The organism is Novosphingobium sp. ERW19 (assembly GCF_012641315.1).
Classification (GTDB): Bacteria; Pseudomonadota; Alphaproteobacteria; order Sphingomonadales; family Sphingomonadaceae; genus Novosphingobium.
In genome coordinates, this window is record NZ_JABAIC010000004.1 from 55,559 (window position 1) to 279,340 (window position 223,782).

221 protein-coding genes, 3 tRNA genes and 2 pseudogenes (2 of these 226 only partly in view) are annotated in these 223,782 nt (G+C 64.6%); 118 read left to right on the forward strand and 108 right to left on the reverse strand.

The window, feature by feature from the left end; all coding sequences use genetic code 11:
- Positions 1–217, forward strand: the 3' portion of a protein-coding gene (locus tag HGI46_RS08845; RefSeq protein ID WP_240946671.1) for an OmpA family protein. Its footprint begins 656 nt before the window's first position; only the last 217 of its 873 coding nucleotides appear in the window; its start codon lies beyond the left edge, outside the window; the stop codon is at positions 215–217.
- A 166-nt stretch (positions 218–383) separates the two neighbouring features.
- On the opposite strand, the gene HGI46_RS08850 is transcribed toward HGI46_RS08845, so the two are convergent.
- Together HGI46_RS08850 and ykgO are read right to left on the reverse strand one after the other, a co-directional pair.
- Positions 384–992 carry an HAD family phosphatase gene (locus HGI46_RS08850; RefSeq protein WP_168903892.1) on the reverse strand — a complete coding sequence of 203 codons (609 nt, stop codon included), beginning with the start codon at positions 990–992 and terminating at the stop codon, positions 384–386.
- Positions 993–1,139: 147 nt separating this feature from the next.
- A complete protein-coding gene (ykgO, locus tag HGI46_RS08855) occupies positions 1,140–1,265 on the reverse strand; it encodes a type B 50S ribosomal protein L36 (RefSeq protein ID WP_011446910.1) in 126 nt (41 codons plus the stop codon).
- Between the two features lie 203 nt (positions 1,266–1,468).
- Here ykgO and HGI46_RS08860 point away from each other — a divergent pair, with 203 nt between their 5' ends.
- Positions 1,469–2,221: a hypothetical protein gene (locus tag HGI46_RS08860; RefSeq protein ID WP_118072595.1), complete on the forward strand. Its 753-nt coding sequence runs from the start codon at positions 1,469–1,471 to the stop codon at positions 2,219–2,221.
- Here HGI46_RS08860 and galE read toward each other — a convergent pair.
- Positions 2,215–3,216 carry a UDP-glucose 4-epimerase GalE gene (galE, locus tag HGI46_RS08865; RefSeq protein WP_168903893.1) on the reverse strand — a complete coding sequence of 334 codons (1,002 nt, stop codon included), beginning with the start codon at positions 3,214–3,216 and terminating at the stop codon, positions 2,215–2,217. The two genes, HGI46_RS08860 and galE, sit on opposite strands and share 7 nt — an antisense overlap.
- Before the next feature lie 119 nt (positions 3,217–3,335).
- On the opposite strand from galE, the gene HGI46_RS08870 reads away from it, so the two are divergent.
- The 5 genes from HGI46_RS08870 to HGI46_RS08885 all read left to right on the forward strand — a co-directional run bounded on the left by HGI46_RS08870 (position 3,336) and on the right by HGI46_RS08885 (position 6,760).
- Positions 3,336–3,998 (forward strand): DUF4136 domain-containing protein, encoded by a 663-nt coding sequence (locus tag HGI46_RS08870; RefSeq protein ID WP_168903894.1) that lies wholly within the window; start codon positions 3,336–3,338, stop codon positions 3,996–3,998.
- Positions 3,999–4,118: 120 nt separating this feature from the next.
- Entirely contained in the window at positions 4,119–4,673 is a 555-nt protein-coding gene (locus tag HGI46_RS08875; RefSeq protein ID WP_240946672.1) for a DUF4136 domain-containing protein, read from the forward strand.
- Positions 4,670–5,800 (forward strand): M14-type cytosolic carboxypeptidase, encoded by a 1,131-nt coding sequence (locus HGI46_RS08880; protein WP_168903896.1) that lies wholly within the window; start codon positions 4,670–4,672, stop codon positions 5,798–5,800. The genes HGI46_RS08875 and HGI46_RS08880 overlap by 4 nt, the downstream gene beginning before the upstream one ends.
- Positions 5,801–6,075: 275 nt before the next feature.
- Entirely contained in the window at positions 6,076–6,207 is a 132-nt protein-coding gene (locus tag HGI46_RS22365; RefSeq protein ID WP_255418793.1) for a hypothetical protein, read from the forward strand.
- Between the two features lie 223 nt (positions 6,208–6,430).
- On the forward strand, positions 6,431–6,760 hold the full coding sequence (locus HGI46_RS08885; protein WP_168903897.1) for a hypothetical protein: 330 nt from the start codon (positions 6,431–6,433) through the stop codon (positions 6,758–6,760).
- 113 nt (positions 6,761–6,873) lie between these two features.
- Here the strand turns inward: HGI46_RS08885 and arsC are convergent, their stop codons facing one another.
- Entirely contained in the window at positions 6,874–7,215 is a 342-nt protein-coding gene (gene arsC, locus HGI46_RS08890) for an arsenate reductase (glutaredoxin) (protein ID WP_168903898.1), read from the reverse strand.
- Between the two features lie 187 nt (positions 7,216–7,402).
- Between arsC and HGI46_RS08895 the strand changes: the two genes are divergently transcribed.
- A complete protein-coding gene (locus tag HGI46_RS08895) occupies positions 7,403–9,484 on the forward strand; it encodes a TonB-dependent siderophore receptor (protein WP_346766699.1) in 2,082 nt (693 codons plus the stop codon).
- A gap of 54 nt (positions 9,485–9,538) precedes the next feature.
- Here the strand turns inward: HGI46_RS08895 and HGI46_RS08900 are convergent, their stop codons facing one another.
- Together HGI46_RS08900 and HGI46_RS08905 are read right to left on the reverse strand one after the other, a co-directional pair.
- Positions 9,539–10,048, reverse strand: a complete 510-nt coding sequence (locus tag HGI46_RS08900) for a (2Fe-2S)-binding protein (protein WP_118072600.1) — start codon at positions 10,046–10,048, stop codon at positions 9,539–9,541.
- Between the two features lie 32 nt (positions 10,049–10,080).
- Positions 10,081–10,845 carry a class II aldolase/adducin family protein gene (locus HGI46_RS08905; protein ID WP_168903899.1) on the reverse strand — a complete coding sequence of 255 codons (765 nt, stop codon included), beginning with the start codon at positions 10,843–10,845 and terminating at the stop codon, positions 10,081–10,083.
- A gap of 28 nt (positions 10,846–10,873) precedes the next feature.
- Here HGI46_RS08905 and HGI46_RS08910 point away from each other — a divergent pair, with 28 nt between their 5' ends.
- Complete coding sequence (locus HGI46_RS08910) at positions 10,874–11,527, forward strand: SOS response-associated peptidase family protein (protein WP_168904176.1); 654 nt, start codon at positions 10,874–10,876, stop codon at positions 11,525–11,527.
- Positions 11,528–11,530: 3 nt separating this feature from the next.
- Here HGI46_RS08910 and HGI46_RS08915 read toward each other — a convergent pair whose 3' ends face one another.
- On the reverse strand, positions 11,531–12,223 hold the full coding sequence (locus HGI46_RS08915; RefSeq protein ID WP_168903900.1) for an HPP family protein: 693 nt from the start codon (positions 12,221–12,223) through the stop codon (positions 11,531–11,533).
- A gap of 48 nt (positions 12,224–12,271) precedes the next feature.
- On the opposite strand from HGI46_RS08915, the gene HGI46_RS08920 reads away from it, so the two are divergent.
- The gene (locus HGI46_RS08920) at positions 12,272–13,564 is read left to right on the forward strand and encodes a chloride channel protein (protein ID WP_168903901.1); all 1,293 of its coding nucleotides are present in this window, start codon (positions 12,272–12,274) and stop codon (positions 13,562–13,564) included.
- 201 nt (positions 13,565–13,765) lie between these two features.
- Here the strand turns inward: HGI46_RS08920 and rpsI are convergent, their stop codons facing one another.
- The 4 genes from rpsI to HGI46_RS08940 form a co-directional block, all read right to left on the reverse strand.
- Positions 13,766–14,305, reverse strand: a complete 540-nt coding sequence (gene rpsI / locus HGI46_RS08925; RefSeq protein WP_168903902.1) for a 30S ribosomal protein S9 — start codon at positions 14,303–14,305, stop codon at positions 13,766–13,768.
- Between the two features lie 2 nt (positions 14,306–14,307).
- The gene (gene rplM, locus HGI46_RS08930; protein WP_039332974.1) at positions 14,308–14,787 is read right to left on the reverse strand and encodes a 50S ribosomal protein L13; all 480 of its coding nucleotides are present in this window, start codon (positions 14,785–14,787) and stop codon (positions 14,308–14,310) included.
- 137 nt (positions 14,788–14,924) lie between these two features.
- A complete protein-coding gene (cutA, locus tag HGI46_RS08935; protein ID WP_168903903.1) occupies positions 14,925–15,251 on the reverse strand; it encodes a divalent-cation tolerance protein CutA in 327 nt (108 codons plus the stop codon).
- Positions 15,248–16,324, reverse strand: coding sequence for a COX15/CtaA family protein (locus HGI46_RS08940; RefSeq protein WP_168903904.1), 1,077 nt, complete (start codon positions 16,322–16,324; stop codon positions 15,248–15,250). Before HGI46_RS08940 ends, cutA begins: the two co-directional genes overlap by 4 nt.
- Before the next feature lie 131 nt (positions 16,325–16,455).
- Between HGI46_RS08940 and HGI46_RS08945 the strand changes: the two genes are divergently transcribed.
- Positions 16,456–16,827 (forward strand): MerC domain-containing protein, encoded by a 372-nt coding sequence (locus HGI46_RS08945; protein ID WP_118072605.1) that lies wholly within the window; start codon positions 16,456–16,458, stop codon positions 16,825–16,827.
- Positions 16,828–16,870: 43 nt separating this feature from the next.
- Positions 16,871–17,866 (forward strand): sulfur carrier protein ThiS, encoded by a 996-nt coding sequence (gene thiS / locus HGI46_RS08950; RefSeq protein WP_168903905.1) that lies wholly within the window; start codon positions 16,871–16,873, stop codon positions 17,864–17,866.
- A 142-nt stretch (positions 17,867–18,008) separates the two neighbouring features.
- Here the strand turns inward: thiS and HGI46_RS08955 are convergent, their stop codons facing one another.
- Positions 18,009–20,273, reverse strand: a complete 2,265-nt coding sequence (locus tag HGI46_RS08955; RefSeq protein WP_168903906.1) for an NADP-dependent malic enzyme — start codon at positions 20,271–20,273, stop codon at positions 18,009–18,011.
- 142 nt (positions 20,274–20,415) lie between these two features.
- A complete protein-coding gene (locus HGI46_RS08960; RefSeq protein WP_240344817.1) occupies positions 20,416–22,062 on the reverse strand; it encodes a hypothetical protein in 1,647 nt (548 codons plus the stop codon).
- A 154-nt stretch (positions 22,063–22,216) separates the two neighbouring features.
- Here HGI46_RS08960 and mutS point away from each other — a divergent pair, with 154 nt between their 5' ends.
- On the forward strand, positions 22,217–24,793 hold the full coding sequence (gene mutS / locus HGI46_RS08965; RefSeq protein WP_168904177.1) for a DNA mismatch repair protein MutS: 2,577 nt from the start codon (positions 22,217–22,219) through the stop codon (positions 24,791–24,793).
- A complete protein-coding gene (locus HGI46_RS08970; protein ID WP_168903907.1) occupies positions 24,786–25,400 on the forward strand; it encodes a 5'-methylthioadenosine/S-adenosylhomocysteine nucleosidase in 615 nt (204 codons plus the stop codon). Before mutS ends, HGI46_RS08970 begins: the two co-directional genes overlap by 8 nt.
- Before the next feature lie 119 nt (positions 25,401–25,519).
- On the opposite strand, the gene HGI46_RS08975 is transcribed toward HGI46_RS08970, so the two are convergent.
- Entirely contained in the window at positions 25,520–26,776 is a 1,257-nt protein-coding gene (locus tag HGI46_RS08975) for a NupC/NupG family nucleoside CNT transporter (RefSeq protein WP_118072610.1), read from the reverse strand.
- 89 nt (positions 26,777–26,865) lie between these two features.
- Between HGI46_RS08975 and HGI46_RS08980 the strand changes: the two genes are divergently transcribed.
- The 7 genes from HGI46_RS08980 (at position 26,866) to HGI46_RS09010 (ending at position 31,917) form a co-directional block, all read left to right on the forward strand.
- Complete coding sequence (locus HGI46_RS08980; RefSeq protein ID WP_118072611.1) at positions 26,866–27,513, forward strand: queuosine precursor transporter; 648 nt, start codon at positions 26,866–26,868, stop codon at positions 27,511–27,513.
- A 63-nt stretch (positions 27,514–27,576) separates the two neighbouring features.
- The gene (gene argB, locus HGI46_RS08985) at positions 27,577–28,485 is read left to right on the forward strand and encodes an acetylglutamate kinase (protein ID WP_118072612.1); all 909 of its coding nucleotides are present in this window, start codon (positions 27,577–27,579) and stop codon (positions 28,483–28,485) included.
- An 80-nt stretch (positions 28,486–28,565) separates the two neighbouring features.
- Entirely contained in the window at positions 28,566–29,096 is a 531-nt protein-coding gene (locus HGI46_RS08990; RefSeq protein WP_118072613.1) for a hypothetical protein, read from the forward strand.
- 154 nt (positions 29,097–29,250) lie between these two features.
- The gene (locus HGI46_RS08995; RefSeq protein ID WP_039332988.1) at positions 29,251–29,550 is read left to right on the forward strand and encodes a YggT family protein; all 300 of its coding nucleotides are present in this window, start codon (positions 29,251–29,253) and stop codon (positions 29,548–29,550) included.
- Between the two features lie 26 nt (positions 29,551–29,576).
- On the forward strand, positions 29,577–30,470 hold the full coding sequence (gene folD, locus HGI46_RS09000; protein ID WP_168903908.1) for a bifunctional methylenetetrahydrofolate dehydrogenase/methenyltetrahydrofolate cyclohydrolase FolD: 894 nt from the start codon (positions 29,577–29,579) through the stop codon (positions 30,468–30,470).
- Positions 30,471–30,521: 51 nt separating this feature from the next.
- Positions 30,522–31,292 carry a hypothetical protein gene (locus tag HGI46_RS09005; protein WP_168903909.1) on the forward strand — a complete coding sequence of 257 codons (771 nt, stop codon included), beginning with the start codon at positions 30,522–30,524 and terminating at the stop codon, positions 31,290–31,292.
- Positions 31,293–31,296: 4 nt separating this feature from the next.
- Positions 31,297–31,917: a MarC family protein gene (locus HGI46_RS09010; protein WP_168903910.1), complete on the forward strand. Its 621-nt coding sequence runs from the start codon at positions 31,297–31,299 to the stop codon at positions 31,915–31,917.
- A gap of 17 nt (positions 31,918–31,934) precedes the next feature.
- Here the strand turns inward: HGI46_RS09010 and HGI46_RS21885 are convergent, their stop codons facing one another.
- The 3 genes from HGI46_RS21885 to HGI46_RS09020 form a co-directional block, all read right to left on the reverse strand.
- Positions 31,935–32,315, reverse strand: coding sequence for a hypothetical protein (locus HGI46_RS21885; protein ID WP_206065637.1), 381 nt, complete (start codon positions 32,313–32,315; stop codon positions 31,935–31,937).
- A gap of 152 nt (positions 32,316–32,467) precedes the next feature.
- Positions 32,468–33,097, reverse strand: coding sequence for an LON peptidase substrate-binding domain-containing protein (locus HGI46_RS09015; RefSeq protein WP_168903911.1), 630 nt, complete (start codon positions 33,095–33,097; stop codon positions 32,468–32,470).
- Between the two features lie 5 nt (positions 33,098–33,102).
- Positions 33,103–33,999, reverse strand: a complete 897-nt coding sequence (locus HGI46_RS09020) for a tetratricopeptide repeat protein (protein WP_168904178.1) — start codon at positions 33,997–33,999, stop codon at positions 33,103–33,105.
- 204 nt (positions 34,000–34,203) lie between these two features.
- On the opposite strand from HGI46_RS09020, the gene HGI46_RS09025 reads away from it, so the two are divergent.
- Positions 34,204–34,278: transfer RNA gene (locus tag HGI46_RS09025), tRNA-Gly, on the forward strand.
- A gap of 250 nt (positions 34,279–34,528) precedes the next feature.
- Here HGI46_RS09025 and HGI46_RS09030 read toward each other — a convergent pair.
- Together HGI46_RS09030 and HGI46_RS09035 are read right to left on the reverse strand one after the other, a co-directional pair.
- Positions 34,529–34,921 carry a hypothetical protein gene (locus HGI46_RS09030; RefSeq protein ID WP_168903912.1) on the reverse strand — a complete coding sequence of 131 codons (393 nt, stop codon included), beginning with the start codon at positions 34,919–34,921 and terminating at the stop codon, positions 34,529–34,531.
- Positions 34,918–35,601 carry a hypothetical protein gene (locus HGI46_RS09035; protein ID WP_168903913.1) on the reverse strand — a complete coding sequence of 228 codons (684 nt, stop codon included), beginning with the start codon at positions 35,599–35,601 and terminating at the stop codon, positions 34,918–34,920. The genes HGI46_RS09030 and HGI46_RS09035 overlap by 4 nt, the downstream gene beginning before the upstream one ends.
- Before the next feature lie 600 nt (positions 35,602–36,201).
- On the opposite strand from HGI46_RS09035, the gene HGI46_RS09040 reads away from it, so the two are divergent.
- The 7 genes from HGI46_RS09040 (at position 36,202) to HGI46_RS09070 (ending at position 47,786) form a co-directional block, all read left to right on the forward strand.
- Positions 36,202–37,140, forward strand: a complete 939-nt coding sequence (locus HGI46_RS09040) for a zincin-like metallopeptidase domain-containing protein (RefSeq protein ID WP_168903914.1) — start codon at positions 36,202–36,204, stop codon at positions 37,138–37,140.
- A 155-nt stretch (positions 37,141–37,295) separates the two neighbouring features.
- Positions 37,296–39,437: a ParB/RepB/Spo0J family partition protein gene (locus HGI46_RS09045; protein ID WP_168903915.1), complete on the forward strand. Its 2,142-nt coding sequence runs from the start codon at positions 37,296–37,298 to the stop codon at positions 39,435–39,437.
- Between the two features lie 104 nt (positions 39,438–39,541).
- Positions 39,542–40,015 carry a hypothetical protein gene (locus HGI46_RS09050; protein ID WP_168903916.1) on the forward strand — a complete coding sequence of 158 codons (474 nt, stop codon included), beginning with the start codon at positions 39,542–39,544 and terminating at the stop codon, positions 40,013–40,015.
- On the forward strand, positions 40,012–40,842 hold the full coding sequence (locus HGI46_RS09055; RefSeq protein WP_168903917.1) for a hypothetical protein: 831 nt from the start codon (positions 40,012–40,014) through the stop codon (positions 40,840–40,842). The genes HGI46_RS09050 and HGI46_RS09055 overlap by 4 nt, the downstream gene beginning before the upstream one ends.
- Before the next feature lie 193 nt (positions 40,843–41,035).
- Complete coding sequence (locus tag HGI46_RS09060) at positions 41,036–45,415, forward strand: strawberry notch-like NTP hydrolase domain-containing protein (RefSeq protein WP_168903918.1); 4,380 nt, start codon at positions 41,036–41,038, stop codon at positions 45,413–45,415.
- A 73-nt stretch (positions 45,416–45,488) separates the two neighbouring features.
- Entirely contained in the window at positions 45,489–46,526 is a 1,038-nt protein-coding gene (locus HGI46_RS09065) for a toprim domain-containing protein (RefSeq protein ID WP_168903919.1), read from the forward strand.
- Positions 46,527–46,856: 330 nt separating this feature from the next.
- Positions 46,857–47,786: a DUF2493 domain-containing protein gene (locus tag HGI46_RS09070; protein ID WP_168903920.1), complete on the forward strand. Its 930-nt coding sequence runs from the start codon at positions 46,857–46,859 to the stop codon at positions 47,784–47,786.
- A 68-nt stretch (positions 47,787–47,854) separates the two neighbouring features.
- Here HGI46_RS09070 and HGI46_RS22370 read toward each other — a convergent pair whose 3' ends face one another.
- The 9 genes from HGI46_RS22370 to HGI46_RS09110 form a co-directional block, all read right to left on the reverse strand.
- Complete coding sequence (locus HGI46_RS22370; RefSeq protein WP_346766700.1) at positions 47,855–48,574, reverse strand: TonB family protein; 720 nt, start codon at positions 48,572–48,574, stop codon at positions 47,855–47,857.
- A gap of 2 nt (positions 48,575–48,576) precedes the next feature.
- Complete coding sequence (locus HGI46_RS09080; RefSeq protein WP_206065639.1) at positions 48,577–50,727, reverse strand: TonB-dependent receptor; 2,151 nt, start codon at positions 50,725–50,727, stop codon at positions 48,577–48,579.
- Between the two features lie 44 nt (positions 50,728–50,771).
- Positions 50,772–51,401, reverse strand: a complete 630-nt coding sequence (locus HGI46_RS09085) for an SCO family protein (RefSeq protein ID WP_168903922.1) — start codon at positions 51,399–51,401, stop codon at positions 50,772–50,774.
- A complete protein-coding gene (locus HGI46_RS09090) occupies positions 51,388–51,879 on the reverse strand; it encodes a copper chaperone PCu(A)C (protein ID WP_240946674.1) in 492 nt (163 codons plus the stop codon). The genes HGI46_RS09085 and HGI46_RS09090 overlap by 14 nt, the downstream gene beginning before the upstream one ends.
- Positions 51,876–52,073 (reverse strand): hypothetical protein, encoded by a 198-nt coding sequence (locus HGI46_RS09095; RefSeq protein ID WP_118072631.1) that lies wholly within the window; start codon positions 52,071–52,073, stop codon positions 51,876–51,878. Before HGI46_RS09095 ends, HGI46_RS09090 begins: the two co-directional genes overlap by 4 nt.
- A 3-nt stretch (positions 52,074–52,076) precedes the next feature.
- Entirely contained in the window at positions 52,077–52,607 is a 531-nt protein-coding gene (locus HGI46_RS09100; RefSeq protein WP_168903923.1) for a DUF2244 domain-containing protein, read from the reverse strand.
- A gap of 77 nt (positions 52,608–52,684) precedes the next feature.
- On the reverse strand, positions 52,685–53,089 hold the full coding sequence (locus HGI46_RS09105; RefSeq protein WP_168903924.1) for a DUF2946 family protein: 405 nt from the start codon (positions 53,087–53,089) through the stop codon (positions 52,685–52,687).
- Between the two features lie 26 nt (positions 53,090–53,115).
- Entirely contained in the window at positions 53,116–53,289 is a 174-nt protein-coding gene (locus HGI46_RS21890) for a hypothetical protein (protein WP_185679102.1), read from the reverse strand.
- 85 nt (positions 53,290–53,374) lie between these two features.
- On the reverse strand, positions 53,375–54,490 hold the full coding sequence (locus HGI46_RS09110; RefSeq protein WP_168903925.1) for a Fic family protein: 1,116 nt from the start codon (positions 54,488–54,490) through the stop codon (positions 53,375–53,377).
- 545 nt (positions 54,491–55,035) lie between these two features.
- Between HGI46_RS09110 and HGI46_RS09115 the strand changes: the two genes are divergently transcribed.
- The 3 genes from HGI46_RS09115 to HGI46_RS09125 all read left to right on the forward strand — a co-directional run bounded on the left by HGI46_RS09115 (position 55,036) and on the right by HGI46_RS09125 (position 56,664).
- Positions 55,036–55,194 carry a hypothetical protein gene (locus HGI46_RS09115; RefSeq protein WP_162895896.1) on the forward strand — a complete coding sequence of 53 codons (159 nt, stop codon included), beginning with the start codon at positions 55,036–55,038 and terminating at the stop codon, positions 55,192–55,194.
- A gap of 144 nt (positions 55,195–55,338) precedes the next feature.
- On the forward strand, positions 55,339–55,743 hold the full coding sequence (locus HGI46_RS09120; RefSeq protein WP_168903926.1) for a hypothetical protein: 405 nt from the start codon (positions 55,339–55,341) through the stop codon (positions 55,741–55,743).
- Positions 55,744–56,340: 597 nt separating this feature from the next.
- Positions 56,341–56,664, forward strand: coding sequence for a DUF736 domain-containing protein (locus tag HGI46_RS09125; protein ID WP_168903927.1), 324 nt, complete (start codon positions 56,341–56,343; stop codon positions 56,662–56,664).
- 42 nt (positions 56,665–56,706) lie between these two features.
- Here the strand turns inward: HGI46_RS09125 and HGI46_RS09130 are convergent, their stop codons facing one another.
- Positions 56,707–56,943, reverse strand: a complete 237-nt coding sequence (locus tag HGI46_RS09130; RefSeq protein ID WP_168903928.1) for a helix-turn-helix transcriptional regulator — start codon at positions 56,941–56,943, stop codon at positions 56,707–56,709.
- Positions 56,944–57,163: 220 nt separating this feature from the next.
- Between HGI46_RS09130 and HGI46_RS09135 the strand changes: the two genes are divergently transcribed.
- The 9 genes from HGI46_RS09135 (at position 57,164) to HGI46_RS09175 (ending at position 63,932) form a co-directional block, all read left to right on the forward strand.
- Entirely contained in the window at positions 57,164–57,424 is a 261-nt protein-coding gene (locus HGI46_RS09135) for a DUF2285 domain-containing protein (protein WP_168903929.1), read from the forward strand.
- 476 nt (positions 57,425–57,900) lie between these two features.
- On the forward strand, positions 57,901–58,365 hold the full coding sequence (locus HGI46_RS22095; RefSeq protein ID WP_168903930.1) for a DUF2285 domain-containing protein: 465 nt from the start codon (positions 57,901–57,903) through the stop codon (positions 58,363–58,365).
- 126 nt (positions 58,366–58,491) lie between these two features.
- Positions 58,492–58,764, forward strand: a complete 273-nt coding sequence (locus HGI46_RS09145) for a helix-turn-helix domain-containing protein (protein WP_168903931.1) — start codon at positions 58,492–58,494, stop codon at positions 58,762–58,764.
- A 9-nt stretch (positions 58,765–58,773) separates the two neighbouring features.
- Positions 58,774–59,652, forward strand: a complete 879-nt coding sequence (locus HGI46_RS09150; RefSeq protein WP_168903932.1) for a replication initiator protein A — start codon at positions 58,774–58,776, stop codon at positions 59,650–59,652.
- Between the two features lie 146 nt (positions 59,653–59,798).
- A complete protein-coding gene (locus HGI46_RS09155) occupies positions 59,799–60,338 on the forward strand; it encodes a DUF2840 domain-containing protein (RefSeq protein WP_206065640.1) in 540 nt (179 codons plus the stop codon).
- Entirely contained in the window at positions 60,335–60,910 is a 576-nt protein-coding gene (locus tag HGI46_RS09160; protein WP_168903933.1) for a S26 family signal peptidase, read from the forward strand. The genes HGI46_RS09155 and HGI46_RS09160 overlap by 4 nt, the downstream gene beginning before the upstream one ends.
- Positions 60,911–61,243 (forward strand): DUF736 domain-containing protein, encoded by a 333-nt coding sequence (locus tag HGI46_RS09165; protein ID WP_168903934.1) that lies wholly within the window; start codon positions 60,911–60,913, stop codon positions 61,241–61,243.
- A 3-nt stretch (positions 61,244–61,246) separates the two neighbouring features.
- On the forward strand, positions 61,247–61,948 hold the full coding sequence (locus tag HGI46_RS09170) for a lytic transglycosylase domain-containing protein (RefSeq protein WP_168903935.1): 702 nt from the start codon (positions 61,247–61,249) through the stop codon (positions 61,946–61,948).
- Between the two features lie 241 nt (positions 61,949–62,189).
- Positions 62,190–63,932: a VirD2 family relaxase/mobilization nuclease gene (locus HGI46_RS09175; protein WP_168903936.1), complete on the forward strand. Its 1,743-nt coding sequence runs from the start codon at positions 62,190–62,192 to the stop codon at positions 63,930–63,932.
- A gap of 146 nt (positions 63,933–64,078) precedes the next feature.
- On the opposite strand, the gene HGI46_RS09180 is transcribed toward HGI46_RS09175, so the two are convergent.
- The 7 genes from HGI46_RS09180 to HGI46_RS09210 all read right to left on the reverse strand — a co-directional run bounded on the left by HGI46_RS09180 (position 64,079) and on the right by HGI46_RS09210 (position 73,195).
- Complete coding sequence (locus HGI46_RS09180) at positions 64,079–65,194, reverse strand: ImmA/IrrE family metallo-endopeptidase (RefSeq protein ID WP_240946675.1); 1,116 nt, start codon at positions 65,192–65,194, stop codon at positions 64,079–64,081.
- Positions 65,154–65,804, reverse strand: a complete 651-nt coding sequence (locus HGI46_RS09185) for a hypothetical protein (RefSeq protein ID WP_168903937.1) — start codon at positions 65,802–65,804, stop codon at positions 65,154–65,156. The genes HGI46_RS09180 and HGI46_RS09185 overlap by 41 nt, the downstream gene beginning before the upstream one ends.
- Positions 65,805–65,923: 119 nt before the next feature.
- A complete protein-coding gene (locus tag HGI46_RS09190; protein WP_168903938.1) occupies positions 65,924–66,550 on the reverse strand; it encodes a DUF2026 family protein in 627 nt (208 codons plus the stop codon).
- A 119-nt stretch (positions 66,551–66,669) separates the two neighbouring features.
- Entirely contained in the window at positions 66,670–69,345 is a 2,676-nt protein-coding gene (locus HGI46_RS09195) for a DEAD/DEAH box helicase family protein (RefSeq protein ID WP_168903939.1), read from the reverse strand.
- The gene (locus HGI46_RS09200) at positions 69,345–70,901 is read right to left on the reverse strand and encodes a site-specific DNA-methyltransferase (RefSeq protein WP_168903940.1); all 1,557 of its coding nucleotides are present in this window, start codon (positions 70,899–70,901) and stop codon (positions 69,345–69,347) included. Before HGI46_RS09200 ends, HGI46_RS09195 begins: the two co-directional genes overlap by 1 nt.
- Before the next feature lie 112 nt (positions 70,902–71,013).
- A complete protein-coding gene (locus HGI46_RS09205) occupies positions 71,014–72,198 on the reverse strand; it encodes a hypothetical protein (protein ID WP_168903941.1) in 1,185 nt (394 codons plus the stop codon).
- On the reverse strand, positions 72,191–73,195 hold the full coding sequence (locus HGI46_RS09210) for a nucleoid-associated protein (RefSeq protein ID WP_240946676.1): 1,005 nt from the start codon (positions 73,193–73,195) through the stop codon (positions 72,191–72,193). The genes HGI46_RS09205 and HGI46_RS09210 overlap by 8 nt, the downstream gene beginning before the upstream one ends.
- Positions 73,196–73,412: 217 nt before the next feature.
- Between HGI46_RS09210 and HGI46_RS09215 the strand changes: the two genes are divergently transcribed.
- The 13 genes from HGI46_RS09215 (at position 73,413) to HGI46_RS09275 (ending at position 85,648) form a co-directional block, all read left to right on the forward strand.
- Positions 73,413–75,398, forward strand: a complete 1,986-nt coding sequence (locus tag HGI46_RS09215; RefSeq protein ID WP_168903942.1) for a conjugal transfer protein TraG — start codon at positions 73,413–73,415, stop codon at positions 75,396–75,398.
- Positions 75,395–75,778 (forward strand): CopG family transcriptional regulator, encoded by a 384-nt coding sequence (locus tag HGI46_RS09220; protein ID WP_168903943.1) that lies wholly within the window; start codon positions 75,395–75,397, stop codon positions 75,776–75,778. Before HGI46_RS09215 ends, HGI46_RS09220 begins: the two co-directional genes overlap by 4 nt.
- A 255-nt stretch (positions 75,779–76,033) precedes the next feature.
- Entirely contained in the window at positions 76,034–77,017 is a 984-nt protein-coding gene (gene trbB, locus HGI46_RS09225; protein ID WP_168903944.1) for a P-type conjugative transfer ATPase TrbB, read from the forward strand.
- Positions 77,014–77,346, forward strand: a complete 333-nt coding sequence (locus HGI46_RS09230; RefSeq protein WP_118072665.1) for a TrbC/VirB2 family protein — start codon at positions 77,014–77,016, stop codon at positions 77,344–77,346. Before trbB ends, HGI46_RS09230 begins: the two co-directional genes overlap by 4 nt.
- Entirely contained in the window at positions 77,346–77,621 is a 276-nt protein-coding gene (locus HGI46_RS09235) for a VirB3 family type IV secretion system protein (RefSeq protein WP_168903945.1), read from the forward strand. The genes HGI46_RS09230 and HGI46_RS09235 overlap by 1 nt, the downstream gene beginning before the upstream one ends.
- 6 nt (positions 77,622–77,627) lie before the next feature.
- The gene (gene trbE, locus HGI46_RS09240) at positions 77,628–80,093 is read left to right on the forward strand and encodes a conjugal transfer protein TrbE (protein ID WP_168903946.1); all 2,466 of its coding nucleotides are present in this window, start codon (positions 77,628–77,630) and stop codon (positions 80,091–80,093) included.
- A gap of 5 nt (positions 80,094–80,098) precedes the next feature.
- Positions 80,099–80,875 (forward strand): P-type conjugative transfer protein TrbJ, encoded by a 777-nt coding sequence (gene trbJ / locus HGI46_RS09245; protein ID WP_168903947.1) that lies wholly within the window; start codon positions 80,099–80,101, stop codon positions 80,873–80,875.
- Between the two features lie 5 nt (positions 80,876–80,880).
- Positions 80,881–81,201 carry a putative entry exclusion protein TrbK-alt gene (gene trbK-alt / locus HGI46_RS09250; RefSeq protein WP_168903948.1) on the forward strand — a complete coding sequence of 107 codons (321 nt, stop codon included), beginning with the start codon at positions 80,881–80,883 and terminating at the stop codon, positions 81,199–81,201.
- Position 81,202: 1 nt separating this feature from the next.
- Positions 81,203–82,519: a P-type conjugative transfer protein TrbL gene (gene trbL / locus HGI46_RS09255; RefSeq protein WP_168903949.1), complete on the forward strand. Its 1,317-nt coding sequence runs from the start codon at positions 81,203–81,205 to the stop codon at positions 82,517–82,519.
- Positions 82,520–82,522: 3 nt separating this feature from the next.
- Entirely contained in the window at positions 82,523–83,206 is a 684-nt protein-coding gene (trbF, locus tag HGI46_RS09260; RefSeq protein WP_118072670.1) for a conjugal transfer protein TrbF, read from the forward strand.
- The gene (trbG, locus tag HGI46_RS09265) at positions 83,203–84,234 is read left to right on the forward strand and encodes a P-type conjugative transfer protein TrbG (protein ID WP_168903950.1); all 1,032 of its coding nucleotides are present in this window, start codon (positions 83,203–83,205) and stop codon (positions 84,232–84,234) included. The genes trbF and trbG overlap by 4 nt, the downstream gene beginning before the upstream one ends.
- Positions 84,231–85,427 carry a TrbI/VirB10 family protein gene (locus HGI46_RS09270; protein WP_168903951.1) on the forward strand — a complete coding sequence of 399 codons (1,197 nt, stop codon included), beginning with the start codon at positions 84,231–84,233 and terminating at the stop codon, positions 85,425–85,427. The genes trbG and HGI46_RS09270 overlap by 4 nt, the downstream gene beginning before the upstream one ends.
- Positions 85,424–85,648 carry a DUF2274 domain-containing protein gene (locus HGI46_RS09275; RefSeq protein WP_168903952.1) on the forward strand — a complete coding sequence of 75 codons (225 nt, stop codon included), beginning with the start codon at positions 85,424–85,426 and terminating at the stop codon, positions 85,646–85,648. The genes HGI46_RS09270 and HGI46_RS09275 overlap by 4 nt, the downstream gene beginning before the upstream one ends.
- On the opposite strand, the gene HGI46_RS09280 is transcribed toward HGI46_RS09275, so the two are convergent.
- Entirely contained in the window at positions 85,636–86,223 is a 588-nt protein-coding gene (locus tag HGI46_RS09280) for a LysR family substrate-binding domain-containing protein (protein WP_240946698.1), read from the reverse strand. The genes HGI46_RS09275 and HGI46_RS09280 overlap by 13 nt on opposite strands.
- Between HGI46_RS09280 and HGI46_RS22100 the strand changes: the two genes are divergently transcribed.
- Positions 86,212–86,433 (forward strand): hypothetical protein, encoded by a 222-nt coding sequence (locus tag HGI46_RS22100; protein ID WP_240946708.1) that lies wholly within the window; start codon positions 86,212–86,214, stop codon positions 86,431–86,433. The genes HGI46_RS09280 and HGI46_RS22100 overlap by 12 nt on opposite strands.
- Here the strand turns inward: HGI46_RS22100 and HGI46_RS22105 are convergent.
- The 7 genes and pseudogenes from HGI46_RS22105 to HGI46_RS09310 form a co-directional block, all read right to left on the reverse strand.
- Positions 86,401–86,496, reverse strand: a pseudogene (locus tag HGI46_RS22105) (LysR family transcriptional regulator); the annotation flags it as partial. The gene HGI46_RS22100 and the pseudogene HGI46_RS22105 sit on opposite strands and share 33 nt — an antisense overlap.
- 167 nt (positions 86,497–86,663) lie before the next feature.
- The gene (locus tag HGI46_RS09285) at positions 86,664–87,443 is read right to left on the reverse strand and encodes a sulfite exporter TauE/SafE family protein (protein WP_168903954.1); all 780 of its coding nucleotides are present in this window, start codon (positions 87,441–87,443) and stop codon (positions 86,664–86,666) included.
- 4 nt (positions 87,444–87,447) lie between these two features.
- Positions 87,448–88,365, reverse strand: a complete 918-nt coding sequence (locus HGI46_RS09290) for an MBL fold metallo-hydrolase (RefSeq protein ID WP_168903955.1) — start codon at positions 88,363–88,365, stop codon at positions 87,448–87,450.
- 62 nt (positions 88,366–88,427) lie between these two features.
- Complete coding sequence (locus tag HGI46_RS09295) at positions 88,428–89,078, reverse strand: peroxiredoxin (RefSeq protein WP_168903956.1); 651 nt, start codon at positions 89,076–89,078, stop codon at positions 88,428–88,430.
- A 166-nt stretch (positions 89,079–89,244) separates the two neighbouring features.
- Positions 89,245–90,510 (reverse strand): TolC family protein, encoded by a 1,266-nt coding sequence (locus tag HGI46_RS09300; RefSeq protein ID WP_168903957.1) that lies wholly within the window; start codon positions 90,508–90,510, stop codon positions 89,245–89,247.
- Positions 90,511–90,522: 12 nt separating this feature from the next.
- The gene (locus tag HGI46_RS09305; protein ID WP_168903958.1) at positions 90,523–90,726 is read right to left on the reverse strand and encodes a DUF2892 domain-containing protein; all 204 of its coding nucleotides are present in this window, start codon (positions 90,724–90,726) and stop codon (positions 90,523–90,525) included.
- 11 nt (positions 90,727–90,737) lie between these two features.
- Positions 90,738–92,018: an FAD/NAD(P)-binding oxidoreductase gene (locus HGI46_RS09310; protein WP_168903959.1), complete on the reverse strand. Its 1,281-nt coding sequence runs from the start codon at positions 92,016–92,018 to the stop codon at positions 90,738–90,740.
- A gap of 169 nt (positions 92,019–92,187) precedes the next feature.
- On the opposite strand from HGI46_RS09310, the gene HGI46_RS09315 reads away from it, so the two are divergent.
- From HGI46_RS09315 to trxC, 5 genes are read left to right on the forward strand one after another with little or no spacing between them, the layout of a single operon-like run.
- Positions 92,188–92,520: a rhodanese-like domain-containing protein gene (locus tag HGI46_RS09315; protein ID WP_168903960.1), complete on the forward strand. Its 333-nt coding sequence runs from the start codon at positions 92,188–92,190 to the stop codon at positions 92,518–92,520.
- A gap of 25 nt (positions 92,521–92,545) precedes the next feature.
- The gene (locus HGI46_RS09320) at positions 92,546–93,559 is read left to right on the forward strand and encodes an efflux RND transporter periplasmic adaptor subunit (protein WP_168903961.1); all 1,014 of its coding nucleotides are present in this window, start codon (positions 92,546–92,548) and stop codon (positions 93,557–93,559) included.
- Positions 93,560–93,563: 4 nt separating this feature from the next.
- Entirely contained in the window at positions 93,564–96,788 is a 3,225-nt protein-coding gene (locus tag HGI46_RS09325) for an efflux RND transporter permease subunit (RefSeq protein WP_168903962.1), read from the forward strand.
- A complete protein-coding gene (locus HGI46_RS09330) occupies positions 96,775–97,101 on the forward strand; it encodes a metalloregulator ArsR/SmtB family transcription factor (RefSeq protein ID WP_168903963.1) in 327 nt (108 codons plus the stop codon). The genes HGI46_RS09325 and HGI46_RS09330 overlap by 14 nt, the downstream gene beginning before the upstream one ends.
- Positions 97,098–97,541: a thioredoxin TrxC gene (gene trxC, locus HGI46_RS09335; RefSeq protein WP_168903964.1), complete on the forward strand. Its 444-nt coding sequence runs from the start codon at positions 97,098–97,100 to the stop codon at positions 97,539–97,541. The genes HGI46_RS09330 and trxC overlap by 4 nt, the downstream gene beginning before the upstream one ends.
- A gap of 42 nt (positions 97,542–97,583) precedes the next feature.
- On the opposite strand, the gene HGI46_RS09340 is transcribed toward trxC, so the two are convergent.
- The 4 genes from HGI46_RS09340 to HGI46_RS09355 are packed head-to-tail and all read right to left on the reverse strand — an operon-like array spanning position 97,584 to position 101,257.
- Complete coding sequence (locus HGI46_RS09340) at positions 97,584–98,288, reverse strand: ABC transporter ATP-binding protein (RefSeq protein ID WP_168903965.1); 705 nt, start codon at positions 98,286–98,288, stop codon at positions 97,584–97,586.
- Complete coding sequence (locus tag HGI46_RS09345; RefSeq protein ID WP_168903966.1) at positions 98,281–99,483, reverse strand: ABC transporter permease; 1,203 nt, start codon at positions 99,481–99,483, stop codon at positions 98,281–98,283. The genes HGI46_RS09340 and HGI46_RS09345 overlap by 8 nt, the downstream gene beginning before the upstream one ends.
- Entirely contained in the window at positions 99,480–100,661 is a 1,182-nt protein-coding gene (locus HGI46_RS09350) for an efflux RND transporter periplasmic adaptor subunit (protein ID WP_168903967.1), read from the reverse strand. Before HGI46_RS09350 ends, HGI46_RS09345 begins: the two co-directional genes overlap by 4 nt.
- Positions 100,652–101,257 (reverse strand): TetR/AcrR family transcriptional regulator, encoded by a 606-nt coding sequence (locus tag HGI46_RS09355; protein ID WP_168903968.1) that lies wholly within the window; start codon positions 101,255–101,257, stop codon positions 100,652–100,654. The genes HGI46_RS09350 and HGI46_RS09355 overlap by 10 nt, the downstream gene beginning before the upstream one ends.
- An 89-nt stretch (positions 101,258–101,346) precedes the next feature.
- On the opposite strand from HGI46_RS09355, the gene HGI46_RS09360 reads away from it, so the two are divergent.
- Genes HGI46_RS09360 through HGI46_RS09375 form a run of 4 tightly spaced genes read left to right on the forward strand, consistent with a single transcriptional unit; the run spans position 101,347 to position 103,998 of the window.
- Positions 101,347–102,213, forward strand: a complete 867-nt coding sequence (locus tag HGI46_RS09360) for a class I SAM-dependent methyltransferase (RefSeq protein ID WP_168903969.1) — start codon at positions 101,347–101,349, stop codon at positions 102,211–102,213.
- Positions 102,206–102,967 carry a hypothetical protein gene (locus HGI46_RS09365; protein ID WP_168903970.1) on the forward strand — a complete coding sequence of 254 codons (762 nt, stop codon included), beginning with the start codon at positions 102,206–102,208 and terminating at the stop codon, positions 102,965–102,967. The genes HGI46_RS09360 and HGI46_RS09365 overlap by 8 nt, the downstream gene beginning before the upstream one ends.
- Before the next feature lie 29 nt (positions 102,968–102,996).
- Positions 102,997–103,467 carry a potassium channel family protein gene (locus HGI46_RS09370; protein WP_168903971.1) on the forward strand — a complete coding sequence of 157 codons (471 nt, stop codon included), beginning with the start codon at positions 102,997–102,999 and terminating at the stop codon, positions 103,465–103,467.
- Between the two features lie 36 nt (positions 103,468–103,503).
- Positions 103,504–103,998, forward strand: coding sequence for a DUF2202 domain-containing protein (locus HGI46_RS09375; protein WP_240946677.1), 495 nt, complete (start codon positions 103,504–103,506; stop codon positions 103,996–103,998).
- A 128-nt stretch (positions 103,999–104,126) separates the two neighbouring features.
- Here HGI46_RS09375 and HGI46_RS09380 read toward each other — a convergent pair whose 3' ends face one another.
- Positions 104,127–104,954, reverse strand: a complete 828-nt coding sequence (locus HGI46_RS09380) for a TlpA disulfide reductase family protein (RefSeq protein ID WP_168903972.1) — start codon at positions 104,952–104,954, stop codon at positions 104,127–104,129.
- A 147-nt stretch (positions 104,955–105,101) separates the two neighbouring features.
- Here HGI46_RS09380 and HGI46_RS09385 point away from each other — a divergent pair, with 147 nt between their 5' ends.
- On the forward strand, positions 105,102–105,752 hold the full coding sequence (locus tag HGI46_RS09385; RefSeq protein WP_168903973.1) for a peroxiredoxin: 651 nt from the start codon (positions 105,102–105,104) through the stop codon (positions 105,750–105,752).
- Positions 105,749–106,147, forward strand: a complete 399-nt coding sequence (locus tag HGI46_RS09390) for a metalloregulator ArsR/SmtB family transcription factor (RefSeq protein WP_168903974.1) — start codon at positions 105,749–105,751, stop codon at positions 106,145–106,147. The genes HGI46_RS09385 and HGI46_RS09390 overlap by 4 nt, the downstream gene beginning before the upstream one ends.
- Here HGI46_RS09390 and HGI46_RS09395 read toward each other — a convergent pair.
- Positions 106,128–107,735 (reverse strand): ATP-binding cassette domain-containing protein, encoded by a 1,608-nt coding sequence (locus HGI46_RS09395; protein WP_168903975.1) that lies wholly within the window; start codon positions 107,733–107,735, stop codon positions 106,128–106,130. The genes HGI46_RS09390 and HGI46_RS09395 overlap by 20 nt on opposite strands.
- A complete protein-coding gene (locus HGI46_RS09400; RefSeq protein ID WP_168903976.1) occupies positions 107,732–109,357 on the reverse strand; it encodes an ATP-binding cassette domain-containing protein in 1,626 nt (541 codons plus the stop codon). Before HGI46_RS09400 ends, HGI46_RS09395 begins: the two co-directional genes overlap by 4 nt.
- A 122-nt stretch (positions 109,358–109,479) precedes the next feature.
- Between HGI46_RS09400 and HGI46_RS09405 the strand changes: the two genes are divergently transcribed.
- The 6 genes from HGI46_RS09405 (at position 109,480) to HGI46_RS09430 (ending at position 113,985) form a co-directional block, all read left to right on the forward strand.
- Positions 109,480–111,048: a cytochrome ubiquinol oxidase subunit I gene (locus HGI46_RS09405; protein WP_168903977.1), complete on the forward strand. Its 1,569-nt coding sequence runs from the start codon at positions 109,480–109,482 to the stop codon at positions 111,046–111,048.
- A 14-nt stretch (positions 111,049–111,062) separates the two neighbouring features.
- The gene (gene cydB / locus HGI46_RS09410; protein WP_168903978.1) at positions 111,063–112,211 is read left to right on the forward strand and encodes a cytochrome d ubiquinol oxidase subunit II; all 1,149 of its coding nucleotides are present in this window, start codon (positions 111,063–111,065) and stop codon (positions 112,209–112,211) included.
- Between the two features lie 12 nt (positions 112,212–112,223).
- Entirely contained in the window at positions 112,224–112,334 is a 111-nt protein-coding gene (gene cydX, locus HGI46_RS09415; protein ID WP_101797211.1) for a cytochrome bd-I oxidase subunit CydX, read from the forward strand.
- Positions 112,334–112,912 carry a DUF3365 domain-containing protein gene (locus HGI46_RS09420; protein ID WP_168903979.1) on the forward strand — a complete coding sequence of 193 codons (579 nt, stop codon included), beginning with the start codon at positions 112,334–112,336 and terminating at the stop codon, positions 112,910–112,912. Before cydX ends, HGI46_RS09420 begins: the two co-directional genes overlap by 1 nt.
- A 1-nt stretch (position 112,913) precedes the next feature.
- On the forward strand, positions 112,914–113,396 hold the full coding sequence (locus HGI46_RS09425) for a cytochrome c (RefSeq protein WP_168903980.1): 483 nt from the start codon (positions 112,914–112,916) through the stop codon (positions 113,394–113,396).
- A gap of 193 nt (positions 113,397–113,589) precedes the next feature.
- Positions 113,590–113,985 carry a cupin domain-containing protein gene (locus tag HGI46_RS09430; protein ID WP_118072689.1) on the forward strand — a complete coding sequence of 132 codons (396 nt, stop codon included), beginning with the start codon at positions 113,590–113,592 and terminating at the stop codon, positions 113,983–113,985.
- Positions 113,986–114,076: 91 nt separating this feature from the next.
- On the opposite strand, the gene HGI46_RS09435 is transcribed toward HGI46_RS09430, so the two are convergent.
- Positions 114,077–115,087: a hypothetical protein gene (locus HGI46_RS09435; RefSeq protein ID WP_168903981.1), complete on the reverse strand. Its 1,011-nt coding sequence runs from the start codon at positions 115,085–115,087 to the stop codon at positions 114,077–114,079.
- A complete protein-coding gene (locus HGI46_RS09440) occupies positions 115,084–116,607 on the reverse strand; it encodes a hypothetical protein (RefSeq protein WP_168903982.1) in 1,524 nt (507 codons plus the stop codon). Before HGI46_RS09440 ends, HGI46_RS09435 begins: the two co-directional genes overlap by 4 nt.
- Positions 116,608–116,697: 90 nt before the next feature.
- On the opposite strand from HGI46_RS09440, the gene HGI46_RS09445 reads away from it, so the two are divergent.
- Positions 116,698–117,699, forward strand: a complete 1,002-nt coding sequence (locus HGI46_RS09445; RefSeq protein ID WP_168903983.1) for a hypothetical protein — start codon at positions 116,698–116,700, stop codon at positions 117,697–117,699.
- 2 nt (positions 117,700–117,701) lie between these two features.
- Positions 117,702–119,168, forward strand: coding sequence for a hypothetical protein (locus tag HGI46_RS09450; protein WP_168903861.1), 1,467 nt, complete (start codon positions 117,702–117,704; stop codon positions 119,166–119,168).
- Here HGI46_RS09450 and HGI46_RS09455 read toward each other — a convergent pair.
- Positions 119,153–120,352: a WG repeat-containing protein gene (locus tag HGI46_RS09455; RefSeq protein WP_168903984.1), complete on the reverse strand. Its 1,200-nt coding sequence runs from the start codon at positions 120,350–120,352 to the stop codon at positions 119,153–119,155. The two genes, HGI46_RS09450 and HGI46_RS09455, sit on opposite strands and share 16 nt — an antisense overlap.
- Before the next feature lie 74 nt (positions 120,353–120,426).
- On the opposite strand from HGI46_RS09455, the gene HGI46_RS09460 reads away from it, so the two are divergent.
- On the forward strand, positions 120,427–121,065 hold the full coding sequence (locus tag HGI46_RS09460; protein ID WP_162895910.1) for a hypothetical protein: 639 nt from the start codon (positions 120,427–120,429) through the stop codon (positions 121,063–121,065).
- A 210-nt stretch (positions 121,066–121,275) separates the two neighbouring features.
- Entirely contained in the window at positions 121,276–121,695 is a 420-nt protein-coding gene (locus tag HGI46_RS09465; RefSeq protein ID WP_162895911.1) for a CZB domain-containing protein, read from the forward strand.
- 99 nt (positions 121,696–121,794) lie between these two features.
- On the opposite strand, the gene HGI46_RS09470 is transcribed toward HGI46_RS09465, so the two are convergent.
- From HGI46_RS09470 to HGI46_RS09480, 3 genes are all read right to left on the reverse strand, one after another.
- Complete coding sequence (locus HGI46_RS09470; RefSeq protein ID WP_118072697.1) at positions 121,795–122,118, reverse strand: transcriptional regulator; 324 nt, start codon at positions 122,116–122,118, stop codon at positions 121,795–121,797.
- Between the two features lie 5 nt (positions 122,119–122,123).
- Positions 122,124–122,462: a type II toxin-antitoxin system RelE/ParE family toxin gene (locus HGI46_RS09475; RefSeq protein WP_118072698.1), complete on the reverse strand. Its 339-nt coding sequence runs from the start codon at positions 122,460–122,462 to the stop codon at positions 122,124–122,126.
- A gap of 61 nt (positions 122,463–122,523) precedes the next feature.
- Positions 122,524–123,792, reverse strand: coding sequence for a site-specific integrase (locus HGI46_RS09480; RefSeq protein WP_118072699.1), 1,269 nt, complete (start codon positions 123,790–123,792; stop codon positions 122,524–122,526).
- Positions 123,793–124,113: 321 nt separating this feature from the next.
- On the opposite strand from HGI46_RS09480, the gene HGI46_RS09485 reads away from it, so the two are divergent.
- On the forward strand, positions 124,114–124,374 hold the full coding sequence (locus HGI46_RS09485) for a hypothetical protein (RefSeq protein WP_168903985.1): 261 nt from the start codon (positions 124,114–124,116) through the stop codon (positions 124,372–124,374).
- Between the two features lie 132 nt (positions 124,375–124,506).
- Positions 124,507–126,660, forward strand: a complete 2,154-nt coding sequence (gene katG, locus HGI46_RS09490) for a catalase/peroxidase HPI (RefSeq protein WP_168904184.1) — start codon at positions 124,507–124,509, stop codon at positions 126,658–126,660.
- Between the two features lie 51 nt (positions 126,661–126,711).
- On the opposite strand, the gene HGI46_RS09495 is transcribed toward katG, so the two are convergent.
- Together HGI46_RS09495 and HGI46_RS09500 are read right to left on the reverse strand one after the other, a co-directional pair.
- Positions 126,712–127,674 (reverse strand): bile acid:sodium symporter family protein, encoded by a 963-nt coding sequence (locus HGI46_RS09495; RefSeq protein WP_168903986.1) that lies wholly within the window; start codon positions 127,672–127,674, stop codon positions 126,712–126,714.
- Between the two features lie 139 nt (positions 127,675–127,813).
- Positions 127,814–127,890 (reverse strand) — tRNA-Arg (locus tag HGI46_RS09500).
- 104 nt (positions 127,891–127,994) lie between these two features.
- On the opposite strand from HGI46_RS09500, the gene HGI46_RS09505 reads away from it, so the two are divergent.
- Positions 127,995–128,408 carry a hypothetical protein gene (locus HGI46_RS09505; protein ID WP_240344833.1) on the forward strand — a complete coding sequence of 138 codons (414 nt, stop codon included), beginning with the start codon at positions 127,995–127,997 and terminating at the stop codon, positions 128,406–128,408.
- On the opposite strand, the gene HGI46_RS09510 is transcribed toward HGI46_RS09505, so the two are convergent.
- Both HGI46_RS09510 and HGI46_RS09515 read right to left on the reverse strand, forming a co-directional pair.
- Positions 128,409–128,897 carry an MmcB family DNA repair protein gene (locus HGI46_RS09510; protein WP_118072712.1) on the reverse strand — a complete coding sequence of 163 codons (489 nt, stop codon included), beginning with the start codon at positions 128,895–128,897 and terminating at the stop codon, positions 128,409–128,411.
- 37 nt (positions 128,898–128,934) lie between these two features.
- Positions 128,935–129,510, reverse strand: coding sequence for a TMEM165/GDT1 family protein (locus HGI46_RS09515; RefSeq protein WP_168903987.1), 576 nt, complete (start codon positions 129,508–129,510; stop codon positions 128,935–128,937).
- A gap of 440 nt (positions 129,511–129,950) precedes the next feature.
- Here HGI46_RS09515 and HGI46_RS09520 point away from each other — a divergent pair, with 440 nt between their 5' ends.
- Positions 129,951–131,117, forward strand: coding sequence for an alginate export family protein (locus HGI46_RS09520; RefSeq protein ID WP_240946678.1), 1,167 nt, complete (start codon positions 129,951–129,953; stop codon positions 131,115–131,117).
- On the opposite strand, the gene HGI46_RS09525 is transcribed toward HGI46_RS09520, so the two are convergent.
- Positions 131,090–131,278, reverse strand: coding sequence for a DUF1289 domain-containing protein (locus HGI46_RS09525; protein ID WP_168903989.1), 189 nt, complete (start codon positions 131,276–131,278; stop codon positions 131,090–131,092). The genes HGI46_RS09520 and HGI46_RS09525 overlap by 28 nt on opposite strands.
- Positions 131,275–132,585, reverse strand: a complete 1,311-nt coding sequence (locus HGI46_RS09530) for a M20/M25/M40 family metallo-hydrolase (protein WP_168903990.1) — start codon at positions 132,583–132,585, stop codon at positions 131,275–131,277. Before HGI46_RS09530 ends, HGI46_RS09525 begins: the two co-directional genes overlap by 4 nt.
- A 328-nt stretch (positions 132,586–132,913) precedes the next feature.
- Here HGI46_RS09530 and HGI46_RS09535 point away from each other — a divergent pair, with 328 nt between their 5' ends.
- From HGI46_RS09535 to HGI46_RS09600, 14 genes are all read left to right on the forward strand, one after another.
- Entirely contained in the window at positions 132,914–134,446 is a 1,533-nt protein-coding gene (locus HGI46_RS09535; protein WP_118072717.1) for a DEAD/DEAH box helicase, read from the forward strand.
- 72 nt (positions 134,447–134,518) lie between these two features.
- A complete protein-coding gene (locus HGI46_RS09540; protein ID WP_168903991.1) occupies positions 134,519–135,229 on the forward strand; it encodes a sterol desaturase family protein in 711 nt (236 codons plus the stop codon).
- On the forward strand, positions 135,226–135,654 hold the full coding sequence (locus HGI46_RS09545) for a DUF2141 domain-containing protein (RefSeq protein WP_118072719.1): 429 nt from the start codon (positions 135,226–135,228) through the stop codon (positions 135,652–135,654). The genes HGI46_RS09540 and HGI46_RS09545 overlap by 4 nt, the downstream gene beginning before the upstream one ends.
- A complete protein-coding gene (locus HGI46_RS09550; RefSeq protein WP_118072720.1) occupies positions 135,654–136,913 on the forward strand; it encodes an MFS transporter in 1,260 nt (419 codons plus the stop codon). Before HGI46_RS09545 ends, HGI46_RS09550 begins: the two co-directional genes overlap by 1 nt.
- 18 nt (positions 136,914–136,931) lie before the next feature.
- Entirely contained in the window at positions 136,932–137,804 is an 873-nt protein-coding gene (locus tag HGI46_RS09555; RefSeq protein WP_168903992.1) for a CoA ester lyase, read from the forward strand.
- Positions 137,805–137,893: 89 nt separating this feature from the next.
- Entirely contained in the window at positions 137,894–139,240 is a 1,347-nt protein-coding gene (locus tag HGI46_RS09560; protein ID WP_168903993.1) for a hypothetical protein, read from the forward strand.
- 56 nt (positions 139,241–139,296) lie between these two features.
- Complete coding sequence (locus HGI46_RS09565; RefSeq protein WP_240946679.1) at positions 139,297–140,253, forward strand: alpha/beta hydrolase; 957 nt, start codon at positions 139,297–139,299, stop codon at positions 140,251–140,253.
- A 10-nt stretch (positions 140,254–140,263) separates the two neighbouring features.
- Positions 140,264–141,643, forward strand: coding sequence for a M48 family metalloprotease (locus HGI46_RS09570; protein ID WP_240344835.1), 1,380 nt, complete (start codon positions 140,264–140,266; stop codon positions 141,641–141,643).
- A gap of 10 nt (positions 141,644–141,653) precedes the next feature.
- Positions 141,654–142,451 (forward strand): DsbA family protein, encoded by a 798-nt coding sequence (locus HGI46_RS09575; protein ID WP_118072721.1) that lies wholly within the window; start codon positions 141,654–141,656, stop codon positions 142,449–142,451.
- Between the two features lie 58 nt (positions 142,452–142,509).
- Positions 142,510–143,667 (forward strand): histidine kinase, encoded by a 1,158-nt coding sequence (locus tag HGI46_RS09580; RefSeq protein ID WP_168903994.1) that lies wholly within the window; start codon positions 142,510–142,512, stop codon positions 143,665–143,667.
- A gap of 111 nt (positions 143,668–143,778) precedes the next feature.
- Positions 143,779–144,576, forward strand: coding sequence for a LytTR family DNA-binding domain-containing protein (locus tag HGI46_RS09585; protein ID WP_118072722.1), 798 nt, complete (start codon positions 143,779–143,781; stop codon positions 144,574–144,576).
- 37 nt (positions 144,577–144,613) lie between these two features.
- Positions 144,614–145,480, forward strand: a complete 867-nt coding sequence (nadC, locus tag HGI46_RS09590) for a carboxylating nicotinate-nucleotide diphosphorylase (RefSeq protein ID WP_168903995.1) — start codon at positions 144,614–144,616, stop codon at positions 145,478–145,480.
- 12 nt (positions 145,481–145,492) lie between these two features.
- Positions 145,493–145,885, forward strand: a complete 393-nt coding sequence (locus HGI46_RS09595) for a hypothetical protein (protein WP_168903996.1) — start codon at positions 145,493–145,495, stop codon at positions 145,883–145,885.
- A 2-nt stretch (positions 145,886–145,887) separates the two neighbouring features.
- Entirely contained in the window at positions 145,888–146,586 is a 699-nt protein-coding gene (locus HGI46_RS09600) for a ribonuclease T2 (RefSeq protein ID WP_168903997.1), read from the forward strand.
- Here HGI46_RS09600 and HGI46_RS09605 read toward each other — a convergent pair.
- The gene (locus HGI46_RS09605; protein ID WP_168904186.1) at positions 146,583–147,038 is read right to left on the reverse strand and encodes a nucleoside deaminase; all 456 of its coding nucleotides are present in this window, start codon (positions 147,036–147,038) and stop codon (positions 146,583–146,585) included. The two genes, HGI46_RS09600 and HGI46_RS09605, sit on opposite strands and share 4 nt — an antisense overlap.
- 120 nt (positions 147,039–147,158) lie before the next feature.
- Here HGI46_RS09605 and rpmB point away from each other — a divergent pair, with 120 nt between their 5' ends.
- Positions 147,159–147,443 (forward strand): 50S ribosomal protein L28, encoded by a 285-nt coding sequence (gene rpmB / locus HGI46_RS09610; protein WP_039333029.1) that lies wholly within the window; start codon positions 147,159–147,161, stop codon positions 147,441–147,443.
- 73 nt (positions 147,444–147,516) lie between these two features.
- On the opposite strand, the gene HGI46_RS09615 is transcribed toward rpmB, so the two are convergent.
- From HGI46_RS09615 to HGI46_RS09635, 5 genes are all read right to left on the reverse strand, one after another.
- The gene (locus HGI46_RS09615; RefSeq protein ID WP_206065641.1) at positions 147,517–148,509 is read right to left on the reverse strand and encodes an esterase-like activity of phytase family protein; all 993 of its coding nucleotides are present in this window, start codon (positions 148,507–148,509) and stop codon (positions 147,517–147,519) included.
- 82 nt (positions 148,510–148,591) lie between these two features.
- Positions 148,592–149,077, reverse strand: a complete 486-nt coding sequence (gene msrB, locus HGI46_RS09620) for a peptide-methionine (R)-S-oxide reductase MsrB (RefSeq protein ID WP_118072727.1) — start codon at positions 149,075–149,077, stop codon at positions 148,592–148,594.
- Between the two features lie 146 nt (positions 149,078–149,223).
- Positions 149,224–150,561 carry a cytochrome P450 gene (locus HGI46_RS09625; RefSeq protein ID WP_168903999.1) on the reverse strand — a complete coding sequence of 446 codons (1,338 nt, stop codon included), beginning with the start codon at positions 150,559–150,561 and terminating at the stop codon, positions 149,224–149,226.
- A 77-nt stretch (positions 150,562–150,638) separates the two neighbouring features.
- Complete coding sequence (locus tag HGI46_RS09630) at positions 150,639–151,868, reverse strand: ABC transporter permease (RefSeq protein WP_168904000.1); 1,230 nt, start codon at positions 151,866–151,868, stop codon at positions 150,639–150,641.
- Positions 151,865–152,869, reverse strand: coding sequence for an ATP-binding cassette domain-containing protein (locus HGI46_RS09635; RefSeq protein ID WP_206065642.1), 1,005 nt, complete (start codon positions 152,867–152,869; stop codon positions 151,865–151,867). Before HGI46_RS09635 ends, HGI46_RS09630 begins: the two co-directional genes overlap by 4 nt.
- Before the next feature lie 124 nt (positions 152,870–152,993).
- Here HGI46_RS09635 and queG point away from each other — a divergent pair, with 124 nt between their 5' ends.
- Positions 152,994–154,025 (forward strand): tRNA epoxyqueuosine(34) reductase QueG, encoded by a 1,032-nt coding sequence (gene queG / locus HGI46_RS09640; RefSeq protein ID WP_168904001.1) that lies wholly within the window; start codon positions 152,994–152,996, stop codon positions 154,023–154,025.
- Here the strand turns inward: queG and HGI46_RS09645 are convergent.
- The 12 genes from HGI46_RS09645 to HGI46_RS09700 form a co-directional block, all read right to left on the reverse strand.
- Positions 154,022–155,251 carry an FAD-dependent oxidoreductase gene (locus HGI46_RS09645; RefSeq protein ID WP_168904002.1) on the reverse strand — a complete coding sequence of 410 codons (1,230 nt, stop codon included), beginning with the start codon at positions 155,249–155,251 and terminating at the stop codon, positions 154,022–154,024. The two genes, queG and HGI46_RS09645, sit on opposite strands and share 4 nt — an antisense overlap.
- 100 nt (positions 155,252–155,351) lie before the next feature.
- Positions 155,352–155,960, reverse strand: coding sequence for an ATP-binding cassette domain-containing protein (locus HGI46_RS09650; protein WP_168904003.1), 609 nt, complete (start codon positions 155,958–155,960; stop codon positions 155,352–155,354).
- Positions 155,950–156,636: a molybdate ABC transporter permease subunit gene (modB, locus tag HGI46_RS09655; protein ID WP_168904004.1), complete on the reverse strand. Its 687-nt coding sequence runs from the start codon at positions 156,634–156,636 to the stop codon at positions 155,950–155,952. Before modB ends, HGI46_RS09650 begins: the two co-directional genes overlap by 11 nt.
- Positions 156,636–157,406, reverse strand: coding sequence for a molybdate ABC transporter substrate-binding protein (modA, locus tag HGI46_RS09660; protein ID WP_168904005.1), 771 nt, complete (start codon positions 157,404–157,406; stop codon positions 156,636–156,638). The genes modB and modA overlap by 1 nt, the downstream gene beginning before the upstream one ends.
- 73 nt (positions 157,407–157,479) lie before the next feature.
- Positions 157,480–162,177, reverse strand: coding sequence for an NAD-glutamate dehydrogenase domain-containing protein (locus tag HGI46_RS09665; RefSeq protein ID WP_168904006.1), 4,698 nt, complete (start codon positions 162,175–162,177; stop codon positions 157,480–157,482).
- Between the two features lie 196 nt (positions 162,178–162,373).
- Positions 162,374–163,366 carry an LLM class flavin-dependent oxidoreductase gene (locus tag HGI46_RS09670; protein ID WP_168904007.1) on the reverse strand — a complete coding sequence of 331 codons (993 nt, stop codon included), beginning with the start codon at positions 163,364–163,366 and terminating at the stop codon, positions 162,374–162,376.
- The gene (locus HGI46_RS09675) at positions 163,363–164,289 is read right to left on the reverse strand and encodes a tetratricopeptide repeat protein (protein WP_168904008.1); all 927 of its coding nucleotides are present in this window, start codon (positions 164,287–164,289) and stop codon (positions 163,363–163,365) included. The genes HGI46_RS09670 and HGI46_RS09675 overlap by 4 nt, the downstream gene beginning before the upstream one ends.
- A 22-nt stretch (positions 164,290–164,311) precedes the next feature.
- A complete protein-coding gene (locus HGI46_RS09680) occupies positions 164,312–165,058 on the reverse strand; it encodes an alpha/beta hydrolase (protein ID WP_168904009.1) in 747 nt (248 codons plus the stop codon).
- Positions 165,059–165,094: 36 nt separating this feature from the next.
- Positions 165,095–165,253 (reverse strand): hypothetical protein, encoded by a 159-nt coding sequence (locus tag HGI46_RS09685; RefSeq protein WP_162895918.1) that lies wholly within the window; start codon positions 165,251–165,253, stop codon positions 165,095–165,097.
- Positions 165,254–165,255: 2 nt separating this feature from the next.
- Positions 165,256–165,450 (reverse strand): helix-turn-helix transcriptional regulator, encoded by a 195-nt coding sequence (locus HGI46_RS09690; protein ID WP_118072739.1) that lies wholly within the window; start codon positions 165,448–165,450, stop codon positions 165,256–165,258.
- Positions 165,447–165,863 carry a hypothetical protein gene (locus HGI46_RS09695; protein ID WP_118072740.1) on the reverse strand — a complete coding sequence of 139 codons (417 nt, stop codon included), beginning with the start codon at positions 165,861–165,863 and terminating at the stop codon, positions 165,447–165,449. Before HGI46_RS09695 ends, HGI46_RS09690 begins: the two co-directional genes overlap by 4 nt.
- Positions 165,864–165,866: 3 nt before the next feature.
- Entirely contained in the window at positions 165,867–166,037 is a 171-nt protein-coding gene (locus tag HGI46_RS09700; protein WP_168904010.1) for a hypothetical protein, read from the reverse strand.
- 364 nt (positions 166,038–166,401) lie between these two features.
- Here HGI46_RS09700 and thrS point away from each other — a divergent pair, with 364 nt between their 5' ends.
- The 3 genes from thrS (at position 166,402) to HGI46_RS09715 (ending at position 170,143) form a co-directional block, all read left to right on the forward strand.
- The gene (gene thrS / locus HGI46_RS09705) at positions 166,402–168,396 is read left to right on the forward strand and encodes a threonine--tRNA ligase (RefSeq protein WP_168904011.1); all 1,995 of its coding nucleotides are present in this window, start codon (positions 166,402–166,404) and stop codon (positions 168,394–168,396) included.
- A 41-nt stretch (positions 168,397–168,437) separates the two neighbouring features.
- Positions 168,438–169,136 carry a sulfite exporter TauE/SafE family protein gene (locus HGI46_RS09710; RefSeq protein ID WP_118072742.1) on the forward strand — a complete coding sequence of 233 codons (699 nt, stop codon included), beginning with the start codon at positions 168,438–168,440 and terminating at the stop codon, positions 169,134–169,136.
- Positions 169,137–169,201: 65 nt separating this feature from the next.
- Positions 169,202–170,143 carry a hypothetical protein gene (locus tag HGI46_RS09715; protein ID WP_168904012.1) on the forward strand — a complete coding sequence of 314 codons (942 nt, stop codon included), beginning with the start codon at positions 169,202–169,204 and terminating at the stop codon, positions 170,141–170,143.
- On the opposite strand, the gene HGI46_RS09720 is transcribed toward HGI46_RS09715, so the two are convergent.
- From HGI46_RS09720 to HGI46_RS09760, 9 genes are read right to left on the reverse strand one after another with little or no spacing between them, the layout of a single operon-like run.
- Positions 170,140–170,508, reverse strand: coding sequence for an iron-sulfur cluster assembly accessory protein (locus HGI46_RS09720; RefSeq protein ID WP_039333062.1), 369 nt, complete (start codon positions 170,506–170,508; stop codon positions 170,140–170,142). The genes HGI46_RS09715 and HGI46_RS09720 overlap by 4 nt on opposite strands.
- Positions 170,509–170,531: 23 nt before the next feature.
- Entirely contained in the window at positions 170,532–171,014 is a 483-nt protein-coding gene (locus HGI46_RS09725; protein ID WP_168904013.1) for an SUF system Fe-S cluster assembly protein, read from the reverse strand.
- A complete protein-coding gene (locus HGI46_RS09730) occupies positions 171,011–172,222 on the reverse strand; it encodes a cysteine desulfurase (protein ID WP_168904014.1) in 1,212 nt (403 codons plus the stop codon). The genes HGI46_RS09725 and HGI46_RS09730 overlap by 4 nt, the downstream gene beginning before the upstream one ends.
- Positions 172,219–172,947 carry a SufD family Fe-S cluster assembly protein gene (locus tag HGI46_RS09735; protein ID WP_168904015.1) on the reverse strand — a complete coding sequence of 243 codons (729 nt, stop codon included), beginning with the start codon at positions 172,945–172,947 and terminating at the stop codon, positions 172,219–172,221. Before HGI46_RS09735 ends, HGI46_RS09730 begins: the two co-directional genes overlap by 4 nt.
- On the reverse strand, positions 172,944–173,687 hold the full coding sequence (sufC, locus tag HGI46_RS09740; RefSeq protein ID WP_168904016.1) for a Fe-S cluster assembly ATPase SufC: 744 nt from the start codon (positions 173,685–173,687) through the stop codon (positions 172,944–172,946). The genes HGI46_RS09735 and sufC overlap by 4 nt, the downstream gene beginning before the upstream one ends.
- An 11-nt stretch (positions 173,688–173,698) precedes the next feature.
- Positions 173,699–174,208 carry a DUF559 domain-containing protein gene (locus tag HGI46_RS09745; RefSeq protein WP_168904017.1) on the reverse strand — a complete coding sequence of 170 codons (510 nt, stop codon included), beginning with the start codon at positions 174,206–174,208 and terminating at the stop codon, positions 173,699–173,701.
- The gene (locus HGI46_RS09750; RefSeq protein ID WP_168904018.1) at positions 174,208–174,801 is read right to left on the reverse strand and encodes a hypothetical protein; all 594 of its coding nucleotides are present in this window, start codon (positions 174,799–174,801) and stop codon (positions 174,208–174,210) included. Before HGI46_RS09750 ends, HGI46_RS09745 begins: the two co-directional genes overlap by 1 nt.
- Positions 174,798–176,279: a Fe-S cluster assembly protein SufB gene (sufB, locus tag HGI46_RS09755; RefSeq protein ID WP_168904019.1), complete on the reverse strand. Its 1,482-nt coding sequence runs from the start codon at positions 176,277–176,279 to the stop codon at positions 174,798–174,800. Before sufB ends, HGI46_RS09750 begins: the two co-directional genes overlap by 4 nt.
- Positions 176,276–176,707 (reverse strand): SUF system Fe-S cluster assembly regulator, encoded by a 432-nt coding sequence (locus HGI46_RS09760; protein WP_118072750.1) that lies wholly within the window; start codon positions 176,705–176,707, stop codon positions 176,276–176,278. Before HGI46_RS09760 ends, sufB begins: the two co-directional genes overlap by 4 nt.
- 435 nt (positions 176,708–177,142) lie before the next feature.
- Between HGI46_RS09760 and HGI46_RS09765 the strand changes: the two genes are divergently transcribed.
- The 3 genes from HGI46_RS09765 to HGI46_RS09775 all read left to right on the forward strand — a co-directional run bounded on the left by HGI46_RS09765 (position 177,143) and on the right by HGI46_RS09775 (position 181,928).
- Positions 177,143–178,192: a quinone-dependent dihydroorotate dehydrogenase gene (locus tag HGI46_RS09765; RefSeq protein ID WP_168904020.1), complete on the forward strand. Its 1,050-nt coding sequence runs from the start codon at positions 177,143–177,145 to the stop codon at positions 178,190–178,192.
- Between the two features lie 9 nt (positions 178,193–178,201).
- Entirely contained in the window at positions 178,202–179,968 is a 1,767-nt protein-coding gene (gene ggt / locus HGI46_RS09770) for a gamma-glutamyltransferase (RefSeq protein WP_168904021.1), read from the forward strand.
- A gap of 142 nt (positions 179,969–180,110) precedes the next feature.
- Positions 180,111–181,928: an AMP-dependent synthetase/ligase gene (locus HGI46_RS09775; protein ID WP_168904022.1), complete on the forward strand. Its 1,818-nt coding sequence runs from the start codon at positions 180,111–180,113 to the stop codon at positions 181,926–181,928.
- A gap of 105 nt (positions 181,929–182,033) precedes the next feature.
- Here the strand turns inward: HGI46_RS09775 and HGI46_RS09780 are convergent, their stop codons facing one another.
- The 3 genes and pseudogenes from HGI46_RS09780 to HGI46_RS09790 all read right to left on the reverse strand — a co-directional run bounded on the left by HGI46_RS09780 (position 182,034) and on the right by HGI46_RS09790 (position 186,371).
- Positions 182,034–182,795: a LytTR family DNA-binding domain-containing protein gene (locus HGI46_RS09780; RefSeq protein ID WP_118072752.1), complete on the reverse strand. Its 762-nt coding sequence runs from the start codon at positions 182,793–182,795 to the stop codon at positions 182,034–182,036.
- A gap of 11 nt (positions 182,796–182,806) precedes the next feature.
- Positions 182,807–183,538 (reverse strand): annotated as a pseudogene (locus HGI46_RS22110) (histidine kinase); the annotation flags it as partial.
- A 1,309-nt stretch (positions 183,539–184,847) separates the two neighbouring features.
- A complete protein-coding gene (locus tag HGI46_RS09790) occupies positions 184,848–186,371 on the reverse strand; it encodes a fumarate hydratase (RefSeq protein ID WP_240946680.1) in 1,524 nt (507 codons plus the stop codon).
- Between the two features lie 165 nt (positions 186,372–186,536).
- On the opposite strand from HGI46_RS09790, the gene HGI46_RS09795 reads away from it, so the two are divergent.
- From HGI46_RS09795 to HGI46_RS09815, 5 genes are read left to right on the forward strand one after another with little or no spacing between them, the layout of a single operon-like run.
- Positions 186,537–187,130, forward strand: a complete 594-nt coding sequence (locus HGI46_RS09795) for a protein-L-isoaspartate O-methyltransferase (protein WP_168904023.1) — start codon at positions 186,537–186,539, stop codon at positions 187,128–187,130.
- Entirely contained in the window at positions 187,118–188,590 is a 1,473-nt protein-coding gene (locus HGI46_RS09800) for a TolC family outer membrane protein (protein WP_240946681.1), read from the forward strand. The genes HGI46_RS09795 and HGI46_RS09800 overlap by 13 nt, the downstream gene beginning before the upstream one ends.
- A 41-nt stretch (positions 188,591–188,631) precedes the next feature.
- On the forward strand, positions 188,632–189,042 hold the full coding sequence (locus HGI46_RS09805) for a DUF2497 domain-containing protein (RefSeq protein ID WP_118072753.1): 411 nt from the start codon (positions 188,632–188,634) through the stop codon (positions 189,040–189,042).
- Between the two features lie 44 nt (positions 189,043–189,086).
- Positions 189,087–191,195, forward strand: coding sequence for a S9 family peptidase (locus HGI46_RS09810; protein WP_168904025.1), 2,109 nt, complete (start codon positions 189,087–189,089; stop codon positions 191,193–191,195).
- Entirely contained in the window at positions 191,192–191,578 is a 387-nt protein-coding gene (locus tag HGI46_RS09815) for a (2Fe-2S) ferredoxin domain-containing protein (RefSeq protein ID WP_118072755.1), read from the forward strand. The genes HGI46_RS09810 and HGI46_RS09815 overlap by 4 nt, the downstream gene beginning before the upstream one ends.
- On the opposite strand, the gene HGI46_RS09820 is transcribed toward HGI46_RS09815, so the two are convergent.
- A complete protein-coding gene (locus tag HGI46_RS09820) occupies positions 191,547–192,395 on the reverse strand; it encodes an NAD(P)H-hydrate dehydratase (RefSeq protein ID WP_240946682.1) in 849 nt (282 codons plus the stop codon). The two genes, HGI46_RS09815 and HGI46_RS09820, sit on opposite strands and share 32 nt — an antisense overlap.
- Before the next feature lie 25 nt (positions 192,396–192,420).
- Positions 192,421–193,212, reverse strand: a complete 792-nt coding sequence (locus HGI46_RS09825; RefSeq protein WP_168904027.1) for a histidine phosphatase family protein — start codon at positions 193,210–193,212, stop codon at positions 192,421–192,423.
- Between the two features lie 97 nt (positions 193,213–193,309).
- Here HGI46_RS09825 and HGI46_RS09830 point away from each other — a divergent pair, with 97 nt between their 5' ends.
- Entirely contained in the window at positions 193,310–193,816 is a 507-nt protein-coding gene (locus tag HGI46_RS09830) for a hemerythrin domain-containing protein (protein ID WP_168904028.1), read from the forward strand.
- Here HGI46_RS09830 and HGI46_RS09835 read toward each other — a convergent pair.
- Both HGI46_RS09835 and HGI46_RS09840 read right to left on the reverse strand, forming a co-directional pair.
- Positions 193,801–194,469, reverse strand: a complete 669-nt coding sequence (locus HGI46_RS09835) for a GntR family transcriptional regulator (protein WP_118072759.1) — start codon at positions 194,467–194,469, stop codon at positions 193,801–193,803. The genes HGI46_RS09830 and HGI46_RS09835 overlap by 16 nt on opposite strands.
- Before the next feature lie 69 nt (positions 194,470–194,538).
- Entirely contained in the window at positions 194,539–197,079 is a 2,541-nt protein-coding gene (locus HGI46_RS09840) for a TonB-dependent receptor (RefSeq protein WP_168904029.1), read from the reverse strand.
- A 283-nt stretch (positions 197,080–197,362) separates the two neighbouring features.
- Here HGI46_RS09840 and HGI46_RS09845 point away from each other — a divergent pair, with 283 nt between their 5' ends.
- Genes HGI46_RS09845 through HGI46_RS09860 form a run of 4 tightly spaced genes read left to right on the forward strand, consistent with a single transcriptional unit; the run spans position 197,363 to position 203,451 of the window.
- Positions 197,363–198,277 (forward strand): hydroxymethylglutaryl-CoA lyase, encoded by a 915-nt coding sequence (locus HGI46_RS09845; protein WP_168904030.1) that lies wholly within the window; start codon positions 197,363–197,365, stop codon positions 198,275–198,277.
- 7 nt (positions 198,278–198,284) lie between these two features.
- Complete coding sequence (locus HGI46_RS09850) at positions 198,285–200,333, forward strand: hydantoinase/oxoprolinase family protein (RefSeq protein ID WP_168904031.1); 2,049 nt, start codon at positions 198,285–198,287, stop codon at positions 200,331–200,333.
- A 17-nt stretch (positions 200,334–200,350) separates the two neighbouring features.
- The gene (locus tag HGI46_RS09855) at positions 200,351–202,237 is read left to right on the forward strand and encodes a hydantoinase B/oxoprolinase family protein (RefSeq protein WP_168904032.1); all 1,887 of its coding nucleotides are present in this window, start codon (positions 200,351–200,353) and stop codon (positions 202,235–202,237) included.
- The gene (locus HGI46_RS09860; RefSeq protein WP_118072761.1) at positions 202,234–203,451 is read left to right on the forward strand and encodes a CoA transferase; all 1,218 of its coding nucleotides are present in this window, start codon (positions 202,234–202,236) and stop codon (positions 203,449–203,451) included. The genes HGI46_RS09855 and HGI46_RS09860 overlap by 4 nt, the downstream gene beginning before the upstream one ends.
- 16 nt (positions 203,452–203,467) lie before the next feature.
- On the opposite strand, the gene HGI46_RS09865 is transcribed toward HGI46_RS09860, so the two are convergent.
- Both HGI46_RS09865 and purD read right to left on the reverse strand, forming a co-directional pair.
- Positions 203,468–204,430 (reverse strand): TIM barrel protein, encoded by a 963-nt coding sequence (locus tag HGI46_RS09865; protein ID WP_118072762.1) that lies wholly within the window; start codon positions 204,428–204,430, stop codon positions 203,468–203,470.
- 101 nt (positions 204,431–204,531) lie between these two features.
- Complete coding sequence (gene purD / locus HGI46_RS09870) at positions 204,532–205,818, reverse strand: phosphoribosylamine--glycine ligase (protein ID WP_168904033.1); 1,287 nt, start codon at positions 205,816–205,818, stop codon at positions 204,532–204,534.
- On the opposite strand from purD, the gene xseA reads away from it, so the two are divergent.
- From xseA to HGI46_RS09890, 4 genes are all read left to right on the forward strand, one after another.
- Positions 205,817–207,295 (forward strand): exodeoxyribonuclease VII large subunit, encoded by a 1,479-nt coding sequence (gene xseA, locus HGI46_RS09875; RefSeq protein WP_168904034.1) that lies wholly within the window; start codon positions 205,817–205,819, stop codon positions 207,293–207,295. The genes purD and xseA overlap by 2 nt on opposite strands.
- A 26-nt stretch (positions 207,296–207,321) precedes the next feature.
- Complete coding sequence (locus HGI46_RS09880) at positions 207,322–207,522, forward strand: DUF2093 domain-containing protein (RefSeq protein ID WP_118072765.1); 201 nt, start codon at positions 207,322–207,324, stop codon at positions 207,520–207,522.
- 10 nt (positions 207,523–207,532) lie between these two features.
- Entirely contained in the window at positions 207,533–208,375 is an 843-nt protein-coding gene (locus HGI46_RS09885) for a M23 family metallopeptidase (RefSeq protein WP_168904035.1), read from the forward strand.
- Positions 208,376–208,854: 479 nt separating this feature from the next.
- Positions 208,855–211,857 (forward strand): TonB-dependent receptor, encoded by a 3,003-nt coding sequence (locus tag HGI46_RS09890; protein ID WP_168904036.1) that lies wholly within the window; start codon positions 208,855–208,857, stop codon positions 211,855–211,857.
- A 308-nt stretch (positions 211,858–212,165) separates the two neighbouring features.
- Here HGI46_RS09890 and HGI46_RS09895 read toward each other — a convergent pair whose 3' ends face one another.
- From HGI46_RS09895 to HGI46_RS09925, 7 genes are all read right to left on the reverse strand, one after another.
- Positions 212,166–213,869, reverse strand: coding sequence for a hypothetical protein (locus HGI46_RS09895; protein WP_206065645.1), 1,704 nt, complete (start codon positions 213,867–213,869; stop codon positions 212,166–212,168).
- A gap of 89 nt (positions 213,870–213,958) precedes the next feature.
- Positions 213,959–214,372, reverse strand: a complete 414-nt coding sequence (locus HGI46_RS09900) for a GtrA family protein (RefSeq protein WP_118072769.1) — start codon at positions 214,370–214,372, stop codon at positions 213,959–213,961.
- A gap of 20 nt (positions 214,373–214,392) precedes the next feature.
- A complete protein-coding gene (locus tag HGI46_RS09905) occupies positions 214,393–216,003 on the reverse strand; it encodes an NAD(P)/FAD-dependent oxidoreductase (protein WP_118072770.1) in 1,611 nt (536 codons plus the stop codon).
- Positions 216,004–216,133: 130 nt separating this feature from the next.
- The gene (locus tag HGI46_RS09910; protein ID WP_118072771.1) at positions 216,134–216,790 is read right to left on the reverse strand and encodes a PilZ domain-containing protein; all 657 of its coding nucleotides are present in this window, start codon (positions 216,788–216,790) and stop codon (positions 216,134–216,136) included.
- Between the two features lie 204 nt (positions 216,791–216,994).
- Positions 216,995–217,079, reverse strand: a tRNA-Leu gene (locus HGI46_RS09915).
- A gap of 127 nt (positions 217,080–217,206) precedes the next feature.
- Positions 217,207–217,488 carry an integration host factor subunit beta gene (locus tag HGI46_RS09920; RefSeq protein WP_039333122.1) on the reverse strand — a complete coding sequence of 94 codons (282 nt, stop codon included), beginning with the start codon at positions 217,486–217,488 and terminating at the stop codon, positions 217,207–217,209.
- A gap of 156 nt (positions 217,489–217,644) precedes the next feature.
- Positions 217,645–217,998, reverse strand: coding sequence for a GntR family transcriptional regulator (locus HGI46_RS09925; RefSeq protein WP_240344841.1), 354 nt, complete (start codon positions 217,996–217,998; stop codon positions 217,645–217,647).
- Between the two features lie 219 nt (positions 217,999–218,217).
- Between HGI46_RS09925 and HGI46_RS09930 the strand changes: the two genes are divergently transcribed.
- The gene (locus HGI46_RS09930; RefSeq protein ID WP_168904038.1) at positions 218,218–220,203 is read left to right on the forward strand and encodes a peptide MFS transporter; all 1,986 of its coding nucleotides are present in this window, start codon (positions 218,218–218,220) and stop codon (positions 220,201–220,203) included.
- Positions 220,204–220,343: 140 nt separating this feature from the next.
- Positions 220,344–221,024, forward strand: a complete 681-nt coding sequence (locus HGI46_RS09935) for an NnrU family protein (RefSeq protein WP_168904039.1) — start codon at positions 220,344–220,346, stop codon at positions 221,022–221,024.
- Positions 221,025–221,070: 46 nt separating this feature from the next.
- Here HGI46_RS09935 and dxs read toward each other — a convergent pair whose 3' ends face one another.
- The gene (dxs, locus tag HGI46_RS09940; protein ID WP_168904040.1) at positions 221,071–222,993 is read right to left on the reverse strand and encodes a 1-deoxy-D-xylulose-5-phosphate synthase; all 1,923 of its coding nucleotides are present in this window, start codon (positions 222,991–222,993) and stop codon (positions 221,071–221,073) included.
- Between the two features lie 42 nt (positions 222,994–223,035).
- Positions 223,036–223,782, reverse strand: partial view of an MFS transporter gene (locus HGI46_RS09945; RefSeq protein WP_168904041.1) — the 3' portion only. Its footprint extends 531 nt past the window's final position; the window shows 747 of its 1,278 coding nt (coding positions 532–1,278); the start codon falls outside the window, past its right edge; it ends in the stop codon at positions 223,036–223,038.

The window sequence follows — 223,782 nt, forward strand, 5'->3', positions numbered from 1 at the left end:
TGACGAGGAATACAACCAGACGCTGAGCGAGAAGCGCGCCGCCAGCGTGATCAATTTCCTGCAGCAGCAGTGCCGCTGGGCACCCTACCGCATGCTGACGCCGACCGGCATGGCCGAATCGGACCCGGCGGCGGACAATTCGACAGAGGAAGGCAAGGCGCAGAACCGCCGTGTTGCGGTGAACGTGCTGGTCAGCAAGGCCATCGACGGGCTTTGAGTTGATAGAAGGTGGGGCGCGCGCGATGCGCTCCACCCCATCTGCTTCGTCGCCCCGGGCCTGATAAGGGGTCCCGCTTTCTTTTTGGCGGCGCTGCTTTGCCAAAGATCAGCGGGACCCCGGATCTAGTCCGGGGTGACGTTGTCTCGAAGGGGCGGTGCAGGGGCTAGAGCAGGCCCAGCGCGACCAGCCGCGCTTCGAGCGCGTCAGGATCGCCCACGAAGTGATGCACTTTCCAGCCGAGCGACTGCGCTGTGGCGATGTTCGCCGCGTTGTCGTCGATGAACAGCATCGTTTCGGGGGCGCGGCCAAAGCGGCGGGCGGCGAGGTGGAAGATCGCCGGGTCAGGCTTGACCAGCCGTTCCACCGCCGAAATCACGATGTCGCGCATGTGGTCGAGTATCGGGAAGGTCGGGCGGAACAGGCCCCACGAATCGATGCCGAAATTGGTGATCGCGTATTGCGGCACGCTCTTCGCGGCGAGGCGCTCGATCAGGGTGTGCGTGCCGGGCACCGGCCCCGGCAGGCTGGCGAGCCAGTTGCTGGCGTAGAGCGCGATAAGATCGGCGTGCTGCGGAAACTGCACGGTGCGAGCGGCGACCATTTCCGCGAAAGACACGCCTTCGTCATGCTGGGCGTGCCAATCCTCGGTCACGACTTCCGAGACGAATCGGGCGCGTTCCACGGGATCGGGGATCGCTTGCGCATAGATGCCGGCGAGATCGAACTGCACCAGCACGCGGCCGATGTCCCAGACGACTGCTTCAACGGACATGCCAGCCTCTCGATTCGCGACCTTGCGATCTGCCGCCCATAAACGACTGCGCCCCCGCGTTTCGGCGGGGGCAGCGTGGCTCAACCCAGGAGCCGGTCGGTTTCCGGTGCAGCCCCGCCGTCGCGAGACTGCACCGAAACTCTGGAATTAACCCTGGCGCGCCTTGAAGCGCTTCTGGGTCTTGTTGATCACGTAGACACGGCCACGGCGGCGGATCACGCGGTTGTCCCGGTGGCGGTCCTTGAGCGACTTCAGGCTGTTGCGAATCTTCATGTCGAATCCCTTTGCCCGAAGCTGACCGGGCTGAAAACTGAAGCGTGGCCGTTAGTGGGGGCAAACCCCCAAGTCAACCCTGCGGGAGGCAAATCGCCGCGCCGGGGCGCTTTCTTGCAAAGCGGAAGGCCCTGTGCAAACACCGCCCAATCAGGCGGGCCGGGCAGGCGGATCGGGCCTGCGAGGGATATGGGCAGGCCAGCATGTTGATCCAGCCGCAGGGCGTTATCCAGAAACCGGGCGAGCCCTATTTTCTCAACCCCGCGCTGCTTGCGCTCAACGCATTTGAAATCGACATTCAAGCCGAACTGCTTGACGAACTTGCGCCGCTGGCGCTCGAATCGCGGAAGATGGAAAAATACCGGGGCCGCTTTCGCCTGTCGAATGGGGTGAAGCTCTACAACGAACGCCCGCGCCACTGGAGCAGCGACATCTGCTGGTTGAGCCATGCCGACGAGGCCGCCTACCACTGGTTCGAGGACATTTATCGGCGCATGAACCTGTCGGCGCTGGTCGCCCCGTTCGTGCCGCATGACCGCGAGATCCGTCTCTATGCGGCGTTCCTGGTGACGCGCAGCCGCTGCGAAGCGCTCGACATGCATTATGATTGGCTGACCGAGGAAAGCGAGGCGTTCACGCTGATGGCGCCATTGACCGCCAATGCCAGTGACATGGGCATGACCTATGAAACGGTCGTCGGCGGGCAGCGCAACCTGACCTACCGCATGGGCAAGGGACTTGTGTTCGGGCCGCGCTTCCGGCATTCGACCGCAGTGGGCCAGCTGGACGAGCGCGCGGTGTTCCTGTGTTTCAATTTCGGCACCGACCGCATGGACAACTGGCGCGAGATCAGCCGGACGACGGCGACCCAATGCGAACTTCTCCGCCAGCCTGACGGCAGCTTCATCACCCATGCGCAATGGCGCAAACGCTATGGCGAAGGGCGCGCCTACTGAGCGCGAAGCTCACCCAGCTTGCGCTCCCACGCCAGCGCGTGGGTGACGATGGTGTCGAGGTCGGCATATTGCGGCACCCATGGCAGCCTTGCCCTGATGCGGCGATTGTCGGAAATGAGCGAAGCCGGATCGCCGGGGCGTCTCCCCTGCATCTCGCGCACGATCCGGCGATTGGTCACGCGGTCAACCGCATCGAGCACTTCGAGCACCGAGAAGCCGCGTCCGTAGCCGCAGTTCATCGTCAGTGAATCGGAGGGGCTGGCGATCAGCGCCTCGAGCGCCAGCACATGGGCGGCGGCGAGATCGGATACGTGGATGTAATCGCGCACGCCAGTGCCGTCGGGCGTATCGAAATCGGTCCCGAACACGCCAACCGAGGCGCGCTTGCCCAAGGCCGCCTCGACCGCGACCTTGATCAGGTGGGTGGCGCCCGCGGTGGACTGCCCGGTGCGGCCGTGCGGATCGGCACCCGCCACGTTGAAATAGCGCAGCGCGCAGTAGTTGAGCGGGTGGGCGGCGGCGACATCGGCCAGCATCGCCTCGGTCATCAGCTTGGACATGCCGTAAGGATTGATTGGACGCTGCGGCGTATCCTCGGTGACGGGCGAGACTTCGGGCGTGCCATAAGTGGCGGCGGTGGAGGAGAAGATGAAGTGCGGCACCCCCGCCTCGACCACGGCAGCGATCAGCGCGCGGCTCTTGGCGGTGTTGTTGTGATAGTACTTCAGCGGGTTCGAAACCGATTCGGGCACGACGACGGAGCCAGCGAAATGCATGACGGCGCGGGTGCCCTGTTCGGCAAAGATGCGCGCCACAAGATCGGCGTCCTCGATGTCGCCTTCGTAGAACGGCACGCCATCGGGCACGGCGAAGCGGAAGCCGGTGACGAGATTGTCGATCACCGCCACCGGGTATCCGGCGTCCTGCAGCGCCAGCACCGCGTGGCTGCCGATGTAGCCTGCGCCGCCGGTGACGAGAACGGGGACCTTGGACATTGGCGATTCGCTCCGGACTGGCGCAGGGTTCGTTGCTCCCGCGCGTTCATGGTTGCGACAGCGCGAGCGTTTTACACGTCCGGGCGGGTCGCGCCTCACCCCTTACGGGAAAATTACGAATGAAAGCCAAACCGATCTTGTCCGCAATCGCCATCGTCGCGGCGAGCACCAGCGCGTTGGCCCAGCCCGTGCCGATGGGCGGGCGGTGGGACAGTCCGATGGACCAGCGTATCGGGCGACAGAATGCCGAGCCTTCGCGCAAGGTCGAGGTCGAGGCGTTCCAGGCGGCGGATGCTGCGGCGCTGCTGGGCAAGGGACCGATCACCGTGGCTGCGGCCGAAGGCGCGGAGGCCGAATGGAAGCTGCCGGTCTATGAGGCCGCGGTCGTCGACCAGCTGGCCAAGCTTGGTTATCAGACAGCGGTGAGCGGGGCCGAGGGCGGGCAAGTGGCGCAGATCGGCATCCGCCACGAAAAGGTCATGCCCGAAGAGCCCAAGCGCAAGCCGGTTTCGGGGGCGATGGAAGTGGGCGTCTCCAACCGCGGCAACTACACCGCGATGGCACTGAACATCGACCTGACCAAGGCCAGGAAGGCGATCGTCTCCACCCGGCTCGACGTGCGCATCCGCGACAAGGCGACCAACCGCGTGCTGTGGGAAGGGCACGCCGAAACGCAGACGCGCGAGGACGACGATGGGCTGAACAACGGCGCCGTGGCGACAAGGCTGGCCTCGGCGCTGTTTGCGAAATTTGCCGACGCGCAGGTGGTTCCGGCGAGCTGACTGGAGCAGGTGTGCCAATTGGCATTGCGGGAAAGGCCGCGGCGTAGCACCAACTGCGCCATGATCATGGGACGCAGAACGATGAAACGCCTAAGCGCTGCAGTTGCACTCGGTGCCCTGATGGCAACGCCAGTTCTGGCCAAGCCCGCGCCGATTGACGTGACCCGCTTCCACACCGCGCAGACCCTGCCCCGGCTGAAAGGGGCAGCGGTGATAGTCGAGGCGGCGCCCGGCGGCGATCAGGCCAGTCTTGAGAACCAGGTGTGGCTGGCCGCCGTGCAGAAGGAACTCTTCGCCAGCGGCTTTGGCAGTGCGACGCCAGGGGCAGCGGATGTGGTGGCCGAGGTTCGCGTCAATCGCGAGGTGCTCAAGCGCGAAAAGCAGCGCGGGCCGGTGAGCGTCGGCGTTGGCGGATCGACCGGCAGCTATGGCGGCGGCGTCGGGCTGGGCGTCGGCATCAACCTTGGCGGGGGTCCGAAGGAATACGTGGTGACGCAGCTTTCGGTGCGCATCCGTGACCGCCGGACCGGCGAGGCGCTGTGGGAAGGCCGCGCCGAAAATCGTGAAAAGGCCATGGCCAAGGAAGCCGAGCCGGCGCTTGCAGCACCCCGTCTGGCGCATGCCCTGTTCTCGGGCTTCCCCGGCACGTCAGGGGATACTATCACTGTCAAATGACAGATATCCGCATCAATGCCGCATTCGATTCCGGCAATATCGAAGTTCTTGAGGTTTCGGGCGCGAGCGCGAAGCTTTCGATCCGCAAGGACCGCGATTCGGAGTTCTTCCAGTGGTTCCACTTCCGCGTCGATGGCGCGGCAGGGCGCAAACTGGAGCTGAAGATCACCGGGCTTGGCAATTCCGCCTATCCGGGCGGATGGCCGGGATACCGTGCGGCGTTTTCGGAAGACCGCGAATACTGGGGCCGCACCGAGACCACTTACGATCCGGGCGAGGACGGCGGCACGCTGACCATCCGCCACACGCCGGACGCTGGCACCTGCTGGTTCGCCTATTTCGCACCCTATTCGATGGAGCGGCATCACGACCTGGTGGCGCAGACGGCGGCGCTGCCCGGCGTCACCCATCGCAACCTCGGCACCAGCATCGAGGGGCAGCCGATCGACTGCCTCGAAGTGGGCGACGGTCCGAAACAGGTCTGGCTCTATGCCCGACAGCATCCCGGCGAATCGATGGCCGAGTGGTGGATGGAAGGTGCGCTAGAGCTGCTGACCGACCCGGCCGATCCGCATGGCCGGAAGCTGCGCCAGTTGTGCCGCTTCCACGTGGTGCCCAATGCCAATCCGGATGGCTCGTGCCGCGGGCACCTGCGTACCAATGCCGTGGGCGTGAACCTCAACCGCGAATGGCATGAGCCGACGCCGGAGCGTTCGCCCGAAGTGCTGGCGATCCGCAATGCCATGGACGAGAGCGGCGTGGACTTTGCCATGGACGTCCACGGCGACGAGGCGATCCCGCACGTGTTCCTGGCAGGGTTCGAGGGGATCCCTTCGTGGAGCGACGAGCTTGGCGCGTCCTACGAGCGCTATCGCCGCATCCTCGAACGCCGCACGCCCGATTTCCAGACGCGGCGGGGCTATCCGATTGCCGCGCCGGGCCGGGCCAACCTGACGATGTCGACCAACCAGGTCGCCCACCGCTTCGGCTGCGTGGCGATGACGCTGGAAATGCCCTTCAAGGACAACGACGACCTGCCCTGCAAGGAACAGGGCTGGAGCCCGGAACGCTCGAAGCTGCTGGCCAGAGATTGCCTCGCCTCGCTGCTGGAGTGGCTTCAGGACTGATCTCCCCCCTCCCGCATGCGGGAGGGGCCGGGAGTGGGCGTGCGACTTGTGCGGCAATGGAGGACCGAAGGTCTTTCCGGATTATCTCACGCAAAGCCGCAAAGACGCGAAGATGTGCGCTTCGTTCGAGGTCGCCTGATCCGTATGACGGTTCGGCTGGGTGGAAGCTTGAGGCAGACGCGGCCTCTTTGCGTCTTCGCGGCTTTGCGTGCGAATAATCCTCGCCAGGCGACCCCTTTACGCAAAGTTAAGAGATCAGGGCGCATGGCTCGGACATGGCCCGCACCATCGCCCTCATCCACGCGCCCCTCGCCGACTTTTCGGCGGTTGAACTGGCGCGCAAGGCGATCGTGCTTGGCTGCGCTGCGGCGCTGATCATGGCGGGCAAGCCGTTTCTGTTTTTCTGAAGCGCCGGGCTCTGACACGTTTCACATCGTCATCCTGAACTTGTTTCAGGATCCATGGTGCCGATCAAACACCGTTCCAACCGGTAGATGGTCCGTGAGCCGTAGGCCAGCGAAGCTAAACAAGTTCAGGGTAACGTCCGGTTCTGGTGATGCGTTTGGCAGACGCGACCGATCCGGCTGGAAAGCGGTCGCGCGTAACAGCAGACATAGCTAGGCATGATCAATGACACTCGGAGAGATTCAGGCACGCTTGGCGGAGATACTCGCCGCTGAAGAAGCGCTTCAAGTAGACTGGACGAACGTTGATCATCTTTGCGACGAGCTCGATCGCCAGATTGAAGCGTCTAAGGAAGAGGTGCCCGAGATCGTGGCCCATTTTCTCTCCGACAGTGATATTCGCGCCCGTGACACGAGATATGGCGATGCTCAGCGCACGGCTGTTCGCACATATCTGTCCACAGGCGATTACTTTGATGGCGTCGAGGTGCCTTGGTGGGGATGCCTCGCGCTGGCAGTCGTTGTTGGGGGGGTGATTGTGTACGCGCTGGCTTAGTCGAATGTCCGGAGGTTCGCGTTTCTCGCCATAAGCCAAATGGCGACCGAGGCGTCGCCATCTGACAGACAGCTGTATCGATGGCGACTTAGGCGCCTTGCCCAGACGCTCTCTTACAAGATCTCCAGCACCTTTTCCTTCGGGCGGCACAGGCGCACGCCTTTGTCGGTCTCCACCAGCGGGCGTTCGATCAGTTTGGGTTCGGCGGCCATGGCGGCGAGGACGGTGGCGTCGTCGGCTGCGGGGAGGCCGCGCTCTTCGGCGTCGGTGCCGCGCAGGCGGAGGCCCTGTTGCGGGGTTATCCCTGCGTCGCGGTAGAGCTGGGCGAGCTTATCGGCGGTGGGCGGGGTCTTAAGGTATTCGATCACCGTCACCTCCGCGCCTGCTTCCTGCAGCATCGCCAGCGTGTTGCGCGAGGTGCCGCAATTCGGGTTGTGCCAGATCGTTGCCTTCATCGGTGCCTCCTGCAGGTGCGTTTCAAGCGTCATAGCCCCGCAAACACTGGCCGCAACGCCTGCGTTTTGATGCAGGTCAATGTTATTGCGAAAAATTCGCAAAAATTGGCTTGCAAGTGCGATTGAGTCGCAATACTCGCCCTCTTGCGAATGATTATCGCAAGCGTTGAATGCCAAGGGGACTACCGTGAACCGTTTTTCCAGTCTGCTGCTCGCCGGAACCATGTTGATGCCCTCTGCCGCCTTTGCAGAGGAACTGGTGCCCGCCGATGCCGCGCTGGATGCAGAGAGCGGCAACACGGTGATCGTGGTGACCGGCACTGCCGACGGCTATCGCCCGGTCGATGCCAATGCTGTGAAGACGCCCACCCCGCTGGTCAACGTGCCGCAGACCATCACCGTGCTTACGCGCGAGCAGCTTGACGATCAGGGCATCACCCAGCTTGGCGATGCGCTACGCTATGTCCCAGGCGTGGTGCTTGGCCAGGGCGAAGGCCACCGCGACCAGATCACCATTCGCGGCCAGAACACCACGGCAGACTTCTATTTCGATGGCTTGCGCGACGACACGCAGTACTACCGCTCGCTCTACAACATCGAGCGCGTCGAAGTGCTGAAGGGTGCCAATGCGCTGCTGTTCGGCCGTGGCGGCGGCGGCGGCGTGATCAACCGCGTCAGCAAGACGCCTGACCTTGACCGCACCAAGGGCCAGGCCAGCGCCAATGTCGACAGCTTCGGCGCCTTCGCCCTTGCCGCCGACTGGAACCAGCCCTTCACAGAAACGGTCGGCGGGCGCCTGAATGCCACTTACGAGGAATTCGACAACCACCGCCAGGAGTTCGAGGGGCGCTTCATCGGCGTGAACCCGACCATGGCCTTCCAGCCCGGCGAAGCCACGCGGATCGAGCTGTCCTACAACTACGACGATGATCGCCGCATCACCGATCGCGGCGTGCCCTCGCTGAACGGCAAGCCGCTGACCGGCTATGACGATACCTTCTTCGGCCGCGCCGATACCAACATCGCCACGGTGAAGGCGCACATCGCGCAGGCCCGGCTCGACCACGAACTGGCCGAGAACCTGAGCTTCAACGTGCTTGGCCAGTACAGCCACACCGACAAGCTCTATGGCAACATCTTCGCCAGCGGCGCCGTGAACACCACGAACAACACCGTCGCGCTTGCCGGATACGAGAGCGGCACCGTACGCGGCAGCTGGATCGGGCAGGCGAACCTCGTCTGGACCGGACAGACCGGCGGGATCGGCCACACTCTGCTGGCAGGGGTCGAATTTGCCGATCAGGACACACTCGCCACGCGCCGCAACACCCCCAGCGGCAGCGTGACACTGGCCCGGAGGCTGACCGTGCCCGCGCTGGCCTATGGCGCGCTCGTGTCGAACAGCAACACCGATGTGCGCACGATCTCGGCCTATATCCAGGACCAGATCGAGCTGGCCTCGTTCCTGCAGGTCGTCGCAGGCGTTCGCTATGACGAGTTCCGCATCACCGGCCGCAATGCGATCAACGGCGTGGGCGCATCGCGCACCGACCGCAAGTGGTCGCCGCGCTTTGGCGTGATCCTCAAGCCGCAGGAGAACGTCAGCTTCTACGGCAGCTTCACCCGCACGTTCCTGCCGCAATCGGGCGACCAGTTCGGCGCACTCGATCCGGTGCAGGCGACGCTTGCGCCCGAAAGCTTCGAGAACATCGAGGCGGGGGTGAAGTGGGACGTGAACCCGAACCTTGCGTTCACGGCAGCGGTCTATCAGCTCGATCGCGACAATTCGCGCTTCAACAACCCGGTTACCGGCTTGCCCGAGCTTTCGGGCAAGACCCGCGCCAAGGGCGTCGAATTGTCGCTGGCGGGCCGTGTGCTGCCCGACTTGCAGGTGAGCCTGGGTTACACGCTGCAGGATGGCGAAGTGCGTTCGCAGACCACGGCTGCGCCTGCTGGACGCAAGCTGGCGCAGCTGCCGCGCCATCAGGCATCGGCATGGGCGCGCTATGACGTGACCGACAAGCTCGGCCTTGGCCTCGGGCTGACGCACCAGTCGAAGAGCTTCACCACGATCAGCAATGCGGTGACGCTGCCGGCGTTCACCCGCGTCGACGCAGCGGTGTTCTACGATCTGTCGGAGAACCTTTCGATCCAGCTCAATGTCGAGAACCTGACCGACACCGACTACTTCCCCGCCGCACACACCGACAACAACATCTCCACCGGCGAGCCGCTCAACGCCCGCCTGACGGTGCGTGCAAAGTTCTGAAACACCCCCGGCGCTCTCCCCTTCCCCCCTCACGAGGGGAGGGCGCCACCCCCTTCAGCCTGCGCCGGGCGCGACGATCGCCGGTGGCGGGGCGGCACTGATCGTCTCCTCGCCGCGCATGACGCGGGCCGCGCGCTGGATCGCACGGGTAAGGCGCGGATAGACGCCGCAGCGGCAGATGTTGGTGATGGCGCGGGCGATGTCCTCGTCACTCGGGCTGGCGTTACTGGTCAGCAGCGCGGCTGCGGCCATGACGATGCCGGGCGTACAGAACCCGCACTGGATCGCCTGTTCGGCCACCAAGGCCTGCTGCACCGGGTGCGAGCGGTCACCCGACAAGCCTTCGATGGTGGTAACGCTACGCCCCTCGGCCTCGCCAAGCGACAGGGTGCAGCTGGGCATAGCCTGCCCATCGACGATGACCATGCAGGCGCCGCATTCGCCGGTGCCGCAGCCATATTTGGTGCCGGTGAGATTGGCCGCATCGCGCAGCGCCCAGAGCAAGGGGGTATCGTCCTCGAGACGGTACTGCACGGGCTGATTGTTGACGGTGAGGCGGGCCATGGCCGTGGCTTAGCCCGCCGCGCCCGTTTCAATCAATCCCGCCAGCTGCGGTCGATCCGGTCGATGCGGCGGGTCCATGCGGCAAAGTCCGCCTCGCCGACGCGGCCACCGGCGCTGACCTGCGAAAGATCGCGCTGGTGCACCTTGATGACATCCTCGCCGACATGGATTGGCGGGCGGCCCATCGACAGCGTCGCCATCTGGATCTCGCAGGCGCGCTGCAGGCTCCACTGCGTGATGAACATCTGCTGGAGCGTCTGCGCCAGCACTACCGGGCCGTGGTTGCGCAGCATCAGCACGCGCTTGTCGCCAAGGTTGGCCAGCAGGCGCTCGCCCTCTTCGGCGCGGACGGTGACGCCCTCGAAATCGTGGTAGGCAAGCTGGCCGATGAAGTTGCAGGCGTAGAAGTTGATCGGCATCAGCCCTTCTTCAAGGCTGCACACCGCCATCGTCTCGGTCGTGTGGACGTGGCTGATCGCGTGGGCCCAGGGCAGGTGGCGGTGGAAGTAGGCGTGCTGGGTGAAGCCTGCCTGGTTCACCGGATAGGGGCTGTCGTCGAGCTTGTTGCCGTCGATGTCGATCTTGACGAGGTTTGAGGCGGTAACCTCGCTGTAGAGCAGGCCGAACGGGTTGATCAGGAAGGCGCCTTCCTGATCCGGCACTTTCAACGAGATGTGGTTGTAGATCGATTCGGACCAGCCAAGGTGATCATAGATGCGGTAGCAAGCGGCGAGTTCCTGCCGGGCATGCCATTCGGCATCGCTGCATTCGATATTCGGCCGCAAATGGGTGGCCATGGCGCTCTCCCGCACATATCTGGTTGTTATGTGCAACTTGTATCGCATGACCAGCAACGTGCAAGCCATCGCGCAGATGTTCGCGCCACTGGCGAATGCGCAGGTCAATCTGCCGGCGTTTTCGGAGATCTACCCCGACGCCGAGGCGCCCGTGCTGATCGCGCGCGGGCCGACGCGCAGGCTGGGCACGATGCGCTGGGGCTGGCCACCGTTCGGCGAAGTGAAGCGCCCGGTGACCAACATCCGCAACCTCGCCTCGCCGATGTGGCGGGCGGCGCTGGAGGACCCGAATCGGCGCTGCCTCGTGCCGGTGACGGCCTTCTCGGAATGGTCGGCCACGCCGGACCCGGTGACTGGCCGCAAGCGCAAGCACTGGTTCGCGCTGAAGGAGCAGGAACTGTTCGCCTTCGCCGGACTGTGGCGACCGACGGCGGAAGGGCCGCGCTTTGCTTTCCTTACGTGCGAGGCCAACGCCGTGGTCGGGCGGGTCCACCCCAAGGCGATGCCGGTGATCCTCGGCACGGCGGAAGCCGCGCATCAGTGGCTGACCGTGCAAGGCGATGCGGCGGCGGCGATGCAGCGCCCCTATGCCGACGCGGCGATGATGGAGATCGATGTGGCGGAAACTGCACCCGCCGCCTCCCCTGCGCCACGCAAGCCGGAGCAGCCCAGCCTGTTCTGACACCTACTTGTGATCATCCTCCCAGCGCCGCAGCACGCGGCGTTCGACCGCGCGGAACAGCGCGTCGAGATCATCGGGTTCGACGTCGAGCGTCTCGTCCCAGTCGGCAAGGACGGCGTCGAGATCTTCGCGGTCATAAGTCACGGTGCGCAAGGGCGCCGGGGATGGTGGCACGACCGGGATGTGCGGCCAGGGGTGCCCGGTCATGGCATTGTAGAGCCACCCGACGCCAGCGATGCCGATCACGTTGAGCGCAAGCGGAGCCAGTGGCCCGGGCAAATGGGCGGCAGGCGCAATCCCGGCCATGGCGCCGAGTATCGCCGCCGCGCCGCCGGGGGGATGGGTACAGCGGGCGATGGCCATCACGGCAATCGCACCGCCAACTGCAAGGCTGACGGCCACGGGCGCGCCGATCCCGCCAAGCGCGCAAAGCTTGCCCACGGCCATGCCGACCAGGACCGAGATGAGATTGCCGCCGACGACCGGCCACGGTTGTGCCAGCGGACTGGCTGGCACCGCAAAGACGAGCACGGCCGAAGCCCCGACAGGAGCCATGATCCACGGCAAGCCCTCGCCTGCCGGAACCAGATGGCCGAGCAGCGCGGCAAGCGCGATGCCAAGCACTGCGCCGATCGCTCCCCGCTGCCAGCCCGTGCGGAACCAGCCGAGCCTTGAGGCCCCCGTTGCCGAACTCATTCCCGTCCTCTCCTTGTCGGCCAGTCCATGGCGGTCTAATCGCGTCGGATGCAAATGTTTGATTTCCGCAAGGCATTCAAGGACGCCAGCCTGCCTTCGGTACGGGCGAGGGTAGCGGCGCTTGGCGGCGCGATCCTGCTCAGCGTCGTGGCGGTCCTGTTCGCGCGGGCGGGCGAGTGGGCGCAGACGCTGTTCGCCGTGCTTTACCGCGTTGCGCCGCTGAGTCCACTGGTGCTGACGCCGCTGGTCTTTGCAGGCGTGGTCTGGGCAACGCGGCGCTGGTTTCCGGCGGCGCGCGGCTCGGGCATTCCGCAAGTCATGGCCGCCGGACACAATCCGACGGCTGCGGCGCGCGGACCGCTGGTTTCGATGAAGAGCGCGGTGGGCAAGCTGTTTGGCACCACAGCGCTGCTGCTGGTCGGCGGATCGGCGGGACGCGAAGGACCGACCGTGCAGGTGAGCGCGGCGCTGATGGTGGCGGTTCATCGCTGGCTGCGCGTGCCGGTTACGGCAGGCGTGATCATTGCCGGCGGCGCGGCGGGCGTCGCTGCGGCGTTCAACACGCCGCTGGCGGGCGTGGCTTTCGCGATCGAGGAACTGGCTTCGGCCTTCGAGCAGCGGCTGGCGGTGCTGGTCATGGCCGTGGTGATGATCGCCGGTGTGGTCAGCCTCGGCCTGGCGGGGGACTATGTCTACTTCGGCGCGATGGCACAGCGCCTGCCCTTGTCCGACCTGTTCGTGCTGGCGCCGCTGGCAGGACTGGTCGGTGGCGTGCTTGGCGGGCTGTTCTCGCGGGCTCTGATCGGGATGGCGTTTTCGCAGAGCCCGATGCTGCTGCAGGTTCGCGCCCACCCGATCCTGCTTGCCGCAGGGTGCGGACTGGTCGTGGCACTTACCGGGCTTGCCACCAGCGGGTCGAGCTGGGGCACGGGCTATGACACGACCAAGTTGCTGCTGGCAGGGGGCGATGCTTCGCTGCTGTTCGGGCCGGGCAAGTTCGTCTCGACGCTGGCAACGGCGTTGAGCGGCGCGCCGGGTGGCATCTTCGCCCCATCACTGTCCGTCGGCGCGGGCGTCGGGCAGTTGCTCGCTGCGGGCTATGCCGAGGTTGGCCCCGGGGATGCGCCGGGGGCGATCGTGGTGCTGGGGATGATCGGCTATTTCACCGGCGTCGTTCGCGCGCCGCTGACCGCCTCGATCATCATCATGGAGATGACGGCGGACCGGACGATGGTCCTGCCACTGTTCGCAACGGCACTGATCGCCGACTGGGCCAGTGCCAAGGTGTGCAAGCCCAAGCTCTACCACACGCTGGCCAAGCAGTTCGCGCCTGCCGAGTGAGCGAGCTCAAGGGGTTGGAAGCTCTCCACCCGCTGCGACTAGTTACGTCTTCGGCTCGATAAGCCTCGGTCCCTTCCCCCCTTCGACAAGCTCAGGATGAGCGGGAAGGGTTGGGCATGGGCAAGCGACATGCACACCCATGAAAAAAGGGGCCGGTTCGAAGACCAGCCCCTGATTTCGTTCTGCCTTGCGGCAAGAAGCTTAGCGCTTCGAGAACTGGAAGCTGCGGCGGGCCTTGGCCTTGCCGTACTTCTTACGTTCAACGACGCGCGGGTCGCGGGTAAGGAAGCCGGCGGCCTTCACGGCGCTGCGCAGTTCGGGTTCGAACTTCGACAGGGCCTGGGCGATGCCGTGCTTGACCGCGCCGGCCTGGCCCGAAAGACCACCACCCTTGACGGTGCAGACGATGTCGTACTGGCCTTCGCGACCGGCGACTTCGAACGGCTGGTTGATGACCAGACGCAGGGTCGGACGGGCGAAGTAGACTTCCTGGTCACGGCCGTTGACGGTGACCTTGCCCGAGCCGGGCTTGAGCCACACGCGTGCCACGGCGTCCTTACGGCGGCCGGTGGCGTACGAGCGGCCCTGCGCGTCGACTTCGCGAGCGCGGATCGGGGCAGCGGGGCCAGTGCGGACGGGAGCGGCTTCACCAGCTTCGGCAGGAGCAGCAGCAACCGGAGCGGCTGCGGTCAGGTCCTTGAGGTCGGCGAGGCTCGACACGGTGTTTTCGGTTTCGGCCATGATTATGCACCCACCTTGTTCTTGCGGTTCATCGAGGCGACGTCGAGCGCCACCGGCTGGGTGCCGCCATGCGGGTGCTCGGCACCGGCATAGAGGTGAAGGGCGCGCATCTGCGCACGGCCGAGCGGGCCGCGGGGGATCATGCGCTCAACCGCCTTTTCAAGCACGCGCTCGGGGAAGCGACCACCGAGGACCTTGTCCGCGGTGACTTCCTTGATGCCGCCGGCATAGCCGGTGTGCTTGTAGTAAGTCTTGTTCTTCAGCTTGTTGCCGGTGAACTTGACCTTGTCGGCGTTGATCACGACAACGTGATCGCCGCAATCGACGTGCGGGGTGTAGCTCGGCTTGTGCTTGCCGCGCAGATGGTTGGCGATGACGACGGCGAGACGGCCGACGACCATGCCTTCGGCATCGATCAGATGCCAGTTCTTCTCCACCTCGGCCGGCTTGATCGACCGGGTGACCTTGCTGAGAGCCTTCATGGCTACGGGTTCCCTGAATTCGGTGCGTCGATCCAAGCGGGAATCCGCTGCTTCACGACGAAGGAAGCGCGCCTTTGTTGCAAATGCCCGCCAGAGTCAAGCAAACTGCGGGTTTTCGGAGAGGTAAAATAATACCACTACAAATTCGGTGACCTGCAATCCCCGTCCAGCCAGCCCAGCGTAGCCGCGCCCGACGCATCGCAGCGCCAGCCGGAGATCGCGGGTGCATCGTAGGGGTGGAGCGCCTCAAGCCTCGCCACGGCGGCGTCAAGCAGGTCGGCGCGGGTCTTGAACAGGACGGCGACTTCGCTGCCCTCGCCGCGCTCGCCGTTCCAGCGGTATAGCGAGCGAACGGCGGGGAGGATGTTGGCGCAGGCGATCAGGCGCTCTTCGAGCAGCGTGTCTGCCACAGCTTCAGCGCTTTGCAGGTCGCCGAAGGTGGACCAGATCAGCGCGGCGGTCATTTCGCCGCGTGTCTCGGGCTGCCGAGGATGTGGGCGCACCATACCGTCGTCGCCACGAGCAGCGCGCCGACGAGCTGGTGGAGGACGCCGAGCCAGATGGCGACGCCGCTCCATACCGTCAGGATGCCGAGCAGGACTTGGGTGCCGAAGACGGAGTGCAGCACGACAGAGGCCTTGCGGTCGGTCCGGCGCAGTTTGCGGGCGACGACGACCAGCACGGCAACCACGCCCCAAGCCCACCAGCGGTGGATGAAGTGGACGAGGAACGGATCGGACAGCAGCGCGGGGCCTGCGCCCAGAGCCCAGTCGACGCCATCGGGATAGACCTTGCCCTGCATCAGCGGCCAGGCGTCCCAGTTGAACCAGCCGCCGCCTGCCGAAGTTCCGGCGCGGAGCCCGGCGACCAGTGCGCCGTAGAACAGCTGGAACACCAGCATGACGAGGGCGAGCAGGCCGAGGCCCCGGAGCTTCGAACGGCCCTCGCCCTTGCCCAGCGCGATCAGGTCGAGCGCGGTCCAGACGAGACCAGCGAGCGTGAACAATGCGACCAGCAGGTGCGTGGCGAGGCGGAAGTGGCTGACCTTGACGTCGTTGACGATGCCCGACTTGACCATCCACCAGCCGACCGCACCTTGCAGCGCGCCCAGTGCCAGCAGGGCGAGCAGGCGCGGCTTGTAGCCTTCAGGGATACGGCCCTTGACCCAGAACCACGCCAGCGGTGCAGCAAAGACCAGGCCGATGGTGCGGGCGAGCAGGCGGTGGACCCACTCCCAGAAGAAGATGAACTTGTAGGTCTCGATCGTCATGCCCGCCGGGCCGTTGACCAGCTGGTACTGCGGCGTGGCGCGATAGGCGTCGAATTCCGCCTGCCACTGCGCTTCGGTGATCGGTGGCAGCGTGCCGCTGACCGGCTTCCATTCGGTAATCGATACGCCCGATTCGGTCAGGCGGGTGATGCCGCCGACCACGACGATGGCGAGAACCATGAAGGCGACGATGAACAGCCAGCGCGACAGCGCGGTGGCGTCGCTGCGAAGCTTGGGCGAGACCCCGATGGTTTTTGGGTTGCTCATGGCGCTGCCCCTGCTCCTGCCTTCGCGGAATCGCAAGAGCGATTGTCGGGCAGGGTCGTGGACCTTCGGACAGGACAGAATCTCATGAGGCCTTCTTGCGCGATGTTACATTATAACATATATGCCAGCGCATGAGTGATGCCCTGCTTGCCCTGCGTGCCCGGCTCGACCGGATCGGCGTGCTCCTTTCGGGGCTGTGCCTGATTCATTGCGTGGCAGGGCTGTTCCTTGTCGGGATGCTGGGCATTGGCGGCGGCGTGCTGCTCAATCCCGACATTCACCGTTGGGGTCTTGCCTTCGCCCTCGTGATCGGCGCGGCGACCATCGGCATCGGCGCCCTGCGGCACGGGCGCTTCCTGCCGCTGGCAATTGGCGGGACGGGGCTTGCGCTGATGGGCGCAGCCGTCGCTGTCGGCCATGGCGATGCCGAAGTGGCGCTGACGGTGGGCGGCGTGATCCTTGTCGCCACCGCGCATTTCATCAACATGCGCGCCTCTCACTAAGGCCATACTTGCACCCTGCCCCTGCGCCGCTAAAGCGGGCCGCATGACTGGAATGCTCTCCCTTACCGTCAACGGCGAACCCCGTCGCGCCGCACCCGGATCGATTGCCGATCTGGTGCGCAGCCTCGAACTCGAACCGACCAAGGTCGCGGTTGAGCGCAATGGCGAGATCGTGCCGCGCTCGACGCTCGCCGATGTGGCGATTGCCGAGGGGGACGTGCTGGAAATCGTGCATTTCGTTGGTGGAGGACAAAGCGACGTGGCCGAATCGAATGATACCTGGACCGTTGCCGGACGCACCTTCCGCTCGCGCCTGATCGTCGGCACCGGCAAGTACAAGGACTTCGAGCAGAACGCGGCGGCGGTCGAGGCTTCGGGCGCGGAGATCGTCACCGTGGCCGTGCGCCGCGTCAACGTGTCGGACCCCAAGGCCCCGATGCTGACCGACTACATCGACCCCAAGAAGATCACCTACCTGCCCAACACAGCAGGCTGCTTCGATGCCGAAAGCGCGATCCGCACGCTGCGCCTGGCGCGCGAGGCGGGCGGCTGGGATCTGGTGAAGCTCGAAGTGCTGGGCGAGGCGCGCACGCTCTATCCCAACATGATCGAGACGATCCGCGCGACCGAAGTGCTGGCCAAGGAAGGCTTCCTGCCGATGGTCTATTGCGTGGACGATCCGATTGCGGCCAAGCAGCTTGAGGACGCAGGCGCGGTGGCGGTCATGCCGCTGGGCGCGCCGATCGGCTCGGGCCTGGGCATCCAGAACAAGGTGACGGTGCGCCTGATCGTCGAAGGCGCCAAGGTGCCGGTGCTGGTCGACGCGGGCGTCGGCACCGCATCGGAAGCTGCCGTGGCGATGGAACTTGGTTGCGACGGCGTGCTGATGAACACTGCGATTGCCGAAGCCAAGGACCCGATCCGCATGGCCCGCGCGATGAAGCTGGCGGTGCAGGCCGGGCGCGATGCCTACCTCGCGGGCCGCATGCCGACGCGAAAGTATGCCGACCCGTCGAGCCCGCTGGCTGGGTTGATCTGAAGCAGCCGTTGCGCGGGGTGCCCACCCCGCTGCGACTAACTTCACTACGTTCAGTAAGTCTCGCGACCCTCCCGCATGCGGGAGGGTGCAAATGCCACCTTCTTAACCCCCTCCCGCAAGCGGGAGGGGTCGGGGGTGGGCATTACCCCACGACCCCGGCCGCCGCCAGCACCGCCAGCGTCAGGATATCGGGCGCGAGCGAGGTCATCGGGGCGATCTGCACCGGCTTTTCCATGCCCAGCAGCATCGGGCCGATCACCGCATTGCCGGCGAGTTCGCGCAGCAACTTGGCCGAGATGTTGGCCGACTGCAGGCCAGGCATGATCAGCACGTTGGCGGGAGCGGAAAGGCGGCTGAAGGGATAGTTGGCCATGACCTTGGGATTCAAGGCGGCATCCGGGGCCATTTCGCCTTCGTATTCGAAGCCGGGATCTTCGGCATCGAGGATGGCAACCGCACCGCGGATCGATTCGAGCCAGCGGCCATAAGGATTGCCGAAGGTAGAGTACGAGAGAAACGCGACGCGCGGTTCGTGGCCCATGCGGCGTGCGACGGCGGCCGTTTCCTTGGCAATATGCGCCAGATCCTCGGCCGAAGGGCGCTCGTTCACGGTCGTATCGGCCAGGAACACGGTGTAGTTCTTGGCGACCATCAGGTGAATGCCGAAGGGCAGGTGGCCGGGCTTGGGATCGAGAACGCGGCGCACTTCCTTCATCGACTGCGCGAAGGTGCGCGTCATGCCGGTGATCAGCGCATCGCCATGGCCGAGGGCGACGAGCAACGAGGCGAAGACGTTGCGGTCCTGGTTGACCATGCGCTTGACGTCACGCTCAAGATAGCCGCGGCGCTTGAGGCGTTCGTAGAGGTAGGCAACCATCTCGGGCACCAGCGGCGAGACGGCGGAGTTGTGGATCTCGTAGGACGCCGGATCGCTGACGCCGAGTTCGGTCAGCAGATCGAGCACGCCCTGGGTGCGTCCGACCAGCACCGGTGTGCCATAGCCGAAATCCTTGAACTGGATCGCGGCACGCAACACCACCTCGTTCTCGGCCTCGGCAAAGACGACGCGCTTGGGATTGTCCTTGGCCTGCGCGAAGACGTTGGTCAGCACCGAGGTCGTCGGGTTGAGGCGCGCCTTGAGGCTGGTGCGATAGGCATCCATGTCCTCGATCGGCTTTTGCGCCACGCCCGAGTCCATCGCGGCCTGCGCCACGGCCGACGACACGACTTCCATCAGGCGCGGATCGAACGGCGCGGGGATGATGTAGTCGAGACCGAAGGTGTGGTTGATGCCATAGGCAGCCGCCACTTCCTCGGGCACCGGCTCGCGCGCCAGCTTGGCGATGGCTTCGGCGGCGGCGATCTTCATTTCCTCGTTGATCGTCGTCGCCTGAACGTCGAGCGCGCCGCGGAAGATGAAGGGGAAGCCGAGCACGTTGTTGACCTGGTTCGGGTAATCCGAACGGCCCGTGGCGACAATGCAGTCCGGCCGGACGGCCTTGGCTTCGGGTGGCGTGATTTCCGGGTCCGGGTTGGCCATCGCGAAGATGATCGGCTGCGGCGCCATCTTGGCCATCCAGTCGGAACGGAGCGCACCGGCAGCGGAAAGGCCGAGGAAGATGTCGGCCCCGACCAGCGCGTCCTCGAGGCTGCGGGCCGACGTATCGACCGCGTGCGCACTCTTCCACTGGTCCATCCCGCTTTCGCGGCCGCGATAGATCACGCCCGAACGATCGCACATGATCACGTTGTTGTGGCGAACGCCCATGGCCTTGATCAGCGCGGTGCAGGCAATCGCCGCAGCGCCTGCGCCGTTGACCACGACCTTTACGTCCTCAAGCTTGCGCCCGGTCAGGTGGCAGGCGTTGAGCAGGCCAGCGGCAGAAATGATTGCCGTGCCGTGCTGGTCATCATGCATCACCGGAATCTTCAGGCGTTCTTTCAGGGCCTGTTCGATGATGAAGCATTCGGGCGCCTTGATGTCTTCAAGGTTGATGCCGCCGAACGAGGGCTCCATCAGCGCAACCGCTTCGATGAAAGCGTCAGGATCTTCGGTGGCAAGCTCGATGTCGATCGAATCGACGTCGGCAAAGCGCTTGAACAGCACGGCCTTGCCTTCCATCACCGGCTTCGATGCCAGCGCGCCGAGATTGCCGAGGCCGAGAATCGCAGTGCCGTTGGAGATCACCGCAACGAGGTTGCCCTTGGCGGTGTAATCATAGGCGGTGGCGGGATCTTCGGCGATGGCGCGGACCGGAACCGCGACGCCGGGAGAATAGGCCAGCGACAGATCGCGCTGGGTCGCCATCGGCTTGCTGGCGATGATCTCGATCTTACCCGGGCGGATCGTGTTGTGGTAGAAAAGCGCCTCGCGTTCGGTGAAGCGGACGTTGCTTTCCTCGGACATGGTTCCCCCAAGTTTAATCGGACAATAGGCAAAGGCAGTGTCCGACCTTTGACGCTACGTCAAGGCGCGCAGGCAGTGCGCAACAGTTCGAAAACACCAAATTTGCCGAAACCGTATTACGCGCAAGCTATGGCATGTCGCTTCAGAAATCCTTCGGTTGCCACGTCGGGATGCCGAGGCGCCTTACCTTGAACAACAGGCTGCGTCCTTCCTGCCAGACCAGCTGCAAACGAGGATCGGCGCGGTGGGGCAGGCCGGTGTCGATCAGCCAGACATAGTCCACGCGCTCGATCGGGGCGTACTTGAGCGCAGTATCGACGTTGCGACGCCAGCCGCCGGCGCAACCGCGCGACCAGACGAACTCCGAGGGGTCCGCCGTGAAGTTGCGACCCGGGCGGAAGCGCGGCACGACCATATGCAGCCCAGGGACCGCCCAATTGTCGTTGACCCAGGCCTGCCGGTAGAGGCTGGCAAGGCTGGCGAGGTGATCGCGGCGGGTGTTGCGCCAGGATTCGTCGAGGCAGGAATGCTCGACGAATGCGAGGACGCGGCTGCCGGGTTCGACATGGGTCAGCGCGGAAAGCTGCTTGTTGTAGTCCTCGGCATAGCCGTTGAAGCTCCACGCCGTGACGGTGAGGCGTACGGCTAGCAGGGCCATGCCAGCATAAGCGACGACGCGGGCCCATTGCGGGCGGCGGGCGCCGCTCCAATCCTGCAGGCCGAGGCCGAGCATGGCGGCAACCGGCAGGATGCGGATGTCCACGAAGGCCGACCCGTTGATGTCGCTCGGGATCGCCAGAAACAGCAGGAACACCATCAGAGCGGGCATGCCCTGCCGGAAGCGCCACTTTGCGCCGAGGAACGGCCCGACCAGCACCAACAGGCAGGCGATGATCGTGGTCCCGGCATCGAGCAGCTTGGACTGGTCGCGCAAGGTCAGCACGAAGGACCAGGCCTTCTGGTCCCAGCGCCAGATGTTCATCGACTGGACGGGCGGCGAGAACGCCTTCCACAGCACGATCGTGATCACCGTGGCGAGCAGCGGCCAGCACGCCTGCCACAGGCGCAGGCCAATGGCCTTCCAGTCAAGCGTGCGCAGCCACTGGCGGTTGGTCAGATCGCGCCAGCGCCAGCCTTCGGGCAACTCGTCGAGCGCGCGACCGAACGCGTGTGCGCCGACAAGCAGCGCCAGCAGCAGGCCGCCGATTGCATGGCACAGCATCGCCACCGGCTGCGCGATCACTAGCATCGCGGCGCGCGCCCTGGGGTTGCGCTGTTCGAGCCACAGGGAGGCGCCGAACGCGGTCAGCGAGAGGCCGGTGGCGAGGATATAGTTGAGGAATCCGGTAAGCAGCGGGAAGCTGAACACGAACATCAGCGACCATGCCGCAGCGTGCCCACCCTTGGGGTTGAGCATGCGGATGGTCCACAGGCAGCCGCCAGCGAACAGGCCGGTGGCGAGCACGGTGCTCCACCAGCCCGCTGCAAGGATGCCGAACTGTGCGCCGAGCACCTTCATCAGCACGCCGCCGCCGATGTTCAGCGTGAACACCCATTTCCAGGTGAAGTACTGTTCGAGCGGGTTGCCGGGACCGGCGGCCTCGATCGCGGCGGCGCCCATGTGGCCCGGCACGTCGATCAGGGGCGGCACTTCGACCAGCGCGAAAGGCGCGCAGACGAGCAGCACGGCGATGAGGATGCCGGGGCCGGAAAGCCACGGCAGCGCACCTGCGCGGGCCCAGGCAGTCTTGAGACCCCGGAGCCAATCCTTTTCGCGGACTTGCGTCAAACCGTAAGTACCCCCACAAGACCGGAACCGTCCCCATGCTGCCTGCTCTGCGCAGGCTGTGCGCTGGAGTTGCGGATATCCCGGTGTCGATGGTTTGAGAAACACGTCGCGCTCGTCTAGCCACGTGCGCGTGACGCCTAATGCCCCAACTCCGATGATGGCGCAATATCTTGCGCTTAAACAGCAGGCTGGCGACTGCCTGCTGTTCTACCGCATGGGCGACTTCTTCGAGCTGTTTTTCGACGACGCGAAGATCGCCGCGCAAGTCCTCGATATCGCGCTGACCAGCCGTGGCGAACATGGCGGCGCGCCAATTCCGATGTGCGGCGTGCCGGTCCATTCGGCCGAGGGCTACCTTGCCCGATTGATCAAGGCAGGTTGCCGCGTGGCCATCGCCGAACAGGTCGAAACCCCCGAGGAAGCGAAGAAACGCGGCGGTTCCAAGGCGCTGGTGGCGCGCGACATCGTCCGATTCGTGACAGCGGGCACGCTGACCGAGGAAGCGCTGCTCGAACCGCGCCGGGCCAATGTGCTGGCCGCGGTGTGCGAAGTGCGCGGCACTATCGGCATTGCCGCCTGCGACATCTCGACCGGGCGCATGGAGCTTGAAGAATGCGCCCCGGAGCAGATGGGCGCGGCGCTGGCCCGGCTTGGCGCGAGCGAAGTCGTTGCCCCCGAATCGTGGGAGAATGCGCCAGTTGATTGCGTGCCGCGTCCGAATCGGTCGTTCGGCAGCGATGAAGGCGAGGCCCGGCTGAAAGCGGTGCATGGCGTTTCGACGCTGGACGGCTTCGGGCAGTTCACGCGGGCGATGCTGGCTGCGGCTGGCGGTCTCGTCACTTACCTTGACCATGTCGGGCGCGGTGCGCTGCCGCTGTTGCTGCCGCCGGTGGCGCGTGAGGCCGGCACGCACATGGCAATGGACGAGGCGACGCGAAGCAGTCTCGAGATTCTTGTCAGTTCCGGCGGCACGCGGCGCGGTTCGCTGGTCGAGGCGATTGACCGGTGCGTGACGGGTGCCGGCGCGCGACAACTGGCCGAGGACCTGTCCGCGCCGCTGACCGATGCGCGTGCGATCAACCGCAGGCTGGAACTGGTCAGCTGGCTGCACGACGATCCCCTGCTGCGCGGCGACATTCGCGGCATCCTTCGCGCCCTGCCCGATGTCGGCCGTGCGCTGGGCCGGGTCGTGGCGGGACGTGGAAGCCCACGCGATCTGGGCCAACTGCGCGACGGATTGGCCGAAGCGCGCCGCCTTCACGATCTTCTGCGCGCTCGCGCCGACCGGCCCGAGCCACTGGATGCGATGCTGCCTTCGCTGTCCGGCCATGGTGCATTGTGCGATCTCTATGCCCGCGCACTGGTGCCTGCACCGCCGACCGAACGCTCGCAGGGCGGCTACATCGCCGAAGGCTACGACGCTGCGCTTGACGAGTTGCGCCGGGTATCAGGCAATGCCCGCCGGGCCATTGCGGCGCTGGAAGCCAAGTACCGCGACGACACCGGCATCACGGCGCTGAAGATTCGCCACAACGGCGTGCTGGGCTACTTCATCGAAGTCCCCGCAAAGCACGCCGACCGGCTGATGGCGCCCGAGTCCGGCTTTACCCATCGCCAGACCATGGCGGGGGCGGTGCGCTTCAACGCGTTGGCTCTGCACGAGGAAGCAAGCCGCATTGCCGAAAGCGGCGGCCACGCGCTGACCGCGGAAGAAGCGCATTTCGAGGAACTGGTGGCGCACGCCATCCGCGCAAAGGAAGCAATTGCTGCGACCGCAGCGGCGCTGGCCCGCATCGACGTGGCCGCAGGACAGGCCGAGCGGGCGGCCGAAGGTGGCTGGGCGCTGCCTCGCGTGGTGGACGAGCCCTGCCTCGAGATCATCGGCGGGCGCCACCCCGTGGTCGAAGCAGCGCTGGCCGCCAAGGGCGAGCGCTTCGTCGCCAACGATTGCACGCTCAATGCGCAGGACCGGCTCTGGCTGGTTGGCGGGCCGAACATGGGCGGTAAATCGACTTTCCTGCGCCAGAACGCGTTGATCGTGCTGCTGGCGCAAGCGGGCGGCTTCGTGCCGGCTCAAGGTGCGACGATCGGGCTGGTTGACCGCCTATTCAGCCGCGTCGGTGCTGCGGACAACCTCGCGCGTGGCCGATCGACCTTCATGGTCGAGATGGTCGAGACGGCGGCGATCCTGAGCCAGGCGACGGAGCGCAGCTTCGTCATCCTCGACGAGGTCGGGCGCGGCACCTCGACCTATGACGGACTGTCGCTGGCATGGGCGGTGGCTGAGGCGATTCATTCGATCAACCAGTGCCGCTGCCTGTTTGCGACACATTACCACGAGCTATCGCGCCTTGCCGAAAGCTGCGATGCGCTTTCGCTTCATCACGTCCGCGCAAGGGAGTGGAAGGGCGATCTGGTGCTGCTCCACGAGCTGGCGGAAGGCCCGGCGGACAAGTCCTATGGCTTGGCGGTAGCGCGGCTGGCTGGCGTTCCCGCGCCGGTTCTCAAGCGCGCCAAATCGGTGCTGGAAAAGCTGGAGAAGGGCCGCGCTGCCACCGGCGGGCTGGCTGCGGGGCTGGATGACTTGCCACTGTTTGCCGCCGCGATCGAAGCGGCAGAAGAAAAGGTGGACGCCCTGCGCGAACGCCTCAACGGCCTCGACATCGACGCGCTGTCGCCGCGCGAGGCTCTGGACCTGCTTTATCAACTGAAGGCGCAGGCGAATGGTTGATCTGACAGCTCTGGGGAAGAAGCGCGCCTTGTTTGTGATGGCGGCCGAGCCGGAGTACGGCCCACACTTGCGCGCGCGCTTCGTGCCGCTGATCACCGGCATCGGACCTGTCGAGGCGGCGCTGCACATGGGCGTGGCGCTGGCGCGATTGGAGGCAGCGGGCACCCTGCCCGACCTGATCGTCTGCCTCGGCTCGGCCGGATCGCGGCGCTGTGCGCTGGGATCAATCCACCAGATCGGCAGCGTTTCGTGGCGCGACATGGACGCATCTGCGTTGGGCGTGGAACCCGGCGTCGTGCCCTATCTAGATGAACCCAAGGAACTGCCGCTGGAAACGCCACTGGACCTGCCCGTCGCCACACTGTCGAGCGGGGGCGATGTCGTCAGCGGCGATCACTGGGACCGGGTGAGCGCAGACATGGTCGACATGGAAACCTACGCCGTCGCCCGCGCGGCGCGCACATTCGGCGTGCCACTGGTTGGCCTGCGCGGCGTATCGGACGGACCGGGCGAACTTGCAGGCGCGCACGACTGGCACAAGCTGCTGGGCTACCTCGATGGGGAACTGGCCAAGGCGGTAGACCTGCTGGCCGCGCATTACGGGTGATCCCGCTTTCATCGTCGGCCCGGACTTGATCCAGGCTTAGGCTTCTTCTTTCGTTCGCCGAAGAAAGGCCCTGCCCCGGATCAAGTCCGGGCCGACGATTTCAAGGGTGGGGTCGAGCCTTAAAGGCTGAGGAACAACCCCGCCAACGCAGCACTCATCAGGTTGCTTAGCGCGCCGGCGACAAGGGCGCGGATGCCGAGCTTGGCGATGACGGGGCGCTGGTTGGGGGCGAGGCCGCCGGTGACGGCCATCTGGATTGCGATCGAGCTGAAGTTGGCAAAGCCGCACAGGGCGAAAGTGACTATGGCGACGGTGTGCGCGGAAAGCGCAGTGTCCTTGCCCAGTTCGATGAAGGCGACGAATTCGTTGAGGACGATCTTGCTGCCGAACAGGCCGCCTGCCTGCATCGCCTCGGTCCAGCCGTCTGCGCCGAGAAGATAGAAGACCGGCGCGAAGACATAGCCGAGCACCATCTGGAACGACAGGTCCGGCGTGCCGAACCAGCCGCCGATCCAGCCAAGCACACCGTTGGCGAGCGCGACCAGCGCGACGAACGCCAGCACCATGGCCCCCACGGCGACGGCGAGCTTCACGCCGGTCTGCGCGCCCTGGCTTGCGGCCATGATGATATTGGCCGGGCGCTCTTCCTCGTCCGAGGCGAGGCTGGGCTTGACGTGGGGGTTGGGCAGGGCCTCATCGGCGACCTCGGCGGGGACCGGCGGCTCGTCGGGCATCATCAGCTTGGCCATGAGGATGCCGCCGGGCGCCGACATGAAGGCGGCGGCGACGAGATAATCAATGCGGATGCCCATGCTGGCATAGGCGGCGAGGATCGTGCCGGCGACGCCTGCCATGCCCACGGTCATCACGGTGAACAGCTGGCTGGGGTTCAGCCCGGCCAGATAGGGCCGGATGACCAGCGGCGATTCGCTTTGGCCCACGAAGATGTTGCTGGCGGCGCAGAGCGATTCGACCTTGCTGATGCCGGTGACCTTCTCGAGCGCGCCGCCGATCCAGCGGATCACCAGTTGCATGACGCCGAGGTAGTAAAGGATCGAGATCAGCGCGGCGAAGAACACAATCACCGGCAGCGCCGAAATGGCAAAGCTGGTGCCGCCGATCGCCGGGTCTGCCAAGGGGCCGAACAGGAACTGCACGCCCGCGCGGGCGAAGCCGAGCAAGCTTTCCACCCCGCCCGCCGCACCTTGCAGCAGGCGATTGCCGACCGGGACATAGAGCACCAGCGCGGCAAAGCCGGCCTGCAGCGCGAAAGCCGCAGCCACCACGCGCAGGCGGATAGCGCGACGGTTCGACGAGAGCAGGAAAGCGAGGGCAAGGATGAGCACCATCCCGAGAAGACTGGAAGCGACACGCATCGGGAAGGACTTGCTCCGAGAGGCAAATTGGTTGCAATGGTTTCTAATAGCGAATTGGCGGGAGGTTAAAAGCGCGCTATCGGCCCGAAATGCACGATACCACCGCGCCTGCTGCCGCAATCCCCCGTTCGCTGTTCCTCTTCGCGCTGTTCTATGGCGGAATGGTGACGTTGGGCGGTGTGCTGGGCGCAAAGCAGGTGGCGCTCGGCCCCCTTGCGGTGGAGGCCGGGATATTTCCCTTCCTCACCCTCGTCGCCATTTCCAGCGGCATTGCCGAACTGCACGGCAAGGACGCCGCAGACCGCCTTGTCCGCTATGGCTTCCTGCCGCTGGCTTTTGCCATCGCGCTGACGCTGTTCGTGCTGAACCTGCCGACCGACCCCGGCATGTACGAACCCGCCAAGGAAGCCTTCCCGATCATCCTTGGCCAATCATGGCGGATGATGCTGGCCGGGATCATGGCCTATGGCGTGTCGGTGACGCTGAACGTGTGGATCTTCAATCGCCTGCGCGGCGCGGCTGGACGGTTTCTTGCCGTGCGCGGATTCATTGCCGCAGCGCTTTCGCAGGTTGTCGACACGCTGATCTTCATTTCGGTCTCGTTCTATGGCGTGCGCCCGATTGCCACCCTGATGGCGGGGCAGATGCTGGCCAAGGTCGTGCTGTCGGCAGTGCTGGTGCCGCTGATCATCGCGCTGGTAATGAAGATCGGCCGCAGACTCGACAACGCGGCATAAGCTGCCGTTACGCGCGCAACGCCAATATTGGATTCTGCAGGCATTGCGCGTAAGGGCGCGCGCATGAGCCAGAACCACGACCCCGCGATGCTTGCCAAGGCCGAGACCCTGACCGAGGCGCTGCCCTATCTCCAGCGCTATGCCGGCAAGACTTTCGTGGTGAAGTACGGCGGCCACGCGATGGGCGATCCCGAACTGGCACAGGACTTTGCCGAGGATATCGTGCTGTTGAAGGCGGTGGGGATCAACCCGGTCGTCGTTCACGGCGGCGGGCCGCAGATCGGGCGGATGCTGAAAGCGCTCGGCATCGAATCGCAGTTCGTCGACGGCCTGCGCGTGACCGACAAGCAGACCGCCGAAGTCGCCGAAATGGTCCTGGCCGGTGCGATCAACAAGGAACTGGTCAGCTGGATCGCCCGCGCAGGTGGCAAGGCCATCGGTATTTCCGGCAAGGACGGCGGCATGGTCGTTGCCCGCAAGGTCCAGTCAAAGAAGTCGCCCAAGGCGATTGAAGGCGAAGATGGCGATCCGATCGTGGTCGACCTCGGCTTCGTCGGTGAGCCCGACCGGATCGATACGACCGTGATCGACACCATCGTCAATGCCGGAATGATCCCCGTGATCGCCCCGATCGGCGTGGGGCCGGATGGCGAGACCTACAACATCAACGCCGACACCATGGCCGGCGCAATTGCCGCCGCGCTGGGCGCATCGCGCCTGTTCCTGCTGACCGATGTCCCGGGCGTGCTCGACAAGGACAAGAACCTGCTGACCGACCTGCGCCCCGCCGACATTGCACGGCTGGCCGAGGACGGCACGATCAGCGGCGGCATGATCCCCAAGCTCGAGACTTGCGTCCACGCGGTCGAGGCAGGCTGCGAGGCGACTGTCGTGCTCGACGGGCGCGTGCCCCATGCCATGCTGCTGGAAATCTTCACCGCGCGCGGTGCTGGGACGCTGATCCGCGCCTGACGGACGCAGCTCATCCTCCGAATTGGATGATGATTGCATTAACGGACGGAACCGGACCGGCTGCCACTCGTCCCTGCGGCATGATCCGCACCGCACTTGTCATGGCTGCTGCTTCAGCTCTCGTCTTCCACCTTGGCGGCTGCCAGCGGGGACCGGCGTCCCCTGCAGAAGAGAGCGCAGCAATGGCTGCGCCGGCCGCGCTGTCTTCCGGCAGCCCTGTGCAGAAGGCCGAGCCTGCATTGTCCGGCGAGGCGGCTCAGCCCTCGCTCGCCAAGCGGCCCGAGGACGTGCTCGACGCTTTCGCCGCCGCCATCGAAGCGCGCGACTGGCGCAGTGTCCGCGCCTTTTGGGCAGACAAGGGCGATCGCAGCGGCATGGACGACGCGATGTTCGCCGAAACCTGGGGCAGACTGAAGGCGCCATCGGTGGTCATCAGCGAGGGCCAGCAGGAAGGTGCGGCCGGTTCGATCTATTACACCGCGCCGGTCGTCATCTCCGATGGTGACCGCACGATCACCGGCGAGGTCATCCTGCGCCGTGTCAACAACGTGCCCGGAGCATCGGCCGAACAGTTGCGCTGGCACATCGACAGCACGACCTTGAAGCCCTGAAGGCGACAGCGGCACAGCTTGCCTAAATTGTAAGTAGCACATACAGAGCGGCGCCAGTGCTGCCCTGTAGCGGCATCGCGGGCACTTGTGGCCCGGCAAGAGGGTCGGCTAGGAGCATGGCTCGCTCTCACTCTGCCGTCGAGGATATGCACCGATGCTGCTCTACACGCTGATCGCCATGATCAACTACCTCGTGAACATCCTTGTCGTAGTGGTCATCGTGCAGTTCGTGCTGAGCCTGCTCATCTCGTTCAATGTCGTGAACATGCACAACAACGCGGTTGCGGCGGTGTGGAAGGCGCTGAACGCTATCCTTGAGCCGATGCTGCGACCGATCCGCAAGATCCTGCCCGATACTGGCGCGCTCGATTTCTCGCCGATGGTGCTGATCATCGGCCTCAACCTGCTGACGATCCTGCTGAGCGGCATTGCCGCTTCCTCGGCCGGAATGTGAAGCGCAAACTCGCTGGATTATAGACGATGACTGCTGCCGTGATCGACGGAAAGGCCTTCGCCGCCACCCTGCGCGCCCGCGTGGGCGACCTTGCCGCTGCGTTCGAAGCGCAGGCCGGGCGCAAGGCTGGCCTCGCCGTGGTGCTGGTGGGCGAAGACCCGGCAAGCCAGGTCTATGTGCGCTCCAAGGGCAAGAGCACGGTTGAGGCCGGCATGAACAGCTTCGAGCACAAGTTGCCTGCCGAGACTTCGGAAGCCGATCTGCTGGCGATGGTCGAGAAGCTCAACGCCGACCCCGCTGTCGATGGCATCCTTGTCCAGCTGCCGCTGCCCAAGCACATCGACGAGCAGAAGGTCATCGCCGCGATCAATCCCGACAAGGATGTCGACGGCTTCCACGTCACCAACGCCGGCCGCCTTGCCGTGGGGCAGCCGGGCTTCGTGCCCTGCACGCCGCTGGGCTGCCTGATGCTGCTCAAGGACAAGGTTGGTGACCTTTCCGGCCTCGACGCAGTGGTGATCGGGCGGTCCAACATCGTGGGCAAGCCGATGGCGCAACTGCTGATCGCGGAAAGCTGCACCGTCACCGTGGCGCACAGCCGCACCAAGAACCTCGCCGAAGTGGTGAAGCGGGCCGATATCGTGGTGGCTGCGGTGGGGCGTCCCGAGATGGTCAAGGGCGACTGGATCAAGCCGGGCGCGACCGTCATCGACGTGGGCATCAATCGCGTGCCCGGCGCCGAAGCCGGCAAGACGAAGCTTGTGGGCGACGTGGACTATGCTTCTGCCGCCGAAGTTGCCTCGGCCATCACGCCGGTGCCCGGCGGCGTCGGCCCGATGACGATCGCCGTGCTGCTGCGCAACGCGCTCGTTGCAGCCTATCGCAACGAAGGGCTGGAACTGGCCGCAGACGCGATCTGATCTACCCTGCGCGGGGTGGGCAGGCTGCGGCGCATCGGCTAGGCTGATGCGATGAAGCGCCTGATACCCCTCGCATTCCTGCTTGCCGCCGCCCCCGCGTTGTCGGAGCCTGCCGCTGATTCGCAAAGGTCGGGCCGGCCGCAGCGCGCCTATGCCAATCCTTCGGCGCTGATCGCCGCGGACATCGGCTTTGCCCGGCTGGCGCGAGAGAAGGGCCAGTGGACTGCTTTCCGCGAGACCGCCGACGAGACCGCCGAAATGTTCGAGGGCGGGCGCAAGCTTGCCAAAAACTTGCTCAAAGACCGCAAGGACCCGCCCGCGCCGGTAAAGTGGGCGCCGCACCTGGCGTGGATCAGCTGCGATGGCACCGCCGGGCTGACCTATGGCGCATGGCAGGGTCCCTCAGGCGGAGACGGCGAATATGTCACCGTGTGGCAGCGCCAGTTCAAGGGCAAGGTCGACTGGAAGTGGGTGCTTGATGATGGGCAGAATCTCGCCTCGCCTTTGCGTGAGGTGGACTGGGCTGAAGGCAAGGTCGCCGATTGCCCGGTCCGCCGTCGTCCGGCCAGCGACCCTGCGCCGCAGCCCGGCAGCAAGCGCGAGCGCAAGGAGGACAGCAAGCTGCCGCCAATGCGTCCGCTTGCCGGAGCCATTCCGGCATCCGACGGCGGCGACAGCAAGGACGGCCAGTCGCGCGACGGCAGCCTGGCGTGGCGGTCGAGCGTGATGCCCGATGGCAGCCGCCGCTTCACGGCGTGGATCTGGAAGGACGGCGCAATGCAGGAAGTCATCGCACGCAGCTTCAAAGCGAACGGAGCCTGAGACGATGTGGCAGCTGTTTCTCTCCGCCTTCGTCACGCTGTTCGTGGTGATCGACCCGCCCGGCTGTGCGCCGATCTACGCCGGCCTCACCGCCAACGCCTCGGCCAGACAGGCGTTCAGCATGGCGCTGCGGGCCTGCGTGATCGCCACCGGCATCCTGCTGGTCTTCGCGCTGTTCGGCGAGGACCTGCTGGGCGCTCTGCACATCGAGCTCGACAGCTTCCGCATTGCCGGGGGCATCATGCTGTTCCTGATTGCGCTCGACATGGTGTTCGAGAAGCGCACCGAACGGCGTGAGGAGCGAGCCGAGAAGGTGCGCACGGCCCAGCCGCAGGTGGAGGATGTCTCGGTCTTTCCGATGGCCATGCCGATGCTGGCTGGCCCCGGCTCGATCGCCTCGGTCATGCTGCTGACCGCGCGGGCCAACGGGATCAATGAGACTGCCGTGATCCTCGGCGCGCTGGCCTTGGTGATGGTGCTGAGCTTCATCGCGCTGGTCGCAGCCCGGCCACTGATCCGCGCGCTGGGATCGCAGGTCGAGGCCGTGATCACCCGCCTGCTCGGCGTGCTGCTGGCGGCCCTGGCGGCGCAGTTCGTGATCGACGGAATTCAGGCGCAGTTTTGACGAAAATGTACCGAAACTTAGTTTGGCGGGGGCATGTCCTTGCTAGTCATCATCGTGCCAGTGTCCGTACGCCATACACGGATACCTTTGCGAACTAGCGCGCACTCTTCGAGGTTTGCCATCTCAAATCTGGCAAAATCCAGATTTGCCAACGCTTCTTCGCTCCTGAAATTGAAAGTTCTTAACGGCCTTTCGAACACGAGCTTGCCTACAGTTCGGAGAGATCGATCATCATATCCCAACTTATGTTCGCGGTGGATTGCGCCCAGTAGTGCATTCGCAGCTACACAACCGGACTTCGAAGCTCCTGAATTGGCATCAGTCACTCTGACCAAAACAAACTGCGGCTCTATCGACAGGCCGCTGCTCACTGCGATCTCGAAGTTCTCGTCAAGCATAGATGCGGAAGCAGCGTCTGGTTCCACGGGGGAAACAACATCCCCGCCCGGTGCTGAAGCAGGGGATTGCTCGGCTTGGCACGCGGTAGTCAGAAGTAGCAATGCGCAAGTAAACAGTCGCACTACGCGTTCCCTCCTTCTGCGCCCGGAGACTACTGAAGCGTCACCCGCCCACCATCGTCGCTGTCGCGCTTGCCGAAGAACTGCATGAGCTGGACCAGCAGCTCGCAGCGGGCGGCGAGGGTATCGGCTTCGAGCAGGGCCTGCTTGGCGGCGGCATCGAACGGCGCGATCTGGGAGACGCCGTTGATCAGCGACATGTCGTCCAGTCGGCCGACCGAGTCCCAATCGACCGCATAGCCCTGGGCATCGGCGAAGCGACGGGCTTCCTGTTCGAACGACGCGCGCTCGACCGCGCTCAGCGCCTCGGCCATGTCGTCGGTGAGCAGTTCGGCCTCGATCTGGCGGAACGGCGTGGTCACGTCGAGCTCGCGGATCATGCGGAAGCGCGCGATGCCTTGAAGCACGAGATTGAACCGCCCGTCCTCCAACGCTTCGACATCGGCGATCTTGCCGACGCAGCCCACGCTGAACAGCGTCGCGCCCTCGACCGGCGATTGCGGCTGGATCATCGCGATACGCCGGTCGCGCGCCAGCGAATCGCTGACCATGGCGCGATAGCGGGGTTCAAAGATGTGCAGCGGCAGCTGCAGGCCGGGATAAAGGACCGCGCCCGTCAGCGGGAAGATCGACAGGCGCGTCGTGTTTGCGCTCGCGCCCATCGCGGTCAACCGAACAGCACGGTGGAGAGCTTGCGGCGTGTGGCCGCAACCCAGGGATCTTCCAGCCCGATCGCCTCGAAGATTTGCAGCAGGCGAGCCTTGGCCGCGCCCTCGTTCCATTCGCGGTCGGCGGCGATCATGGCAAGGAGCTTGGCCGCGGCCTCGTCACGCTGGCCGGCGGCATAGAGGCCGTTGGCAAAGGCGAGCTGGGCGTCCATGTCTGCCGGTCGCTCTGCCGCTGCGGCGCGCAAGGCCGCGAGTTCGCCCTCTTCCGGCGCATCCTCGGCCAGTGCCAGCGCCGAGCGCGCCTGCGCCAGGGCCGGATCGGCGGCGAGCTTGGGGTCAAGCGAATCGAGCACGGCCTGCGCCTCGTCCTTCTGGCCCGCGGCAATCAGTGCGCGCACGAGGCCGGCGTGGGCAGGGGCATTGTCGGGCGCGATCTCGACGATCTGGGCAAAGATGCTGGCTGCCCGCTCGCCATCGCCTTCGGCCAGCACTTCCTCGCCCATCGCGAGCAGCGGGGTGACGTCCTGTTCCGGCTCACCACCCTGCACCGGCAGCTTGGCGAGAATCTGGTCGAGGTACTGCTTGAGCTGCGATTCGGTGCGTGCGGGCGTCAGGTCGGCCACTGGCTGGCCCTGGAACATCGCATAGACCGTGGGGATCGAGCGCACCTGGAACTGCGCGGCGATGAACTGTTCCTCGTCGACATTGACCTTGGCGAGGATCACGCCCTTGTCGGCATACTCGGCGGCGACCTTTTCGAGCACCGGCGTCAGCGCCTTGCACGGCCCGCACCATTCGGCCCAGAAATCGAGAATCACCAGCTTGGTCATCGACGGCTCGACCACGTTCTTGCGGAAGCGGTCCACTGCCTTCTGTTCGTCGAGATTGAGCCCCATGCTGGCCAAGATGCGTCTCCGGTCGATGTTTTCAGGTTTGCCGCACAATGTGGGAAGGCTTCGCGCTTCGGCAAGGGGAAACGGGGGTTTTGCGAAAGACTTCGCATCTCATGCATTTTTGGTGTTGCGCTCTTTCCGAGTCACCGTTAGAGGCGCCCACACCCCAGCCGGACGGGGCACTTCCCACCGGCCAGAAACGCACGAGCGGGCGTAGCTCAGGGGTAGAGCACAACCTTGCCAAGGTTGGGGTCGAGGGTTCGAATCCCTTCGCCCGCTCCAGTTTTCTCCCAGAAAACCAACGGTTTGAAGCCAAGGCTGACCGGCCTTGGTCTGGAGACAAAGCTCTCCCGCAGAGCCGCTGTCTCCAAATTGTCTCCAATTTTCCGGAAGCTTGCGAGTAGGTTCGGCTTTTGCAGCGTAGGCGGATCAATCGCCGGTTCGCTGACCGATCTCGTCGAAGCGTAGCGACAGATGAGTCGGGCGGAATTTTCGGCCTGCCCGTGCTGAGTGCGAAACCGCTGTCGGTCCCTCACATGGCGCGCAGGCGGTCACCGGTCGCGCTGATCTCGTAAAAGCCACTGGCTACTGTCTCAGAGATACTGACCAGCTTTGGCCACAATGTCAGCACCCGGGCACATTGCCGTTCCATTGGCCATTTGGCTACGGCAGGTGCCGGGAAGAAGCCGATCAGGCCCGCATGCGAGAATATTTGTCGGGATGGTCGCTTCTTGGCGATATTGCGATCCGCAGTCAGCACACACCAGCGTCCCTCCCGGCCGAGAAGTTCAATCCACTCCTCGTCCTTGAGGCTGCCCGTGCCGAACTTGTCCTTGATGTGGACCACCGTATGCATGTCGTCGAAAAACGCCCCAAGGCCCCTGCCGAGCCTTGGCGGCAGATTGTTATCGACGAGGAGCTTCATGCCGCCTTTCGGTTGCCGATGCTCGCCTCATAGGCAAGAGCATCACGAATCAGCCGCGGCTTGATTTCGTAGACCCGCGCTGCTTGCTCTACTGAGCCTTCGGCAGCGACAGCCTCGACCATCCGGGCCGTCGATATGCCGCATTCGGCCAATATCGGCTGGCCGAAGGAGCGGGTGGGATCGGCAACGACGGTTTTCTTGCCGTGAAGCAGCCACCAGCGTTCAGCCCCGCCCGGGCCAAAATCAAGATCCTGGAGGCTCGGCTCCACGACCCGCTTGAAGACGCCCTGGCTTTTCCTGAGATCGATGAACTCCGGTTCATCGAGATCCCGGGTTATCTCGAGAAAGATTGTCTTCCCATCGGTCCTGAAGGCCTTGGTCGAGAAGGGTCGCTCGTCGCCGACAATCTCCCGGGCCCGTTCAATGCACTTTCTGATCGTTGGAAGGCCAATACGCTGTTTGCGTAGTGCATAAACGATCCGCGCCTCGACCAGATCGCGGAAACCCAGGAGGACGCCGTCTTCGTCAGGCTCATACTGGGGATGCCAGAGCGCGGGTTCCGGCTTGCTGTCATGCTCATAGCCCAGCAACCAGCGACGAAGCGTGGACTGGCTCATCCCGACCATCCGGGCGGCCTCGAGTGCCGTATAGGCCCCAATTCCATAATCCACGCTATCCATGTCGCTCTATAATCATAACCGGTGAGCAAGGGGCAAAGGAATTCGTCGATGAGCGGAAGCCACGACATTGCTGCCGCGGCGAGTATTTCGGCCATGGCATCAACATCCATCGTTTGCAGTGCATCCGTTGACGCTGTGGCAGAAGACGACATGGGGATTGCAATACCGGAAGGGGGAAAGCCTTCCCCTCGGGCGGAGACGCTGCGCTGTCTCGACCTACCCCATCTGCGGGGGCACCCCGCAACGCCCCTGGAAACGGAGCGGGGCTGATGACGCGCTCTGTCCCGCAGGTCCTGACGGACCTGCTCCTTAGGGCGCGGCAACTTCAACCATCGGGCCCCGCGCGCACTCTGACCCGGCGGTAATGATCACAAGGGCAGCCTGCGAAAGACGACAGGCCCCGCCTTTCGGCCTGCCAGGCAGCTGGCAAGCCATTTGCCGCCTCTGTCAGGGTGCGCCTTATCTATCAGGGTCATCTCGCTGACCGCTCGCGCGACCGGCGGCAACAGTGTTGGAGAGTGAGAGCCTGGCGGCTTCGGCCGTGACGGTGCCGAAACCAGAGGGAGTGGCCCCTGGTCGGTCCGTCCGAGGAGACAGGCCATGGCATCTTTCCGCGCACGCAGCGCTTCCGCAATCGAGCGGACCGACCTCTATAAAGACATCACCACCGCCATCATCGCGCAGCTCGAACAGGGATGCGTTCCCTGGGTTCAGCCCTGGGATTCGGCAGCAGCGGCGCTCGACCTGCCGGTCAATGCCAGCACCCGCGCGCGCTACAGCGGGATCAATATCCTGATCCTGTGGAACGCGATGATCGAACGCGGCTTCACCACCAACCGCTTCCTCACCTTCCGGCAGGCACTCGAACTGGGCGGCAATGTCCGCAAGGGCGAGCGGGGCATGACCGTGGTCTATGCCCATCGCTACACCCCGCAGCAGGAGCGCGAACGGGCCCGCGAGGAAGACCGGGCTCCCGGCACGATCCCGTTCCTGAAGCGCTACACGGTCTTTTCGACCGACCAGTGCGAAGGCCTGCCCGAGGACTTGAGCGCACCGGTCGCGCCGGTCGACCGCTCACTGATCCTGCCAGAGGCCGAGGCCCTGATCCGCGCCACCAGCGCCGATATCCGCATCGTCGGCGGCGAAGCCTTCTACGTGCCCTCGCGCGACTATATCCAGATCCCGCGCCCCGAGGCGTTCCCCGATCCCATCAACTGGCACCGCACGGCCTTCCATGAGCTGGGCCACTGGACCGGGCATCCGAGCCGGCTCTCCCGCGATCAGTCCGGCCGGTTCGGCTCGCCCGAATATGGCCGGGAGGAGCTGTGCGCGGAGATGACCAGCGCCTTCGTCTGCGCGGCGCTGGGGATCGAACCCAGCGTGCGCCATGCCGACTACCTTGGCTCGTGGCTGGCGATCCTGCGCGAGGACAACCGCGCCATCGTGCGAGCCGCAAGTGCCGCCTCGAAGGCTGCGGACTTCCTCCTTGCTTTCGGACGGGCGGAAGAGGAGGCCCCCGACCTCGCCCGGGCGGCGTGAGGACGCCGCGCGGGCCTTGGGCGGGATCGGGGCAAGGGCGTCGCCGTCCCGGGCAGGCGGCGCCCGCCCCATAGAGGGAAAGGGAAGCCGGGGGCTTCGTGACGGGCCAGGGGCTGGGAGAGAGGCTCCCGGCGGTCCGCCACCGGAGACCTGACATGGCAAGTGCTGCTTCCAAGATCATCCTGTCGCAGTCGCGCGACATTCCCTTCAACCAGCTGGTCCTGAGCCAGGCCAATGTCCGGCGGGTCAAGACCGGCGTTTCGATCGAGGCGCTGGCCGAGGACATCGCCCGGCGCACGCTGCTCCAGAGCCTCAATGTTCGCCCCCAACTCGACGATACCGGCCAGGAAACCGGCCTGTTCGAGGTGCCTGCGGGCGGCCGCCGCTTCCGTGCGCTCGAACTGCTGGTCAAGCAGAAGCGCATGGCGAAGACCCAGCCCGTGCCCTGCGTGGTGCGCGAGGGCAGCGACATTTCTGCAGAAGAAGACTCGCTGGCGGAAAACACCCACCGCGAACAGCTGCATCCCCTCGACCAGTTTCGCGCCATGCAGGTGCTGAGCGATCAGGGCCTGGGGCTTGAAGACATCGCCGCCCATTTCATGGTGACGCCGGCTGTCGTGCGCCAGCGGCTCAAGCTGGCGGCGGTCTCGCCCCAGCTGCATGCGATCTATGCCGATGACGGCATGACCCTCGATCAGCTGATGGCCTTCTCGGTCTGCGAGGATCACGAGCGGCAGGAGCAGGTCTGGGAGATGCTGGCACACAGCTTCAACCGTTCGCCCGCCTATATCCGCTCGCGCCTGACCGAAGATACCGTGCGCGCCTCCGACAAGCGGGTCCGCTTCGTCACGCTCGAGGCCTATGTGACTGCGGGCGGCAGCGTCATGCGCGACCTGTTCGAGGATGACCACGGGGGCTGGCTGCAGGATGTGCATCTGCTCGACAAGCTGGTCGCCGAACGCTTGCAGGCAGAGGTGGCAAAACTCGAGGCCGAAGGCTGGAAATGGGCGGCGGCGGCAGTCGATTTTCCCTGGGGTTACCGCGACGGCATGCGCGTCATTACCGGCACGGCCGCTGGGCTCACCGACGAAGAACAGGCCCGGGTCGAAGCCTTGCAGGCCGAAGCTGCGGGTATCGAAAACGACTACGAGCGTGTCTCCGAGCTCCCGGATGAGGTCGAACAGCGGCTGACCGCGATCGACGAGGAGCTGGCCCTGCTGCTGGAACGCCCGCCGGTATTCGCGCCCGAGGACATGGCGATGGCTGGGGTATTCATCAGCATCGATGTCGACGGATCGCTCCATGTCGAACGCGGCTTCGTGCGCGCCGAGGATGAGCCGAAGCCTGACTCGGACATGCCGGATGACGGCGGGTATGCTGGCGGCGAAGATGGGCACGATGCCGGAAGCGTCGATGCCGATCGGCCCTTTGGCGGCGAACCGTCGCAGGGCAGCGAACCTTCCGGCGAGCCCGAAGAAGACGAGAGCAGCATCAAACCGCTGCCCGACAAGCTCGTTTGCGAACTGACCGCAGAGCGCACGCTGGCGTTGCAGGATGCGGTTGCGAACCGCCCTGACGTGGCCTTTGCCGTCGTCCTCCATGCCATGGCCCTCCAGACGTTCTACCATGGAGCGCGGGAAAGCTGTCTCGGCGTGGCGGTGCATCGCACCGGCTTCCCGCACCAGGCGCCGGGCATGGCGGATTCGGTCAGCGCCCGCGCGATCATCGCGCGGCATGACCAGTGGAAGGCAAAACTGCCCGAGCACGACATCGATCTATGGGCAGCTCTTCTGTCCATGACCGGCGCCGACCAGGCAGCCCTGTTCGCCCATTGCGCCGCTTTCGGCATCAATGCGCAGTGGGAACCGGCCAGCCGCTACGATGGCAGGGTTTCCGCCCACACGGTGGCGCGACGCATCGAGCATGCCCATGTCCTCGCCCGCGCAGTCGATCTCGACATGGTGGCCGCAGGCTGGAAGCCGGGCGTCGAGAACTACCTCGGCCGGGTGACCAAGCCGCACATTCTTGCTGCGGTGGCCGAAGCCCGGGGCGAGGAGACCGCAGCGCTGATCGATCACCTCAAGAAAGGCGACATGGCCCGCGAGGCAGCCCGCCTGCTCGAGGACAGCGCATGGCTGCCCGAACCGCTGCGCACGCCGGGCATCGCCGATCTTGTCGATCTTGGCGCAGTCAGCACCGCAGCGAGTGACGACCTGCCAGCCTTCCTCACCGGCGACGGGGAGCCCGAGGACGGTGAAGACGGCAGCTTCGACGCGTGGGCCATCGCGGCCGAGTGACCCCCGAGGGCCGGGATGTGCCTGCTCGCGTCCCGGCCACTTCCCATCCCCTTTCCGGCGCGCGCGCGATGACGCCGCAGCGCCCCGATCACAGGACCAGACCGATGAATGCCCATGACCTTTTTGACACCGCGCCGCTTGGCAGCCTGATCAGCTTTGCCAATGACCAGCCCCGGTCGCCCGAGCGCTTCCGGCGCAAACTAGCTGCCTGGCGTACCTGGAACGGCAGTGGCCGGCTTGTCGCCATCTACCCGCGCCGCCTGCTTGGCAGCAGCTTTCAGCCCGCTGGGTTCGTGCTGAAGATCGGCGAATACGGCTCCGAAGGCGTGACGATTCTCACCGTCAGCCGGCATTTTGAGCTCACTTGTCCACTCGACTTCGCAATTCTCGAGCAGCCGCGCCCCGGCATGGTTCGCGTGCTGACCGAATGGAATGGCAAGGTCGAGCTTCAGCATCTGGCCGAAGACCTGCCCTCAGCCCACGAATGGCTGGCGCGCCACCGCTATTCCAACCCCTTCCTCAGCATCGTCGAAGCAGATGAGAGAGGCGGACTTGGCGTGATGCGGAGGGCCGCATGATGACGATCATGACCAATCCCGCACCGGTGTTCGGCAGGACTGCCGGAGGCCTGCTCGCTGCAAGACTGGAGGATCATTCCTGGATCGCGGTTCCTGCGAGGACCGGCCTGCGCATCGCCAATGCCTGGCGGCTCAAGAAGGCGATGGCCGACTGGACCGACGAGGACTTCTGGGGTTCGTGCGGCATCGTTGCCGACGAGACCGCATTCCGGGATCACGTTGCCGAGATTGCCGAGCACCACCGCGAATTGCGGAGGCTTTCCCGTCCGACCACGGCCGCGCGCCGATCGACGCCGTGGGGTCCGGCCCAGCAATCCTGCCGCTATGGTGAAGGGATCAGTTGCCACTCCACCGCCGGGCATGGCGGCTTCCATCTCGACGATCTACGCAATGCCGCGGTTCATCCGCTGCTGCGGCATGCCAATGGCTGGTACGAAGAGGACTGCGACTGGGCCAAGGTAGCCTTCACCTTCCCGCGCCTGTTCACTACGCGGGAGCGACGGATCGCGGCTGAAAGCCTGATCGCCTATTATCCGGACGCCTGGGAGGCGATCCACGGCATCGAGCTTGCCCCCGGCCAGTCACGCGTCAAGGACGAGCGCCGTTTCCGCGAGGTCCATGCGGCCGACTGGATCGTCATCTCGGCAGTGCGGTCGGACAGCCATCCGGGAATGGTCGACTGTGTCGCGACGATGGGCGGTGCGCGCGGAGCAGTGCCTGTCCGACACTACCGGGTCCCGGTCGGCGAATACGCTCCCGGCGCGTTCGGCTTTGTCACCGATCCGGACCGCCACGAACAGGTGGAGCCGTCAGCCCTCAGCGCCTGACCACCAGCATACGGGAACACCAGCGCTGCCGGACCGGCCCGCTTCCGCGCATTCCCGCGCGGAGGCGGGCCTTTTCGCATGTCCGCCTGCACGGCGGACCAGAGAGGACGAGGCTGGCCGGGACGCGAGCGAGCCCGGTCAGGATCGAGGGAGATCGTGCCGGGCCGCAACCTTCAGCCCGGAGTTCCCTGTCATGTCTCTTCTACCCGTTTCCGCCTCGGCCTTGCCGCGCGCCGCACATGCAAGGCCCCGCGCCGCCGCAGACAGCGAGCCCAGTCACCTGATCACGGCAGCTACCGCGCTGCTTCCCTTGCTCGCGCGGGGTGAGCGCATTGCCACCGCGCAGTTGCGCCGGGTCATGGAGGAAGCCTTCGGCGGCAGCGATGCCGAGGGGCGCTGGAGCTGGAAGCTTGCCTATGAAGCCTGCGAAGCGGCCCAGGTCCTGTTCCTGCGCCACTATGGCGCGGCCCTGCTGAGGCGGCCGGGCGGAGCACAGGCATTGCTCGCCGCCATCCAACGCTTGGCCGACCTGCTTCCGACCCAGACCCGGCGATCGGAAGACGGACAGGCCTTTCAGCAGTTCTCCACGCCCCTGCCGCTGGGGCTGGTAGCCGCCGTCGCAGCCCGGATCACGCCCGGTGACCTGGTTCTCGAACCATCGGCAGGAACCGGCATGCTGGCGATCCTCGCCGAGATTATGGGCGCCCGTTTGCACCTTAACGAGCTGGCCGATGGCCGGGCTGACCTGTTGTCCGGACTGTTTCCGACCCTGCCGGTCACGCGCCACGACGCTGCCCAGATCGACGATTTTCTGGAGCCCGACCTGTCACCGAGCCTCGTACTGATGAACCCGCCGTTCTCGGCAGCGGTCCACGTCAAGGGCCGGGTCCGCGATGCAGCCTTGCGCCACATGCGCTCGGCGTTTGCGCGGCTTGCCCCCGGCGGGCGGCTTGTCGCCATCACCGGCGCGAACTGCTCGCCCCATGATCCTGCCTGGCAGGACGCCTTTGCTGAACTCCAGCACGCAGGCTCTCTCGTCTTTTCCGCCGCGATTGCCGGCAAGGTGTTCGCGCCCCACGGCACCGCGATTGCCACGCGCCTGACCGTGATCGACAAGCTGCCTGCCGCCGATCCGCTTGCTTTCCCTGAGCCGCGCGGGATGGCCCCGGACGTTGCCAGCCTGCTCGACTGGATCCTCACCGACCTGCCGCCCCGGCCGGACTGCACGCCGTCTGTCCCCGTCCCGACTATCGGGCACCTGGACGCACGCGCTGCCGGGACACAGCCAAGCCGTGCTGTCGCAGTCGCGAACCCGCCGAAGTGCAATGTCCCTTCGCTGGAAGGAATCGAACTCGACTACGAGACGCTGGGCAGCGCCCCGGCAGACGCCGTCCAGCTGGGCGAGGCAATCTACGAGCCTTACACGCTCCAGTCGCTCCGCATCCCAGGCGCAGTTCCTCATCCGACGCCGCTGGTCCAGTCGGCGGCCATGGCCTCGGTAGCACCGCCGCCACCCAACTATCGTCCGCATGTCCCGGCGAGACTGGTCGCCGATGGCATGCTGTCTGACACACAGCTCGAATCAGTGATCTATGCCGGGGAAGCCCATGCCGGATTTCTGTCCGGAGCCTGGGCAGTGGATGCGACGTTCGATGTCCTGTCGGCCGCGAGCGAGGAGCAGGAGGGCGCCGTCCGCTTCCGGCGGGGCTGGTTCCTCGGTGATGGCACCGGCGCGGGCAAAGGCCGCCAGGTCGCCGGGATCATCCTCGACAACTGGCTCAAGGGTCGCCGCCGCGCGTTATGGATTTCGGTGTCGGACCGGTTGCTGGAAGACGCGCAGCGCGACTGGGCGGCCCTCGGGCAGGAGCGCCTGCAGGTCACCCCGCTGTCGCGTTTCCGGCAGGGTAGCCCGATCCGCCTCGCCGAAGGCATCCTGTTTACGACCTATGCGACCCTCCGTTCGCAGGAACGCGAAGGCAAGGCCTCGCGCCTGGCGCAGATTGTCGAATGGCTCGGCTGCGATTTTGACGGGGTCATCGTGTTTGACGAAGCCCATGCCATGGCCAATGCCGCCGGCGGCAAGGGCAGTCGGGGCGAACAGACGCCCTCCCAGCAGGGCCGGGCGGGTCTGCGCCTCCAGCATGCCTTGCCCTCGGCACGAGTTGTCTATGTCTCGGCGACCGGGGCGACCACGGTCCAGAACCTGGCCTATGCCCAGCGGCTCGGACTGTGGAGCGGTGAAGACTTCCCGTTCGCGACGCGCGGCGAATTCGTGGCGGCGATCGAGAACGGCGGGGTCGCGGCAATGGAAGTGCTGGCCCGCGATCTCAAGGCGCTGGGACTCTATGCCTCGCGTTCGCTGTCGTTCGACGGGGTCGAATATGACATGCTTGAACACGCGCTGACGGGCGAGCAGGTGCGGATCTACGATGCCTATGCCGCCGCCTTCCAGGTCATTCACAATCACCTCGATGCAGCCCTTGCTGTAGCCAACGTCACTTCGGTGACCGGTACGCTCAACGCCCAGGCCAGGTCCGCCGCCCGCTCGGCGTTCGAAAGCGCCAAGCAACGCTTCTTCAACCACCTGATCACCGCGATGCAGTGTCCGAGCGTCATTGCCGCGATCGAGCAGGACCTGGAGGCGGGACATGCCGCCGTCGTGCAGATCGTCTCGACCGGGGAAGCCCTGATGGAGCGGCGTCTGGCGGACATTCCGACCGAGGAGTGGAACGACGTCCGCGTTGACATCACGCCTCGCGAATATGTTCTGTCGTACCTCGAGCACAGCTTCCCGGTGCAGTTGTTCGAGCCCTACAGCGATGAGGAGGGGAACCTGTCATCGCGCCCGGTCTGGAAGGATGGGCAGCCGGTTCTCTGCCGCGAGGCGGTCGCACGCCGCCAGCAGATGATCGAGCATCTGGCCGCCTTGCCGCCGGTGCCTGCCGCGCTCGACCAGATCCTCCATCATTTTGGCACGGATGTGGTCGCCGAAGTGACCGGCCGCGCCCGGCGCATTGTCGCGCACTGCGATGGCAGCGGGCAGGTCCGCTTTGCCGTCGAGACCCGTCCCGCGTCCGCCAACCTCGCTGAGACCCAAGCCTTCATGGACGATGCCAAGCGGATCCTCATCTTCTCCGACGCCGGAGGAACGGGGCGATCCTATCACGCCGACCTCGGAGCCCGGAACCGCCGGCTGCGGGTCCACTACCTGCTCGAGGCCGGGTGGAAGGCCGATAACGCCATCCAGGGCTTCGGGCGGACCAACCGCACCAACCAGGCGCAGCCGCCCCGGTTTCGTCCAGTGACGACCGATGTGAAGGCGCAGAAGCGCTTCATCTCGACCATCGCTCGGCGGCTCGACAGCCTTGGTGCCATCACACGGGGCCAGCGGCAGACGGGCGGGCAGAACATGTTCCGGCCCGAGGATAATCTCGAATCGCACTATGCGCGCGACGCCCTGCGCCAGCTCTATGCCCTGATTGCCGCCGGCAAGGTTGAAGGCTGCAGTCTCCAGCAGTTCGAGCAGGCGACCGGGCTATCGATCATAGAAGCCGAAGGCGGCGGGCTGCGCGACGAGCTTCCGCCGATCACGACCTTCCTCAACCGCATGCTGGCCCTGACGATTGCGCTGCAGGACATTCTCTTCACCGCGTTCGAAGACCTGCTCTCCCGCCGGATCGAAGGCGCGATTGCCAGCGGCACATATGAAATCGGCCTCGAGACCCTGCGCGCCGAGAGCTTCGCGCTGACCTCGCGCCGGACCATCTATACCCATCCCGGCACCGGCGCTGTGACCGACCTGCTGACCATCGCCCGCAAGGATCGCACCCGGACGGTTACGCTGGATGAAGCACTTGAGCTTGCCGGACGCAGCCAGGGACGGCTGCTCTTCAACCAGCGCTCGGGCCGCGCGGCGGTCGAGATGCCCGCGCGCAGCATGATGCGCGACGACGGTTCGGTCGAAGCCCGCATTCGACTGGTGCGCCCGGGCGAGGCCAGCACGGTGCCGGTTGAGGCCATGGCGGCAAGCCACTGGGAGCCTGCCGACGAAACAGCGTTCAGGACAGCCTGGACGGCCGAACTGGCGACGATCCCGGAGTTTGAAACCAGCACCCTGCACATGGTCAGCGGTCTGTTGCTGCCGATCTGGAAGCAGCTGCCCGACGAAAGCACCCGGGTATACCGGCTCCAGACCGATGACGGGCAGCGCTTTGTCGGGCGCAAGGTCTCGCCAGCATGGGTCGCCGCGATCATCGAGGAAGAGGCACCGGCACTCGCGCCCGATGCCGCCTTTGCCATGCTCATGTCCGGAGAAGCGGCGTTGCAACTGCGCGAAGGGCAGACCCTCCAGCAGGTCCGCGCCATGGGTACTCCGCGCATCGAGCTTGCGGGTTTCAGCGATCTGGCGCTCGACCGGCTGAAGGCGATCGGGCTCATCTCCGAAATCGTCTCGTGGAAGCTGCGCCTGTTCGTGCCGACCGGCAGCGACGGCCACGCCATCCTCGCCCGGCTGCTCGAGCGCTATCCTCTCGAGCGCATCCTGCCCCGCCGCGAGAGCGCCAGGGTAGCCTGACCGCGCCGATTTGCCGGTCCCGGGCCGCGCATCGCATCCTTACCCCTTCTCTGTTCGGCAGGAGCTTTGCCTCATGAATGCCACCGAATTATCCCGCCGCCTTGGCCAGCAGGCCGAGGCGGTATGCCGCCGCTATCTGTCGAACGGGTGCAGGGAGGGGCGTTACTGGCTGGTCGGCAATGTCGACAACGCACCGGGGCGCAGTCTCTATGTCCGCCTGGTCGATGGCGAGAAAGGCCGAGCCGGTAAATGGACCGACGCTGCCACCGGCGACCATGGCGACCTGCTCGACATTATCGCCCATTCGGTTGGGACCACCGGCATGCGGGAGGCCCTTAGCGAGGCCCGCCGATTTCTCTCCCTGCCGGAAACTCCAGTCTCTGTGCCGCGATTGCGTCCGTTCGGGCTCAGTTGCACCAGTTCAGGCCATCCGGACGCAGCCCTGCGGCTTTGGTCGGGCAGCCGCCCGATCGCTGGCACTCTCGCGCAAGCCTACCTCCAGTCCCGGGGCCTTGAAGCAGGTGCCGACCTCACGCCCCTGCGGTTCCTGCCCGGCTGTCATTACCGGCCGTCCCGTGACGACGCATCCGACACGCCGACGCGCTGGCCCGCCCTGATTGCTGCTGTCACCGACAATGCGGGCGGCACCACCGGTGTGCATCGCACCTGGCTCGACCCGTCCGGAAAGGACAAGGCACCCGTCGCTCATCCCAGAAAGACCATGGGGGCCATTCTCGGCCATGCCGTCCGCTTCGGCGTGCCAACGGATCGCATGATCATCGGCGAAGGCATCGAGACCATGCTTTCCCTGCGCGCATGTCTGCCCGCCATGCCTCTCGCGGCCTGTACGTCGTCCGCGCATCTGGCAGCTTTCCTGTTCCCGGCAGGCGTGAACCGCCTCTATGTCGCCCGTGATCGCGACACGGCCGGCGAGGCAGCTTTTGCCGCCATCGCCGAGCGCTGCGCCACGCCGGGCATCGAGGTGATCCCACTCATGCCGATCTTGGGCGACTTCAACGACGACCTGCGACAATGCTCCCGCGAGGCTATGGCGGCCAACCTTGCTCGGCAGCTCGGTAGCGGGGACGAAGCCTTGCTGCGCAAGGCGTGAGACCGGGAAGAGAAGCAAGCGGTCCGGGTGATCGGGCTGTCCTGTTGGTGCTTCTGTCAGTCATCTGCCGGATCGTTCGGCCTTCCTTCCTGTGATGCGCGTCTGTGCCGGCCTGTCCGGCGGAGCAACGGCGCCGCCCCGGCTATTTTCCGTCGGCGGGCTCATGGCCCGCCTTTACATCGCGAAGCAAAATAGCCCGGGCTTTGCCGTCCTGCGCTGATCGCTGCGGCCGTCCGCTTCGCTCCCGGTGCGCCGCCGGTCTGACCGGCACCAGAGGACGCGCGAAGGAAGGCCGGGAGAACGCCCGGTCCGCTATCAGGAGCGCACCCCATGCAAGACTATGACGATCACGAACCCGAACACGCATCTTCCCCCACCGCGCACTTGCTCGAAGAACTCAGCCTCTATGGCTACCGCCCTTTCTCGGACGAGGCCGACCCCAGGCCGCTGCCCGAAGAGCGGATCGTCTCCGGTGCGATCGCCGACATGTTCGACGCCCTGATCGCCACGATGCTCGACACCCGCCTCGAGCCTGACCTTGAGGAACTGTGCTGGTCGACCGTCAACACCTTCCACCGCGCCAGCGGCCGTGTGCAGCGCGAGCTTGATGACAACGAGGATGCCCAGCGCCGCAGCCAGGGTGAACAGGACGGTTCGGAGGTCCGCTCGGTCGAACTCGAACGCCTCCTGCGCGAAGGCCTGTCGCTGATCGAACGCCGCAATGCTCTGGAATTCATGCGCGAGGCTGCCGGTGACCAGTACGAACGCCACTTCCGCAAGCCCTGGACGCCGCGCACCGGATCACTCGTCCACCACAAGACCCTGACGGCCGCGATGATCGACAGCCGCGACTTCCTCGCCGCCAAGCGCAAGGCCGAGATCGAACCGCTGCTGCCAACCGGGACCCGCGTCGCTTTCACCGCCGGCCCCGACTACACCGACCACAAGCGGATCTGGGACGTGCTCGACCGGGTTCACGCCAAATATCCCGACATGGTCCTCTTCCACGGCGGCAACCCGACCGGCGGCGAACACATTGCGATGCTCTGGGCGCGCAACCGCAAGGTCCAGCATGTTGCCTTCCGGCCCGAGTGGGAACGCTACCGCAAAGCCGCCCCGTTCCGCCGCAACGATGCCATGCTCGAGGCCATGCCGAAGGCGGTGATTGCCTGCCCTGGCAACGGGATCAACGCCAACCTCGTCGACAAGGCGCGCAAGCTGGGGCTCAAGATCTGGAAGGTGGGCGCTGGCGGCAGCTGACCGCCCATTTCGATAACGATCGCCAAGCCTGAAGTTCCTCGCCGCAATGTCCCTGCGGTCCAGGCCGCCTAACGAAAATTGATAGGTATCTCGAATGTAAGCTGCGTATCCGCGATGCCGGCCGGAGCCTGTGGGAAAGGCGCCGCCTGGCGCACGGATCGAAGCGCGATCTTGTCGAGCTGGATCAGGCCGCTGGTTCGCGACACGGTAGCTTCGATCAATGCGCCGTCGGGTGAAAGCCGGAACCGGATCATGGCAGTTCCGCGCATGGTGACACCACGGGGCCGATGCGCATCGATCTGTCGCCAAAGCGCGGCTCGGTAGAGCTCGAGTGCCGATTCCCGTTCGGCCGCAGTCGAAAGCCTTTCTGGGGCCGGACTCGAAATAGCTATTTCGGCAGGCTTCGCAGATTCGGAAGCCGCGGGGACAGGTGCAGACGAGCCTGGTGCCGATGACGTTTCTGCGCCTGGCGCTCTGGTCGGCGGACGTTTTGCTGGTTGTGGGAGGTGCGATGATGAAGCTGGTACAGTGGCGGGCGGCGGCTCTGCCTTTTCTTTTCGCACCCTCACAGGCGGTTTCGTTGCCAGTGTCACGACGGTTAGGGCCGCCCCCCGATCCTTGGTGCTATCGGGCCTAGAATCGAGGATGCTGGCAAGAGTTGCGGCCACAAGCAGATGCACGATTGTCGTCGCGCACAGGGCAAACAGGCGGGCACCCGTCAGGCAGTCAGGCAGGGCCATCGGCTGATGACCCTGCGATGCCCCATCTGGTTGCCCGCCTGTGTTCATGCTCAGAAGCTGGCGCTGAGGCCGAAGTTTACCGAACGCCCACGACCGGGCACCGGCCGCAGCACGCCGGTCGCCTTGTAATCGCCCAGCGATACGCCGCCGAGCGGCAGGTTGTAGCCCTTGTCGAACAGGTTTTCCGCCTCGACGCTAAGCTTTACCGGCCCCAGGTTGTAAGCAAGGCGCAGGTTGACCAGGGCATAGGCGCTGGTGACCGGTTCGTTGCGGGTCGCGTCCACACGGGTTTTTTCTGCCACCCATTCCAGGTCGATGCCCGCTTCGATTGGCCCCTGGTGATGGTCGAGCGCGACCTTAACGTTCAAGGGCATCTGGTGGTAGAGCGGCGCATGATCCGAGAGGTTCTGGCCGCGCACCCAGGACAGGGACCCGCTTAGGCGCGTCCCGGCATCCTTGCCGCCATCCCAAAGCTCCACCTGACCAGACACGTCCACCCCGACAAATTCAGCCTTCTGGTTTGCGAACTGCAGTTGGACAAAAGGCATCGGCAGGCCCGACATCGGGTGCGTCAGATTCTTCACGAACGCAGCGTCGATGTAGTCATTGACGTGGGTGTAATAAGGCGACAACCGAAGTGACCAGGCATTGTCAGTTCCCTTGAACTCGATTGCGGCACTGACCGTATCGGCGCGTTCCGGCTTCAGGTTCAGATTGCCAACATAGCCGTTGCCATCGCCATACCAGCCGATCATCCGGCTCGCCATGGTCCCGCGCCCCCAGGTGTAGCGTTCGTAGATGTTGGGTGAGCGCGCCTTGTGCGCATAGCCAAGCTCGATCGCGACCCCTGAAGTGGGAGCATAGCTCAGCAGCGCGGATGCGCTCCAGTTGTTGTCGGTGCGCTTGTGTCCCACCGCGTTGAAAGCGTTCGCCGCCGTGGCATCCGCCATGTTCATCATCGATGTGGAATAGGGCTGGACCTGCCCGGTATTCATGCGGACATGGTCAAGCCGCGCGCCGATCACGCTGGACAGCGTGTCGCTCCAGTGGGCCTCCCATTCGGCAAACCCGCCGATGCGGTCGCGCGTGCCGCCATTGATGTTCACGAAGGTGTTTGGCCCCATCATCATGTTGCCGGCTACCGGTGGCCAGTAGTCGTTCAGCCACTGGTGGTGGTATTCACCTCCGATGCGCAGCTTGTCACGCGCGGATACCGGCAGTTCGAGCTTGAGCGCGGTGCTGAAGGTATGGACCTCGGTGATCATCGGCATGGCGCCGGGGAGCTTGTCCTCCAGGAAGTTCATCTCGTGGTCGGTATCGCGGTAATCAGCCGTGAACTTCACCGAGCCCCAGTCGAATTCCCCGTCATAGCCGGCGTTGAGGAACCACGACTTGTTGGAAACCATGTCCATCGCCTGGTTGGCAAAGCCTTCATAGGGCGAAAAGTGGTAGCCGCCCTTCAGCTTGAACAGCCCGGCATCATTCTGCAACGCGAGGGCGAGAGCATGGTCGGTCTTGGCGTATTCGGTCGAGCGGACCCGCCCGAGATCGCCACCGGCCTTGTATTGCTGTGCCTGGGTATAGGAGCCGGTGTAGGTGGCACTGAGGTTGGCATTGGCCACCGTCAGCAGCGCCGAGCCGCCGAAGCCATCGCCGTTGGAACGATAGAACGTGGAAACCTCGCCAGTCACCAGCGTGGCGCCGTCGGCAGCGAAGCGCGGCGCTACGCTCTCGACCGAGATGATCCCGCCGATGTTGTCGCCGCCCATGCTGACCGGGGCCACACCCGGCACCACCCGGATCGATTCAATCGTCTGCGGGACCGTGTAGGACAGCGGCGTATTCATGTCGTTAGGGCAGGAAAGATCGATCGGCGCGCCGTCGACAGTGATGCGCAGGCGCTGCTGCGACAGACCGCGCAGGGTCGGCATCGAGGAAAAGCCCCCACCCGAATTGGCGCTGACACCAGGCAACTGACGCAGCAAATCCCCGGTGTCGCTGGTTGCGTTCTGGCGGCGCTTGATGGCCTCGCGGGTCAATTCCTGTCCGGTTATCGGCGCGGTGCCCACGTTGTCGACAGGATTGGCAGCATCGGCATCGACCGGGGGCAACTGCGTGGCGTCCTGAGCGTGGGCGGCAAGCGGCAGCAGCGCGGATGACGCTGCGAGCAGGACGCGCAGCGAGAGGATTGTCGAATTCATGATATGCCTTTCTTCGGATAATGTTTCGAAATTCGGAGAACAGCTCACGCAATCAGGCGCTTGAGTTTGGCCAGCGCCGTGGCGTCGGGTTCGTGAGCGTCGATGGTGCCCGAGAACTCGCCTCTGGCGGTCATCAGGTAGATCGCGGCAGTATGGTCGATGGTATAGTCGCCGCCCGGCTGCGGGACTTTGGCGGAGTAGACCCCATACCCCTTCTTGATCTGGGCCAGTTGGGCTTCGGTGCCGGTCAGCCCGATGATCGGGGTGCCGAACAGCGCCACATAGTTGCCAATATCAGCCGGCTTGTCGTGGCCGGGGTCGACCGAGACGAAGACGATATTGAACTTTGCGCCATCCGGGCCGAGTTGTTTCCGGAGCCGGGCCATGCGGGCAAGACTGGTCGGGCATACATCGGGGCAACGGGTGAAGCCGAAGAAGATGGCATAGGGTTTACCCGCTAACGTCTTGTCGGTGACTCTCGATCCATCCGGGGCGGTCAGAACAAACGGACCGCCGAACGCACTGGCATATTGGCTGGCTGGATCGCCGGGAGGATGGCCGCGATCATAGATCACGGCCAGTGCGATCAATACGCTCACACCTGCAGCCACCCACAGGCCTGCGCGCAGCCGCGCCAGGCCCTTGCGCCCGGCTTTCTGCTCAGTGCCCTGCATGGCCACTGTCCATCGAGCCCGAGGAGGTCACGGGCTGAACCGAGACTTGCACTGTCACGCTGCCTGCGCGCTGGAAACGCAGCGTTACGGGAAAGCGCTCGCCTTGGCGCAGCTGGCGCTTCAGCCCCATGAACATGATGTGATAGCTGCCGGGCTTGAGTTCGAGCGTGCCTCTAGCTGGCACGGCGATGCCACCCTCGACTCGGCGCATGCGCATGATGCCGCCATCCATGGTCATGGTATGGAGTTGCACTTCGGCGGCCACAGGGCTGGTGCCGGACAGGAGGCGATCCGCTGCGGCTCCGCGGTTGGAGATGGTCATGAACCCGCCGCCCACGGACTGCCCGGCTGCCGTCTCGCGCGACCAGGCATGATGAACAGCAAGGCCCTCGGACTGGTTGGCTTGCGCCAGGGCGGAGGTGCCCAGGGCAGCCAATGCAGCCATCGGAACGAGAATTCTGGACTGAAGGAACATCATGGATTGCACTCCTGTGCGACAGAGCCGGCAGGTATTTCCTGTGCGGCGAGAGAGTGGGTGGGTTCGATGAAACCAAAGCCGAGCGCGGTGTCGGCAAGGCGCAACGCGGCGCAAAGAACGATTGCCTTCCACACCTTGAGGCGGAATCGCTTCAAGCTCTGGTGGCGTTGGTCGGAAACGGCGAGGATGCTCATGGCTCAGCACCCCCGTGTCTGCGCGAGGGCCGCAGCTACCAGCGGGGCAACGGCGCGGCGTTCATCAAGGCTGAGGCAGCGCCCGAATTCGATCGAGCCATCCCGGCCCCGCAGGAACAGGCGCAATTCGGATGGACTGCGGCCCTCTGCGGCAAGCCGCATCCAGAATGAGGGCAGTTCGACCTGCTGCCCGGCGCTATCACGATGCCGCACCCTGCCTTCGGCAAGTTCGAGCGTTTCGCTGGCAGGCCGGGACTTGCCATGCCTTTCGAGCGCGAACGTCAGACCCGCAAGGGCAAGGATCGAGAAGACAGGGACGAGCCAGTGGCCTTTTAGCGCGGGCGCGATGCTGGTGACCAAAAACAGCAGGGCAATGACGCTGAAACAGACCCGCGCTTCCTGCGTCAGGTGCGAGCGGTTCTCCTGCATGTGCAGGATGAGGGGCCTGGAAGTGCCCCGTTCGGGCACTGCAACCAGCTTTTCAGGCTGGGGCGCCCAGGGCCGCTGCGATGAACGGCACAACAGTTCGTACATGGAAATGTGCTCCGGCTAGGCCGGGCACGCGCAAAATGGGCGCAGGACCGGCCGGTCCGACAAATCGGTTCAGATTGTCAGGCGAGAGCCGGCGGTCCGCGCAGCGGCGGACGGAGATGGAATACGCGCTCGGGGTGGGCGGTGCGGGTCGACACAAAGCCCAGAGCCAGGATGAATGCCAGCGCCAGCGCCAGCAGTGCGGGATCGGCACCCGACATCGACGCCATCGACAGCGAGCTGAAGGGACATTCGCTCTTGCCCTGCTTGCCGCTTGAGTCGCTGGAGCCATCCTTCATCGGAATGGCGATCTGCTTGACCGCGTGATTACCAAAGGCGTCATCGCAGATCTGGACTGTCAGAACCTTGGAGTTCTGGCCGATCATGAAGCCTGTCGGGACGATTGCCTTCATGCACAGCGTCGCCAGCACCAGCACGATAGCCAGAGCGCGATGTCGCAGGAAAAAGGCGCGAACAAGATTCATGTCGCGCCGCCCTATGCGATCATCGGTTATTTGTCATCCCCGGACCGCTTCGCCAAAAAGCGGGCAGTATCCGCCGGGCCGGTATTGTCCGGGTCAAGGAAGTTGAGCGCGACGATGGCCGGATCGAAGGGGAAGGCTATGACGCGAAGGGACGCGAAATCGAACTCGTCATGGATGCTGCCGGCAAGCGATGCTCGCAACCCGGGTCGATCATCGCTGGGATGACTGACGGCAACGAGCCCATTCGCACGCAGAAGGCCTGGCGAATGGGCATTGCGCCTGTGGTCAAAACGCCTCCCGGCCCTCCGCAATGTTCAGCAATTCCGAAAATACGAATGTTGCGGGTGCCCGCCCGGAGGCGGGCACCAGTTCACGCAGCAAGCCGTTGTCGCGCAGGTCGCGAATAATCTTGCGGGCGGTCGCTGGCGGAATCTGGGCCGAGGCGATGAAGTCCGGTGTCTGAAAGATCGGGCGCAGGAAGATCCAGTCGAGGGCTCGCACGGCATATTGCGAGTGGGTGATCTCGACGACCCAATCGCGCTTGTCCTGATGCAGCGCCAAAATCGCCTGGGCCTTCTGGGTGTTGGCTTCTGCCTGGACGATGATGCCGCGCAGGAAGAAGGCCACCCATCCGCTCCAGTCGTCGTCGCGGGAAACGGCCAGCATCCGGTCGTAATACTCGTCCCGATTGGCTTCGAGGTATTCCGACAGGTAGAAATTGGGGCGCGACAACAGCCCATGGGCATAAAGGAACAGCGGGATGATCAGTCGCCCGATGCGCCCGTTGCCATCGAGGAAGGGGTGGATCGATTCAAACTCGGCATGAACGATAGCCAGTTGCACCAACCTATCCGGCGCATCGGCATGAATATAGGCTTCCCAGTCCGCCATTGCGTCCTCGATACGATCGGCACCTGGCGGTACGAAGCGTGCCTGTTCGATGGTGCAACCGTCCGGACCGATCCAGTTGGGGATGCGGCGGTATTCGCCCGGATCCTTGTGACGGCCGCGCACTCCATCCATCAAAACTCGATGCGTGGCCTTGATCAGGCGCTGGGACAGCGGAAGCTCCGCCATCAGGCTGTCCGCCTCGCGCAGGGCGGCGCGATAGTTCAAGACTTCGCGTGCGTCGGCTTTCTTGGGCGTGCTCTCGTCGAACAGATGCCCTTGCGCCTCGAATTCCAGAACCTCGCCAAGCGTTACCTGCGTCCCCTCAATTTTGCTGGAGAGCACGGCTTCGCGAGCCGTCAACGGCGAAAGCAGAATGTCGGGATTGGGAATGCCTGAGAGGACCCCCTCATACCGCGCAATGGCGGCATTGGCCGGCCCGACAAGCGGAAACAGCGCGCCCAGATCAAGCGTTGCGGGCGGGAAACGTCCTTCGTGATAGACAACAGGCAATGGCGTCTCCGTCAGGCGGGCGTAGGCTAGTGCGCACGAATCACAACGTGCTTTGATGATCGTCTATCAACAGCTATACCATTTGATGATCGCAAAGTAGGGTTTTGCCTACATCAAACACCTTTGATGTTCACAGACGATCACCAAAGGCTTCACACGTATCGGATCAGGCCGGTTCCATCGCAAGATGGCGGTGCGTTCGATGCGGCGATCAGGCTCCCGCAAAGTTCGTTTCGTCAGGGACTCTCTGCCGTCCGGATCTTCGGCATCAGCTCCATGGTTTGCCCGGCAGAAGTGGTCACACTCGCGGCGAGGTGAAGGCAGAAATTGCTCATTGTCGAACGGCCCCGGACCTTCCCGCCCTTTGAGGCTCAATCCTTGGTCGCTCAGCCCCCCTGACGCCATCAACCCGTGAAGGGTCCGCTACGCCTCTGGCGTGCGGCCTTGCGGCATGACTGCCGCCGCGGTGATTGCAGGGTTCGGAGCGACACGTCGGTCGCCTGTCGAGCGGGGATGGTCCCCGCCGCAAGACAGGAGATCGCCAGATGCCGCTTCCCCTTGCCCAGCGCCACGCATGGAACCTCGCCCGGACGCTGATGGTCTGCGTCACTCTCTTCCGCGCCGGAGCGGCCTACGGCGTCATGCCATCCGCCGAATACGACGGCGATGCCAGCCAGATCCTCCATGAATACGATCCGTTCTGACGGCGGCTCACGCAGCGCCGCGTCGGGGCCGGAAGCGCAACTTCGCCTTCCGGCCTTGCGCCCTGCCTGCTATTGTTGGCCCGCACGCGCTTGTGGAGGTGGTGGAAAGCGCATCCTGTTGAACCCGCTTATCGGGAGGATGCGATGATCCTTGCCTTTTTTGTTTCCATCACTGCGATCGTGCTGCTCGCCCGCCTGTTCGCCGGCATGATCGTCTTTGCGCTGCCGCTTTACTGCGCAGGCCTTTCCGCCATGTACGCCTGGCAGCATGGGCTCGGGATCCCTGCGGCAGTCCTGGCGGCGGCGGCTTCTGCCTTTGCCTTGCTCGTCGGGGCCAAATTGCTGGTCGGCAGCCCATCCATCCCGGCCCGCGTCTTCGTCAGCCTTGCCTTTGCCCTTCCGGCGGGCCTGGCCGGATATCACGCCGTGCAGGGCATCTGGGGCGCTTTCGCTCCCGTCGGCATGGCCTCCATCATCGTCGGAGCGGGCGCCGCATCGTACTTCGGCCTTGCTGCCCAGAAGCAGCTTCTCTCTGCGCCGCAAGGCTGAAGCCCCGTCCGGCACTGCTGGACTTGGTGGGCGCCGTCAGTCGTATCGATGTTGGCCCGTGTCCAGGTGCTGGTCGACCGCCCCGTCCCGAGGGCGGTCGATTGGAAACGGTAGCAAAACGGATCGCCGCTCTGCTTTGGGTATCCGGCAGCGTTGCCGAGCAGGTCGAGCAGGTCGAGCAGGGCATTCCCCTTGTGCCGCTACAGACAGGCGGAGGCGTTAAATGGCGGACCCAACCGCCACTCAATCCGGAAAGGTCTGCTCCACGAGGCGCCTTGCCCTAGTAATCCGCCACCTTGCGTGACCGTCTAACCGCCAGTCTCCGTTCCGGCGCGACCCTTGCGCCCAATGCGGTCTTCTCCATGGCCCTGGCTGGCAGGAATGGCGTTGCCTCATCCGTCCTTGCCGCAATGGCTGCTTGCCAACTTTCTTCCCCTGCCGCTGCGCGGCATTCCTCGCGCAGACAAGAAAGATTGGCGCACTGCCATCCTCCGCTGGCGCTGCGGCCCTGACGGGTGCGGCGGCCCGATGTCCTGCCTTCACCCAGCCATCGAGACCGCGACGGGCGCGGGATCGAAGCACTGAAGGAGAATGAACATGGCGAACATCGGCACTTTCAAGAAGGTCGGCAATGACTACCAGGGCGAAATCGTCACCATGAGCGTGCAGACCAAGAATGTCCGGATCGTGGCTGAAGAGGGCACCGCCAACGAAAACGCCCCCAGCCACCGGGTCTTCGTGGGCCGCGCGGAAATCGGCGCCGCCTGGACCAAGCGCTCGGGCGAAGGCCGCGACTACCTCTCGCTGAAGCTGGACGATCCGAGCTTTACCGCCCCCATCTTCGCCAACCTCTTCGACGACGAGGACGGCAAGACCTACAACCTGATCTGGTCGCGGGCCCGCAAGTCGAACAACGACTGACGGCAACCACCAGGCCCCGCCCGGCACCGCCGGGCGGGGCTTTCAGCATTCGCTGGGTGGCGCGCAGCCGTCTGGTTCCGCGAGCAGCGCCACGGGCCGGACCTCCAGCGCCTGCGCAATCTCCCAGACGGAGAGCAAAGTCGCATTCTGCAGGCCGCGCTCGATGGCGCTGATATAAGCACGGTCAACGCCCATGCGCGCCGCGATCTCGGCCTGGCTCAAGCCTGCTGCCTCGCGAAACCGCTTCACGTTGATCCCGAAGAGCTTGCGGATATCCATCCGCAGCTTAGAAACCAGTCGCGTATTATAGTGCGACGTATTATAATACGCGACTAGATGGGATGAACCGGCGCACTTTGCCTCCTCCGATGACTTGGCCTCTCAAAGGGATAGGGATGTCCCCAATTTCGGAGAATTGAAGGCAATTCCGCCAGATTGGAGAGACTGCTATGAACGCGCGCGCAGGCACCGAGTCTGCTATCTGGCTTGTCGGATAACAATGCAGCCATTCGCAGCAGAACCCCCTGGGAGCGATACGCTCACGCAATATGACGAGCAGCACCTCGTCACCTATCTGCGCCTGCTCGACGCAGCGGCAGAGGGGGCGGATTGGCGGGAGGCCGTACGGATCATCTTTGCGATCGATCCTGACCAAGACCCCGACTTTGCCCGCAAACTTCATGACAGCCATCTCGCCCGGGCCAGATGGATGACGCAGGCTGGCTATCGTGAATTGCTCGCCCGTTCAGCTGGAACATAGACGAGTGCAAGATGGCATAAAGTGCCGTCGATAAGGGCGATTGCGGAGCGCCGGTTATCTACCCGTCCGCACAAGCTTGATCGATCATTGTTACTTGTCCGTTAACCATAATTCTCGACGATGTCGGGCTTGGCCAGTTTGCGTGAGCAAAACGGAGAGCCGGATGTCGGGAGAGTCGTCGTGGCGGTCCCCAACTGCCGCCGGGCACTATGCGGGACACGATCTTGCGGATTTCGCGCAGGAATTCCTGCGCCGTAATCCCGACTACCAACATGACTTCGCCGCAACCGAAGAGCGCATCGCAGCCCAGCCTGGCCGCGCCGATCAGGAAAGGGAGGGTCTGGCCGGACGATGGGGCCTGAGCTTTCCCCTGCGACCCAAGCCAGCTTCCATCATGCAGTCCGGCTATCTGGGACCCCGACCTGAGTGCAGGCACGGTCATTCTCGAAGGCCCTGACGAAACGCCAGACACCCTGGTGCCAGCCGGTGCCGTCATCCGCAACGACCGGAAGCTGCGAGCCGGGCGCCATCTCGTGCTTGATGTGGCCGGCATCCGCCACCGCCTGCTTTTCCGTCATAATCCCGCTTGCCCGAAAACAAGCTTCTCGGTGCCGGCAGCGCCCGGTACGGCCCTTCGCCTTGTATCCACCAGGATTTATGCGGGGCTGATCGGATTTGCGCCGCCCTTCAAAAAGCGCGCGCCCTACTACCTGACGAGCTATCGTCAGTACAGGCTCATCCAGCTTCTGACGCTGCTCGACGCCCATGCCGCGGGCCTCGCCCTGCGGCAGATCGCCTTCGCAATCGTGTTTCCACGCAATCAGCCGCTTGCGGGCGCTGCATGGAAAGGATCCGGCGAGCGGCGCCATACCCATCGCCTGCTGGGCGAGGCGCAGCGGATGTGTCGCCAAGGCTACCGGACCCTGCTCGAAAAGGGGTGATTGGCCGGGGTGACAAAGCGCATGCCCTGCTCTGCGTCACTCCTTTTCGCCGTCTGCCTTTCGCCATGGCTTGCGTCTGTCGGCGGCGCTGCCCGCCGCTAACCCCAGACGCGAGAGAGCCAAACCATGGATGCCATTCCTACGCCGGTCGTGCCGCGATTTCTGCGTACCCCTGACGCTGCCCTGCACCTCGGCCTATCCGCCCGCACGCTTGAAAAGCATCGCTGCTTCGGCACTGGCCCCATCTACCGCAAGCTCGGCGGGCGGATCGTTTACGCGATCAGCGACCTCGACGCCTGGGCCGAACGGGGACTGCGGCACTCGACCAGCGATCCCGGCTGCGGCGTGGTCCATCCCGCGAAGCGCGTCGATGGCTATACGCCGCCAGTGCGGCGCTGAGCGCCAGCCATGCGCCGAGTGTCAGCCTTTTCCGGGAGCGAAGGCCAGCTTGATCTGTTCGTCAGCGGCGGCGGCGAGATCGCCGCCCGCGATGCTCAGGACCTGATGACTTGGCCTTTCTTCAGCCTCGCCAAGTCCAAGCGGATACGCCCGATCGATTTCCGGATGGGAGAGGTCTCGATCCTGGTCGAAGCCACGGCCGAACATGGCATGGCGACCATCTGGGATGCCGATGTGCTGATCTGGGTGGCGAGCCAGATCGTCGAGGCCCGCGATTGCGGTCGCCCGACCTCCCGGCTGATCGCTGCCACGCCTCACGAAATCCTGAGCTTCACCCGGCGCGGGACCGGCAAGGCCAGCTATGAGCGCCTGAAAGCCGGGCTCGACCGGCTGCAGTCGACCACCGTCGCGACGTCCATCCGTCAGGCCCACCACCGCCGCCGCCATCGTTTCTCCTGGATCAACGAATGGCGCGAACGCCTCGACAGTTCGGGCCGGGCCCTGGGCATCGAGATGATCGTCCCGGACTGGTTCTACGAAGGTGTGCTCGATGCCGCGCTCGTGCTGACGATCGACCGGACCTATTTTGGCCTGACAGGCGGCCTGGAGCGCTGGCTTTACCGGATCGTGCGAAAGCATGGCGGTAAGCAGAAGGGTGGCTGGAGTTTCGATGTCGCCCACCTTCATCTGAAATCAGGCGCGCTGTCGCCGCTCAAGCGCTTCAGCTTCGAGCTGCGCGACATTGTCCGTCGCCAACCCCTGCCGGGCTACCGTCTCGCGCTCGAGCATGCACTCGGCCGGGAACGGCTCAGCTTCGTCTGCATCCCCGAAGATCCCCTCGATGCTGCGATGCGGCGGCTCGGCTACAGCGGAGTGGATAAGTCATGACTGCACTCGGACTATCAGGAACCCCCGGCCTCGGACGATCAGGAACCGCAAACTCGGACTATCGGGAACCGGAATCGTCCGCAAAGCCGCAGAACTCCAAGGCTTTAAGGTCCCTTAACTGTGCTAACAAAGAATCCTTCGGATTCTTGCTAACGTCCAGGGCCTGTGGACAACTGCGCCAGCCGCCGCCCGGCAGGAGCGGCGATGCCGCAGGCACCCGGCGCGGGGCTTTCACGGAGGTCGAGCTCTTCTGGCAGGAAGGCGTGTGCGAGCACTGGCTGCGCTTTGGCAAGCCAGTTGCAAGCCGCATCTGTGACCGCCGGCGCCGTGTCGAATGCTATGCGCCAGGACAGACCTTCGGGTTCGTGCGCTGGGCATCCAACGATTACGGGACGGTGTTTTCACGCTTCGACGTCCTGCTGGCCGTTGCCGAAGGAGCGCCGGTGACGCGCGTCCCGCACGTCACCCCTGGCGCCGAAGTGCTGCTGTCCGTGACGGGGTGGCGCAAGGTCCGGCGTGTCTTCGCGCTGATCGATGCCATCGAGCAGCTCGGCATCGATCCCTGCGAGGTCGCCCCCGATTACTGGCGTCACATTCACAACCGGCTGATCGCTGCCGAAACGCCCCGCAGCTATTCACCCGAGCGGCACCGGGCCTGGCTCGCGCGCAAGGCGTTGCAGGGATGAAGCGGCGAACCATCATTATGGCCGTCGCTGCCGCAGGTTTGGCGATCGCCTCGCTGGCTCTGCCCGCGCGCCGTCCGCTCGTCTGGAATGTGACCCATTCGGTGCCAACCGGGCTATACTGGGTTGGCGATCCGGCTGCGCTCGCGGTCGATGACCGTGTAGCGATCAAACCACCTGCTGCCATCCAGCGACTACTCGCCGAACGGGGCTATCTGCCCGCCGGTGTCCCGCTCCTGAAGCGCGTCGCCGCCGTTTCCGGCCAGCGCGTTTGCCGCTTCCGTCACGGCGTCACCATCGACGGGCAACTTGCCGCCCTTGCGCTCGCAAACGACCGAATGGGGCGTCCGCTGCCAGTCTGGAGCGGCTGTCATGTGCTCGGTCCCGGCGAAATTTTCACCCTCAATCCGGATCAGCCAGCAAGCTTTGACGGGCGCTACTTCGGCCCGCTGCCTGCCAATGCCGTCACCGGCCGTGCCGTTCCGGTCTGGACCGACGAGCGCGGCAATGGCCGGCGCGTGTGGTTCGCGCAGGCCCGGACTTCCTCTGTTTTCACCCCGAAGCAAGGAGAATGAATGATGCGTATCGGAACCTTTGTTGCCGCCGACGGCGGTTTTGCCGGACACCTTCACACGCTCACGCTCGACATCGACCTGGTGCTCGTCCCGGTCGATCCGTCCGACAGCGAGAATGCGCCGAACTACCGGGTGATTGCCGGCGAGGATGACGAGGCCCGCGAAATCGGTGCGGCCTGGAAGCATGTCGGGGAGAAGGCCGGGGCCTATGTGGCGATTCAGATCGACGATCCGGCTTTCGTTCACCCACTGCGCGCCAATCTCTTCCAGGGCGACGGCAACGAGCATGTGCTGGTCTGGTCGCGTCCGTCCCGGCGCGAAAAGGCGGACTGAACCATGTCATGGCGCCGTCCGCTTCGCATCCTTTGCTCCGCGCTGGTTCTCCTGTCTGCCGCACCAGCCTTGCCGAGGCCTGTGCCTGAGCCGGCGGCGGCGCAACGGGTCGATATTGCCGCCCATGTGACCGAAGCATCGCAGCGGTTTGGCATTCCCGAACACTGGATCTATGCGGTCATGCGGGTGGAGAGTGCCGGGCGGATCGGTGCCGTATCGTCGGCCGGGGCCATGGGGCTGATGCAACTCATGCCCGGAACCTGGGCGCGCCAGCGCGCCCGCTTCGGCCTCGGCTCAGACCCGTTCGATCCGCGCGACAACATCATGGCCGGCACTTCGTACCTGCGTGAAATGTACGACAGTTACGGTGCCGACGGCTTTCTGGCCGCCTACAATGCGGGGCCCGGTCGCTATGCCGACTACCGTGACAAGGGCCGCCCGCTGCCCGCTGAAACGCGCGCCTATGTCGGCCGGATTGCACCGATGCTGCAGAATGGCAGCTCGCCGACCCTGCTGGCTGGTGCTTCGCCTTTGCCAGTCGTTCGCACGTCGTGGACCCAAGCGGCGCTGTTTGCTTTGCGCTCCGACACGCCGGCAACTTCAGCTGCATTCGCCGCCGAGCGAGACCCTGCGGACCCGCAGCTTGCATCAGCGCGTGCACCCAGCGGGCTCTTCGCCCCTGTCTCGGGACGTCGGTTACCGTGATCACGCCCTGGTCTCTCGAGTGCATCATGGCGTGGACTGGCGAAGAATTGTGCGGAGGGGTGAGGTCGGAAGGGAAAGGAGCGCAAGGATGGCGAGATAAAAGCGGCGACGTCGCCAGGGGTGAAGGTGATTGGATTACTTCAGAAATTTGCGACGTCGTCCGGACCCCGCTGCTGTCGCACCGCTCTCGAAACCGCTCTTTTACGCCGCTTCAGGCGACGTCGCTCCCTTCGGCTCAGCCATGAAGGACGACGACTTCGAGATCCGTCCCGGCCGATCGCGGGACCAGGGCATGCCGGCCAGCCGCAAGGCGACCTCGCTCGTCGGCCAGGTGCTCAAGGCGTCGCGCCGCTCCGGGGCAACGCCGCTCGCTCGCCGAAGCGGGAAGCCTGCCGGGACGGGAAGATATGGCCGGGGCCGCGCTGCCGCACTGCGCGCGCGGCGTTCGCCTTATCAGCGCCGTGTGGTGATCAAGGCGCGCGTCGTGCGCCACAAAGGCGCGCGGTTCCGGGCCGCGCCGCTTGCGCTTCACGTCTCCTACCTCGAGCGCGATGGCGTGACGCGCGACCAGGCGCGCGGTCAGCTGTTCGATGCCGGCGGGGACAATGCCGATGGCGAAGCATTCGCGCAGCGCTGCGCGGATGACCGGCACCATTTCCGGTTCATCGTGTCACCCGAAGATGCGACCGAACTTGCTGACCTGCGCACGTTCACGCGCGAGCTGATGGACGACATGGCCCGCGATCTCGGTACCCGGCTCGACTGGGTCGCGGTGGATCACTGGAACACCGACAACCCTCATGTTCATGTCCTCGTCCGGGGGCGAGCAGCCGAGGGTGCTGACCTGGTCATCGATCGCGACTATATCCGTGAGGGCATGCGTTCACGGGCCGAAGAGCGCGTCACCATCGAGCTCGGGCCGCGGAGCGAACGCGACATCCAGCACGCCATGGCCCGTGAGGTCTCAGCGGAGCGGTGGACGGGCCTCGACCGGCAACTTCGCACGATGCAGGATCGCGACCAGGTAATCGATCTGCGCCCAGCGGCGGATCAGGACCGCCGGCGCCATGCGCTGCTTGTAGGCAGGGTCAACACGCTGGCACGCATGGGGCTCGCGAGAGAAACGCAGTCAGGGCGCTGGACGATGCGCGCCGATGCCGAGAAGACCCTGCGCGATCTCGAAATCCGCGGTGATGTCATCAAGACGATCCACCGCTCGATGGCGGAGAATGGATGGCGCTCAGACCTGTCCCGGCTTGCGATCCATGACCAGCCGCCATCGGATCCGATCATCGGCCGACTGGCTAGCAGGGGGCTTCATGATGAGCTGTCGGGCAAGGCCTTCGCCGTCGTCGATGGCATCGATGGCCGAACGCACCACCTCCGGTTCAACGATCTCGAAGCCACCAGCGATGCCCGGCCCGGCGCGATCGTGGAACTGCGGCATTGGACCGATCGCAAGGGGCAAGGCCATGCCGCGCTGACGGTCCGCTCGGATTTGGAATTGGGGCAACAGGTCACCGCAAAAGGGGCAACCTGGCTCGATCAGCAGTTGGTGTCGCGGGAGCCGACGACACATGGAGCAGGCTTCGGGCGGGAAGTCGAGGAAGCCTTGCGACAACGCGCCGATCATCTGGTCGAGGAAGGTCTGGCAACCCGGCAGGGGCGCCGGATTCTGTTCACACGCGGCCTTCTCGAAACCCTGCGTCAGGGGGAGCTGGCCGAGGCATCGGGCAGGCTTTCGCAACAGACCGGGCTGGAACAGCAGTCGAGTGGCCCCGGCGAGCATGTCACAGGCATTTACCGGCAGCGCATCGACCTTGCGTCGGGGCGCTTCGCCATGATCGACAACGGCCTGGGGTTTCAACTTGTGCCTTGGCAGCCCGCCTTGGAGCGCAAGCTTGGCCAGGCCGTGGCCGGGGCGATGAACCAGCGCGGCGGGGTGGACTGGAGATTTGCTCGGTCGAGGTCGATTTCGATCTAACGTTTGATCCGCAAATTCTCTGTCTCTTCGACGGGCCGATAGGGCTGGTTTCAACCCTAAAGCGTTCTGACTCGACCATCATTCGTCACGTAGCCAATTGGCCTGCTTTTGATTGCTTACCGAAGCATCAGCAATTGATCAGCGCCTCAGTCAACGACAGTCAGCAAGGGCTGGGTTCGCGCAGGTGGGGCTTCCGACGTAGCGGTCAGACCGAACAGTAGATTTTCAAGTTCGCCGTGCGGAATATGCAACTCAGCAGCGATATCTGCCCGAGTTTTTTTCTGTTCCCACATGTCATCGAGAACCATTTTCCAAAGTGAGGAGGTTTCTCGCGGAAGACCATTGGGCTCCTCAGTCCCATAGTCAGACCGCAACTGGATGTTGAAGCCGCGGTACTGCCAGTCCGAAATCAGGCCAAGTTTGTGGAGCCGGTAAGCCAGAGCCGCCGCAGAAACCCCCCACCTACGCTTACCCTCAATGATTTGACGCAGCGTATGTACTCTTGGCATCTCTGAGATCACGTCAGCCCGCGGCATCAGGAAGGAACTAGCGAATGCATTCGCCTCGGCCTCGGCCTGTGGACCCTGGTTTGACCCCCCATGCTTGTGGAGGACCAAATGCCCAAGTTCATGGGCAGCATCAAAACGACTGCGTTCGGTGGTCTTGAAGGTATTGAGGAAAATGAAGGGCTCTTCATTCCTCCAACACGAAAACGCGTCTACGTTTTTGGTGTTTTCAGCGAGCGAGAATACTCGGATTCCCTTCGCCTCGAGCAATCGAATGAAGTTTCCAATTGGCTTTTCGCCCAACCCCCAAGACTCACGCAGGGATCGTGCAGCGGCGGCAGGGTCTCTTTCCGGCCCGGCATCTATCAATTTGACCGTCGGAAGCGTGTACTTCGAATGCAGCCAGTCTGAAACAAGATAGGCCAGTGCGCCGGCCGCGATGGCCGCGTGACATTCGCGCTTCGTCATTGACGAAAGGCTGCGGAAACTAACCGCCGAGGCGGGGAGCGTGTCCACATCTTCGCCATAGAAGAATGAGACAGGATAGCCCAAAGCCTTGGCTACGCGGTCGACAGTTGCCTGCTGCGGAACCTGCTTCCCGTTCTTGATCTGAGACAGGCTCACAACCGTGATGTTCGCCGCCTCGGCGAGCGCACGAGCCGTAAGCCTTCGCCGATCCATTGCGATATCAAGCCTTGCAGCGTTGAATTGCATATCACTTCCGAGCGATTGAGAATTCGTAGGGATCGTCGTCATCGGGCCGCTTAGCGACAGAACCGCGCGAATTCCAGTCGCCAAAGTTCACGATGAAAATCCGCTCGAGAAAACCCTTGAAGTGGCCCCGATCGATCGCTGCTGGCAGTGCGAGCTCGGCGCGCACATCGTCAGGATCTTGGTGGTTGATCGATACACACAGAAACCACACAGTCGAATTCAGGCGGGCAATACGCTCAGGCGGCACTTCGGGCGCCTCGTCCTCGCGAAACAGTTCGCCCTGCGCGGTCTTGATTGCTGCTTCGGAGGCAGGGCCCTTAGTGCTTACAGGTTGCGGGCCGCGGAAACTAATGCAGGCCTCGTCGACTGACTGGTAGACGATACGAATTCCGGTGTCGGGATGGTACACCGACTCAACGCCGCCTGTGCTATCCATCTCCCAACCTTTGGGGAGAAACAGGAGTCGCTTATGGCGCACACCGGCGAAATAGGCCTTACTGCCACTCGCAGTGCGCGCGTCGACGGCTACCACATCGTTCTTCGCCGCCACGACAGCTTCGATCAATGGGATGAATTCTTCAGCCGTGACGCCGAACATAGACAGACGATCAGCGACTTCGGCGGGATCTCGGATGATTCTGGCAGCGTGCATGAGGCCCTCTTTAATTTTTGCCACCGCATTTGTGGCCTAAAAAATTAAAGAGGGCAAGCCCAGGTGACTGCGACTTGGGGGAAAGCAGGAGAATGCACAGAGGTCAGCACAGAAATGGCTCACCAGGCCCCACGCGCGACCGTTTCAGGCAAGCTCAGTTCGCGAATGATTCCGTCATTGCTGCCAATCGTCATATTTGGTCGTTGTTTGCTGCGCCGTTTTCCGAACCACTGATCAACGATGTGGAAAAAATCGCGGTTGATATCCCGTTCCAAAATGCTGTCGATGAGGCGTTCTGTCAGGTCGGTATCGGGCATGACGTAGAAATCGCCAGGTCGATTGAGATCGTCGAGACTTGGCACCTCATCATCATGGCGCTTTTGGAACATTTTTCGCGGAATGATTACGTCCGACTGCACTTCTTCGAAGGCTTCATGGAACAGGGGCGACATGAAATCAATGATGTGGGTCGGCGTCTGAATCCACATGTGGAAGGCATCGGTATCCAGTTCGATCCGCCCACCGGCGTCGCGGCCAAAGAAGAGATTTTTCCCCGGCTCGACGCACATCGCAAATCCCCCGGCCACAGCACGGGCCTTCATGCCATAGTGCTTGTTCAGTATCAGAGCGCCGATGCAGGCGAACAACGTACAGGCCCGCCCCGGATTGCCCTCCGCTCGGATCGCACCATGTATGACTTGGTGGAGGCGGTTGAATTCAGACAGCGGCAGGAGAAACTTGCTCATACGTGTTCCAGATCTTGATCATGTGTCGATAGTTAGCCGCCAGTCTTATTTCAGCGTGAATAGACGACTGGTCTGACGACTTTGAACGACTGCTCCGTCGCGTACGACGGGACAGCGATCTATCCAATCGCTGACGCAATCTGCTGCTTCACGTTCATGCCATCGCGTTCCTTTTCCGCGAAGACATAGATGCCTTTGCCGTTGCTGGCCTCCTGCCAGAGCTGTCCAATCGCCCGCTTTTCATTCGAATCCGCGACGAGGTGGTCGCCCTTGTATTCGACGACCAGCAAGCGCCCGTCCTTCAACTTGGCGACAAAGTCGGGATAGGTACGTCCCCCGGCTAGCGGCAACCAGAAGGCATCCGCGTGCCTGGCCACGTTACGCACCCAGAATTCCACCTCAGCAATGCTGTCGAGTTGCTGGGCTGCCTTGAACTCATCACCGTCAGCGCCATCGTCACCCTTGCCATCGAAGCGCGGTACGCGGTCCCAGCCCAGATAGTGCTTGGCGAAGCGGTATTTGGTGCCGCGATAGCAGGGCACGCCGGCGAACATGCCATCGTGGAACCGGAAGCCGTTCTCGAACGACAACTCCGGCTTAGCTTCCGGCGCGAACAGGCATGTCTGGTACACGCCCTTGCGCACCTCGGCCCGGATCGCCGCGATCTTCTCGCGCAGTTTGCGGGCCAGGATGAACCGGCATCGCATCAGCGTGGCGAGCGGGATGGCGCGCGGGCCGGTCAGATGGGCGACCACATCGCTCAACCAGGCGATCATTTCGCCGTGGCCAATTGCGCTATCGGCCTGCCGCACCTGCTTGGCGAGCAGATTCACAAGCCCGCCTGCCGTCCAGCCATCGACCGGTACGTCGAGCATTAGCTGATCGGTCTGGTCGCTGTGCCGCACCAGCAGATGATCGCCATCCAGATCGATCTCGAAGGCCTCCGACGTATCGCGCACGTCGAATTCCGCTTTGGATAGCTGGGCCGAATGATCCGCCAGCGACCACTCGAAATACTCGCCCAGAACATCGACATCGGCGAAAACCAACTCGCCCTGCACGGCAGCCATCAGGCGAGGCACGACGAACTCCTCGCCCTTTTCGGCAGGCGAGGCGCTGTGCGCGTGCTCCAGTTCGTGCTGCGCAATGGCTTCGCGAACCACATTCGCCGCTTTTTCGGGGAGCGCGGCGTAGATCACGTCCTTTTCCGCCTGCCGCAGAAAGCCCGTGACAGTGATGACCGGCGCCGCGCCCAGCGCAGCCTCGATCTTCACTTTGTCCGGCGCTGCGGCTTTCACTGCCGCCAGCGCGTCTGGCGTGGCATCAACCGCGATCCGGGCGGTGGGCTTCGGGCGCCGCTTCTCGCCCCACAGACCCTCGTCGAGCGAACCCTGTTCGGCCTCGATGTTCGCCTCGGCTTCGCTTTCCTCGAAGCCCATCTCGACCAATCGGTCCCGCAGCGTATTCGCCGCCTCGGCAAACGACTTCGAGACGAGGTTCGCATAGGCCTTGTTGAGCACCGTGGCCTTGCGCCGCGTGGCATAAGGCATGCGAAGCACGCGGCCGAGCAGCTGCTCCGCATCCGTCGAGCTCTTGATGTTGGCGACCGAGCAGAAGACATAGGCGAAGGAACAGTCCCAGCCCTCCTTCAGCGCCTCCACCGTGATGACGTATTCGATCGGGCAATCAGGCTTGAACAGGTCAATCCCGTCCAGTTCGCGCTGATCGCCGGTGGCGACCGCAATCGCCCCGGGATCGATGTGGTGCGTGTCGATCAGATGCTGCCGCAGCACGTCGACGGTCACTTCGCGGTTCCTATCTTCGGCCTGGAACAGCACGATCGGGCGGATGTAGCCCACCCGGTCCTTCGCCGCTTCTTCCGCCAGTTCGGCGCGCTTCATGATCGCGCTGGTAACTGCACCTTCCCACGTCTCATGCTCTTCAAGCCGCACCGGCAGCTTGATCATCTGCGCGTCCTTCAATTCAAGCGCGCTGACCGAATGGAGGATGTTGCTCTTCTTGTGCGGGGTGGCGGTGAATTCCACGATGGCGCACGGGTTCACGCGCTCCTGCACGGTGCGTGACAGGCCGGTGACGGCCTTGTGCGCCTCGTCCACGATCATCAGCGGTTGGCGCAGATGGCACAGGTTGGCGAAGCTGAAGCGGATGTCGTCTGGATGGCCACCAACCTTGGCGGCAACATCCGGCCCTAGCGTCTCCAGCCCGGCACGGCGCCGAGGCACCTCACTGAACAGCGGTTCCAGCTCTTCGTGATGGGCATAGACCTTGCGGCCGTCGGTGCTTTCCACCCGCAAGGTCTGCAGTGTGCCGACGACGACGCAGCAATTGGCCGCAAGGTCGTGCGGGCGGATGCGGGTGAAGTCGCCGATGTCAAAAATCCGCACCCGCCCGCCGAACTGGTCGTCCAGCGCGCGGCGGTAGGGATGCTTCGGATTATTCAGCGCTTCTGCCGTTTGGGTGCGGATCATGTTGGTCGGCACCAGCCAGAGGACTAGCGGAAAATCCCGCTCGATCCACGCATCCTTGGCGACACCGATGGCGTGCGCGCCCAGCAATGTCTTGCCGCCGCCGGTGGGCAGGCGCAGGCAGACATAGGGCATGTCCTCTTGCCCCAGCAGCGGTTCATACTTGCCGCCATAGCCGCGCAGGCGCTTCGCCTGTTCCGGCTCCTGGGTGATCGCCTCATAGGCCGCCTTGGGCCCGCGCAAACGCGCTTCCTCGAAGAAGCGGCGCAGAACGGCCAGAGTGTCGGTCTGGTATTGTTTGAGCTGCATCAGCGCGCCCTCACGTCATAGGGGGTCTGCTTGAACACGATGCCCTCTGCCTTCAGCGTTTCGGGGGAGAGCCGACAGGCTTCGCCATAAACAGTCATCGGCCCGGCGAAATCGCCGGCAGACGCGCGGATCATGCCCAGCGTCTTGCGCGTCAGCACATTGCCGCCCGACACGCTCTTGTCGCCCAGAATGCCGTTGTAGAGCAGCGCCAGCCCTCCGCCATCGTGGCTGCCCAGAAATGGCCCGCTGTTCGGCGCGGTCATCGGCGCGCCCGTTTCTGCGAACCAGATATGCGCAGCGAGCGGGGCGAAGGTCACGCCCGGATTGATGGCACCATCCGCATCGAACACCGTCTCGCCTAAACGGTAGAAAGCAAAGCCGCCGCCGCCCTGCCAGCCCACTGCCTGGCTGATCCCGCCCTGTTCCCCTTCGAGCACTTTGCGCAAGCGCAGGGCGCAGTGAGTGACGGCATGATCGCCCATTTCCACGCCAATCCAGCGGCGGCCCATCTTGTGGGCGACGGCGGCGGTGGTGCCGGACCCGAGGAAGGAGTCGAGAACGAGATCACCGCTTGAAGTGGCAATTTGTAAGATCCGCTCAATCAACTCTTCGGGCTTCACCGTGTCGATCAATGGGATATCTGGGAAGAGTGCCCTAGCATGAGCTTTTGCTTGCCTTGTGGTTTTGACGTCCAAAAGAATTGTGGGGTGGGGGCGAGTGGGCTCATCCTTGGCAAATTCGCGAGAATACGGAACCCATACCTCTTCTCCGTTACGGTCTCGTTTCTTCCATATCAAGAGGTTCTTCGCGCGAAGCTCTTCAATGCCTTTCTTGCTAAATGCCCAGTTTGCCTCCCTTCCATCATCGTGGATTGGGAATACCTCAGTCCCGTCAGGTGCCACTATCGGATAAAACATAGTTGGACGGTCAGCGCGAAGAGAATTTTTTCCATTCTTCTTAATCAGCCTATCCCTGTGGGGACGCGGCTCTTCGTCCGTGGTTCGATAGGAATCGAGCAGGCTCCTGTCGGTTTTTTGTCCAAACCCTGCTGTTTCAGAATTCTTTTCGTAACACAGAAGGAATTCGTGATCGGGGGTGATTGCTACTTTATTATCGTTCGGGCTGTCGACCTTTTGCCAGATGAAGGAGCATCGAAAATTTTTTCGCCCAAATACTTCATCCATAACCACTTTGAGATAATGCCCTTCGCGGTCATCGATCGACACCCAGATGCTACCGTCCTCGGCCAGCAACTCGCGTAGCAACACCAGACGCGGCCAAATCATAGCCAGCCACTGGCTATGCTCCAGATTGTCGTCGTAATGCTCGAAGGCCGACCGGGTGTTGTACGGCGGATCGATGTAGATGCACTTCACCTGCCCCCGATAATAGGGCAGCAGGCTTTTCAGCGCCTCCAGGTTGTCGCCCTGGATCAGCATGTTGCCGGAAGCAGGATCCCCGAAAGACAGCGCGTCGTCTCGCTCCAGCAGCCGATAAGCCACGGAATCCGCGCTCTTCACGTCCTTTTCGCGCGTCAACCACGACAATGTCGGCATATAGCTGCTTTCCCTCCTGAACCTTGCTCTGCATTACCGAGGTCACATGGTCAGGGCAAACGAAGGCAGATGGATTTACCCGCGACAATGGCTGCCAAGATGCCCAGGCCTGTTAGCTGGGCAAAAAGCAGGCCATCGACCCTCGGGGGGTCATCATCAGATAGGCCATGGTGGCAAGAGCGGCACCGACCAGGGCAACGCAGCCCACAATCGTCAAAACGCACCGATGCCAGCTTACCCGCTTGTCGAGCTCGTTGAACATTCCGACAAAATCGTCATGGACGGCTGCGTGATCGCGCTCAAGCCGCTCGCGCTGGCCCTTCATATCCGTGCCGATCGCCTCAAGCGTATGCCTCTGGTTCCTGACGGCCAGCCACAACAAACCGACAAATACCCAGGCACCGAGCAGCACGGCTGTGTTCGTCCAGAACGTGCTGTCACACTGACCCGGGGCCTTCAATTGCGATGCAACCACGATCGTCGCCACCGGTATCCCGAGCAGCTGGCCTTGGATGTCGCTGATCGTCTTGTGAATCTTGCCGATGTAATCCAGGCGGGCGGCTTCAATCTCCTTCTTGATCCGTGAATAGGAAAAGCTGGAGACAAACATCCGGTAGCCTTTCTCCACCTCCTCGCAGAGGTGATCAAGGTTGGCGACCAGATGGACGAACCGGCGGGTACTTGGCTGCGCACGCGTCATCTCGATCACGGCATCCGCCAGCAAGCCGTACTTCTCGTCCGTATGGATCTGGCCGTCCAGAACCCGGCTCAGACGCTGAGAGAGCTGCTCGAGCGAGGATGGAAGATCAGCCTCGGCGAACTCAACTGGTATCGCGATCTTGTCCGTGCCGATAAAGACCAGTTCCCGCTGCAATTCGCTCACATAGGTTGCAGAATTGCGCAGCGCGGCAATGATGTTCAGCAATGCCCGATAACGGGCCAACGCTGGGGGAACCGGTTCATCACCTGGCGCATAGCCGGGATCGATGACATAGTAATTTTCCGGTTCGACGAATGCGGCCCCGGGTGTCCTGAACAAAGCATCGAAATTCTGGCAGAGATATCCGATTTTGTGGCTCGGTGAGGCGATATTGATACGAACTTCTTGGCCGACATCGAACTCAGCAGCCTCAACCAAGCTGATCTGGACCTGATCGTACAAGTCCTCGTCGCTCTCGACCGCGCGGAGCGTAGCTGCAATCTCTTCGCTGGCGACATAGAGAGCCCCACCGCCATTGCCGTCAAAACGGGTATGGCGATACAGCGCTACGAGGTCAGCGAAGCGAACGTCAGGCACTGCCAAGCCCTTCGGCACGCAACTGCGACACGAGGTCTTCAGGCAGCCCGGTCAGTGTCAAGGTATTGGCATTCGCGTCGTAAATGACGGATCGGTTGCTGACCGCGTCACGGTCAAACTCGACCTTCCATTGCTTCGTGCTGCCACGAAAGCGGACCAGAGAAGCCAATGCGCGGCGATCGGGTATGAAGCCATCGCTGAGGCCTCGGTCCGTATGAGCCAGGTGATCCTTAAGGGGCTTGGGATCCTTTGGCATCAACTCATTCGCAAGAGCCTCGAATTCGATTTCCTCACGATTTCGGGAAGCACGTTCACAAATGGCCTTCGCACGTGCCAGGAATTCATTCCCTTCCACTTCCGGCATGCCTGTTTCGGCAACGAATTCCTTCAGAGCATTGACGAGATTGGTCGTGTCCACCCGGTCTTGCACAACTGAATCGCAGCCCAGGAACTGGCGGAAATATTCCGAAACATCCCCTTTCCCCTTCAGGAAGCTGATGTACCGTTCTTCCTTCGCCGCCCAAGCCGTGAGGTTGATACGCCCCGCGAACCGGAAACCTTCAAGATCGAGATGGCTGACATCCTTCATATCGCTCTGCGATGTAAGCGCCGCGCTCAACTTGTCGGACACGATCGCCACAAGCAGATAGTCACGAGCCTCCCGTTGAAAGTGGGCAAACAGGACATGACCGCCGGTAGAAGCTGATCTCGCTTGGGCCTCATGCCGAAGCGTTTCCATCATGCGCGTCGTCAGGCGGAGGAAATCCTGTTCGGGATCCTCGACATAGTCCCGAACCTGATCCTCGGTGGGATAGCCTTCAGCCGTGGTGAACTTGCCGTGGCTCTTTGTGGCTCGGCGATTGTAGAGATCATACAGCTCATCGATCACCCGCTGCGTGGTTTTCGTCACAGCCAAGGTCTTCGTAGCCGGCTTGACTTGGTAGGCGCCGTCATGACGCTCCAGATCGTGAACGGCCATTGCTACGATTTCATTCAAGGCCGTACTCCATTATCGATGAAAGCAGATCGGCATGGGCATAAGCCGACATTGAAAATGAGTAGTAAATTTCGTGTCCAGTTCGCAATGGCCGATGCCCGAGAGCAGTAAAATTTTCACCGAACCCTTGTTAATCCTTCGCCACGCTGCGGCCCATGACAATCTCGTATTGAAGCCTGTCTTTTGTCTGACCAGCGTTCCCTGAAGGAGCGCAGTCATGTCAGGAACCCGCATTCTCTGGGGGCAGATCACAACCGTTCTGCTCATCGTGGTGGTTGGCGTCTGGGGTGCCACCCAGTGGACGGCGGCGGCCCTGGGATATCAGCCCGAGCTGGGAGCACCGATGGGCTTTGCCTTCGGTCACCCGGTCTATCCGCCACCCGCGATTTTCTGGTGGTGGTTCAGCTTCGAAGCTTATGCCCCGGAGGTCTTTGAAACGGGCGGCATGATTGCTGCCGCCAGCGGGCTTGCCGCCGTCGTTGTCGCCATTGCCATGTCGGTCTGGCGGGCGCGCGAATTGAAACGGACCGAGACCTTTGGCTCCGCGCGATGGGCCGATGGGGCCGAAATCACTGGCGCGGGACTGCTGGGCGATCACGGCGCCGTGCTGGGCCAGTACGAGCAGAGCTATCTTCGCCACGACGGTCCGGAGCACGTTCTCTGCTTCGCGCCGACCCGCAGCGGCAAGGGCGTCGGGCTTGTCATTCCGACCCTGCTGACCTGGCCTGCCTCAGCCATCATCCACGACATCAAAGGCGAAAACTGGAACCTGACAGCCGGTTTCCGCTCGCAGTTCAGCCGGGTCCTGTTGTTTGACCCGACGAATGCCAACTCGGCAGCCTACAACCCCTTGCTGGAAGTCCGGCGCGGTGTGGCCGAGGTCCGAGACGTTCAGAACATCGCGGATGTCCTCGTCGATCCCGAAGGCTCACTTGAACGCCGCAACCACTGGGAGAAGACCAGCCATTCGCTGCTCGTCGGCGCAATCCTGCATGTGCTCTATGCCGAACCGGACAAGACCCTGGCCGGCGTGGCAGCCTTCCTATCGGACCCCCACCGCACCATCGAGGCGACGCTGACCGCCATGATGGCAACGCCGCATCTGGGAAAAGCCGGTGTTCATCCGGTTGTCGCCAGCGCTGCCCGCGAACTGCTCAACAAGTCCGAGAACGAGCGATCCGGCGTCCTGTCGACCGCCATGTCGTTTCTTGGCCTCTACCGGGATCCGGTTATCGCGGAGGTCACCCGGCAATGCGATTGGCGGATCACGGACCTGGTGACGGGCAAGCAGCCGGCCACCCTCTACCTCGTGGTGCCGCCTTCCGACATCAGTCGGACGAAGCCGCTTATCCGCCTTATCCTCAATCAGGTCGGACGGCGGCTGACCGAAGAACTGGAGGCCAACAGCAAGCGGCACCGCGTCCTGTTGATGCTGGACGAATTCCCCGCGTTGGGCCGGCTCGACTTCTTCGAAAGCGCCTTGGCCTTCATGGCCGGATATGGCCTCAAGGCCTTCCTGATTGCCCAATCACTGAACCAGATCGAGAAGGCCTATGGCCAGAACAACGCGATCCTCGACAACTGTCATGTACGGGTCTGCTTCGCGACGAATGACGAGCGCACCGCCAAGCGAGTATCGGATTCGCTCGGTACTGCCACGGAAATGCGGGCGATGAAGAACTATGCCGGACACCGGTTATCTCCCTGGCTCGGCCACCTCATGGTGTCGCGCTCCGAGACGGCCCGGGCCTTGTTGACGCCGGGCGAGATCATGCAACTGCCCGTCGACGACGAGATCGTGATGCTGGCCGGGCTGCATCCGATCCGGGCCAAGAAGGCGCACTATTTCAAGGATCGACGATTGAGCGCGCGCATCCTGCCGCCGCCAGAGTGCAGGAAGGCACCACCGAATATCGCAAATGCCGGTACCTGGGCGGATATGATCATCCAGTCCCCAACAGCGCAGAAGCACCCGGCTCCGACGGACGACGACGATTGTGACGCGGACAATGGCGGCATCAGGCGGGAGCCGGAACTGCCGGAGCATGAGGAAATCATCCTCCCGCCGCGCGTGGTCAGCGAATTCGAGTTTGAGGAACCGATGATCGAGGAAGACCTGGCGCAAAGCCGGCGGCAAGCTGATCGCATGCGGACAGTTGCCCGTCAGGCGGCGCTTGACCCTGGCGACGGGATCGAACTGTGAAGCGCACCCGCCACACCTTCCGCCTGCCGCCGCAGCTTGCCGACCAGCTGGCTCACTACGCTTCACGCAAGCGGGTTTCGCAGGCAGCCGTCGTCGAAGCAGCGCTGGCATCGTTCCTGTCGCCAGACAGTTCCGAACGCATGGAAGCCGCCTTCAGCCGGCGGCTGGACCGGATTTCGCGGCAACTCGACAAGCTCGATTACCATGTCGAGGTCGGCAACGAGGCCATCGCCCTGTTCGTGCGGACCTGGCTCATCTCCAACCCGGCCTTGCCGGACAGCCAGCTTCCTGCCGCGCAGGCCCAAGCGCAGGAGCGGTTTACGGCTTTCGTCTCAGCCCTTGCACGGCGGATGGAGAGTGAGCAGCGCCTGGCGCGCTGAAGGTTGCGGCCCTGCCCATGGGCCAGGACGTTTCTGACATATGCGACGCCTTATGTCAGAAACGGGCCCGGAATCTGAATTAGGGTACGACGCGCCAAACGCTCTGGTTCCCTCATCGCCGCTTACGCCAGTGCTTCTATGGGCACGCTGCGCCTTGCTCGCAGCAAATGCTTGTTGCCCTGCCGTGATCTGATGCCCTTTTGATCTGCCTCGTCACGCGGGCCGGTTGTCGGTGCGCGCAATTGCGAGGCAGCGATGAGCGTCATTCCGATCCGGTCCGAGGCAGCAACGCGCGGTGCGCGCATGCTCCGCACGGCGCTCGGCCCTGAAATCGGTGCCTGGCTGGAAGAGCCGGCGGTCATCGAAGTCATGCTCAATCCCGACGGACGACTCTGGGTCGATCGGCTCGGGCTTGGGATTGCCGATACGGGCGCGGTGCTGTCCGCCGCCGATGGTGAGCGGATCATCCGCCTTGTCGCGCATCATGTGGGTGCTGAGGTGCACTCAGGCGCACCACGGGTCTCGGCGGAATTGCCCGGGACGGGGGAGCGGTTCGAGGGGCTGTTGCCGCCGGTGGTGGCAGCGCCCAGCTTCGCGATCCGCAAGCCGGCAGGCACGGTGTTCACTCTGGCGGACTATGTCGCGGCCGGGATCATGCCGACGGCATTCGCCGATGCTCTTGCTGCCGCGGTCGCGGCGCGGGCCAATATCCTCGTCGCGGGCGGGACGTCGACCGGCAAGACGACGCTGACCAATGCGCTCCTCGCCGAGGTCGCCCGGACCGGCGACCGGGTGGTGCTGATCGAGGATACGCGCGAGCTGCAATGCGCCGCGCCCAATCTGGTGGCGCTGCGCACCAAGGATGGCGTAGCCTCGCTTTCCGATCTGGTGCGTTCGGCCCTGCGGCTGCGCCCCGACCGGATCCCCATCGGCGAGGTGCGCGGCGCCGAGGCGCTCGATCTCCTCAAGGCCTGGGGCACCGGCCATCCCGGCGGGGTCGGAACGATCCATGCCGGCTCTGCGCTCGGCACGCTGCGGCGGCTCGAGCAGCTGATCCAAGAAAGCGTGGTCACGGTGCCGCGCGCCCTCATTGCCGAGACCATCAATGTCGTCGCCGTGCTTGTTCGCGACGGCACCGGCCGGCGCCTTGCGGAACTGGTCCGCGTCGAAGGCCTCGATGCCGCGGGCGACTACCGCCTCATCCCCCTTGTTCCCCCAACCGAAGGAGAATGCCCATGACCCGAACCCTTGCCCGCGCCCGCAATCGCGCGTCCGCGATCATGCTCGCTGCCGCCGCCGCCCTAGTCACGGTCATGCCGGCCCATGCCGCCGGCTCGTCCATGCCGTGGGAAGCCCCGCTCCAGTCGATCCTCGAATCGATCCAGGGGCCCGTCGCCAAGATCGTCGCGGTGATCATCATCATCGCCACCGGCCTCGCGCTTGCCTTCGGCGACACCTCCGGCGGTTTTCGGCGGCTGATTCAGATCGTCTTCGGCCTGTCGATCGCCTTTGCGGCCTCGTCCTTCTTCCTCTCGTTCTTCTCGTTCGGCGGCGGAGCGCTGGTCTGATGGAGACTCCGCCGCCTGGACTGCCGCTGGGTTACGTCGTGCCCGTCCACCGGGCGCTGACCGAGCACATCCTGCTCGGCGGCGCGCCGCGCGGCCTCGCGATCGCCAATGCGACGCTGGCCGGTGCGATCGGGCTTGGTCTGCGCCTGTGGATCGCCGGTCTCGTCCTCTTTGCGCTCGGCCACATGGTCGCAGTCTGGGCGGCCCGGCGCGATCCGCAATTCGTCGATGTCGCCCGGCGGCACCTGCGCTTCCCCAATTTCCTGAGGGTGTGACGCTCCATGTTCTCGCTTCGCGAATACCGGAACAAGGCTGACCGCCTCGCCGACTTCCTGCCCTGGGCGGCGCTGGTCGCGCCCGGCGTGGTGCTCAACAAGGACGGCAGCTTTCAGCGCTCTGCCCGCTTCCGGGGGCCCGATCTCGACAGCGCGACCCCTGCCGAGCTCATTGCGACCACTGCGCGTCTCAATAGCGCGCTGCGCCGCCTCGGTTCGGGCTGGGCAATCTTCGTCGAAGCGGTGCGCCGCCCAGCGCAGGACTACCCGGAAAGCGACTTCCCCGATCCGGCCTCGGCCCTGGTCGAGCGTGAGCGCGCCGCCCAGTTTGCCGAGGAAGGCGCCCATTTCGAGAGCCGCTATTATCTGACGCTGCTGTGGATGCCGCCCGCCGAGGATGCCGCGCGGGCCGAGAGCTGGCTCTACGAAGGCAAGGCCCACAAGGGCGTACAGGCGCGTGAACTGCTGGAGCTGTTCAGCGATCGCACCGACCGGCTGCTGCGCCTCATCGAAGGTTTCGTGCCCGAAGCCGCCTGGCTGGGTGACAGTGAGACACTGACATACCTCCACAGCTGCATCTCGACCCGCAATCATCGGGTGCGCGTCCCCGAGACGCCGATGCATCTCGATGCGCTGCTGGCCGACGAACCGTTGACCGGGGGTCTCGAACCCAGGCTCGGCCAAGCCCATCTGCGCACCCTGACCGTGGTCGGCTTTCCGAGTGCGACGTTCCCGGGCATCCTCGACGAGCTCAATTCGCAAGGCTTCGCTTACCGATGGTCGACCCGGGCGATCATGCTCGACAAGACCGATGCGACGAAGCTACTGGGCAAGATCCGCCGCCAGTGGTTCGCCAAGCGCAAGTCGGTTGCCGCGATCCTCAAGGAGGTCATGACCAACGAGGCCTCGGCGCTGCTCGACAGCGACGCCTCGAACAAGGCCGCCGATGCCGATGCGGCGCTGCAGGAACTGGGCTCGGACCTTCAGGGCATGGCCTATGTCACGGCCACGGTCACCGTCTGGGACGAAGATGCCGCCATGGCGGCGGAAAAGCTCCGCCTCGTCGAAAAGGTCATCCAGGGCCGCGATTTCACGGTCATCGTCGAGGGCATGAACGCGCTCGAGGCATGGCTCGGTTCGCTGCCGGGCCATGTCTACGCCAATGTCCGCCAGCCCCCGATCTCGACCCTGAACCTCGCCCACATGATCCCGCTCTCCGCAGTCTGGGCCGGGCCGGAATGGGACGCCCATTTCAGGGCGCCGCCCCTATTCTATGCCCGCACGGAAGGCTCGACCCCGTTCCGCTTTGCGCTCCATGTCGGCGATGTCGGCCATGCGCTGATCGTCGGACCGACCGGAGCGGGCAAATCGGTCCTGCTCGCGCTGATGGCGCTGCAGTTCCGGCGGTATGACCGCGCGCAGATCTTCGCCTTCGATTTCGGGGGCTCGATCCGGGCGGCAGCGCTCGCCTGCGGCGGCGACTGGCAGGATCTCGGAACCAGTCTGGCAGGCGATGGCGCCGGCGCTGTCATGCTCCAGCCCCTTGCGCGGATCGACGAGCCTGCCGAGCGCAACTGGGCGGCGGAATGGCTCCAGGCGATCCTGACCGGCGAGGGCGTAACCGTCGATCCGGCGACCAAGGAGCATCTCTGGTCGGCCCTGACTTCGCTCTCGACCGCGCCGGTTGCCGAGCGCACGCTCACCGGTCTTGCCGTGCTGCTCCAGTCGCAGGCCCTGAAGCAGGCGCTCGCGCCCTATTGCATCGGCGGGCCCTTCGGGCGGCTCCTCGATGCCGAGGCCGAGCAGCTTGGCGAAGGCAAATTCCAGGCTTTCGAAACCGAAGGGCTGACCGGTTCGGCCGCCGCGCCTGCCGTGCTCTCCTACCTTTTTCACCGCATCGAAGGCTGCCTTGATGGCTCGCCGACCCTCATCATCATCGACGAGGGCTGGCTGGTCCTCGATAGCCCGGCGTTCGCCGCCCAGCTGCGCGAGTGGCTCAAGACGCTGCGCAAGAAGAATGCGAGCGTGGTCTTTGCGACCCAGAGCCTTGCCGACATCGAAACCTCGGCGATCGCGCCCGCTATCATCGAGAGCTGCCCGACCCGCATCTTCCTGCCCAACGAACGGGCGATCGAGCCGCAGATCCTCTCGGTCTACCGCCGGTTCGGCCTCAATGACCGGCAAATCGAGATCATCGCCCGCGCGGCCCCCAAACGCGACTATTACTGCCAGTCAGCCCGCGGCAACCGCCTGTTCGAACTGGGCCTCGGCGAGGTTGCACTCGCCTTTGCCGCCGCCTCCTCGAAGACCGACCAGCTGGTGATCAGCGAGCTGACCGAGACCCATGGCACCGCAGGTTTTGCCCGGGCCTGGCTAAGGCATCGCGGTCTCGCCTGGGCCGCCGACATGCTTCCCGCAGATCCTGTTTCCCCCGCCCGCAGCGATCAAGCTGTGGGCCAACCCAAGGAGTAGTGCCCATGAAATCGCCCCGTAAACCCCCGGGCCTCCGGCCGATCCTCGCGGCAGGCGCGGCTGTGCTGTCACTCGGTGCGGCTGCGATCATGCCCGCCCCGGCCCATGCCCAGTTCGGGTTCGGCGGGATCGTCTATGATCCCACCAACTATGCCCAGAACGTGCTGACGGCAGCCCGCACGCTCGAGCAGATCAACAACCAGATCCGCATGCTGCAGAATCAGGCAACGCAGCTGATCAACGAAGCGCGCAACCTGCAGGCCCTGCCGCTGACCGTGCTCGAGCCGCTCCAGCAGCAGATCCGGCAGACCCAGCAGCTGCTGAGCAAGGCCCAGGGTATCGCTTATGATGTCCAGGCGATCGAGCGCGAATTCGCCCGCAACTATTCGCCCGCCAGCCTGACCGGATCGCAGCGCGACATGGTCCGCAACGCTCAAGAGCGCTGGCGCACCAGCGTCGGGGCCTTCGAGGATGCGCTCAAAGTACAGGCCGGAGCCGTGCAGAACATCGAAGGTGCCCGCACCGCCGTGCAGAGCCTGGTCACTGCCAGCCAGTCGGCCACTGGCGCGCTTCAGGCAGCACAAGCCGGAAACCAGCTGCTCGCGCTGCAGTCGCAACAGCTCGCCGATCTCATCGCGACGATGGCGGCAATGAACCGGGCCCAGGCGCTCGATGCCGCCAATGAAGCTGCCGCCAAGGCCCAGGCCCGCGAGCAGCTGCGCCGCTTCGTGGCGCCGGGCCGCGGCTACGTGCCGGTGAGCACGAAGCTCTATCGGGACTGAACGCCATGGAGACCAAGCTCTTCGCGCGGATCACAGCCGGAGCCTTTGTCGCTGTCGCGCTGACCATGACCGTGCTGACCATGCGCGAAGAGCGAGAGGTCCCTCTGCCCGAGATGGTCACCGTCTGGGAGCCGGACGGCGATCCGCTGCCCGCACAGCTGAAGGCCTGCGCCGCCATGGGCGAGCTTGCGCTGTCGTCACCCGATTGCCGCGCGGCCTGGGCCGAGAAGCGGCGGCGCTTCCTCGGGATCGAAGGCGGAGAGCCGTCACCGGCCCCACAAGCCGAGCCGCCGCACCTTCACCAACCGTCAGTACAGGACCAGTGACATGGGTGGCACCGGCGTCGTCGACCGCTTCCTCGACATATTCTCACGCTACATCGATTCCGGTTTCGGCCTGCTGTCGGGCGAGGTCGCTTTCATCGCGACCACGCTGATCGTCATCGACGTGACGCTCGCCGCGCTGTTCTGGACCTGGGGCGAGCAGGACGACGTCATCGCCCGTCTGGTCAAGAAGACCCTGTTTGTGGGGATCTTCGCCTACATCATCGGCAACTGGAACAACCTCGCCCGGATTGTCTTCGAGAGCTTCGCCGGCCTCGGCCTCAAGGCCAGCGGCACCGGCTTTTCGGCAGGCGAACTGCTCCAGCCCGGCCGTGTCGCCCAGGTCGGGCTCGATGCCGCGCGGCCCCTGATCGAGGCGATCTCGGATCTGATGGGCTTCGTCAGCTTCTTCGAGAATTTCCTGCAGATCATCATCCTGCTGGTCGCCTGGGCGCTGGTCGTCATCGCCTTCTTCCTCCTCGCGATCCAGCTGTTCGTCACGCTGATCGAGTTCAAGCTGACCACGCTCGCCGGTTTCGTGCTCATCCCCTTCGGCCTGTTCGGCAAGACCGCTTTCATGGCCGAGCGCGTGCTCGGCAATGTCATCTCGAGCGGGATCAAGGTTCTCGTACTGGCGGTCATCGTCGGCATCGGCTCGACCATCTTTTCGGAATTCACCAGCGCCATTCCGGCCGAGCCGACGATCGAGGATGCGCTCTCGATCGTGCTGGCGAGCCTGACCCTGCTTGGTCTGGGCATTTTCGGTCCCGGCATTGCCAACGGCATTGTCGCTGGCGGACCGCAGCTTGGCGCAGGCGCCGCTGCCGGAACCGCGCTCATGGCGGGCGGTGCTGCTGCCGGAGCTGTCGCCGGTGCGAAACTGGCAGGTGGCGCGGTTGCCAGTGCGGCTTCCAGTGTTGCCCATGGCACATCGCGCGCCGCCGGCGGCGCCACCACCGCCTATGCCATGGGCTCGGCGGGCAAGAGGGGCGCAGCTGCCGTCGGATCCGGCATGGCAGCGGTCGGTGACGCTGCGCTCGGCGCAGCAACTTCGCCGCTGCGCAAGGCCGGTGAAGGCATGAAGCAGTCATTCCGCGATGGCGGCCGTGCCGCGATCACCAATACGGGCGGCACGATTACCCCCGGTCCCAACACTCCGCCGCCGCCGCCAACCGATGGCGAAGCCGGCCCGCCCGCCTGGGCCAGGGCCATGAAGGACCGGCAGACCATCACTCACGGCGCGACCATCGCTGCCCACACACTCAAGGCCGGCGACAGCAGCGGTGCCGGCGCTTCCATCGATACCTCGGAAAAGGACTGACGCATGTTCCGACGACCCTCGATCCGCTACGGCAGGACTCCCGAACCCGAAACGCCCTACCAGCGCGCCGCCCAGGTCTGGGATGACCGGATCGGATCGGCCCGCGTTCAGGCCCGCAACTGGCGGATCGCCTTTTTCGGCGCGCTGGGCCTGTCGACCTGCCTGACCGCCGGGATCATCTGGCAGGGCGCACGCGGCAGCATTGTGCCTTGGGTGGTCGAGGTCGACAAATTGGGCGAAGCCCAGGCCGTGGCCCCTGCCGACGCCGGTTTTGCACCGTCCGATCCTCAGGTCGCTTTCCACCTCGCGCGCTTCATCGAGCAGGTCCGCAGCATCCCCGACGATCCGATCGTCGTGCGCCAGAACTGGCTCAGGGCCTATGATTTCGCGACCGACAAGGGCGCGCTCGCCCTCAACGACTATGCCCGGACCAACGATCCCTTTGCCCTCATCGGGCGGGAGCAGGTTGGCGTCGATGTCACCAGCGTGATCCGCGCATCGCCGACCAGCTTCCGGGTCGCCTGGGTCGAGCGCCGCTACCGCGACGGTAGTCTCGCCGAGACAAGCCGCTGGACCGCGATCCTCACCACCGTGGTCCAGCCCCCGCGCACTCCCGATGCCCTGCGTAAGAACCCGCTCGGCATCTTCGTCAATGCCATCAACTGGTCAAAGGAACTCGGATCATGATCAGTCAGACCCGGCGCGCGGCGCGCGCCCTGACCTTCGCTGCCCTCAGCTCGAGCCTCGCGCTCGTCTATCCCCTGCAGGCCCGGGAACACCCGGCGTCCCCGCCTGCCGCGCCTGCGACGGTCAGCGAGACATCGCAGGCGCCTGCTTCGGGCGCCCGGGTGGTGGCGATCCCCGTACCGCTGCCGCTTCCCGGTCAGCTCAAACCCTTGCCGCAGGCGGAGCCCCCCGCTGCGGGCCGCTCCCGCCTGACCCGGAGTCACCCCGCTCCGCGCGATCAGGTGGGAGCGGCAAACGATGCCGCGCGGGTGCAGCCTGACCGCACCGGCTTCGTCAACGCGATCCAGCTCTATCCCTTCACCAGGGGCGCGCTCTATCAGGTCTATGCCAAGCCTGGGCAGGTCACCGACATTGCGCTTCAGCCCGGCGAACGCCTGGTCGGATTTGGTCCGGTTGCTGCTGGCGATACCGTGCGCTGGATGATCGGCGATACCGTCAGCGGCAGCGGAGCGAGCGAACAGGTCCACATTCTGGTCAAGCCGATCCGGCCCGACATCGCCACCAATCTCGTTATCAACACCGACCGGCGCACCTATCATCTCGAACTGCGCGCCAACCCTTCCGTCTACATGGCCTCGGTTTCCTGGGCCTACCCGGAGGACGAACTGATTGCCCTGCGGCGGGATCGTGCCGAGGCTGAGCGCGCCGCGCCCGTTGCCGCAGGCATGGACCTTGCCAATCTCAACTTCGGCTACCGGATCGCAGGCGACAAGCCGACCTGGCGACCGCTGCGTGCCTTCGATGACGGCACGCGAGTCTTCATCGAGTTTCCGGAAAGCATTGCGCAAGGCGAATTGCCGCCGCTGTTCGTGCTGGGCGCGCGCGGCGAGGCCGAACTGGTCAATTACCGCGTCTCGGGACGCTACATGATTGTCGACCGGCTCTTTGCCGCTGCCGAGCTCCGGCTCGGCGGGCGCAAGGGCCAGGACAAGGTGCGGATCGTCACCGCGCGCCGGGGCCGGTCATGACCGGGGCGGCCGACAACGAAAACCGGGAGCAGCCGCTGGTCGATCCCGAAAGCGCGGTGAAGCTGCGCGGCGATCCCCCGCGCGTCATGCGCCTGTCGCGCAAGGCCATCGGACTTGCCTCGGCTGCTGCCTGTGCGCTGGTCTGCGGTGCCCTGATCTACGCCCTCCAGCCCGAGGGACGAAAAGGTGCCGAGGAACTCTACAATACCGATGGTGTCGCCGTGGCCGACAATCTCGCCGGCGCGCCCAAGGACTATGGCCAGGTGCCCAAGCTCGGTCCTCCGCTCCCCGGTGACCTTGGCAAGCCGATCCTCGATGCCCAGAAGCGCGGCGATGTGGCGGCCCTGCCGCCGGCAGGTTCCGGGCCTGCGCCAAATCCCGCTGCCGATGCAGCCGCAGCTGCCAGACAGCGCGCCGAGCAGGAACGCGAAGCGGCTCGCGGCAGCCGTCTGTTCTTCGCAGGTGGCACAACCGGCTCGGTTGGCGGGAGCTTGGCCAGCCCGCCTGCAGGAGGCGACCCGCCAAGCTCTGCGCCCGCTACGGCCCCTTCTTCCGATGCCGCGCGCCGGCAGGCCTTTCTCGACCGAGCCAGTGACCGGCGAACCGTTTCTTCCGAGCGGCTCGTTGGCCTCGCAGCCCCTGCGATCCTCCAGGCCGGTTCGGTCATCCCGGCGGCGCTGATCACGGGCATCCGTTCGGACCTGCCCGGGCTGGTGACGGCCCAGGTGACCCAGAACGTCTATGACAGTCCGACGGGACGGATCCTCCTGATCCCGCAAGGCGCGCGGCTGATCGGCGACTACGACGCTGATGTCGCCTTCGGCCAGAACCGGGTTCTGCTCGCCTGGAACCGGCTGATCCTGCCTGATGGCCGCTCGGTGGTGCTCGAGCGGCAGCCCGCCGCCGACACGCAAGGTTTTGCCGGGCTGCAGGACGGCACCGATTACCACTGGGGCGGGGTACTCAAGGCCGCGCTGGTCTCGACCCTGCTGGGCGCTGGTGCGGAACTCGGCTCAGGCGATGATGGCAACCTGGCCCGCGCGTTCCGGCGCGGCACACAAGACAGCATCAATCGCGCCGGCGAGCAGATCGTCAGCCGGGAGCTCAACGTGCGGCCGACATTGACCATCCGGCCCGGCTTTCCGGTGCGGGTGCTGGTGACGCGCGACCTTATTCTGGGAGCGGGCCAATGACCCGCCTTAAGCTTTCGGACATTGCCGACGAAAAACCGGTCCGGCTGACAATCGAGCTGCCCGCGCGGCTGCACCGCGAGCTGTTGGCCTATGCGGCAGCAGTGAATGGTGGGGCCGCGGCGGGCGCGCCGACGGTCGAACGCCTGATTGTGCCGATGCTGGAACGATTCGTCGCCAGCGACCGCGCCTTTGCCAAAGCGAGACGTGCTCAGGCCGGATAACGCTCGTTGATCATCGTGAAAAAGCGCTGCAGCGCGGGGTTCTCGTTATCCTCGCGCCAGTAGAGGGCAAAGTCGATCCGGGCGGTGCCGCCATTGTCATAGATGTCCCGGAACTGCAGCTCCGGCCATGCAACCCCCATCGAGGCTTCGGTGGCGATGGTGATGAACCGGCCGACCGGGACCATGCTTAGCACGCTCTCGAGGCTGGTTTCCTGGGTGATGATGTTGGGGCGATAGCCTTGCCCTGTAACGCGCGCGGTGATCAGATTGCGGATCATCTCACCGATTCCCTGGCGCGGGACGACAAAGATCTCGCGGCGAAGATCGCCCCAGTAGATCCGGCTTTCCTCAAGCAAAGGATGCGCAGGATAGAGCGCGGCGACAAGCCGCTCGGACCAGACCGGGCGCGAGGCAATCCCCTGTTCCTCGCTGCCGTGCGGGGCGATCGCAACGTCGATCATCCCGGCTCTGAGATCGCTGCAAAGCTTGTCCGGATCGCCTTCGACCCCGTCGAACTGGACATCGGGAAACCTGGTCAGATAGTCCGAGAAGGCAGCCTTGACATGGCCGGCCATCAGCGAGGAGCAATAACCGACAGCAAGGCGGCCCTGCTCGCCGTAACCGACCGCCCGCGCCGTGGTCTGAAGATTATCGAGATCGGTAATGATTCGGCGTGCGGTCTCGAGGAAGACCTTGCCGGCTTCGGTCGGTTCAGCGCCCCGGGTCGTACGCCCGAACAGTTTGACGCCAAGTTTGTCTTCGAGTTGCAGAACGCTTCGGCTTAGCGTGGCTTGTTTTACATTGAGTCTGGCCGCCGCTCTCGAGAAGCTGCGAAGGTCTGCGGACATGACCGCGAAACGGAGCTGACGAATTTCGACGGTCACGCTAGATCAGCTCTCCTGTTCACGGCGAACAGTGTTGAGAAGTGTTCGCCGATTTCGCAACCAAAATGTATTCATAATAGATATTTATTATGGGGCGGAGACATCGATGCCGCAGGCGGCGGCATTCGTAATTACCGAATTGCACTTTGCCACAGCATGTAGATTGCCACGACGAAGATCAGCCCTGCGAACAGAGTGTTGAGCAGCCCCTTCATTGCGGATAATCGCTGCGACAGCAGTGTTCCTGCGATGCCTCCCGCGACGCCGCCCAGGATGAAGACACCCGCGAGGGCCCAGTCCACGAGTCCCGACAAAGCGTAGTTTACGGCTGCCGTCAGCCCGAAAGCGGTGACGGCCACGAGCGACGAGCCGACCGCGTTGCGCATGGGCATCGCAGTCGATGCCATCAGGGCCGGAACGATGAGAAAACCGCCGCCAATCCCGAAGAAGCCGGAAAAAAGCCCAGTGCCAAGGCCATAGCCCATCACTTTGGGCGCATTTTCGCGGCGGCACTGGACGTCGGGATTTCCCGGATCCTTGCGGTTGCGGATCATCAGGGCACCAACCACCAGCATGAGCAAGGCGAACAGGAACAACAGGCGCTGCCCGTCCGTTGCCTTGCCCAGGGTCGAGCCAGCATAGGCCCCCGCAACCCCTGCCGCAGCAAACATTCCGGCGCACCGCCATTTGATCGTCCCGGCCCGGGCGTGCGGAACGAGATTAGCTGCCGCATTGGCCGCGACCGCGAGGGCGCTGGTGCCGATCGCGACATGGGGCTGCGGCACGCCGACCAGATAGACCATCAGCGGGACGGCGAGGATCGAGCCGCCCCCTCCGACCAGACCGAGAGTGAACCCGATCAGACCGCCGGAGCCGGCACCGAGCAGGTACTGGATGGTGTCGAGCGCCATCGCCTTAGAGCTGGTTCAGCGGAAGCTTGAGGTAGCTGACCCCGTTTTCTTCCGGCTCCGGGAAATGCCCGCCGCGCATGTTGACCTGGATTGATGGCAGGATCAGGCGCGGCATATCGAGCGTGGCGTCGCGTGCCTTGCGCATGGCCACGAAATCGTCTTCGCTGATGCCGTCGTGAAGATGCACGTTGCTGCGGCGCTGCTCCGCGACCGTGGTTTCCCAGGCATAGGTGTCGCGGCCTGGCGCCTTGTAGTCATGGCACAGGAACAGGCGGCTGGCCTCAGGCAGGCTCAGCAGCCGCCGCACAGACCGGTAGAGGATATGGGCATCCCCGCCCGGAAAGTCGGCGCGGGCAGAGCCATAGTCCGGCATGAACAGGGTATCCCCGATGAAGACGGCATCGCCGATGACATAGGCCATGTCCGCGGGAGTGTGCCCGGGAACATGCAGCGCAATGGCTGGAATGGAGCCGACCGAGAAACGGTCCCCCTCGTCGAAGAGATGGTCGAACTGCGAACCATCGCGGGCAAAGCGGGTGCCCTCGTTGAAGATCTTGCCGAAGACGTTCTGCACGGTGAGGATGTGGCGACCGATCGCCAGCCTGCCGCCCAGCTGTTCCTGCAGATAGGGTGCGGCCGACAGATGATCGGCATGGGCGTGCGTTTCCAGCAGCCATTCGACCTCCAGCCCCTGTTCGCGGACATAGGCGATCACGGCATCGGCCGAAGTGGTGGACGTGCGCCCCGATGCCGGATCGAAATCGAGCACGCTGTCGATGATCGCGGCCTTGCCGGTCGCAGGATCGGACAACACGTGGGTTACAGTGAAGGTTGCTTCGTCGAAGAAGCTGCGAACCTGGACCGCCGCCGGATCGGCCTGCTGCACGATCTCTGCTGCGGCGGCAATGACGGGGTCTGACATGCGCATTCCTTTCCTGGCTGGTTCCCGGCGGCGCTTGCGCGCCGCCGGTTGCCTGGCCTTGCTCAGAGGGTCTTGGTGCTGAAATACCAGTCGACGTAGTTGTAGCCTTCGCCAGCGCGGGCTTCGGCAGCCGCTGCGGTCTGCGGCGGCGATACAATCACGTCCTGACCGGGCTGCCAGCCTTCGGGTGTGGCCACCTTGTTGGCGTCGGCCGTCTGCAGGGCCTGCATGAGGCGAACGAACTCCGCGATCGAGCGGCCGTTCGACATGGGGTAATAGACCATGGCGCGCAGCGTGCCTTCGGGGTCGATGAAGAACGTGGCACGCACGGCCTGGGTGTCGGACGCCCCCGGGTGGACCATGCCGTAGGCGGTCGCCACCTTCATCGAGATGTCCTCGATGATCGGGAACGGGATCTCGACGCCGAACTTCTCCTTGATCGAACGAACCCAGGCAATGTGGGCGTAGTTCGAGTCGATCGAGAGGCCGAGCAGCTCGGTGTTCATTGCCTTGAATTCATCGGCATGGCGGGCAAAGCCCATGAACTCGGTGGTGCAGACCGGGGTGAAGTCGGCCGGGTGGGAGAAGAGGACGAGCCACTTGCCCCGATAGTCGGCCAGCGAGCGCTGGCCATGGGTGGTCTTGGCGCTGAAATCAGGTGCCGGTTCGTTGATGCGCGGCATTGAAGCGATAACGGTTGCTGTTTCGGTCATGAGTACCTCCTTGGCTTGGTGAAGCCTTAGGTATCGGTATTTAGTAAATTAGTAAAATATGATATTTAACTTACCGTAATCGCTTTTTCCGATCCGGGGTGTCCCCGTGTCCCTTGGGGCACTGATTGCACCCAGCCGCACATGGCTGATGACGGGGCACAGTGCTTCAGGGCTGAATATTGCCGGTCAGGGCGTTGAGGCGCCAGGCGGCCACGGTTCGCATGCCTTCGGCTTGCAGGAGCGCCGCTTCCGCCTCGATTGCCTCGCGTTCGGCATCAAGCACCGCAAGTGTGGGCTTGGCTCCAACCTGGGCTTCCAGGCGGGTTCCCCGCAGGGCTTCAGCCGCCGCATCGCGCCGCAGGAGAGACGCTTCTGTCATGCGCCGCGCCGTGGTCAGACCCTGCCACGCGTCGATGACCATGCCTTCCAAGGTCTGATCGGCCTGCCGCAATCTTGCCTCGCTGGCATCCAGATCGGCGTCGGCCGCGCGGGTTTGCGACGCAACGCGCCCGCCTGCCCACAGAGTCCACCGCCCGCGGACACCCACGGCAACCGAGTCGGCCTTGTATCCGGGGAAGAACTGATCACGCACATGAGCGGCCTCTGCGAAGGCGCCGATCATGGGCATGCCTTCGGCCTTGGCGGAACGCACTCCGGCACGAGCAATATCGACCCCCGCTTTCGCCTGGCGCAGCGCGGGGTTGGAGGCCCTGGCCATGTCCATAGCTTCGTCAAGCGTAGGCGGAGTGGCAGGCAATTGCGGCAGCGGAGCGAGATCTCCGGCGGGCTTGCCAACCAAACGCTGGTAAGCTGCTTCCGCTGAAATCCGCCGCCCTTGTGCCTGCGCGAGCCCGGCATCGGCTTCTGCCTTCCGCGCGCGCGCCTGGGCCAGTTCAGAACTTGCTATCTCGCCGGTGCGATAGCGCAATCCGGCCTGACGTTCTGTTTCAGCAAGCGCAATTGCCAGCGTGTTGTAGCGCGCTTCCAGCTTCCTTGCGGTCAACACCTCGGTATACGTGCTGACCGCAAGCACGACGGTCTGCAACCGGGCCTGCTCGGCGCCGAACCGCGCCATGTCCGCCCCGCTGCGAGCCTGGTCGATGGCGGAAGACACCCGTCCGCCCGCATATATCGGCATTTCTGCCGTTGCCTGCACGGCGAGCGGAGAGACATTGTCTGCCGGAATGCCGAAGAAGCCGCCATTGTCGATCCGGCCGGCGCCATAGGAGCCTTCGACCCGTAGCAGCGGATTTCCCTCTGCCTTCGCGCGATCGAGGCGCGCTTTCGCCGCCGCTTTTCCGGCCTCGGCTTCGACAAGCGTGGGGGCGTTTGACAAAGCGCCGGAAATCGCGGCGGCGAGGTCCTGGGCCATGACCGGGGGGGCGGACAGGCTGCAGGACAGGGCAATCAGGGAAACAGCAAGGCGGCGCATGGCAAACTCACATCAATGGAAGGCGGAACCGGGCCGGACACCCAGCTTCTTGAACACCATGGCCGCCGGGCAAAAGCCGGTGAAGCTGGCTTGCAGCATGTTCAGGCCAGCAAAGATCGTCAGGCCGATCCACCAGGGATGGACGAAGATCGCGAGCGCAACGCTCAGCAGGACGACGAACCCGGCAAAGCGCAGGACAACAACATCGAGGGTCATGAACGGTCTCCTTACTTGAAGCGCAGCTTGCGGATGCCGAGCGCATGCATGGCAAGCTTTTCATAGAATGGTTCGCTGGTGCCGCGGCGCACTTTGTGGAGGAAGTACTTCTCGAATCCGATCTTGGCCAAGTGGACCCACTTGCCGCTCGACGACCAGTTGACATTGCGGGGCGGGATCTGCGGCTGGGCGACGAAGGCCACGCCGCCATCGCCGAAGTCCGCGAGGCATACCGCGTTCCATGTGGCCTCTTCCGCCGGCTCCTTGCCCTCAAGTTCAAGCGCGAGATTGTGCGCAATCGCAGTGACCATCGATTCGATCATGAACCCGGTCTTGGGCACGCCCACCGGCACCGGCGTGGGGCCGATCGGCGGGATCGCAACGCAGACACCCAGCGAATAGACGTTCTTGAAAGCAGGATTACGCTGATGCTTGTCGGCGAGGATGAAGCCGCGCGGGTTGGTGAGGCCCTCGATGCCATGGACAGCAGCGACGCCCCGGAAGGCCGGCAGAATCATCGAGTAGCCGAATGGCAGCGCGTGCGCAGCCTTGACCGATCCATCGTCGCCAACTTCCTCGACGTGCATCGTGCCCTCTTCGACCTTCGCGATCCGGGCGTTGGTAATCCACTTGATATGGCGGTTGCGCAGCTCGCTCTCGAGCAGCCCCTTGGTGTCGCCCACACCGTCGAGACCCAGGTGGCCGACATAAGGCTCCGGACTAACATAAGTCATCGGCACCCGGTCGCGGATCTTGCGGCGCCGAAGCTCGGTATCGATAATGAGGGCGAACTCGTAGGCCGGGCCATAGCAGGAGGCTCCCTGCGCGGCGCCGATAACGATGGGCTTCGGATCCTCGCAGAACCGGTCGAATGCGTCAGCGGCATGGGCGGCGTGATCAGTACGGCAAACCGATTGCGTAAAGGCGTCGGGCCCCAGGCCTTCGACTTCATCAAAGGCGAGTTCCGGACCGGTGGCAATCACCAGGTAATCGTAGTCCAGCGAAGTCCCATCGTTCAGCTCGACCCGGTTCTCTGCAGGGTGGACTCGTTTTGCGCCTGCGGAAGTGAAGCCGATACCCTTCTTTTCCATGATCGGGGGCAAGTGAACCTTGATCGCCTCGGGGTCGCGCCAGCGGACCGCCACCCAGGGATTGGAAGGCACGAACCAGTAATCTTCCTGGTCGTTCACCACCATCACGTCGGCCTTGCCCTTCACGGCATCGCGGATTTCATAAGCAGCGATTGTACCGCCAAGTCCTGCACCCAGAATGATGATCTTGGGCAACGCCATCGTCTTTCTCCCTCTTGCCCAGCTCCGAGAGGGTCATACGCCCGAACGGTCTGGCTGGCATGATTGCGATATCGGAGTTGACTAATATAAGGTATATACGATATGCGCAAGTCATAAAGTGTCGGTACCTACTACCAGAATGGGGCCGACGTAGCAGGAGCATTGCATCATGTTCGGATTTGGCAAGGCAAAGCACAAGGAAATCAGCGCGCATGAGCTCGCTGACCTGCTCAGCGCGGGCAAGGCTCTGGTGGTCGACGTGCGCGAGGCCAACGAGTTTGCGGACGGGCATATTCCCGGGGCTGTGAACATGCCGCTGTCGTCATTCCAGCCTTCCCGGTTGCCATGCCCGGAAGGCAAGGTGGTTGTGCTCAACTGCCTTGGCGGCAAGCGGTCGGGGATGGCACTGGACAAGTGCAGCGTGGCGCAGGACGTTGTCGACACGCACCTTGCGGGAGGTTTCGGCGCCTGGTCGGCTGCCGGACTTCCGGTAGAACGTTAATCAAGAATCCAGGCGGGGCTGAACGATGCGAAACACACTGAACGGGATTGCGGCGATCGGTCTCTGCCTGACGCTGCCGCTGGCAGGCTGCAGCTCTGGCGAGGAGGTCGCCGAGGTTGCCAAGGCCCCTGCCGGTCCGAGACTGGTTCTGGCCGCGTCCGATACGGTGGCATGGCAGGATGTGGCAGCGGAAATTGCCACGGTCGATCAGGCCCAGGTCCTTGCCCGGATCCCCGGCATCCTCACATCGCTCTCCGTCCGCGAAGGCGATCTGGTGCGCAAAGGCCAGGTGATCGGACGTATCGTCGACAGCCAGCTTGGGTATCAGTCCGGCGCCTATGGCGCACAGGCTGCGGCTGCCCAGGCGCAGGCCGCGCAGGCTGCGGCAGAGCTGGAACGGGTGCGTTTCCTCAACCAGAACGGCGTCTATGCCAAGGCCCGGCTCGAACAGGCGCAGGCGGCCGCCTCGGCCGCGCAGGCTCAGGTTCGGGCCGCCCAGGCCCAGCAGGCGGCAGTCGGCGCGGTTGCCGGACAAGGCGCCCTCGTGGCCCCTGCCGATGGCAGGGTACTTCGGGCGGATGTTCCTGCTGGCGCCCCGGTTGCGCCGGGCATGCCCATTGCCGTGATTACCGCTGGCCCGACCATTGTCCGCCTGACCATGCCGGAATCTCTGGCTGGCAAGGTTCGTCCCGGTGCGCAGGTCATGGCCGACGGGCGGACTGGCCGCGTCGTCAAGGTTTACCCGGCGATCACCGCGGGTCAGGTCATGGCCGATGTCGACATGCCCGGCATCGACAACAGCACGATCGGACGGCGGGTTGCGGCCAAGGTCGAAACGGGTGCGCGCAAGGCGCTGCTCGTACCGGCAAATTACGTCACCAGCCGCTATGGCATCGATTACGTGACCGTCCTTGCCAAGGATGGCAGCGCTGCCCAGGTTCCGGTGCAAACTGCACCTTCCCCGGAAAGCGGCAAGGTGGAATTGCTCTCGGGTGTTGCGGCTGGCGATACGCTGATCGCTCCCGCCAAGGGGAACTGAACCCATGAACCTTGGAATTTCGGGCAAGCTGACCCGGGCGACGATCAAGTCGCCGCTTACGCCGCTGTTTCTGCTGGCCGCGATCATCGTCGGCCTGATCGCCACGATCTCGATCCCGCGCGAGGAAGAGCCGCAGATCAAGGTGCCAATGGTCGACATCATGGTGCAGGCCCCCGGGCTTGCCGCGCCCGATGCGGTGGAACTGGTCGCCAAGCCGCTGGAAACCATCGTGCGCAGCGTCGACGGGGTGGAGCACGTCTATACCCAGGCTCAGGACCACGGCGTGATGGTCACGGCGCGGTTCCTGGTCGGTTCCAACCCGGAAGACGCATCGATCCGCATCAGCGAGAAGATCGAGGCGAACAAGCACCGGATCCCCGCCGGGATTCCCTTCCCGCAAGTGACCGTGCGCGGAATCAACGACGTGCCCATCGTCGTCCTGACGCTGACGCCAAAGGCGGGCGCGGCCGGGCAATGGAGCGATCAGGCCCTGGCCGAGCTGGCAGGGAAGCTGCGTACCGAAGTGGCCAAGGTGAATGACGTTGGCCTGACCTTCCTCACCGGCGGGCAGCGCATGGCCCTGCGGGTCGTGCCCGATCCCGGCAAGCTTGCCGCCTATGGCGTGCCGCTGGGCAATCTGATCGAAGCGGTGACCCAGGCGAACCGCGCGTTCCCGGCAGGCACCGTGCGCGAGGGCGGGCAGGCGACGCTTGTGGTTGCCGGGCAGAGCCTGGGCGATGCACAGGAGCTTGCCAATCTGCAGGTTCGCAGCGCGCGTGGTGCGCCTGTTTTGCTGTCCGACATTGCCCGCGTTGAACAAGCGCCAACCCAGGACCAGGCCCGTTCGTGGCGCTGGGCCAAGGATGCGGACGGCACATGGAACATGGCGCCCGCTGTCAGCCTGGCGATCGCCAAGCGTGCGGGCGCGAATGCGGTTACCGTGTCCGAACAGGTGGTCGAGCGGGTCGAAAGCCTGGAAGGCACCCTCATTCCCGCTGGGGTCGAAGTTGCCGTCACCCGCAACTATGGCGAAACGGCGAACGAGAAGGCCAATGAGCTCATCTTCCACCTCGCGCTCGCCACGGTGTCCATCGTCGCGCTGATCGGCTTTGCCATCGGCTGGCGCGAGGCCGGGGTGACCGCCATCGTCATCCCGACCACGATCATGCTGACCATGTTCGCGTCCAATGTCATGGGCTTCACGATCAACCGGGTCAGCCTGTTCGCGCTGATCTTTTCGATCGGCATCCTGGTCGACGATGCCATCGTGATGATCGAGAACATCGCGCGTCACTGGGCGATGAACGACGGCAGGAGCCGGATCGACGCCGCCGTGGAAGCCGTGGCGGAAGTCGGCAACCCCACGATTGTCGCGACGCTGACCGTGGTTGCCGCGCTGCTGCCGATGCTGTTCGTCTCGGGGTTGATGGGGCCTTACATGGCACCGATCCCGATCAATGCTTCGGCGGCGATGATCTTTTCGTTCTTCGTGGCGGTGATCATCGCGCCGTGGCTGATGATCCGCTTTGCCCGAAAGGCACTGACCCACGGCCACGACGAGGCGCACGGCGGCAAGCTTGGCGCGCTTTACCGGCATTATGCGCTCAAGGTGATCGCCACCAAGGGTAGCGCCAAGCGGTTCCTGATCGGGGTCGGGGTGGCAACACTGGTTGCCTGCTCGATGTTCTATTTCAAGGCTGTGACGGTGAAGCTGCTGCCCTTCGACAACAAGAGCGAGGTGCAGATCGTGGCCGACCTGCCCGAAGGCACCAGCCTTGAGGCGACCGCGCGCGTGTTGGAACAATCCGCGGCAGTGGCGCGCCAGCTTCCCGAAGTGGTCTCGATGGAAGCTTATGCGGGCGCGTCCGCCCCGTTCAACTTCAACGGCCTGGTGCGCCACTATTTCCTGCGTAACCAGCCGGAAATGGGCGACCTGATGGTCACCCTGCTGCCCAAGGGCGACCGCTCGCGCGCGAGTCACGATATCGCCGTGGACTTGCGCGAACGCCTGAAGGGCCTGCCCCTGCCAGCGGGCGCTTCGCTGAAGGTGGTCGAAACCCCGCCCGGCCCACCGGTTCTGGCCACCCTCCTGGCTGAGATCTATGGCCCGGACGAGGCCACCCGCCAGAAGACGGCTACCCAGGTTGAAAAGCTGTTCCGCTCGGTTCCCTTTGTGGTCGATGTCGACAACAGCTTCGGGCAGCCGCGGCCTACGCTGCGGCTGGTGCCCGACCGGGCAAAGCTGGACCAGTACGGCTTGTCCGAGCGGCAGCTGTTCGATTCCATCGGCGCGCTGATGGGTAAGCAGGTGATCGGTTATGCGCCGCGCGGCGGCAACGAGCGGGAACCCCTGCCGATCGAGATTGCGCTCGACCAAGCACAGCGCCAGTGGTCGGCGACGCTTGCGGCAACCCCGGTGGCGGCGACGCATTCGGGCCAGCTGATTGCCTTGGGTGATCTGGTCACGGCCAGCATCGAGCCCGGGAGCCCGGCAATCTTCCGCCGGGATGGACGCGGTGCCGCCATGGTCACGGCCGAACTCGCCGGTCGCTATGAAGCACCGATCTACGGCATGCTGGCCGTAAACGATGCCGTGGACGCGTTTGACTGGAAAGCGGCAGGGCTCACCAAGCCCGAGGTCCTGCTGAACGGCCAGCCGGCCGATGAAAGCCGCCCTTCGCTTTTGTGGGATGGCGAGTGGGAAATCACCTGGGTCACGTTCCGCGACATGGGTGCCGCGTTCATGGTTGCCTTGCTCGGTATCTATGTGCTTGTCGTCGGCCAGTTCCGCAGCTTCACGCTGCCTCTGGTCATCCTGACCCCTGTGCCGTTGACGCTGGTCGGGATCGTCTTTGGCCACATGATATTCCAGGCTCCGTTCACGGCGACGAGCATGATCGGCTTCATCGCGCTTGCCGGTATCATCGTGCGCAACTCGATCCTGTTGGTGGACTTTATCCGCCACACCCGCACAGCGGACAAGAGTCTGCGACAGACGCTGATCGAAGCCGGCATGATCCGTTTCAAGCCAATCGTGCTGACGGCGGCGGCGGCGATGATCGGCGCGGCGGTGATCCTGACCGATCCCATTTTTCAGGGACTCGCGATCTCGCTGCTGTTTGGCCTCGCCTCCTCCACGCTGCTGACAGTGCTGGTGATCCCGGCGATTTATGTCGTCCTTCGCGATGACGGCCGCCCTTATTCGGAAAATGCCGATGAAGCCTGCTGACCTTTCCGAGCTAAAGACCAATGCGTCGGCCATGGCGGCGCGCATGAAACTCATGAGCCATCCTGAAAGGCTGCTGATGCTCTGCCGGATGGATGAGGGCGAAGTGTCGGTCGGAGAGCTGGTCTCGCTGTCCGGCCTGTCCCAGTCATCGGTCTCGCAGCATCTTGCCATGCTGCGGGATGAGGATGTCGTGAGCATCCGGGGAGAGGCGCAGATGCGGTACTATACCCTCAAGGACCCGATTGTGCGGGCGATCATTCATGCGCTGTGCGAACTGTGTGGCCAAAGTGCCCAATGCCAGGGGCAAGGATGACTGGCCAACCGCTCCTGATAGTGTGCCCGGCCTGTTCTACGGCCAACCGCGTCCCGCGCGAAAAGCTCGCTTCGGGCGGCAAACACGGGCGATGTGGTCATGCTCTGTTCGATGCCCGGCCGGTCACGCTCGGCGCCATCAATTTTGATGCTCACGCCACCAGAAGCGATATCCCGCTCCTGGTTGATTTCTGGGCACAGTGGTGCGGGCCGTGCCGCCAGATGGCCCAAGCGCTCCAAGCGGCGGCGGCAAGTCTCGAACCGCATATGCGATTTGGAAAGCTCGACACGGAAGCCGAGCAGGCTATCGCCGGGCGCTTAGGTATCCGTTCCATTCCAACGCTCCTCATGCTGCACAAAGGCCGCGAGATTGCCAGGCAATCAGGGGCGATGCCGGCGAATGCGATTGTCGCATGGGCGCAGAAGGCTTGTGCCTCCTGACAGGCACTGACCGTCAGTGCAAAGCTAGCCGAGCGGAGGCGCTCAGGTCGGCGCTTGGCTACCGGCTTCCTCGACCGTGACGCCATCGCGGATGTTGTAGAGACGCCGGAAGGTCGGAATGATCTTTTCATCATGGGTGACCACGATGATCGCAGTCTCGAACTGCCGGGCCATGGTATTGAGCAGGTCGACAACGGCGAGTGCGCGGACGCTGTCAAGTGGTGCGGTAGGCTCATCGGCAAGGATGACCGGCGGTCGGTTGACCAGTGCGCGGGCGATGGCGACGCGCTGCTGCTCGCCACCTGACAATTGTGAAGGCATGGCTGCCGCGCGGTGCGCCACATCAAGCGCCTCCAGCAGGTCGCGGGCCTCCTTGCGCGCTTCCGCGTTAGGCTTGCCGGCCAGCATCGGCAGCAGGGCGACATTGTCGGTCACGTCAAGGAACGGGATCAGGTAGGGAGCCTGGAAGATGAAGCCGATCAGGTCGCGGCGCAGTGCGCGCAGATCGGAGACTTTCCAGCCATCGTCGTAGATCACCCTGTCGCCAATGGTCATGCGGCCGGAAGTCGGCTCGATCACCGCGCCGAGGCATTTGAGCAGCGTGCTCTTGCCGGAACCGGAAGGGCCGATCAGACCGACCACTTCGCCCTTGGCGACCGACATGTTGACGCCGCGCAGGGCATGGACGGCGGTATCGCCCTGGCCATAGGTCTTGACCAGGTTCTCGATGCGGATGCCTTCAGCCACCGATTGCCTCCGCCGGATCGACTTTCAGCGCGGCATGGATCGCCAGCAGGCTCGCCAGCGCGCAGATCGCCATGACTGCAAAGAATCCGCGAACGGAATCGGCCGGCAATAGCAGCACGTATTTGGGGAAGAACGGCGCCCAGAAAGTGGCGGCGATCTTGCCGACGGCAAAGCCGATCAGGCCCAGGCCCAGCGCCTGTTGCAGGATCATGCCGGCAATCGTGCGGTTGCGCGTACCGATCAGTTTCAGGACGGCGATTTCGCGGATCTTGCCGATGGTCATGGTGTAGATGATGAAGGCGACGATCGCGGCGCTGACGATGGCCAGGATCACCAGGAACATGCCGATCTGCCGCGCCGAGTTGGCGATCATCTTGTCGACCAGGATTTCTTCCATCTGCGCGCGGGTATAGACGGTCACGCGCTGCCAGCGCCGGATGGCGGCGGCAACGGCGTCGGCATCGGCGCTGGGTGCAACGGTCACCAGCACGGCATTGACGTTGGTGCTGCTGGCCTGCGCGGCGTTGACCGCTTCGGCCACCGCCGGATTGCCCGGCGGGTTCAGCGCCGGGCTGGATGCGTTGCGCGCCCGCTGGCGGACGATGGCATCGGCATCCCTTTCGAACTGGGCTTCCTGCGCGTCCTTGAGCGACAGGAACAGCATCGGATCGCCACCGGAGGACACCATCCGGCTGGTCAGTCCGACGATGCGATAGGTATTCCGGCGCACTTTCACCTGATCGCCGATGGCAAAGCCGGTCTTCACATCGGCCACGGCCTCGTAATGACCCTGAACGATCCGGCGCCCGGCCATCAGATGCGGGGGCTGGCCAGGCTCGCCCGGCTGTGTGACTTCTGCCCCCACCACCATGACGCGCACGTCCTTGCCCCGGTGCGCGATCTGCATGGTCAGATAGGTAACGCCCGCTGCCCGGTCCACCCCCGCCATGGCGCGGATGGGGCGTTCGGTATCCTCGTTCAGGCTGGAGGGTTCGGCATAGGGGCCCAGTGTGTCCTTCTGCACCACCCACAGATCGGCCCCGCTGTTGTCGAGCAAGGCCTCGGCATCGTCGATCATGCCGCGATAGACCCCGGCCATCGACAGGGTGACGCCGATCAGCAGGCCCAGCCCCACGCCGGTAAGCACGAACTTGCCCCAGCCATGCAGGATGTCGCGGCCGGCAAGGCTGATCATGGCAGCTTGTCGACCACGGTGATGCGGCTGGAGGCCGTGAGCGGCCGGGCGCTATGCAGGATGACCTGATCGCCCCTCGTGAGGCCGTCCAGCACCTGGACCCAGCCGTCGGCATCTTCCGCGCCGAGCTTCAGGGCCACGAATTTCAGGTCGCCGTCGCGCAAAGCCCATGCGCCCACCTCGCTGCCGATGCGGTGAATGGCCGCATTCGGCACCGCGAGCGTGCGCCCGCGTGCCGGAAGGCCAATGGTCACTTCGGCGAGTTCCCCGATCGGCGGGAGCATTGTACCTGCATCGAAGGCCACCTTGGCCAGCACCTCTTCGGTCACGGCGTCGGCCACCGGCTCCACCCGCAGGATGGCGCCGCGCAACGGGGTGTCGATTCGTGAGTGCAAGACGATGCGTGCCGGAAGGCCTGCCGCGATGCCACCCGCGCGGGTCTGGTCGAACCGCGCGTTGATCCAGAGCTCAGCCGGATCGACGATTTCCACGACGGCTTGTCCGGCCACCACGGTTGTGCCCGGTTCGGCCAGGCGGCGGACAACCAGTCCGGCCCTTGGGGCTATCAGGCGCAAGTTGGCCTTCTGCTCTTGCAAGGCTGCACGTTCCGCCCCGGTACGGCCTCGGTCCTGTACAGCTGCCGAACGGTTGGCCTGCGCTGCGGCAAGTGCCGCCTCGGCGGCTGCCAGGGCCTGGCGTCGCTGGTCCAGTGCTGCGCGGGTCAGCCAACCGCCCCGGAACAGCTCTTCGCCGCGGGTGGCCTCGCTGCGGGCTAAGGCCAAGCGGGCACTGGCATCGGTCACTTGCGAGGCAGCTGCCGCCTCCAGTGCGGCAGAGCGACCGGCGCTGCCCGATGCTGCGGCAATGCGCTGGTCGAGATCGATCGGGTCGATCACGGCCAGGACCTGCCCGGCTTCGACCCGGGCGCCCACATCAACCGCCAGGCTGGCGACGCGTCCCGGCGCGGTTGGCCCGATCCGGTGGGTATAGCGCGCTTCCACCGTGCCTATCCCGAACAAGGCCGGCGTGATCGCGCGCTCTTCGACCCTGACGACCGTTACCTTGACCGGAGCCAGCGGGCCGGAGCGGAGGGCGACGAAGCCAAGCAGGAGCACCAGGGCGGCAAGTACGACCATCAGCAACAGGGCGCGGCGGCTTTGCGGCAAGGCTATGCGCATGGCGAGGCTCCCAGGCTCTGTTGGAACAAGCCGAACAAGCGCCGGGCAAGGACCGGCATGGCCGTAAAATCATCGACCGCGAGACCCTGCATGACCATGCCTTGCACCATGGCGAGGAACAGCACAGTCGCGGCTTCAACATCAGTGGTGTCCGCGATAGCACCTGCCTCGCGGGCAGATTGAAGTTCGCGCGCCACGCGCGCCCGGTATCCAGCCATCAGCTGGCGGGCGATGGCCTTGGTCGGGGTGTCGCCAGCGCGTTGCAGTTCACCGAAGAGGATGCGTGGTACGCCAGGCTGCTCGATGACGAAATCGACATGGGTGGCCAGCATCGCTTCCAGCCGGGCGAGCGGGGAGAGATCGGCTGAAAGGTTGTCAAACCGATGGTTCAATTCGGCGCAGGTCCATTCGAGCACGGCGGTCCAGATCGCCATCTTGTCCGGAAAGTGCCGGAACAGCGCGCCCTGTGACACGCCCATCGCCGAGGCGATTTGCCCGGTGGTCATCACGGCCGGATCATGGGTTGCCGCCAACTCAATCACGGTCGCCACGGTCTCGGCTCGGCGCAAGTCGGCGGAGAGATAGGGACGGTTCATTGCCATACCCTGCCACAAAGAAAGCGACTGGTCACTTTTCTTTTTTGGCAGTGCGGTTATGGTGCGTTGATCACCACAGGAGACCCGCGATGACCGACGCCTCCCACCATCATGCCGATGCCCTCAAGTATGAAGACTGGGCCGGCGAAATGGGCGCGCGCTGGCTCGCCAACCTCACGGGCTTTGAAAGCACGATTGCGCCGGCGGGCGAGGCGCTGCTGGCCCATGCCGCCTACCAGCCCGGCGAACGCGTGGTGGACATCGGCTTCGGTGGCGGGGCGACCAGCCTTGCCATTGCTCAGGCCGTCGCCCCGAAAGGTGAAGTCGTCGGCATCGATATTTCACCTGACCTAGCCGCTGCGACGACGCGCCGTGCGGCGGCTGCCGGAATTGCTAATGCGCGCTTCATTTGCGCCGATGCGGCCACCGTTGCCGTGCCGGAGATGCCGTTCGACCGGCTGTGTTCGCGCTTTGGCTCGATGTTCTTTTCCGAGCCAGTCCCGGCCTTCGAAAACCTGCGCGGCCTGCTGAAGACCGGCGGACGGCTCGATCTTGCCGTCTGGGGGCCGCCGCAGCAGAATCCGTGGATGCTTGAAGGCATGGCCGTGGCCCGCCGTCATGTCGAAATGCCCGCGCCCGTGCCGCGCGCGCCGGGACCGTTTGCTTTCGAAGAACGCGACTACATGGAAGAAACGCTGATCGCGGCAGGCTTCAGCAATGTGAATATCGTTGCGGCCAAGGGAGAGCTGCCCGTCGGCGGTCCAGGCGCTACGCCGGAACAGGCACAGGCCTTCGTGCGCCACGCACTCGCCTTTGGACAGGCGCTGCTCGATTACCCGCCGCAGGTCCAGGAAGCAGCTGCCGCGGAGCTGACATCGCTTTACACCAAATACTATCGCCCGGGCGAAGGGGTGATGATGGGGTATGCCATCTGGCTGGTCAGCGCCAATGCCTGACAATCGCCGCTTTACCATACGCTTTGGCTGCGCGTTCCTGCCGGCTGTCCTGCTGTTTGCCGCACCTGCCATTGCCGAACCCACCCCGGTTACGGTGCGCGTCATCAGTCAGGACGCCAAGTTTGTTGGCGACAGCACTGGCGGGGCGCAGGTGATCCTGCGCGATGCGGAGAGCGGGCGCATTCTCGCCGAGGGCATAACGGCAGGCGGCACCGGCAATACGGATCGGATCATGCAGTCGACTGGCCGCAGCCCGCTGCGCGCGACGGACGATGCAGCTGCCTTTCACGCAACGCTGGATCTCGTCAGGCCAACCTTGGTCGAACTGGAGGTCAAGGGCGCGCTTGGCCGCCCAGGTTCCGCCGTCAAGGTTACTGCGCAGCGCTGGATGATGCCTGGAGTGCCGATGACAACCGGCGATGGCTGGAGCATCGAATTGCCCGGCCTTGCCGTGACGCCCATGGCCAGCCTTGAGCCGGAGGGCCTGCGGATTACGGCGAAGGTCGAGCCGATGTGCGGTTGTCCGCTGATCCCTGGCGGCCTTTGGGACTCAGCCGATTACGAGGTTGAGGCAAGCCTCTGGCAGGATGGTCATCAGCTTCGCAAGGCGAGACTGGCATTTGCGACTGCGCCCGGCGGTTTCACCGGGACGCTCCCGCTGCCGGCGAGCGGGCGCTACACGCTCGTCCTGTTCGGGCGCAACACGGTTACCGGAAGTTCGGGGTTGGGACGGATCGAAGTCCAGGTGCCCTGATCTCCACCGTAAGGAAGGCCTTTGCTGCCATGATCCTGCTCTGGGCCCTGCTGATTGCCTTTGCGACCGTGGGATTGTGCGTCATCGTCCACTATGAGGCGCTGCGCCTCACCTCGCTCCTCATTCCCCGGCTGACCATCCCGCCGCGACCCAAGGTCCTGGTGGTGATCGCGGCAGTTTTTCTCGCTCACCTGGCCGAGATCGTGGTCTTTGCGGTTACGTACCGGTTGATGCAGCCTTTTCCTCAGCTGGGCGAGATCGCCGGCCACTTTTCCCGCAGCGCGGTCGATTATTTCTACTTCTCGATCACGAGCTTCACGACGTTAGGTATTGGCGACCTGTTCCCCCACGGCGCCTATCGCATCGTGGTCGGTTTTGAATCCCTGACGGGCTTCGGACTGATTGGCTGGTCGGTGTCTTTCACCTATCTTGTCATGCAGGAATTCTGGACCCAGCATGGACCCAGGCCAAAGCGCAAAATTGGCCGTGATGAGCGATGAACGCGCGGCTGACTCAGGTCTCCAAGGAGTGCCAGCATGCCTAACATCAATCTGAAGACTGTCTTGGTGGAAGCGCTGGACGACGAGCGCAAGGCCGAGGCGACTTATCGTGCCGTCATCGAGAAATTTGGCGAGGTCAGGCCCTTCATCAACATCATCGAGGCCGAACGGCGCCATTCCGCAGCGATTGAGCGGCAGATGATACGCCTGGGCTTCGCGATCCCGGCCAATCAATGGCAAGGCAAGGGCATGGCCCCGGCTACGCTGGCAGAGGCTTGCAGTATGGCCATCACGGCTGAGGTCGAGAACATAGCCCTTTACGATCGGCTGCTGCCCGCCATCGCTGACGACTCCGTCCGGCATGTCCTTCAGAACCTGCAGGATGCATCGCGAGATAATCACTTACCGGCGTTTCGACGCTGCCTTGAACGTGAGAACGGCGGGGACGGAAGTGGCGGCGCCAGAGATGGACAGGGAAGTCAGGGGCGACATGGTCGGGGTCGGGGCCCTCGCGGCGGATGCTCGATCTGATCATGGGGCAGCATCGCCTCCCGAGCTGGAGCAAGATGCGGCCTCTGCAGTAGGCCCATCGGGAAGGCTTTGACGCGGTGCTGGTCGCCAGACCGCAATGTCCCGGCTCTTGCGTAAAGAGGCTACGGTTACGGCCGTTCCAGCGCCCGGATCGCAATGTCGAGCTGAACGCGGTTAATCTCGCCCGTGTGGACCTGGCGGACCGTGCCATCGCTGGCAATGAACAGGGTCGTCGGCAGCGCTCCGGCGCCGATCATCTCGTTCAGCAGCCCTGACGGATCGCTGGCGACATGGGCGGGATCTAGCCCTTGAGCGCGCAGGAAAGCCGTGATCTGGGCGGACGCTTCGCCCTGGTTCACCAGCAGGATTTCGGCCCGGCGCTCCGTTGCAGCCGCCTTCGTCAACATCGGCATTTCGCGGCGGCATGGCGGGCACCAAGTGGCCCAGAGGTTGAGCACGATGGGCCGCCCCCGCAGGTCCCCGATCCGCCAGGGCGGCAAAGGGGCGGTTTCCGCAGCGACCCGTTCCAGCGTCAGGGTCTGTGGCAGGCGGAGCGACGACTTGCTCTCTCCAGCAGCCAGGAAGCCGGCCCAAGCCAGCGTCAGGCCGGCCAGCACACCCAGCCCGGCCAGTACCGGTTTACGGCGGCGCAAGGTCACGATCAGCACCAGTCCGGCGGCCGCCACGCCTGCATGCCAGTTCCATCCGCCCAGCCATGCCTGCAGGGCCGCGACCGGCTCAAGCGCATAGCTTTCGCGGTATTGCCAGACATGGCCAGCCCGTGCGGCGACGAGGCCCGCCAGCAAGGCCAGGCCTGCCGACTGCCAGGCGGCTACCCGATACCGGCGCACAATCCAGTCTAACGCCGTCAGGAAAGTGAGCATCAGGCTAACCGCCACGAGGCGGTCCAGCGCCAATGCCAGCGGGCCAATCTGGATGATGTCGTTCGGGTTCAAGGTGCCTTGCCGATCATGACCGATATCAATGACGTTGTGATTGCCGCGTCTAGCAGGAAAGCTTCCGCGATAGTCCAGGGCGGGAACATTGCCATGAATGCAACATTTATTTAAAACGATCAAATCGGGGCCGGTCAGGAGGGGCATATGGACGATAGTGACGGCAAGGCTTGTGACGCGCCGGTGCGCATTGGCGAAGCTGCGCCGGATTTTATCGCCCGTTCGACCGAAGGCATGGTTCGCTTGTCCGACTATCGTGGCCGCTGGCTGGTGTTCTTCTCGCACCCCGGCGACTTTACCCCCGTCTGCACCAGTGAATTCGTGGCCTTTGCCCGCGCCTTCGACCGCTTCGAGGCCTTGGGGTGCAGCCTGCTTGGCCATTCGGTCGACAGCCTGTTTTCTCACCTCGCCTGGATCCGGGCGTTACATGATGACTTGGCTGTGACCGTGCCCTTTCCCATTGTCGAAGATCCCAACCTCGAGATCGCCCGCGCTTTCGGTATGGTCTCCGCAGAAGCCCACAATGCAGCATCGGTGCGGGCCGCCTATTTCATCGATCCGCAGGGCATTGTGCGGGCGATGAACTGGTATCCGCTCGCTGTCGGGCGGTCGGTTGACGAGATACTGCGGATCATAACCGCGCTCCAACGCACGGCAGACGGACAATGCCTGACCCCCGAGGGTTGGCAGCCGGGCGATCCGCTGCTGGCGCAACCGGGCTTTAGCAAGCATGAGGCGCTCGCCGCCGAAAAGGCGACGGAATGGTTCTATCGTCCGGTTACGGACCACCAGCCATGATGGCGGCCCCAGCTTTGTCCAGCACCGAGGAGCAGGCCGAACTGCTGCGGGTGCTCGGCCACCCGATGCGCCTTGCCGTCCTCAAGGAGTTGACCGGAGGTGAGCGCGCGGTGGGCGACATTGCCGAGCGCACGGGGTTGGGCCTGTCCGTGCTCAGTCAGCAGCTGGCAATCCTGCGCAAGGCGGCGCTGGTTTCCTCGCGGCGCGAGGCCAAGCAGGTGTTCTACACGATTGATGCCGACCAGATGAAAGTGGCCCGGGCCGTTCTCGATGCCCTGGTTCCGGAGGACGGAACCCGCGGTGCCTCGGAGAGCACGCGTCCTGCTGAACCGCCCCGTCCCGATGTGCGGCTTGGCGCGGCCATGTTTGCGCAAGTCAGCCGCGTAACGCGCTGATAGGAACCAGCGTGACCACCTGACGAGCGAGCAGGTGCAGGCCGCTGCGGTGGCTGACCAGCACCAGCCCGGTTCCGGTCTTGTCCAGCCATGCCGACAGGCGCTGGCACAGCGCAAGTTCCGTTTCCGGGTCCAGCCCTTCACTCGGTTCATCGAGGACCAACCAGGGTTTGGCTGCCAGCAGCGCACGGGCCAGCGCTAGCCGCTTGCGCTGCCCGCCCGACAGGCGCGCGCCATTGTCACCGAGCCACTCGCCGAGGCCCTGAGGAAGGCTGCGGACGGTTTCAGCGAGGCAAGCGGTTTCCAGTGCGGCCCACATTTCTGGCTCGGTAATGCCCGGACGGGCCAGACGCAGATTATCCGCAACGGTGCCGGCAATCATCCCTGCATCCTGCGGGGCATAGGCAAACAGTGGACGTAAACCCGCCAGCCCCAGAGCGCGAACATCCTGTCCGTCCACGGCCAAACCTTCCGGCGCATCGCTGCGCAAGCCGATAAGCGTGCCCAGCAGGCGCGACTTGCCTGAGCCTGAAGGCCCGGCGATCAACAGGCGTCCACCCGGGGGCACGGCATGGAACTGACCATCGATGGTGACAGCAATGCCCCCGCCGACGAAGGGCAAAGTCGCATCGGTCTGGCGGGCGGGCAACATGGCGATGCTTTCCAGACGGGTGATGGCATCGTGCACCCGCAGGCGTTCCATGTCCGTCCGGGCCAGCGTCGACCAGTTTTCCGTCGTGGCCGCTGCGGCAAGGGCCGCCAGGGCCACCAGCGCCGCGCCGCCATCGGCCAGCGCCAGCACGCCCGCCACGGTCAAGGCTGCCAGCACCAATTGCACCCCCTGGAGCATCACTTCGCCCCGGGCCAGCGCGCCGCGCGCCGTGTCCAGCGCACGAGTGTGCGGTTCGAGTGCGACGATGACCTGCGTGCCCAGCCCATAGACCGCGATCTCGCCGGAACAGGCAGCATAGCTCGCATAGTCAGCCTTGAGACGATTGAGCGCTGCGGCATGCTCCTGTCGGGGCTGGGCCAGCAGGCGCGCTGTCAGCATCCGCGAGGATAGCCGCATGGTCGCAAGCCCCGCCAGCAGCGTCAGCGCCGCTGGCCAGCCCGCCAGACTCGCCGCGATCAGGCCTGCTACTGCCCCAGCCAAGGCGCCCGGAACCGTGACCTTGCGAACCACGCTGTCCTCCAGCGCATCGACATCGGAGCCAAGCCGGGCCGCCATGTCGCCGCTTGACCGGGCCAGAGAAAGTGACGGATCGCTTGCCGCCAGCCGGGCAAACAGGGCAGGGCGCAAATCCGCCAGGGCAAACAGCGCGGCCCGGTGGCCGAACAGGCGCTCGCCATAGCGGCTGAGCGTGCGGGCGATCGCAAGCCCCCGGATCCCAGCGCTTGGCAGCAGGTAGTTGAAGGCGCGCACACTGGCCACGCCGCCCGCGCCGGCAAGGGCGGCGCCGGTCAGGAACCAGCCAGACAGCGCCAGCAACGCCACGCCCGCCAGGGCCGCGACCATGGCCAGGCCGATGGCGATGGCCGTGCTGCGGCGTTGCCGCCGGGTTGCATCGCGCAGGAGGCGCTCGATCATGGCATCACCATGCGGCTTTTTGCGCAGGCGATCAGCGCCGGATCGTGCGTGGCAGCGATCACCAGACGGGTGCGGGCGGTGTCTTGCAGCAAGGCAATCACCTTGGCTGCGGTTTCGGGATCGAGATCGGCGGTCGGCTCGTCAAGCAGCAGCAGTGGCCGCCCGCTGGCAATTGCGCGCACCAGCCCGATCCGCCGCCGTTCGCCGCCGGACAGGCCGGACCCCCGCGGATCGATCGTCAGGTCTTCGCCCCGCGCGGCAATCAGGGCAGTCAGGCCGCTCGCATCGGTTAGCCGGGCGAGTTCCTGCGGTCCAAGGTCCTTGCCGCCAAGCCGAAGGTTGTCCGCCAATGTGCCGGGCAGCAGCAGGGGGCGCTGCCCGGCCCAGCCTGTCAGGGCCGGCAACGCGCTCGCGGCGACTGGCGTGTCATCAAGGATGATCCGGCCCGCCGATACCGGCGCCAGGGCGATCAGGGCATGGAGCAGCGAGGATTTTCCGGCGCCGGTCGGTCCGGTCACCACGTGCAGGCCGGGCCCCTGCCAGCACGCGCTCACCGGACCAATACAGTTGTCATCAGCATAGCGGATCGTCAGACCTTCGGCGCGGAGCTGGCAGACGCGATTGCGCGGGACGGCTCTGGCTTGCACCGTCGGTAAGTGGGCCTGGTCCAGCGCGTTGGCCACGCTGCGTTCGGCAGCATGGCCTTGCTGCTTGTCGTGGTAGGCCGCCGCGAGCCGCCGCATGCCGAGATAGAATTCCGGAGCCAACGCGAGGGCGAAGAAGGCCTCGCCAAGGCTCAGGTCTTCCGGAGCCGGGAACGGCAGCAGCCCCAGCAGCGAGAAGCCGCAATAGACCGCCACCAGTGCGACGGAGAGGGCGGCGAAGAATTCCAGCATGGCGCTGGATACGAACGCGATCCGCAAGACCTGCATCGTGCGCCCCGCCACTTCGCGGGCTGCCCCGCCGATCTGGCGTGTCACGCGATCCTCCGCCCCGAAGGCCAGGATCGCCGGCAGAGCAGCCACGCGATCAACGAACAGGCCGGACAGGCGCGACAGGGCCAGGAACTGCCGGTCCGCCTCAGCTTTCCCGGCCAGCCCCGCCAGCGCCATGCCCGCCCCGAAGGGGATCAGCGTAGCCAGCAGGATCAGGGCGGAAAACCAGCTGGCCAAGGCGACGGCCATGGCAATGATGAAGGGCGACAGCATCGCGGCATGACGCAGCGGCTGAAAGCGGGCGATCAGCCCCTCATGCGCTTCCACGTCGTCGATCGCCACGCGCAGATCCTCGCCGATCAGGCGGCCTCGCATCTGCCCGCTGGGCAGCAGCGCGGTCATCACGCGGACCCGCAAGGCAGACTTTGCATGGGTGGCAGCCTTTTGGCCCGCCAGCCCCGCCAGCGCCTGCGCGCCAGCGCGAAGCATACCGCTGATCCCGATCCCGGCCAGCAGGCACCAGCCTTGAGTCGGAAGTCCCCCGGCTGTCCACGATGCGATGAACGCGGCCAGGCACCCGGCAAACAGCACGGCGCCCACGGTGTCGCCCAGCCACCACAGTACTGCGACCTGGCTGGCCGGACGAGGCGTTCTTCTCGCGGCGAATTGGGACTGTTGCGGCGGCATGGGAGCTTTCAGGTCGCGATTGACGACAGTTTCATATTAGCATATTCGCAAATTCAATAATTGAGTGGATGCGCTGAGTCGAGTCCCATCCGGTCAATCGGGGCCGGTAAAGGAGCGTGCATATGGATATGGCTGTTGTCGAGCTAAGTCGGCTCCAGTTCGCGCTTACCGCGATGTATCACTTTCTGTTTGTTCCCCTGACGCTTGGCCTGTCGTTCCTGCTGGTCATCATGGAAAGCATCTATGTGATGACCGGCCGGGAAATCTGGCGGACCATCACGCGCTTCTGGGGTAAGCTGTTCGGCATCAACTTCGTGCTCGGCGTCGCCACGGGGATCACGATGGAGTTCGAGTTCGGGACCAACTGGGCCTATTACTCGCACTATGTCGGCGACATCTTCGGCGCACCGCTGGCGATCGAAGGGCTGATGGCCTTCTTCCTTGAAGCGACGTTTGTGGGCCTGATGTTCTTCGGCTGGGATAAGCTTTCAAAAGTCGCGCACCTTGCCGTCACCTTCCTCGTCGCGCTTGGCTCCAACCTCTCGGCGCTGTGGATCCTGATCGCCAACGGCTGGATGCAGAATCCGGTCGGTGCGCGCTTCAATCCTGAAACCATGCGCATGGAAGTGACCGATTTCTATTCGGTCCTGTTCAACCCGGTCGCGCAGGCCAAGTTCGTCCACACCGTCAGCGCTGGCTATGTTGCGGCGTCGGTCTTCGTCATGGGCGTGTCGGCCTACTATCTGCTCAAGGGCAAGTGGACCAACGTGGCCCGCCGCTCGATGATGGTGGCATCGGCCTTTGGCCTGGCCTCCTCGCTCTCGGTCGTCGTGCTGGGTGACGAATCCGGCTACGCGCTGACCGACAACCAGCGCATGAAGCTCGCCGCGATCGAGGCCATGTGGCACACCGAAGAGGCCCCCGCTGGCCTCTCCATCTTCGGCATCCCCGACATGGAGGCGCAGGAGACGCGCTTTGAAGTGAAGGTCCCCTATGTCCTGGGCCTGATTTCCACCCGCAGCCTGACCGGCGAGGTCATGGGCATCAACGAGCTGGTGCTGAAGGCGGACGAACGCATTCGCAGCGGCATCGTCGCCTACGACGCGGTTGAGAAGCTGAAGGTCCACCGCACGGACATGGCCGCGCGCGAGCAGTTCGAACGGCACAAGGCCGATCTTGGCTATGCCATGCTGCTGAAGCGTCACGTGGCCGATCCGCGCAGCGCCACCGATCAGCAGATCCTGCTGGCGGCGAAGGATACCATCCCCAACGTGCCGGTGATGTTCTGGTTGTTCCGGATCATGGCGGGGCTGGGCTTCTTCTTCATCGGCTTCTTCGCACTCGCTTTCTACTGTGCTTCGGCGTGCAAGTTCAGCAAGCCATGGTTCCTGAAGATCGCGGTCGCCATCATCCCGCTGCCGTGGATCGCGATCGAGTTCGGCTGGATGCTGGCGGAAATCGGGCGGCAGCCCTGGGCGGTGGAAGGCGTGCTGCCAACGTTCCTCGCCGCATCGTCGCTGACGGTTGGCCAGATCTGGACCACGATCATCGGTTTTACCCTGCTGTACGGTACGCTCGCCGTGATCGAGGTGCGGCTGATGATCGCCACGATCCGCAAGGGACCGGTGGAGCACCATGAACCCGAAATGTTGCGCGGGTCGGCGGGCTATGCCCCGCTGCCGGCAGAATAAGGGAGGAACACGAAATGGAAATCCCTCTCGACTACGAAACGCTCCGGGTCATCTGGTGGGGCCTGATGGGCACGCTGCTGATCGGTTTTGCCTTGACCGATGGCTATGACCTGGGCGTCGCCGCGCTGATGCCGTTCATCGGCAAGACGGATGAGGAACGCCGCATGGCGATCAACGCCATCGCGCCGCACTGGGAAGGCCACCAAGTGTGGTTCATCTTGGGCGGCGGGGCAATCTTCGCGGCCTGGCCGTTCGTCTATGCGGTCAGCTTTTCCGGCTTCTACCTCGCCATGTTCCTGGTGCTGAGCGCGCTGATCCTGCGCCCGGTGGCGTTCAAGTACCGCTCCAAGCATGCCGATGCCGGCTGGCGCAATCGCTGGGACTGGGCGCTGTTCATCGGCGGCTTCGTGCCCGCGCTGGTATTCGGCGTGGCTGTGGGCAACGTGCTGCAAGGCGCGCCGTTTCGGTTGGATAGCGACCTGCGCAGCTTCTACGAAGGCTCGCTGCTCGGCCTGTTTTCGCCATTTGCGCTGATGACCGGGCTGCTCTCCGTCGCGATGGTGGTGATGCACGGGGCGGGTTTCCTCTCGGTCAAGATCGAGCAAGGCCCGGTTCTGGACCGCGCGCGCCGGATCGGCAGCGTGGCGGCCATCGCCAGCGTCATCCTGTTTGCGGCCGGCGGCCTGTGGGTTGCCAATGGCGTGATGGGCTTCCGGCTGGAAGGCATGGTCGATCCGAGTGGCCCCTCCAACCCGCTGTTCGTCAAGACCGTGGCCGCCCCCGGTGCCTGGATCGACAATTACGGCCGCTATCCCTGGATGGTGATTGCGCCCATTCTGGGGCTGGTCGGACCGCTGGTCGCGCTGCTGGGCATCCGCCGTCACAGCCATGTGCTGCAGCTGGCCGGATCGTCGCTGGCCACCGTGGGCATCATTGCCACGGTCGGCCTGTCGATGTTCCCGTTCATCCTGCCGAGTTCCATCGATCCGCAATCGAGCCTGACCGCGTGGAACGCCTCGTCCAGCCACCTGACGCTGTGGATCATGCTGCTGGTGACGGTGATCTTCCTGCCACTGGTGCTGACCTATACCGCCTGGGTGATGAAGGTCCTGTTCGGCCGGGTGACCCTGCGCGACGTGCGCACCAACCCCGACTTTTACTAAGGAGCGAAAACGATGTGGTATTTCGCATGGATCCTGGGGCTTGGCCTGGCGCTCGCCTTCGGCATCATCAACGGGATGTGGCACGAATTCCAGTCGCCGCTGGATGAGGACCCCAACCTGTGATGCGCCGCATCCTGACGGGCGTTGTCCTGGGGCTGGCCGGATGCGCGGCCCCGGCGCCGCAGCCGGTGGATGTTTCGGCCAAGTCGGCTGCGCTGGCCGACCGCTTCCAGGCTGACCTTCAGGGGCAATTGCAGGCGGCGATAAAGGCCGGCGGTCCGGTGGGTGCCATCGGCGTCTGCCAGCAGGCAGCGCCGGCCATTGCCGCCAGTCTGTCCCAGGAAAGCGGGGCAGAGGTGCGCCGGATCGCGCTCAAGGAGCGTAATCCGGGCGCGGCTCCGGATGGCGAATTGCGTGAGCGGCTGGAGCAACTGGCCGCCGCGCCTTTGTCCGCCGATGGCAAGCCGGCGGTCATGCAATGGAGCAGCGGTTCCGGTTCTGACGCCAGGACCCATTACATGCGCGCGATTCCGATGAAGGAGCAGCCATGCGCTGCCTGCCACGGTACGGCGATCGCCCCTGATGTGCAGGCCAAGCTGGCCGAACTCTATCCGGCCGACAAGGCCACCGGGTTCAAGCCTGGCGACATGCGCGGGGCCATTCTCGTGTCATGGCCGGTCGGTCAGGCACGGGGGAACTAGCATGACCCGGACGGCTGGCCGCCTGACTGTTGCCCTGCTGCTGGCGGTCTTCATTCTGCTGGCCCTGCTGCTGCGGACGCAAGGCAGTGCCAGTGCTTCCGCCCCGGCGCAGCTCGCGCCGCCCGACCAGCGCGAGGCCGTTTCGCTCAATCCGGCCCAGGCCGATCACGCCCTGACCGAGATGCGCGGCCTCCTGGCTTCGATCCGCGACATTCACTCCGCGATGGCGGTCGACGACTGGGGGGCGGTCAGCGCCGCAGCGCAGGCGCAAGGGACCGGACGCGGGAAACGACCGCCCGAGGGCTTGCGTGAGCGGCAGCCGCCCGGCTTTCGCCAGATGAGCAGCAGCATGCGCCAGCAATTCGATGCATTGAACCTTGCCGCAGCCAAAGGGGATCGCAGCGCTGCGAATGCTGCGCTTGGTCAGGCGCTCAATACCTGCGTTGCCTGCCACGACAGTTACCGGATCGAGATTGCCGATTGATCCCGCTTCTGCCGGCACCCCCATGCTGGCGGACAGGGGCCGCACCGGAAGCCCCCCTTCCGTGTGTGGCCCCAACAGTTCGGGTGAGGACGGCCCGTCGCTCGGTGTTACGGATGGTCAGCCCAAATCGGGTGACAACCATTTGCGCATCACGATAGTATAAACGGTGGGTGCCACGACAGGAGCAGGCTGAATGAAGGGTTTCGTCGACAACATCGAAAAGCTGACGGAAGAAAACGACGATTTCCGCCGCGTGCTTTATACCGGACACAACCTCCAGCTCGTTCTTATGGCGATCCAGCCTGGCGAGGAAATCGGAGAGGAAGTCCACGACGACCGGGACCAGTTCTTCCGCATCGAGGGGGGTGAAGGCGAGATCTGGATTGATGGCGTCTGCAACAAGGTCAAGGCAGACGACGGAATCATTGTGCCCCAGGGCGCGCGCCATAATGTGATCAGCACCGGCAAGGAGCCGCTGCGACTCTATACCATCTATGGCCCGCCGGAACATCTGGACGGGACTATCCACAAGACCTGCGCCGATGCGGCCGTGGACCATGAGCATTTTGATGGCCGGACGACAGAGTGATCAGGCGGCGATCAGGACCAGCAGGATCGCGGGCAGGTTCCGTCGGTTTATCGCCTTTCGATTCCCCGCATGAATGTTGTCACGTAATTATTCACGGGATTTCGTTCGGCCAGCACACATCATAGCTGTTAGCTCCCGCGTTCCAGAACAGGGCAATGTCGATGCCCGCCTCGGTCGCCATCCGCAGGAAGTCGTGGCGCAAGTCCGGGCAATCCTTGCGGAATTCCCGTGCCAGCTTGGTGTTCGCGCGCTCTACTGCAACCGGGTGACCGGCGCCCACTCTGGCGGAAATTTCCACATAGGGGCTGTGGAGGAGATGGCGGGTGCCGGTCCGGGAGTTTTCGACAACCAGCGCCATCGTCTGATTATCGTCGGTCAGTCCCTGCGCCGCGGCGTCGCTGTCCCACGGGTTGGCGACGATGATGTCGGGGGCCAGCTCGCGCCCCGCGCTGGCGGGCAGGATATGAACGACCGAGATTGCGTCTGGCTTGCCATCGCCATCAAGGTCCGCCTGCGTGACGGGCGAGCGAAACCGCGGGTGCGGGGCAATGCGTGAGCGCGCCCCGTTGCCCGGTTGCAGACCGTCCCGATCATCCGTCTTCTCGTCGCTGACGGGCAGGTCCGGCCCCAGATCGCCCAGTGCGGCGCAGTCCGGATCTTCCGCCGCAAAGGTGGCAAGACGCAGATATTCCTCGTGAAGCTCGGGGTTGATCGCATCGGGATCGATCCCTTCGGCCTGAAATAGGCGCAGGGCCGATTGGTAATAGCTGGCTGCCGTGCGGCAATCATCGGTGCCGCCGCCAGTGACTGACCAGATCACCCGCCATCCGCCGTCTTGCTTCAGCAGGTACTCGCCGCCGTCGTATTCCTGCTTAGACGGCTCGATCACCACATAGGCATAAGTCGCCGTCTTGCCTTTGATCACCTTCAGCTGGTGGACGATGAACCTGATCTTGGAACCCGGTGACGGCCGGAGCGCATTAAGGATTTGCGTGCGCTCACTCGTGCCAGGCGGTGGGGTGCGAACCTGCTGCGCGGCGGCTGGCGTCAGACCGAGCACAGCCACCAGCATGAAGAGAAAAGGGATGCGCGGGAGGGTCATGGAATTGCGCCTTGTGCTTCGGGTGCTGCGGGCGACTCGCAGACTGGTCTGTCGGAGAGAGCGAAGGAGTCATATTGCTCAGCGCCCAGATGCATGGTGCAGATGATCTGGCGGGCCATGTCTTGCACTTCGGTCAGACTGAACCTGCCGCTGATCCGGATGCGTCCCTCTGTGATTGACTCGACAAGCCGGGCGGAACTGATGGACTTGTCGCCCACCGTGATGGCGACATCGGTATTCAGCAGGCGGATTGATTCGGCTTCGAGGTGTTGTGCCACCTCGGGCCGCAAGGCGATATCGAGAACCGGAAAATTGCGGTCGTCGAAGGCCAGGGCGACGCCCGCGATGTTGTCGCGGGTGAATTCACGCTGTCCAAAGTGCAAGGTGGAGGTCGGCACTGCAGAACGGTGAAGCACTGTGTCATCGCCCTTGTGCCAGGTCAGGTGCTGCCAGGGGATGACCGACCAGTCCGGCTCGTCGCACGGCCGCTGCGCTCGAGCGAAATAGGCGCCGAGATAGAGGCCTTGTCCGGTCAGGTACCAGCTGGGGAAATCCCACACGGACGTATCCGCATAGTCGCATTGATCCTCTGCCGCCTCACCATCGGCAGGCTGCATCTCGTTCGGGTAAAGCTGGCCCAGCAAGGAGACGATGCGCGGCGCGAAGATGTCACCGCGATAGTCGAAGAACGCCGGGGTGCCGGGTTGGGGTGCTGGCGGATTACCGAAATAGAGCAGATCTTCCAGCTGGAGTTCGCGGCCGGTCCGGGTGTCGAAGGTCACGCCTTGCGTGCCGAAATCGGGGTGGGCCGTGCCGGCGCAGCTCCAGCTGGCAAACCAGGCATAGCTCACGAAATCGTCGCTGAGGTACGGCGCTCTTGCCTCGGAAACGTCCATGCCCGATTGGCCGCCAAACCCTTCGCAGCCGAACCATTGCGACACGCGCTCCCACTGCTGGCGTTCTAGTGCGGCATTGATCCGGGCCAGAACCGGCGCGGGATAGCCGCTTTCGATGCGGAACAGCGTGATCCCGCTGACGGGCTCGCGCCAGTCGCGCAGGGTGCGCGGTCCATCCTGACGGATGCTGCCCGGAACCAGCGACAGGCCTGCCAGCTGGTGGCGCTCATAGGGGGAAAGATCCGCCATGTCCGCAGGCAGACCCGCCGCCAACGGGGCTGGCGCGGCCACTGGCGACAGCCGCACCGGCAGCGTGCGCCCGGCCTTGGTCGTCAGCGATCCGGCCAGTTCGGCCCCGGCGCGGTGCAGGTTCAGTCGATCACCGCTTCTGCGGGCCTCCAGCAAGAGCCTGTCGCCCGTCCAGCGACCGCCGAGGCCGATATCGAGCCGATACTTGCGATAGAAATAGCGTCCCGTCACATATTCGCCGCTGCCTTCCAGTTCCACGACGACCTGGGCGGCTCCGACCGTTCCGGCATAGACCTGGCGGTCATCGCTGGCGGCGCGCAGCGGGGCGGTTAGCAGAACGAGGCTGGCAACCAGCGCGAGGGGCTGATAGCGCACAAAAAAATGCAGGACTTTTCGGAACGTATGACCATCCATACTGCTGCTCTAAGTAAAGCCGCTTCGTCCTGCAATCGATGCCTGCGCGTCTTGATCAGGCTCTGCGCGATCGGCCTGCTGCTGCCAGCTGCGGTCCGGGCGCAAGAGGCAGACGCAGCCCCGCTGGACATCTTCATCGGCATGGTCATTGCCGATGGCGAGAACCTGGTGCTGGAGCGCTGCAATATCGTGCGCACGCGCTATCGGCTGCTGCCGGCCGCAGGCGCAGGTGATCCGCTGGCCGAGCTGCGCGGCAAGACCGGCAAGGTGCAAGCCCATGTCATTGCCAGCTATCGGGCTGACGGGGAGGCGCACATTCTCGACGTGGCGGCGATTGACAATGTGCGGCTGGGCAAGACCTGCCATCTGCTCGACGCCATCGACGAGAGCTTTGAGAAGGCCGATGCCTGGGCAGAAGCGGGGCCGGAGGCTGCGGTTGCTGCGGCTGAAGCCAGCGAAGCGAGCACCCCGGATGCCGACCGCTGGGACGCTCTCGCCGCCGGCGCTGCCGCCCCGGCCGGAGGTGAAGTGATCGGCAGCGGTGCATATGCCTATCGCTTCGTCCTGCTGCAACCGCGCACGGGGAAGCCCGCCGCCCATACCGACTATGCCCTGTCAGCCAGCCGGGCGACGGACTATGAACTGCCCTTCGTGACCGACCAGAAGAAGGTGTTTCAGGGCCGGACGGACGAAGAAGGCCGCACGCCCGTATTCCGACTGCCGGTGCGCCTGCCCGATGCCGCCTTCGACTTGCGCGAACGCTTTGGCAGCGGTCCGTTCGGCGAAACGTTTCACCTGACCGACCATAACGACAACGACCTGTTCAACGCTCCCTATGCGCTGATCACCTGCACCAGCCCGCCGCGCTTCTTCCGGGGCTATACTTACCCGAACGGGGATACCGCCTATACGGCCAGCGATGGTCCCATCAATGTTCAGCTGCGCGTGCTGGACAACATCGACGAAGCGCTCCCCGCAAGCTGCGAGGATGGGCGGAACGAGGATGGGGATCATGCCGTGCTCCCGACCACGCGCGAGAAGGACACAGACTGACCATGCCGCGCCGCCGCAGCTTGATACTCGCCGGTTCCGCATTGCTGGCCAGTGCCCCGCTTCCCGCCCAGGCGCCGCAACAGCAGGCGCAAACCGCCATGGTGGTGCTGGAAAAAGCGAGAGAAGCCAAAGCGGTCGGTGATCATGCCGGTGCGCTCGAATTTTATAACCAGGCTGCGGCCTTGCTGGCAGACGACCCTGACGGGCAGGACGGGTTGGGACTTGTGGTCCGGGCGGATTTGCAACGCGACATTGCCCGTGAGTCTCATGCAGCCGGTAAAGGTGATCCCTGTGCCGTACTGGCAAGAGGCAGGGCTTATCTCGATCAGGCCCGGCAGGCGCCGTCGGCAGAAGGGGACGTGAACGTCGGTCCGATTGCGGATGACATGGAGCGGCAGCTGGAGAGCGAAGGGCGCCGGATGCGCTGCGTGCGGTCGGGACCGCCGACCGATATGGGCAAGCCTGACGCAGTGCTGGCGGGCCACTACCACCTGTCCGGCGTGATGGAGACCGGCTCGGAACTGCTGCTGAAGGCCGATGGCCGGTTCGAATGGTATATCAGCTACGGCGCGGTCGATCAGCTGGCCAAGGGGCGCTGGGGCCGCGCGGGCCAGACGGTGACCCTTGCGGCTGATATTCCCCCCGCGGATGCGCCGCTGCTGCGCGCCGATGAGGCTTTCCCCTGGGACGAGATGGCCGAGCGCCGTCTGCGGGATGCGGAGCGCGAGCGGGCAGCCGAAGCGATTGCCGGACGCTGTCCCTGGATCATTGGCGTGGCCGCCTCTCCGTCGTTAATCCTGGCCGAAGATCGCCCCGCCCCGGGCCCTGCCGAGCGGGCGCGGGCGGAACAGACCAGACGTGCTGCGGAAACGGCCCGGGATGAGGCCAGCCGGGCGGCCTTGAAAGGAGCGGCTGCGAGCGCAAGCGAGGCTGACCGCACGGCCGCCGAAGCCGCCATGGTGGCCTGGTACGAAGCGCAATACGAAATGGAGCAGGCCTACCGCGCCGCCACCATGCCCGTGCCGGATATTGGCGCCCCGGTGGTGCCGGCAGAATGTCAGGCCGCGCCCGTCGATGCCGCCGTCGATGCGCCGATCCCGCCGTCGCAATGGCGACGCGGCGTGGGGGTGGTGGTTGGCGATCCTTCACGCGAAATGCGCCTGTCGCGTGTCGGCGTGACCTTTGTGTTCAGCGATGGCCATCGCGAGACAGCGGAAACCAGCCGGGGTGGCTGGGCCTTCGTTTCCCCGAGGAGCGGCGCGGCGGTCCAGCAACTTGTCCTTGCCTGGCCGGACGGTTCCGGCCGCTCGGCATCGCTGCCGATCAAGCCGCTGGCCGAGGGTGTGCAGACGGTGGCCGTCGATACGCAGCAACTGGTCGCACCGCCCTTCGAGGTCATGCGGCTTCACGTGCAGGGCAGCGATCTCATCCCGGAAAACATGGGGCGCGGGCGCTATTCCCGCAATTGAGGCGGCGCCCAGCCTGCCGTCCCGCATTCAGCCTCCGGACTGCGGTTGCCGCGGGGATCAAGGCAGACGGCTTGCCCGCCGCGATACCAGCTGTGTTCGTCGTCGGAGACCGGCGTGCAGCCAATGCAGGCCCATGCCCGCTTCCCGGTGAACGGATAGGCCCCGTCGTAGATTGCCGGAATGACCAGCTTCAGGCGGCGATCGGCATAGCCGAGCTTGTCGCCAAGCCGCACCCGGACCAGCCCGTCCACAAACTCGTCTGGCCCGTTATCGAAGGTCGGCACCAGCAGCGCACGACCATCGCGCCTGACATAGGCATAGCCTGCTGCGCGGATGGCAAAGGCGGCAAGTCCATGCCGGTCAAAGCGCAGCTGCCGCAGCGCGTCTGGCCCGACCGCATAACTGCCATCGGGGTTCGGGGTGGCGCAGTCGCCCAGCGATTCGAAAGTGCCATCCTTTCGCATCGTGCAGGGCAAGGCTTTGCTCTCGGGGTTCCCCGCCACGCGCAAGGGATAAAGGTCGCGCTCGCGCACATAGCCGCCGCGCGGAGTGCCGGGCGGATCGTACCAGGTGATCCGGACCATGCCCGGCAGCGACCAGGCCGCGCCATAGGTCCTGGTAACCCATACGCCAGCATCGCGGGATAGCGCGGCCCGGCCCTTCGGCTTGAGGCGAAGACCCTCTTTGGCCTCTTCCAGCTCGAACAGCTGCGGGCGGGACCGGGCAACGACCGCCGCCCCGACGAGGCTATTGGCGACGTGGCCGGCCCGGTCGAAGCTGATCCGCCAGCGGCAAGCGGCCGGGCGATTTGCATCGTCGGGTCCGACCTCCAGCGTGATCTGATCGTTGAAGCCGCCGCGGGCCCTCGAATAAAGAGAGGTGGTGAAGGTGGCGGCAGGGCGCTGCGGATCCCAGGACACGAGCTCATAGCTCTCGCCCAGTTCGGGACGTTGATGCTGGGTGACCGGCTTTAACGGTCCGCTGAAGAACACCCGGCAATCGCCGTCGTGCAAGTACCCAGACAGAGTTCCGGTTTCCCGGTCAGCGGCAAGGATCAACCGATCGTCGCCAAAGATGCCACTTTCAAGCGTGGGCGGGAGCTCCGCCGCCATGGCAACCGTTGCCACCGCACTGCCCGCGATTATGGCGAGGACAGGAAAACCAAAACGCGCAAATACTGTCATCGTCCCGTCATTGCGCAACCGGCGGATGAGCGCCAGTGCTTGTTAGGGGTGTCGCGATTGGATATCGGGCAAGTATGCTGCGCCAAGCCTTAATTCTGTTATTACTCGCAGCATCGCCTGCGCACGCTTTGGACGGCGCTGACTTCGATCCGGCCGAAGTCGATATTGCAGATGCCATCAACTGCCATCTCGACGCCCCGAGCTACAATGCCTTCGCCTGGGCCCTGAGCGGCGAAGAGAAGCTTGCTGAGCGCTTCGGCTGGCGAAAGATCGAGAGCCCCAATCCGTTCCTCGCCCAATATGAGTTGCCGCAGCCAGTGCTGGTTACCGGCACGTGGTCGACACGCCGGATCGCGTTCAGCTCCAGCGGCGTCATGGCAATATTGGATCTGGCTGATCCCGCCGAGATCGCCAAAGAGGAAGGTATCGTCAACGCACTGGAGAGCGATGCCGCCGTCGCGGAAATCGCCAGGGCAGCGCAAACCGCTGGTGTTGCCACCCGCAACGAAGTCGAAGCGGAGACGCCGTTCCGCAAATTCCTCGGTCAACGCATCCTCGTTGACGTGACCGAACCAGCCAACGAGGCAGACGAGTTCGGGACCCACACAGTGATTGCCCGTTCCATCTCCAACGTTACCAGTCACCCGGGCAAGACCCTTTATGGCTGCTCCTACCGGATCGAGCTGCTGGATCGTGACGGAAAGCCGCTTTGACAAACACTGTGGTTGGCGAACGGTCTATCAGGTGGCGGACCTGGTCAAACTCAACCTGCATCGTGCAGCAAGCCTGCCGCCGCGCAGGGTTCGGTCAGTCAGGCAGAATTCGCGCGCGCGTCCGGGGGCTGGCAGGACTAAGCGTTACCCCGTAGAGCACTCATTATATATTATCATATTCTGATATTAAGATGCCGGCCAGTTCAAGCCTTGTTGCAAGCCAATGGAGTCGGCCCCATGACAAACGCCAACCTAATTTATCAGATCGACGAAGCGATCGGCGCGCACGGCATGTGGAAGATGCGGCTGCGTGCGGCAATGCGCACGGGCAAGTCTGACATTTCGGCGCATGAAGCCGGTTGCGACGGCAACTGCAAATTCGGCCAATGGCTCAATTCCACGGCGCTTTCTGCTGAGGCCAAGGCAGACGTGCCCTATAAGGTCGTCAAACGTGTTCACGCCGATTTTCACCGGTCTGCCGGGCATGTCATGTCGTCGGCGCTTGGCGGCCGCCAGCGCGAAGCAGAGGAGCGCCTCGAAGGCGAGTTTATCCCGGCATCGGAAAAACTGGTCCGAGCGTTGATGAAGTGGAAGTCGGAACTGCAAAAGGGCATCCGTCGAGCCGCTTGAGCGCGGTCTTGTTGCTGGTGCGCGCTGCGATTGAATATTTTGAGCGCAGCTGAACCTATCCGCCTTTGCCTTCGAAATCGACGAGCAGATAATTCTGTCTTACGCTGGCTCGACGCTGTTAGCCTCTAAAGTGACGCCAAGGTGCCTGCGCACTACGCCAAAAATGGCAGCAAGATTGTCCATGCTCGGATTGCCCTTTTCGGAGAGCATCCGGTGCAGGCTCTTGCTGGGCCGATTGGTTTCAGTGGCAAGGCCTTCGAATCCAACTGAGGCATTGACCAGATCGCGCAGGATCAGACGCGCGACATGAGGTTCGCCGTTGAGAAAAGCGGTGGCGGCTTCGTCGAGCATGGCCTTGGCGAAGGCGGGGTCGCGCGCGGCACGTTCCTTCACCGTCGCCTTGAAATCGCGTGTCAGCGCCACCTTGCCTAACTCCTTGCCTTCTTCGCCTTGGCCTTCCGGCCTTTGTACTCATCGAGCAATGCACCGGCCTGCCTGATATCCGACTGTTGCCGCTTCTTGGTCCCGCCCACGAAGAGGATGATCAGTTGCTCGCCATCCTGAGTCAGATAGAGGCGGTATCCCGGGCCCCAATCGATCCGGCACTCACCAAGCCCGCCGCCGATCCATTTGACCTTCGACAGGTTGCCGAGTTCCATTCGGACGATGGCGGTCGCCACCTTGGCTGCGGCCTGGACATCGAGATCATCGAACCAGCCCCGGAATGGGCAGCTGCCATCCTCGCGGATATACTCCTCAACAATCACATTGCACCGCGATGGGTAACATATTCGTTACCTTTCGTCGAGTGATTCATTGGCGCCATGATCAGGCAGCAGGGGCGGGGCGGCGCAGCCCGGCTGCACCTTCATCGAGCAGGCGCGCAATCTCGTCCGAGGTGCGCCGCACGGCGAGTTTCAGCGCCTCGTCGATATGGATATAGTCCTGCGTCACATTCTGCGAGGCGTGGCCGAGCATGGCGCGGATGGTGAGTTCGGTGAACCCCAGTTCGCCAGCGATGCTGGCGAAGGTGTGGCGCAAGGTATGCAAGGTCGCACCCTCAATCCCTGCCAGCCGGCACACGCGCGTGAAGCAGGCGGCGGCGGCCTGATAGGGGCCGGTACCGGACAGCGATGGAAAGACATGCGGATTGCCGGCGATCTCGGCCTGCGCAAGTACCACCCGCAGGGCTTCTGGCCCGATCGCACGCACCTGAGCGTCGGTTTTGGTGTCCGGAAATGCAATGAAGCCGCCTTCGGCATGGACCCATGCACGCTTCATTGCCTGGCCTTCCTCTCGCCGGAAGCCGGTCAGGGCCAGGAGCCGAACAACCGCGAGTGCGGTGAGGTTTTCTCCATTACGCTCGGCATAGGCCATGGCCTTGCCCAGCGCGATGATCTCGGCCGAACTGAGCCGCCGCGTCTTCTTGTTGGTGGCCAGCTTCTTGGCACCGCGTGTGGGGTGCTCGGTCAACAGCCCCTTGTGCTTGGCATGGCCCAGGATCGCCTGAAGCGTGCCAAGGCAGCGTGCCGCGACGCCAGGGCCGCCAGCAGCCTTGCCTCCACGGCCTCCTCCACGCGCCTTGGCAGTTTTGCCGTCCCGAACGTCGGACTGCATCTGCTCGACCTCGGCAATGGTAAGGTGCTTGGCGTGCCGCTTGCCGAGCAGCGGCTTGATGTGCGTATTGATCCGGCTCTCGTCCATTTTGAGTGACGATTCCTTGATCGGCCGGTTCTTGCGTCCAAGGATATTCCCGGCCCGCGCTTCGGTGAGATACCAGTCGCACATCTGGGCAACGGTCATCCCCTTGCGGGCCTCATGGACGGCCAGTGCCGGGTCTTCGCCGGAGGCTACTTCGCCAAGCTTGATCTTCGCGAGGTCACGAGCCCGCTCGACCGTGATGACGCCATATCGACCAAGGTTGATCCGCCGCTTGATACCCTCGGCATTGCGGTACTGAACGATGAAGGTCTTGAGCCCGGATGGAAGTGCCCGGACACCGAAGCCCCGGATTTCGCTGTCCCACAGAACAGCCTGTGGCTGTCCATCCGCGCTGAAGGCATCGACCGAGCGCTTGTTGATCTTCGCAGTCGGCATGCTTACGACTCCATTTGGAGACAAAGCTCGGATCGAGGCCTTCTGTCTCCATATTGTCTCCAAAATTTGCCGTTTCGTGGCGATTTGGAGGCTACGGCGTCGTAAAGGGTGTTGCAACAAATAACTGAAATACCGTCATATTTCGTAGGTTCGGCTACAGTGGCGTAATGGCTTGTTTCGTTTTGCCAAGGTTGGGGTCGAGGGTTCGAATCCCTTCGCCCGCTCCAGTTTCTCACTTCATCACATTGCTGAGTTCGGGGTCAAAGTATCCCTTCGGGGAACCCTCGCGTCGATATGTGTCTTCGCTACAGGCCCAGCATCTTGACGGTGATCACGGCGTCGGACGGGAGGGTGTGGGCCCCGGCCTGCGCCGGGGCGACGATTCTTAATGGACGCGTCACCGGCCTCTGGCTCGCAGTCCTTGGGCCGGCCAACCGGCTGCTCACCTTTTGGGTCAACCCGGCGAAGGCCGGGATCCAATGGCTTCCCTTCTTCCTTGGTCAGCAATCGGAATTATTGCTCGATTTCTACAAGATGAACGACTCTGCCGATAACTGTGATAGGACTAACCCGTTGGTCTGAGGATTTTGAGTGATTTATCCGATTGCCAGCCCGTTATCGTGCGGGGCAACAGGAGGAGAGAAGCTCATGCAGATCAGCAGGATCGCGCTGGCTGTCGTGCTGGCGGCCACTGCGCCGCTCGGCAGCGCGGCAATGGCCGAAACCGTCACCCCCACCAGCGAACCCGCGGCCAAGGAATGGTACCCTCGCACTCTGGACCTGACCGCGCTGCGGCAGAATGAGGCGACCAAGGCCAATCCCTATGGCCCCGACTTTGATTATGCCAAGGAGTTCGCATCGCTCGACCTCGACGCGGTGAAGGCCGACATCCGCAAGGTGCTGACAACGCCGCAGCCGTGGTGGCCGGCGGACTATGGCCACTACGGCCCGTTCTTTATCCGCATGGCCTGGCACAGCGCGGGGACTTATCGCACCGGAGACGGGCGTGGTGGATCGGACGGCGGCGAGTTGCGCTTCGAGCCGCTCAATTCGTGGCCGGACAACGTCAACCTCGACAAGGCCCGCCGGCTCGTCTGGCCGATCAAGCAGAAGTACGGGCGCAAGCTTTCTTGGGGCGACCTGATGATCCTCACCGGCAATGTCGCCATGGAGGACATGGGCTTCAAGACGCTCGGCTTTGCCGGTGGCCGTGTCGATGCCTGGCAGCCCGATCTGGTGTTCTGGGGCCCCGAGACCAAGCTGCTCGACGACAAGCGGCGCGATGGCAAGGGCAACCTCAAGGGGCCATTGGGCGCGACGCAGATGGGCCTGATCTATGTGAACCCCGAAGGTCCGAACGGGGTGCCTGATCCTCTGGCGGCTGCGGCGGACATCCGCCGCGCCTTTGGCGCCATGGCGATGACCGATGAGGAGACAGCGGCGCTGATCGCCGGTGGCCACACTTTCGGCAAGGCACACGGCGCGCATAAGCCGGAGGAATGCGTCGGCAACGATCCCGGGCAGGGGAAGATCGAACAGCAGGGTCTTGGCTGGGCCAACAAGTGCGGCAAAGGCAATGCCGAGGACACCGTGACCAGCGGGCTTGAGGGCGCATGGTCGGCCAATCCGATTGCCTTCACCACGCAATACCTCGACAACCTCTATGGCTTCGAATGGGTCAAGACCAAGAGCCCGGCGGGCGCGACGCAGTGGATCCCGAAGGACCCGGCAGCAGCCAATCTGGTGCCAGACGCACACCGTCCTGACGTGCGCCATGCGCCGATCATGTTCACCACCGACATCGCGATGCGCGAGGACCCCGGCTTCCGCAAGATCACGCTGGGCTGGAAGAAGAACCCGCAGGCCTTCAGCGATGCCTTTGCCCGCGCATGGTTCAAGCTGACCCACCGCGACATGGGTCCGCAGGCGCGCTATCTCGGCAAGGATGCGCCGAAGGTGACGATGACCTGGCAGGACCCGCTGCCAAAGGCCAGCTACGCGCCCGTCGATGCGGCTGACGTCGCGGCGCTGAAGGGTTCGATCCTGTCGTCGGGCCTGACCACGGCAGAGCTGGTGCGCGCGGCGTGGGCCTCGGCCTCGACCTTCCGCGCCACCGACATGCGCGGCGGGGCCAATGGCGCGCGCGTGCGGCTTGCTCCGCAGAAGGACTGGGCGGTCAACGATCCGGCGGAGCTGGCCAAGGTGACGGCCAAGCTCGAAGAAATCCGCCTGGGCTTCAACAAGGCGGCGAAGGGCGGCAAGCAGGTGAGCCTGGCCGACCTGATCGTGCTGGGCGGCAATGCCGCGATCGAGCAGGCGGCCAAGGCGGCCGGCCATGACGTGAGCGTACCGTTCACGCCAGGCCGCGTCGATGCGACGCAGGCGCAGACCGAAGTCGAATCGTTCAACTACCTCCAGCCCAAGGCCGATGCCTTCCGCAACTACTATGCGGCGGATTCGTTCTATGGGCCGACCGAGGCGCTGGTCGACAAGGCCGACATGCTTGGCCTGACCGTGCCCGAGACGACCGTGCTGCTGGGCGGCATGCGTGCGCTCGGCGCGAATGCGGGTGGATCGAAGGCGGGCGTGTTCACGGACCGGCCGGGCACGCTGAGTAACGACTTCTTCGTCAACCTGCTGTCGATGGACACGGTCTGGGCAAAGTCGGCGACGCCGGGGCTCTATGAGGGCAAGGACCGGGCGAGCGGTACGCCCAAGTGGACGGCGACGCCTGTCGACCTCGTGTTCGGCTCGAACTCCGAACTGCGCGCGGTGGCCGAGGTCTATGCCTCGGACGATGCCAAGGCCAAGTTCGTGACCGACTTCGTGGCGGCATGGACCAAGGTCATGAACGCCGACCGTTTCTGATCGGGTCGGCATTCAAGGCGGCGGCGGAGCTTCAGGCTTCGCCGCCGTTTGCTATTCCAAGACACCTTGGGCCAAGCGCGGTGCGATGAGGGCGCAGGCGATGAGCTGCAGCTGATGGAACACCATCACGGGCAGCAGCACGATGCCGACCGAAGCCGCCGGGAACAACACGCCCGCCATCGGCACGCCAGAGGCCAGGCTCTTCTTCGAGCCGCAGAACAGCAGGACAATGGCATCCTCGCGTGGGAGCTTCATCGCCTTGGCGGTCTGCCAGGTGGCGGCAAGGACCAGCGCCAGCATGACGAGGCAGACCAGCGTCAGCACGAGCAGGCTGACGGGCGCAACGCGCTGCCACAGTCCCTCGACAACGGCTGCGCCGAACGCAGCATAGACGACGAGCAGAATCGATCCGCGATCGACTTTGCCGAGCAAGGTTTTGTGACGGGCGATGAAGCCGCCAATCCACGGACGCAGCAGGTGCCCTGCCACGAAGGGAATCAGCAGCTGCAGCACGATGGTTTCGGCAGAAGCCCAGGAAAACCCGCCCGTTGCCCCGCCCATCAGCACGGCAACAAGCGCAGGCGTGGCGAAAATCCCGGCGAAGTTCGAGAACGACGCGGCACAGACTGCGGCGGCCACATTGCCGCGCGCGATGGCGGTAAAGGCAATGGAGGACTGTACCGTGGACGGCAGCAGGGCGAGGAAGAGCAGTCCCGCGCCGAACTCGACCGGGAGAAACGGCAGGGCGCGAGCGGCAAGCCCAAGAAGCGGAAACAGCACGAAAGTCGTCGCCAGCACGGCAAGGTGCAATCTCCAGTTGCGGGCCCCCTCCCAGATCGCCTCACGCGACAGCTTGGCACCGTGAAGAAAGAACAGCAGCACGATCCCCGCATCCGCCGCACCATCCACCAGCGGTACGAATGCGCCACGCGCCGGCAGGAGACTGGCGAGGACAACTGTTGCGACAAGGGCAAGCAGGAAGGGGTCGAGCAGGGAGGCGACGCGCCGGAACATGCAAAGGACCTGCTTCAACGAAAGGGGTGCCGACCTCTTGGGCGCTCACGACAATGTGTCAAGGCAGAGGGTGCTGGCGTCCGACGCGAGGACCTGAGCTTTCGCGCGCGCAGCCGACGATCATCACAGCGAATGGTAATGGCGCACCCGACAGGATTCGAACCTGTGGCCTTTGCCTTCGGAGGGCAACGCTCTATCCAGCTGAGCTACGGGTGCAGGGCCGAGACGGCACCTAGCAGCGCCTTGGCGGGCATGCCAGCGATTTTGTGTTCCAGTTGCGCTTAGCAATTTGGGAACCGGTTGCGGGCTACGCCGAAGCCATGAACGGGGTTTCGACGTCATCAGGTGATTCGCGCGCTGCGCCGCCGCAGGCGGGCCGGGCCGAATTTGGCCATGCCGCTGGCAATGCCATGTCGATGAAGTGGTCGGCACTGCACGATGCCGCGGCCGTGGTCTGTACCCTGGCGGGACTGCAGCAGGAAATGCGCAAGCCCGAAGTGCGCAACTTCCCGGCGATCATGCGTGATACCGGCGGATGGCGCTATGATCTGGCCAAGCAGGGTGTGGACGATCTCGCCGCGATCATGGAGCCGGGACTGGCGGCCTTGCTCGCAGTTTCGGCGCGCGGGCAAACCCCCGGCCCGGCCGCAACCGCGCTTTGGCATGAATTCCTGGCATCCCGCGCCGCCTTGCTGGCGCTGGTGCCGCCTCTGGGAATAAAGCGGCGGGCCTGATCAACCGCCCCATGCGGCGCATTGGGGATCAATGCCGACTAGCTGGCGGCGCAGCGAGGCGCGCGCGAGCCGCTCCACTTCGGCCTTGCGGCGCGCAGCAGCCAGCGGAATGGTGGGAGCCGGGCGCAGTATCTCGGCATCATAGCCATCGGCGACGATCACCCCGCAGGCATGGGGCAGGAAGTCCTCGGTTTCGAGCACGGCACGGTCAAGATGGGGGGCAAGACCCCAGTAGAACCGGTCGCAGTGATCGAGGTAATCGGTCCACTTGCCATCGCCGAGCAGGTCCGCGCGCGAAACTTTGATCTCCACGATCACGACCTGTCCCTTGGCATCGATGCCCATGAGATCAGCGCGCCTGCCCGAACGCAGCGGCATTTCGGGCAGGCACCAGATGTCGTTGCGGGCGAACAGGCGGCAGATGCCGCGCGCGACCGCGCGGGCTTCGCGTTCGATCACATCCGAGGCGGTAGCGGCTGATTCGATCATGTCGGCACTTTAGAACAAATACCGAACACGTAAAGGCTTAGAAGATGCCGAGGGTCTGGACGAACAGCCAAACACCCGTGGCAACGAGCAGCGCAGCGGCAATCATCCGTACGACATCCAGAGGCACGCGCTTGATCAGTTCGTTGCCGAAGAACACCGCAGGCACGTTGGCAAGCATCATGCCGAGCGTGGTCCCGGCCGTGACGGCAAGGGCATCGTTGAAGCGCGCACCCAGCGCGATCGTGGCGATCTGCGTCTTGTCGCCCATCTCGACGATGAAGAACGCGACCAGCGTGGTGAGGAAGGCGCCAAAGCGCGAGGGCTTGGGCGCTTCGTCCTCGTCCATCTTGTCGGGCACCAGCGTCCACAGACCCATGGCGACAAAACCAATGGCGACGGCGAAGCGGAACCACTGGCCATCGAGGTAGGCCGCGGCGGTCGCACCGAGCAGGGCGGCGAGGAAATGGTTGGCGAGGGTTGCGACCAGGATGCCGAGCACGATCGGCAGGGGGCGCTTGAACCGCGTGGCGAGAATGATCGCCAGCAACTGCGTCTTGTCGCCAATCTCGGCGAGGGCAACGATCGCGGTGGAGGTGGTGAGAGCTTCGAACATCAGCAATTCCGGGGCCGGGCGGAGCGATCAGGCCAACGACAGCGTGCCCCTCCGCCCGGCCCGGACGATGGGTTCGCTGTCATTGGTCTCGCCCGGTGGACAAAAAGTCCTTCCGCCTGCGCCATGGCCTCTCGACCAAGCATGTTGACGCTGAGGGCCGCGGAACGCGGTGGCTACTCCCCAAGTGACGTGGGGTGCCGTTAGCGGCCTATGGCGCCGCGTGCAAGTGCGGGCTATGGCGCGGGCAATGCGCCAGCCGACAACGGAGGCGCCAGTGGAAACCCATCGTGAAGCAAACTGCTGCCGTCGCCATTGCCTGTTGCCTGGCGCTTCCCGCGCGAGCGGAGGAAGACCCGTGGACTTTGTCAGCCTCGACCCGGCTGCGGGTGGAATCGATCGGTGGGCAGTTCAGGCCCCTCCCCGCGCCTGCAACAGACACCATGATTTCGCTGCGGACCGAGCTTGCCGCCAGCTATGATGCCGGGCCGGTGTGGTTCAATGCCGAGATGTGGGATGCGCGAGCGTGGGGGCAGGACGCGCGCTCTTCCGCCAATGCCGGCGAGGTCAACGCGCTCGAACTGGTGCAGGCGAACGTGGCGGTGAAGCTTTCGGGCAAGAGCACGCTGACATTGGGGCGCTATACGCTTGATCTCGGCAACCGGCGCATGGTGGCGCGCCAGCGGTTTCGGAATACGACCAATGCCTTCACCGGGGCGCATCTCGCGCTGGACGGGGGCAAGGGGCGCAAACTCGACCTGATGTTCGCGCTGCCGCACCAGCGCCTGCCCGATGACGCCGCGAGCATCCGCAACGACAAGGTGCAGTGGGACCGCGAGAACTTCGACGTGATGTTCTTCGGCGCGCATGGAACCCTGCCGCAAGTGCTGGGTGGGACGCTGCAGCCCTATGCCTTCGCCCTGATCGAGCGCGACGGCGCGAAGCTGGCGACAGCGAACCGGCGGATCGGCACCGTGGGGGCGCGGCACTTCATCAAGGCGAAGGCGGGCGAGTGGGACCACGACATCGAAGGCGCGGTGCAGTTCGGCAAGGCACGGCGGACTGCGAGTGGGGCGGACGTGACCGACCTCGGTGTGTACGCGTGGTTCCTCCACGCCGATGCGGGATACACTTTCCCGACTGGCTGGAGCCCGCGCTTGGTGGCGATGTTCGATGCCGCGAGTGGCGACAAGGGCGACCCGCGCAAGTTCACCCGATTCGACACGCTCTATTCGGCGCGCCGCTTCGAGTTCGGCCCGAACGGCCTCTATGGGCCATTCCGGCGGAGCAATATCGTTTCGCCGTCACTCCGAGTGGAAGTGACGCCGTCGAAACGGACCGATGCTTTCGTGGCGTGGCGAACGGCCTGGGCCGAGAACCGGCGCGACCAGTTTGCCGCGACCGGCGTGCGCGATGCCAGCGGCAGTTCCGGAAGCCTTGGCGGGCACCAGATCGAAGGGCGCGTGCGCCACTGGATCGTGCCGGGTTTGCTGCAGGTGGATGGCGGGGCCGCGGTGCTGTTCAAGCGGGGTCTGCTGCGCGACGCGCCTAATGCGCCGCCGACAGGGAACACCACCTACGGCTATGTGGACCTGATGCTGACGCTCTGACGGGCGGCGAGATCGCGCAGGATCGCATGCTTCTCAGGCGCCGTGGCGGTGAACCATGCGGTGATTTCGTCGAGCGTGCGCTGGCAGCCGCGGCAGACGCTGGTGACCCGGTCAACTTCGCAGACGCCGGTGCAGGGACTGGGCGGGTGGGCCTCGCTCACCGCGTGGACTTCTCTGCCGAGAGACGGGTCATCAGCAGAGCAGCGCGCTTGGCCTGGGTCCAGATGCTGGGCACGTCGACCGTTTCGCCCGGCGCGTGATCGCCGGTCGAGTGCGGGCCGAGGCCGACCAGGCCATCGACGTATGCGGCAACGAAGCTGATGTCGCCCGCCCCGCGCTTCATCGGATCGAGCGGCTGCATCTGCGGCAGGTCGAGCGCCGTATTCACCTGATTGAGCTTGCCGAGCAGCGCCTTGTTGCCTTCGGTCGGGGCCATCGGCGGATAGCCTTCGCTGAAGGTGATCTTCGCCGAGGTCACACCCGGATAATTGCGCGCGACGATCCATTCCATCTTGCGCATGGCGGCGGCGTTCTGTTCGGGACTGAGGGTGCGCAGATCGCCGCGCGCCACGGCTTTGCCAGCGATGATGTTGGTCTTGCCCTGTGCCGAGACATGGGCATTGTCTTCGGCCACGTCCGCCTCGGCCCCGCCGGCGATCAGGCCGACATTGAGAGTAAGGTAGGGTTCGGGCAGTTCGGTGCGAAAGGCGTCGACGATCTTCGCTGCTGCATAGATTGCGCCGTCGCCCGCGTTTGCGCCCCACACGCCGCTGGAGTGGCCAGACTTCGCCTCTATAACCAGCGTCCAGCTTTGCGAGGAACGCCGGGCGATCGATCCCATGTCCCTGCCGTTCTCGCGTGACAGGCCTTCGAAATCGAGCGCGACGTCGGCAGCCTTGGCGGCAGCGACGAGATCGGCGCGAGCGACTTCGGTGGGAGAGCCAGCTTCTTCCTCGTCACCGGTGAGGAACACTTCGATGTTGGCGCTCTTCAGCGTGCCGGCGGCATGCATGGCCCGAACGGCGGCGAGGATCACGGCGATGCCGCCCTTGTCGTCACCCACGCCGGGGCCGGTGGCTTTATCACCATTCAGGACATAGGTCTGGAACGGGGAGTCCGGCTCGAACACGGTATCGAGGTGGCCGATCAGCAGGAGTTTCTTCACACCCCTGCGCCCCTTGTGGGTGAGAACAAGGTGTCCGGCGCGCCCGGTCTGTTCCATCGGGATCCAGCGCGAGGTGAAGCCCAGCGCGGTGAATTCGGGCACGACGATATCGCGCACCTTGCGCACGCCCTCGAGATTACGGCTGCCCGAGTTCTGGTTGACCAGCGTTTCGAGGAACTTAAGCGTGCGCGCCTGTTCGGCATCGACGGTGGTGGCCATCTTCTCCTCGGCCCCCTTTGGCGCGGCTTGCGCGGTGCCAGCGCCGAGCACAAGAGCAGCCATCAGACCAGACGTGAAACGCATCGACCCACTCCTTTTGCCGTCACGTTGGCGGTGCAGGAGGCGGCATGCAACCGCCTTTTGCCCGAATTTCCTTGCTTTATCGCGCGCCCGTGCCTATGTGCGCCGCAGCAAGACCGGTGGCGGACCATTCCGCTGCAGTCCGGATGCTGGCGTGAGATTTCGCTGAAATGGCAGAAATCCGCTCCGGACGAACGGTTGTTGCCCCGCCCGCTTCCCCTTTCACGCATGGGTCGCACGATCGACCCCGCTCGTGCCGTCTTGGCGCGTGCGCACAAGCGAACACCCTCGCGCGTCGGCCCTTTGCCGATGCGCCGACGAAAGCATATTCATGTCCTTCTTTGCTGAACTCGGCCTTGCCGAACCCATTCTCCGCGCCCTCGAAACGAAGGGCTACAACGATCCCACCCCGATCCAGCGCCAGGCGATCCCGGCCCTGCTGCAGGGCCGCGACCTGCTCGGCATCGCGCAGACCGGCACCGGCAAGACCGCCGCGTTCTCGCTGCCTTCGCTGCACCGCCTTGCTGCCAACCCGCAACCGCGCAAGCCGGCCTCGTGCCGCATGCTGGTGCTTTCCCCGACGCGCGAGCTGGCCGCCCAGATCGCCGACAACATGAAGGGCTATGCCCGCTACCTCAACATGTCGGTGGACTGCGTGTTCGGCGGCGTGCCGGTGGGCAAGCAGGCCCGCCGCTTGGTGCCGGGCGTCGACATTCTCGTTGCCACCCCGGGCCGCCTGCTCGACCTGATCGACCAGCGCGCGCTGACGCTCTCGCGCACCGAAATCTTCGTGCTCGACGAGGCCGACCAGATGATGGACCTCGGCTTCATCCATGCGCTGAAGCGCGTGGCCAACCTGCTGCCCAAGACCCGCCAGAGCCTGTTCTTCTCGGCAACGATGCCCAAGGCGATCGAGGACCTCGGCAAGCAGTTCATCGTCAATCCGGTGCGCGTCGAAGTTGCCCCGAACTCGACCACGGCCGAGCGCGTCGAACAGTACGTGACGTTCATCAACCAGGCCGAGAAGCAGGCCCTGCTGACGCTGCGCATCCGTGCGCTGCTGGCATCCAAGGAGCTTGACCGCGCGCTGGTGTTCACCCGCACCAAGCACGGCGCCGACCGCGTGGTGCGCCACCTGACTTCAGCCGGGATCGACGCCCGTGCGATCCATGGCAACAAGAGCCAGGCGCAGCGCACCGCTGCTCTGGAAGCGTTCCGGCAGGGTTCGTGCCCGGTGCTCGTCGCCACCGACATCGCCGCGCGCGGCATCGACGTTTCGGGCGTCAGCCACGTGTTCAACTTCGAACTGCCCAACGTGCCGGAACAGTACGTCCACCGCATCGGCCGCACCGCGCGTGCCGGGGCTGACGGCATCGCTATCAGCTTCTGCGCGCCGGACGAAAAGCCCTACCTCAAGGACATCGAGAAGCTGACCCGGGTCAAGATCGACACGATGGGCCTGCCCGAGAACTTCATGGCCGAAGCCGCCAGGCTGCCGGCGCCGAGCCGCAAGCCTGCGGAAATGGAGCAGGATGCTCGCCGTGACGCGCGCGATGCACGCGGCAATGGTGGTCGCGGCAGCCAAGGTCAGGGCCGTGGTGGCGAAGGACGTGGTGGCCAGCGCCGCGACAGCCAGGCCCACGGCGGCCGCGCGCAAGGTCGCGACGGTCGTCCGCGCGACGTCTCGCCGCGTCAGGAGCGTCGTGACGGCGGCGCTGCCGATCGCGGGCCGGTGCGCAATCCGGTGCTCGAAGCCACGCTCAACGGTGGCGAGCGCGAGGACGCGGGCAAGCCGCGCCGCTTCCGTCCGCGCGGTGCGCCGGGCGTCGGCGCCCACAAGCACAAGGTTCGCCGCGCGAGCTGAGCTGCGAGAGGTTCGGCCCTGCTCCAAGGCAGGGCTGTCCTCGCGCTCAAAACCTTGGCATAGAGCGACGCGATGGACAGCGTTCTAGCCTCGGCGATTGCCATGACCGTGATCGTCGCGGTGCGCTACCTGATCACCAGCGGCATGTTCGCCTGGGCGACGCACAAGGTGCGGCCCGGCCACTACGCCGGGCTGGACAAGCAGATCCGTTCGGAAATCACCTGGAGCCTCGCGACCGCCGCGATCTATGGCGTGCCGGCAGGCGTGGTCGCGTGGGGTTGGCAGCAGCGCGGCTGGACGAAAATCTATGCCGATCCGCTGGCCTATCCGCTGTGGTGGATGCCAGTCTCGCTGCTACTCTACCTCTTCATCCATGACACCTGGTTCTACTGGACCCACCGCTGGATGCATCGCCCGGCGGTGTTCAGGCAGGTCCACGCGATCCATCACGCCAGCCGCCCGCCGACGGCATGGGCCGCCATGAACTTCCATCCCATAGAGGCGGCGATCGTCTCGCTGCTGATCCCGGCGCTGGTCTTCGTGATCCCGATCCATGCCGGGATGCTCGGACTGGTGCTGCTGGTGATGACCGTGATGGGCGTGACCAATCACATGGGCTGGGAGATGTTCCCCCGCTGGCTCGTTCATTCTGGCGCAGGGAATTGGCTGATAACGGCGAGCCACCACCATCGTCACCACGAACTCTACCGCTGCAACTACGGTCTCTATTTCCGTTTCTGGGATCGGCTGTGCGGCACAGACAAGGGACTGTCCGCACCATGAAGCGCATCGCATTCCTGCTGCCCCTCCTCCTCGCCGGAAACGCTCCCGCGCCGACCAGCGTAACGGTCGACATCAACGGACTGCGCAATGCCAAGGGCATGATCTGGCTGTGCATGAGCGCAAATCCCAAACTGTTTCCGGAAGGATGCGACAAGGACCCCAACCGCCGCACCGCCTCGATCCGGGCAGACCAGCCCGGCCCCCTGGTGATCCGCGACGTGATGCCGGGGCGATATGCCATCGTTCTCCTGCATGACGAGAACGGGAACAAGAAGATGGACAAGACGCTGTTCCTGCCGAAGGAAGGCTTCGGCTTCTCGCGCGATGCGCCGGTCAAGATGTCGGCGCCCAAGTTCGAGGCAGCAGCCTTTGACGTTACCGGCGGCGCACCTGTCCGCATGAAGATGAAGGTCCGATACCTGTAGTGCCAGCCGCTTCTGCCAAGCCTGCCAATCGAAGTTCCCTGGCGCCGTTCCGCTACCCCGCATTTCGGGCCATCTGGACGGCCAACCTGTTCTCCAACATCGGCTCGATGATCCAGTCGGTGGGCGCGGCATGGCTGATGACCGAGCTGACCACCAGCCACGTGCTGGTGGCGCTGGTTCAGGCCTCGGCGACGATCCCGATCCTGCTGCTGGGCGTGTTCGCCGGCGCCATTGCCGACAACTACGACCGCCGCCGCGTGATGCTGGCGGCGCAGACGGGCATGCTGGTCGTGTCCTCGGTGCTGGCCGTGCTCGCCTATACCGGCAATGTCGGGCCATTATCCCTGCTGGCGCTGACGCTGATGGTGGGCATGGGCACGGCGCTGAACGGGCCGGCCTGGCAGGCATCGGTACGGCTCCAGGTCGGGCGCGAGGATCTGCCGCAGGCGATCTCGCTCAACGCGATCTCGTTCAACCTGGCGCGGAGCGTTGGGCCTGCATTGGGCGGGATATTGATCTCGCTGTGGGATACCAGCCTCGCTTTCGCGCTGAACGCGGTGAGCTATCTTGGCATGATCGTGGTGCTGTCGCGCTGGCGGCCCGAATCGCTGCCGCCGATGCGCGAACCGATGCTTGCTGCGATCGGCCGGGGTGTCCGCTTCTGCGCGTCGTCTTCCCCGATCCGCAAAGTCCTGCTGCGTGGCCTCGCCATCGGCTTTGGCGCGGCAGGCCTGCAGGCGCTGATGCCAAGTGTGGCGCGCGACATGCTCAAGGGCAGCGAGCTCGATTACGGCCTTATGCTGGGCGGCTTCGGCATCGGCTCGATCGTGACGGCGCTGTTCGTCTCGAAAGTGCGCCAGCGGCTCGGCAGCGAGACCGTGGTGACCGGCGCGACGCTGATCTTCGCCTGCGCGCAGGTGCTGATGGCTTCGGCGACGGGCATTCCGATGGCAGTCGTGGCCGCTTTCGTGGGCGGCATGGGCTGGGCCAGCGCGATGACCAGCCTTAACGTCGCGATGCAGCTCCGCAGTCCGGAAGACATTCTCGGCCGCTGCCTGTCGATCTACCAGGCGGTCACGTTCGGCGGGATGGCGCTGGGGGCATGGTGCTGGGGCACGGTGGCCGATCTCTCGAGCCTGCCGGCCGCACTTCATGCCGCTGCTGCATGGCTGGTGCTTTCGCTTGCCATGCACTTTTTTGCGCCTATGCCGACGCGCGAAGAGGGGCGGCTGGACGCTGTTCCTGCCGTGAAAAGCTGAAGACGGAAAGTTCTCGCGATGACCGACGCCCGCCCTTTGCGCTCGCTTCTCTACATGCCAGCCAGCAATGCCCGGGCGATGGCCAAGGCGCGCAGCCTCGATTGCGATGCCGTGTGCCTCGATCTGGAAGATGCGGTGGCGCCCGAAGCCAAGGCCGAAGCGCGCGCGGCGCTGGTCGCCGAAGTGCAGGCAGGCGGCTTCGGGCATCGCCGGCTGATCGCGCGGATCAACGGCCTGTCGACGCATTGGGGGCATGACGATCTCGCAGCGCTGGCGCAGGCGCCGGTCGAGGCGGTGCTGGCCCCCAAGGTGGACGATGCCGGCGATGTCCAGGCGCTTTCCGCAGCGATGGACGCGGCTGGATTTGCGCCCGAGGTCAGGCTGTGGGTGATGATCGAGACGCCGCGCGCCGTGCTGGCGCTGGAGCGGATTGCCGATTGCGCCGCAACCACGCGCCTTGCAGGCTTCGTGCTGGGGCTCAACGATCTCGCCAAGGATAGCGGCATCGCCCAGTTGCCGGGGCGCATGGCGTTCCTGCCGGTGCTGACCATGGCAGTGCTGGCGGCGCGGGCCAATGGCCTCGTGATCCTCGACGGGGTGTGCAACGCGATCGAGGATACCGCACGGCTCGAGGGCGAATGCGTGCAGGCGCGCGATTCGGGATTCGATGGAAAGACGCTGATCCATCCGGCGCAACTTGCCGTGTGCAACCGCATCTTTGCCCCGTCGGAGGGAGATATCGCCGAAGCGGAAGCAATCGTTGCGGCTTTTGCCGACCCTGCCAACGCCGGCAAGGGCGCCCTGCGGGTGAACGGGAAAATGGCGGAATTGCTGCATCTTGCGCAAAGCGAACGGCTGCTCGCCAAAGCTGCGGCCATCGCCGCGCGTTAACCTGACATAAGCTCCACTGGCGCAACTTAAGCACTTCTTCACGAAGTTGCGCCAGACCTGCATCCCATAAAGGGGACCAGGTGAGCCTGATGGATACTTTGCGTGGATTTGATCGTGATGCCGCCGAGGCCGAACTCGACCTGAGCGGTTTCGAGGACGACGTGCCGAGCGAGCCGCCGCCGGTGGTGGGGCAGGACGAGCGCCGCATGCAGGTGCGCGCCTACAACTATTGGGCAGGCCTGCTGGGCGAACATTCGTTCCCGCTGGTCGCGCCGCTGCTCTCGGGCACTTACCCGGACTTTGCCGACAACCTCGTGCTGCTACACTTCGACGAAGGGATCGAAGACCCGGCGATCGCCTTCCTCGGCGCGAAGCTGGCCGACGAGTGCGGCACGGAAAGCTCGATCACCCGCCTGAGCCAGGTGCCCGGCCGGTCGCTGCTGTCACGCATCACCGACCATTACATGCAGATCATCGCCAATCAGGCACCGATCGGCTTCGAAGCCGAGTTCGTGAACCACTTTGGCCGCACAATCCTCTACCGTGGCATCCTGCTGCCGTTATCCTCGGACGGAACGCGCATCGACTACATCATGGGCGCGATCAACTGGAAGGAACTGGCCGACCAGGCGACGACCGACGAGTTGCTGCTGGAAATCGGGCAGGCGCTCGATTCGGCACCGATCAAGAGCCAGCCGCGCCGTCCGCTGATCGAGCCGACCGATGCCTGGGCCGATGGCCCGGCCTCGCTTGACGGCGATATCTTTCCTGAGCCCGCCTTCGGGCTCGACGACGATATCCTGCCGCTGCCCGCAGGCGCACCTGCCGATGAACCGGAAGCCCTGGCCGATTGGCTCGCTTCGGCGCGCGAACTGGCCCTCGTTGCCAATTCGAGCGAGGACCGCACCCGCAGCGCGCTTTATGCCGCGATCGGGCGGGCCTGGGACTTCGCCCTGGCAGCGCAGGCTGAACCTGAAGAGTTTGCCGAACTGCTGGACGACGCAGGGCTGACCATGCAGGAGCGCGCGCCGATGACGCCGGTGGTCAAGCTGGTGTTTGGCGCCGACTACGACAAGACGCGCCTGACCGAGTACGCCACCGCGCTGACCCATGCGCAACGCATCGGCCTGCGCCGTGGCGAGCTGGGTGCCTATCTTTCCGAGGCTGCCGGCGGCCTCAAGGGCGTGATCAATGCCGAGCGCCGTCTGCGCCGCGAGGAAGCCGGCAAGGCGCTGGCCAAGCGCGGGCCCGAAGCGCTGGCGCAATCGCTGCGCGCGCTGCCGGCACGCAAGGTGAGCGAGATCGCGCCGCCCGAAGGCGAGGAGTTCGCGCTGGTGGTGGTGCGTCGCCTTGAAAGCGGTGAGATCGTCGCGCTGGGCGAGGTGCACGATGACGCGGCCCTGTTCGAACGCGCGGCGCGCCATCTGATCGGCTGACCCACTGCCCCTGCAGGTGCCTTGCGCAATGGCGGCAGCCTGCTAGCCAGTGCCCCATGGCACGGACGGTCAAGGGCAAGCGACGCATGGGATGGATCGGCTGGACGGTGCTTTGCTTCGTCCTGCTCGGGCTGGTGGGCTATCTTGCCTACCGCCATGCCATGCAGGAAAACGCCGTGGCCGTGCTCGACGGCGCCGACAAACTGCTCAACGGTGGCGATGGCGCGATCCAGCAGGTCGCGGCCGAGCGCTATGGCAAGGACCCGGCGCAAAAGCTCGAGATGTTCGTGCCGCAAGGCGCCAAGGGCACGCTGCCGATCGTGGTGTTCGTGCATGGTGGCAGCTGGGCGAGCGGCGATCCCCACGACTATCGCTTCATCGCGCGGACGTTGTGCGCGCAGGGCTATGCGGTCGTGCTAGCGGGCTACCGGCTCCACCCGCAGACGAAGTTTCCCGGCATGCTGGAGGACGGCGCTGCCGCCCTGCGATGGGTGCAGGACAATGCCGCGAAGTATCATGGCGATCCGGCGCGCATGGCGCTGATGGGGCATTCGGCCGGGGCCTACAACGTGGTCATGCTCACGCTTGATCCGCACTGGCTGAATGGCGTGGGGCTGGATACGCGGGTAATCCGCGGGACTGTCTCGCTTGCCGGACCGTTCGATTTCCTGCCCCTCGATTCGCCGGCGACCATCAACAGCTTCGGCGATGCGCCTGATCTTTCCGGAACTCAGCCGGTGAACTTCGCACGCCAGGACGCGCCGCCGCTGCTGCTGGTGACCGGGGATGCCGACACCCGGGTAAAGCCGCGCAATTCCAAGGCGCTGGCCCGGCGATTGACCGAGGCAGGCGCCCCGAACCAGCCGGTCCTGCTCGACGGCGTGACCCACGAAGGCATCATCATGATGTTCGCGCGCCCGTTCTCGCGCGATACTCGCGCGCTCGATACGGTGCTGCCGTTCCTCGCCAGGGTCACGGCACCTTCAGTTGCGGTTCAGGCTGCTGGCCGATAGTCCGAGCGCCGTGACAGTCCGAATCCCCGCCCTGCTCCTTGCGCGCCTGCTCGCGCTCCTTGCCGCGCTGTCGCTGTGCATCCAGCCTGCCGCTGCGCAATCGGTGCTGCGCGATGCGGAGACCGAGGCGCTGTTCCGCGATGCCTCCGCGCCGATCTTCAAGGCGGCGGGGTTCAACCCTAACGCCATCGATCTGGTCCTGCTGAACGACGGATCGATCAACGCCTTCGTTGCCGGTGGTCAGGCGATCTATATCCATTCGGGGCTGATCAGCGCGGCTGACAACGTCAACGAATTGCAGGGCGTGATCGCGCACGAGCTCGGCCATATCACCGGCGGCCACATCATCCGCTATAACGAGGGGCTGAAGCCGGCCACCGGCATCACCGTACTGTCGCTGCTGCTCGGCGGGCTGGCGGCTGCCGCAGGATCGCCCGATGCCGCGCTTGGCGTGTTCATGGCCGGGCAGCAGGCCGCGCTGGGCAAGTTCCTGGCTTTCAGCCGCGCGCAGGAAAGCTCGGCCGACGCTGCGGGCGCGAAGTTCCTTTCAGACGCCGGCATTTCCGGGCGCGGTTCGATCGAGTTCTTCAAGAAGCTGCAGAACCAGGAATTCCGCTATGGCTACAATGCCAGCAAGAATCCGGACGCGGAGTTCTACAGCACCCACCCGATGACGTCCGACCGCCTGACCACGCTTCAGGATGTCTATGAAAAGGACCCGGCGTGGAACACCCCGCCCCCGGCCGAGCTGCAGGCGCGGTTCCAGCGGGTCAAGGCCAAGCTCAATGGCTATCTGGCCGAACCGCAGGACACGCTGCGCGCCTACCCCGACTACATGACCGATATTCCCGCGCGCTATGCCCGCGCCTATGCCTTCCACAAGGAGGCTTACGTCGACAAGGCGCTGGCGGAGACCAGGGCCCTGATCGCCAGCGATCCGGACAACCCCTATTTTCTCGAGCTGGAAGGACAGATCCTGCTCGAATCCGGCCGCCCCGCCGATGCCCTGCCGCCACTGCGCAAGGCAACACAGCTGACCGGCAACGAGCCGCTGATAGCGACGACCTTTGGCCACGCCCTGATCGCCACCGAGGACAAGGACAATTTTGCCGAAGCCGAGAAAGTGCTGAAGACCTCGGCATCGCGCGATCGGGACAACCCCTTCACCTGGTACCAGCTCGGCGTGGTCTATGAAGCCAAGGGCGACATTCCGCGCGCGCGCCTTGCCAGTGCCGAACAGCAGCTGATGAACATGCAACTGGCCGAAGCCGTGCGCAGCGCCGAGGCGGCCGAAGCGGCACTGCCCAAGGGCACGCCCGACTGGCTGCGCGCGCAGGACATTGCGATGTCGGCGCGGGCAATGATGGAACGCCAGAAGAAATCCCGCTAGGCACCAGTCGATGTCAGATACACAGCCCCGCCGCATTGGCGCATTCGCCGCCCTCGCCCTGCTCCTTGCCGCAGGCGGCGCTGCTGGAGGATGGTGGTACGCCCACCGCGACGCCGGCACCGCAGCAAGTGACGACGCGCAGCTTGAAGCCTCGCTGGCGAGCGCCGGGATCGATGGAAAGGAACGCGCCGCGATCGAAGGACTGGTGCGGTCCTATATTCTCGAACACCCCGAAGTCCTGCCCGAAGCGATGGAGCGGTTGCAACAGCGCGAGGCGGCAGCACAGATCGGTCCGATGCGCGGCGCGCTGGAAACGCCCTTCCCCGGTGCGGTCATGGGCAATCCCAACGGCAAGGTCACGCTGGTCGAGTTCACCGACTTTGCCTGCACTTATTGCCGACAAAGCGTGAAGACGCTCGACGCGCTGATCGCGAAGAACCCGGACCTGCGCGTGGTGGTGCGCGAATTGCCGATCATCGCGCCCGAAAGCGCGCCCGCCGCACGCATGGCTCTGGCCGCCGCAGCGCAGGGCAAGTATCCCGCCTATCACAAGGCGATGTTCGAAGGCGCCCGGCCTTCGGACGCCAGCATCACCGCTGCGGCAACCGCGGCAGGGCTCGACCTCGCCTCGGCAAGGACCTTTGCGGCCCGGCCCGATGTCGAGGAAGAGCTGAAGCGCAACCTGCAGCTGGCCCGCCAGCTCGGCATAAATGGAACGCCCGCCTGGGTGATCGGCGAACAGCTCGTTCACGGGGCAGTTCCGCAGGAAGACCTGCAGGCCGCCATCGATGCAGCACGCAAGGGCTGAGCCGGAAGAAACAGGGGCGGACTAGCCTAGGCCGGTCCGAACGGTTACAAACCTTTTCATGGCCGCGCTGCCGTTCAGACCGACGCCGTTCTTCGGCAACAAGAACAGAGCCTTCTGGCGCCTGCAGTTCATGGGCTGGGGCGGCGCTATGCTGCTGCGTGCGATGTCGTCCATCGCCAATGCACAGCCGTGGTCGTTCCTCGTCATCGTCGTCATCGCAACGATCACCGGCTTTTCGATCTCGCTGATCCTGTCGGTGATCTATCGCGCGCTGATCAACCGGCGGCCGATCGTGACCTGGGGCGTGACCGCCATCGCGATGTCGGTGGCGGTCGGCCTCTACGCCTTCATCGATTCGTGGGTGATAAGCCTTTACCGGCAGGGCGGCGATGCCAGCTTCGCGCAGCTATTCCTCGGGGTTTTCTACCTCGACCTCACGCTCGTGATCTCGTGGACCGGGCTCTATTACGCGATCAACTTTTTCCTGCAGGTGGAAGAGCAGAACGACCAGCTGATGCGGCTGGAAGCGCAGGCGACCAGCGCCCAGCTGGCCATGCTGCGCTACCAGCTCAACCCGCACTTCCTGTTCAACACGCTCAACTCCATCTCCACGCTGGTCCTGCTCAAGCAGACCGAACCGGCCAACGCGATGCTTTCGCGCCTGTCCTCGTTCCTGCGCTACACGCTGGTGAACGAGCCGACCGCACGGGTCACCGTGGCGCAGGAAATCGAGACGCTGAAGCTCTACCTCGATATCGAGCGCATGCGCTTTGAGGAGCGCCTTCGGACGGAATTCCGCATCGACGATGCCGTGCGCAACGGGTTGATGCCCTCGCTGCTGCTGCAGCCGCTGGTCGAAAATGCGATCAAGTATGCCGTCAGCCCGATGGAGTACGGCGCGGAAATCACGGTTGAGGCGCAACTCGTCGGTCCAATGCTGCGGGTCACCGTGTCGGACACCGGGCCGGGCTTGCCCCCGGGCACCGATCCTTCAAGCGTGTTCGGCGTGAGCAGTGACAGCACCGGGATCGGCCTTGCCAACATCCGCGACCGTCTGGTCCAGGCCTATGGCGAGAACCAGCGCTTCGATATTTCAAACCGCCCGGAAGGGGGTTTTCAGGTCGTGCTCGAACTGCCGTTCGAAGCAAAGGCCGAGCCTGTACCAGGCATTCCCGTCCGGCGCCCGATCGGGGCCGGCATGGGGGTTGGTGCATGATCTCGGGAACCGACTGCCACTTTACCCGTCCTGCCATCAGGCAGACTCCAACGGGGGACCGTTTCGGGGGCGCAACGTGATCCAAGTCTGGACAAGACCCAAGGGAACCGCATGACGATCCGCACGATCCTCGTCGACGACGAGAAACTGGCCATTCAGGGGCTGCAGCTCCGCCTTCAGGCCTTCCCCGATGTCGAAGTGATCGACACCTGTTCGAACGGCCGCGAGGCCATCCGCAAGATCAAGACCGAAAAGCCCGACCTCGTGTTCTGCGACATCCAGATGCCCGGCTTTGACGGCTTCTCGGTGGTCAAGGGCGTGATGGAAATCGACCCGCCGTTGTTCGTGTTCGTGACCGCATATTCCGAACACGCGATCAAGGCGTTCGAGGCCAACGCGGTCGATTACCTGCTCAAGCCGGTGGAGGAGGACCGCCTTGCCGACGCGCTTGACCGCGCGCGCACCCGGCTTTCGGAAAAGCGCAGCCGCGAAGAGGCCGACAAGCTCAAGAACGTGCTCGCTGAAGTGGCGCCCGGCGCCATGCCCGAGATCGAGGACGAGGGCGAGCCGGTGGTCGGCCGCTTCGAAAAGCTCATCAACATCAAGGATCGCGGCAAGATCTTCCGCGTCGACGTCGACACGATCGAGCGCATCGAGGCTGCTGGTGACTACATGTGCATCTACACCGGCGACAATTCGCTGATCCTGCGCGAAACGATGAAGGATCTCGAGCGCCGCCTCGATCCCCGCGTGTTCCAGCGCGTGCACCGCTCGAAGATCGTCAATCTCGATCAGGTCCGCCAGGTGAAGCCGCATACCAACGGCGAATGCTTCCTGGTGCTGGAAAGCGGTGCCGAGGTGAAGGTGTCGCGCTCCTACCGCGACGTGGTCGCGCGCTTCGTTCACTGACCTCGACAGAAAGGCCGGGAATGGTAATGCGCTCTGCATGAGCAGTTTCTCCATTCCCGGCTTCGATCTGGAAGCCTTCGTCGCGGCAACGCTGGCCGAGGATCTTGGTCACGGCTTGCCCGGCGGCGGGCATGACGTGACCAGCGAAAGCGTGATCCCGGCAGACGCCCGCTTTTCGGGCGTGATGGACAGCCGCGATGCGATCACGGTCTGCGGGTTGCCAATCGCGGCCGCGTTCTTCCGCGCGCTCGATCCGGACATGACAATCGAGATCCTGGTCGGGGAAGGCGCAAGGGTGGCACCGGGTTCGGACCTGATGCGGCTCGAAGGCAATGCCCGCGCCATGCTCACGGGCGAGCGCAGCGCGCTGAACACCGTGCAGCACCTGTCGGGCGTGGCGACACTGACCCGCCAATATGTCGATGCCATGGGAGACACGAACGCAAAGCTGCTTGATACCCGCAAGACCATCCCCGGCCTGCGCCACCTCGAAAAGTATGCCGTGCGCACCGGCGGCGGGACCAATCACCGCATGGGCCTGTGGGATGCGGCGATGATCAAGGACAACCACGTGCTTGTGGCAGGCGGCGTGGCGGAGGCCGTGCGCCGCGCACTGTCTGCCGGCGTCAAGGATGTGATCTGCGAAGTCGATCATATCGACCAGATCCTGCCCGCGCTCGATGCCGGAGCAACCCGCCTGCTGCTTGACAACATGGGCCCTGACCGCTTGCGCGAAGCCGTGGCGCTCGTCGCAGGCCGCGTGCCGTGCGAGGCCTCGGGCGGCGTGCGGCTCGACACGATCGGCGAAATTGCCGCGTCGGGCGTCGATTACGTCTCGGTCGGCCGCCTGACCCAAAGCGCGCCTGCCGCCGACATTGGCCTCGATTTCACGCCCCTCGCCTGAACGGAACCCAAGATGCGTCCCGCCACCATCCGAGCCTTTGAAATCAGCGTGATCGCCAGCCAGCTGATCCGCATCGTCAACATCGTTGCCAATGCAGGGGCCATGGCCGCCGCGCTGGAAGTCGGCCGCAACGAGTTGCTGATCGGCCCTTTTGCAAACGCGCTGGTCGCCATCGGTCTTGCGCTCGCAGTGTCCCGCGGGCGTTTTGCGATAGCGCGCTGGTTCCTTGTTGCCGTGATCGCGCTCGACGTCTTGGGGCTGGGTGGCATTCCGGCAGTAGCGACGATGATCGGCATTCCCTTCGCCATCTTCTCGGTCATCGCAATCCTGCTGATGATTGGCGCAGGCGTGCTGATGTTCCTGCCAGCCTCGACGGCGTGGTTGAAGCAGGGCAAGGCAGACTGACCATGCGCTGGCTGGCAGCGGTCGCGGTTATCGCATCCACCCCCGCCCTCGCGCAGGGCTGGCAGTGTCAGGTGCCGCCGCAGATCAGCGTGCCGCCCCTGCCCGCGCCCGATGCGCCGACGCGGGTCGTGCCGACGACCGGCTACACGCTGGCGATCAGCTGGTCGCCCGAGTTCTGTCGCACGCGCAAGGATGATCCGCGCCATGCCACGCAGTGTTCGGGCCGGCAGGGGCGCTTCGGCTTCGTGCTCCACGGGCTCTGGCCAGATGGCAAGGGCGGCAAGTATCCGCAGTACTGCCCGTCGCGGCTGCTGCCCGATGCGCAAGTCCTGCGCCGCAACTTCTGCACCACGCCTTCGGCCGATCTCATGATGCACGAATGGACCAAGCACGGCACCTGCATGGGCATCAGCCCCGCGGATTACTTTGCGAAGGGCCGCGAGCTGTTCCAGAGCCTGGAGTTTCCCGACATGGCCCGCCTGTCGCGCACCGAGTCGCTGGACGTAGGCAAGGTCAAGCAGGCGCTGGTCATCGCCAATCCGCGCCTGCGGCCCGACATGTTCCGCCTGCTGCTCGGCCGCGACGGCTGGCTACGAGAGGTGCATCTGTGCCATTCGCGCAAGCTCAAGCCCGCGCGCTGCCCGATCGGCAACGCCGGGCCGCCGGACACGGTGCCCGTGAGGATCTGGCGCTCCTTCTAACGCCGCTCGCGGAAGAAGCTGCGGAGCAGGTCAGCGGCCTCCCCTTCTCCCATGCCGGAATAGACTTCGGGCCGGTACAGGCAGGTCGGCTGGTCGAACACCCGCGCGCCATGCTCCACCGCGCCGCCCTTGGGATCGCTGGCCGCATAATAGACGCGGTCGATGCGGGCGTGGACAATGGCGCCCGCACACATCGCGCAAGGCTCCAGGCTGACCCACAGGTCACACCCTGCGAGACGTTCCTGCCCCAGCGCCGCAGCGGCAGCCCGAATCGCCAGCACTTCGGCGTGGGCGGTGGGGTCACACAGCTTGCGCGGCTGATTATGGGCGGCAGCGATGACCTTCCCGTCCTTGACGATCACCGCCCCGATCGGCACTTCGCCCTCATCGGCAGCCTTACGGGCTTCAGCAAAGGCCAGTCGCATCGGTTCAGGCAGGGGCCAGCGGGTCATGGCGCGGGGTATAAGTGGCGGATCGTCGCTTTCAAACTCCGAATCCTTGACTTCGTCCGGTGAATCGATAAGAGCCGCGCCTTCCCGATAGGTATTATCGAACACAAGCGAGTTTTAGCCATGTCGCGTATCTGCGAACTGACCGGTAAGGGCCGCCAAGTCGGTCACAACGTAAGCCACGCCAACAACAAGACCAAGCGTCTGTTCCTGCCCAACCTGCAGAACGTCACGCTGATGAGCGAGAAGCTGGAGCGCAGCTTCAAGTTCCGCGTGTCGACCCATGGTCTGCGCTCGGTCGAGCACAACGGCGGTCTCGACAACTGGCTGCTGAAGCAGTCGGACACCAAGCTTTCGACGCGCGCCCTCAAGGTGAAGCGCGAGCTGGTGAAGGCGAACGCCGCCTAATCCTTCAGCCCGCAAGGGTCGAAACATCGAGAGCCCCCTTTCCCATGTGGAACGGGGGCTTTTGCTGTGTTCGCTATCGGCCCGGAAGATGCGCCGGATCGAACTCCAGCCTGAGCAGCCGCGTCTGCTGAAAGGTTGAGGCATTGGCGTCAGAGACAAGCCAGAGCGAAAGCCCGGCCTTGCCCGCCGTCAGCGCCATCCCTTCCCAGTTCTCGTGCAGGACCGGCCCTTCTAGACGGGCCAGCTCGACTGTCGGCAATGGCCGTCGCGGATCGAGGCGCGAAACATCGGCAAGCACGATCCGCGCCGAAAAACCGGGTGGTGACAGGCCCAGCTTGCGCACAAGAATGAGGAGCCGACCGTCAGGCAAAGGCACTGCATCCACCGGATCGAACCCGGCAGGAACCAGAAAGCCGAACTTTTGGGCTTTCGACAGTCCTGGCCTGCCCTTGAACATCAGTCCGAGGTGCAGACCACCGCGGCCGGTCCCGCACGATTCGCAGAGCATAATCCAGCGCCCGTCGGGCAGGCGGGCCATTGCCTCGGCTCCGCCATTGCGCGGCCAGTCCCGCGTTTCGTTCACCGGGATAAGACTGGCGGCACCGGTTCGAGGGTCTGTCCGCACCACGCGCACGTCGTCCTCCAGTCCGGTCCACAGGCTGCCATCGGCAGGGTCACGCACGACGCTTTCAGTATCGAAGCCGATGCTGGTGTGCCCATCGGGCCAACGCTGCACCACCATGTTCGGCATCGGCGAGGTGAAGACACCGGGTTTGAGCGGCACGGGGATCGACAGCGTGCGATTGCGGTCGCTTATGGCCAGCAGCCCGCCCTCTTGCGGGACCAGCGCCGAATAGCCGCCAAACCGATGATCCCCGCCTTCCAGCAACCAGGCCTGCTGCAACACGAAGGGGCCAAGCTGCTCTCGCTCCGCTGCGGGGACTTTTGGCAGGAGGTCAGTCACGACGACCCGGCGATCGAACGTGAATGGGTCGTTGCGCTGCGTTGCCCAGACCAGCACCGCCAGCGGCAGCAATACGAGTAATGTGAAGAGTTTGCGGCGCACGGGCCTGCCGTGGGCATCGCTCACGGGGCCGTCAATCGCGAATCATGCCCAAGCGCCGGCAAGCCGGACAGAAGTGGCGCGGTCAGGTGGCCCGGAACTTCAGCGCGTCACCATTGATGCAATAGCGCAGCCCCGTGGGTGCGGGGCCATCATCAAAGACGTGGCCGAGGTGGCCGCCACACTGCGTGCAGTGCACTTCGGTGCGGACCATCCCCAGCGAGCGGTCGGAACTGGTTGCCACGCCCTTGGGCAAGGGCTTCCAGAAGCTGGGCCAGCCAGTGCCGCTATCGAACTTGGTGGAGGATGAAAACAGCGGGTGGCCGTCTGCCGCGCAAACGAAGGTGCCCTTGCGGTGCTCTTTCAGCAGCGGCGAGGTGAACGGGCGTTCGGTGCCTTCCTCGCGCAGAATGTAGAACTGTTCCGCTGTCAGCAGGCGCCGCCACTCGGCCTCGCTCTTCATGATCGGGAAGGTGCCTTTGGCCGCCGGCTTGGCGCTGCAGGCACTGGCGAAAGGCAGGACCGAACCTGCAGCGAGAAAGGCGACGAAGCGGCGGCGGGTGGCGATCATGGGCGAAACCTCAGGTTGTCCTGCCGATGGGAGAGAGGGTGTTACCTCGGGGGCGGAGTGTCCACCGGCAGGACTTGGAACTATCTAGCCCGGCCCTGCCTCCACCATCGTGACGAAAGTCATAGCACGATCGCCTGTATGCCCGATTACCGCTTTTCGAGCATGACCTCGAGCTTGCGGAACCCGTGGACGAAGTTGGCGCGGACGCGTTCGACTTCGCCGGCAACGCGCACCTGCATCCGCCGCTCGTGCATTTCCTCGAGCAGGATGCGCAGTTGCAGCTCGGCGAGACGCGCGCCGACGCAGCGATGCACGCCATAGCCGAACGACAGGTGACGCCGGGCATTGTCGCGGTCCACGATCAACTTGTCGGCGTTCTCGAACACGGTCTCGTCGCGGTTGGCCGAGATGTACCAGAGAATCAGCTTCTGGCCTGCCTTGATCTGCTGGCCGAACAGGTCGGCATCGGCCGTGGCGGTGCGGCGCATGTGGGCGAGCGGGGTGACATAGCGGATGCACTCCTGCACGGCGTTCGGGATCAGCGAGGGATCACGGGCAAGCAGGTCGCGCTGGTCGGGGAACTGGTCGAGCGCATGGACGATGCCCGACATGGTGTTGCGCGTGGTATCGTTGCCGCCAACGATCAGCAGCACGAGGTTGCCCATGAATTCCTGCGGGCTCATGTGGTTCATCGCCTCGGAGTGGATCATCATCGAGATGAGATCGCCCGACGGCTCGGACCGCATGCGTTCGCCCCACAGGCGCTGGAAATAGTGCGCCATCTCGCCAAGGAAGCCGAAGCGCATGTCCGACAGCTCGCGCGCGAGCACCAGTTCCACGTCGCCCGCCCAGTCCGACCAGAACGTCAGCAGGCGGCGGTCAGGCCACGGAAAGCCGAACAGCAGCGCGAGCATGCCGGTGGTCAGTTCGATCGAGACCTTGTCGACCCAGTCGAACTTTTCGCCCCACGGCAGCGAATCGAGCACCTCGCCGGTGCGCTGGCGGATCTCGCGCTCCATCTCGACCATCTTGGCCGGAGTGAAGGCCGGCGCCACCGTGCGGCGCTGGCCGGTGTGTTCGGGGCGGTCCATCGCGATGAACATCGGCAGCTGACGTTCAGCCAGCAGCGCGGGATCGGTATCGGCCGGCGGATCGCCGATGGTGATGCCGCCGTACTGCCATGACGAGGAGTAGAGTTCGGGGAGTGATTCGACGTGCTGGATCGCCTTGTGGTTCACCACGTTCCAGTAGGCGCCATAGGGCGATTCGGGCACGAAATTGACCGGGGCTTCGCGACGCATCTCTGCAAAGATCGGCTGCCAGCGGTCCTCTACATAGATATCCGAGCGGCTGACATCCCACTTGTGGGTATGCGCCGGGATCGCTTGCGGATTGTCCTTGAGCCAGGCGGTGAACGCCTCGATCGCGGTGGGAGAGCTGCGGTAGGTGAACTGCTGGGCTTCGGGTGCAAGCTGCGTGGCCATGGCTATCCTCCGGAAAGGCCGCACGTTGCCCGCGCGGTCCTCGTCACTTTGGTAGCTTGCCACAACCTACATGCGTGTCAATAAGCTTTGCGGCGGAACCGTGCGAACACTCCGCCCTTGGCCTTGCCGCGCGCGGGGCCCGATTTCATGACCGTCCGGCGGAACAGCTGAGCCCCTGCCCGCACGATCACGACAACCCAGAACGCCTGCCACAGCAGCGCCAGGACATGCGGCCACACTTCGGGTTGTTGCGCGGCCCGCGCCAGCATGGCGTAGGGCGAGCTGACCGGGAAGATCACCGAAAGCCATTCCACCCACGAGCCCGGCATGGTCAGCGCATAGCTCGAGAAGAAGAACACCATCAGCTGGAACATCGAGACCGGCATCGACAGCGTCTGCACTTCGCGCACCGTGGCCGCCATGCCGCCGATCGACAGAAACAGCGATCCCATCAGCAGGTAGGCCATCGCAAAGTAGAGGAAGCCGAGAATCAGGAACAGCGGCCAGCCCACTGCAGGGGCAGACATGCTGGGCAGGCTTTCCGAACCGGCCAGCACGATCATGCCGATGGCCGTGCCCCACACGGCAATGCCGACAAGGCTCACGGCGAGCATGGCAAAGAGCTTGCCCATGAACAGGGCGTCCATCGGGATGGCGGCGGCAAGAACCTCGATGATCTTGTTACCCTTTTCCTCGACAAGGTTGGACAGGACCATGCCCGCCAGCAGCATCGTCAGCAGGAACAGCAGCACTTGCGCGCCCTGCGCGGTGTAGATCTGGCCGGTGCGGACCTTGGCGATCGAGGTGTTGACCTCCTCGACCAGCACGTCCGGATAGGCAGTCGGTGTCTCGGCGCGGGCGCGGGCGGCGAGGTTTGAAACGAGGCCAACCCACTGGCGCGCGCGGTCGGCGGTCGCGGTCAGGGTCGGGCCAGCGAGCGTCCCGCCGACGACCGCGGTCACCTCGCGGTTGCCGTCGGAAAGAGCGCTCCGGGCATCGAAGGCTTCTCCTGGCGCGGCGGCGGCAAGTTCGATCATGTCGGGCAGGCCACCGGCCATGCGCCCGTCCAGTTCCTCGCGCGCGGCAAGCATGCGCTTGTTGTCCTGCGCGCTCATGGCAAGGCCGATGGTCGGCCTCTCGACGTTCTGCTGGACCTTGGCGCCGATGTTTCCGGCAAGCCCGCCCACGACCAGCGGGAACGCCGGGCCGATCAGGAAGAAGATGAAGGTCTTGGAGAACACCACGGCGACGAAGTCGCGCCGGGCGATGACCAGCGCGCAGCGCAGCTTTTCGGCAAATCCGGTCACCGCGCGTCTCCTTCGCTTTCCTCGAGCGCCCTGGCCGCCGCCTCGCCGGCGATGGCAACGAAGGCATCGTGCAGCCCTGCCCGCTCGATCGAGAGGCTGAGAATCCCGGCATCGCCTTCGATCAGCGCGCGCAGCAGTGGCTCGACGCCGGTTTCGGGCAGGGTGAAGTACCAGAACGCGCCTTCGTGCCGCACGTCTGCCGGAAGCGCGGCGCGCCACGGCCCATCCTGCGCGCGCGTTTCGAGCCGGACTTGCGGGCGCAGGCGGTCGCGGGCGAGATCGACCGGCCCGGCGAAGGGCACCTTGCCCCCGGCGATGATCGCGATCCTGTCGCACAGGCGCTCGGCATGAGCGATCACGTGGGTCGAGAAGATCACCGTGGTGCCGCCTGCCGCCAGCGCGCGGATCATGCGTTCGAGCTTGCCCTGGTTGAGCGCGTCGAGGCCGGAGAAGGGTTCGTCCAGCACCACAAGATCAGGTTTGTGGACGAGCGTGCCGAGCAGTTGCACGGTCTGCGCCATGCCCTTGGACATCTGGCGAATCTGGCGGTCGGCTGCATAGCCAAGCCCATGTTCTTCCAGCAATTCCCGCCCGCGCCGGCGCCCCTCTTTCAGCGGCACGCCGCGCAAAGCGGCAAGGAAGCCGATGGCCTCATAAGCCTTCATCGCCGGGTAAAGGCCGCGCTCCTCGGGCAGGTAGCCGATGCGCCGGGCAACCTCGGTCGGGCGTTCGTGGCCCAGCACGCGGCGATAGCCGGCGTCGGGATCGATGATGCCGAGCAGCATGCGCAGCGTCGTGGTCTTGCCGGCGCCATTGGGGCCCAGGATGCCGTAGATGGCGCCCTTGGGCACGGATATGTCTACGCCGTCGACAGCGGTGAATCCGTCGAAGCGCTTGACCAGCCCGCGCGCCTCGATCGCAAGTTCTGGAGGGGCGAGTTCCACTCCGGTGCTGTCAACCGCGTTGCCAGCCACCGGCCATTCCCCTAGCTCGATCGTCATGGGTCATTGCCCTAGCGATAGGCGATGAACGAGCAGGGCAGCAAGTGTGGTTAACGCAAGTCCAACTCTCGCAGGCAGAGCGGCAACTCCCGGGGGCAATGGGGCAACTCCTGGCAGCGAAGGCATGACTCTCGAGGGCAAACTGGCAGCGGAAGCGACCCGCCTCGGCTTTGCGGCCTGTGGCGTCGCACCCGCCGATGACGACCCCCTCCGGGCGGCCCGACTCGAACAGTGGCTGGGCGAGGGATGCCACGGATCGATGGAGTGGATGGAAACCCGCCTCCACCACCGCCGCGGGCCGCAATCGCTCTGGCCCGAGGCGAAGAGCGTGATCGCGCTGGGCATGAGTTATGCCCCGGCGGCAGATCCTCGCGCGCTGGAGGCGCATCCGGAGCGGGGGCGCATCTCGGTCTATGCGCAGGGCGGCGATTATCATGACGTGGTCAAGCGCAATCTCAAGGCGCTGGCGCGGTGGCTGGTGGCGGAAGTGCCGGGGGCCGAGGTCAAGGTCTTCGTCGATACCGCGCCGGTGATGGAAAAGCCGCTGGGGCAGATGGCGGGAATCGGGTGGCAGGGGAAGCATACCAATCTGGTGAGCCGGACTCACGGTTCGTGGCTGTTCCTGGGGGCGATCTACACGACGCTGGAGCTGACGCCCGATGTGCCCCATGCCGACCGCTGCGGATCGTGCACGGCGTGCCAGACGGCCTGCCCCACCAGTGCTTTTCCCAAGCCTTATCAGCTGGATGCGCGGCGGTGCATTTCCTATCTGACGATCGAGCACAAGGGACCGGTGGCGGAGGAATTCCGCGCTGCCCTGGGCAACCGCATCTATGGCTGTGACGATTGTCTGGCGGCCTGTCCGTGGAACAGCTTTGCTCAGGCGGCGCAGGCCAACCGCGCGTTCCTGCCCCGCGGCGAGCTGACCGCGCCGAAGCTGGCCGAGCTGCTGGCGCTGGACGACGCGACGTTCCGGCAGGTGTTCAGCGGCAGCCCGATCAAGCGGATCGGGCGCGACCGGATGGTGCGCAATTGCCTTTATGCCGCAGGCAACAGCGGCGACCGGGCGCTGCTGCCGGTTGTACAGGGCTTATGCGGCGATCCCGACCCGGCGGTGGCAGATGCCGCCCGCTGGGCCGTGGAGCGGCTGGCTTAGGCGAGCATTTCCTTGAGCGGCACGCTGGCATCGGCCAGTTGCTCAGGGGCGATCTGGGCGCGGGCTTCGACCAACTTCTTGCCCTGCACGTAGTCCTTGACCATGTTCACGCAATCGAGCGCGATGACCTTGCCGTTCTTGAGGTAGACCACCGAGAACGAGCGCGTTGCCGGGTCGCCGCGCAGCACGGCGTTGTCGTGGCCGGTGGAGAGGCCGACGGTCTGCAGGCGCAGGTCATATTGGTTCGACCAGAACCACGGCGTGGCCTTGTAGGGCGCTTCAGTGCCGCAGATGCACTTGGCGACGGTGGTGGCCATGTCGTTGGCGTTCTGGACGGATTCGAGGCGGATCACCGCGCCGTCGGCAAAGTCGTTGGCATGAGCCGCGCAATCGCCGATCGCGTAGACATCGGGCAGCGAGGTGCGGCACAGTTCGTCGACGTCGACGCCGTTGCCACCCGAGGCACCGGCTGCGAGCAGCGGACCGACGCAGGGAATGATGCCGATGCCGACGATGACGATGTCGGCCGGGATGACCGAACCGTCCTGCATCTTGACGCCGGTGGCCTTGGTGCCATCGCCTTCGATGCAGTCCATCGCCGCGCCGGTGCGCAGGTCGACTCCATGTGCGCGGTGTTCGGCCTGATAGAATTCGGACAGCGCCTCACCGGCAACGCGCGCCAGCACGCGCGGGAGCGCTTCGAGCAAGGTGACCGAAACGTCGAACTTGGTCAGCACGGCAGCAGCTTCGAGGCCGATGTAGCCGCCGCCGACGACAACGGCGCGCTTGGCCCCGGCATCGAGTTCGGCCATCAGCCGGTCGGCGTCTTCCTTGGTGCGGACAGCGTGGACGCCCTTGAGGTCTGCGCCCATGCACGAGAGGCGACGCGCATCGCCGCCGGTGGCCCAGATCAGCTTGCCGTAGCCGATCTCACTGCCATCGCCGAGCTTGACCGTGTGCGCGGCGGGATCGAGCGAGACGACTTCGGCGCCGAGCTTCATCTCGACAGCCTTGTCCTCCCAGAACTGCGCCGGACGGATGCAAATGCGATCGAACGTCTTGTCGCGGGCAAGGTATTCCTTGGACAGCGGCGGACGCTCGTAGGGGATTTCCGGTTCGCGGCCGATCACCAGGATACGGCCTTCGAAGCCGTTCTGGCGCAATGCGATGGCTGCTTGTGCGCCGCCATGCCCTGCACCCACGATGATGACGTCTGCCTGCTCCATCCCGAATCCTCCCGGCTGTTGCGAGGGCGTTTGGCCAAAAGCGCGCGTTCGTCAACCGACTGACTTGGAAAAGGCCATTGCGGACAGGCCACAATGGATTTCAGACTTCGACGATCGTCCCGGCAAGGCGCTCGACTTCGGCGCGGTCATGGCTGACGTAGAGGATCGGCAGGCGCACCTCGTCGCGCAGGCGCTCGATCGTGCGCATGATCTCTTCGCGGCGGGCGCGGTCAAGCGAGGCGAGCGGTTCGTCCATCAGCAGGAAGCGCGGGTTGGAGAGCAGAGCGCGCCCGATGGCGACACGCTGGGCCTCGCCGCCCGAGAGCGTGTTCGGCCAGCGATCGAGCAAGTGGGCCAGCCCGAGGAAATCGACGACATCTGCTTGCGACATCGGGCCGCCTTCGCGGGCGCCGTAGGCAAGATTGGCGCGGACGCGCAAGTGCGGGAACAGGCGAGCGTCCTGGAAGACGTATCCTGCGCGGCGTTGCTGGACCGGCAGGTCTGTTGCGGTGGTGCTGTCAAACAGGACTTCGCTGCCCACGACGATGCGCCCCTCATCCGGCTTGAGCAGGCCCGCTACCATGTTGAGGATCGAGGTCTTGCCTGCGCCGGAGGGGCCGAACAGGGCGGTGAGGCCGGGGCTGGCGGTGAAGCTGCAGGCGATGTGCGTATCGCCAAGCCTGCGCGCGACGGTCACTTCAAAGGACATGGGCGCTCCTGCCCATGCGGCGGGCGAGCACTTCGGAAATGACCAGCGCGGCCAGCGACAGCAGCACTGAGATCATGGCGAGGCGGGTCACCGCGCTTTCGCCACCGGGGATTTGCAGAGCGCTGTAGATGGCAAGCGGCAGGGTCTGGGTTTCACCGGGAATGTTGCTGACGAAAGTGATCGTCGCGCCGAATTCGCCAAGCGAGCGGGCAAAGCCGAGCACGGTTCCAGCGACCACGCCGGGCATCGCGAGCGGAACAGTGATGGTGCAGAATACGCGCCAGCGCGAGGCGCCCAATGTCATTGCCGCAGCTTCGAGGCGCTGGTCGACTGCTTCGATCGACAGGCGCATGGCGCGGACCATCAACGGCAGGGCCATGACGGCGGCGGCCAGCGCGGCCCCGGTCCAGCGGAACATGAAGGTGAGGCCGAGCGCCTGCTCAGCCCACGCACCGACCGGGCCTTGCGGGCCGAAAGCGAGCAGGAGCAACCAGCCGGTGACGACCGGCGGCAGGACCAGCGGCAGGTGGATCAGCGCATCGAGCAGGACCTTGCCGGGAAAACGCCCCCGCGCCAGAGCCCATGCCAGCGCGAAAGCGACCGGCAGGCAGGCGGCGACCGCGACGGCGCCGACCTTGAGCGAAAGCCGGACGATCTCCCACTCCTCGGGAGTCATCAGCGCCGGCCAAACCCGCGCTTGAGAAAAATGGCGCGGCCTTCGCGCGAGATCAGGAAGCGGCGGAAGGCCTCGGCATCGCGATGGCGCGAGGTTGCGAGCAGGGCGACGGGATAGGTTATCGGCTGGTGACTGGCCGCGGGGAAAGTCCCGGCCACGCGCACGCGGCGCGAGGCCATGGCATCGGTGGCGTAGACGATGCCAAGCGGAGCCGCGCCCCGTTCGACCAGCGCGAGCGCAGCGCGCACGTTTTCGGCGGCGGCGACTTTTCCCGCAACGCTGGTCCACACACCCAGCTTGGTCAGCGCCTCGCGACCGTAGCGCCCGGCGGGGACGGCGGCGGGGTCTGCCATGGCAAGGCGGCCCGACCCAAGGGCCCTGGCCAGCGGGAAGTTCCGGGTGATCTGCAGGTTCACACGGCCTTGCGCCGGGGCGACGAGGACGAGGCGGTTTTCGATCAGCCGCGCGCGGGTGCCGGGCTTGAGCAGCGACTTGCCCTGAAGGTAGTCCATCCACTCTTCATCGGCAGAGGCGAAGAGATCGGCGCGGGCGCCTGCCTCTGCCTGACGGGCCAAGGCCGAGGACGCGGCGAAGGACAGGACCGGGCGCGGGTGGCCTTTCCTGGCCCAGGCGGCGGCCGCATCGGTCATCGCTTCCTGCAGGCTGGCGGCAGCAAGGACCAGTGGACCCTTATTCTGCGCGAAGGCCGGGGTGGCGCCCGCAAGCGCGATCAGCAGGGCAAAGAGGGCGCGCAGCAGAATCGGCGGCATCATGGTTCCGGAACAAGCTATGTTCGGCTGTATATACCATGATGCCGCTCCGGCAATCTTTTGCTTGGGCAGATTAGCGGCCGAGCAAGGTCCTTGCCTGGCTGGCGACTTGCGCCAGCATCGCCGGAGACACCACCGGGGCGGCCTGGGCGCGGGCGACGAGGCTGCGGAACTGCCGCACCGCCGCAGCATTGGCCGACAGCCAGTCGCTGACGAAGGCATCGGGTGAGCCGCCCTTGGAGCGCGCAAGGAAATCGAGGCGCATCTGCTGGAAATCGCGGGCAAGGCCGGCGACGAGCAGGCGCTCCCACGGGTCCGACGGGTTCATGCGACGTGCGGCCTGTTGCGCCCAGTCGATGCCGAGCGCAGCGCCGAGGTCGGCGAAGGCGCCGGTCAGCGCCGCGGCATCGACATTGAGCTCGCCTGCGAGGTGGGCGAGACCGATCGCGCCGTCCATGTCGTAGAGGTGGACGAGGCGTGCGGCGATCTCCGCCGGAACGCCGCTGGTGGCGAGATCATCGGCCATGCGGCGGGCCTGCGCCTGCGCGGCACCGCGCAGCAGCTCTGCCGTGGTGTGCGAAAGCAGGGCGACGCCGCCGAACAGGTCTTCGATCAGATCGTCGGGCGACTGCGTGCCACGGCCTGAGCGCAGGACATCGGCGACGTGGCCGCGCAGGCCTTGCGCGACGCGGTCGAACAGATCGAGCCGCAGGGTTTCGGGCATGTGTGCCGAATCGAGCAGTTCCCAGGTCTTGCGCAGATCGAGCAGGCGCTCTGCCGCGACGAATGCGGCAGCAACTTGTGCGAGCGAGACGCCTTCCTCCTCGCAAAGCTCGAACGGGATCACCGGCCCCATGCGGTTGATGATGCGGTTGGCGAGCTTGGTGGCGATGATCTCGCGGCGCAGGCGGTGGTGGACGATCTCGCTTTCGAAGTCTTCCTGCATCTGCGGCGGGAAGGCGGCGACGAGTTCCTCTTCCAGCACCGGATCATCGACCACGGTGCTTTCCTCGAGCGCGCGCTGCAGCACGAGCTTGCTGCTGGAGAGCAGAACGGCGAGTTCCGGGCGAGTAAGGCCCTGCCCGGCGGCGGCGCGGCGGGCGAGGTCTTCGGCACCGGCGAGGCCTTCGGTCTTGCGATCGAGATCGCCGCCTTCCTCGAGCACATCGATCAGGCGCGACCATGCCGGCATGGCGGCAGCGCCACCGCGTTCGGCGATGGACAGGGCGAGGGCCTGGAGGCGGTTGTCCTCGAGCACGAGGTGGGCGACCTCGTCGGTCATCGCGGACAGGAGTTCGACGCGGGCGTCCTCGGTCAGCTTGCCCGAGCGCTTGGCGGCGGCAAGGGCGATCTTGATGTTGACCTCGTTGTCCGAGCAATCGACGCCGGCGGAATTGTCGATGAAGTCGGTGTTGATGCGGCCACCATGCAGCGAGAACTCGATGCGCGCGGCTTGGGTGGTGCCGAGGTTGGCGCCTTCGCCGATGACCCTGGCGCGGACCTCGTTGGCCGAGACGCGGACGGAGTCGTTCGACGGGTCACCGACGTCGACGTTGTTCTGGGTGCTGGCCTTCACGTAAGTGCCGATGCCGCCAAACCACAGCAGGTCGACCGGGCTTTGCAGGATCAGCGCGATCAGCGAATCCGGATCGATCTCGGGCAGTTCGACCCCGAGCATCGCCTGGACTTCGGCTGAAAGCGGGATCGCCTTCATCGAGCGCGGGAAGACGCCGCCTCCTGCCGAGATCAGGCTCTTGTCGTAATCGTCCCAGCTGGAGCGGGGCAGCGCGAACATGCGGTTGCGCTCGTCCCAGCTGCGCGCCGGATCCGGATCGGGATCGAGGAAGATGTGGCGATGGTCGAACGCGGCGACGACCTTGAGCGCCTTCGACAGCAGCATGCCGTTGCCGAACACGTCGCCTGACATATCGCCGCAGCCGGCGACGCGGATGGCTTGCGTCTGCACGTCGACGCCCAGTTCGAGGAAATGGCGGCGGACCGAGAGCCAGGCACCGCGCGCGGTGATGCCCATCGCCTTGTGGTCATAACCCTTCGAGCCGCCGCTGGCGAAGGCGTCGTCGAGCCAGAAGTCCCTGGATTCGGCGATGGCGTTGGCAACGTCGGAGAAGGAGGCGGTGCCCTTGTCGGCAGCGACGACGAAGTACGGGTCCTCGCCATCGCGGATCACGACATGGGCGGGGTGGACGACCTTGCCCTCGACGATGTTGTCGGTGATCGACAGCAGCGTGCGGATGAACACCTGGTAGCTGGCCTTGCCTTCGGCCAGCCAGCCTTCGCGGTCCTTGGCAGGATCGGGGAGCTGCTTGGGGTAGAAGCCGCCCTTGGCGCCGGTCGGCACGATGACGGCGTTCTTGACGCGCTGCGCCTTCATCAGGCCGAGGATCTCGGTGCGGAAGTCGTCGCGGCGATCGGACCAGCGCAGGCCGCCGCGGGCGACCGGGCCGGCACGCAAGTGGATGCCTTCGACGCGCGGGGCATAGACGAAGATCTCGCGCCACGGCAAAGGCTTGGGCAGGCCGGGAACGAGCGCGGAATCGATCTTGAAGGCCATCGCTTCGGCGGCGGCAGGGGCGAAGGCGTTGGTGCGCAGGATGGCGCCGACAAGCGCGCGGAAGCTGCGCAGGAGGCGGTCGTCGTTGATCGCGGCGACGCCGGCGAGGCCGGTCCTGATGCGCTCTTCGGCTTCGGCAAAGGCAGCATCGCGGTTGCCGGTGAAGGCGGGATCGTGGCGGGCGACAAAGGCGGCGACGAGGCCGCGGGTGACCGCAGGGGCGTTCTTGAGCGCTTCGACCACGGTGGGGATGCCGAAGGTCATGCCGGCCTGGCGCAAGTAGCGGTAGAAGGCGCGGAGCCAGTTCGCCTCGATCGCAGTGAGGCCGGTGGCAACGATCAGGCGGTTGAAGGCGTCATCCTCGGCCGCGCCGTTGATCACCGCCGAGAGCGAGCTTTCGATCGATGCTGCGCGGGCGAGCAGATCATCGACCGAGCTGTCAGCCGGGTGGGCGACGAGGAAATCGTGGATATAGCCGAGGCGGCCACCGTCGAGCGGGGTGGGCACTTCCTCGAGCACGCGGAAGCCGAAGTTTTCGAGCACCGGAACGGCATCGGACAGCACGATCGCGCCTTCGCGCTGATAGAGCTTGAGGCGTAGCACGGCTTCGCCTGGGTTGCGATGCAGGCGAACGGCGCGGCGCGGGGCCTTGCTGCCCGCCAGCGTGCGCAGGACGCGGATGTCGCGCGCTGCCTCGGCCGCACCCGAAGCATTGCGGTAGGACAGCGGGAAAGCGTCGGCATAGCGGGCGGCAATGGCGGCGGCGCGCGAGGGTTCCTCGCTGGTGGCCAGTTCGCTTTCGACAGCGCCTGCCCAGCCCCGGACCATGCCCTGCAATTGCAGGTCGAGCGCGGCTTCATCGACCTGCCCGTCCTGATCGCGCACGTCGAGCACGAAGCGCAACATGGCAAGCGTGCTGCCTTCGACCTGCAGCGACCAGTCGATCACCTGCGCCCCGGCAGCCGCTTCGAGCATGTCGCGAATGGCGAGGCGAACCTCGGTCGACAGCACATCGCGCGGGAGCCAGACGAAGGCAAAAAGGTGCCGGGCGAGCGGAGCCTGGACCAGCGCGAGACGGGGGCGCGGGCGGTCGACCAGGCTCATCATCGCGGTCGAGACGCGCTCCAGATCGGCATCGTCGAAGCTGACGAGGAGATCGTGCGGCAGTGCCGTCAGCGCATGGACCAGCGCCTTGCCGGCGTGGCCGTTGGCGGCAAAGCCGAACTTGTCCATCAGCTCGGCCAGCTGGGTGCGCAGGCGAGGCACGCGATCAGGCGCGGCGGCAAGCGCGGCGCTGGTCCAGACCCCGGCATGGACCGAAAGCGCGACGACCTTGCCGCCTTCGATGCGCGGGACCATGAACAGGTCGAGCGGCACGCGGCGGTGAACGTTGGCGATGCGGTTCGCCTTTACGATCAGGGGCGCGCGGCCCTTGCCGGATTCGAACCAGCGGAAGGCGCGATCGAATGAACTGGCCGCCAGCAAGCTGCGGTCGCTGGCGCGGCAGATGCCGAGAGGCTTTACCTCGGTACCGTCACGCAGGCGCGTCACGCTGCCGAGTTGGGTAAGCATGCCATCAGCCAGCCAGCGCAGCAGGGCAGCGCCTTCGGGATCGGCAAGACCAGCGGCATCTTCGCGCATGACGGCCTGCATCAGCGGCCAATCGGTGACGGCGGCACGCACGTCAGCCAAGGTCTCTTCGAGCGCAGCGACAAGGCCGCGGCGCTGGCGCGCATCGGCGCGTTCGGTTTCGAGATAGACGACGGATTCACGGCGTTCACCCGAAGCATCGCCCGCCGGGAATTCGGTGAGATTGCCATCGGCATCGCGTCGGACGGCGACGACGGGGTGGACGAGGCGATCGATGGCCAGACCCTGCGCAGTGATCGCCGAGGTGATCGAATCGACGAGAAACGGCATGTCGTCGTTGATCACGGCGATGCGCAGATGCCGACCGTCGCTGTCCGAACCGCTGACGCTTTCGATGGCGATGGCGGGATCGCTGCCCTTGCGAAGTGCGGCGGCGGCAGCGGCAAATCGGGCCGCTTCGGCGAGGCGCGCAGCATCGAAATCGAGCGCTTCATCAGGAAGGAGCGCGCCGGCAAATCGCTCAGCCAAGGCCAATGACAGCTGATCGGAGTGAGCCTGCGAAGACGAAGTGGCAGGGGCTTGCGAACGGCTTGCGGACGTTGACGCCATGGAGTTTTCCCGACTCTCCTTGCGAGAGGATATTTCACCCTCGCGTAATTATTGAATACGTAAGCGTATCATTATTCCAAAGGGTAATCCAGCCGTGGCGAGACCTCAAGTCCGGTTCATCGACGCGCGCAGCTTAACCCGCTGTTGTGAACCCTTTGCGCACCTTTTCGTGCCGAAGGATTGCGGGCCGGTTACGTCAGGCGACGACAAGCTCGCGCGCGGCTTCGGCAGTAAGGCGCAATGATCGCAAGCGCGCCTGCTGGTCATAGATCGAGGCAGCGACGATGATCTCGTCGGCGCCGGTGCGCTCGGCAAATGCGGCGAGGCCATCGCGCACCGTTGCCACCGACCCGCAGGCGCTGACCTGGCGGACGTGTTCGAGCATGGCGAGTGCGGGCGGTGGCAGCGTGTCGCGATAGCCGGGCACCGGAGGCTTGAGCTTGCCCGGCGTGCCGGTGCGCAAGGCAACGAAGGCCTGATCCATCGAGGAGGCGAGCAATTGGCCTTCCTCGTCGCTTTCGGCAGCGACGACATTGATGGCGGCTGCGCAATAGGGAGCGTCCAGGGTTTCGGATGGCTGGAAGCGTTCGCGATAGATCTTCAGCGCCGCATCGAGGTGATCGGGCGCGAAGTGCGATGCGAAGGCATAAGGCAGGCCGAGCATCGCGGCGAGCTGGGCGCCGAACAGGCTCGAGCCGAGAATCCACAGCTGCGGCTTCGCACCCTTGGCGGGATAGGCCTGCAGCGGCACGCGCGGATCGCCCGCGAACTGGAGCTGGAGTTCGACCACGTCCTGCGGAAAGTCCTCGGCGGCGCGGTTGGTGTCCTTGTGCAAGGCGCGCATGATGCGCTGGTCAGCGCCGGGAGCGCGGCCGAGGCCGAGGTCTATGCGGCCCGGAAACAGGGCATCGAGCGTGCCGAACTGTTCGGCAATCACCAGCGGATTGTGGTTGGGCAACATGATCCCGCCCGATCCGATGCGGATGGTCGAGGTCGCATGGCCGATGTGGGCAAGGGCAACGGCCGTGGCTGCGCCGGCGAGGCCTTCCATGCCATGGTGTTCGGCAACCCAATAGCGCTGGTAGCCGCATTCCTCAGCCACGCGCGCCGCGGCGGCGGAATTGTCGAGCGCCGCCCGCGCCGTCCCGCCCTCGACCACACTGACCAGATCGAGGACGGAGAGTTTCATGATGCCGGCTTTCCTGCGGTTTCGGGTGAAACCGATTTAGGTGCGGGGCCGAGCTGTTCAAGGTAAGCGCGCGCAGTCTTGCCAGCGTCACCGTCCTTGTCCGCCGAGACGACCGATTCCCACGACTTGCGCGCGGCGTCGTCCCGCCCGGAGAGCACGGCGATGACACCTGCTTCGAGGCCGACCTGCGGATCGCGCGGGCCGTACTTTGCGGCGATTTCGATATCGCGCTGGGCGCGGTCCAGTTCACCATTGCGGCGGGCCAGCGTGGCTGACAGCAGCCAGCCTTCCGGGTCTTCCGGCGCCAGGCGATGTGCTTCGTCGAGCGCGCCACCAGCTTCGGCGAGGCGGCCGAGCGCGACGAGCGCGCGCGAACGATCGCTTTGCATTGCGCCAAGCGCGGCATTGTCGGCAAACCCCTTGATCGCCAGAGCGCGGTCGAACCAGCCCAGCGCCTGTTCGGCATTGCCGCCCGCCAGCGCGGCGTTACCGGCCATCGCCATCAACGGCACGGCGGCAACTTCCTGTTCCTTGGGCACGCCCGAAACGGCCTGCGCGAAGGCTTCGAGCGCACCATCGAAATCGCCGGCGTTTGACCGCAGCATGCCAAGGCACTGGTTGGCGCGGACCTGCTGGCCAGAGTCGCGGCTTTCACCAAGCCAGGTCTGGGCTTCGACCATCGCTGCGTCGGGAGCGGTGGCCGCTTTCTGCAGGCAATAGGCAAGGCGATCCTGTTCCGGCAGGTTGGGCCGTTCGAGCCCTGCTTCCTTTTCGGCCTGCCGCTGCTTTTCAGGATCGCGGCGGCGAGGAATGGGCAGGTCCGAGGGGCGCATCGGCATGGTGGCAGGTCCGATCTGCATCAGCGAGGCCTGCTGATCGATGCGATGCTCCACGGCGAAAAGCGGTGCGGGAAGATCGATCATGGCAGGCTTGTCCTTCGGCACGTCAGGCGGCTTGTACGGCGGCGAGCCCGGCGAGTTCACGCAGGAGCAGCGCGATATCGGCGGGGCGCGAAAGCCGGTGATCGCCGTCCTTGATCAGGTGCACCTGCACGTCGGCTGAACGCAGGGCGCGGGCAAGGTTGATCGAGATTTCCCACGGCACGTCGGCATCGGCCTGGCCGTGGATCAGGCGAACCGGACCATCGAAGGCAATGCCGCTGGCCAGACGCTTGTGGCGTTCGGCGTCGGAAAAGAATCCGGCGTGAGTGGGGGTAGGCTCTGGGCCATAGGGGTTGTCCTCGTAGATCGTGCGCCCGGCAGCGAGTTCGATGCGCTGCGATTGCGACAGGCCCCATTCGGTGAAATCCGGCGCAGGCGCGATGCCGACAAGTGCCTTTGCCATGTCACCAAGCGCTTCGGCGAGGAGCAGCATGAGCCAGCCGCCCATGCTGGAGCCGACCAATTGCACGGCTTCTATGCCGAGGTGGTCGATCAGGGCGGTGATCTCGTCACGCCACTTCGAAAGGCGGCCATCGGCAAAGGTGCCATCGCTTTCCCCGCAGCCGGTATAGTCGAGCAGCAGGCAGGCACGGCCCTGCTCGCGCGCCCATTCGAGCACGGCCTGCGCCTTGCCGCCGGCCATGTCGGACATGTAGCCGGGGAGGAAGATGATTGTGGGCGATGTGCCGGGGAGATGGCGGTAGGCCATCCGCTGGCCCGACGGCAGGGTGAAGCGGGCTACGTCAGTCATGCCCTGTCATGGCCCGCACGGGCGGGCGGGGCAAGCTTAGTTGAGCGGAAGGATCAGGGTGATGTGAACGGCGCCGTTGGCCGTGCTGGCGGGTCGCTCAGCCTTGTGGTGCTTGCTGGCGGACATCGATGCGGCAGCGATGCCCACGGCAATCGCCAGCCACATGCCGATGCGGCGGGGAGTCCTTGCGGGCATTTTCAGTCTCCTCGCTGGAAAATGTCTTCAATCGGCAAGGCGAAGACATCAGCGATGCGGAAGGCGAGCGGAAGCGAGGGGTCGTACTTGCCGGTTTCAATGGCGTTGACCGACTGACGGCTGACCTCGAGCTTTTCGGCGAGATCGGCCTGGCTCCAGTTGCGCTCGGCGCGCAGCACCTTGAGGCGGTTTTTCATTCGCCACCTCCGCGCCGTTCGAGCAGCGCGTTGATGCAACCGCCGAGGCCGAGCCCTGCGAACCACAGGACCGTGGCGTAGAAGGCCGGAACGTGCGGGAGCAGGCCGAAGCTTTCGACGAAGCCCCATGCCGTCGCCACGCTGAGCGTGAAACCGGTGGCGATGAGGATCTGCCGGGTCATCAGGTAGCGCTGGTACTCATCGCGCAGCGAGGTCAGCAGGCGGCCGATCGCCACGAACACGCCAATCACCGGGAGGGCGGGAAGCAGGGCCGCGGCGTAGGCACTGAGGCCGGTGGGGGCGCTGTTCCTGAAGAACAGGTTCACGCCGACCAGCGTGGCGACATAGCCGCCCATCAGCAGCATGACGGCACGGGTGTAGCGGCGGTGTTCGGGCGTCATCCGGGCGACCATGACTCAAGCCTCCTGCGGGCGGCGCAGGCAGCGCGTGCCCGAAAGCGCAGCGACGAGCGGCATGAACAGCGCGGCCGTGGTGGTGGAGCCCTTGGGCAGGACTTCGACGATATCGAGCAAGACAATCACGACCATCACGAGGGCGGTCACGGTGGGGAGAGCAAAGCGAATCATTGGTCAAGCCTCCTTGATCTGATGACAAGGTTGCTTGACCTTTTTGCAGGTTATGTCAAGCGTCATTGTCATCGTGGCAATGGTGCTTGACCAAACGGGCTTGGTGACTCTGCAAGTATTCCGCGCTAGAAGCCCGCTCACATGGCACGCCTGACGACCATCACTACAACCACTACCCCCGCGAGCCGGGGGCGGTCGCTGCTGGCGTAAAAGCCTGCCGCGATGCCGCCGCCCGGTTCGGGTGGCTCTGCGCATCGCCTCCCGAACCGAACGAATTGCCAAGTGCCCTTTTACAAGCTGCGCGCCCTTCCGGTGGCGGCGCTCCTGTGCCAAAGCGCTGCCACGAGATTGCAGAGAGACCCGCATGTCCGAGTTGCTGAAGATCACCCTGCCCGATGGTTCCGTGCGTGAGGTTGCGCCCGGCAGCACTCCGGCCGACATCGCCGCCGCAATCGGCCCGGGCCTTGCCAAGGCAGCGCTGGCGGCAAAGGTCAATGGCGAGCTGGTAGACCTGACGCGGCCCTTCACGGCGGACGCGCAACTGGCGCTGGTGACGGCCAAGGACGAAGCCGAGGCGCTGGACTTGGCGCGACATGACTATGCCCATATCCTCGCCGAAGCGGTGCAGGCGCTGTTCCCGGGCACGCAGATCACGTTCGGGCCGAGCACGGACGACGGCTTCTATTACGACTTCGCACCCGCCGAGCGCCCCTTCACCGACGAGGACCTGCCGGCGATCGAGGCGGAAATGCGCAAGATCATCGCCGCCAACAAGCCGCTGCGCCGCGAAGTGTGGAGCCGCGAGCAGCTGATCAGCCGCTGGAAGCAGCAGGGCGAGAACTTCAAGGCAGAATGGGCCGCCGAATTGCCCGAGGGCGAAGAGCTGACGGTCTACTGGTCGGGCGACGACTGGCTCGACATGTGCCGCGGGCCGCACTTGCCTTCGACCGGCAAGCTAGATCCGCAGGCGTTCAAGCTGACGCGCGTTTCGGGGGCTTACTGGCGCGGTGACCAGAAGAACGCGATGCTTTCCCGCGTCTATGGCACCGGCTGGCTCAACAAGAAGCAGCTCGATGCGCACCTGACGCGGCTTGAGGAAGCGGCCAAGCGCGACCATCGCAAGCTGGGCAACGAGATGGACTTGTTCCATCTCCAGCAGGAAGCGCACGGCTCCGTGTTCTGGCACCCCAAGGGCTATCTGATCTGGCGTGAGCTGGAAGCCTACATGCGCCGCGCGATCGACGGCGCGGGCTATCGCGAGGTCAAGACCCCGCAGGTCATGGACGCGCGCCAGTGGGAGCAGTCCGGCCACTGGGGCAAGTACCGCGAGAACATGTTCGTCATTCCAGACGAAGTGCCGAACGTCGAGGACGAAGGCCCGATCGTTTCGGACGATGCCGACTGGATGGCACTGAAGCCGATGAACTGCCCGGCGCACGTGCTGATCTTCCGGCAGGGCATCAAGTCCTACCGCGAACTGCCCTTGCGCCTCTACGAGAACGGCTGCTGCCACCGCAACGAGCCGCACGGCGCGCTGCACGGGCTGATGCGCGTGCGCCAGTTCACGCAGGACGACGCGCACATCTTCTGCCGCGAAGACCAGATCGTTTCGGAAGTGCAGGCGTTCTGCGAACTGGCCGACCGCATCTACAAGCACTTCGGCTTCACCTATTCGATCAAGCTCGCGCTGCGGCCCGAAAAGCGCTTCGGCACCGAGGAGATGTGGGACAAGGCCGAGGCCGAGCTGCGCGCTGCCGTGGTCCGCGCTGGCCTTGCAACGGAAGAGTACGGCTGGGAGGAACTGCCGGGCGAAGGTGCGTTTTATGCGCCCAAGCTGGAATGGCACCTGACCGACGCGATCGGCCGTACCTGGCAGGTCGGCACGATCCAGTCGGACCGTGTCCTGCCAGAACGGCTCGATGCGACCTACATCGCCGAGGATGGCGAGAAGCACCGCCCGGTCATGCTGCACCGAGCGATCTTCGGGAGCTACGAGCGGTTCATCGGCATCCTGATCGAACACTTTGCCGGACGCCTGCCGGCGTGGCTTGCACCCGTGCAGGCTGTTGTCGCAACGATCGTTTCGGACGCTGACGACTATGCCAGGGACGCGCTCGCCAAGCTGAAGGCGGCAGGCATCCGGGCTGAGACCGACCTGCGCAACGAGAAGATCAACTACAAGGTGCGCGAACACTCGCTGCAGAAGGTTCCCTACCTGCTGGTCGTGGGCAAGCGCGAGGCGGAGGAAGGCACCGTGGCGATCCGCACACTGGGCGAACAGCACCAGAAGGTGGTGTCGCTGGACGAGGCGATTGCCCTGCTCAAGGGCGAGGCAACGCCGCCGGATCTGCGGAGCTGATCACGCTCGACCTGCCGCTCCTTTCGCTCGGCCTTTGTGCACTGGCGGCATTCGTTGCCGCCTTCGTGCGCGGGCTGGCGGGGTTTGGCATGGCGATCCTGCTGGTGCCGCTGATCGGGCTGGTGATTCCGCCGGGCGAAGCGGTGGTCGTCTCAAATATGCTCGGGCTGCTGATCGGGCTGGTCGGCGCGCGCAAGGTGTGGAACGCGGGCGAGAAGAGCGCCGGGGTGATTGGCGGCCTTGCCATGTTGCTGACGCCGGTCGGCCTGCTGGCCCTGTTCGCGACGCCGCAGGAGGTGGCGCGGGTGCTGATCGCGGTGGTGGCGATCGGGGCGTTCGCGATGGTGCTGCTGCCTGCCAGGCCCGGACATGCGCCGGGGAAGGTGGAGACGGGCCTTACCGGAGCGGCGGCGGGCCTGCTGACCGGGTTCGCCGGGATGCCGGGGCCGCCCGTTGTGCCTTACTACCTGCGTCGGCCGATTCCGCGCGAAGTGGCGCGTGCATCGATGCTGACGGTGTTCCTGCTCACGTCCATCGCCAGCACGGCGGCGGCGCTGGCGTTGCAGCTGGCATCGTGGCGCGATGCGCTCTTCGCGGTGGTGCTGTTCGTGCCGGTGCTGATCGGCAATCACTTCGGCACCCGCGCCTTTGGCAAGGTCAGCGATGCGGCCTGGCGCGGGTTCGTCGGCTTCCTGCTCGCGGTTTCGGGCCTGATGGCGATCGCGCGGCTGATCGGCTGATAACGGCAAATTAAGCGGTTTCCCTTAGGTCGGGCTGCGATCCGTGGCTTGAGGGACCGACACGCATGACCTTGCATTTCCGCGCTCTGGCCGAGCAGGCTGCCGAGGATGGCGTAATTTCTGCACAGGAAGTTCTCGAATTGCGCCGCGCCGCCTGGCCCGATGGCAAGATCGATCCGGACGAAGCCGAGGCGATCTTTGTCCTCAATGATCACATCGGCGAACCGACGCAGGAGTGGTCGGACTTCTTCGTGGAAGCGCTGGTCGAGTTTCTCGTCAACGGCACTGCGCCGCGCGGACATATCTCTGAAGAAAACGCCAACTGGCTGATTGAGCGGGTATCGCACGACGGCAAGGTGGACACGCTTACCGAACTGGAACTGCTGGTCCGCGCATTGGAAAGGGCAGAGTCCGCGCCTGAAGCGCTGCGGGCGTTCGTGCTGCAGCAGATCGAACGCGAAGTGCTGACCGGCGAAGGACCGACGCGCGCTGGCGGGGCCTTCGAACCCGGTTGCATCACGTCAGCCGAATGCACGATGATCCGGCGCACGATCTTTGCGGCGGGCGGCGATCGCCCCGCAGCGGTCAGCCAGCGCGAGGCGGAAATGCTGTTCCGCCTGAAAGACGCGACGCTGGGAGCCAGCAATACCCCCGATTGGGAGCGCCTGTTCGTGCAGGGCGTAGCCAACTACCTGCAGAGCTGGAATGGCGCAAAGGGGATAAGCCGCGAACGCGCGAGTGAACTCGAAGCCTTCATGGACGACCGCTCCACCTATGTTGGCAGGTTTTTCGGCCGCATGGCAAAGGTCGATACCGGCAACTTCGTCCGGGCGCTTCGCGAAGTGGGATTCGGGCGCAAGCAACCGGGCCGTGACATTGACGGCGAGGCGATGCGGGATCACGCCGTTACCGAGGCGGAGAACCTGTGGCTGCAGGCACGGATCGACGCCGACGATCAGGTTGATGCGCTGGAAAAGGCGCTCCTGAAATTCCTCGCCGAGAGCTAGACGGTAAAGCTCTCGCCGCAGCCGCACGAACCCTTGGCGTTCGGGTTCTGGAACACGAAGCCGGCGGTGAAATCGTCTTCCTGCCAGTCCATCGTGCTGCCGATCAGGTAGAGCACCGAGGCACTGTCGATGAAGAACAGGCCGCCGGGCGTTTCGATCTTTTCATCGAGCGGGTTGGCTTCGGTCACATAATCGACCGAATAGGCCAACCCCGAGCAGCCGCGGCGGGGCGTCGAAAGCTTCACGCCGATCGCGCCTTCGGGTGCCGTTGCCATCAGATGCGCCACGCGCGCCTCTGCCGAGGGCGTGAGGATCACCGCAGCAGGGCGGGGACGGCGGGGCTTGGTCTGCGTTTCGGTCGTCATGGTGACACCTATATGGGGAGCGTTCAGAGCATTCCCAGTTCGAGCTTGGCTTCATCGCTCATCTTGGCGGGATCCCAGGCCGGGTCCCAGACGAGATTGACTTCTGCATCGCGCACGCCGGGGACGGCAGAGACGCGCAGTTCCACTTCGCCCGGCATCGATTCCGCGACCGGGCAATGCGGCGTGGTGAGCGTCATCGTGACGTCGACGTGGCCGTCATCCGAGACATCGACGCCGTAGATCAGGCCGAGGTCGTAGATGTTGACCGGGATTTCCGGGTCGAAGATCTCCTTGAGCGCGGCGATCACGCCTTCGTAGATGTCGCCACCGGGTTCGCCCGAGGAGACTGCTTCCGGCTTTGCCGCGAGGAAGCCTTCGAGATAGTCACGCTTGCGCTCCAGCTTTTCGGCGGGCGTCTCTTCAACTGCGTCCTCGACGAAGGCGCGCTTGGGGGCCGATACAGCCTCGACCTCTTCGACCGCGAATTTGGGATCGTTGTCGCTCATCCGAAAATCCTCTTGGTCCTTTCGATCCCGCGCACGAGCGCGGCGATATCGCTTTCATCGCTGTAGATGCCGAAACTGGCACGGGCGGTGGCGGGCACACCGAGATGCGCCATCAGCGGCTGGGCGCAATGGTGTCCGGCGCGGATGGCCACGCCTTCCTCGTCAAGGATCGTGCCAAGGTCGTGCGGGTGGACACCTTCAAGCGCGAAGCTGAGGATGCCGGCACTGTCTTCCGGCCCGAACAGGCGCACCGAATTCATGCCGCGCAGTGCCTCACGCGCCTTGGCGACAAGGGCGCATTCGTGGGCGTGGATGGCGTCGAGCCCTTGTGCCTTCACGAAATCGACCGCAGCGCCGAAGCCAATGGCCTCAACAATGGCGGGAGTGCCCGCCTCGAAGCGCTGCGGCGCAGGGGCGTAAGTGGTCTTCTCGAAAGTGACCTTGTCGATCATCGCACCGCCGCCCTGCCATGGCGGCATGGCATCGAGAATCTCAGCCTTCGCCCAGAGAGCGCCGATGCCGGTAGGGCCATAGAGCTTGTGCGCGGAGAAGACGTAGAAATCCGCATCCAGCGCCTTCACATCGACGGTGAGGCGGGCGACCGACTGGCAGCCGTCGAGCAGGATCTTCGCACCGACGCTGCGCGCCAGGGCGACCGCGCGCGGAGCATCAAGCGTGGAGCCAAGCACGTTCGATACGTGGGCGAATGCCACCAGCTTGTGCGCCGGGGTGAGGATGCGCTCGGCGGCGGCGAGGTCGATCAGGCCGTCCTCGGTCAGCGGGCAGACGTCGATCTCCACGCCGGTACGATCGCGCAGCATCTGCCACGGCACGATGTTGGCGTGGTGTTCGAGCGTGGAGATGAGGATGCGGTCGCCGGCCTTGAGGTTGGCTTGGCCCCAGGTCTGCGCGACGAGATTGATCGCCTCGGTCGCGCCGCGGGTGAAGACGAGTTCGTTCTCGGCACCGCCGACAAGCGCGGCAACCTTGCGGCGGGCGGCTTCGAACGCGAGCGTCATGTCCGCCGAGCGTGCGTAGACGCCGCGATGGACGGTAGCATAGTCGCTGCCCAGCGCGCGCACCATCGCATCGATCACCACTTGCGGCTTCTGCGCGGTCGCGGCGGTATCGAGATAGTGCCAGCGGCTGCCGTCAGGATTGACGAGGCCGGGCCACTCTGCGGTGCGGGTGAGCGCCTCGACTGTCACAGCACGGCATCCAGTGCCTTGAGCGCGGCCTCGGTCAGCGATTCCTCGTCAGCCGCGCCGACGAAGGCCTCGGCGATAAAGGCGTGGAGCATGAGCTTCTTGGCCTCGGCGGGCGGGAGGCCGCGCTGGGCGAGGTAGAACAGGCTCTGCTGATCGAGTTCGCCAACCGCGCAGCCATGCGCGCACTTTACGTCGTCGGCGTAAATTTCGAGTTCCGGGCGCGCGTTGGCAGTGGCGGTGCGATCGAGCAGCATGGCACGGATCGACTGTTCGCCATCGGTGCCGATCGCCCCGCGCGCCACGACGACGCGGCCTAGGTAGGTGCCGGTGGCCTTGCCGCCAAGGACCGAGCGCACGACCTGGCTCGACACGGCATCGGGCTGCGCATGGACGACTTCGGTGACGATCTCCGCGGTCTGTTCGCCGCCTGCAATCTGCGCCGCGCCGAGGTGGAACTTCGCGCCCTTGCCGAGCGTCACCTTGACCGCGATGCGGCCATAGGCGGACCCGGCGTTGAGCAGGCGCAGGTCATACTCCGCGCCGTCTTCCAGCGTGATCGCGATGTCCTGCGCAGCATCGTTGGCGCCATCGAGCACGAATGCGCTCGCCCCAGTCTCGCCCGCAGCAACGCGAATTTCCTGCACCGGCAGCGGCCAGAGCGCTTCCAGCGCCGCCAGGTCGGCGTAACGGAAGGCTTCATCCTTGCGGGTGGGCAGTGCGCTCATGCCGCGACGGCCTCGTAGCCGTGCTCTTCGAGTTCGAGCGCCAACTCCGGTCCGCCGCTCTTGACGATGCGGCCACCGGCAAGGACATGGACGAAGTCGGGCTTCACGTAATCGAGCAGGCGCTGGTAGTGGGTGATCAGCAGCACGGCCTTGTCGGGCTTGCGCATGATCGCATTGATGCCTTCGCCGCAGATGCGCAGCGCGTCGATATCCAGGCCGGAGTCGGTCTCGTCGAGGATGGCGATCTTGGGATCGAGGATGCCCATCTGGACCATCTCGGCGCGCTTCTTCTCGCCGCCCGAGAAGCCGACGTTCACCGGGCGCTTGAGCATGTCCATGTCCATGCGCAGCAGCCCTGCCTTCTCCTTGGCGAGCTTGAGGAATTCGCCGCCCGAAAGCGGAGCCTCGCCCCGCGCCTTGCGCTGGGCATTGGCGGATTCGCGCAGGAACTGGACGAAGGAGACGCCGGGGATTTCGACCGGGTACTGGAAGCCGAGGAACAGGCCGGCAGCGGCGCGTTCGTGCGGTTCGAGTTCAAACAGGTCGGTGCCGTCCAATGTCGCCGTGCCGCCGGTCACTTCATAGCCCGGACGACCGCCGAGCGTGTAGCCGAGCGTCGACTTGCCTGCGCCGTTCGGCCCCATGATCGCGTGGATCTCGCCCGCGTTGATGGTGAGCGAAAGACCCTTGAGGATCGGCTTGTCGGCAACACTGGCCTGGAGGTTCTGGATGTTGAGCATGGGTCTGTCTCTCAACCGCGAGCGGGACGCTGCGGGCGGGCGCCGGAGCGCGAATAGGACGGGCGCGAAGGACGCGAGGCGGCGCGCAGCTCGTCGTAGCGGGTCTTCATTGCGCGCAGCACGGCGGCGCAGGCACCCTCGGGATCGCCCAGCACTTCGGCAGCATCGTAGCGGATCACCTTGATGCCGACTTCGGCAAGGCTGGCATCGCGGCGGCGCTCGATCTCCGGAGCCTCGCCACGGTCGAGCGCAATCACCAGCTTCAGCGGCTGGCTGGCGAAATCGACGATGGCCGAGCCGATCACGGCGTAGCGCTTGAACTTGTACTTGCCGAGGTCTTCCTTGGCGAGTTCATCGGCCAGGGCGAGGTGCGCCTCGTCCGGCTCGCGGCGCAGCTGGCGCGCCATGTCGTGGATCGCATCGAGGCGCGAACCCGAAATGGCCCAGCCGCGCCCCTTCTTCTGGATCTTCGGCGCTTCGGCGCGTTCGCCGACGGGGCGGAGGGAAAGGGTCTTTTTCATCAGAGTGCCGTCCTTGGCGCGAAGAGTTGACCGGCCAGAGCGCTCAGCACGTAAATGCCGACCAGCACGGACCCGAAGATGATCAGCGTCTTGATTGCAAAGCGCTTGTCCTCGGCGCTGACCTTCGACGCCTTGCGCCGGGGCTCCGCCGGAGCGGGGTTCGCCTCGATCGCCTTGATCGTTGCGATGCAAAACTTGATCATGTCGGCATTGCCGAGGCGTTCTCCGCCTTCCTGCCACCAGCCCTGCGCGTCGGAAAGTTCGCAGATTGCCCGCTGGACGAGAGAGACGGCGAGAATGGAGCTCTGATGCCCGCGCGCCGCGAATGCCAGAGCGGTATCGCCATGCTCGGGCCAGGCAGGGGCTTCCGGGGCATTCCCGACATACTGCTGGCGCGACATGACCACGTAATCGAAACCGGTGTCGACGCCATTCAGCAAGGCTGGCACCCAGACCGAATGAGCCTTGTCGGTTGTGTCGAAACCAGCCGGAAAGGCAATCGCATGCCCGTATTCGGCAATCTTGCGCACGATCGCATCCGCCGCAGGGACGGCGGAGAAGTCGAGAAACAGATCGCTTTCTGAAAGGCTCATCCCACGCTGCCTTCAAGGCTAATGCCAAGCAGCTTCTGCGCTTCGACGGCAAACTCCATCGGCAGTTGCTGCAGCACCTCGCGGGCGAAGCCGTTGACGATCAGGGCGACGGCGCTTTCCTGATCGAGACCGCGCTGCATCGCGTAGAACAGCTGGTCGTCGCTGATCTTGCTGGTGGTGGCTTCGTGTTCGATCGTGGCGCTGGGGTTGCGCACTTCGATGTAGGGCACAGTGTGTGCGCCGCATTCCGCGCCCAGCAGCAGGCTGTCGCACTGGGTAAAGTTGCGAACGCCTTCGGCCTGGGGGGCGACGCGGACGAGGCCGCGGTAGGTGTTGTTGGACTTGCCCGCCGAGATGCCCTTCGACACGATGGTCGAGCGCGACCCCTTGCCGTTGTGGATCATCTTGGTGCCGGTATCGGCCTGCTGGTAATTGTTGGTGACGGCGACCGAGTAGAACTCGCCCACCGAATCCTCGCCATTCAGCACGCAGGACGGATACTTCCAGGTGATCGCCGAGCCGGTTTCGACCTGCGTCCACGACACCTTCGAGCGGGCACCTTGGCACAGCGCGCGCTTGGTCACGAAGTTGTAGATGCCGCCCTTCCCCTGCGCATCGCCGGGATACCAGTTCTGCACGGTGGAGTACTTGATCTCGGCATCGTCGAGCGCGACCAGTTCAACCACGGCGGCGTGGAGCTGGTTCTCATCGCGCTGCGGGGCAGTGCAGCCTTCGAGGTAGGAGACGTATGAGCCCTTGTCGGCGACGATCAGGGTGCGTTCAAACTGGCCGGTGTTTTCCGCATTGATGCGGAAATAGGTGGACAGCTCCATCGGGCAGCGCACGCCTTCGGGGATGTAGACAAAAGTGCCGTCCGAAAAGACCGCGCAGTTGAGCGTGGCGAAGTAGTTGTCATGCATCGGCACGACTTTGCCCAGCCACTTCTTAACGAGATCGGGATATTCGCGGATCGCCTCGGAGATCGAGCGGAAGATCACGCCTGCCGCTTCCAGTTCCTTGCGGAAGGTGGTGGCGACGCTGACGCTGTCGAACACGGCGTCCACCGCGATCTTGCGCGCGCCTTCGACGCCGGCGAGCACTTTCTGCTCTTCCAGCGGAATGCCGAGCTTTTCATAGACGCGCAGGATTTCAGGATCGACCTCGTCAAGGCTGCCGAGCTTGGGCTTGGCCTTGGGCGCAGCCCAGTAATAGGCGTCCTGATAGTCGATCGGCGGGATGTTAAGCTTCGCCCAATCGGGCGTGGGCATGGTCAGCCAGTGGCGATAGGCCTTGAGGCGCCATTCGAGCATCCACTCCGGCTCGTCCTTCTTGGCCGAGATGTAGCGGACGGTGTCCTCGGACAGACCCTTGGGTCCGTACTCCTGCTCGATATCCGACGACCAGCCGTGCTCGTACTCGGCCACTTTGGCAGCGGCTTCACGGGCGGCCTGGTCTTTCACTTCGACGTTCTCGGTCATGCCATAACCTCCGTCACCGCTGCGGCAGGACGGGACAATTGGGTGAGCGGTATGCCAGCCAGCGCGCCGCGAAGTGCGGCATCGACGGCAGGCCAGTGCGGACGGACGGTGCACGCGCTTTCCAGCGTGCAATCATGGCGCCCATGCTCGCTGCAGGGCGTGAGCGCAATGGGGCCTTCCACGGCTTCGACGATATCGGCCAAAGTGATAGCCGCAGCCGGGCGCGCCAGCTTGAGCCCGCCACGCGCACCGCGAACGGACTTGAGCAGCCCAGCCGCCGAAAGCTTGCTGACCAGCTTTTGCACGGTCGGCACCGGCAAGCCGGTTTCGTCGGCTAGCTGTTGCGCGCAGACGCGGCTCTGCCCGCAATGGCGCGCGGCAGCGGTCATCGTGACGACGGCGTAATCGGCCATGCTCGAAAGGCGCATCTGGCAGGGTCCCGAATAGCGGCCCGAACAAATCGGACCGAATCACTCCGGTTATCTAGGCGCGGGGCCTTGCCGGCACAAGCGGGCGCTTGCTCAAAAATGAGAGAGGCAAAAAAAGGGCGGCCGCGCTCACTGGGAGCGCCGGCCGCCTCAAAGTCGAGAACTCGTTGCAGAACTGCACCGAGCCCTTCGGGTCGCAGCGCCTTACTAAGCAGAAGCCCTTGGAGAGAATTGTATGGATTCGACAATTCCGGTGGCAAATGCGCAACATACCAAGCGCAATCAATTACAATTGCTGTCAGATTCGAGAAGAACAGGGTTGGCCGACAGAAGATTACATCGCAAAGACTCTGGCGGGGCACTCCGGCGGCATGGCGCATCGGGATCGGCCCCGATTCGTCCTTCACCATTTGCAGAATCCGGAACCGTTTGCCCGTGACGCCATATTCGCTGCTGCGCCCTCTGATCTTCCGGATCCCTGCCGAACCTGCGCATCGCCTGACCATCCGCGCACTCGCGATCAATCCGCCTTCGAGCAGGCTGGCGCCCACGCCAAATCTCGCCCAGCGCATCGCCGGCATCGCCTTTCCCAACCCGCTGGGCATGGCCCCGGGTTTCGACAAGAACGCCGAAGTGCCCGACGCCATGCTCGGGCTGGGGTTCGGCTTTGTCGAGGTGGGCACGGTCACGCCGCTTCCGCAGGAAGGCAATCCGAAGCCGCGGTTGTTCCGCCTGATCGAGGATCGGGCCGTGATCAACCGGATGGGCTTCAACAACGAAGGCGCACAGGCAGTAACGAACCGCCTGATCCGCCGCCGTGAGACGGGCAAGCATGGCCTGCCTGGCATCGTTGGCGTGAACATCGGCGCGAACAAGGATTCGGCCGACCGCATTGCCGACTATGCGCAGATGACGCGGCTCATGGCCCCGCTGGCATCCTATCTCACCGTCAACATTTCATCGCCGAACACGCCGGGCCTTCGCGCGTTGCAGGATGAAGGTGCGCTCTCGGCCCTGCTGGACGGGGTGATCGAGGCGCGCGGCAACATGAACGTGCCGATCTTCCTCAAGCTTGCGCCCGACCTCGAGCCGTCGGACATCGATGCGATCTGCCGCATCGCTCTTGAAAAGCGGCTGGCCGCATTGATCGTTTCGAACACCACGATCACCCGTCCGACATTGCGCTCGGCCCATGCCGGGGAGGCTGGCGGTCTTTCGGGTGAGCCGTTGCGTGAGCTTGCGCTGCAGCGCCTGCGCGATTTCCGCAAGGCCAGCGGCGGGGCGATTCCGCTGATCGGCGTGGGTGGGATTGCAACGGTCGAGGATGCCTGGGCCCGCATCCGGGCCGGGGCCAGCCTGATCCAGATTTACAGCGCGATGGTATTCGAGGGCCCCGGCCTTGCCAAGCGCCTGGTCGCAGGACTTGAACGCAAGGTCCGCGAAGCCGGCATGACGTCCATTGCCGAGGCGGTCGGCACCGAATAGCAAGGGGGCATGTCAGTCCCCTGCATTCTGAAATCCGCCAGTCTGGCCACGCCGCTCGTCGCATTGCTCGTCAGCGGCTGCGTTCCTCCGCCCAGCGCGACAATTGCCCCGTCCCGTCCCGCGCCGATGGCCGCTGCGATCGAGGGCGTCCCGGTAGACAGCGCGGGCCTCGTCTCCGCCGCAGATCCGCGCGCTGCCGAAGCTGGCGTGCAGATGCTGCGGCTTGGCGGCAGCGCGACCGACGCCGCCATAGCCACGATGCTGGCGCTGACCGTGGTCGAGCCACAAAGCTCCGGCATTGGCGGCGGGGGATTCCTTGTGCTGGGCGATGCGGCAGGCAAGGTCGAAACGATCGATGGCCGCGAGACGGCTCCCAAGGCGGCAACACCGCAGTGGTTCTACGCCGACGGCAAGCCGCTGCCTTATCGCGACGCCATCCCGGGCGGCCGCAGCGTCGGCGTACCGGGCAACCTGCGACTCGCCGCGCTGGCGCACAATGACAAGGGTCGGCTTTCGTGGCGAACCCTGTTCCAGCCCGCGATCCGCCTGGCCCGCGAAGGGTTCGAGATCACGCCGCGCCTGCGAGCGATTCTTGCTGCGGCCAGCCGCACCGGCGCGCTCGATCCCGAGGCACGGGCCTTGTTCTATGGCGCTGACGGACAGCCGCTTGCCGTCGGCACGCTTGTGCGCAACCCCGCGCTGGCCGCCACACTCGAAACAGTCGCGGCACGCGGCGCCGACAGTTTCTACGCAGGCGAGAACGCCACGCTGATCGCCACCGAGGTGGGCACGGCGCCGCGCAATCCCTCACCGATGACGACGGCCGACATTGCCGGATACAAGGCCATCGCCCGGCCGCCTGTCTGTGGCCAGTATCGTGCCTGGCGCATCTGCGGAATGGGGCCGCCTTCATCGGGCGCCACCACCGTGTTCGCCATCCTCAAGCAGCTCGAACGCTTCGACATGAAGGCGCTCGGGGCCACCAACCCGGTGTCGTGGCATCTGATCGCGGAGTCGCAGCGCCTCGCCTATGCCGATCGCGACCAGTACCTGGCCGACAGCGATTTCGTTTCAGTCCCGGTGGCGGGGCTGACCGATCCCGCCTATCTCGCCGCGCGTTCCGCCCTGATTTCCGAAAGCACGTCGCTCGGCATCGTGTCGCCCGGCACCCCACCGGGAGCCAGGCTGGCCTTCGCCAAGGCCGATCCGCAGGAAGAGAACGGCACGACGCACTTTGTCGCCGTGGACAGGTGGGGCAATGCCGCAAGCTATACCTCGACCATCGAAGGTCCGTTCGGATCGGGCCTTATGGTGGGGGGCTACTATCTCAACAACGAGCTGACCGATTTCAACATCGTGCCCGACAAGGACGGCAAGCCCACCGCGAACCGGGTCGAAGCCGGCAAGCGCCCGCGCAGTTCCATGTCGCCGACACTGATCTACGGACCTGACGGCAAGCTGCGCCTTGCCATCGGCGCGGCCGGTGGCGTGACGATCCCCGCGCAAGTGGCCAAGGCGATCATCGGCGTGCTCGACTGGGACCTGTCCGCGCGCGAGGCGATCGCCTTGCCGGTTATTTTCGCTCCGGGCGGTGACGTGGTCTTCGTCGAACAAGGCACCACCCTCGAAGTGATGATCCCGGCCCTGCAACAGCTTGGCCATGCGCAGGTTTTGGCGCGGCCGCCGTCCTTCAAGGCCAATGCCATCGAGCGCGTCGGCGATCGTTGGCGCGGTGCGGCCGACCCCCGCAGCGAGGGCGCAGCGGTGGCGCCATGAAGCGCCTGCGTAAGCTAGAGTCAGGACGTCAGGCCGCACGAATGGGATGCCCGGTTGCCGAGGCGGAACGAGGCCACTAGGTTCCCGTTAACAGGCGTGCCGGACCTCGGTCCGTTCAGCCGAAACGGGCGAGGGTCAAGACGTGCAGCTTTCCGATTTCGCGGGTTTTCCCAATCTGGTCTCGATGTTTCTCGACCGCGCTGACGCCCGGGGAGATGCCCCGTTCCTGTGGGCCAAAGCCAAGGGCCAGTGGCAATCGCTGTCATGGAACGAGGCGGTGCGGCAGGTTTGCGTCCTGGCGCAGTCGCTTCGCGCCCTCGGGCTCAATCCCGGCGATCGGGTGGCGCTGGTTTCGGAAAACCGCCCCGAATGGTGCATCGCCGATCACGCGATCATGGCCGCAGGGTTGGTCACCGTGCCGACCTACATCACCAATACCGAGCGCGATCATCTGCACATCCTCGAGAATTCCGGCGCGCGGGCGGTGATCGTCTCGACCTCAAAGCTCTCGCAGCCGCTGCTGCCGGCCGCGCTTTCCGCGCCTTGCGTGGAGCATGTGATCGGGATCGAACCGCTGCGCCAGATGCAGGCCGGCAAGCTGTCCTTCCATGACTGGCAGTCGATGACCAGCGGCGATGGAACGACAGCGCGGGCGGCCGTGGACGAGCGGCTCAGGACCATGGGCCGGGATGACCTGGCCTGCATCATCTACACCAGCGGCACCGGCGGTTCCCCGCGCGGCGTGCGGCTGCATCATGGCTCGATCCTGTGCAATGTCGAGGGTGCCGCCGAGATTCTTGCCAATGACTTCGGCTGGGGAGAGGAAGTGTTTCTCTCGTTCCTGCCGCTGTCCCACGCCTATGAGCACACCGGCGGCCAGTACCTGCCGATCGGCATGGGCGCGCAGATCTACTATTCGGAAGGCTTGGAAAAGCTCGCCTCGAACATCGAGGAAGTGCGGCCGACCCTGATGGTGGTGGTGCCGCGCCTGTTCGAAGTGCTGCGCACGCGAATCATGAAGCAGGTAGAGAAGCAGGGCAAGCTGGCGAACTACCTGATGGACCGCGCCCTTTCGATCGGCGGACGCAAGGCGGCCGGCAAGGGCCGGATCATCGACGCGCCGATGAACCTGATCCTCGAGCGGACTTTGCGCCCGAAGATTCGCGCGCGCTTTGGCGGGCGGATGAAGGCGATGGTTTCCGGCGGCGCCCCGCTCAACCCCGATGTCGGCGTGTTCTTCGAAGCGATGGGGCTGACGATGCTGCAGGGCTATGGCCAGACCGAGGCCGGGCCGGTGATCTCGTGCAATCGCCCCAAGGTCGGCCTCAAGATGGACACCGTCGGACCGCCGATGAAGGGCGTGCAGGTGAAGATCGCCGAGGATGGCGAGATCCTCGTCAAGGGCGAGCTCGTGATGCACGGCTACTGGCAGAACGATGCCGAGACGGCGCGCGCCATTCCGCGCGAGGGCGCCAATGCGGGCTGGCTGCACACCGGTGACATCGGCCATCTCGACGGGAAGGGCCGCATCGTCATCACCGATCGCAAGAAGGACATGATCGTCAACGACAAGGGCGACAATGTCTCCCCGCAGAAGATCGAAGGCATGCTGACGCTGCAGCCGGAAATCGCGCAGGCGATGGTCTCGGGCGACAAGCGGCCCTACATCGTTGGCCTGATCGTGCCCGATCCGGAATGGGCGCTGGAGTGGTCACGCGCGCAGGGCGAACACTTCGACTTCAAGGAACTGCAGGACCTGCCGGCGTTCCGGAATGCGATCCGCGCGGCAGTGGACCGGGTGAACAAGGACCTGTCGGTGATCGAGAAGGTCCGCCAGTTCACCTTTGCCGACGAGGCCTTCAGCATCGACAATGGCGAGATGACGCCGAGCCTCAAGATCCGCCGCCACAAGATCAGGGAGCGCTACAGCGCCCGGATCGACGGGCTTTACAAGGCCTGAGCTTTTCCAAGGTCGCTCATCCTGAGCTTGTCGAAGGATGCCAGCCAAGGCCTGACCACGAGGGGCCTTCGACAGGCTCAGTCTGAGCGGGCTCTGTGGGGGGTGTTATCGTCCCGCCATGGCCTTGACCCGCGCGAGGTAGGTACGGCCGATGCGCTGTACCGAACCGTCGGCCAGTTCGGCGGACCACACGCCAAGACCATCGTGCTTGAGTCCGGCAATCCGGTCGCGCCGGACGATGGTCGAGCGGTGGAGTCGGATGAACTGCTCGGGGTCCAGCCGTGCTTCAAGCCCGGCGATGGTGTGCAGCATCATGTAGCTGCGGCCCCCGCTTTGACCCGATCCGTTGTGATGCCCGACATGCAGGCGGACGTAATCGCGTTCCGCATCGATGCGTTCGAGGTCCGAGGCGGCAACGCGAATCAGCTCCGAGCGGTGTGGCACCCAGAACTCCTCGATCCACTCGCTTTGCGGTTTTTCGGGCGTCAGGGCAGCTTCGGTCGACGTGCTGCGGCGCGCTTGTGCGCGCTCCACCGCCCGCTCCAGCCGTTCCTGCGCGACAGGTTTGAGCACGTAGTCCACCGCATCGCAATCGAACGCCTCGACCGCAAAATCATCATGGGCAGTAACGAATACGACAGCAGGCCGGTTGACCTGTCCTGCAAGCGCCCGCGCGACGCCGAGCCCGTCAACCTCGGGCATGGTCATGTCGAGCAGGACAAGATCGGGATTGAGCGCTTCGATCAGGCGCAGGGCCGCGGCGCCATCGCTGGCCGTCCCCACCACCTGCAATGCAGGTATCCGCGCGCACAGGATCTGCATCCGCTCGACAGCCAGCGGTTCATCGTCAACAATCAGCGTGCGCAACTCAAGTCCCCTCAGCACTCGTTCCGGACGACCGGCATGGTCAGTACCGTTGCATAGCCGCCAGCGGGAAGCGGCCCGCTTTCCACGCCGGCTCCATCCTCGCCGAAGCGGGCGGCGAGACGGCTTCTGACATTGGCGATGCCGATGCCGGTACCACCATTGGCAAAGCCCTCGCCAGGTCCGTCATCCGCTACCGTCAGGATCAGAAAGCCCCCCGCCTCGCGGGCAGTGATGCGAATGGTCACGGGCCGGATCGTGGTCGAGACTGCATACTTGATCGAATTCTCGACCAGCGGCTGCAGGATCATACCGGGCACGCAGGCGGTCATCAGATCGTCCGGAATGTCGAACTCGCAGCGCAGGCGTTCGGGAAAGCGCACTGCCTCGATGTCGAGGTAATGGCGCTGCAAGGCGATCTCGTCCTCCAGCGGCATGTCTGCCGTGGGATCGCCGGCAAGGCTGTGGCGATAGAAACGCGAGATTGACTGGATCATCCGCTCGGCCTGTTCGGTTCGTCCGACCATGACCAAAGCTGACAAGGAATTCAACGTGTTGAACAGGAAGTGCGGGTTGACCTGATAACGCAGGGAACGAAGCTCGGCAGCTTTGGCGGCGCGGGCATATTGCCCCTCGCGATACTCCGCCGCGCGCAACTGTTCGCCATTGCCGAGCGCCAGGTAGAGCGCGGCCCACGCAATCAGCAGGAAGTAGCGCCCCAGCGCGACATCGGTCAGCTGTCGCCATAGCCCCTCGTTCTCGACCGTCTGCCGGATGATGGTGACGTGATCGGGGCCGCGCAGGTCCTCTGTGACAATCTCTGACGCGCTGGGCCGCGGCGTGGTTGCCTCAATTCTTGCTGCTTCAACCTTGGCCGATTCCGCTTTCCGCTGCTCCGCCGCCGTCCGGGCTGCGGCGACCTCACGGGCCCGCACGGCCTGTGCCTTCTCCAGCGCCAGCTTGCGCGCCGCCTGCGCCTTCCTGAGAGCCTTGTCCGCCTCGCGGCGGGCCGTTTCGCGGATCTTTTCCCTTTCCGCGGCGGACAGCGCCGGCGGGACGGGTGGGGCCGGGGGCGCCGCTGATGCCGCCGATGCCGGCGGTTCTACAGCATCGCTGATGCTTTCGACGTCGCCGTCCTCGTCGACGGTATAGACCTTGCCCCCGGTCCGCACTTCCGAGCGGCCATCGGCATATTGGCGGACGAACAGGCCGGGCTGTGAAATGACCATGCTGCCATCGGCGTCCTGCTTGATGCCGAAGTTCTTGAGCGCCTGAATCGTCGCTTCGTCGCCGACCTTGCGCAGCTCGGCAATGTCTTCTGCGCTGAGCAGAGGCTCCATCGATGGAGCAGCCTTGGGAGCTGGCGGGTTCTCTGGCGGAGGCGGAGGTTCAGGCAAGTCGGGTTCAGGTGGTGCCGGAGGAATGAACCCCTCGTCCAGCACATCGACAAGGACGTTGCCCGCCATGTCGTGGCGGATTTTCACGCCTGGCTTGCCCTGATTGCCGGTGATGGTGGTCTGGGTCGTCGTGGTTGTTGTGCGGGGCTCGCCCTGATCAGTGCTGATCCGTTCGATCATGCGCTTTTCGACCGGCGCGAAAGCCCACTGGTTGACCGCTGCCAGAGCAAGCGCCGCTGGAAGCATGATCACCAGCGCGGCGGCCACCCGCGTTGCCAGAGGGCGAGCGTCGAACCGGCGCAGCAGCGGCCAGCAGGCGACCGTCACCACGATCCCCGCCGCCGTCACCAGTGCACGCCGCCAAAGCAGATCGGTAAAGTCACCCAGCTCCACCACCAGCCCGCGCACGGTGATCAACAGGAAGTAGCACAGCCACAGCGCCGCAGCCGACAGGATCACCTGCCGGGCCGGAACGCGCGGGATACCGGGATCGATTTGCGACGACGTCATCCCGTCGACCCTAAACGCGAACCGCCCGACGCGCCATAACGGCGGTCGGGCGGCAAATGTCGTTCATGGAATTTATCGGGTGCGCCTCTGACATCCGTCAGAGGCTTGCGGCACCGTCAAGGAAAGCCCGGATGGGCTTTCCTACCCCTCAAACAGGGAGGAGTTTCTCGTCCGCGATCTTTTTCTTCCAGACGAGCGGGGCAGCTTGGTGGACGTTCTCGCCCGAGCTGTCGACCGCGACGGTTACCGGCATGTCCTCGACGGTAAATTCGTAGATCGCTTCCATGCCCAAGTCCTCGAACCCGACAACCTTGGCTTCCTTGATCGCGCGCGCAACGAGGTAGGCCGCGCCTCCGACCGCCATCAGGTAGGCGCTCTTGTGCTCGGCGATCGACTTCGTCGCGGCGGGGCCACGCTCAGCCTTGCCGACGCTGGCCAGAAGGCCGAGGTCGAGCATGGTGTCCGAGAAGCTGTCCATGCGCGTGGCAGTGGTCGGGCCGGCCGGGCCGACGACTTCATCGCGCACCGGATCGACCGGGCCGACGTAGTAGATCACGCGGCCCTTGAAATCGACCGGCAACTCCTCACCCTTGGCGAGCATGTCCTTGATGCGCTTGTGCGCGGCATCGCGGCCAGTCAGCATCTTGCCGTTGAGCAGCAGACGGTCGCCCGCCTTCCAGCCTTCGACCTCGGCCTGGGTCAGCGTGTCGAGGTTGACGCGCTTGGCTGCGCTGTCGGGCGCCCAGTGGACCTGCGGCCATTCGTCGAGCTTGGGGCGTTCAAGGTAGCTCGGGCCGGAACCGTCGAGCGTGAAGTGCGCGTGGCGCGTGGCGGCGCAGTTGGGGATCATCGCCACCGGCTTGCCCGCGGCATGGCACGGCGCGTCCATGATCTTCACGTCGAGGATGGTCGACAGACCGCCAAGGCCCTGTGCACCGATGCCGAGCGCGTTGACCTTGTCGAAGATTTCGATGCGCATGCGCTCGATATCGGTCTGGGGGCCGCGCTGCTTGAGCTGGGCCATGTCGATCGGTTCCATCAGCGCCTTCTTGGCGAGCAGGACGCAGTGTTCTGCAGTGCCGCCGATGCCGATGCCGAGCATGCCCGGCGGGCACCAGCCCGCGCCCATCTGCGGCAGCATCTCGACCACCCAGTCGACGATGTTCTCGCTGGGGTTCATCATCTTGAACTTCGACTTGTTTTCCGAGCCGCCGCCCTTGGCCGCGACGTCGACCGTGACCTTGTTGCCCTTGACCATCTCGACATGGAGCACGCAGGGCGTGTTGTCGCGGGTGTTGCGGCGGGTGAAGGCGGGGTCGGCCAGCACCGAGGCGCGCAGCTTGTTGTCGGGGTTGTTGTACGCGCGGCGCACGCCTTCATCGACGACGTCCTGCAGGCTCATGTCGGATTCGAGGCGGCAATCCTGCCCCCATTCGATGAACACATTGACGATGCCGGTGTCTTGGCAGATCGGGCGGTGGCCCTCGGCGCACATGCGGCTGTTGGTGAGGATCTGCGCAATCGCGTCCTTCGCCGCCGGGCCTTGTTCGGCCTTGTAGGCCTCGCCGAGCGCACGGATGTAGTCCATCGGGTGGAAGTAGCTGATGTACTGCAGCGCGTCCGCGACGCTATCGATAAGGTCCGCTTCCCGGATCGTGACCATTTCTGCCATGTTGCCGACTCCCTCCAGAGGCCTTGGTTGCGATGGGCGCATTACGCGGCAATTTGCGACAAGCAAATCCCTTGGAAACAGCAGATCGATAATCTACAGGCACTTGGCAACATTCAGGCTTCCCCGGGTGCGGGTGGAAGCCTCTAGCGGATATGAGGGTTTCGAATGACCGTGGTTGAAGATCGCCCGGCAGCGGATGAGATGCTGGTTGCCCGTCGTGCGATGATCGATAGCCAGCTTCGCGTAAGCGGCGTCAATTCGCCGGCAATCCTCAATGCTTTCAACGCCGTCCCGCGCGAGGACTTTGTCCCTGCCGAACGTCGCGCGGTTGCCTACATCGACCGGGCGGTTCCGCTGGGGGATGGGCGCTCGCTTTCCCCGGCGCTGACCTACGGCCAGATGCTCGAAGCGGCCCAGACCGCGCGCGAGGATGCCGTCCTCGTGATCTCGCCGAACGGCTACCTCGCCGCTCTGGTCGGACAGCTTGCCGACAGCGTGACCCGCGCCGAATCGCTGGCATCGGCTCAGGGCGGACCGTATTCGCTGATCCTGATCGATGGCGCCGCAGAAGTCCTGCCGGATTCGCTCGCCGGCTTGCTGGCCGATGATGGCCGGATCGTCACCGGCATCGCCGATCGCGGCGTCACCCGCCTCGCCATGGCCCGCAAGGCGCTGGGCAAGGTGGTGGCAACGCCGCTCGCCGAAGCCGATTTCGCGGTGCTGGCCGAGTTTGCCGCCCCGAAGAAATGGAGCTTCTGAGCCATATGGCGACGGGCAAGGCGCTACGCCTCATTCTGACGGCCAGCGCCGCAAGCCTCGCTGTCACCCCCGCTCTGGCCGATGACCTGCGCGAGGCGCTGACCAGCGCCTACAGCACCAATCCCACGCTTCAGGCCGCCCGTGCGACCCAGCGGGCGACCGACGAAGGCGTGCCACTGGCCCGAGCGCGCGGTTTGCCGAGCCTGCAGGGGCAGGCCAGCTATACGAAAGTGCTGCGCGCCAACCCCAATTCGTTCCTGATCACCGACTGGTCGAACAGCATCGACCTGAGCCTCGGCGTGCCGGTCTATTCCGGCGGATCGGTGAAGAATTCGATCCGGGCCGCCAAGACCCGCGTCGAAGCCGGGCAGGAAGACTTGCGCGCGACCGAATCCGGCGTGTTTTCGCAAGTCGTTGCGGCCTACATGGATGTGATCCGCGATTCCGCGATCGTCGGGCTCAACAAGAGCAACGTCGAGGTTCTGGAAGTGAACCTCAAGGCCACCAGCGACCGCTTCGAGATCGGCGACGTGACCCGCACCGATGTGGCCCAGTCCAATTCCCGTCTGGCTCTTGCCCGTGGCGATCTGCGCACGGCACAGGCGAACCTCATAGCCAGCCGTGAGCGGTACATCCAGGTCGTCGGCAAGGCTCCAACCGATCTGCAGCCGCCGCCGCCGCTGCCGGGCCTGCCCGGCAACCCGGACGACGCTGTCGATTTCGCGCTTGAGAACAATCCCGATCTCATGGCCGCGCGCGAGCGCAGCAAGGCCGCAGCCTTTGACGTGAAGGTTGCCGACGCGGCAAAGCTACCCACGGTATCGCTCTCGACGAACGGCAGCCGTCAGGCCTTCAAGGGGACTTTTCAGGGTTCGAGCCAGACCTTGCAGCAGGCAAATACCACCGCCCAGGCCGGTGTGAGCGTCTCGATCCCGCTCTATCAGGGCGGCGGACCTGCCGCACAGACCCGGCAGGCGCAGGCGCGTGAATCGGCGACGCTCGAGCAGGAAATCGGCGTCGAACGCGAGGTTATCGCCACCGTTCGCTCGGCCTATGCGTCCTGGCTTGCCGCGAACGAGATCATCGCGATGAACCAGACCGCGGTCGATGCCGCAGCGCTGAGCCTTGAGGGCGTGCGGGCGGAGAACACCGTCGGCAATCGCACCATCCTCAACATCCTCGATGCCGAGCAGGAACTGCTGCGGGCGCAGGTGCAGCTCGTTGCGGCGCGGCGCAATGCCTATGTCGCCGGGTTCAACCTGTTGTCGGCAATGGGCAAAGCCGATGCCAATGACCTCGGCCTTGATGGCGGCGCGCTCTACGATCCGCAGGTCAACTATGACCGCGTCAAGGGCCGCTTCTGGGACTGGGATCGCGATCCCAAGCCTGCTGCGGTATCGACGCGCACCGTTGACACGCCCGCGCAGGATGCGACAATTCCGCCCTCACCGCTTCCTTGAGAGAATCGGTGAAGCGGGGGCATTTGGGGGTACAAGTTGCGATGCGTCAGGCCGGTGAACCGTCCGTCGAGGAAATCCTCGAATCGATCAAGAAAGTGATCGCGCGCGACAACAAGGTCGAGGCGCAGGCACGCCTGCAGCCCAAGCCGGCCCCGCGTCCCGACGTGCTCGAACTGACCGACCCTGCCGAAGAGGACGAAGCCGAGCCCGCAGGCGGCCTGATTGCCGATGCGGCAGCAGCGTCGATGCGCGAATCGCTCGCGGCGCTTTCGATGCTGGCGCAGCCCGGCGTTGCGCCGCAGATCGTCCGCTCGGGCGAAACTTCGCTCGAAGGGCTGGTGCGCGAGATGCTCAAGCCGATGCTGGCCGAATGGCTCGACAAGAACCTGCCTGCCATGGTCGAGAAGATGGTCGCCGCCGAGATTGCGCGTATCGCCGGGAAGCGCGGCTGATTTTGCGGTTTGCGCCGTAGGCTTACGGCGCTAATCCGGTTTCCATGAAAACCATCTCGCTGTCGTGGGCGGCTGCTCCGCTCGCCTTCGCTTTCGCTGTTCCTGCTTTTGCCCAGCAGGCCGCGCCGTTCTCTCCGCAGGATCTGGTGACGCTCAGCCGCCTTGGTGGCACGGCGATTTCGCCCGATGGCAAGACGGTGGCCTACATCGTCACCACCACCGATCCGGCCAGCTACAAGCGCACGCCTGCCCTGTGGGTGCGCAGTGCTGATAGCAAGGGCCAGCCGCGCCGCATCGACACTGGCGGCAGCGCCAGTGATCCGGCCTTTGCGCCGGATGGCACGCTCTACTATCTTTCCGACCGCAAGGTTGGCGACGCAGAAACCACGCAGGTCTGGAAAGTCGACATCGCCTCGGGCGTGACGACGCAGGTAACGGCCTTCAAGGCCGAGGTTGCCGGGTTCGAACTCTCCCCCAATGGCAAGCGCATTGCCGTATGGGGCGACATTGCGCGCACCTGCCTGACCTTCGGCTGCGACAGCGATGGCAACACCGCCCTTCCCGGCCCCGGCAACGGCCGCCACTACAAGGACGGGGCTGGCTTCGTGCGCCACTGGGACGCATGGGAAACGCCCGGCAACTACAGCCGCGTCTTCGCTTTTGATCTTGGCGCAGATGGCAAGGTCATCGGCGAAGGCAAGGCTGCCGATGGCCCTGTCGGCACCTTGACTGGCGACAGCCCGGTCAAGCCGTTCGGCGGTGGCGAGGACGTGGCTTGGGCCGCAGATTCGCAATCGCTGTTCTTCGTCGCGCGACAGGCCGACCGCAACGAGCCGACCTCGACCAATCTCGACATCTGGCAATCGAAGCTGGATGGCGCAGCGCCGAAAAACCTGACCGAGACCAACAAGGCCACCGACAACACCCCCGCCCCGTCGCCCGATGGCAGGTGGCTTGCCTACGCCGCGATGGCGCGGCCCGGTTACGAGGCGGATCGTCTGGTGGTGAACCTGATGAACCTCCAGACTGGCGAAAAGCGCGAGCTGACCGGAGGCTGGGACCGCTCGGCCGCCTCGCTGACGTGGACGCCGGACAGCAAGGCCCTGATCGCGACGGCCGAGGACGTTCTCGATACCCCCGCCTTCCGCATCGACCCGATAAGCGGCAAGGTTACGCGCCTCGTCCTCAATCCGGGCCGCGAGGGGCATATCGGCAATGTCGTGCCGCTCAAGGATGGCCGTCTGGTCTACACCCGCGATTCGATCGACAACCCGGCAGAGCTGTTCATCGGCAAGCCGGGCAAGGCTGGCACGCGGCTAACCGATGTAGCCACCAGCGCCCTTTCGCAGCGCGCGCCGGTCGTCACGCAGCGTTTCAGCTTCAAGGGCGCGGATGGCGATACCGTCTGGGGCCAGATCACCAAGCCAGGCTGGCTGAAGGGCAAGCTGCCGTCCGTCCTGTTCGTTCATGGCGGACCTCAGGGCTCGTATAACGACAGCTGGTCCAACCGCTGGAACCCGCGCGTCTGGGCAAGCCAGGGCTATGCAATCGTCTCGATCGATTTCCACGGCTCCACCGGATATGGCCAGGCCTTCACCGACGCCATCAACCGGCAGTGGGGCGGCAAGCCGCTGGAGGACCTGCAGAAGGGCTTTGCCGCCGCGATCGCGCTGGATGGACAGATCGATGGCGACAATGCCTGCGCGGCAGGGGCGTCCTACGGCGGCTACATGATGAACTGGATCGCCGGCAACTGGCCCGACCGGTTCAAGTGCCTTGTCCAGCATGACGGCGTTTTCGATGCCCGCGCCATGGCCTATGAAACCGAGGAACTGTGGTTTGACGAGTGGGAGCACGGCGGGCACCCTTACTACGAAGCGCCGGAAGAGTTCGAGAAGTGGAACCCGGTCAACCACGTTGCCAAGTGGAAAACGCCGATGCTGGTCATCACCGGCGAGAAGGACTTCCGCATTCCCTATACGCAGGGCCTCGCGGCATTTACGGCGCTGCAGCGCCGCGGCATCCCTTCCGAACTGCTGGTTTTCCCTGACGAGAACCACTGGGTGCTCAAGGCCAAGAACTCGTTGCAGTGGCACCAGACTTCGTTCAACTGGCTCGAACGCTGGTTGAAGAAGAATGGCAAGGCCCAATGATCCCTGATGCCGCCGAGATTGCTCTTGCTGAAATAGCCCTCGAAAAGCTCGGCGGTTTCAATCCGCAGCGCCATATCCTGCTGTGCGCCGGGCCGGAGAAGGACAAGTGCGCCCCGCGCGATGTCGGTGACGAGGCTTGGAACTACCTCAAGAAGCGCCTCGGCGAGCTGAAGCTGGGCGGGGCGCAGGGGGTGCTGCGCAACAAGGTCGGCTGCCTGCGCGTGTGCATGGTAGGGCCGGTGGCTGTCGTCTATCCGGACAACGTCTGGTATCATTCCTGCACCCCGCCGGTGCTGGAGCGGATCATCCAGGAGCATGTGATCGGCGGCGTACCGGTAGAAGACTACCGGCTCAAGCAGCCCGTTCCATCACCCGCGGAATGAAGCCGAGAAGCTCGCTGGCAAGGTAGCCCAGCGGGCCGATCGCTTCCGCGCACCGCCTGCCAGCCTCGCCATGCAGCCACACGGACCAGAGCGCGGCTTGCAACGGTTCTGCCCCGCGCGCCAGCAGGGCGGCAGCGATACCGGCCATGACATCGCCCGAGCCACCGGTGGCCAGCCCGACGTTCCCGCCGCTGTAGCTAAACAGCTCTCCGGTTGGCGCTGCGACCAGGCTGACTGCCCCCTTCAGCACGACTACCGACCCGAAGCGCTCGGCACATCGGGACACTGCGGCGGCGCGGTCCTGATTGATCGCGACTGCCTCCTCGCCCAGCAGCGCGGCGATCTCGCCGATGTGCGGGGTAAGGACAGCCGGTGAGTGTCGTTCGCGCAAGCGCCTGGCATGGTCGCAGATCGCCATCAGCGCCGCTGCGTCGAGCACCAGCGGCGTTTCGTCCGCCGCCCTCATCAGCCGACCGACGAGTGCCGAGGCCTGTTCCGCGCAGCTCATCGCCGGACCGAGAACGAGGCAATCGCTCTTGTCCACTTCGCCTTCCAGGTTCGCGCGGGAGGCGTCGATCTCACCCTTGGGGTCGGGCGCCAGCGGCAGGACCGCCACTTCCGGCATCAGTACGCCGATCATCATGGCGGTCGACTCGACGGTCGCGATGCGCACCTTGCCCGCGCCAGCGCGCAGGGCGGCCTCGGCGGTAAGGCGCACGCCGCCCGGGACCATGGTGCAACCGCCGACGACGAGCACGCGGCCGCGCGCATTCTTGTCGCTTTCCTCGTCCGGCTGCGGCAACGGATGCTTTCGCAACCACGCGCCGTCCAAAGTTTGCGCTTTAGCCACGGGCGGCCACCATGCGGTCGGGCTCGCGGGTCGCTTCAGTGCCTTCGCGGACCATCGGGGCGACCATGTTGTAATGCTCGAGCACCAGTTCCCCGTCGCCCTTGCCAGAGCTGTCGAGCCGGTATTGCGTGATCGCGCAGTTGGCGATGTCCCCGGCCTTGTCGATGGCAAGGATCTCTGCTTCCGAAAGATGCTCGATGATATAGCGCATGCACAGCACCACGACCTGGTGCGCCACGATCATCACCCTTTTGCCGGCGTAATGCAGCGATACCGTGTCGAGCAGGGCTCGAAGGCGAAAGATCACGTCGACCCAGCTTTCGCCGCCGGGTGGGCGATGATAGAACTTCCCCAGCACACGGCGGAACTCTGCCTGATCGGGCTGGAAGTGGTGGATGCCGGGCGTAGTCAGGCCATCGAGGATGCCGAACTCCTTTTCCCGCAGGCGTTCGTCGATGCAGATGCGCAAGTCCGGGTCACAGCCGCCCGCCTCGCGGAAGATCTCGGCGGTTTGCACGGCGCGGACATAGGGACTGGCCAGGATCACATCCGGCCGCGCATCCTCTTCGCCACCGGCGAACCAGTGCCCAAGCGCGCGGGCTTGTTCGCGGCCGAGCGCGGAAAGCGGCACGTCCACATCGCGATGGTCGAGCGCAATGCGCAGGTCACCCGCGGCGTCAGCGGCGTCGCGCGCGACGTTGCCGGCGCTCTGGCCGTGACGGATCAGCCACAGCACCTCGGGCCAGCGTTCGTGCGGTTGCGGCAGTGTGCGATGTCCGGTCATGACAAGCCAAGCGCGAGGCGCAGGGGATGGTTCCGGAACATTCGCCGCACTTGGGGGATTGAGCGATCAATCGACTCATTTTCAAGGACTTAGACCCATGGCTCAAGCAAAGTTCACCGATGCCATTGCCCTGCTCAAGGCCGACCACCGCAATGTCGAGGCGCTGTTCGACAAGTTCGAGAGCGCCCGCTCGGACCGCAAGCAGGCGCTGGCCCTGCAGATCTGCAACGAGCTGAAGATCCACACCATCATCGAGGAAGAGATCTTCTACCCCGCGCTGAAGGGCAAGATCGAGGAAGAGACCTATACCGAGGCCTATGTCGAGCACGATGCGGCAAAGCTGCTGATCAACGACATCATGGCCACGTCGCCCGAGGACGAGTTCTTCGATGCCAAGGTCAAGGTGCTGAGCGAAGAGATCAAGCACCACGTCCACGAAGAGGAAGCCCGCTCGGAAGGCATGTTCTCGCAAGCCCGTGACGCCGGGCTCGACATGGTCGCACTGCGCGATGCGATGATGGCACGCAAACAGGAACTGATGGCCCAGGCCAAGACCGAAGCCTTGCCCCAGGCTGAACTGCGCGTGCTTCAGGCCTCGGCCTGAGCAGCCTCGCTGCCCTGCCGCATCGTGCGGTAGGCGTTGGCCGCGCGCCGGATATGCGTGTTTGCCAACGCGCCCGCCCAATCCTCGTCACGCATTTCGAATGCGCTGACGAGGTCACGGTGGTCGCGCTGGCTCTGCTCCATGTCCGCCCGGCTGTACTGTTCTGCCGTGCGGTGGACGACGATCTGGCTGACGACGAACTTCATTAGCTGCCCCAGACGGTCCGACTGCGCGGCTGCAAGGATGACCGCATGAAAGTGGCGGTTGCCCTCGACAAATCCGGAGACATCAGGTCCTGAAGGTGCGGCTATGGCATTGTCGATGAAATCGCAATGTGCCTTGAGCTCGGCGATCTGCTCGTCGGTAATCATCCGCGCCGCGCGGGAAGCGCAGTGGCTTTCCAGCATGGCGCGAAGGGTGAACAACTCTTCCTCGTCCTCGTCGGACCAGACCGGCACGAAAACCCGGTTGGTGCCGGAACGTTGCAGCAGCATTTCGGCGACAAGTTCGGCGATAGCCTCGCGCACCGGGGTGCGGGATAATCCGCAGTATTGCGCGAATTCGTCCTCGGGCACGAATTGCCCGGCAGGGAAGTGCCCCGACAGGATCCCTGCGCGGATCTTGCGGTAGGCTTCCTGCGAGGCTTTGGACACGTATGCTCCTGTATCGTCCGGGAGAGCAGGTACAACCCGCTCCCCGCCGGATCTATCCTGAAGCCCTGATCAGAACGAGGCGCCCACTTCAACCCCGATGAGACGACGCGCGCCCGGCGAGATGAAGGAGCCCCCGAACTCGATCGCCGGAATTGCTTCGGCGATGTACTTCCGATCGAGCAGGTTGTCGGCGAACACCGCGATCCGATAGTTCGGCGTGGTGATTCCGGCGCGCAGGTTGAGCACGCCGAAGGCATCGCGCTTGGCTACGTCATAGCGGGCATTGCCGAACGACGGGGGCAGGAAGTTCAACTGTGAAATCGGCAAGAGCCCTGAGAAGATCGTCGGGCGCTCCTGATCCTGCACCGAGTGGAACCACGTCGGACCGGTCACGCGATAGTCGGCGCGGAACAGCAGCTTGGCATTGTCAGTCAGCGGCGCGGTGATTTCCGAACCCAGATTCAGCGTCCAATCGGCAGTATAGGGCGATTTGTTGCCGACGGTATAGGGGCGCGAAGCGTTCTTCTTGATCTCGCTGTCGGTGACGTTGAACGAGCCGAACACCTTCCAGCCGTCGACGACCTTGCCGGTCAGGTTGATTTCAGCGCCCTTGATGTCCACGCGGTCAATGTTCGAGACCACGCGCAGCAGGCCGAAATCGCCGACGAAGAATTCGAAGAACTGCATGTCGGTGACGCGGGTGTAGTAGCCGGCAAGGTCATAGGTGATGCGGCCGTCGAACAGTTCGCCCTTTACACCGGCTTCGAAGGCGCTGGAGCGTTCCTTGCGGTACTGGTCGTTGATGGTCACGCCCGCATTGATCGTGCCCGGCGTGACGCCGTTGTTGAAGCGTGTGTTGACCACGGCCGACGAGCCCTGGTTGTTGAAGCCACCCGATTTGAAGCCGATGCCCCAGTTGGCATAGAGATTCAGCTGGTTGGTCGGGTGGAAGCTCAGCGTCACCTTGGGCTGGAGCTGCTTGAACGTGGCATTCTGCGGGGTAAATGCCCCGAAGGCGAGGCCCGGATTGATCGGCCCGCCGGTGAACGGATCGGTCGCGTTGGGCACGAGCGAGTTGGCAGCGCGATCCTCGATGTCATAGCGCAGGGCGATGCCGCCGGTGAATACGTCCGAAGGCTTCCACTCGGCCGAACCGAACGCCGCATAGACGTTGGTGCGGAACTTGTCGGCCAGCAGCAGTGAGGTCGGATTCTTGGTGTCCGGCGCATTGTAAAGCTGCTTGATCACGCCCTGCCCCGTGTCGCCACCAAGGCTGACGCCAGTCTTGCGGTCGATGTGCAGGTAATAGGCGCCGAGTTGCCACGTCAGCGGCCCATCGGTGTTCGACAGCAGCCGGATCTCGGTGCTGAAATCCTTCTGGTTGCGCAGCTGGTACTGGATACCGTCGCAGGTCGTCGGGCTGTAGGGTCCGAAGGTCGATCCGTTGGCAGGGGCAAACAGGAACGGCACGGGAAGCGCGCCGATCCCGCCGGGCTGGTTGACCGGATAGCCGGTAAGGGCCTGCGTGCTCGCAAAGCACTGGTTGACCGTGCTTGCCACGCGCGGATCGGTGTTCGAGATGTAGCGTGCGAAGTCAGCCGATGTTCCGTCAGCGACGAGGTCCTGCTTGACGTCCGAGTAGAGCGCCCAGGCGACCAGCTTCATGCCGTTGCCGAACTCCTGATCCAGCTTGACCGAGGCATCGAAGCTCTTCTGGTCGTTGGTGGCGCGAATGTTGTTGTAGAAGTTGAACGGGTGCTTGTTCACATCCTCGTAGAACGCAGGGTTTACCGCACCGAACTGCGGCAGGTGGAACGAGGCGTTGAAAGGAAGCGATGCGCCGTGGAACTCGGCATAACGCGCCTTGACATCAAGCTGGGTCGCAGTGCCCTTGCCGATCATCACCCGGCCATCGAGAGCCCAGTTCTCCTTGTCGTCGACGGTCTTGGAGTTGTTCAGGAACTTGTTGCGCCACCAGCCGTCGGTGGTGAAGTAATAACCCGAGGCGACGAAGCCGACGTTTTCGCCCAGCGGCCCGGCGATGTGCGCAGTGGCCTCATAAGTCGCTTCGTTGGCGTAGGAGGCGCGCAGGCCGCCGGTAAGCGTGTCGGTGGGCTTCAGAGTCTGCAGCACGATCGCGCCGGCCGCGGCGTTGCGCCCATAGAGCGCGCCCTGCGGCCCCTTGAGAACTTCGACCTGCGACAGCGTGCCCTGCGGTTGGTTCAATTGCGCAGTGTTGGTCTTGAGTATGCCGTCGACCACCAGCGCAACCGAGCTTTCAGCGTCGCGCGCGCCGTTTATGCCGCGAATGTTGATCTGCGTGTCGCCTGCTTCGGCCGTGCCGGTCACGATCGTGACGCCAGGCGTAAGCTGGGTGAAGTCCTCAGCCTTGACCGCGCCGGTGTTCTGCAACGCAGTAGCGGTGAGGACCGAGACCGAAGCCGGTACATCCTGCAGGCGCTCGTTCTGGCGGCGCGCCGTAACGATGATGCTATCGCCATCGTCAGCCGCCTGCGCGGCATCCTGTGGCGCTTCCTGGGCGAAGGACGGGGCGGCGCTGGCGATCAGGCCGAGCGCTGCAGTGTTCAATAGAAGACGGGTGGCACGCATTCTCAAACCTCCCTGTTGGTTCGATCACGTCTGGCTCGATCACGTTGCCGTGTTCTTGCGGCATTCGCTTTTGCGAGCGCACGGGCTTTCGCCCCCCTCTTGACGCTCGCTTCTCGGATAGGCAGCTTATTGTATACAAACTTGATCGGTCAAGGTGCATAGGAACCTGCACCTACGGGCAGGTTTCGGCAGTGACTGGAATGCCCGCACAGTAATATTGCATACGAAGAGAGGCCGTTTTGATGACTTCCGGCAAGCCTACCAGCCGACCTGGAGAAGCAGCGTGAGCGCGCCTGCAATTTCGTTCGTCGAGGTCGGCCCGCGTGACGGGCTGCAGAACGAGAAGGCGATCGTGTCCACGGCGGACAAGCTCGAGCTGATCCGGCGCAGCATTGCCGCAGGCGCGCGCCGCATCGAGGTGACGAGCTTCGTCAATCCCAAGCGCGTGCCTCAGATGGCCGACGCCGAAGAGATCTGCGCTGGCCTCCCGCAAACGGGCGACGTCAGCTTCATCGGCCTCGTCCTCAACGCCAAGGGTGCCGAGCGCGCCATTGCCACAGGCCGTCTGCACGAACTTGGCGCCGTCTGCGTTTCGACCGACGGTTTCGCTATCGCCAACCAGGGCCAGACCAGTGACGAATCGGTCGTGGCAGCAAAGGCCATCGTTGCCATGGCGAAGGACGCCGGGCTCAAGGGCCAGGCCACCATCGGCGCATCGTTCGGCTGCCCGTTCGAGGGCGAGGTTTCCGAAGACCGCGTCGTCGCCATGGCGGCCGCGTTGGCGGAGGCCGAACCCATTGAGGTGGCGCTGGCCGACACCATTGGCGTGGCCGACCCGGCCCACGTCTCGCGGCTGGTCCGGCGCGTGGTTGAGGCGGTTTCGCCGCTGCCGGTGCGGGTACACTTCCACAACACCCGCGGCACTGGCATCGCCAATGTCTGGGCCGCTGTCGAAGCCGGCGCATCGGTGGTCGATGCCGCGCTCGGTGGTCTGGGTGGCTGCCCCTTCGCGCCGGGCGCCGCAGGCAACGTGTCGAGCGAGGATGTCGTCTACATGCTCCACCGTGCAGGCGTGGAGACCGGCATGGACCTCGCCCTGCTGATCGAGGCCAATCGCTGGCTGTCCGGCGTGATGGCCCGCGAACTTCCCTCGATGGTGGCCAAGGCCCCGCCCTTCCCCAAGATCGTTCAGGAGTAATCGAGCAATGGGCTATCGCCTTGGCGTGGACGTTGGCGGCACTTTCACCGACCTCCTGCTGTTTGACACCTCGTCGAGCGCATTCTGGCGGCACAAGACGCCGTCGACCCCGCACGACAGTTCCGAGGGCATTCTGAACGGGGTGACCGCAATCTGTCAGAAGGCCGGGATCACGCCGGGCGACGTCGAATACTTCCTTCACGGCACCACGGTTGCGACCAACGCCGTGCTTGAAGGCAAGGGTTCACGCGTCGGCCTGGTGACGACCGAGGGCTATCGCCACATCATGCAGATCGCGCGCAGCTTCGTGCCGGGCGGGCTTGCTGGCTGGATCGTCTGGCCGAAGCCGCAACCGCTGGCAGCGCTTGAGGATACCGTCACGATCAAGGGCCGGATGAGCGCCGAAGGCTTGGAAATCCGCCCGATCGACGATGCCGACATTCGCGCGCAACTGGGCGTGCTCAAGGACAATGGTGTCGAGGCGATCACGGTCAGCCTGATCAACGCCTATACCAACGGCACCCACGAGAAGCGCGTCGGCGAACTCGCCGCCGAAATCATGCCGGGCGTGCCGGTGTCGCTGAGCCACGAAGTCCTGCCCGAAATGCAGGAGTACGAGCGTACGCTGACCACCGTGGCCAATGCTGCGGTGCGCCCTGTCGTGGGCAAATACGTCTCCAACCTGCGCTCGCGCCTCGCCGAGGCGGGGATGAACGGCAAGCTTTCGCTGCTGCGCTCGGACGGCGGGTTGATGAGCGCGCAGAAGGCCGAGGAGCATCCGGTCAACATCCTGATGTCCGGCCCTGCCGGCGGCGTTACCGGCGCGATCTGGGTCGGCCGGAATGCCGGGATCAGGAACATCCTTACTCTCGACGTCGGCGGCACCAGCACCGACGTTGCCCTGATCGAGAATCTCGAAGCCCGCCGCCAGCGCACCACTGAAGTCGGCCACCTCTCCGTCCGCGCTTCGGCGCTCGACGTGAAGACGGTGGGCGCAGGCGGCGGATCGATCGCCTATGTTCCTGAGCTGACAAGAGCCCTTCGGGTCGGGCCGCAGAGCGCAGGAGCCGTGCCGGGGCCGGTCGCCTATGGAAAAGGCGGCACCTTGCCCACGGTGACCGATGCCAATGTCGTGCTAGGTTACTTGCCCGAGAACCTGCTCGGCGGCACGTTCAATCTTGATCGCGAGGGCGCCAAGAAAGCGGTGCAGACCATCGCCGACGCGCTAGGCATCGACCTGATGGCCGCCGCGCGCGGCATCATCGACATCGTCAACGAGAACATGTTCGGCGCGCTGCGGATGATCTCGGTCCAGCAGGGCTACGACCCGCGCGACTTTGCGCTGATGGGCTTTGGTGGTGCAGGTCCGCTGCACGTAAATGCCGTGGCCCGCCTGATGGGCTCGTGGCCTGCAATCTCCCCGGTCAGCCCCGGCGTGCTTTGCGCGCTGGGCGATGCGACGACACGAATGCGCACCGAAACCGCGCGCTCGTTCAGCCGCCTCGCCAGCCAGACCGAGGCCTCCGACCTCATCGCGATCCTCGACGAAATGGCCGCACAGACTCGCGCCGAACTGCTTGCTGATGGCGTGCCCGAGAATGAGATCAGCACCGCCTTCGAAGTCGACGTGCGCTATGCCGGACAAGCCTTCGAAGTGCCGCTGACGATCACGCCGGACGTCCTGAACGCCGATGGCATCGCCGGAATCCTCGCCCGCTTCGATGCCGAGCACAAGCGCCTGTTCACCTTCAACATGGACACCCCCCACGAGATCGTGAACCTGCGCGCCGTGGCCATGGGCCGCGCATTGGACCTGCCCGCAGCGGAACTCGAAAGGGGCGATGGCAACCCGATCGCTGCCAAGATGCGCGACCACACCTTGTGGATGGACGGGCGTGAACAGGCAGCGGTGATCTATGACCGCAGCAAACTGCGCGCCGGTGATGTGATCCCCGGCCCCGCCATCGTCTGCGAAATGGATTCGACGACGCTGATCGAATGCGGCTGCGTCGGCACTGTCGACCATGTCGGCAACATCCTGATCAACCTGGCCTGAGAGAGGGAGCGCGAGACATGCCTGCAACCATCGTCCAGACCAACGACAAGCCCTTCGAGCGCGTCGCCATCGACCCGGTGACGCTCGACATCATCGAGAACGCCCTGCGCAATGCGCGCATCGAGATGGACGCGACGCTCGTGCGCACCGCGATGTCGCCCGGCATTCGCGAACAGGGTGATGCCTTCCCGCTGATCGCCGACCATACCGGCAAGATGATCGTCGGCCAGTTCGGCTCGTTCATCGGCGGCTTCCTCGAGAACTATGAAGGCACGCTCGAGGACGGCGACATGATCTTCCTGTCCGACCCCTACTCTGTCGGCGGCGCGATCAGCCACTCGAACGACTGGCTGGTGCTGCTGCCGGTGTTCAAGGATGGGCGCCTCATCGCCTATACCTCGATGTTCGGCCATCAGTCCGACATCGGCGGCAAGGTCGTCGGCTCGATGCCGATCAACGCCCGCTCGATCTTCGAGGAAGGCGTGCGCATCCCGCCGGTGAAAATCTGGAAGCAGGGTGAATACAACGCCGATCTGATCCGCCTCGTCATGCACCAGACCCGCAAGCCAGACTGGTGCGCGGCGGACCTCAACGCGCTGATCGCATCGTGCCGCGTCGCCGCGCGCCGCGTGATCGAGATGGCCGAGCGTTTCGGCGACGATGTTTACGTCTCGGCCACGCAGGAACTGCTCGCCCGCAATCACCGTGCGATGAAGGCGCTGGTCGGCATGGCCATTGCCGAGGAGCCGGTCAGCTTCGAGGACTACATCTGCGACGACGGCATGGGCTTCGGGCCCTACAAGATCAAATGCACGATGTGGCGCGAGGGCGAGAAGGTCGTGCTCGATTTCGCAGGCACCGACCCGCAGTCAGTCGCCTCGATCAACTTCTTCCTCAACGAAAACATGTTCAAGATGTTCTTCGGCATCTACATGATCATGGTCTTCGACCCGCAGATCCTGTTCAACGACGGGTTCTACGATCTGATCGACGTGCGCATTCCGGAAGGCTCGCTGCTCAAGCCGAAGTTCCCGGCCGCGCTTTCAGGCCGCACCCATGCGCTGGGCCGCATCTTCGACATTCTCGGCGGTCTTCTCGGCCAGAAGACCCCGGAGTTCCTCAACGCCGCCGGCTTTTCTTCGAGCCCGCACCTGTTCTACGCGGGCAATGACGAGCGACCCGGCAAGAACGGAGACTGGTTCCAGCTGTTCCAGATCGGCTTCGGCGGCATCCCCGGCCGCCCGATGGGCGATGGCCCCGATGGCCACTCGCTCTGGCCGGGCTTCACCAACGTGCCCAACGAATTCCTCGAGCGCTACTTCCCGATGGTGATCGAGCGCTACGAATGCGAGCCGGATTCAGGCGGCGCCGGGCTCCATCGCGGCGGCAACGGCATCCGCATGACCTACCGCTTCCTGTCCAAGGGTACGATCGCGATCCACGACGACCGCTGGTTCGTGCCTCCCTGGGGCGTCAACGGTGGCGAACCGGGCGCGCGCGCGCGCAAGATCCTCGAAAAGCCCGACGGCACGCAGACCATCGTCGGCAACAAGGTCGAGGATCTCGAAGTGGAGGCCGGTGACGTGCTCCACTTCATCACATGGGGCGGCGGTGGCTGGGGCGACCCCCTTGCCCGCGATGCAGAACTGGTCGGCAAGGAAATCGTGCAGGGACTGGTCACGCCTGAAGGTGCGCGGGCTTATGGCGTGGTCGCCGATCACCGAGGAGCGGTCAATCTTGCCGAAACCGAAGCCTTGCGCGCGCGCCTGCGCGAGGAGCGGGGCGATCTTCCGCTGTTCAACTACGGTCCCGGCATCGAGATTCTGCGCGCCAATTGCGAAGCGGAAACTGGGCTACCCGCACCGATCCAACCCGAATGGCCGCTACTGGAGGCGGCAGAATGACCATGACAACTAGCAATCCTGCGCCCGCCAATCCCGGCCCCTTGCGCGACATTCGCGTGCTCGAACTCGGTCAGTTGCTCGCCGGCCCGTTCTGCGGCCAGTTGCTGGGCGACATGGGCGCCGACGTCATCAAGGTCGAACCGCCCGTTACTGGCGATCCGATGCGTGACTGGGGCTTGGGCACGGAAAAGGTCCAATGGGAAGTGATCGCGCGGAACAAGCGCTCGGTCAGCGCAAACCTTCGCGTTGCCGAAGGCCAGGCTCTGGTCAAGCGCCTGATCGCCCACGCCGACGTACTCATCGAGAATTTCAAGCCGGGCACAATGGAGAAGTGGGGCCTTGGTCCGGACGTACTCCTTGCCGCAAAGCCCAACCTGATCATCGCCCGTATGTCGGGATACGGCCAGACCGGCCCCTATTCCAACCGCGCCGGTTTCGGCGGCATTGGCGAAGCTATGGGTGGCTGGCGCTACATCGTCGGCGAGCCCGACCGCGCGCCCAGCCGCATGGGTGTTTCCATTGGCGACACCCTCACGGCCACCTATGGCTGCATGGGCGTGTTGGCTGCATTGCACGAGCGCGAACGCACCGGGCGCGGGCAAGTGATCGACGCCGCGCTCTACGAATCCGTGTTGCAGGTCATGGAGGGCCTCGTCCCCGAATATGACCGCACCGGCTACATCCGCGAGCGGTCGGGCTCGGTCCTGAAGGGCATCGCCCCGTCCAACGTCTACAAGTGCAGGGACGGCGAATTCATGATCGGCGCGAACAAGGATTCGCTGTGGAAACGCCTCGCCAATGCCATGGGCCGGCCCGAACTGGGCGACGATCCGCGCTATGCCACCCACCTTGCCCGCGGCGAGAACCAGGACGAACTGGACGAGCTGATCAATGACTGGACCCGAACGCTGACCATCGACGAGGTCGACGCGCTGATGATCGAGCATTCGATCCCGGCCGGCCGCGTCTATCGCGCGCCCGACATGCTGGCTGACCCGCACTTCCAGGCGCGCGAGGCGATCATCGAGGTCGAGACCGAGCGCTTCGGCCCGCTCAAGATGCAGTCGAGCTTCCCCAAGCTTTCGGCCACGCCCGGATCTGTGCGCCGTCCCGCGCCGTCAAAGGTCGGGCAGCACAATGCCGAAGTCTACGGCGAACTGCTTGGCCTTGGCGAAGTTGAGCTTGCGCAGATGGCAGAGCAGGGCGTCATCTGACGCCCTGCCTTTCGGCTTACTCGAAACCGATCTTCTTCATGTAGGCAGCGCTGCCGGCAATGGCGACCTTGAGGTCGTCGGCCCGGTCCTGCTCGACGAAGAAGTGCTCTACGCCAGAATTCTTCGCGGCCTCGATAATGCCCGCGATGTCGAGCGAGCCGTCCCCGAGCCAGGTCAGGTAAGGGAACAGCGCGATCCAGTCGGCCGGGGCGCCACCATCTCCGGCGAAGCGCTGCTGGCCCTTCATGTCCTTGAGGTGCATCATCCGGTAGCGGCCCTTGTACCGCGCCAGATAGGCCTTCGGATCGGCGCCACCGGCCGTGGTCCAGTAGGTATCCATCTCGAGGAACACGTGTTCGGGATCGGTCGCGTCCAGCAGCGTGTCGATCGGCACCTTGCCGTCCATCGGCGCAAAGCCATAACCGTGGTTGTGATAGGCAAAACGAACGCCGTTGCGCGTGGCGCTCTGGCCGATGTCATTGAAGACGTCGGCCATGCGCTTGTAATCGTCGAGCGTCTTGCGCTGCTCGGCCGGAATTGCCGGGAGCGTGACGTAAGTCGCGCCAAGAGCGCGCGCCGCGTCGGCCAGCTCACCCATCCGGGTCTGCAGCGTGAACAGATCGGTGTGCATCGAGGGCACGGTCATCCCGTGGGAATCGAACACGGCCTTGATCTGCGCCGTGCCAAGACCGAAGAACCCGCTCCCTGAAAAACCCAGCATCTTGGCCGTGTTCTTCCAGCCATCGATCTGGCGCTGGTCGCTGAAGGTATATGGGCCGTAGGTCTCGAGCTCGCGGTAGCCCAGCTTGGCCAGCAGGGCGATGGTTCCAGTAAAGTCCTCGCTCAACATCTTGGCCACGGACCACAACTGGATGCCGAAACGGCGCTTGCTGTCGAGCGCCCGCAAGGGGGCATTGGCCAGTGCCAGCCCCGCCATCGTGGCAGTCCCGGCGGTGGTGAGGAAAGTGCGGCGATTCATGCATCGGCTCCCGGTTCAGCGCACCTTGTCTCGCGCTGTCACGAGACTTTGCGCCCGCTTTACCCGTGCGGTCAAGACCTGTTCGGCCAAGACCGTTGCCGTCAGGCGCCCGCCTCTTCTCGCTCGATCTCGCGCCAGCCGATGTCGCGACGGCAGAAACCTTCCGGAAAGACGATCGCATCGACTGCGGCATAGGCCGCATCACGCGCGGCCTTCACGCTCGGCCCCTTGGCAGTCACGTTGAGCACGCGCCCGCCATTGGCCGAAAGCACACCCTCTGCCGAAAGCGCGGTGCCGGCGTGGAACACTTTCGCCCCGGTCGCCTCGGCGGCAGGGATGTGGTCGATCCGGCCACCCTTCTTCGGTGTGCCCGGATAGCCTTCCGCCGCCATGACCACGGTCATCGCCACCTCGCTGGAGAACCGCGGCGGCTGGATGCTCGACAGCTTGTTGTCGGCACAGGCCAGCAGCAGTTCCACGAGGTCGCTTTCCAGCCGCAGCATCAGCACCTGGCATTCGGGATCGCCAAAGCGGGCATTGTATTCGATCAGCTTCGGCCCCTGCTCGGTCAGCATGAGACCTGCATAGAGCACGCCGGAATAGGGCATGCCCTCGTCGGCCATGGCCTTCACCGTCGGCGCGATGATCTGCGAGAGCGCCTGCGCCTCAATTTCGGGCGTCAGCACGCGCGCCGGGCTGTAGGCGCCCATGCCGCCGGTATTGGGGCCGGTATCGCCATCGCCAACGCGCTTGTGGTCCTGTGCCGATCCGAACGGCACGATCGTCGCCCCATCGGTCAGGGCGAAAAAGCTCGCCTCTTCCCCGGTGAGGAACTCCTCGACGACGACTTCGGCACCGGCAGAGCCGAAGGCACCGTCGAACATGTCGTCAACTGCGGCCTCGGCCTCGGCCATCGTCATCGCCACGACGACGCCCTTGCCCGCAGCCAGGCCATCGGCCTTGATCACCACCGGCGCGCCAAAGTCCTTGAGCGCGGCGCGGGCTTCTTCCAGCGACTTCGCGCGGACGTAGCCTGCGGTGGGAATGTTCGCGCGGGCGCACAGATCCTTGGTAAAACCCTTGGACCCTTCAAGCTGCGCTGCGGCGCGACTGGGTCCGAACACCGAGAACCCCGCCCCGCGCAGCGAATCCGTCAGGCCATCGACCAGCGGCGCCTCCGGTCCCACCACGACAAGGCCGATGCGATTCGTCTCGCAGAAGGTCACCACGCTGGCATGGTCGGTCAGATCCAGCGCCACCAGCTCGGCGTTTTCCGCAATGCCGGGATTGCCGGGTGCCGCATAGAGCTTGTCGAGGAGCGGCGATTGGGCCAGTTTCCAGCTGAGGGCATGTTCGCGCCCACCCGATCCCAGCAGCAGGATATTCATGGCTTTCCCTTCCGCGCCTTTTGACGACGATAACAACGGCTCGGGCGGGCTCCTAGCGAGGGAATCGGCAGGCGACAACGCCCCGGCTCTCTCGATCTCCGAGATTTCGGCGCTGCTCAAGCGCACGGTCGAAGATCGCTTCGGCTTCGTGAGGGTCCGTGGCGAGCTTTCCGGCGTGAAGCGCGCCGCCTCGGGTCACCTCTACCTCTGCCTCAAGGACGAAAACGCGCGACTGGATGGCGTGATGTGGCGCGGCGGCGTGCAGCGCCTGAACTTCCGGCCCGAAGACGGCGTCGAGGTCATCGCCACCGGCAAGCTGACGACCTACCCGGGCCGCTCGAACTACCAGATCGTGATCGAGCGCATGGAGATCGCGGGCGAAGGCGCGCTGCTTGCCCTGCTCGCCAAGCTGAAGGCGCGGCTCGAGGGCGAAGGGCTGTTCGATCCCGCGCGCAAGAAGCCCCTGCCCTTCCTGCCGCGCACCATCGGCGTTGTCACCTCGCCCACCGGCGCCGTGATCCGCGACATCCTCCACCGCCTGTCCGACCGCTTCCCCAGTCGCGTCATCGTCTGGCCGGTGCTGGTCCAGGGCCAGGGCGCGGCGGCGCAGGTCGCAAATGCCGTGCGCGGCTTCTCCGCGATGGAGCCCGGCGGACCAATCCCGCGCCCGGATCTCGTCATCGTCGCGCGCGGCGGCGGCTCGATCGAAGACCTGTGGTCGTTCAACGAGGAGGAGGTCGTCCGCGCCGTGGCGGACTGTACCATCCCGATCATCAGCGCGGTCGGCCACGAGACCGACACCACGCTATGCGATTTCGCCGCCGACTTGCGCGCGCCGACACCAACCGCAGCAGCCGAACTTGCGGTGCCGGTACAAGCGGAGCTAGCCGCCTTCGTCGCCGATCTCAACGCCCGCCAGCGCCGCGCCCTTGCCCGCCAGCTTGCGCAGGCCAAGGAACGCCTCGAAGCCCGCAGCCAGCGCCTGCCCCAGCCGCAGGCACTCCTGCAGGGCCAAGCCCAGCGCGTCGACGATCTGGGCGAGCGCCTGCGCCGCGCCTTGGTCCACCGCACCGAAATCGCCGGATCGGTCCTCGCCCGCCACGCCGGAGCCCTGCGCCCTGCTCTACTGAGCGCACGGGTTACGCGCGAGCGCGAGCGGCTCGACGCCCGCCGCCTGCGCCCCGAAGTCCTGCTCCAGCGCATCGAACACGCGCGCGGCAAGATCGACGCGCTCGACCGGCTGCGCCGCTCGCTCGATCCCAAAGCCCCGCTCCAGCGCGGCTACGTGCTCGTTACTGCACCCGATGGCCACGTCGTCAGGACGCGCGAGGATGCACAGGCGCGTCCGGCGCTGCGGCTGGAATTCGCCGACGGCACGCTCGACGTCAGCACCGGTTCCGCTGCGCCCCCGCCCGCCCGGCCAGCTCCCAAACCGCGCCCGGCCGCACGGCCCGAGGGACAGCAGGAATTGTTCTGAGGCGGCATTAGGACTACATTGCCCTCATGCTGATGTCCCAATCCGGCCGCCTCGCGCGCCTTCACTACCTTCCCGGCTCGTTCCGCCAGCTTTCCGGCGGTGATCATGTCGTCTGCGCCGTTTCGGGTGAGCAGATCCCGCTCGATGCCCTGCGCTATTGGTGCGCGAAGCGGCAGGAGGCCTATGCCACCGCCGAAATCTCGACGCGCCGCCATCTCGAAGGCTGACAGGCACGCCATGCTCCTGCCACGGCGCGCATTCCTTGCCGGATTTGCCGCAGTGGCGGCGGGTGGCGCACGGGCCGTCGCCCCGATCAGCCCGCTGACGATCGAACCCGAAAGTCGCATCATGCAGGGCGGTTGGCTGCGGGGTCGCGTCCCGCATCAGTCGAATTCACTCAAGCTTGATGGCAAGCCGATCCCGTTCGCCAGCGATCGGACATTCCTGCTTGCCTTCGATCGCGATGCCGGCCCTCTCGCCCGCATCGAACTGACGCTGGAAAGTGGTCAGACATCCGTTCGCGAACTCGCCATCGCGCCCCGCGCCTGGCAGATCGAGCATATCAACGTCGCCCGCAAGCCCGGTGGCGTGACGAACGAGGACTACCTCCGCCTGCGCCGTGCCGAGCTTGCCCGCATCGCTGCTGCCCGCGCGCTTGACACCGGCGCACAAGGCTGGCGGCAGCCTTTCATCCGTCCCGCACCAGGCCGGTTTTCCGGCCGCTTCGGCTCCCAGCGCATCTACAAGGGCGAACCGGCGGCCTATCACTCCGGGCTCGACATAGCCGGTGGCGCGGGCACGACCTACGTCGCTCCGGCCGATGGCGTGGTGACGCTTGCCGCGCAGAGCCCGTTCAGCCTCGAAGGCCGGCTCTTGATGCTCGACCATGGCATGGGCCTCAACAGTGCCTTTCTCCATGCCTCCGAACTTCTGGTGCGCGAAGGCGACAAGGTTGCCCAGGGCACGCCGCTGGGCCGAATCGGTGCCACCGGTCGTGCGACCGGCCCGCACCTGCATTGGTCGATGAAATGGCAGGCCAGTCGGATCGACCCGCTGCTTTTTCTTCCTGACCAGACGTAAGCCGCATTCACGGCCCTTTGCGCAGGTAGCCCTCATCACCGGCGGTTCGTTTTCCTTTGGCGCCCGGTTGCCGATGGAACGAAGCGGCCATGGGGATTCTGGTATCAGCTGCAACGCCTTTTTCCCTAACTTCGCAGCGTTGTTTCACCCGAAACCGTCACCTTTGAAATTAATGACAAGTGAACCGGGTCGGAGTGTAATTTCTGTGCATCACCCGTAAGTTACGGAAATCCGGCCTTACCTTACCTGACCCAAAGGCGGTGTGGCAGTTTCGCTACACATGTTTCGGATTCATTTCGTAACTGACAATCGTGTTTTGATGGACCCGATCATTTCAGCCAAACAGACACATCTTGCCCGTTTGCCAAGGGGGCCCAAGCTTCGCTCTGAAGCGCGATGTTAGGGTTTTGGCGATACGGGAAAGGGCCTGCACACCTCTTGCTGGCTGTGCAGGATTCAGGACAAAAGGGACTGGACACGTGAACATCAAAACCTTCTCTGCGCTCCGTGCGAGCGCCGCGCCGCTGGCGCTGGTCGTCGCCGGTTTCGCCGGCTCGGCCGCCATCGTCGCGCCTGCCATGGCGCAGGACGTTACTGCCGCAAGCCTTTCAGGTACTGTCGTTGACGACTCGGGTAAGCCGATCTCGGGCGCCCGCGTCGAAGTAACCTCGGTTGAACGTGGCTTCACCCGCACCACCACCACTTCGGGCAACGGCACGTTTACGCTGCCGGGCGTGCAGGTCGGCACCTACAACGTGACCGTGATGGCTGACGGCTACACCACGACCCGCAGCGAGAACGTTTCGGTCGGCCTCGGCGGCAACAACTTCGACTTCACCGTTTCGAGCGAAGCGCCGACCACCGGCGAAATCGTCGTCCGTGGCGCGCCGGTTCGCAAGGTGGACTTCTCGGGTACTGCCACCGGCATCGTGTTCGACGTCCAGAAGGTTGCCGAGACTGTTCCGGTCGGCCGTTCGATCGAAGCCATCCAGCTCCTGACCCCGCAGGTCACCTCGGGTGACTCGGCATTCGGTGGCGTTTCCATCGCCGGTTCGTCGGTTGCCGAAAACGTCTACTACATCAACGGCATGAACATCACGAACTTCCGCACCTTTGTGGGCGGAACCACCGTGCCGTTCGAATTCTACGACCAGGTCCAGGTCAAGACCGGTGGCTACCAGGCAGAATTCGGCCGCAACACCGGCGGCGCGGTCATCGCGCTGACCCGTTCGGGCTCGAACACCTTCCACGGCGGCTTCAACGTCTATTACCAGCCGGAATGGGGCTACGAGCAGGCGCCGAACACCTACTCGCAGAACAACAAGCTGGACAAACGCGAAGTCATCGAAGGCAACATCTGGGCCTCGGGTCCGGTGATCAAGGATCGCCTGTTCTTCTTCGGCTTCTTCAACCCGCGTCACTACACGCAGAGCGACACCGACGCGTTCGGCGATACAACGACCCGCGTGAACAACAAGCCCTTCTACGGCGGCAAGCTCGACCTCAATCTGTTTGACGGTCACCGCGTCGAAGGCACGTACTTCAACGACTCGCAGGACGAGAAGGTCAAGTTCAACGGTTCTCCGACCACCAACTTCTCGGGCGGTTCGAACTACATCGTCAAGTACACCGGTGCCTTCACTGACTGGTTCACGCTCTCGGCTCTCTACGGGCGGTCCAAGTTCAACCAGACCTCGGCTGGCGCTGATGACGCCAACCCGTATGTACTGGATGGTCGTGTGCCTGCTGATGGCCTCAAGCTCATCTCAGGGAACCCGGCCGGCGTGATCGATACCGGTCGCGACCAGCGTACCAACTACCGCATCGACGCCGACCTCAACTTCTCGCTGCTGGGTGAACACCACCTGCGCGCTGGTTGGGACCTCGAGAAGCTGCAAGCTGACAACGCGACGATTTACTCGGGCGGCACCTACTACCGCTATTATCGCTCGGGCAGTAACCCTGCGTTGGGCGGGCTAATCCCTGCAAACACCGATTACGTCCGTGTCCGCACGCTCAATTCGGGTGGCAGCTTCAAGTCCGAGAACACCGCGTTCTACATCCAGGACGACTGGGACGTTACCGAGCGCATCAACCTGTCGCTCGGCCTGCGCAATGACAAGTTCGTGAACAAGGACGGCCTCGGCTCGCCCTTCACCACGCTCAAGAACCAGTGGGCTCCGCGCCTCGGTGTCAACTTTGACCCGACCGGCGACAAGACCGCTCGTATCTCGGCCTTCTACGGTCGTTACTACCTGCCGGTGGCTGCGAACACCAACATCCGCCTCGCCGGTTCGGAAACGTTCCTGCAGGACTGGTACACGCTGCCCGTCAACGGCAACGGCCAGTACACAGGCAGCCTGACCTCCCCCACGCTCGGCACCAAGGTTCTGGCCGAAGTGCTCTCGCCGGGCGGCGTTGCCGATCCGACTACGCTGGTCTCGAAGAACCTCAAGCCGCAGTACATGGACGAGTTCATCGTCGGTGGTGAATACAACTTCCCCAACCGCATGAAGATTTCGGTCAACTTCACCTATCGCAAGCTGGGTGCAGTGCTTGAAGACGTCGATTTTGACGGCAGCGGTGACAAGAACGTCCCAAGCACCTACTATGGGTCGATCATCAAGTCATTCTGCGCCACGCAAAATCAGGCATTCTGCAACGGCACGACCGTTCCGACCATCGGCAGCGGTGGCTACGTGCTGATGAACCCGGGACAGGATCTTATCGTCAACGTCGCCGACGCCAATGGCGCGCTGCACGAAGTCACAATCCCGGCTTCGTTCATCGGCCTGCCCAAGGCAAAGCGCACCTACTGGGCTGCAGAACTGAAGTGGGAGAAGCCGTTCGAAGACGGCTGGGGCCTCACCGCCAGCTACGTCTGGTCGCGTTCGCGCGGCAACTACGAAGGCGGCGTGAAGTCGGACAATGGTCAGGACGACACCGGCCTGACGCAGGACTTCGACGAACTCGGCTGGGTAGACGGTTCGTACGGCTTCCTGCCGAACCATCGCGAACACACCTTCAAGGTGTTCGGTAACTGGAAGCCGACCGATCGTCTGAACCTCGGGTTCAACGCCCTGCTCCAGTCGCCGCGCAAGTTCGGCTGCATCGGCACCTATCCGAGGGGCGACCTTCGGGCGACGGGCACCTCTGCAGCTTCTTGGTATTGCGATTCGCAAATCAAGGCCGGCAATATCGATGGCACAGTGGGGCAGCCTGTTGGCCGCGGCACAGTGTTTGATGGTGACTGGAACAAGCGCGTCGACATGAGCATCGCCTACACGATCCCGATGGAATCGATCGCAGGCGGCATCACGCTACGCGCCGACGTGTTCAACGTCTTCAACTTCAAGAGCAAGCTCGACTTCAACGAATTCGGCGATCTTGATACTGTTACGTCGATCAACCCGAACTACCGCAAGGTCACCGGCTACCAGACCCCGCGCTTCTTCCGTTTCGGCGTCTCGGCCAACTTCTGATCCTTCGCCGTAAGGCATTGATCAAGAATCGGGGGCGGTTCTTCGGAACCGCCCCTTTTTTGTGCGCTGAGGATCGCTTCGTTTCGGTCCGTAGACCCAGGACACATCACGCGCGCGTGCTCAGCTCGAGGCAAAATTGCCCAGCGCCCGGCTTGCTTGGAGTTGGGCAGGAGCATGGGAAAAGTGGTCCGGTTTCAAGCCCATCCCACGTGCGACAGGCCGAATTGGCCAAATCCTTGCAGTGCCCCGGAATGGCTACCGTCTCGACCGCCTTGAATGTCTGCAATCGGTACTGGACCGAGGGCAGCTCAGCGCTGCCTGAAGCGCCATGCCTTTACACCGCTGGCGTCGGGCATGGTCACCGGTTCAAGCCAGCCCGGAGCCTTGCCGGACATGAGGTGGGCAATGAACCCGGCCGGTGCCTTCTCCGCGTAGAAGCGGGCCTCACTGCCGCCGGGGCAAATCACCACCATCGTCGACCCGCGTCGTGCCATGATCTGCCGCGCGGCCTCGTCCGGTCCAAGGAAGGCATCGATCACGTCGCGAATGGCGGCGCTCGCCCGGTGGTGGGCGGTGGCGACGACCGTATGCCCGGACGTGACCAGCACGGTCGGACCGATGTCCAGACCGGTGAGCAACGTGCCTTTCGGCAGAGCCGCAAGAGCGGGCACGGCCCGGGAGAAGTCGCAGCCAAGGGCCACTTCGCCATGTGCGCGACCATCTGACGCTTGGCCTGCCGGTGCGAGCAGACGCACCCCCTGATCCACCAGCACGCCCGGCAGGAGCAGCGCGATCATGACAACTACCCGGCCCATGCGTCGGACCAACAGGGAATCCTGCCGCCAGCGGGCAAACTGCTCCGCAAACTGCCACGCTGCAGGCACGGTCGCGAAAAGGCAGGACACGCCCGATGCGCGCGCCACCAGCAGGCCGACCAGCGTTGCGCCAAGCAGCAACACCGCATAGTCGAGCCAGAACAGCTGCACTCCACGATCCGCCGCGCGCGTGGCCAGGCGCAGGCAGGCAATCAGGCCGAACAGCGGCAACAGGATGATAGTCGCAGCAAAGCCCGGCTCCTGCCGCCACACCGGTAGCCCCTCAAGCACGGAATCAAGCCAGACCTTGCGGACCAGCGGATCAACCGAAGCGAAGGCGTCTCCCGCAAGGCACTGTGGCGCCCACGCCGCAGCAAGGCCGACAGCCCCTGCGCCGATCAGGCCCACGGCAAGCAGGCTCACCAACGGCGGACGGTCGCGAAGCCGCGGCAGGATGATCGCCGTGCCCCCACCCATCCACAACAGCGCCACGACGTGGACAGGCGACACTGCATCGCAATGCTGCGCCAGATCGCCAAGGCCACGCGTCGCCAGGAACAGGGCCAGGCTCGCCAGGGACAGGCTCAGCAGATAGCCGATCAGCCACGCGCTCTGGCCGCGCCACAGACGCAAGGTGCAAAGTCCGCCGACGATTACGGCCAGAGGCAGCGATTCAAGCGAGATTGCCAGTGCGAGTGCCAGCGCCGCACCGGCCAGTGCCCCGCCCATCCGGGGCGCGCAGGCAAACAGGCCGTTCAATGCCACCAGCGCAAGCACGAACTGCATGGCATGGTGATCAATCCGCAGCGGCATCATTCGGAACGATGCCGGCACCGCCGCTGCCACCAGAAGGGCGGCGACGATACCGATGCGGGGGCCGAATTGCCGCGCTGCCAGCCGCGCCGCCAGCGCCATTGCCGCCAGAAGGTGCAGCAGCGGCACCACCACGATGGCGATGCTCTCTGCCAGCCCCTGCCCCATCAACGGACGCAACAGCAGGATCATCGCCGCGATCGGGATGTCGACCACGCGGGTCCAGTGCATCGCCACCCCTTCGGGCGGCGCAACGCGGTACTGGTGAAGGTCGAACCAGCCTTGCCCACCCAGCAGGTCGCGCACCTGCTGCAAGCGCAGCGCGTCATCGCCGTCGACGAAAGCCGCTATCGACAGCCTGCCACCGCTGCCGATCAGCGTCACGAGGCTAATCGCAACCCAAGCCAGCAACACGCCCCGCCACGGGAACGCATTGCTGCGCTCTCCCGGCAATGGGCCGGAACGGCCACTGGTCACTGGAAGACGACCCGCTTTCTGAGCAGCCACGTCGTCGTGAAGCTTGCCCCCACGGCGATCAGCTTCGATACGCGCGAATCCAGGCCGATAGCGGTTCCGGCTCCGACGATCAGTGTCGTCAGCGCCAGCCCGACCAGAGCCGAGCCAACGAACAATGCCTTCTGCCGCGTGCGCGCGCCGCGCTCTGCCGCCACCGTATCGGTAAAGACCGTACGGCTCGAAAGCAGCCAGTGCGCGACAATGCCAAGCGAATAGCCGCTCGCCGAAGCAATCACCGGCGCGGTCCCCATCGCCAGCAGGGCAAGGAACGAGCCGATGTCCACGGCCAGCGCGCCGACACTGGCGAGCAAGTAACGCAGAAGCATCACGCGGCGCAGGCGATCGATCATCGGCAGGATCGTCCCGGTCATTTGTGGTGGCACTGTCTGGTTCAGGCGGCCTTGGCCGCAACCTTCTCGGGCACGATCCGCGCTGGAACATCGCGCAGCGACGCCAATGCAGCTGCCTGGTCTTCGCTGGGCGCGACGCGCGCCGGAAGGGCTCCTTGCGCACCCTCATTGCCCGCTTCGTGGTACTCGGCATCCTCGTTCACGCACCAGGTGTCGTATACCCGCGCACCTGCTGCGATATTTTCCACGGTCAACATCGCTGTCATCATCGCGTGGTCCTGGTTGTTGTAGCGGTGCATGCCGTTGCGGCCGACCATGTGCAGCGTCGGATGCGCTGCTTCCAGTTCAGTGCGCATGGCGGCGACGTTTGCGGCATATTCGTCGTCATAGACCGGATAGGCCTTTTCCTGACGCACCACCACGCCGCCGATCACCTTTTCGGGGCTGACAAGGCCGAGGATCGCCATTTCCTGCTTGGCCAGTTCGATCAGCTCAGCATCCGACGAATCCCACAGCGCGTCGCCCTCGAAACAGAAGTATTCCAGACCGACGCAGGCCACGCTTTCGTCCGGCACCATTTCGGGCGACCACGAACGGAAGTTCTGGATGCGGCCGACCTTCACCTTGCTGTCGTGGATGTAGATCCAGTTGTCGGGGAACAGTTCCTCGGACCGGATCTTGAGCGCCACCGTCAGGAAGTCACGATACTTGAGGCGGCTGGCTTCGAGTGTTGTGGCGGGCAGCGGATGCAGGCGCGCGGCCAGCTCGCGCATCGGCGCCGAACTTATGGCATGGGCTGCCTCGATCACCACATCGCCATCCGGTCCCGTCGCAGACAGGCGCCACCCGCCCGCGCCATCGGCTGCAAGCTGCTTGAAGGCATGGCCCATCAGCACTTCACCCTTGCCGCTCGCCACGATCCTGTCGCGCGCAGCATCCCACATCATGCCGGGGCCAAGACGCGGATAGCGGAAGGTTTCGAGCAGGGTCTTGGTCTGCATGCCGTCGTTCGGACGCTTGTTCAGGCCAAGGCTGCGCTTCAGCCCGTCGACAACCGCCCCCCACAGCGACAGTCCCTTGATTCGCTGGGCCGCCCAGTCCGCGCTCATCTCGTCGCAGGGCATGCCCCAGACCTTTTCGGTGTAGGTCTTGAAGAAGATCGAATAGAGCTTCTGCCCGAACTGGTTCACGGTCCAGTCCTCGAAGCTTTTCACCTTGCGGTTGGGAAAGGCCTTGGCTTTTGCGAAGCTCGCCATGCACAGCGTCGATCGCACGAGGCCGAGGTTCCACAGCGCCTCGAACGCGCGCAGCGGGTAGGAGTAGAACTTGCCCTCGTAATAGATCCGGCTCATCCGTGGGCGCTGGATGAAATCGTCGGGCAGAATCTCGTTCCACAGATCGACGACCTGCTGGCTTTTCGAAAAGAAGCGGTGCCCGCCAATGTCGAAACGGTAGCCTTCGTGCTCGACCGTCCGGCTTATGCCGCCGACATAGGTCTGGTCCTTTTCGATGATGGCGACGCTGAAACCGCGCTTGGTCAGGAGGTAGCCCGCCGTCAGTCCAGCCGGCCCAGCGCCGATGATCGCAACATCCACCTTGCGGCTGCCAGAACCGTTTGCGAGGCCATCGGCCGCTCTCGTCCCGTTAACCATCAAAACCCCCGTCTCAGCGCACTTCGCTTGAGCCAGACGTGAAGGAAAATGGATAAGGGATGGTTAATGGCGGCAAGGCCTGCGGCAAAGAATTGCCGTTTCCGGCCAGCCCCGCTGTCAAACTGAGCTGTCAGATCTTGCGCAACCGTCCGCCGGGGCTGGGCATCGGCAGATCGCTGCCCTGCAGGGGTGCGGCAATCCGCGCGAGTTCGTCCATCTTGAAGGTCTGCTCGAAGAGCAGCCCGTAACGCGGATGGCTGCGCCAGCGCACTTTGGCGTAGATCGGGGGGAGAACTTCCGTTTCCAGCCGGACGAGCTCGTTCATCAGGAGCCACTTGTCGCTCTCGATGCACGCCCCCTGCTGCGAAATATCCTGGAACGCGACATGGACCGCATCGCCTCCCGAATGGAGGATGGCATCGAGATGGATGCGCAGCCGGACCTGGCGCTTCGGGAAAGTTCCGTGGCTCTCGTCAAGCAGGCGCTCGATCTCGATGTCACCCAGAAAGCGAAAGCCGGCGTATTCGCCCTCGCTCCAGATCTGCTCGATCGGATAACGATCGCCATTGCTCATTTCGATGGCCAGCGATCCGCAAAGGGGCAGCGGGTTGAACAGGCGGATCTTGAGGCCGCTCGCCGACGCATCACGAATGACGCAGAGGAATTCGCGCTCGCCATCGAGGATCAGCTTGGCGGCACGAATCAGCAAGGTGAAACGCGGCGCGGCGCGTTGGTCCGCTCCGGCTTCCGCGTCCTTAGGCACTTGATCGTCGTCTGCCTGGGCCAAGCCCGATCCCCCGCGCGCGTGAAGCCGCACCGGAGCGCACGCAAACCCCGGTAAGAATCAGTATTAGCACGTAATTCCTACCGCGGAGTTACCAAGCAAATTACGGAATGACTTGGATTTTTACAGCCATGTAAACAACCGCTTTCAATGTGTAGTCTGACTTGTCATCAAATCGCGGCAGATAATTACAATAGCGCCGATTTTTGGTGCGGACGGCGGGACTCGAACCCGCACGATCAAGGATCAAGGGATTTTAAGTCCCCGGCGTCTACCATTCCGCCACGTCCGCAAAAGTTGGCAGGACAGGTTCAAGGTGAACCCTGAAAGCCGCAACTTGTGCAAGTCGCGCCTGCCACAGCACAAAGGGCGCGGCAACGTCTGTTGCCGCGCCCTTTGTTGAATTTTCGGCCGGAAGCTCAGTCGGCGTTCAGCCGTTGCCGCATTTCCTTGCCTGCCTTGAAATAGGGCACGCGCTTGCCCGGTACTTCAACGGTTTCGCCGGTTCGCGGGTTGCGGCCCTTCCGGGCATCGCGTTCGCGCGTGGAAAACGCACCAAAACCACGAAGTTCGACACGCCCGCCATCAGCCAGACGCTTGGCAATCTCATCGAAGAAAACGTCGACAACCCGCTCGATTTCTTCGCTGCGCATGCCAGGGCTTTCCTTGGCGAGAGCCTGCAGCAGCTCCGATCTTATCATTCTTTCCCTCCGCCAGGCGACCATGCGGGCGCCCCCCACAGTTATCTACGATCCCTGCGCCCAAACCCCCGTATGCGCGCATTCCGCCATCCTGCCACGGCCGACCGGTCATGACAATCGTTTCATATTGCCGGGAGTGGCCAAAAATGGACCGTTTCAGGCGATTTCCGCTACGTCGGCCAAGCTGATGCCAAGCAGGCGCATCCGTGCCGCCACTGCAGGCCATTCATCTTGCAGGAAAGATTCACGCTCCCGTCGGCGCAAGGCATCAACCGCGCCGGGTGCGACGAACATGCCAACGCCGCGCTGGACAATCACCAGCCCTTCCTCCTGAAACTGCTGATAGGCCTTGGCCACGGTAAGCGGGTTGGCGCCCTGTTCCGCCGCATAGGCCCGAACCGACGGCAGCATGGCACCCTCGGCATAGCGACCGTCAAGGATTGCCACACAGATTTCGTCACGCAGGCGTAGATAGACCGGACGGCTTGCCTGGCTGATGTTCATGCCCATGGTGACGTAGTGCCATAATACAGCGCATCACACAACGGCTCGTTGCCGCCGCGCTTCGAGCGCACTTCTGCCGCGCACCCACCGCTTCGCCACACTGGTTGCGATTGAAAATAGTTTCTTGCCATCGCCACACGTGGCACTAAGGCGGAAACTTGCCGTGCAGGAGAGGCGCGGCAGTGCAAAAAAGCTCACACAGCAACGACGGGATCGCTCGCCGGCATGGCCCAAGACGACACGAACTTCGCACGAACCACGGCTACTGGCGAGTGGTTCGGCCATCCCCAGCAATTGAAGCGCCTGTTCACGACCGAAATGTGGGAACGCTTCGGCTATTACGGCATGAGAGCGATCCTTACGCTCTATCTCGCCAAGCATTTCCTCTTCAACGATACCACCAGCACCGGCATTTACGGCGGCTTCACCGCGCTCGTCTATCTCACCCCGCTCATCGGCGGACTGATTGCAGATCGTTATCTCGGCTCCAAGCGCTCGGTGAAGTTCGGCGCGATCCTGATGGCGGTCGGCTATTTCATGCTCTGCTTCGGCGGCGAGGCGGCCAAGCCCTACGCCACGATCGAAGGCCAGCGCTATGACGTGACCGTCACCGAGACCGCCGGCAGCGAAGTCCGTTCGGTCGAAGTGGGTGGTCAGCGCCTCGAGATCGTCGGTAACGACGACAAGTCCGTGTCGCTCAAGTCGGCTGACGGGGCCGAGGTCAGGCGCATTGCGCCGGGCGGGTTCCAGTCCGACGGCGAACGCTCGCAGTTCCACATCGCCATCCTGCTTGTCGGCCTTTCTCTGGTCACGGTCGGCAACGGTTTCTTCAAGCCCAACATCTCCACGATCGTCGGCTCGCTCTATGCCGATGGTGACCGCCGCCGCGATGCCGGGTTCACGATCTTCTACATGGGCATCAACCTCGGTTCGCTGATCTCGCAGTTCTTCTGCCCGATTCTGGCCGAATCCGTGGGCTGGTGGGCAGGGTTTGGCCTGGCTGCCGTCGGCATGACCTTGTCGTGGGTCCTGTTCCAGTTCGATGGCGGCAGGCTCGATGGCTATGGTGAACGTCCCGCCGGGGCCGATCCGCGCAAGGACTGGCTGATCTACGGCGCGGCGCTGGTCTGCGTGCCGCTGTTCTTCTTCCTGTTCACCAACCTCATGGCCTATGTCGCGCCGGAAGCGGGCGAGGGACTGATCGGCTACCTCCTTGGCCTGCCGATCATGGGCAAGCTGATGTTCGGCACCTTCCTTCTTGCCGTTCCCGGCATCCTGATCTGGGCGCTGGCCTCGGGCAGCCGCGTCGAATTCCAGATGATGGTCGCGGCCATGGTGCTGATCGTGTTCAACACCGTGTTCTGGACCCTGTTCGAACAGGCAGGCTCCTCCCTCACGCTGTTTGCCGAGCGCAACACCGTGCTTGAAGTGGGCTGGACCCGCGGTCTTTTCGCGGTCTTCAACGCCTATCCGTTCACCTACTACCTGTTCTTCGCGCTCCTGCTGGGCGGGCTCGGATGGCTGCTCACCTGGTTCTTCGGCAATGGCGAACCTGCGGCAACGAAGCGGAAGATGGGTGCGGGCTTCGCTCTGGTGATGACGGCCGGCTTCATCGGCATGATCTATGCCCGGGCCAAGGGCTTTGCCACCGATGAGGTCTACGTCATGCCCGCAGGCCAGACGCAGATCTTCAATGCCCTGTTCATCGTGGCGCTGGCGCCGGTGTTCGGCGCGATGTGGAATGCGATGGCCCGGCGCGGCGTCGAACCTTCGATCCCGGTGAAGTTCTCCATCGCCCTGATGGGCGTGGGCGCAGGCTTCCTGCTGCTGGTGTGGGGCGCGCAATTTGCCGACGCCCAGTTCAAGGTCGGACTGGTCTGGCTGGCAGGCCTGTACCTCGTCCACTCGATGGCCGAACTGTGCATTTCGCCGGTGGGCCTTTCGATGATCACCAAGCTGTCCATGGCCCGCATTGTCGGCATGATGATGGGTGTGTGGTTCCTGTCGATCGCAGTGGCGCAGTACGTTGCCGGCATGGTCGCGCAGGTTGCCAGCGTCGAAACGGTTGGCGGCCAGGTCACCAATCTCAAGGTCAGCCTCGATACTTACGTCGGGGTCTTCTCGACGATCGGCTGGATTTCGATCGGCATCGGCGCCGTGCTTCTCGTCATCGCGGTGCCGCTGAGGAAGCTGATGCACGGCGTAGCGTGATAATTGCCCTAATGGCGGGAACCAGCCGATCGTGAGATTGTTTCTGAAGGGCTAGGCATTGGCCAACTTGAGAGTATCATCAGGGTAACGCGGGCGTTGGTCGAAAACGGCAACGGGCATCGCGGAATGGGGGACGGTTCATGGATCATGCGTTGATCCAGCTTATTGCGGCGACAACAGCCTTCGTTATTTCGCATTTCGTGATGTCAGGGCCCATTCGCTCCCGCCTGCAGTCCATGCTTGGCGGGCAGGGCTTCCTGCTGTTCTATTCGCTGGTATCCCTGTCCGTACTGGCCTGGGCGATGGTCACCTTTGACCGTGTGAAGACGGGAACGCCGCTTTGGGATGGCATGGCCGCCGGCCCATGGGTGGTTGCCAGCCTGCTCACGATAACCGGCACGGCGTTTCTGCTGCCATCGTTCACGCGCAATCCCGCGCTGGCCGGCGCGAATGCTGCTGGCGTGGGCACGTGGATTCCGGCCGGCGTGTTCAGGATCACCCGGCACCCGATGATGTGGGGCATTGCGCTGTGGGCGCTCGGTCACATCGTCGCTTCGCCGACACCTCGTGTCCTGATCGTCATGTCAGGTCTGATCGTGCTGGCGTTGCTCGGCTCTCACTTCCAGGACAAGCGCAAGGTCGCCCAGAACAAGCGAGAATTCCACCCCTGGCAGCGCCGTACCAGTTTCTGGCCACGGCTGCAGGAACTGGGCGCGCTACGGCTTATCTGGGCGATTGCCTTCCTCGTCTGGTTCATCGCCACGTGGCTGCACTACCACTTTTTCGGCGTCCCGGCCGGACTGTGGATGTGGATCGGCTGACCAGAGCCTAGCGGAGAAGTTAGCGCAGGCTTTCAGGCGCGGGCTTTCAGGCCCGCGCTTCGTTCACGCCGGCAGAGTTGTGCCGCAAGGCCTTGAGCACGGTATCGACGATTTGCGGCGCGTTGAGGCCCGCCGTGTCGTACTGCTTGTCCGGCGCATCGTGGTCCTGGAACACGTCAGGGAGGCGCATGGTGCGGATCTTGAGGCCGCCATCGGTCAGCCCCTCGTCGCTCGCCATCGTCAGCACGTGCGCGCCAAGGCCGCCGATCGCGCCTTCCTCGATCGTCACGACAACCTCGTGCGTGGCCATCAGCTGGCGGATCAGGTCGGTATCGAGCGGCTTGGCAAAGCGCAGGTCGGCCACTGTCGTCGAAAGCCCCTTGGCCTCCAACTGATCCGCCGCCTTCAGCGCCTCGGCCAGACGGGTGCCCAGCGAGAGCAGCGCAACCTTGCTGCCTGACCGCACGATGCGGCCCTTGCCGATCTCCAGCAGTTCCGGCTCATCCGGAAGCGCCACGCCAGTGCCATTGCCGCGCGGATAGCGGAACGCGATCGGCCCGCTATCGTGCTTTACGGCGGTATAGGTCATGTGGACCAGCTCCGCCTCGTCCGCGGCGGCCATCACCACCATGTTGGGCAGGGTGGCCAGATAAGTGATGTCGAACGATCCGGCGTGCGTCGCACCATCGGCACCGACCAGCCCCGCGCGGTCGATGGCAAAGCGCACGGGCAGGTTCTGGATAGCCACGTCATGCACCACCTGGTCGAACGCGCGCTGCAGGAAGGTCGAATAGATCGCGCAGAACGGCCGCATGCCCTCTGCCGCGAGGCCCGCCGCAAAGGTCACCGCGTGCTGCTCGGCAATGCCGACGTCAAACGTGCGCGCAGGATGCGCCTTGGCGAACTTGTCCACGCCGGTGCCGCTCGGCATCGCGGCGGTGATTGCGCAGATCGTCGGGTCGGTTTCGGCAAGCTTGGCCAGCGTTTCGCCAAACACGTTCTGGTAGGCAGGTGCGCCGGGCTTGGCCTTGACCTGCTCGCCGGTCACCACGTCGAACTTCTGCACCCCGTGATACTTGTCCGCCGCAGCTTCGGCCGGGGCATAGCCCTTGCCTTTCTGCGTCACGACATGGACGAGGCATGGCCCCTCGGCCGCATCGCGCACGTTCTCCAGCACCGGGATCAGCTGGTCGATGTTGTGCCCGTCAAGCGGGCCGACGTAGTAGAAGCCCAGTTCCTCGAACAACGTGCCGCCCATGGCCATGCCCCGGGCGAACTCGTCGGTCTTGCGGGCGGCGGTGTGCAGCGGCCGCGGCAGCTTGCGCGAAAGCTTGCGCGCGATTTCACGCAAACCCAGGAACTGGCGCGAGGACACCAGCCGCGCGAGATAGGCCGACAGCCCGCCCACCGGCGGCGCGATCGACATGTCGTTGTCGTTGAGGATGACGACGAGCCGGTTGCCCGCCTCGCCGGCGTTGTTCATCGCCTCGTAGGCCATGCCGGCGCTCATCGCGCCGTCGCCGATCACGGCAATGCCCTTGCCGGGACGATCGCTCAGCTTGTTGGCAATGGCAAAGCCCAGCGCCGCCGAGATCGAGGTGCTCGAATGCGCGGTGCCGAACGGATCGTATTCGCTTTCGCTGCGCTTGGTGAAGCCCGAAAGCCCGCCACCCTGCCGCAGCGTACGGATACGGTCACGACGGCCCGTGATGATCTTGTGCGGATAGGCCTGGTGGCCCACGTCCCACACCAGCTTGTCCTGCGGCGTGTTGAACACATAATGGATCGCCACGGTCAGTTCGACCACGCCGAGGCCCGAACCGAGGTGCCCGCCAGTGGTGCCCACGGCAGAAATCATCTCGGTCCGCAATTCGTCCGAAAGCTGGCGAAGCTGCGAAGGTGCAAGCTTGCGGAGATCGTCTGGTGTCTTGACCGTGTCGAGCAGCGGCGTTGCCGGTTCTGAATTCATCCCTCCGCCCTTACACCGATGCTTTGGCGCTGTCGAACAGGATCATGTTGCCGCAGCCTTCCCCAAGGTTCGTGGCGCGCGCAATCCCAGCAGAAGCGACGAAGCGATCAGCGCTGCCGCCGCCAGCACGAAGGCATAGCCCGGCGCGGCCAGATCGCCGCTTTGCCCGATGTAGCGCGTCAGCAGCACCGGCGTCAGCCCGAAGGTCAGCGCCACCACCGCGCCATAGCCGATGCCGACCAGCCCGGCACGGTGCCGCTTCGGTGTGATCTCGACGAACGCGGCATAGGCAACGGCCGCCGAAACCGTGGCCATCAGCAGGAGCAGGGCCGCAGCAAGGGCCAGTTGCCCCAGCGTTCCGCCAGCAATGCCCCAGCGGAACAGTGGCAGCGAAACCGCAGCGGCCAGAACGGCGGTGGCGAAGTTCACCTTCTGCCGCCCGACCCGGTCACCCAACCAGCCGCCGAACAACAGCCCGACGATCTGCGTGCCTGCCGCCGCCATCTGCAGGACATACCCATTCGTCACCGGGATTTTCAGGAAGGTCACCGCGTAGACGAACAGGAAATCCCCGGTCGCGCCCGCCAGCAGGAATCCGAACACGCCAAGCAGCGCCGCCGCATAGGCCGCAACATCAAGCTCCGTCACCACGTTCGGCCCCGTCTCGGGCAAGTGCAGCGTCTCGTCCAGCCGCCGCCGCAGGATGAACGCCAACGGCACGATCCCTGCACCGATGGCAAAGGCAATGCGCCAGCCATAGGCATCAAGCTGCGCCGGGGTCAGCACGCT

What these genes read in the sequence shown, in the direction of transcription:
- dxs (WP_168904040.1), bottom strand. Translation starts at nt 222,993, where the DNA reads ATGAATTCAGAACCGGCAACGCCGCTGCTCGACACGGTCAAGACACCA.
- HGI46_RS09805 (WP_118072753.1), top strand. Translation starts at nt 188,632, where the DNA reads ATGCGTCAGGCCGGTGAACCGTCCGTCGAGGAAATCCTCGAATCGATC.
- HGI46_RS09905 (WP_118072770.1), bottom strand. Translation starts at nt 216,003, where the DNA reads ATGGTTAACGGGACGAGAGCGGCCGATGGCCTCGCAAACGGTTCTGGC.
- HGI46_RS09195 (WP_168903939.1), bottom strand. Translation starts at nt 69,345, where the DNA reads ATGCAGCTCAAACAATACCAGACCGACACTCTGGCCGTTCTGCGCCGC.
- HGI46_RS09455 (WP_168903984.1), bottom strand. Translation starts at nt 120,352, where the DNA reads ATGACAGTATTTGCGCGTTTTGGTTTTCCTGTCCTCGCCATAATCGCG.
- trbL (WP_168903949.1), top strand. Translation starts at nt 81,203, where the DNA reads ATGGGTGGCACCGGCGTCGTCGACCGCTTCCTCGACATATTCTCACGC.
- thiS (WP_168903905.1), top strand. Translation starts at nt 16,871, where the DNA reads ATGACTGGAATGCTCTCCCTTACCGTCAACGGCGAACCCCGTCGCGCC.
- HGI46_RS09885 (WP_168904035.1), top strand. Translation starts at nt 207,533, where the DNA reads ATGCTCCTGCCACGGCGCGCATTCCTTGCCGGATTTGCCGCAGTGGCG.
- trxC (WP_168903964.1), top strand. Translation starts at nt 97,098, where the DNA reads ATGACTGGCCAACCGCTCCTGATAGTGTGCCCGGCCTGTTCTACGGCC.
- HGI46_RS09065 (WP_168903919.1), top strand. Translation starts at nt 45,489, where the DNA reads ATGAATGCCACCGAATTATCCCGCCGCCTTGGCCAGCAGGCCGAGGCG.
- HGI46_RS09860 (WP_118072761.1), top strand. Translation starts at nt 202,234, where the DNA reads ATGACCATGACAACTAGCAATCCTGCGCCCGCCAATCCCGGCCCCTTG.
- HGI46_RS09880 (WP_118072765.1), top strand. Translation starts at nt 207,322, where the DNA reads ATGCTGATGTCCCAATCCGGCCGCCTCGCGCGCCTTCACTACCTTCCC.
- trbJ (WP_168903947.1), top strand. Translation starts at nt 80,099, where the DNA reads ATGAAATCGCCCCGTAAACCCCCGGGCCTCCGGCCGATCCTCGCGGCA.
- HGI46_RS09070 (WP_168903920.1), top strand. Translation starts at nt 46,857, where the DNA reads ATGCAAGACTATGACGATCACGAACCCGAACACGCATCTTCCCCCACC.
- HGI46_RS09865 (WP_118072762.1), bottom strand. Translation starts at nt 204,430, where the DNA reads ATGAATCGCCGCACTTTCCTCACCACCGCCGGGACTGCCACGATGGCG.
- HGI46_RS09900 (WP_118072769.1), bottom strand. Translation starts at nt 214,372, where the DNA reads ATGACCGGGACGATCCTGCCGATGATCGATCGCCTGCGCCGCGTGATG.
- HGI46_RS08885 (WP_168903897.1), top strand. Translation starts at nt 6,431, where the DNA reads ATGACACTCGGAGAGATTCAGGCACGCTTGGCGGAGATACTCGCCGCT.
- HGI46_RS09795 (WP_168904023.1), top strand. Translation starts at nt 186,537, where the DNA reads ATGACCGTGGTTGAAGATCGCCCGGCAGCGGATGAGATGCTGGTTGCC.
- HGI46_RS09275 (WP_168903952.1), top strand. Translation starts at nt 85,424, where the DNA reads ATGACCCGCCTTAAGCTTTCGGACATTGCCGACGAAAAACCGGTCCGG.
- HGI46_RS09085 (WP_168903922.1), bottom strand. Translation starts at nt 51,401, where the DNA reads ATGCAGGGCACTGAGCAGAAAGCCGGGCGCAAGGGCCTGGCGCGGCTG.
- HGI46_RS09030 (WP_168903912.1), bottom strand. Translation starts at nt 34,921, where the DNA reads ATGAAGCTCCTCGTCGATAACAATCTGCCGCCAAGGCTCGGCAGGGGC.
- HGI46_RS09715 (WP_168904012.1), top strand. Translation starts at nt 169,202, where the DNA reads ATGACCTTGCATTTCCGCGCTCTGGCCGAGCAGGCTGCCGAGGATGGC.
- HGI46_RS09685 (WP_162895918.1), bottom strand. Translation starts at nt 165,253, where the DNA reads ATGCCCGCAAGGACTCCCCGCCGCATCGGCATGTGGCTGGCGATTGCC.
- HGI46_RS08945 (WP_118072605.1), top strand. Translation starts at nt 16,456, where the DNA reads ATGAGTGATGCCCTGCTTGCCCTGCGTGCCCGGCTCGACCGGATCGGC.
- HGI46_RS09385 (WP_168903973.1), top strand. Translation starts at nt 105,102, where the DNA reads ATGGACGATAGTGACGGCAAGGCTTGTGACGCGCCGGTGCGCATTGGC.
- rplM (WP_039332974.1), bottom strand. Translation starts at nt 14,787, where the DNA reads ATGAAGGCTCTCAGCAAGGTCACCCGGTCGATCAAGCCGGCCGAGGTG.
- argB (WP_118072612.1), top strand. Translation starts at nt 27,577, where the DNA reads ATGAGCCAGAACCACGACCCCGCGATGCTTGCCAAGGCCGAGACCCTG.
- HGI46_RS09920 (WP_039333122.1), bottom strand. Translation starts at nt 217,488, where the DNA reads ATGATAAGATCGGAGCTGCTGCAGGCTCTCGCCAAGGAAAGCCCTGGC.
- HGI46_RS09575 (WP_118072721.1), top strand. Translation starts at nt 141,654, where the DNA reads ATGTCAGATACACAGCCCCGCCGCATTGGCGCATTCGCCGCCCTCGCC.
- HGI46_RS09350 (WP_168903967.1), bottom strand. Translation starts at nt 100,661, where the DNA reads ATGCGCATAGCCTTGCCGCAAAGCCGCCGCGCCCTGTTGCTGATGGTC.
- HGI46_RS09495 (WP_168903986.1), bottom strand. Translation starts at nt 127,674, where the DNA reads ATGTTCCGGCGCGTCGCCTCCCTGCTCGACCCCTTCCTGCTTGCCCTT.
- msrB (WP_118072727.1), bottom strand. Translation starts at nt 149,077, where the DNA reads ATGATCGCCACCCGCCGCCGCTTCGTCGCCTTTCTCGCTGCAGGTTCG.
- HGI46_RS09650 (WP_168904003.1), bottom strand. Translation starts at nt 155,960, where the DNA reads ATGTCCTTTGAAGTGACCGTCGCGCGCAGGCTTGGCGATACGCACATC.
- HGI46_RS09395 (WP_168903975.1), bottom strand. Translation starts at nt 107,735, where the DNA reads ATGATCGAGCGCCTCCTGCGCGATGCAACCCGGCGGCAACGCCGCAGC.
- HGI46_RS09180 (WP_240946675.1), bottom strand. Translation starts at nt 65,194, where the DNA reads ATGACGACGATCCCTACGAATTCTCAATCGCTCGGAAGTGATATGCAA.
- HGI46_RS09430 (WP_118072689.1), top strand. Translation starts at nt 113,590, where the DNA reads ATGAAGGGTTTCGTCGACAACATCGAAAAGCTGACGGAAGAAAACGAC.
- HGI46_RS09400 (WP_168903976.1), bottom strand. Translation starts at nt 109,357, where the DNA reads ATGCCGCCGCAACAGTCCCAATTCGCCGCGAGAAGAACGCCTCGTCCG.
- HGI46_RS22365 (WP_255418793.1), top strand. Translation starts at nt 6,076, where the DNA reads ATGGCCCGCACCATCGCCCTCATCCACGCGCCCCTCGCCGACTTTTCG.
- HGI46_RS09035 (WP_168903913.1), bottom strand. Translation starts at nt 35,601, where the DNA reads ATGGATAGCGTGGATTATGGAATTGGGGCCTATACGGCACTCGAGGCC.
- HGI46_RS21885 (WP_206065637.1), bottom strand. Translation starts at nt 32,315, where the DNA reads ATGCTTGACGAGAACTTCGAGATCGCAGTGAGCAGCGGCCTGTCGATA.
- HGI46_RS09625 (WP_168903999.1), bottom strand. Translation starts at nt 150,561, where the DNA reads ATGGCCACGCAGCTTGCACCCGAAGCCCAGCAGTTCACCTACCGCAGC.
- HGI46_RS09850 (WP_168904031.1), top strand. Translation starts at nt 198,285, where the DNA reads ATGGGCTATCGCCTTGGCGTGGACGTTGGCGGCACTTTCACCGACCTC.
- HGI46_RS09555 (WP_168903992.1), top strand. Translation starts at nt 136,932, where the DNA reads ATGACCGACGCCCGCCCTTTGCGCTCGCTTCTCTACATGCCAGCCAGC.
- HGI46_RS09540 (WP_168903991.1), top strand. Translation starts at nt 134,519, where the DNA reads ATGGACAGCGTTCTAGCCTCGGCGATTGCCATGACCGTGATCGTCGCG.
- trbE (WP_168903946.1), top strand. Translation starts at nt 77,628, where the DNA reads ATGTTCTCGCTTCGCGAATACCGGAACAAGGCTGACCGCCTCGCCGAC.
- HGI46_RS09170 (WP_168903935.1), top strand. Translation starts at nt 61,247, where the DNA reads ATGTCATGGCGCCGTCCGCTTCGCATCCTTTGCTCCGCGCTGGTTCTC.
- HGI46_RS09800 (WP_240946681.1), top strand. Translation starts at nt 187,118, where the DNA reads ATGGAGCTTCTGAGCCATATGGCGACGGGCAAGGCGCTACGCCTCATT.
- HGI46_RS09855 (WP_168904032.1), top strand. Translation starts at nt 200,351, where the DNA reads ATGCCTGCAACCATCGTCCAGACCAACGACAAGCCCTTCGAGCGCGTC.
- HGI46_RS09425 (WP_168903980.1), top strand. Translation starts at nt 112,914, where the DNA reads ATGACCCGGACGGCTGGCCGCCTGACTGTTGCCCTGCTGCTGGCGGTC.
- HGI46_RS08905 (WP_168903899.1), bottom strand. Translation starts at nt 10,845, where the DNA reads ATGGCCACCCATTTGCGGCCGAATATCGAATGCAGCGATGCCGAATGG.
- HGI46_RS08990 (WP_118072613.1), top strand. Translation starts at nt 28,566, where the DNA reads ATGATCCGCACCGCACTTGTCATGGCTGCTGCTTCAGCTCTCGTCTTC.
- HGI46_RS09150 (WP_168903932.1), top strand. Translation starts at nt 58,774, where the DNA reads ATGCGCCGAGTGTCAGCCTTTTCCGGGAGCGAAGGCCAGCTTGATCTG.
- HGI46_RS09665 (WP_168904006.1), bottom strand. Translation starts at nt 162,177, where the DNA reads ATGGCGTCAACGTCCGCAAGCCGTTCGCAAGCCCCTGCCACTTCGTCT.
- HGI46_RS09580 (WP_168903994.1), top strand. Translation starts at nt 142,510, where the DNA reads ATGGCCGCGCTGCCGTTCAGACCGACGCCGTTCTTCGGCAACAAGAAC.
- HGI46_RS09120 (WP_168903926.1), top strand. Translation starts at nt 55,339, where the DNA reads ATGATCCTTGCCTTTTTTGTTTCCATCACTGCGATCGTGCTGCTCGCC.
- cydB (WP_168903978.1), top strand. Translation starts at nt 111,063, where the DNA reads ATGGAAATCCCTCTCGACTACGAAACGCTCCGGGTCATCTGGTGGGGC.
- cydX (WP_101797211.1), top strand. Translation starts at nt 112,224, where the DNA reads ATGTGGTATTTCGCATGGATCCTGGGGCTTGGCCTGGCGCTCGCCTTC.
- HGI46_RS09635 (WP_206065642.1), bottom strand. Translation starts at nt 152,869, where the DNA reads ATGACGATCGAGCTAGGGGAATGGCCGGTGGCTGGCAACGCGGTTGAC.
- galE (WP_168903893.1), bottom strand. Translation starts at nt 3,216, where the DNA reads ATGTCCAAGGTCCCCGTTCTCGTCACCGGCGGCGCAGGCTACATCGGC.
- HGI46_RS09305 (WP_168903958.1), bottom strand. Translation starts at nt 90,726, where the DNA reads ATGACCCTCGATGTTGTTGTCCTGCGCTTTGCCGGGTTCGTCGTCCTG.
- HGI46_RS08980 (WP_118072611.1), top strand. Translation starts at nt 26,866, where the DNA reads ATGCACGATACCACCGCGCCTGCTGCCGCAATCCCCCGTTCGCTGTTC.
- HGI46_RS08880 (WP_168903896.1), top strand. Translation starts at nt 4,670, where the DNA reads ATGACAGATATCCGCATCAATGCCGCATTCGATTCCGGCAATATCGAA.
- HGI46_RS09125 (WP_168903927.1), top strand. Translation starts at nt 56,341, where the DNA reads ATGGCGAACATCGGCACTTTCAAGAAGGTCGGCAATGACTACCAGGGC.
- HGI46_RS09165 (WP_168903934.1), top strand. Translation starts at nt 60,911, where the DNA reads ATGATGCGTATCGGAACCTTTGTTGCCGCCGACGGCGGTTTTGCCGGA.
- HGI46_RS09735 (WP_168904015.1), bottom strand. Translation starts at nt 172,947, where the DNA reads ATGAGCGCACTGCCCACCCGCAAGGATGAAGCCTTCCGTTACGCCGAC.
- HGI46_RS09235 (WP_168903945.1), top strand. Translation starts at nt 77,346, where the DNA reads ATGGAGACTCCGCCGCCTGGACTGCCGCTGGGTTACGTCGTGCCCGTC.
- HGI46_RS09925 (WP_240344841.1), bottom strand. Translation starts at nt 217,998, where the DNA reads ATGGGCATGAACATCAGCCAGGCAAGCCGTCCGGTCTATCTACGCCTG.
- HGI46_RS22370 (WP_346766700.1), bottom strand. Translation starts at nt 48,574, where the DNA reads ATGAACACAGGCGGGCAACCAGATGGGGCATCGCAGGGTCATCAGCCG.
- HGI46_RS09060 (WP_168903918.1), top strand. Translation starts at nt 41,036, where the DNA reads ATGTCTCTTCTACCCGTTTCCGCCTCGGCCTTGCCGCGCGCCGCACAT.
- HGI46_RS09675 (WP_168904008.1), bottom strand. Translation starts at nt 164,289, where the DNA reads ATGATCGATCTTCCCGCACCGCTTTTCGCCGTGGAGCATCGCATCGAT.
- HGI46_RS09935 (WP_168904039.1), top strand. Translation starts at nt 220,344, where the DNA reads ATGGATCATGCGTTGATCCAGCTTATTGCGGCGACAACAGCCTTCGTT.
- HGI46_RS08975 (WP_118072610.1), bottom strand. Translation starts at nt 26,776, where the DNA reads ATGCGTGTCGCTTCCAGTCTTCTCGGGATGGTGCTCATCCTTGCCCTC.
- folD (WP_168903908.1), top strand. Translation starts at nt 29,577, where the DNA reads ATGACTGCTGCCGTGATCGACGGAAAGGCCTTCGCCGCCACCCTGCGC.
- HGI46_RS08850 (WP_168903892.1), bottom strand. Translation starts at nt 992, where the DNA reads ATGTCCGTTGAAGCAGTCGTCTGGGACATCGGCCGCGTGCTGGTGCAG.
- HGI46_RS09405 (WP_168903977.1), top strand. Translation starts at nt 109,480, where the DNA reads ATGGATATGGCTGTTGTCGAGCTAAGTCGGCTCCAGTTCGCGCTTACC.
- HGI46_RS09420 (WP_168903979.1), top strand. Translation starts at nt 112,334, where the DNA reads ATGCGCCGCATCCTGACGGGCGTTGTCCTGGGGCTGGCCGGATGCGCG.
- HGI46_RS08940 (WP_168903904.1), bottom strand. Translation starts at nt 16,324, where the DNA reads ATGAGCAACCCAAAAACCATCGGGGTCTCGCCCAAGCTTCGCAGCGAC.
- mutS (WP_168904177.1), top strand. Translation starts at nt 22,217, where the DNA reads ATGATGGCGCAATATCTTGCGCTTAAACAGCAGGCTGGCGACTGCCTG.
- sufC (WP_168904016.1), bottom strand. Translation starts at nt 173,687, where the DNA reads ATGCTCAACATCCAGAACCTCCAGGCCAGTGTTGCCGACAAGCCGATC.
- HGI46_RS08955 (WP_168903906.1), bottom strand. Translation starts at nt 20,273, where the DNA reads ATGTCCGAGGAAAGCAACGTCCGCTTCACCGAACGCGAGGCGCTTTTC.
- xseA (WP_168904034.1), top strand. Translation starts at nt 205,817, where the DNA reads ATGGCTTTCCCTTCCGCGCCTTTTGACGACGATAACAACGGCTCGGGC.
- sufB (WP_168904019.1), bottom strand. Translation starts at nt 176,279, where the DNA reads ATGACCGAGAACGTCGAAGTGAAAGACCAGGCCGCCCGTGAAGCCGCT.
- HGI46_RS09365 (WP_168903970.1), top strand. Translation starts at nt 102,206, where the DNA reads ATGCCTGACAATCGCCGCTTTACCATACGCTTTGGCTGCGCGTTCCTG.
- HGI46_RS09725 (WP_168904013.1), bottom strand. Translation starts at nt 171,014, where the DNA reads ATGAGCGACAACGATCCCAAATTCGCGGTCGAAGAGGTCGAGGCTGTA.
- HGI46_RS09565 (WP_240946679.1), top strand. Translation starts at nt 139,297, where the DNA reads ATGGCACGGACGGTCAAGGGCAAGCGACGCATGGGATGGATCGGCTGG.
- HGI46_RS09680 (WP_168904009.1), bottom strand. Translation starts at nt 165,058, where the DNA reads ATGACTGACGTAGCCCGCTTCACCCTGCCGTCGGGCCAGCGGATGGCC.
- HGI46_RS08875 (WP_240946672.1), top strand. Translation starts at nt 4,119, where the DNA reads ATGGCAACGCCAGTTCTGGCCAAGCCCGCGCCGATTGACGTGACCCGC.
- HGI46_RS09100 (WP_168903923.1), bottom strand. Translation starts at nt 52,607, where the DNA reads ATGTACGAACTGTTGTGCCGTTCATCGCAGCGGCCCTGGGCGCCCCAG.
- HGI46_RS09175 (WP_168903936.1), top strand. Translation starts at nt 62,190, where the DNA reads ATGAAGGACGACGACTTCGAGATCCGTCCCGGCCGATCGCGGGACCAG.
- trbG (WP_168903950.1), top strand. Translation starts at nt 83,203, where the DNA reads ATGATCAGTCAGACCCGGCGCGCGGCGCGCGCCCTGACCTTCGCTGCC.
- HGI46_RS09355 (WP_168903968.1), bottom strand. Translation starts at nt 101,257, where the DNA reads ATGAACCGTCCCTATCTCTCCGCCGACTTGCGCCGAGCCGAGACCGTG.
- HGI46_RS09750 (WP_168904018.1), bottom strand. Translation starts at nt 174,801, where the DNA reads ATGAGCCTTTCAGAAAGCGATCTGTTTCTCGACTTCTCCGCCGTCCCT.
- purD (WP_168904033.1), bottom strand. Translation starts at nt 205,818, where the DNA reads ATGAATATCCTGCTGCTGGGATCGGGTGGGCGCGAACATGCCCTCAGC.
- HGI46_RS09390 (WP_168903974.1), top strand. Translation starts at nt 105,749, where the DNA reads ATGATGGCGGCCCCAGCTTTGTCCAGCACCGAGGAGCAGGCCGAACTG.
- HGI46_RS09160 (WP_168903933.1), top strand. Translation starts at nt 60,335, where the DNA reads ATGAAGCGGCGAACCATCATTATGGCCGTCGCTGCCGCAGGTTTGGCG.
- HGI46_RS09515 (WP_168903987.1), bottom strand. Translation starts at nt 129,510, where the DNA reads ATGTTCGAAGCTCTCACCACCTCCACCGCGATCGTTGCCCTCGCCGAG.
- HGI46_RS09330 (WP_168903963.1), top strand. Translation starts at nt 96,775, where the DNA reads ATGAAGCCTGCTGACCTTTCCGAGCTAAAGACCAATGCGTCGGCCATG.
- HGI46_RS09545 (WP_118072719.1), top strand. Translation starts at nt 135,226, where the DNA reads ATGAAGCGCATCGCATTCCTGCTGCCCCTCCTCCTCGCCGGAAACGCT.
- HGI46_RS09200 (WP_168903940.1), bottom strand. Translation starts at nt 70,901, where the DNA reads ATGCCGACATTGTCGTGGTTGACGCGCGAAAAGGACGTGAAGAGCGCG.
- HGI46_RS09040 (WP_168903914.1), top strand. Translation starts at nt 36,202, where the DNA reads ATGGCATCTTTCCGCGCACGCAGCGCTTCCGCAATCGAGCGGACCGAC.
- HGI46_RS09345 (WP_168903966.1), bottom strand. Translation starts at nt 99,483, where the DNA reads ATGATCAGCCTTGCCGGCCGCGACATCCTGCATGGCTGGGGCAAGTTC.
- HGI46_RS09450 (WP_168903861.1), top strand. Translation starts at nt 117,702, where the DNA reads ATGCCGCGCCGCCGCAGCTTGATACTCGCCGGTTCCGCATTGCTGGCC.
- nadC (WP_168903995.1), top strand. Translation starts at nt 144,614, where the DNA reads ATGAGCAGTTTCTCCATTCCCGGCTTCGATCTGGAAGCCTTCGTCGCG.
- HGI46_RS09700 (WP_168904010.1), bottom strand. Translation starts at nt 166,037, where the DNA reads ATGATTCGCTTTGCTCTCCCCACCGTGACCGCCCTCGTGATGGTCGTG.
- HGI46_RS09840 (WP_168904029.1), bottom strand. Translation starts at nt 197,079, where the DNA reads ATGCGTGCCACCCGTCTTCTATTGAACACTGCAGCGCTCGGCCTGATC.
- HGI46_RS09045 (WP_168903915.1), top strand. Translation starts at nt 37,296, where the DNA reads ATGGCAAGTGCTGCTTCCAAGATCATCCTGTCGCAGTCGCGCGACATT.
- queG (WP_168904001.1), top strand. Translation starts at nt 152,994, where the DNA reads ATGACTCTCGAGGGCAAACTGGCAGCGGAAGCGACCCGCCTCGGCTTT.
- HGI46_RS09300 (WP_168903957.1), bottom strand. Translation starts at nt 90,510, where the DNA reads ATGCGCCGCCTTGCTGTTTCCCTGATTGCCCTGTCCTGCAGCCTGTCC.
- HGI46_RS08920 (WP_168903901.1), top strand. Translation starts at nt 12,272, where the DNA reads ATGCAAATGTTTGATTTCCGCAAGGCATTCAAGGACGCCAGCCTGCCT.
- HGI46_RS09695 (WP_118072740.1), bottom strand. Translation starts at nt 165,863, where the DNA reads ATGGTCGCCCGGATGACGCCCGAACACCGCCGCTACACCCGTGCCGTC.
- HGI46_RS09315 (WP_168903960.1), top strand. Translation starts at nt 92,188, where the DNA reads ATGTTCGGATTTGGCAAGGCAAAGCACAAGGAAATCAGCGCGCATGAG.
- HGI46_RS08860 (WP_118072595.1), top strand. Translation starts at nt 1,469, where the DNA reads ATGTTGATCCAGCCGCAGGGCGTTATCCAGAAACCGGGCGAGCCCTAT.
- rpmB (WP_039333029.1), top strand. Translation starts at nt 147,159, where the DNA reads ATGTCGCGTATCTGCGAACTGACCGGTAAGGGCCGCCAAGTCGGTCAC.
- HGI46_RS09270 (WP_168903951.1), top strand. Translation starts at nt 84,231, where the DNA reads ATGACCGGGGCGGCCGACAACGAAAACCGGGAGCAGCCGCTGGTCGAT.
- HGI46_RS09230 (WP_118072665.1), top strand. Translation starts at nt 77,014, where the DNA reads ATGACCCGAACCCTTGCCCGCGCCCGCAATCGCGCGTCCGCGATCATG.
- HGI46_RS09005 (WP_168903909.1), top strand. Translation starts at nt 30,522, where the DNA reads ATGAAGCGCCTGATACCCCTCGCATTCCTGCTTGCCGCCGCCCCCGCG.
- HGI46_RS09690 (WP_118072739.1), bottom strand. Translation starts at nt 165,450, where the DNA reads ATGAAAAACCGCCTCAAGGTGCTGCGCGCCGAGCGCAACTGGAGCCAG.
- cutA (WP_168903903.1), bottom strand. Translation starts at nt 15,251, where the DNA reads ATGACCGCCGCGCTGATCTGGTCCACCTTCGGCGACCTGCAAAGCGCT.
- HGI46_RS09280 (WP_240946698.1), bottom strand. Translation starts at nt 86,223, where the DNA reads ATGGCCGGCCATGTCAAGGCTGCCTTCTCGGACTATCTGACCAGGTTT.
- HGI46_RS09320 (WP_168903961.1), top strand. Translation starts at nt 92,546, where the DNA reads ATGCGAAACACACTGAACGGGATTGCGGCGATCGGTCTCTGCCTGACG.
- HGI46_RS09435 (WP_168903981.1), bottom strand. Translation starts at nt 115,087, where the DNA reads ATGACCCTCCCGCGCATCCCTTTTCTCTTCATGCTGGTGGCTGTGCTC.
- HGI46_RS08915 (WP_168903900.1), bottom strand. Translation starts at nt 12,223, where the DNA reads ATGAGTTCGGCAACGGGGGCCTCAAGGCTCGGCTGGTTCCGCACGGGC.
- HGI46_RS09105 (WP_168903924.1), bottom strand. Translation starts at nt 53,089, where the DNA reads ATGAATCTTGTTCGCGCCTTTTTCCTGCGACATCGCGCTCTGGCTATC.
- modB (WP_168904004.1), bottom strand. Translation starts at nt 156,636, where the DNA reads ATGACTCCCGAGGAGTGGGAGATCGTCCGGCTTTCGCTCAAGGTCGGC.
- HGI46_RS09790 (WP_240946680.1), bottom strand. Translation starts at nt 186,371, where the DNA reads ATGGCAGAAATGGTCACGATCCGGGAAGCGGACCTTATCGATAGCGTC.
- HGI46_RS09745 (WP_168904017.1), bottom strand. Translation starts at nt 174,208, where the DNA reads ATGAAAAAGACCCTTTCCCTCCGCCCCGTCGGCGAACGCGCCGAAGCG.
- HGI46_RS09135 (WP_168903929.1), top strand. Translation starts at nt 57,164, where the DNA reads ATGCAGCCATTCGCAGCAGAACCCCCTGGGAGCGATACGCTCACGCAA.
- HGI46_RS09015 (WP_168903911.1), bottom strand. Translation starts at nt 33,097, where the DNA reads ATGGGCGCGAGCGCAAACACGACGCGCCTGTCGATCTTCCCGCTGACG.
- trbF (WP_118072670.1), top strand. Translation starts at nt 82,523, where the DNA reads ATGTTCCGACGACCCTCGATCCGCTACGGCAGGACTCCCGAACCCGAA.
- HGI46_RS09360 (WP_168903969.1), top strand. Translation starts at nt 101,347, where the DNA reads ATGACCGACGCCTCCCACCATCATGCCGATGCCCTCAAGTATGAAGAC.
- HGI46_RS09600 (WP_168903997.1), top strand. Translation starts at nt 145,888, where the DNA reads ATGCGCTGGCTGGCAGCGGTCGCGGTTATCGCATCCACCCCCGCCCTC.
- HGI46_RS09825 (WP_168904027.1), bottom strand. Translation starts at nt 193,212, where the DNA reads ATGACCGGACATCGCACACTGCCGCAACCGCACGAACGCTGGCCCGAG.
- HGI46_RS09145 (WP_168903931.1), top strand. Translation starts at nt 58,492, where the DNA reads ATGGATGCCATTCCTACGCCGGTCGTGCCGCGATTTCTGCGTACCCCT.
- HGI46_RS08910 (WP_168904176.1), top strand. Translation starts at nt 10,874, where the DNA reads ATGTGCAACTTGTATCGCATGACCAGCAACGTGCAAGCCATCGCGCAG.
- HGI46_RS09290 (WP_168903955.1), bottom strand. Translation starts at nt 88,365, where the DNA reads ATGTCAGACCCCGTCATTGCCGCCGCAGCAGAGATCGTGCAGCAGGCC.
- modA (WP_168904005.1), bottom strand. Translation starts at nt 157,406, where the DNA reads ATGCCGCCGATTCTGCTGCGCGCCCTCTTTGCCCTGCTGATCGCGCTT.
- thrS (WP_168904011.1), top strand. Translation starts at nt 166,402, where the DNA reads ATGTCCGAGTTGCTGAAGATCACCCTGCCCGATGGTTCCGTGCGTGAG.
- HGI46_RS09585 (WP_118072722.1), top strand. Translation starts at nt 143,779, where the DNA reads ATGACGATCCGCACGATCCTCGTCGACGACGAGAAACTGGCCATTCAG.
- HGI46_RS09080 (WP_206065639.1), bottom strand. Translation starts at nt 50,727, where the DNA reads ATGAATTCGACAATCCTCTCGCTGCGCGTCCTGCTCGCAGCGTCATCC.
- HGI46_RS09480 (WP_118072699.1), bottom strand. Translation starts at nt 123,792, where the DNA reads ATGCCGACTGCGAAGATCAACAAGCGCTCGGTCGATGCCTTCAGCGCG.
- HGI46_RS09560 (WP_168903993.1), top strand. Translation starts at nt 137,894, where the DNA reads ATGGATACTTTGCGTGGATTTGATCGTGATGCCGCCGAGGCCGAACTC.
- HGI46_RS09010 (WP_168903910.1), top strand. Translation starts at nt 31,297, where the DNA reads ATGTGGCAGCTGTTTCTCTCCGCCTTCGTCACGCTGTTCGTGGTGATC.
- HGI46_RS09130 (WP_168903928.1), bottom strand. Translation starts at nt 56,943, where the DNA reads ATGGATATCCGCAAGCTCTTCGGGATCAACGTGAAGCGGTTTCGCGAG.
- HGI46_RS09310 (WP_168903959.1), bottom strand. Translation starts at nt 92,018, where the DNA reads ATGGCGTTGCCCAAGATCATCATTCTGGGTGCAGGACTTGGCGGTACA.
- HGI46_RS09930 (WP_168904038.1), top strand. Translation starts at nt 218,218, where the DNA reads ATGGCCCAAGACGACACGAACTTCGCACGAACCACGGCTACTGGCGAG.
- HGI46_RS09595 (WP_168903996.1), top strand. Translation starts at nt 145,493, where the DNA reads ATGCGTCCCGCCACCATCCGAGCCTTTGAAATCAGCGTGATCGCCAGC.
- HGI46_RS09375 (WP_240946677.1), top strand. Translation starts at nt 103,504, where the DNA reads ATGCCTAACATCAATCTGAAGACTGTCTTGGTGGAAGCGCTGGACGAC.
- HGI46_RS09460 (WP_162895910.1), top strand. Translation starts at nt 120,427, where the DNA reads ATGCTGCGCCAAGCCTTAATTCTGTTATTACTCGCAGCATCGCCTGCG.
- trbK-alt (WP_168903948.1), top strand. Translation starts at nt 80,881, where the DNA reads ATGGAGACCAAGCTCTTCGCGCGGATCACAGCCGGAGCCTTTGTCGCT.
- HGI46_RS09520 (WP_240946678.1), top strand. Translation starts at nt 129,951, where the DNA reads ATGATTTCGCTGCGGACCGAGCTTGCCGCCAGCTATGATGCCGGGCCG.
- HGI46_RS09370 (WP_168903971.1), top strand. Translation starts at nt 102,997, where the DNA reads ATGATCCTGCTCTGGGCCCTGCTGATTGCCTTTGCGACCGTGGGATTG.
- HGI46_RS09605 (WP_168904186.1), bottom strand. Translation starts at nt 147,038, where the DNA reads ATGACCCGCTGGCCCCTGCCTGAACCGATGCGACTGGCCTTTGCTGAA.
- HGI46_RS08870 (WP_168903894.1), top strand. Translation starts at nt 3,336, where the DNA reads ATGAAAGCCAAACCGATCTTGTCCGCAATCGCCATCGTCGCGGCGAGC.
- trbB (WP_168903944.1), top strand. Translation starts at nt 76,034, where the DNA reads ATGAGCGTCATTCCGATCCGGTCCGAGGCAGCAACGCGCGGTGCGCGC.
- HGI46_RS09215 (WP_168903942.1), top strand. Translation starts at nt 73,413, where the DNA reads ATGTCAGGAACCCGCATTCTCTGGGGGCAGATCACAACCGTTCTGCTC.
- HGI46_RS09670 (WP_168904007.1), bottom strand. Translation starts at nt 163,366, where the DNA reads ATGAAACTCTCCGTCCTCGATCTGGTCAGTGTGGTCGAGGGCGGGACG.
- HGI46_RS09055 (WP_168903917.1), top strand. Translation starts at nt 40,012, where the DNA reads ATGATGACGATCATGACCAATCCCGCACCGGTGTTCGGCAGGACTGCC.
- HGI46_RS09720 (WP_039333062.1), bottom strand. Translation starts at nt 170,508, where the DNA reads ATGACGACCGAAACGCAGACCAAGCCCCGCCGTCCCCGCCCTGCTGCG.
- HGI46_RS09185 (WP_168903937.1), bottom strand. Translation starts at nt 65,804, where the DNA reads ATGCACGCTGCCAGAATCATCCGAGATCCCGCCGAAGTCGCTGATCGT.
- katG (WP_168904184.1), top strand. Translation starts at nt 124,507, where the DNA reads ATGGCCGAAACCGTCACCCCCACCAGCGAACCCGCGGCCAAGGAATGG.
- HGI46_RS09505 (WP_240344833.1), top strand. Translation starts at nt 127,995, where the DNA reads ATGAACGGGGTTTCGACGTCATCAGGTGATTCGCGCGCTGCGCCGCCG.
- HGI46_RS09020 (WP_168904178.1), bottom strand. Translation starts at nt 33,999, where the DNA reads ATGGGGCTCAATCTCGACGAACAGAAGGCAGTGGACCGCTTCCGCAAG.
- arsC (WP_168903898.1), bottom strand. Translation starts at nt 7,215, where the DNA reads ATGAAGGCAACGATCTGGCACAACCCGAATTGCGGCACCTCGCGCAAC.
- HGI46_RS09095 (WP_118072631.1), bottom strand. Translation starts at nt 52,073, where the DNA reads ATGAGCATCCTCGCCGTTTCCGACCAACGCCACCAGAGCTTGAAGCGA.
- HGI46_RS08900 (WP_118072600.1), bottom strand. Translation starts at nt 10,048, where the DNA reads ATGGCCCGCCTCACCGTCAACAATCAGCCCGTGCAGTACCGTCTCGAG.
- ggt (WP_168904021.1), top strand. Translation starts at nt 178,202, where the DNA reads ATGTCAGTCCCCTGCATTCTGAAATCCGCCAGTCTGGCCACGCCGCTC.
- HGI46_RS09815 (WP_118072755.1), top strand. Translation starts at nt 191,192, where the DNA reads ATGATCCCTGATGCCGCCGAGATTGCTCTTGCTGAAATAGCCCTCGAA.
- HGI46_RS09295 (WP_168903956.1), bottom strand. Translation starts at nt 89,078, where the DNA reads ATGACCGAAACAGCAACCGTTATCGCTTCAATGCCGCGCATCAACGAA.
- HGI46_RS09325 (WP_168903962.1), top strand. Translation starts at nt 93,564, where the DNA reads ATGAACCTTGGAATTTCGGGCAAGCTGACCCGGGCGACGATCAAGTCG.
- HGI46_RS09050 (WP_168903916.1), top strand. Translation starts at nt 39,542, where the DNA reads ATGAATGCCCATGACCTTTTTGACACCGCGCCGCTTGGCAGCCTGATC.
- HGI46_RS09510 (WP_118072712.1), bottom strand. Translation starts at nt 128,897, where the DNA reads ATGATCGAATCAGCCGCTACCGCCTCGGATGTGATCGAACGCGAAGCC.
- HGI46_RS09830 (WP_168904028.1), top strand. Translation starts at nt 193,310, where the DNA reads ATGGCTCAAGCAAAGTTCACCGATGCCATTGCCCTGCTCAAGGCCGAC.
- HGI46_RS09810 (WP_168904025.1), top strand. Translation starts at nt 189,087, where the DNA reads ATGAAAACCATCTCGCTGTCGTGGGCGGCTGCTCCGCTCGCCTTCGCT.
- ykgO (WP_011446910.1), bottom strand. Translation starts at nt 1,265, where the DNA reads ATGAAGATTCGCAACAGCCTGAAGTCGCTCAAGGACCGCCACCGGGAC.
- HGI46_RS09535 (WP_118072717.1), top strand. Translation starts at nt 132,914, where the DNA reads ATGTCCTTCTTTGCTGAACTCGGCCTTGCCGAACCCATTCTCCGCGCC.
- HGI46_RS09090 (WP_240946674.1), bottom strand. Translation starts at nt 51,879, where the DNA reads ATGATGTTCCTTCAGTCCAGAATTCTCGTTCCGATGGCTGCATTGGCT.
- HGI46_RS22100 (WP_240946708.1), top strand. Translation starts at nt 86,212, where the DNA reads ATGGCCGGCCATCAGCGAGGAGCAATAACCGACAGCAAGGCGGCCCTG.
- rpsI (WP_168903902.1), bottom strand. Translation starts at nt 14,305, where the DNA reads ATGGCCGAAACCGAAAACACCGTGTCGAGCCTCGCCGACCTCAAGGAC.
- HGI46_RS09530 (WP_168903990.1), bottom strand. Translation starts at nt 132,585, where the DNA reads ATGCGTTTCACGTCTGGTCTGATGGCTGCTCTTGTGCTCGGCGCTGGC.
- HGI46_RS09645 (WP_168904002.1), bottom strand. Translation starts at nt 155,251, where the DNA reads ATGGAGCAGGCAGACGTCATCATCGTGGGTGCAGGGCATGGCGGCGCA.
- HGI46_RS09190 (WP_168903938.1), bottom strand. Translation starts at nt 66,550, where the DNA reads ATGAGCAAGTTTCTCCTGCCGCTGTCTGAATTCAACCGCCTCCACCAA.
- HGI46_RS08970 (WP_168903907.1), top strand. Translation starts at nt 24,786, where the DNA reads ATGGTTGATCTGACAGCTCTGGGGAAGAAGCGCGCCTTGTTTGTGATG.
- HGI46_RS09285 (WP_168903954.1), bottom strand. Translation starts at nt 87,443, where the DNA reads ATGGCGCTCGACACCATCCAGTACCTGCTCGGTGCCGGCTCCGGCGGT.
- HGI46_RS09760 (WP_118072750.1), bottom strand. Translation starts at nt 176,707, where the DNA reads ATGCGCCTTTCGAGCATGGCCGATTACGCCGTCGTCACGATGACCGCT.
- HGI46_RS08995 (WP_039332988.1), top strand. Translation starts at nt 29,251, where the DNA reads ATGCTGCTCTACACGCTGATCGCCATGATCAACTACCTCGTGAACATC.
- HGI46_RS09115 (WP_162895896.1), top strand. Translation starts at nt 55,036, where the DNA reads ATGCCGCTTCCCCTTGCCCAGCGCCACGCATGGAACCTCGCCCGGACG.